The organism is Saccharothrix stipae (genome assembly GCF_054781895.1).
Genome location: NZ_BAAGTN010000002.1, coordinates 461,372 through 683,790, shown reverse-complemented (window position 1 = coordinate 683,790; position 222,419 = coordinate 461,372). Strand labels below are relative to the sequence as shown.

The following is a 222,419-nucleotide window of genomic DNA, read 5'->3' as shown; positions in this document are numbered from 1 at the left end:
GACTGGATGGCCCTCTACTACGAACGGCCGATCGAGCTGGCGAGCGCGAGCGGACGCCGCGTCACCGACCGCGAGGGCCGCACCTACCTGGACTTCTTCGCCGGCATCCTGACCAACGCGGTCGGCTACGACGTCGCCGAGATCTCCGAGGCGATCCGGTCCCAGCTCTCGACCGGCGTGCTGCACAGCTCCACCCTCTACCTGATCCGCTCGCAGGTCGAGCTGGCCGAGAAGATCGCCGAGCTGTCCGGCATCCCGGACGCCAAGGTGTTCTTCACCAACTCCGGCACCGAGGCCAACGAGACGGCGCTCATGCTGGCCACCCAGTACCGCCGCAGCGACCAGGTCCTCGCGCTGCGCAACTCCTACCACGGCCGTGCGTTCGCCACCGTGGCGATCACCGGCAACCGCGGCTGGTCGGCGTCCTCGCTCAGCCCGGTGAAGGTCAGCTGGGTGCACGGCGGCTACCGGTACCGCAGCCCGTTCAAGGACCTGTCCGACGCCGATTACGTCAAGGCGTGCGTGACGGACCTGCGCGAGGTGATCGAGACGACGACCGCGGGCGACGTGGCGTGCATGATCGCCGAGCCGATCCAGGGCGTCGGCGGGTTCTCCTCGCCGCCGGACGGGCTGTTCGGCGCGTTCAAGGAGGTGTTGGACGAGTACGGCATCCTGTTCGTGTCGGACGAGGTGCAGACCGGCTGGGGTCGCACCGGCGAGCACTTCTGGGGTATCCAGGCGCACGGCGTGACGCCGGACGCGATGACGTTCGCGAAGGGCCTGGGCAACGGCCTGGCGATCGGCGGCGTGGTCGCGCGCGGCGACCTGATGGACTGCCTCACGGCCAACTCGCTGTCCACGTTCGGCGGCAACCCGATCGCCACGGCGGGCGCCCTGGCCACGGTCGACTACCTGCTCGACCACGACCTGCAGGCCAACGCCGCCAAGCTGGGCGAACGGCTGATCGACGGGTTGCGCGACATCGCGGCGGACCGGCCCGCGGTGGGCGACGTGCGGGGCAAGGGCCTCATGGTCGGCATCGAGCTGGTGGGCCCGGACGGCGCGCCGGACCCGGCACGGGCGGTCGCGGTGCTGGAGGGCACGCGGGAACGCGGGCTGCTGGTGGGCAAGGGCGGCCTGTACGGCAACGTGATCCGCCTCGCCCCGCCGATGACGCTGACCGAGGACGAGGTCGAGGAAGCGCTCGGCATCCTGGAGGACGTGCTGTGAACACCACTGGGCCCAAGAAGGTCGGCCACTGGATCGGCGGCAAGCCGTGGAGTGGCGACAGCGCGCGCTACGGCGACGTGTACGACCCGGCGACGGGGCAGGTTGCCGGCCGGGTCGACTTCGCCGACGAGTCCACCGTGGACGCCGCGGTGACGGCGGCGCGCGAGGCGTTCGCCTCGTGGCGCAACGCGTCGCTGGCGCAGCGGTCGAACGTGATGTTCGCGTTCCGCGAGCTGCTCAACGCCCGCAAGGGCGACCTGGCCGCGATCGTCACCGCCGAGCACGGCAAGGTGCTGTCCGACGCGGCGGGGGAGGTGCAGCGCGCGCTGGAGTCCGTGGAGTTCGCGTGCGGCATCCCGCACCTGCTCAAAGGGGGGTTCAGCGAGAACGCCTCCACCCGGGTCGACGTCTACTCGATCCAGCAGCCGCTGGGCGTGGTCGGGGTGATCTCGCCGTTCAACTTCCCCGCCATGGTGCCGCTGTGGTTCGTGCCCAACGCGATCGCCTGCGGCAACGCGGTGGTGCTCAAGCCGTCGGAGAAGGACCCCTCGGCGGCGAACTTCATCGCGGAGCTGTTCGCCGAGGCCGGGTTGCCCGACGGCGTGCTGAACGTGGTGCACGGCGACAAGGTGGCGGTCGACCGGATCCTGGAGCACCCGGACGTGAAGGCGGTGTCGTTCGTCGGGTCGACGCCCATCGCGCGGTACGTCTACGAGACCGGCACGCGGCACGGCAAGCGCGTGCAGGCGTTGGGCGGCGCGAAGAACCACATGGTCGTGCTGCCGGACGCGGACCTCGACCTGGCGGCGGACGCGGCGGTGTCGGCCGGGTTCGGCTCGGCGGGGGAGCGGTGCATGGCGATCTCGGTGGTCGTCGCGGTCGACCCGGTCGGCGACGAGCTGGTCTCGAAGATCGCGGATCGCATACAGGACCTGCACGTCGGTGACGGGCGTCGGGCCGGCTGCGAGATGGGCCCCTTGGTGACGGGCGCGCACCGCGATCGTGTGCGGTCTTATGTGGACAATGGACGGACCGAGGGTGCGTCGCTGGTCGTAGACGGTCGACTGCATGCAATCGACGGTGCGTCCGAGGGGTTCTGGCTCGGACCGACGCTGTTCGACCACGTCGGCACGGACATGTCGATCTACCGCGACGAGATCTTCGGGCCGGTGCTGTCGGTGTTGCGGGTGCCGGCGTACGACGACGCGCTGGACGTGGTCAACGCCAACCCGTACGGCAACGGCACCGCGATCTTCACCAACGACGGCGGCGCGGCGCGGCGGTTCCAGAACGAGGTCGAGGTCGGCATGGTGGGCGTGAACGTGCCCATCCCGGTGCCGGTGGCCTACTACTCGTTCGGCGGGTGGAAGGACTCGCTGTTCGGCGACTCGCACGCGTACGGCCCCGAGGGCGTGCACTTCTTCACCCGCACCAAGGTGGTCACCGGCCGGTGGCTGGACCCGTCGCACGGCGGGGTCAACCTGGGTTTCCCGCAGAACACCTGAGGCGCCCGGCGGTCCCGTCACCAGCGGATCACCCTGAGCCCATGTGAGGACGAATAGTTCACGCCGGCGGGTGTTCGGTGCTCTTACTCGTGACACTCAATCACGAGGGAGGGCGCCGGGATGGATCCGATGCTGGTGGCGTTGGCGACCGTGGTCGTCGTGCGGGGCATGTCCTTGGTCGGCCTGTGGCTGCGACTGCGGGCGGTGGTGGCGTTGGCGCGTCGGGAGAAGCATGGACGAGCGTGAACGGCTGCTCGACGCGTCGACGAGCGAGGTGGTCGCCGAGTTCAGCGCATACTACCGGGCGGACCTGGCCCGGTTGGTCGCCTTCCTGCTGTGGCAGGGTGCGCGGCTGGCCGACGCGGCGGACATCGCCCAGGACACGATGGCCAAGGCGTACGCGGCGTGGCCGACGATCGGGAGACCGGCGGCGTGGACGCGGACCGTGGCGTCCCGGGAACGGGCCCGGCGGATGGCGGAACTCGACGTGCCGATGGCCCGGGTGCCCGAGCCGAGCGCCGTGCTGCGGTCGGCCACGGACGTGGAGGCGTGGGAGCAGCGCCAGGACGTGCTGCGGCTGCTCGACCTGTTGCCGGGACGCCAGCGCCAGGTCATGGCGTGGACGCTCGACGGCTTCACGCCGGCGGAGATCGCCGGTCAGCTGAGGATCGAGCCGGCCGCCGTGCGGGCCAGCCTGAAGAAGGCCAGGCGCAGGCTGGCCGAGCTCTTGAAGGGGCGGCCATGAGGTTCAAGCCGCACGAGCAGCTGGTGCGCGACCTCGCCGACGTGCTGGACGCCGAGGCGGGATTGCGCGAGGTGTTGATCCCGACCAGGCACGGCGAGGTGACGTCGCGCCTGGCGGACGTGCTGGACGTGGACGCCGGTCTGACCGCCATCACGTCGCGGGCCGCGCCCGGCGGACCTCCCGAAGCGGGAAGGTCGCTGGCGGCCTTAGTCGCGCGGGCGCCGGTGGCCCTTCGGCTGGAGGTGCGCCTCCACCCCGCGTTCACCGTGCTCCGGAGAGGACCGTCCGAGGTGGCACTGATCCGGGAAGCGCTGGCGGCGATCGTGGCGGCACAGGGCACGGGCGTCATGAGCACCGCCGGCGACATGCTGCGTGCCATCGGTTCGCTCGACCCGCGGATCAGCGCCCTGAGCCGCACGGTCGGGGACGGCTACCGGGAGCAGCTGCGACGACGGTGGCAGGTGGCTTGGAGAGCAGGCGACACGCGCCCGCTCGACATCCTGAAGCTGATCAGCGCCCTGCGCGCGGTGGCGGAACTGCTGGCGGAGATCGAGGGGGAGCAGGAGGGCGAGAGGGTCGTGCTGGTGGTGGACCTGCTGACCTCGCTCGGCCTGCCGGAGCTGGACGACCCGGTCCAGGCCGTCATCCGGGAGTTCGAGGCGATCCAGGAGGCGCTTGACGACCTGACCGGCGTCGACCTGCGTGAGGTCGACCTGTCCGGGGTGGTGTTGGACGGTATCCGGTGGTCGACCGCGACCACCTGGCCGCCGCACCTGCGCGAGCAGGTGGAGCAGGACTCGGTCGAAGTCGAGCCGGGCCTGTTCGAGATCCGGCCCGGCCCGTCCGCTGATCGTGACCGCTACTTCGCCTGAGCCGCCAGTGCCTGGGGGAGGGGGTCGTAGCGGCTGAACCGGCGCGTGTAGGTGCCGGTGCCCGAGGTGAGCGAGCGCAGCTCCACCGCGTACCGGAGCAGTTCGGTGGCGGGCACCTCGGCGCGGATCACCGTGTAGCCGGGGCTCTCCGCCTCGGTGCCGAGCACCCGGCCACGCCGGCCGGACAGGTCGCCCAGCACGGTGCCGAGGTGGTCGTCCGGCAGCCGCACGCTCACCTCGTCCAGGGGTTCGAGCAGCACGGTCTTGCCGTTGGCGGCGGCCTCCTTGAGCGCCAGCGCGCCCGCGGTCTGGAACGCGGCGTCCGACGAGTCGACCGAGTGCGCCTTGCCGTCCACCAGCGTCACGCGGATGTCCACCACCGGGTGGCCGCCCTGCAAACCCCGTTCGAGCTGCGCCCGCACGCCCTTCTCGACGCTCGGGATGAATTGGTGCGGCACGGCGCCGCCGACGATCTTGTCCACGAACTCGAAGCCCGACCCGCGCGGCAGAGGCTCGACCACGATGTCGCACACCGCGTACTGGCCGTGGCCGCCGGACTGCTTCACGTGCCGCCCGTGGCCCCTGGCCTGGCCACCGAACGTCTCGCGCAACGCCACCCGCACCGGCTCGGTGTCGACCTCCGCGCCGCCCGCGCGCAGCCGGGCCAGCACGACGTCCGCGTGCGCCTCCCCCATGCACCACAACACCAACTGGTGGGTTTCGGCGTTGCGCTCCAGCCGCAGCGTCGGATCGCCCGCCACCAGCTTGCCGAGGTTGCGCGCCAGGTTGTCCTCGTCGCTGCGGCTGCGCGGGACGACGGCGACCGGCAGCAGCGGTTCCGGCATCTCCCACGGCGCCACCAGCAGCGGCTTGTCCGGCGCGGACACCGTGTCGCCGGTCTCGGCGGAACCGAGCTTGGTCAACGCGCACAGGTCGCCCGCCACGCAGTACGGCACCTCGCGCAGGTGCGCGCCCAACGGCGAGTAGACGTGCGCCACCCGTTCGTCCACGTCGTGGTCCTCGTGACCGCGGTCGGCCATGCCGTGCCCGGACACGTGCACCGGCCGTTCGGGGCGCAGCGTCCCGGAGAACACGCGCACCAGCGACACGCGGCCCACGTACGAGTCGACCGCCGTGCGGACGACCTCGGCCACCAGCGGGCCGTTCGGATCGGCCGCCATGCGGGGCTGCGGGATGCCGTCCACGCCGGTCACCTCGGGCAGCGGGTGCTCCAGGGGGGAGGGGAACGCGCGGGCGATGCCGTCGAGCAGCTCGGCCAGGCCGAGGCCGGTCAGCGCGCACACCGGCATCACCGGGTGGAACGAGCCGCGCGCGACCGCCGTCTCCAGGTCCGCGATGAGCGTCGCCTGGTCGATCTCCTCGCCGCCGAGGTAGCGGTCCATCAGGGTCTCGTCCTCGCTCTCCGCGATGATCCCCTCGATGAGCGCGTTGCGCTGCTCCTCGAAGCGGGGGTCGTCGGTGACGAGCAGGTTGACCAGGCCGTCGGGCTGCCCCGGCAGGGGCAGGTACAGCGGAACCACGCCCGCGCCGAACGCCGCCTGGCACGAGGCGATCTCGTTCGGCACGTCGGCGCGCTGGTGGTCGGTGCGGGCGACCACGACCGCGCGCGGCATGCCCACCATCGCGCACTCCTCCCACAGCGCCACGGTGGCCGGGTCGACGCCTTCCGCCGCGCTGACCACGAACAACGCCGCGTCGGCCGCGCGCAGACCGGCCCGCAACTCGCCGACGAAGTCCGCGTAGCCGGGCGTGTCGATGAGGTTGATCTTGATGTCGCCGTGCTGGATCGGGGCGACCGCGAGACCGACCGACCGCTGCTGGCGGACCGCGGCGGGGTCGTGGTCGCACACGGTGTTGCCCTCGGTGACCGATCCCGGTCGGGTCAGCACGCCGGTGCTGGCGAGCAGGGCCTCGGCGAGCGTCGTCTTGCCCGAGCCGGACGGACCGACCAGCACGACGTTGCGGACCTTGGCCGGGTCGTCCACAGCGACCGCGCCTGCCGAGTGGCCGTTGTCGGAGTGTTTGATGCCCATTGGGACCACCCTCCACAAGTATTTAGTGTTCGATCTCACACCCGTGGGGCGCGGGGGACAACCCCAAACGGCCACACCCAACCCGGCAGGAGGAATCCCGTCGGCGGCCGTCACCACGGTGGACGCCGGTCGCCTCGCCGTCGGTGGTCGTGCCGCCGTGGTGGCGGGTGGCGTACGCCACTACCTGCGAAGGAAGTGGAAGTGGCCTGCCGAGAACGTGCCTGATTGGCATGCTTCGGCGGTCCACGTCGGCCGTACCATGGGTGGTGTTCGCCCCTACTTCGAGAAAGGCTGGTCGTGACCACTTCACCCGACGCCGGCACCCAGGTCACCGGCACTTCCCGCGTCAAGCGGGGCATGGCGGAGATGCTCAAGGGCGGCGTGATCATGGACGTGGTCAACGCCGAGCAGGCCAAGATCGCCGAGGACGCGGGCGCCGTGGCCGTCATGGCGCTGGAGCGGGTGCCCGCCGACATCCGCGCGCAGGGCGGCGTGTCCCGGATGAGCGACCCGGACATGATCGACGGCATCATCGAGGCCGTCTCCATCCCCGTCATGGCCAAGGCGCGCATCGGCCACTTCGTCGAGGCGCAGGTGTTGCAGTCCCTCGGTGTGGACTACGTCGACGAGTCCGAGGTGCTGACGCCCGCCGACTACGCCAACCACATCGACAAGTGGCAGTTCACCGTGCCGTTCGTGTGCGGTGCGACCAACCTGGGCGAGGCGCTGCGCCGCATCACCGAGGGCGCGGCGATGATCCGCTCCAAGGGCGAGGCCGGCACCGGCGACGTCTCCAACGCCACCACGCACATGCGCAAGATCCGCGCCGAGATCCTCCGGCTGCAGAACCTGCCGACCGACGAGCTGTACGTCGCGGCGAAGGAGCTCCAGGCACCGTACGAGCTGGTCCGCGAGGTGGCGGAGGCGGGCAAGCTGCCGGTCGTGCTGTTCACCGCGGGTGGCATCGCCACCCCCGCCGACGCGGCGATGATGATGCAGCTGGGCGCCGAGGGCGTGTTCGTCGGGTCGGGCATCTTCAAGTCCGGCAACCCGGCGCAGCGCGCGGAGGCGATCGTGAAGGCGACGACCTTCTACGACGACCCGGACGTGCTCGCGAAGGTGTCGCGCGGCCTCGGTGAGGCGATGGTCGGCATCAACGTGGACGAGATCCCCGAGCCCCACCGCCTGGCCGAGCGCGGCTGGTAGTCCCTGACGTGACCGCGGCCCGCCGGAACTCCGGCGGGCCGCGGTCGTGTCAGGAGACGGGGTAGACGTCGATGTCGACTTGATGCCCGTTCGAACCGGCCAACTTCCCGTCGGTGGTCACCAAGGGCACGCCCAACCGTTCGGCGAGGGCGACGTAGAACGAGTCATTCGTGCTGATCGACTCACGCAGGCTCCAAGCGCGCTCGACCAGCCCTCGAAGGGCGAACCGCTCGACCGGTGCCGTGCAGATGAACGAGAACGCTGTCCCGGCCTGCTCGCTGGAGAGCTCCTCCCTGCGCTCCATGCGTCGCAACACCCGCATCGCTTCCGCATCGAGCAGGACCGGTGCCGCTGCGGTCGAATTCGACAGTCGCCGCAGGAGCATCCGGTCGGGCGCCTTGCCGGCCACGACCTCGATGAGCGCCGAACAGTCGACGACGATGTCGAAGGCCGTCACCTTTCCTCCTCGCGAATTTCGGTGATGGTCCGCTGGATCGTTTCGCTGGTGACTCCCCAGTCGCGATCGGTGGCGGCCTGGATCCACTCCTCCATCGTGGGCCTGGCGGCCATGTCCACCAGGTGGTTGCGGAGGTAGGCGGTGAGCGACATCCCGCGAGCGCCGGCGCGGGTCTGGAGGACGTCGACCACGTCGGCGGGCACGTTGCGGATGTGGACCGGCTTGGTGTCGCGCTCGCTCATGTCGTCGACTATAGGTGGGGCGGTTGCTGTCTGCATGCAAGATCTATCGGCCGTTCGGCGGGCCGACTGGATCGCTCGAACGTGCGTTCTACACGTGCTCCGAGACCAGCAGGGCGGTCGTCCCCCGTTCGAGTGCCTGGGCCGTGTGCGGGATGTCGCCGGGGTAGAGCAGGTAGTCGCCCGGGCCCAGTTCGACCGGCTCGGTCTGCGGGCCGGCGAGCATGCGGCCGCTGCTGACGATCACGTGTTCCACGGTTCCCGGCATGTGCGGTTCGGACTCGCGGGCCGGGCCCGGTTCCAGTTGGAGCAGGTAGATGTCGCGCCGGGCGCCCGGCGGGCAGGACGCCAGCAGGATCGCGGTGTAGTTGGCCCGTTCCGAGTAGATCGCCGGGCCCTCGCCCGAACGGACCACCCGCACGCGGGGGGTCGGCGGGTCGACCAGCCGTGAGAACGGCACGCCCAACGCCACGCCGAGCGCCCACAGGGTCTCCACGCTGGGGTTGCCGCTCGCCGACTCCAGCTGCGACAGCGTGGACTTCGCGATGCCCGCCCGCTTGGCCAGCTCGCTCAACGACAGCCCGACGCGCTCGCGCTCCCGTCGCAGCGAGGCGGCGATGACCTCCAGCGGAGCACCTGTGTTCGACATGACAGTCCAATCGTTCGGCTTGACGAACGCCTGCTTACTGTTCATCGTAGAAGACGATGCGTTCGACATGGCGAACCCTGGATCCCGAGCTGCTGCGTGACGTCGCCGCGGTGGCCGCCGGCGCGGCAGTCAGCGGCGCCTCGTTCGGGGCGATCTCCACCGGTGCCGGTCTGCCGTGGTGGTTGCCCGTGGTGATGTCGCTGCTGGTCTTCGCGGGCGGCTCGCAGTTCATGGCGGTCGGGGTGGTGGCCGCCGGTGGCAGCCCGGCCGCCGCGGTGCTCGCCGGCCTCCTGCTCAACGTCCGCCACCTGCCGTTCGGCCTGGCGGTCGGCGACGTGCTGGGCAAGGGCCTGCTCCACCGGCTCGTCGGCAGCCACCTGCTGATCGACGAGACGACCGCGTTCGCGCTGGCCCAGAGCGACCCGCGCAAGGCCAAGGCCGCCTACTGGTCGTGCGGCGTCGCCCTGTTCATCGCCTGGAACGTCGCCGTGCTCGCGGGCGCGCTGATCGGTCGCAACATCGGCGACCCCAACGCGTTCGGGCTCGACGCGGCGTTCCCGGCGGCGCTGCTCGCGCTCCTGCTGCCCGCGCTCAAGGACCGGGCCACCCGGCACGCCGCGCTGCTCGGCGCCGCGATCGCGCTGGCCACCACGCCGTTGCTGCCCGCGGGCGTCCCGGTGTTGTCCGCCCTGGGCGGCCTGCTGATCACCGCACGACAGGGGGCGAAGACGTGACGCTGACCGCCGTCCTGGTGCTCGCCGCGGGCACCTACGCGTTCCGCCTGGCCGGACCGCTGCTGCGCGACCGCGTCCGGTTGTCCGACCGGGTGAAGCTGCTGATGTCCACCTCGGCGACCGTGCTGCTGTTCGCCCTGGTCGTGACGGCCTCGCTGACCAGGGGCCAGGGGTTCGCGGGCCTGGCCCTGCCGGTCGGCGTGCTGGTGGGCGGGGTGGCGGCTTGGCGCAAGGCGCCGTTCGTGGTGGTGGTCGTGCTGGCCGCCGTGACGACCGCCTGCCTGCGGCTCGCCGGCGTGCCCTAAGCGGCCTCGGGCAGGTACGACACGTTCAGCAGCACGATCCGCCGGGCGCTGATCGCCGTCGCGCCCACGTCGGGCAGCACGGAGGTCCTGGTCCGGTCCGGCGCGCGGTAGGTGATCGGACCGGTTAGCGTCAGCTCGCGATCGGCCACGTCCTCGGCCGCCCGGCTGAACGACAGCAGCCGACCGGCCACGTACGACCCGTCGTCCAGCACGCAGCCGACGAAGACCGCGGCGCCGGGATGCGCGGTGAACAGCAGCGTCCACGCCGAGACCGCCGACTCGTGCTCCTTGACCCGCCGGCCACCCGCCAGGAACGCCACCAGCGTCGCCACGACCAGCAGCCCGATGCCCCAACCCAGCAGCTGCGCGTAGTGCTCGACCGCGTACCGCTGCGGTGTGCGCACGATCGCGCCGACGTCCGGTGTCCACGACGGGAACGCGATGCGCAGCACGGCGAACAGCGCGAGCACGGCGCCGTTGGCCACCACGCTCACCAGCGCCACGGTGGTGGTCTCCCGGAACGCCGACAGGGTGCGACCGGACCGCACCCGCTCCTGGCGCAGCACGAACGCGAAGCCCGGCGCGAGCAGGATCAGGAACAGCGCCAGCCCCACCACACTGGTCGGCACCAGTTCTCCCTCCCCCGGCGCTAGCGGCTCGCGTAGCGTAATCGTGTCGGCACACTCGTAGGGGAGGTACGTGGTGTCCACGCATGACGACCCCGACCGCACGCCACCGCAGGGATTCCGGGCGCCGGACTACCGGGCCGTGCAACCGGCTCCCGAACCCGGGCCGGACCCATCCGACTTCCGGGTGCCCGCCGGGAGCCAGACCGGCCAGTTCGTCCACCCGCAGGCCGCGACCCCACCGCAGGCCGGTGAACAGGTCCCACCCGGTAGAGGAAGTGGGGGTAGCTTCACCGCCACCCCGCCCGCCGGTCAGTTCTTGCATCCGCAAGCGGTGGAACCGAGCGTGGCCGGCACCGGGTTCGCCCGGTTGTCCGGGCCGCGCGCGGATGCCGATGACGTCGAGCCGCGGCACGTGGTCGATACGGGTGCCGGTCAGTTCACGCACTCGCGGGCGGTGGAACCGGGAACGGCGGATGCCGGTTATGTCCCGTCGTCCCGGCCGCGTGCCGACGCCGGTGACGGCGAGCGGCGGTACCTGCTCGACGCGGACGAGGAGGCCGGCCTGTGGAGCGCCGCGCCGCCGGTGATCGGCGAGGCCGACTCGCTGCCGTCGCCGATCACCCGACCTCCCGCGCCGAGCCCGCCGCCCGCACCGCAGCCGCAGCCCGCACCGCAGCACGAGCCGCGCAAGCGCTCGTTCTGGTCGAAGGTCACCGGCCGCGAGTCGTGATCGGCTACAGGTAGGCGCTCAGCCGGTCCGCGAGCCGGTGGCGGTCCGACTCCGTGCCGAACTCAGGCTCGGCGCCGATGTCCTTGCCCGCCAGCACGTCGTCCACGAACCGCGCCACCGCGTTCGGCGGCGGCACGAGCGGCTGACCGAGGTGGGCGATGGTGAGCGGCTTCTCGGTCGGGTCGGTCTCCACCGCGATCGACCAGCCGCGCTGCTCGTTCCACAGCAGCATCAGGTCGCGCCCCGGCCCCTCCAGGCCCAGGTACGCGGTGGCCGTGTCGCTGACCTCGAACTCGGTACCTTCGGGCGGCACGCCGATCTCCTCGGCCACCGCCTGCACGTACCGGGCAAGTCCGAGGCTGATTTGAGCGCTGTCGTCCATGAGCACCATTCAACTCCTCTCAGCGGGCGATCGGTGCGGTGAGCCACGTCTCCGGGATCCCGAAGGCGTCCACCAGGGCTCGCGCGTGCGGGCGGAGCCGGCCGCACAGCTCGTTCACCGCCTGCGACACCGCCTTCGCCCGCTGCGGCGTGAGCCTGCCGTGCTCCAGGAACCACGCCCGGTCCGCCTCGATCGTGCTCAACGCGTACAGGTCGCACACCTGGTCCAGCAGGACCGTCGTCTCCGGGTCGTCGCACCGGTCCACCGCCGCCACGAACGCCTCCAGCACCACCCGGTCAACGTGCACCCGTGCGGCGTGCAGCACGTGGTCCTGCGCGGCGTTGAACACGTCGAACGCGTCGTCCCGGGACGCGCGCCGCAACCGCCGCGCCAACCCCTCCAGCACGTGCTTCTCGCGGTCCTCGAACTGGCGCACCTGCCAGCCCCGGTCCAGCAGGGCGTCCGAACTGCCCGACACCAGCCGGTCGATGATCGCGCGCGCCGCGGTCCGCTCGATCACCACGCCCACCGCCTGGTCGGCCACGAACCTCGCCATTCCCCACGGGTCCAGGTCGCCGACGTGGTCGCGGTAGCTGGTCAGCAGGCCTTTCGCGACCAGTTGCAGCAGCACCGTGTTGTCGCCCTCGAACGTGGTGAACACGTCGGTGTCCGCCTTGAGCCCGGCGATCAGGTTCTCCGACAGGTACCCGGCGCCGCCGCAGGCCTCCCGGCACGTCTGGATGGTCCGCGTCGCGTGCCAGGTCGCCACCGCCTTCACCCCGGCCGCCCGCGACTCCAGCTCCCGCTGCTCCCGGTCGTCGGCCACGTCGTGCAGGGCCGACACCAGCTCCTCCTGCGCGAAGTGCAGCGCGTACGACGTGGCCAGCGCGGGTAGCAGCCGCCGCTGGTGCGCCAGGTAGTCGAGCACCACGACCTCGGCGCCGGTGTCGGGCCGGGTGAACTGGCGCCGCGCGTCGCCGTACCGGACGGCCACCGCCAACGCCTTCTTGGTCGCGCTACCCGCCCCGCCCGCGACGCTGATCCGCCCTCGCACCAACGTGCCGAGCATGGTGAAGAACCGGCGGCCATCGCCCTCGACCGGGCTGGTGTACGTGCCGTCCGGCGCGACGTCGCCGTACCGGTTGAGCAGGTTCGACCGGGGCACGCGCACGCGGTCGAACCACAGCCGCCCGTTGTCCACGCCGTTGAGGCCCGCCTTCGGCCCGCAGTCCTCGATCCGCACGCCCGGCATCGGCGCGCCGGAGGCGTCCCGGATCGGCACGAGGACCGCGTGCACGCCGTGCGTCACGCCGCCGGTGACCAGCTGCGCGAACACCACCGCCATCCGCCCGTCGCGGGCCGCGTTGCCGATGTAGTCCTTGCGCGCCGAAGGGTCCGGCGTGTGCACGACGAACTCCTCGGTGTCCGGGTCGTAGGTCGCCGTGGTGCGCAGGTGCTGCACGTCCGACCCGTGCCCGGTCTCGGTCATCGCGAAGCAGCCGGGCAGGTCCATGGTCATGATCGCGGGCAGGTACCGGTCGTGGTGCTCGGCCGTGCCCAGCGCCTGCACCGCGCCGCCGAACAGGCCCCACTGCACGCCCGCCTTGACCATCAGCGACAGGTCGCCGAACCCGAGCACCTCGAACGCCACCACCGAGCCGCCCACGTCGTCCCGGCCGCCGTACGCGGCGGGGAACCCGATCAACGGGTGGCCGCCGTCGGCCAACGCGTGCAGCTGCTCCAGCACCCAGGCCCGGTACTCCTCGCGCGCCAGGTCGGGCGCGGGCTTGAGCTCGCCGAGCAGGTCCAGCGAACGGCGGCGCACCGACGCCCACCGGCCGTCGAGCAGGTCACGCAACGCTTCGGTCCCCATGGTCATTGTTAACACATGTTCACCGTGCGGGCTCGACGGCGCACTTGTGGGCGGCCGTCACAGGTGCTCGACTGCCGGGGTGATCATCGAGTACACCCGCTACCGCGTGCCGGCCGACCGCGCCGAGGCGTTCGAGGCCGCCTACCGCCGTGCCGCCGCGCACCTCGCCGCCGCGCCCGAGTGCCACGACTTCGAGCTGACACGCGACGGCGGGGAGCACGTCGCCCGGCTGACCTGGGCGGCGGACCCGGAGGGGTTCCGCGCCGGGCCGCACTTCGCCCCGTTCACCGCCGAACTGGCGGACTTCGCCGCGCACGCGGGACCGCCGCGACGGCACGAGCCGGTCGACATCGGGAGGCCGACCCCGACGCTGTACGAGTGGGCGGGCGGCGCGGAGGCGTTCGAGAAGCTGTTCCACGCCTTCTACCTGCGCGTGCCCGAGGACGAGTTGCTGGCGCCGTTGTTCGCGGGCATGGACCCCGAGCACGCGCACCACGTCGCGGACTGGCTCGGCGAGGTCTTCGGCGGCCCGCGGGCCTACTCGTCGTCACGCGGCGGGCACCGGGGGATGGTGGGCAGGCACGTCGGCAAGGGCATCACCGAGGCGCAGCGCAGGCGTTGGGTCTCGCTCCTGCTCGACACCGCCGACGACGTCGGCCTGCCGGGCGACCCGGAGTTCCGCTCGGCGTTCGTCGGCTACCTGGAGTGGGGCACCCGGATGGCGGTGATCTTCTCCGCGCCGGGCGCGCAGGCGAACCCGGCGGAGCCGATGCCCACGTGGGACTGGGGGAACGTGCGGCCCTGGCAGGGGTAGCCGGACGCGGGTCGGGGGTCCCGCGTCACGACCATCGGTCGCCGTCGGTCGGTGGCACGGTGTGCTTGCGGACGTGTTGGAACAGCAGGTTCGTCTGCACCTCGCTGACCTCGCGGCGGGTGGTGAACCGGTCCAGGACCAGGCGTTGCAGGTGCGCCGTGTCGGCGACGGCGACGTGCACCAGGAAGTCCTCCGGTCCCGCCACGTGCGACAGCGCCAGCACCTCGGGCAGCGTCAGCACGTAGTCCATGAACGGTTCCACGATCGCCCTCGTGTGCGGCCGCACCCGGACCGCGATGATCGCCTGCACCGGCCGGCCCATCGCGGTCAGGTCGACCTCGGCGTGGTAGCCGGTGATCACGCCGCGCTCGCGCAGCGACCGGTGCCGGACCACGCACGTGGACGCGGCCACGTTGACCCGGTCGGCCAGGTCCTTGTTGGGCAACCGAGCGTCCTTCTGCAACTCCTGCACGATCGCCGCGTCCACCGAATCCAGCACGTCGAACCCCTCCAAGCGCCGAACAGCCTGCGGAAGTCTCCCCCGACGACCGACGATGTGTCCAAGATTCGGGCATGACCCGGTTGCGAACGACGGCGGTGCACGGTGGGCGCGACGACCTCGCCGACCTCGGCGTGCACGCCCTGCCGATCGACCTGTCCACCACCTACCCCATCCCCGACCAGGTCGAGGGCGGCCACGCGCTGCAACACCTCGCCGAGGGCGCGGCGCACGCCACCTCGCCGGTCTACGCACGGCTGCACAACCCGACCGTGGCCCGGTTCGAGCAGGCCCTCGCCGCGCTGGAGGGCACGTCGACCGCCGTGGCGTTCGGCAGCGGCATGGCCGCGGTGACCGCCGTGGTGCAGGCCGCGTGCGTGCTCACCGGCAAGCCGCACGTGGTCGCGGTGCGCCCCATCTACGGCGGCACCGACCACCTGCTCTCGTCCGGCCTGCTCGGCGTGCGCACCACGTACGCCGAGGCCGACCGGGTCGCCGACGCGATCACCGCCGAGACCGGGCTCGTCGTGGTGGAGACGCCCGCCAACCCCAACCTGGACCTGCTCGACATCGCCGCCGTCGTCGCGCGGGCCGATGACGTGCCGGTGGTCGTCGACAACACGTTCGCCACGCCGGTGCTGCAGAAACCGGCGGCGCACGGCGCGACCTACGTGCTGCACTCGGGCACCAAGTACCTCGGCGGGCACGGCGACGCGGTCGGCGGCGTGGTGGCGTGCGCCGAGGAGCACGCCGGGCCGTTGCGCCAGGTCCGGATCGTCACCGGGGCCGTGCTGCACCCGCTGGGCGGCTACCTCATGCACCGCGGCCTGGCCACGCTGCCGCTGCGCGTCGAGGCCGCGCAGCGGAGCGCGGTCGAGCTCGCCGCGCGGCTCCACGCGCACCCCGGCACGGGCCTGGTGCGGTACCCGGGCCTGCCCGGCGCCGACCCGGCGGGCCTGGTCGGCACGCAGATGCGGGGTCCGGGCGCGATGCTCGCGTTCACCACCCGCGAGGACCCGGCCGGCGTGGTGCGCAGGCTGCGGCTCGTCACGCCGGCGGTGAGCCTCGGCTCGGTCGACTCGCTGATCGAGCACCCCGCCGCGTTGACCCACCGGCTGGTGCCCGACACCGCGCGCGAGGCGTCCGGCGTGCCCGCCAACCTGCTGCGGCTGAGCGTGGGCCTGGAGGACGTCGAGGACATCTGGGACGACCTCGACCAAGCCCTGCACGGACATTGTGAACAGGATTACATCAAGTCTTCCTCAAGCGATTTCCGCGAGCCCGCCGCGAGCCACTAGCGTTTCGCCGTCACGGTTTGAGCGCAGCGCGCGGAGTCGGCCGCCGTCGAATGTCCCAATCGGGCTGTTCGGCTGCCGGACCTGCTACAACGGGTCATCGCGCGGCTGGGCCCAAACCGTGTCCGGAAACCGGTGAACGCGATGAATGCCGTACTGCCGCCGAAGTGGCGTGGCGCGATTCGGCATTCCGCTCGGCCGACCGGCCATTGTCGCCCGCCGCCGAGCCGCGGTCGGGCGGACCGTCGGCCGGATCGTGTTCCCGGCTCCTCCAGGTGCTCGCCGTGCCGTCCGCCGCGGTGCGGGCGAGCCGCCCGAGCCCGTCGTTCGGCGGCCCACCAGGCCGACGAGCGGGTCGCGGTGCGCGACTGGCGCGTCGCGGGAAGGCCGAACGGCCGGGCGGGTGCCACGAGCACCCGTCCGGCCCGGTCACCTAGGCTGGTGGCAGTTGACCCAGGAGGAAGTCCAGCCGTGTCCGTCGTCGGTGTCCTCGCCCTGCAGGGCGACGTCCGTGAGCACCTCGTCGCGTTGGCCGAGGCCGACGTGCTCGCCCGGCCGATCCGCCGGCCCGAGGAGCTGGCCGAGGTCGACGGCGTGGTGCTGCCGGGCGGCGAGTCGACGACCATCAGCCGGCTGCTCGCCACGTTCGACCTGCTGGAGCCGCTGCGCGCGCGCATCAAGGAGGGCATGCCCGTCTACGGGTCGTGCGCGGGGATGATCCTGCTCGCCGACCGGGTCCTGGACGGGCGGCCCGACCAGCACCAGCTCGGCGGTCTCGACATCGTGGTGCGGCGCAACGCCTTCGGCAGGCAGGTCGATTCCTTCGAGGCCGAGCTCGACTTCGTCGACGTGGGCGAGGTGCACGCCGTGTTCATCCGCGCCCCGTGGGTGGAATCGGCGGGATCGGACGTGGAAGTACTCGCCCGGGTGCCCGAATCGGAGGACGCGGGAGAGGCCGCCGGTAGGATCGTCGCGGTTCGGCAGGGGCACGTGCTCGCCACCTCGTTCCACCCGGAACTGACCGGTGACGGGCGAGTGCACCGCCTATTCGTGGACATGGTCCGTGCCGCGGGCTGAGTATTGACGGAGGACGAATGAGCGGCCACTCAAAGTGGGCGACCACCAAGCACAAGAAGGCCGCAATCGACGCCAAGCGCGGCAAGCTCTTCGCGCGGTTGATCAAGAACATCGAGGTGGCGGCCCGCACCGGCGGTAGCGACCCCGACGGCAACCCGACCCTGTACGACGCCATCCAGAAGGCGCGGAAGAACTCCGTGCCGCTGGACAACATCGAGCGCGCCCGCAAGCGCGGCGGTGGCGAGGAGGCGGGCGGCGCGGACTGGCAGACCATCATGTACGAGGGCTACGGCCCCAACGGCGTGGCGGTGCTGGTCGAGTGCCTGACCGACAACCGCAACCGGGCCGCGTCCGAGGTCCGCACCGCGATGACCCGCAACGGCGGCTCGATGGCCGACCCCGGCTCGGTGGCCTACATGTTCACCCGCAAGGGCGTGGTGATCGTGCCGAAGGGCGACCTGGCCGAGGACGACGTGCTGATGGCGGTGCTCGACGCGGGCGCCGAGGAGGTCAACGACCTGGGCGAGAGCTACGAGGTCGTGTCCGAGGCGGGTGACCTGGTCGCGGTGCGCAAGGCGTTGCAGGACGCCGGGTACGACTACGAGTCGGCGGAGGCGAACTTCCTGCCCTCGGTGACCGTGCAGCTGGAGGTCGACGGCGCGCGGAAGATCTTCAAGCTGATCGACGCGCTCGAAGACTGCGACGACGTGCAGAACGTCTACGCGAACTTCGATGTGACCGACGAGGTGATGGCCGAGGTCGGCTGACCTCCGCCGGCGGTTCCGCCCTCGACACCTCGGCCCCGCGCCGGCACCGCCGACGCGGGGCCGACGCGCCGCGCGCCGCGACCGCTTGTGCGGGGTCGGCGGGAGCAACGGGCACAATGGCCGGGTGTCGAACCCCACCGCCCCCTCTGCCCAGGACCTGAACCTGCGCAACTGGCTGTTGGCGCAGGCCGAGCAGCACGGCCACGCCGTGGTCACCGTGCCCGAGGACGAGGAGGGCGCCGGGTACGCGTTCTCCGTCGGCGCGTGGCGCCGGTTCGGCGTCGCCGAGGCGGTCGTGCTCGGCCTGCCGCCCGAGCACGCCCAGGTGCTCATCCGGGCCTACGTCGACCGGGCCCGCCGGGGTGAGCGGTTCGTGCCGGGTAGGCTGTACTACGACTTCCTCGACGGCGTGCCGGTCACGTTCGAGCGCGTCTTCAAGGGCTTCTACCCGGAGTTCTTCGGCAGCGCGTTCCTGCTCTACGGCAAGGGCGACTTCGCCGCGCTGCAGATCATCCTGCCGACCGCCGAAGGCCGGTTCCCGTGGCACCACGACGCGCCGATGGGCTTCGGCGACTGGCAGCTGCTGCTGACCGAGAGCGGTCGGCCGGAGAGCTGGGAGCCCGGCGTCAACGGTCCGTGACCGCACCCGGCGTTGTCCGGGATGTGTTGTCAGGTGTGGCCGACCGACCGCTGACAACACCCGGTGGGCTATCAATGCCCTGTGCGTCGAGACGTCGGGGACTCCGCACGCTGCGAGGGGGAGGTGCACCCCGTCCCGCGTAGTCGGGGAGCTGCGCGGGACGGGGTGTGCGCCGTGGTGCTTGGTCACCGGGGGCCCCGCCCGGGCCAAGGAATGGGCCGGGGGGAGAGCTCCGATGGGCTCTCCCCACGGTGGGACCCACCCGCGACGCCGGTTACGGTGTGCGGCCGAGCAGCGCGATCAGCCTGGTCTGCGGGTCCGCGTCGTCGGGCACCGGCACCGGCGGGTCGAACACCCCGCTCGCCGCCCACGACTCGGCGTCGCGCCCGACGTGGTCCAGCACCGCCTCGGCCAGGTCCGGGTCGATCCGCTCGTCCACCCCGATGGCGCGGGCCAGGTCCCAGGCGTGCACGGCCAGGTCGGACGTCATCTGCCAGCCGTACTCGACCGCCGTCGCCCTGCCGTAGCTCAGGTGCACCGGTTTGAGCAGCGCCTTCGGCGCGATCCACGCCTCGCGCGCCGCGGCCGCCGCCAGCACCCACGAGTGCAGCGGGTCGTCGCCGAGCTGGTCGCCGTCGAACCGGTCGCCCACCTGCTCGATCGTGCAGCCGGCCAGCAGCTCGGGTGCCCACAGCTGCTCGTGGACCAGGTGGTTGACCAGGTCGTGGACCGACCACTCCTTGCAGGGTGTGCCCCAGTCCCACTGCTCGGGGCGCACCTGGCGCACCCGAGAGTCGAACTCCGTCATCGCGCGTCCGTGAGCCTCGATCAGATCCACCCCCCGAGTGCACCAAAGGTTGAACCGGAGCGCACCCCGAGGCTGTGCGCTGGGCCACTCGGCCGTACGCGGATTTCGACCAGTACACCCGTACGGCGTAGCGTGACCCGGTACGCCAGCGTTGACAACGTTGACACCAGGAGGAATCAGTGAGCGCCACGAGCGCCGTCTCCAGCCCGCAGCGGGGCTTCTTCGGGCACCCCCGAGGACTGTCGACGCTGTTCTTCACCGAACTCTGGGAGCGCTTCTCCTACTACGGGATGAAGGCGATCCTCGCCTACTACCTGTACAAGACGGCCGACGAAGGCGGCCTCGGGCTCGACAAGAGCTTCGCGTTGTCGCTGGTCGCCATCTACGGCGCCTCGGTCTACATGTCCGGTGTCGCGGGCGGCTGGCTGGCCGACCGGGTGCTCGGCGGGCAACGGGCCGTGTTCTACGGCGGCGTGCTCATCATGTTCGGGCACATCGCGCTGGCGCTCCCGATCGGCGTGGCGGGCGTCTACACGGGCCTGATCCTGATCGTGCTCGGCACCGGTCTGCTCAAGCCGAACATCTCCACGGTGGTCGGCGGGCTGTACGACCGGGACGACCCGCGCCGCGACTCGGGCTTCACGATCTTCTACATGGGGATCAACCTCGGCGGTTTCCTCGCGCCGCTGGTGTGCGGGTTCCTCGGCGAGACCTACGACTGGCACCTCGGCTTCGGCGCGGCGGCGGTCGGCATGGCGCTGGGCCTGGTCGTGTACCGGCTCGGTCGCCGCGGCCTGGGCGACTCGGCCGCCGTGCCGCCGTTCCCGCTGCCCGCCGCCGAGCGCGGCCGGGTGATCGGTCGGATCGCGGCCGTCGGGCTGGGCTCGGTGGCCGTGGTGGCGCTGCTGGTGGTGCTCGGGGTGCTGGGCGCCGAAGGCGTCATCAACCTGATCAGCCTGCTGTCCGTGCTGCTGCCGGTCGGCTACTTCGCGGTGATGATCCGCAGCCCGCGCACCACGCCGGTGGAGCGGTCCCGGGTGATCGCCTACATCCCGCTGTTCATCGCCGCGGCGATGTTCTGGCTGCTGTTCGAGCAGAGCGCCACGGTGATCGCCGCGTTCGCCGACACGAGGGTCGACACCACGTTCCTCGGCGTGGCGTTCCCGCCGTCGTTCGTCCAGTCGATCAACCCGGTGATGATCATCGCGATCGCGCCGCTGTTCGCGCTGCTGTGGGTGAAGCTGGCCAAGCGCCAGCCCTCGACGCCGCGCAAGTTCGGCTACGCGCTGCTGCTGGTCGGCCTGTCGTTCCTGCTGATGATGATCGCCGGCCAGGGTGACCCGTCGGTGCGGGTGAGCTTCCTGTGGCTGGTGCTGATGTACCTGGTCATGACGTGCGGCGAGCTGCTCCTGTCGCCGGTGGGCCTGTCCGTGACGACGAAGCTCGCGCCGCGCGCGTTCGCCTCGCAGACCATGGGCCTGTGGTTCCTGGCCACGGCGGCGGGCTCGGGTGTCGGCGCGATCGTGGTGCGCTGGTACAGCGACGAGAACGCGGTGGCGTACTTCGGCGTGCTGGGCGCGGTGGCGATCGGCCTCGGCGTCGCGCTGATCATCGCGACCAAGGCCATCCACCGGTTGATGCAGGGCGTGGACTGACCTGACCCGTCGGTGAGGGGCGCGCGGGGTACGCCCCTCACCGCGCGGTCACTTGAAGGCCGCGGCGTTGCGTGCCGCCCAGTCGGCGAAGGAGCCGGCCGGGCGGCCGAGGACCCGTTCGACGTCCGGGCTCACCCGCCGCTCGTCGTCCGTCGGCTCGCCCAGGATGGCGAGGGTGGCGTCGGCGATCACCTCGGGCATGAACGCCCGCATCAGCCCCTTGGCCTCGTCCCGGGTCTGCTCGACGAACCGGACGGGCTCGCCCAGCGCGTCCGCGATCGCCGCCACCTGCCGCCGCGGCGAGATCGGCTCCGGCCCGGTCAGCACGTAGGTGCGGCCACCGTGCCCGGGCTCCCGCAACGCCGCGGCCGCGACCCCGGCGATGTCGTCCGGGTCGATGACGGGCAGCGCGACGTCGGCGAACGGCGCGGCGGCCACCCGCTGCTCGCGGATCGTCCCGGCCCACGCGAAGGCGTTCGAGGCGAAACCGCCGGGCCGCAGCACCGTCCACGCCAGGCCCGAGCCCGTGACGGCGTCCTCCAGGTCCGGCCAGTGGCGCCCCGTCCCGACGCCCTGCGAGGACAGCAGCACGACCCGCCGAACCCCGCCGGCCTCGGCGAGGTCGAGGACGTCGCCCAGCACGCCGCCGTTGCCGCCGGCGGCGGTGAAGTCGCCCGACGTCAGCAGGAACAGCGCGTCGGCGCCCTCGAACGCGGGCTTGAAGCTCGCCGGCTCCGTCAGGTCCGCCCGCAAGTGGTGCACACCCGACGGCATGTCCCGCGCCGAGACCCCGCGCGACACCGCGGTCACCTGCTCGTCCGCCTCCACCAGCGCCCGCACCAGTGTCCGCCCGACGTTGCCCGTCGCCCCGGTCACCACGATCATGATCACTCCCCGTTGTCAGGTTTCGCGTGCACCGGGGACGTTAGTTTCGTCGATGTAGTAGGTACCTAGAGGAAAGTAACGGTGGAAGGGGCTGGGTGTGACCGGTGGCACAAGGGGGTCGGGCGATCCGGAGGTGGCCTGCCCCATCTCGCCCGTGGTGGACATCGTGTTCAGCCGCTGGACGACGCCGATCCTGTGGGCGCTCAACGAGTACGGGCGGCAGCGGTTCGTGGGGTTGGCGCGCCTCATCACCACGATCACGCCCAAGGTGCTGACCCAGCGGCTGCGCCAACTGGAACGCGACGGCCTCGTCGTGCGCACCTATTACGCCGAAGTCCCGCCCCGGGTGGAGTACGAGATCAGCGAACTCGGGCGCAGCCTCGCGCCGTTGTTCGCGACGCTGGCCGAGTGGTCCGCGGTGAACCTGGAGAAAGTCGAGCGGTCCCGGCTTGACCACGACGCCAGAGAACGCGTCGGTGGTCGCCGGAACTCCGGTGAACGGCGGTAATCCGCATTAGTGCGGAAAGGGTGCAACGACCCGCCGCGGCGGCGGTGCGGCGGGTCGTTGCGAGGTACCAGCATGCACCACATTCCTGTGGCTCAGCTGATGGTTTGCACGATCGGGTGTTGTTTTGTCACATTCGTAGCAACGGGTAGCGTCGCCGCACCCCGGATGACGCGCGAAGGCCGGCGGCGCACCCGCCCGGCCGCCCGCAGGTCCGGAAAGCGCCGGAACAGACCGCGCAGGGCCGCCGCGCCCTCCATCCGGGCCAGTCCGGCGCCGAGGCAGAAGTGGATGCCGGACGAGAACGCCAGGTGCTCCCGCACGTCCGGGCGGTCGGGGTCGAACCGGTGCGGATCGGCGAACACCGCCGGGTCGCGGTTGGCCGCCGCGAGCATGAGCATGATCGGCGTGCCCTTCGGCAGCCGGGTGCCCGCTACCTCGGTCGACCGGAACGGCACCCGCACCGTGTACTGCACCGGCGGGTCGTGGCGCAGCGTCTCCTCCACCACGGCGTCGGCGTGCGCGGGGTCGGCGAGCAGCCGGGCGCGCACGGCCGGATCGCCCAGCACCGCGAGCACCGAGTTGCCGATCAGGTTGACCGTGGTCTCGAACCCGGCCACCAGCAGCAGTTCCGTGGTGGCGATCAGGTCCTCGCGGGTCAGGTCGTCGTGCGCGGCCAACGCGGACACGATGTCGTCGCCGCCGGGGTGCCGCCGCCGGTGCTCGATCAGGTCGTCCAGGAACTCCTCGAACTCCCGCAGCGCCGCCTGCAACGCCCGCATCCCGCGCAGGTCGCGCACGCCGTCGAGCGCGTTGACCAACGCGCTGCCCCACCGGGCGAACGGCGCGTGGTCCGCGCCGGGCACGCCGAGCAGGTGGGCGATGACCTGGATCGGCACCCTGGCCGCGAAGTCGCCGACGAGGTCGAACGTCCGCCGGTCCGCCACCTCGTCCAGGTACTGCTCGACGACCCGCTCCACGGTCGCCGCCTGCGCGCGCAACCCGCGCGGGGTGAACCAGGGCGCGACCAGCCGTCGCAGCCGGGTGTGGTCGGGCGGGTGGCGGACCAGGAACGAGTCCTCGACCGGGTTGACCAGCCGCCGCCCGTCGGCCTGGACCGCGGAGTCGACCGGGGACAGCGCGCCCGCGGCCAGCGGTCCGAAACCGGGATCGCGCAGCAGTTGCGAGCACAACTCGTGCGAGGCGGTGAGGTACAGCCCCATCCTGGTCTTCACCAGCACGCCCTGCCGACGCACCGACTCGTACGCCGGGTAGGGGTCGCGGGTCGGGTCGAGCCCGAGCAACCGGGCGGCGGGGTCGCCGAGGAGGGCCTGCGCCCGGACGACGGTGCGCCCCAGTAACAGCATCGTCGCGTTCTTCACCGTGGACGGCATTCCACCACGGTGGCCTGAACGCGAGAAAGGTTCAAGCCCGGTCGGTCGCGGGGCGGAAAACCGATCGCCGCGCGGGATCCGGCCGCATACGCTCCCGCGCGATGACCACCGTGCTCTGGCTCCTCGGCCCGTCCGGCGTCGGCAAGTCGACGGTGGGCTGGGCCGTCTACCGCCTCCTGGAGCGCGCCTCCTACGTCGACGCCGACCAGCTCGGCCTCTGCTACCCGTCGACCGACGACGACCCGGAGAACCACCGGATCAAGTCGGCCGCGCTGGGCGCGATGTGGCCGGAGCTCAGGGGTTCCCCGCTCGTCGTCTCCGGGTTCCTCAACACACCCGAAGAGGCCCGCGGGTACACCGATCGCCTGCCCGGCGCCGACATCACGCTGTGCCGGTTGCGGGTGCGACGCGCCGAGCTGCGGACCCGGTTCCTCGGCCGGGGGTGGCTCACCGAGGAGGTCGACCAGGTGCTCGACGATGCCGAGGCGCTGGAGCGCGCCACCGACTTCGCCGACTTCACCGTGGACACCGACGGGCGCACCCCCGCCTCGATCGCGGCGGAGGTCCGGCGGAGGTGGGCCGCGTGACCGTCCTGTGGATCGCCGGACCGCGCGCGGTGGGCAAGTCGACGGTGGGCTGGGCGGTCTACCGCCGGCTCTTCGCGACCACCAGGGCGGGATACCTGGACCTGGCCCAGCTCACCTTCGCCACGCCGCCGCTCGACGTGGCGGGCAAGGCCCGGCGACTCGACGCGGTGCGGCGCGTCCACCTCGACGCGGGCGCCCGGCACCTGGTCGTCACGGGAGAGCACCACGCGGACCTCCTGCCCGGCGCGAGGTTGTGCTGGCTGCACGCGAGCCACGCCGAGCTCGTGGCGCGCCTGCTGCTGCGTGGCGCGGGCAAGGGGCCCGCGATCCCCGGCGACGAACTCCGTGGCCTGCCCGAGGAAGACCTGCGCCGCCTGGCCGTCGCCGTGCCCGCACCCGCGGCGGCGGAACTCGTGCTCGACACCGACGGCCGGCCGGTCGAGGCGATCGCGGACGAGATCCTCGGCTGGGCCTTCAGCCCCTGACCACCAGCGAGGCCAACCGCCACGTGCCGCCGTCCGGCGTCCGGCGCGGTGCCTCCGCCAGTGCTGGGTCCGGGAACCGTCGCAGCACGGCCGAGATCGCCACCTGCGTCTGCACCCGCGCGAACGCGGCGCCGAGGCAGAAGTGCGCGCCGTGCGAGTAGCCGAGGTGGCCCACCGACGGCACGCGCGTGACGTCCAGCTCGTCCGGCGCGGTGTACACCCGCGGGTCGCGGTTGGCCGACACGATCGCCGTCATCACCCGCTCGCCCTCGCCGATCACCACGTCGCCGAAGGCCACCTCCTCCTTGGTGAACCGGGGCACGGTCAGCAACTGCGGGCCGACCCACCGGGTCAGCTCCTCCACCGCGCGCGGCACCAGACCCGGGTCCGCACGCAGCGCCGCGAGCTGGTCGGGATGGGTGAGCAGGGCTTCCAGGCCGTTGACGATGAGGTTGGTCGGCGTCTGCCCCGCGATCACCAGCTGCCACACCAGCGTCACCAGCTCCGCGTCGGTGAACCGGTCGCCGTCGGCGTCCCGCACCCGCAGCAGCTGGGAGATCAGGTCGTCCCCCGGTGAGGTCCGGCGCAGCTCGACGGCCTCGATCGCGCCCTCGATGATCCCCGGGATCGCCGCGAGGAACCCCGGTCCGTAACCGCTCACCACGGCCACGCCGTACTCGCGCCACCGCGCCCGGTGCTCGGCGGGGATGCCGACCAGCTCGCAGATCACGTCCATCGGCAACGGGCGGGCGAAGTGCTCCAGGAGGTCCACCTCGTCGCCGTCCGGCAGCGCGTCGAGCAGCGCGGCCACGATCGCCTCGATCCGCGGCCGGAAGTCCTCCGCCCGCCGCGCGGTGAACGCGGGCGCGGCCAGCCTGCGCAGCCGGAGGTGCTCGGGGCCGTTCAGCTCCGACATCGTGCGCAGGTACGGCTTGCAGTGCTCCGGGATGCCCGGCAGGCCCATGAAGCTGTTCGCGTTCAGCTCGAAGCGCGGGTCGGCCAGCATCGCCTTGGCGTCCTCGTGCCGGGTGAGGACCCACATGTCACCCATGCCGGGCAGGTGCATCTTCGCCACCGGGCAGCGCTCGCGCGCCTCGCCGTAGGCGGTGAACGGGTCGAGCAGCACCTCGGGCGTCGTGGGGTCGATCTCGGGAACGGTCAACTCAGGCCTCCGGATGTTGACATCAGATGTTCTCATCATCTGAATGGTCACGGTATCTTGGCCACGCGACGCCTGGCAAACGGGGAGCGTGACGTGCGGCTGAGCAGGGCGGAGACCCAGGAGCGCAACCGGGCACGGGTGCTGGCCGCGGCCCGCGCCGAGTTCGCCGACCGCGGCTTCCGGGACGCCAAGATCGACACGATCGCGCAGCGCGCCGAGCTGACCCGGGGCGCGGTGTACTCGAACTTCCCCGGCAAGCGCGCCCTCTACTTCGCGGTGCTGGCCGACCTGGCCGAACGCGCGGTGGCGCCGTCGAACCCGCAACGCGGGGTGGACCGGCGGGAGGCCCTCGGCGCGCTGGCCCGCGCGTGGGTCACCTCGCTCACCCACGACCCGCTGGCGCGGGACTTCCTGCCCGAGGTGGCCGCCGAGGAGGTGACGCGCCGGCCGTTCACGCAGTTGATGAAGCTGGACGCGGTGCTGCTCAGCCTCGCGCTGGAAGCCGTCGACCCGGTCGCCGCGCCGACGCCGGGCGCGCCGCCGATGAGGATGGTCCGCCTCGCCGAGGTCGTGCTCGCCACCCTGCACGGCGCGAGCGGGATGGCCACCGCCGCGCCCGGGTTCCTGGAGCCGTTCGACGTGATCAGCGCGTGCGAACGGCTCGCCGGCCTCGAGCTGAACGACTGGTGGGTGGCGCCTTCCGGCGCGGTGGTGGTCGAGCAGGACCGGCCGTGGGCGCCGCCGACCGTCGTGGACCTCGTGCGCGGCTCGGAGGTGACGCCGGACGAGGACGGCGTGGTGGTCGTGCTGGGGCTCAACCGCCTGGCCGCGGTGGAGGAGGCGGTGCGCAACGGCGCACGGGTGACGCTCGCGGTGGTGACCGGCGCACCGGGGGAGCTTGCCCCGTTGGCACGGCTGGTGGTGGCGCAGCTGTGCGTGAGCCTGCGGCAGGCCTTCCCGGTCGCGGCGTGGCCCCGCCCGCGGGTGGTGTGCGACGAGACCGGCGCGTTGGCGGCCGCGGCCGGCGTGCCGTCGGTGAGCGACGAGACCGAGACCGCGATCCGCGTCGAACGCGGGCGGGTCGTGGCGCGCGCCGAGGGGTCAGGCGCCGGTCACGCGGTCAGCGCCGCGGCGCGGGTGCGGACCTAGCCGCCGGGCGCGCGGTGGCCGGACGGCGTTCCAGCACCTTGCGGAAGTCGGCCGGGATGGGCGTGGTGCGCAGCTCCGGCGTGCCGAAGGAGACGTACCGGTTCCAGCCGGTGGCGACCGGCGTGCCGTCCACGTCCGCGTCGAAGCCCATGGTCAACGTGGTGGTGCCGAGCGTGCGCACCCGCACCGCGATCCGCAGCAGGTCGTCGAACCGGGCCGGGTGGAGGTACCGGATCGAGGTCTCCGCCATCACGAAGTCGATGCCGTGCTTCTCCAACTCCTTGTAGGAGCCGAGCAGCGACCGCAGGGTCTCCACCATCGCGGACTCGAAGAAGACCGCGTAGCGCGAGGCGTGCACGATCCCCTGTCGGTCGCAGTCGACCGGGCGCACCCGCACCCGGTGCACGTGGGCAGGTCGCGCGTCAGCCATGCCGGCGATCCTATGGGGTCACCGCGGCGGCCCGCGTCGGCCTAGCGGTGACTGCTCCGAGTGACGACCCCACCAGCTGGCCGACCGCCACCAGGAAGATCACCGCCACCGGCGGCCACGCGGTGAGCAGCGCGCCGCCGGCCGCCGCACCCACCGCGAACGCGCCGAGCTTCAGGCTCGCGCCCGTGGTGGAGACCTGCCCGAGCAGCGGGCCGGGCGTGTACCGCTGCCGCGCGGTGATCGTCGCGGTCAGGGTCGGCCCCTGCGCCACGCCGCTGACCAGCGCCAGGCCGAGCAGCACGGGGAAGTGCGAGGTGAGCGGCCACAGCGCGAGCGTCACCCCGTACAGCGCGACCGCGGTGAACACGACCCGCTCCGGACGCCACCGGGGCAGCCGCCGCCGCACCGCCAGGACGCTCGCCACGCAGCCGACCTCGAACGCCGCCCAGACGATCCCGGCCTGGTTCCCGTTCACCCCCAGGGTGCCCAGGTGCAGCGGCAGCGCCGTGGTGAGCATGCCGACGGATCCGTACCCGACCGCGGACGCGACGGTCACGCCGCGCAACGGGGCAGTGGTGGCCAGGTGCCGCAGGCCCTGCTTCATCGCCGCACGCAGCGACGGGCGTTCGGCCGGCGGGTGCGGCGGCACGCGCAGCGCCGTCGTGCACAACCCGCCCGCCGCCGACAGCACCGCCACCACGGCCACCGCGACGGCGGGCGACGCGGCCGTGCTCAGCACGCCCGCCAGTCCCGGCCCGGCGATCGCCGCCGCGTTGAACAGCAGCGCGTCGTGCGAGGTGGCCCGGGGCAGGTCGGTGGCCAGGCGCGGGACCAGGCTGGTGAACCCGCCGCTGGTCATCGGCAGCGTGATGCCCGCGACGAACGCGGCGGGCACGAGCCAGGGCGCCGGCGCGAACACCATGGCCACCGCCATCGCGCAGAGCGCGAACTGGTTGGCGGCCAACGCCGCCACCGGCCGCCCGGTCCGGTCGAGCCACGCGCCGAGCAGCGGTCCGGACAGGATCGATGGCACCGTGTACGCGGCGATCACCGCACCGGACAGCACCGTTGACTCGCTGCGCGACAAGGCCAGCAGCACCACCGCCACGGCCACCATCTCGTCGGCCAGCCGGGCCAGGCCCGCGGCCCAGTAGTACCGCCCCATCAGCCTTTCCGGCGGTGTCGGCGCACGCTCTCCTCGACCAGGTCGAGCACCGGTTCGAGGTCGTCCGCGGGCAGGCCCATGGCCAGGTGGGACACCAGGCCCTCCAGCACCAGCTCCAGGAACGACGTCAGCACGTCCACGTCCACGTCGTCACGCAGGTTCCCGGCCTCGCGCTGGCGCTCCAGCCGCTGGCGGGTCGCGTCGGTCAGCTGCCGCGACCGCTCCGCCCACCGGGCCCGGAACTCCGGGTCGGTGCGCAGCCGCCGCGACACCTCCAGCCGGGTGCCGAGCCAGTCCGCCGGGTGCTCGACGTCGTTCGGGTCGGGCGGGTACAGCAGGTCGCGCATCACCTGCACGAGGCCCTGTTGGGAGACGACCTCCGCCATCCGCAGCGCGTCGTCCTCGGCCAAGGCGAGGAACAGCGACTCCTTGTCCCGGAAGTGGTGGAAGATCGCGCCCCTGGACAGGCCGGTAGCCTCTTCCAGTCGGCGCACGGTCGCGCCTTCGTAGCCGAAACGCGCGAAACACGCACGTGCGCCGTCGAGGATCTGGCGGCGACGGGCATCGAGGTGGTCCTGGCTCACCCTGGGCACCTGTCGATGTTGTCAGGGCCGCCGGACGAAATCCAATCAGTACGTACGGCTTGCCCGGTCCACTTTGGGGTGGACTTGCCGGTCTCCGCTCGAACTCGCTGGTCGACGTCACTACGGTGGCGCACCGTGACCGCAGGTGAGGACATCCGGCCGCCGCTGAGGTTGGTGCCGGGATCGGGCTGGTCGGGTGGACCGTCCACGGTGGACCGCAGTCGGCACGGGCCGGACTTGATCGATCTGATCAGGCTCGTCGGCCGTCGACCCGGGGAGATCGCGGACAGCCCGGCCGAGTGCGACGTCGTGGTGTTCGAGACGTTGTGCGTCCCGGAGCCGCTGCGCACGCCCGCCTACGCCGTGGCCCTCGGTGACGACGGCGGCGGCACCGGGTTCGACCGGTTCCCGCACACCGCCGCGCGGTTCTTCGTGCACGAGGCCGTGCTGCACGTGCGCGTCGGCGACGACGCGGTCATGGCCGACCAGTGGGACGCGCTCGCCGACCGGGGTGACGTGCCGGTCCGCCTGGTGCCGTTCTCGGCCGGCCACGCGGGTGCGCTGCGCTCGTCGTTCACCCTGCCCGACGGCCGCCGCCTGGCGGAGGTGCTGGACCGGATCGCGCTGGACGTGCCGTCCTCGCGGGCCGAGTTCCGCCGTCGCGCCGAGCACCACCGCAACCGGTAGCCGGAGGAAGACCCATGGGATCAGGCGCGGCCGGTTCGAACACCTCGCGACGGCGGCTGGTGGTGGCGGCGGCGACGGCGGCGCTGTCCCTGTTCACGGCGTCCGGCGCCGCGCAGGGCGGCCCGGACGCCGACCGCCTCGCCGCCGCACCCGCCGACACCGAGCCGCCCACCCCGCCGCGAAGCCTGCGCGTCACGGGCAAGTCGGCGACCAGCGTGTCGTTGGCGTGGAGGTCGGCCACGGACAACGTCGGCGTGGTCGGCTACGACGTCTACCAGCACGGTCAGCTCATGACGAGCGTGCCGGGCACGACCCTGGCCGCGACCGTCACCGGCCTGCGGCCCGACACCGAGTACGACTGGACGGTCTTCGCGCGCGACGCCGCGCCCAACGTCTCGCAGCCCGGGAACAACGTCGTCGTCCGCACCGACCCCGCGCCACCGGACAACGAGGCGCCCACCGCGCCCGGTCGGCTGCGCGTCACCGGCAAGTCGGCGTCCAGCGTGTCCTTGGCCTGGGAGCCGGCCGCGGACAACGTCGGCGTCACCGCGTACGTGGTGCACCGCGACGGCGCGCAGTCGGTCACGACCGACGGCCCGTCCGCCACCGTCACCGGCCTGACCACCGGCACCGGGTACCGGTTCACCGTGCGGGCGCGTGACGCGGCGGGCAACCTCTCGCCGTTCAGCGAGGAGGTCATCGCCGCACCGGGCGGGACGGCGCCGGCGGGCGAACCGGTCCCCGGCGCGGTGACCGCGTTGCGCGAGGGCACGGACGTGCCGTGGGGCGTGGCGTTCCTGCCCGACGGTTCGGCCCTGGTGTCCGAGCGGGAGCAGTTCACCCTCTACCGCCTCACGCCCGGCGGCGAGCGGATCGACATCGGGCGGGTGCCGGCCGCGCAGGGCACCAACGGCGAGGGCGGCGTGCTGGGCATCGAGGTCTCGCCCACGTTCGCCACCGACGGGCACGTGTTCGTCTACCACACCGCCGCGGGCGGCAACCAGGTCGTGCGGGCCAGGCTGGTGGGGGACACGCTCTTCGGCTGGACCACGATCCTGGGCGGGATGCCGAAGAACCGCTACCACAACGGCGGTCGGCTGCGGTTCAGCCCGGACGGCCGGTACCTGTTCGTCTCCACCGGCGACGCGCAGAACGGCAGCCACGGGCTGAACCTGGACACCAACGCGGGCAAGATCCTGCGCATCCGCCCGGACGGGTCGATCCCGCCGGACAACCCGTTCCCGGGCAAGGCGATCTGGAGCTACGGGCACCGCAACGTGCAGGGCCTGGACTTCGACTCGCAGGGCAGGCTGTGGGCGACCGAGTTCGGCAACAACTCCTGGGACGAGGTCAACCTCATCGAGCGCGGCGGCAACTACGGCTGGCCGGGCTGCGAGGGCGTGGTCGGGTACTGCGAGGGCACCCTGCCGCCGAAGACGACGTGGCCGACCACGGCCGCGGGGCCGAGCGGGTTGGCCATCATCAACGACCACGTGTTCGTGGCCACCACGGTCGGGCAGCGGCTCTACCGGATGCGCATCGACGGCACGGAGCTGGTCGAGCAGCAGGTCTACTACCAGGGCGCGTACGGGCGGTTGCGCACGGTCGAGGTCGACCGCGAGGGCGACATCTGGCTGACCACCACGTGGGACCTGGACGAGGTGGGCGGCAACGACCGGGTGCTGCACGTGGACGTGGAGTACCGGCGGCCCTAAGCCCCGGGTTCGCCCGAACGGCCCGCCCGCCGAGGTCCGGTCGCCGGGGCGGGCGGGCGCCGCTCGTGCGCCGGGGCGGGCGGGCGCCGCTCGTGCGCCGGCCGCGGGTCACCGATCCGCCACGAGGTGTTCACCCGCGAACCCGGCCCGTCGGCCCGGACGCCGTGCGGCGTCCCTTCGGAGCAACCGGCAGGCGGCCGGAACGCCGTCGGGCTCCGTCCGACCGGCCGTCGTGGCGCTGTCGGTGGTCGACATGTCGTTGATCTGCAAGGCTTTCGGTTGGCTGCGAGTGTCGGTGCCTGCGTGTAGCGTCGAACGGACGAGAATGATCACGGGGAGTGCCAACAGTGACTGCTGTGCGTAATGCCCCGCCCCCGGGGCCCACCCCGGCGGTGTTCCGGGACAGAGCCGAGGCCGAGGCCTACGTGGCCTCCGTCTGCTTCAAGCACGGACCTCCGAGGCTGTTCGGAGTCGAACTGGAATGGACCGTCCACCACGTCGAAGATCCCACCCGACCGCTCGACGCGAAGACCCTCGCGGCCGCGCTCGGTCGCCACGCACCACCGACACTCGTCCCCGACAGCCCCCAGCGGCCACTGCCCTCCGGCACCCCGCTGACGGTGGAACCGGGTGGCCAGGTCGAGATCTCCACCCCGCCACGCGAGTCGTTGACCGACCTGCTCAAGACCGTCGCGGCGGACATCGACCACCTCCAGCACCTGCTCGAACCTGCCGGGCTGCGGCTCGGTCAGCACGGCGCGGACCCGTTCCGCCCGCCGCGCCGGATGCTCCGGGTCCCGCGCTACGCGGCCATGGAACACGCCTTCTCCCCACTCGGGCCCGAGGGCATCACGATGATGTGCAGCACCGCGGGCCTCCAGGTCTGCTTGGACTTCGGCTGGGCGAGTGACCTGCCGAAGCGCTGGGCCGCGGTGCACGCGCTCGGCCCGGTGCTGACGGCCCTGTTCGCCAACTCCCCGGGCGTCAACGGTCGTCGAACCGACTGGGCCAGCGCGCGGATGCGGTCCCTCTACGGCACCGACCCGGTGCGCACCCGGCAGGCGGCGGTGTGCGCGAGGCCGGCCGACGCCTGGGCCAAGCGCGTGCTCGACACGCCGGTCATCGCGGTGCGCAGGCCGGGGTCGAACTGGCTGCCACCGCACCGGTTGACGTTCGCCGACTGGGTCGCGGGCGCGCTCGACCGGCCGCCCACCGCCGACGACCTGGACTACCACCTCACCCTGCAGTTCCCGCCGGTCCGGCCGCGCGGGTACCTGGAGGTCCGCTACCTCGACTCGCCGCCGCACGGCCAGTGGCTGCCACCGGTCGTGCTGATGGCGGCGTTGTTCAGCACGCCGCAGGTGGTGGACGACGCGCTCGCCGCGAGCGAGGCCACCGCGAACCGCTGGCTCGCCGCCGCGCGCTACGGCCTGGCCGACCCGGTGCTCGCCCGCGCGGCGCGCGACGTGGTCGAGCTGGGCTGCGTCGCGCTGTCCAACACCGACCTGTCGGTCGGCCAGACCGAGGCCATCGCCGAGGAACTGCACCGCACGCTCGCTGAGAAGACCGGAGGGGGCCGTTCATGACCAGCACCGACTCATCGCACACCGAGGGCATCCGCGACCGGGTCGCCGCCCAGCTCACCAGGGCACGCGACCGCAGCAGGCTGCTCACCGACGCGGTGGACGACCACGACCTCGTCCGCCAGCACTCCAAGCTGATGTCACCGCTGGTGTGGGACCTCGCGCACATCGGCAACCAGGAAGAGCTGTGGCTGGTCCGCGACGTCGGCGGCCGCGAGCCCGTCCGCGCGGACATCGACGAGTTGTACGACGCGTTCAAGCACGCCCGGTCGGCCCGGCCGGAACTGCCGCTGCTCGGGCCCGCCGAGGCGCGCAGGTACGTCGGCGAGGTCCGCGACAAGGTGTTCGACGTGCTGGAACGCACCCCGTTCGAAGGCCACCGGCTCCTCGACGGCGGGTTCGCGTTCGGCATGATCGTGCAGCACGAGCAGCAGCACGACGAGACCATGCTGGCCACCCACCAGCTGCGCGTCGGCGAGCCGGTGCTGGACGCGCCAGCGCCGCCGCGCGGCGGCCCGGTCGGACCGGCCGAGGTGCTGGTGCCCGGCGGCCCGTTCACCATGGGCACGTCCACCGAGGCGTGGGCGCTGGACAACGAACGGCCGGCGCACCAGGTGGTCACCGAGCCGTTCTTCATCGACACCGTGCCGGTGACCAACGGCGCGTACGCGGCGTTCATCGCCGACGGCGGCTACCGGGACCCGCGGTGGTGGAGCGAGGCCGGCTGGGCGCACGTGCGGAAGGCTTCGCTGGTCGCGCCGCGGTTCTGGGAACGCATCGGCGACCAGTGGTACCGCACCGCGTTCGGCCGCACGACGCCGATCGCCGAGGACCAGCCGGTGGTGCACGTCTGCTACTACGAGGCCGAGGCGTACGCGAAGTGGGCGGGCAAGCGGCTGCCCACCGAGGCGGAGTGGGAGAAGGCGGCCCGGTTCGACCCGGTGACCGGCCGGTCCCGCCGGTTCCCGTGGGGCGACGAGGACCCGACCGAGGCGCACGCGAACCTGAACCAGCGGCACCTGGCGCCCGCGCCGGTCGGGGCGTACCCGGCGGGCGCGTCGGCGTTGGGCGTGCACCAGCTCATCGGTGACGTGTGGGAGTGGACCAGCACCGACTTCCACGGCTACGCCGGGTTCGAGGTGTTCCCGTACGCGGAGTACTCGCAGGTGTTCTTCGGGCCGGACTACAAGGTGCTGCGGGGCGGGTCGTTCGGCAGCGACCAGGCCGCGGTGCGCTCGACGTTCCGCAACTGGGACTACCCGATCCGGCGGCAGATCTTCGCCGGCTTCCGCTGCGCGCGGGACGCCTCGCGGGACGAGCTGGCCTGACGGTGTGCCGCCACCTGGGTTACCTGGGCCCCGCCGTGCCCGTCGCCGCGCTCGTGCACGACCCGCCGAACTCGTTGGTCCGGCAGTCGTACGCGCCGCGGGACATGCGCGGCGGCGGCACGGTGAACGTGGACGGCTACGGCGTCGGGTGGTACCCGGCGCCGGGCGGTCCGGCGTTGCGCTACCGCCGTGCCGGCACGATCTGGTCGGACGAGAACCTGCTCGCGCTGAGCCGGGTCACGGTGTCCGGCGGGGTGCTGGCCGCGGTCCGGTCGGCGACGGTCGGCATGCCGGTGGTCGACACCGCGTGCGCGCCGTTCACCGACGGGCGGTGGCTGTTCAGCCACAACGGCCGGGTCGCCGACTGGCCGGAGTCGGTGGTGGACGTGGCCGCGACGTTGCCGGTGGCGACGTTGCTGACGTTGGACGCGCCGACCGACGCGGCGCTGCTGTGGGCGTTGGTGCGGTCCCGGCTCGCGTCGGGCGCCGCGCCGGGTGCCGCGCTGGCTTCCGTCGTGTCCGAAGTGGCCGCCGCCGCACCCGGATCACGGCTGAACCTGTTGCTCACCAACGGAACCGTGCTGGTCGGCACGACGTGGACCCACTCGTTGTGGGTGCGCGCGGGCGACGGCGCGGCGACGTTGGCCTCCGAGCCGTTGGACGACGACCCGCGCTGGCGGGAGGTGCCCGACGGGCACGTCGTCACGGCAGATGTGTCCACTGTGGACGTTCAACCGATTGGACGAGGATGACCGAGCCCGTGCTGGACGTGCACCTCACCCCGGAGGACGCGGCGGTCGCGCTGCGCGCCGAGGCGAAGGCGGGGCTGACCGCCCGGCCGAAGTGGGTGTCGCCGAAGTGGTTCTACGACGCGGTCGGCAGCGAGCTGTTCGAGGAGATCACCCGGCTGCCCGAGTACTACCCGACCCGCGCGGAGCGGGAGATCCTGGTGGCGCGGGCGGCGGAGATCGCGTCGCTCACGGGCGCGCACTCGTTGGTCGAGCTGGGTTCCGGCTCGTCGGAGAAGACGCGGCTGCTGCTCAGCGCGTTGCGCGAGCACGGCACGTTGACCGAGTTCGTGCCGCTGGACGTGTCGCCGTCGGCGTTGACCGAGGCGGCGAAGGCGATCATGGCCTCGTACCCGGGCCTGCGGGTGCACGGGGTGGTCGGCGACTTCACCGAGCACCTGGGCCTGCTGCCCGGCACGCCGCCGCGGGTGGTGGCGTTCCTGGGCGGGACGATCGGCAACCTGATCCCGGAGGAGCGGGACAAGTTCTTCACCTCGGTGCGTGACGTGCTGGAGCCGGGGGAGTGGTTGCTGCTCGGCACGGACCTGGTGAAGGACCCGGACGTGCTGGTGCGTGCGTACGACGACGCGCAGGGCGTGACGGCGGAGTTCAACCGCAACGTGCTGCGCGTGATGAACCGTGAGCTCGACGCCGACTTCGACCCTGCCGACTTCGAGCACGTGGCCCTCTGGAACGCCGAGCAGGAGTGGATCGAGATGCGCCTGCGCGCGCTCCGCCCGGTCAAGACCCACGTCGCCGCCCTGGGCCTGGACGTCGAGTTCACCGAGGGCGAGGAACTGCGCACCGAGGTCTCCGCCAAGTTCCGCCGCGAGGGCGTGGAGCGGGAACTGTCCGCCGCCGGCTTCGCCCTCCACCACTGGTGGACCGACCCCGAATCCCGCTTCGCCCTCTCCCTCTCCCGCGCCCTCCCCTAACCCCACCCCCCGAGAGTCCTACCTCCAGCCCGCGCGTGTCCTACGTTCAGAACGCGCGTGTCCTACGTTCGCGTACCCCGAGTTCAACGCTCAGAACAGTCGATCTTGTTCTGAGTGTTGAACTCGGGTGTTCTGAACGTAGGACACGCGTGACGTGAACGTAGGACTCGCGCGGGTTGGGGGTTGGACTCACGGGAGGTCGTGGGTTTGGTCGACGGTGCCGGTCAGGGGGAGGTCGGCGACCTCGGGGTCGGTGACGGCGGCACGGAGGGCCGTCGCGAAGCGGTCGGCGCGCAGCACCCGGAACGGGCGGCCGTGGTACGGGCGGGTGGTCGGGTCGACCGGTTCGGCCAGGCCCAGCCCGTTGCACTCGGCGGCCACGACCTCGTACGCCTTCGCCAGGTGCCCCTCCCGCGAACGCCAGTCGGTCGCCGCCAGCACGCCCCGCAGCACGGGCACCAGGTCGGCGTACCGGGCGAACGCACTGCCCAACCACTTGCCGTACGGCGGGTAACGGCGGTCGAGCAACAGCCGCAGCCGCATCAGGTCACGGGTCAGCCGGGCCGCCACCACGGCCGACCCCAGCTCGTCCCCGACCTCGCCGCACCGCCCGACGAACGCCTCCTCCCGCGAGATCCGCGCCCACTGGCACGCCAGCACGTACCGCCACACGTCGTCCGGGTACCACCGCAACGCCGCACGCGCCGCCGTCAGCACCCCCAACCCGTCGTAGAACACCGCCCCGGCCGTCGTCTCCGCCAACCGCTGCGTCGACACGCCCAGCCAGTCCCGCACGGTGACGCCCGCCCGCGGGTCGAACCCCAGCTGCCGGTCGAACCACGTGCCCGCGTCGGTGACGTCCACCCGGTGGTGCACCGGCCCGGTCGTCGGGGCCATCCGCCGGACACCCTCGTCCTCCGTGGCCACGAAGTGCGTGGGATACCCCAGGAACACCTTCGGCAGGTGGTCGGCCAGCGCGGACCGGATGTCCTCGGCGCGGGTGTCGTCCGGGTCCAGGAACAGCTGCACCCGCGGCCCCCACTCGTGGTCGGCGGAACGCTCCGTGTCGAAGCCCAGCACCTCCGAACCCGCACCGATGCGGCCCGCGCTGTGCGGCACCTCGCCGAAGTGCGCCCTGACCAGCGGCTCGACCGCCTCTCGGTAGAACCGTTCGGCCAAGTGAAGGCCCGGCAAGAACCATCCGTCGGCCACGAATCCTCCGTTCTGCGGGTGTTGCCAGACACGATCGAGTGAAAGCCTCGCGCGATGGCGTCGCGAAGCCACTGAGGGGCGACGTCGAGTGAACCGAGGGAGCGCTACCACATGCAACTCCGTAACAGAGCGCTGGTTCTCGCGCTGGCCGTGGGCACCGCGGTGTCCGGCCTGGTGGGAACCGGCTCCGCCGCCGCCCAGGAAGCGCAGGAAGCGCCAGACGCCCAACACGTGCAGGGCACGCCGATCCAGTGGTCGACCTGCGCCGCCGACGTGCTCGCCGAGATCCCGGCCGCGCAGCGCGACAAGGTCAGCTGCGCCAACCACCCCGTGCCGCTGGACCACCGCAAGCCGAACGGCGCCAAGATCACCGTCGCGCTGATGAAGCGCCCGGCCGAGGACCAGACCAAGAAGATCGGCTCGCTGTTCATCAACCCCGGCGGCCCCGGTGGCGCCGGCCTGATCTACTCCGCCTACGGCAGCTCGTTCTTCCAGCCGGAGATCATGAACCGGTTCGACCTGATCGGGTTCGACCCGCGCGGCGTCGGCCGCAGCTCGCCGCTGCGCTGCTTCAAGACCCTGGAAGAGGCCAACGAGATCTTCGGCCGCATGTCCGCCATCCCGGTCACCCGCACCGAGATCCGCAACACGATGGACGCGACCGAGGACTACACCGACGCGTGCGCGCGCAACGCGGGCCCGCTGCTGAACCACATGTCCACCGAAGCCGTGGCACGTGACCTCGACCTGCTGCGACAGGGCGTCGGCGACCGCCAACTCACGTTCGTCGGCTTCTCCTACGGCACGCTGCTCGGCGCGACCTACGCCAACATCTTCCCGTCGAAGTCCCGCGCCCTGGTGCTGGACGGCAACGTCGACCCGGCGCTGCGCACCTCCAACGGCGCCGAGTACGACCGGCAGCGCGCGCAGGGCTTCGAGATCGCGCTCGACGCGTTCCTGAAGCGCTGCGACGCCGAGGGCGCCAAGTGCGCGTACAGCGACGGGAACCCGCGGGCGAAGTTCGACGAGGTGCGCGACCACCTGCGCACCCAGTCGATCACGTTGCCGAACAACCAGGTCGTGACCTACGACGGCTACATCGGCCGGGTCACCGGCGACCTGTACGCGCCGACGAGGTTCAAGGCGCTGGCCGCGTGGTTGCAGAGCATCTACGCGGTGCTGCACCCGTCCGCCGCCACGTTCTCCGCGCAGGAGCAGGTCGAACTGCTGCCGCCGCTGGCGAACAAGCACGGCCTGGCCGACATCCGGGCCGGGCTCACCGGCGACACCGAGTACCTGTTCGACGACTCCTACTACGGCGTGAACTGCACGGACAAGCCGTTCGTGCGCGTGCCGCAGCTGTTCCCGCTGCTGGCCGCGAAGTGGGAGCGGGAGTCGCCCACGTTCGGCCGCCAGCAGGCCGCGTCCGACCTGCTCACGTGCGCGACCTGGCCGGTGCCCCGCCCGGACCGCTGGGACGGGCCGTGGCACCGCCGCACCCCGAACCCGGTGGTCGTGGTGGGCAACTACTACGACCCGGCCACCCAGTACGAGTTCTCCAAGCGCATGGCCCGCCAGCTGGGCAACGCGCGGCTGCTCAGCGTGGACTCGTTCGGGCACTGCATCCTCGGTGACAGCGCCGGCGCGGACACCGCGGTGACCGACTACCTGGTCAACCTCAAGGCCCCGGCGGACGGTCAGGTGTTCCAGCCGAACGCCCAGCCGTTCTAGTGGCACCGGGTGCGGTCGTCGTCGCGAAGGCGACGGCCGCACCCGCCAGGACCAGCAGCTCGGTCCGCGCCGGCATCGCCCGCAACCAGGCGACACCCAGGTAGACGACGGCGGTGAGCAGCATGGTCGGGCTCTTGCGCCGCCACGACCACACGGCCAGCCCCACCGCGACCACGACGGCCAGGAACAGCTCGTCGTAGTCCACGTGCGCGACCGCGGACGCCGAGACGTACCCGCTGATCACGATGAGCGTCGCGTGGCGTTCGGCCCCCGGGTCCTGGACGACCGGTTCGGTCCACCGCGGCGCGGTCAGCGCCTCCACCACCGGCCACACCACGAGGCCGACGCCGACCAGCAGCAACGGGTACCAGCTGCCCGGACGGCGGGCGTTCAGGTCGTACCCGCCGACCACCACGGCCGCCACCACCAGTGCGAGCGCGCCGTAGTGCCACAACGAGCCGAGCAACCCGACGATCGCCAACACGTGCCACGCCCGCACCCGGTCCACCCTGGTGTGCGCGAACACCGCACCGGCGACCACCACCAGCTCCGGGTGCGGCGGGAAGTCGAACGGGGGTACGGCGGAGGCGAACGCCGGCACGTCGCCGAGCGGCGCGTAGGCGAACCAGCCGAACTCGGCGACCGGCACGGAGATCTGCTGGAAGTGCCACACCGCCGCCAGGTACCCCACGGCCGTGGCCGCGACGGTGTAGCTGCGTGCCCGCCACGCCCAGGCGCCCAGCCCGATCGCCACCGCCAGCCCGATCAGGAACCGCCACAGGTCGAAGTAGGTGGACCCGATCGAGATGTCCCACCCGCTCGTCAACCCGCCGGACAGCGCCAGGGCAAACGTGGTCGACCCCGTCACCAGCAACGGGAACCAGACGCCTGGCCGGTTCGCGTGCACCTGCCGTGCGCCGAGCAACAAGCCGGCGATCACCAGCGACAGCGACGCCTCGACCGGCGGGCCGCCCTCCCACAGCGGGAGGACGAGCCCGACCACCACCGGTAACGACCACGCGACGGCCCCCATGAGGCCGCAACCCTAGCGGCCCTCCGGGAGGTCCAAGCAGCCGTGCGCAGCCGCGTGTGGTTACCCCCGGGCCGATCCGTGAAGTCGACGCGGGCGTGAGGGGCGCCCCGGTGCGGACGCCCCTCACCCCGGAAACCGCTGACTACTTCGGCGGCGGCGGGACCCGGCAGCTCACCGGATCCGACCGGTTGCCCGACTCGTCCACGCCGTAGACGAGGGCGTCGCCCTTGAGCGTGATGCGCCAGTCGATGTCACCGGCACCGGGCTTCTGGTTCGGCGTCGCGCCCGGCGCCTGGACCAGCTTGATCTTCGTGCCGTCGGCGAAGCCGCCGAACACGGCCGGACTGGCCGAGTCCGAGACGTACACCAGCGGGTTCGGGTCGACCGCGTCGGTCGCGGTCAGGACGAAGAACCCGTCCTCGTTGTCGGCGGGCGGCACGTTGCCACCGCCCGGGTTGTTGGTCGGCCGGCACGTCACGACCGGGGCGGTGGTGTCGACCCAGTCCTTGAGCACGTCGTCGCACACCGAGCGGCCTGCCGCGTGCGTGAAGCAGCCGCGGATCGAGTCCGTGCCGAGGCCCGCGAGGCCCTGGGCGGCCGGGTAGGTGAAGTCGGCCGTGCCGCCGGCGGAGGTGTTCGCGTTGCCCGCCGCGCCCGCGTTCGGGCCGCCGAGGACGGCGAAGTCGACCAGGACGTTCGACACCGGGTCGCCGAAGTCGTCGGTGACGGTGGCGGTCACGGTGTGCGTCTGGCCGGGCGTGCCCAGCTCGTTCACCTCGTGCTCGGGCTCCACGTCGATGGCCGCGGCACAACCGCGCACGTTCACCGCCGGGTTGCCGAACGTCACGACGTGACCCTCGGCGTCGGTGTAGGCGACGGTCGGGTTGACCGCCAGCGCGCCGCCACCGGCGGTCGGGAGGTGCGTCGCGGTGAACGTCAGCGTCACCGACTCGGTGCCGAGCTCGGCGACGGTCCAGGTGAGCTGGTTGCCGTTCTGCGCGACCGAGCCCTTGGACACCGCCGCGCCGCTGACCGTGAACTGGGGCGCCACCGTGTCGACCACGGTCACGCCGGTCGCCGCGGGCACCACGATGGCCGCGCCGATCGCCTCGAACACCTGCTGCAACTCGGCGGGGCTCGGTGCCTGGTAGTAGTGCGTGGCGTCGGGGTCGGTGGTCCAGTCGCGGATCTCGTTCGCGTCGACGGCGCCGAGGCCGATGCCGAAGATCTCGGTGCCCGCGTTGCGAGCCGCCAGCGCGTCGTCGCTGGCGTCGCCGCCCACGGTCGTCACGCCGTCGGTCATCACGACCATCTTCTTGGCGTTGCCGGGCAGCGAGCCGGCCAGTTGCGACTGGCCGGTGGAGATGGCGGCGGAGTGGTTGGTGAGACCGTTGGCGACCAGCGCGTCGATCGCCGCCTTGACCGCGTTCGCGTCGGACGTGAGCCCGGTGTCGACGGAGGCGCCGTCGGCGAAGCTGACCACGCCGATGCGGCTGCCGTTGGCGACCACGCCGTCCAGCGAGCCGTCGGTGGCCTCGTCGATGATGTCCACGAACGACTTCGCGGCCGCTTTCAGGTCGCCGATGGCGCCCTGCATGCTGCCGGACCGGTCCAGGACCAGTTCGACGTCCACCGGGTTGCCCGCGATGCCGGTCTCGGCGTCGAGCGTCACGGTGACCGGGACGGAGCCGCCGCAGGCGATGTCCGCGGCGCCCAGCGCCTTGGTGCCGGTGACCGTGCCTCCCGCGGCCGCCGCGGCGGTGGTGGTGGCGAGTGGGGCCGTGAGTGCGGCCAACAGGATCGCGGTAACGCCGCAAGCCCGTCTTCGAGTGTTGTTGTCGTGCATTCGGTTCGCACCTCCTCGTGCGCGCCGACGAGACGTGAAATCCCCTCTGGAATCACGTTCACGCATTCCGGCGAAGCCGGGTGAGTCAATCCCCGAACAGGTGCGGACCAGCAGGGATCCGACCGAATGACACTGCCTTGCGACTCGGATGGCGTCGGCATGACGAGGTTAAGCAGGCATTCGGCAAACGCCAAATACCTTCACCCGTTCGGTCTAACGTGAATTCGTCGTCGTTTTCGATCTGCGGATCGTTACGGACGAAACTCCAATTGTGACGATAATGGACGGTAAAAGTGCCGGGCTGGTCCGCTGAACGGCGAAGGGGCCGCCCACCCGCAGGTGGACGGCCCCTTCAACGCGACGCGGATTAGCCGCGCACCATCTTGCGCAGCACGTACTGCATGATGCCGCCGTTGCGGTAGTAGTCGGCCTCACCGGGGGTGTCGATGCGGACCACCGCGTCGAACTCCGCCTTCGAGCCGTCCGCCTTCGTCGCCACCACGTGCACCGTGCGCGGCGTCTCGCCGTCGTTCAGCGCGGTGATGCCGGTGAAGTCGTAGGTCTCCGTGCCGTCCAGCCCGAGCGACGACGCCGACGAACCCTCGGGGAACTGCAGCGGCAGCACGCCCATGCCGATCAGGTTCGACCGGTGGATGCGCTCGAACGACTCCGCGATCACCACGCGCACGCCCAGCAGCGAGGTGCCCTTCGCGGCCCAGTCGCGCGACGAACCCGAGCCGTACTCCTTGCCCGCCAGCACGACCAGCGGGACGCCCGCCGCGGCGTAGGCCTCCGACGCGTCGTAGATCGTGGTCTGCGGGGCGCCCTCGGTCAGGAAGTCGCGGGTGAACCCGCCCTGCACGCCCTGCCCGTTGTTCTCGTCGGCGAGCAGCAGGTTGCGCAGCCGGATGTTGGCGAACGTGCCCCGGATCATCACCTCGTGGTTGCCGCGCCGGGAACCGTAGGAGTTGAAGTCCTTGCGCTCGACGCCGTGCTCGGTCAGGTACTTGCCCGCGGGCGAGTCGACCTTGATCGCGCCGGCCGGCGAGATGTGGTCGGTGGTGACCGAGTCGCCGAGCAGCGCCAGCACGCGCGCGCCGGCGATCTCCGTCACCGGCGCCGGCTCCATCCCCATGCCCTCGAAGTACGGGGGCTTGCGCACGTAGGTCGACTGCGGGTCCCACTCGAACGTCTTGCCGGTCGGCGTGGGCAGCGACTGCCACCGCTCGTCACCGGCGAACACGTCGGCGTAACCCTTGGTGAAGCCCTCCGGCGAGATCGCCGACGCGACGACCTCGGAGATCTCCTGCGGCGACGGCCAGATGTCGGCCAGGTACACCGGCTCGCCGCTCTGGTCGACGCCCAGCGGCTCGGTGGTGATGTCCTTGTCCATCGAACCGGCCAGCGCGTACGCCACCACCAGCGGCGGGGACGCGAGGTAGTTCATCTTGATGTCCGGGTTGATCCGGCCCTCGAAGTTCCGGTTGCCCGACAGCACGGACACCGCGGCCAGGTCACCCTGGTTGATGCCCGCGGAGATCTCCTCCTGCAACGGGCCGGAGTTGCCGATGCACGTGGTGCAGCCGTAGCCGACCAGGTGGAAGCCCAGCTTCTCCAGGTACGGCAGCAGGCCGGCGCGCTCGTAGTAGTCCATGACGACCTTGGACCCGGGCGCGAGGGTCGTCTTGACCCACGGCTTGCGCTCCAGGCCCTTCTCCACGGCCTTCTTCGCCAGCAGCGCCGCGCCCAGCATCACCGAGGGGTTGGACGTGTTGGTGCACGACGTGATCGCCGCGATGGCCACCGCGCCGTGGTCGAGCTCGAACTCCGCGCCGTCCAGGCTCACCTTCACCGGGTTGGACGCCCGGCCGGCCGCGCCCTCGGCGGCGGAGTGGAACACGTGCGGCTTGCCCCCGCCGTTCTCGTGCTCGCCCACCGCGATCGGGTCGCTGGCCGGGAACGTGTCCTCGACGGCCTCGTCCACGCTGGACTTGGCGTCGTCCTCGGTGTGCGCGACGTACGCGCCGAGCGCCTGCCGGAACGCCTCCTTGGCGTTGGTCAGCTCGATGCGGTCCTGCGGGCGCTTCGGGCCGGCGATCGACGGCACGATCGTCGACAGGTCCAGCTCCAGCGTCTCGGAGTACACCGGCTCGGCGGCCGGGTCGTGCCACAGGCCCTGCTCCTTGGCGTAGGCCTCGACCAGCGCCAGCTGCTCGGCCGAACGGCCGGTCAGCTTCAGGTAGTCGATGGTCTCACCGTCGATCGGGAAGATCGCGCAGGTGGAGCCGAACTCCGGGCTCATGTTGCCGATGGTGGCGCGGTTGGCCAGCGGCACCGCGCCCACGCCCGAGCCGTAGAACTCGACGAACTTGCCGACCACGCCGTGCTTGCGCAGCATCTCGGTGATCGTGAGCACCAGGTCGGTCGCGGTGGCGCCGGCGGGCAGCTCGCCGTGCAGCTTGAAGCCGACCACGCGCGGGATCAGCATGGACACCGGCTGGCCGAGCATGGCTGCCTCGGCCTCGATGCCGCCGACGCCCCAGCCGAGCACGCCGATGCCGTTGACCATGGTGGTGTGGCTGTCGGTGCCGACCAGCGTGTCCGGGTACGCCTGGCCGCCGCGGACCATCACCACGCGGGCCAGGTGCTCGATGTTCACCTGGTGCACGATGCCGGTGCCCGGCGGGACGACCTTGAACTCGTCGAACGCGGTCTGGCCCCAGCGCAGGAACTGGTAGCGCTCCTTGTTGCGCTGGTACTCCAGGTCCACGTTCAGCTCGAACGCGTCCGGCCGGCCGAAGATGTCGGCGATCACCGAGTGGTCGATGACCAGCTCGGCCGGCGCCAGCGGGTTGACCTTCGTCGGGTCGCCGCCGAGCTGGGTCACCGCCTCGCGCATCGTGGCCAGGTCCACCACGCACGGCACGCCGGTGAAGTCCTGCATCACCACGCGGGCCGGCGTGAACTGGATCTCGGTGTCCGGCTCGGCCGACGGATCCCAGCTGCCCAGCGCGCGCACGTGGTCGGCGGTGATGTTCGCGCCGTCCTCGGTCCGCAGCAGGTTCTCCAGCAGGATCTTCAAGCTGTACGGCAGGCGCTCGGCACCCTCGACCGCGCTCAGCCGGAACACCTCGAAGGAGGCGTCGCCGACGGTGAGCGTGCCGCGGGCGCCGAAGCTGTCCTTGCTAGCTGGTGCAGTCACGTGAAACTCCATCTGGTGACGCGCAAAGTCGGTTGGGGAACTTCTGCTGAGTGTTCCGCACCCTCGGGTGCGGCGCCCTCTCACCCCAAACAGTACGCGTGTCCTGTATTCCGCTTCAACCCGGCCCTACCTTGATCGGAGCATCATCACACCCGTGGTGCGTCTTGATCGAATCGGCAAGCGGTACGGCCGGGGTCCGTGGGTGCTGCGGGACGTCTCGCTCGCCGTGCGGCCCGGTGAGGTGGTCGTGCTGCGGGGCGGCAACGGCACGGGCAAGTCGACCCTGCTGCGCATCGCGGCGGGCGTGACGACGCCGACGACCGGCCGGGTCGACCGCGGCACGTCGGTCGGGTACACCCCGGAGCGGTTCCCGACCGGGGTGCGGCTGTCCGCGCGCGACTACCTGCGCCACCTCGCCGCCGTGCGCGGCGTGCCGGTGCGGTGGGACCTGGTGGAGGCGCTGGGTTTCGTCGGCGACCCGGCCGCGCCGGTGGCCACCCTGTCGAAGGGCAACGCGCAGAAGATCGCGCTGGCGCAGGCGTTGCACGCGACCGACCTGCTGGTGCTCGACGAACCGTGGTCCGGGCTGGACGCCGCCGCGGGCGCGGTGCTGGGCGAGCTGGTGACGTCGTCGCGGGCCGCCGTCGTGCTGACCGACCACCACGGGCACGACCTGCCCGGTGCGCGCGAGGTCGCGTTGGGCGCCGCCCGGCCCGGTGGCGTGGTGATCGAGCTGGACCGGGTGGGGGAGGCGTTCACGCTGATCAGCTCGCTGGAGGGGGTGTTCGCGGCGCACGAGGTCGGCGACGGCGCCCGGGTGGAGGTGCGGGCCGGGTTCAGCGACGGCGTGCTGGCCGAGGCGTTGCGGCTCGGCTGCTCCGTGCGGAGCGTGCGGTCGTGACGGCGCTGGTGCGGTACCTGCTGGTGGACGCGCTGCGGACGCAGCGGTGGCTGCCGCCGTTGCTGCTGCACGTGGCCGTGCTCGGGATGCTCTACGCCTCCGACGCCGGGCCGCCGCTGCCCGCGTACGCCGGGACGTGCGTGCTGGTCTACCCAGTGTCGGCGTGGCTGACGGTGGTCATCGCGACCGCCGAGGACCCCGTGCGCCGGACCGTCACCGTGGTGACCGCGGGTGGCTGGGCACGTGCCCAGGCGGCGGTGACGGTGCTGTCGGCCCTCGCGGCGTTGGGCGTGGCCCTGATCGCCGCCCTGGTGCCGGTCGTGACCCAGCCCCGCCCGTACCCGCTCGGCACGGTGGCGCAGGGCTTCGCGGCGCTGGCGGTGTGCGCGCTGGTCGGCGTCGGCATCGGCGTGCTGAGCAGCCGCCCGGTGATCACCCAGACCGGCTGGTCCGTGCTCGCCGCGACCGCGCTGGTCGTGCTCCTCCTCCTGTTCGGCCGCACCCCGCCGGTCGGCAACGTGCTCTGGGCGTTGTCGCACGACGACGGCATCACGCCCGCGTTGGCCGTCTCGGCCGTGCTGGCGGTGCTGTTCGTGGCCGCCGCCACCTGGCTCGGCACCGCAATCGGCCCTCGCCGCGGCTAGTGACCCTCCCAGGGTTGTTCCCTGCCCCCGGCTGATACCCCGCCGCAGCTATTCCCCGCCGCGGCCATTTCCCGTTGCGGCTGGTGCTCGGTGCTTGCTGGTGCTTACCGGTGCCTCGTGACGAGCCGCGAAGGCCGGAATTGTCGGTCCCCGCCGGCAAAATAAAAGCAGGGGTCCCCTGGGCGAGGACCCCTGCGGAGCTTGCGGTGGTGTCGGACCTACTTGATCGCCTTGATCAGTTCGTCGATGTCCTTCGGCTCCAGGCCGCGCATCAGCGTCAGGAACAGCTCGCTGTAGGTGCGGAAGGGGCTGACGTACCACTTGCCGTCGACCTCCGTGGCGACCACGCCGATGCCGTCCTTCAGCACCTGCGCACCGACCCGGGCGATCACGTCGACCGCGGCCGGCGGGATGTCGCTGCCGCCCTGCTGCTCGACCAGCTGCGTGATCTCGTCCGCGCACAGCCGCTGCGACTGGCCCTTGACCGAGGCGCTGTAGCAGTCGCCGTCCCGGCTGATCTCCACCTGCTCGCCCTCGGCCTCGACGACCAGCTTGCGGACGGTGACCAGCGAGCCGCCCTTGACGTCCTTGGCGTCGGTCTCCAGCTCGATCAGCTTCGCGCCCGTGGCGGGCGTGCGGCCGATCTGGTCGAGCAGCACCGGGCCGACGTCCTGCAGCACGCCCATCTCGTCCGGCGGCAGCAGCGCGATGACGCCCTCGATGTCACCCGCGAGCGCCTTCTCCACGAGCTGCTTGGCGGCATCGTTCGCCGAGCCCGCGCCGGCGGGCGCGATGCCCTGGGCGGGCCACTTGAGGTCCTCGTCCTCCAGCGCGGCGTGCGCGATGGTGTAGAAGAGGCTCGGGTACCACTCGTCGCCGACCTTGATGGTGGCGATGCCGATCGGCTTGCCGTCGCGGTCGGCCTTCTCCTTGGCGAAGTCCAGCGTCTCGGTCTCGGGACCCTGCTGCTTCAGCTCCGCACCGAGCGCGTCGACCAGCTTGTCGGTCAACGGGATCTGCTTGACGTCCGAGGTGATCGTGATCTTGCCCTCGACCACCTTGTTGATCGTCAGGTGGTCGTTGACCTTCTCGGCGGCGGCGTCGTCGAACTTGATGCCCTCGCTCTTGATCTGGACACCGGTGACCTTGTTGGGGTCCGCGTCGGGCTTGAGGATCTCCAGCCGCTTGGCCTCGCTGACCGTGGCCTCGGTGTAGTCCTTGCTGAGCTTGGCCTCGGCGGGCGCCAGGCCGTTCATGATGCCGAGGACGTCACCGCTGCCCAGCGCGCTGAGCAGGTTGTTCGCCGCGGTGGACGGGCTCTCCGAACCGGCGGCCACCTCGTCGGAGCTGCGCAGCGCCCACACCGTGGCGACCGTGCCCGCGGCGAGCGCGAGGACGGCGACGACCGCGGTGACGACCAGGCCGGTGCGCTTCTTCTTGCGCGGCGGCTCACCACCCGCGAAGCCGTACGGCGCCTGGCCGTAGGGCTGCTGGCCGAACTCCTGCTGGTAACCCGGTTGCTGCGGAAAGCCCTGCGGGCCGGTCTGCGGGTAGCCCTGCTGCGGCTGGGGACCGGTCTGCGGGTAGCCGCCCTGCTGACCCTGCTGCGGGTAACCGCCCGGGTGCTGCTGCCCGTGCTGCGGGTAACCGCCCTGCTGCTGCTGGCCCTGCTGCGGGTAACCGCCCTGCTGACCCTGCTGCGGGTAGCCCCCCTGCTGCGGCTGGCCGTACGGGTTGTTCTGCGGTGGCCATTCGCCTCCGCCGCCACCTGGGTACGTCACGGTGCTCCTCCTGGAGTGCTGATCGCTGTGCGGGATTTCGCGGTGAGCACGGTGATCGCCCCGGCGACCCCCAGCACGGCACCACCGAGGGTCACCACCGGTCCGGTCAGGCTGATCCCGACCAGTGCCGCCTCGTTGCCCCCTTGGACGACGGCAAGTGCCGCCACCGTTCCCGCAATCGTGCCAAACATCAGTGCGAGCCATCCCGCGATTCGGGGAAAACGGGCCAACCAAAGCACCAGGCAGCACACGGCCAATGGGGTGAGTGCGACCCACACACCGCGCACGATCTCACCCGGCACACCGTGCAACCCGGCGAAACCACGCAGAGCGAGCACCTCGTAACTGGTCCTCGTGACCGTCCCGGAACGCAGCCAGGGCAGGAAGGTGCCCACCACCGCTGTGACCAAACCGACAACTCCGAGCACCACGCCCGTCCACCGCCTGATCGTCGGCTCAGCCGTCGGTCGTCTCATCGTCGGCTCCGCCGAGGTGTTGTGCGCACCCCGACATGCTCGCAGGCGTGTGGCACGGTGGTGGCATGAGTGCACGGGACGTGATGGCCCTCGCACGGCGCATCACCGTGCTCACCGGCGCGGGGGTGTCCCTGGAGTCGGGTGTGGTGCGGTTCCGGTTCGACGCGTCGTCGTTCCTGACCTCGGCGCGCGTGCGGCGGGAGGCGTGGGAATCCTGGCTCGACGATCCCATGTGGACGGCCGAGCCGAACGCCGCGCACCGCGCGCTGGCGGGGCTGCAGCGGGCCGGACGGGTGCGGTCGTTGCTCACGCAGAACGTCGACGGTCTGCACCAGCGAGCCGGGTCGACGGTGGTGGAGCTGCACGGGTCGATGTCGCGCGTGGTGTGCGCCTCGTGCGACGCCTCCGGTCCGATGAGCGAGGCCTTGGCGCGCGTGCGGGACGGCGAGTCGCCGCCGGACTGCGCCGTGTGCGGCGGGATCCTCCGGCCGGCCGCGGTCGCGTTCGGCGAGCCCCTGCACCCCGACGTGCTGCGGGTGGCGCGGACGGCCGTGCTGGACTGCGACGCGATGCTGGTGGCCGGGACGTCGCTCCTGGTCGAGCCCGCCGCCCAGCTCGTGCCGCTGGCCGCGCGGGCGGGCGCGTCGGTGGTGATCTGCAACCTGGACCCGACGCCGTACGACTCGCTGGCGGCGGCGGTGGTGCGCGAGCCGGCCGCGTCGGCGCTGCCGGAGCTGGTCGCGGTGCCCGTGGTGGCGACCGGCCCGATCCGCACGTGGGGCGACCCCAGCACCTGGTGACCACCCGTTCGTGCCGCTCGATCACTCTCCCGTGACCCCAGGGCGGTGGGACAGTGATCACATGGGAGATCAACAGTCGCCGATCAACCTCCGTGACGCGGTGGTGGTGCCCCGGCTGGCGGACGAGTTGGCCGTGCGCTGGCGGGCCGACCAGTTCCGGGCCGAGGACGAGGGCCACGGCTGGCGCCTGCGCCCGAAGGGCGAGCACGTGGTGTCCCTGGGCGGCCTGGAGTTCCGGCTGGAGAACGTCCACTTCCACCGGCCGAGCGAGCACTGGGTCCGCGGCCGGCCCCGCGGCGCGGAGATGCACGCCGTCCACCTCCGGGCCGACGACGTGCTGCGGGCGTGCGTGGTCGCGGTGTTCGTCGACCTCGGCGAGCCGGGACCGTCGGAGGCCAAGCCGCCCAGCGGCATCGACCTGCCCGCCCTCTTCCCGGGCGGCGGGTTCCACCGCTACGAGGGCTCGCTGACCACCGGTGAGTTCGACGAGATCGTGAGCTGGGTGGTGATGAACGAGCCGGTCCAGGTGGAGGACCCGGCCCTGCGCGCCTTCATCCGCACCCACGCCGACCACCCCCGGCCCGTGCAGCCGGTGAACCGCCGGTTCGTGCTGACGACCGGGTGAGGTGGGAGCTGGCCGGGGCGCGGGTCGGTAAATAAGGTCACCTCGTATGCGCGTACCCCTGACCGTCGCCGATTTCCTCCACCGGGCGGAGCAGGTCTTCGCCGACACCACGGCCGCCGTCGACGAGCCCGACCAGCCCGCCGCACCGGTCCCGACCAGCACCTACGGCCAGTTCGCCACCCGCGTCCGCGCCTGGCAGGCCGGGTTCGACGCGCTCGGCCTCGGCGAGGGCGAACGGGTCGCCGTGGTCAGCCACAACTCGACCCGGCTGCTCGAACTGCTGCACGCGGTGCCCGGCACCGGCCGCATCGCGGTCCCGGTCAACTTCCGGCTGCGACCCGACGAGGTCTCCTACATCGTCGAGCACAGCGGCGTGTCCGTGCTGCTGGTGGACCCCGAGCTGGAACTGGACGGCGTCACGGCCCGGCACCGCTTCGTGCTCGGCGAGCAGACCGAGTCCGAGCTCATGCGCTTCGACACCGAGCCACGCCCCTGGAGCGAGCCGGACGAGGACGCCACCGCCACGATCAACTACACCTCCGGCACCACCGCCCGGCCCAAGGGCGTCCGGATGACCCACCGCAACGTCTGGATCAACGCGGTCACGTTCGCCATGCACGCCCGTGCCTGGGAACGGGACGTCTACATGCACGTGCTGCCGATGTTCCACTGCAACGGCTGGGGCATGCCGTACGGCCTGGCCGGGCTCGGCGTGCCGCAGGTGGTGCTGCGCAAGGTCGACGGCGCCGAGATCCTCGACCGGGTCCGCGACCACGGCGTCACGCTGATGTGCGGCGCGCCCGCCGTGTGGAACGCCGTGCTCGACGCCGCCCAGGCCTGGGACGGCGAGATCCCCGGCCGCGACCGGGTCCGCATCATCTGCGCCGGCGCGCCGCCGCCCAGCCGCACCATCGCCCGGGTCGGCGAGGAGCTGGGCTGGGAGTTCCTCCAGCTCTACGGCCTGACCGAGACCTCACCCCTGCTCACCTTCAACCGCACCCGGCCGGCCGACGACGCGCTGCCGCCGGACGAGCGGGCGAAGAAGCTGTCGCGGGCGGGCGCGCCGGGGCTGGGCGTGCGGCTGCGCGTGTCCGAGACCGGCGAGGTGCTGGCCCGGGGGAACGTCGTCATGGCCGGCTACTGGGACAACCCGGAGGCCAGCGCCGAGGCGTTGGAGGGCGGCTGGTTCCACACCGGCGACGGCGGCGTGCTGGACGACGAGGGTCACCTGACGATCTCCGACCGCAAGAAGGACGTGATCATCACCGGCGGCGAGAACGTGTCGTCCATCGAGGTGGAGGACGCCCTGTTCGGCCATCCCGCGGTGGCCGAGGCGGCCGTCATCGGCGTGCCGCACGACAAGTGGGGCGAGACGATCAAGGCGCTGGTGGTGCTGGCCGAGGGCGCTCAGGTGACGGAAGCGGAGCTGATCGCGCACTGCAAGGCCCGGCTCGCGGGCTACAAGGCGCCGACGTCGGTCGAGTTCCGCGACGCCATCCCGCGCACCGCCACCGGCAAGGTGCAGAAGTTCAAGCTGCGCGAGCCGTACTGGGCCGACCTGGATCGCAAGGTCAACTGACCGTCATTCACTCACCCGAGTGAGTGGTGGTTTCCCGTGCCTCCTGTGACCCGTGTGGCTGATGTTCACGCCGCGACCATTGGAAACGGTGTGGCTGGAGTGGCAGAGTCGGTCCCCGTGTAGGGCCGTTCGGCGTAACGCCGATCGGCCGAGTGCGCGGGGAGGCGGGAGTCGTGACTCGATGGGTGATCTCGGTCGTGATCGCGTTGACCAGCGCGGTGGGCCTGGCGGGCACGGCGCTCGCCGTGCCGCCACCGCCGCCCAACCCCGGCGACGGCGAGATCAGCGCCGGTCGGCAGCTGGCCGACGCCAAGGCCGCCCACGTCGGTGAGCTGACCGGCCGGCTCACCGACGCCGAGGCCCGCCTCCAGGCGCTGACCGACGACGTCGCGTTCAAGATGGAGCTGGCCAACAAGGCGCGGGTCGACCTGGAGACCGCCCAGGGCGAGGCCGACGACGCCCGCCGGGACGCGGACGCGGCACGGGTCGAGGCCGACGCCGCCGGCCGCGCCGTCGAGGACGCCCGCGTGCAGCTGGACGAGTTCGCCGCCGCGAGCTACCAGCAGGGCAGCGTCATCGGGTCCGTCTCGGCGTACTTCGGCGCGTCCAGCCCCGAGGACCTGCTGGCCCGCGCCCAGCTGCTGGAGGCCGTCGGCGAGTCGAGCCTCGACGCGCTGGACGACGTCGAGCGCCGCCGGGCCGAGAAGGCGAACTCCGACTCCGCCGCGCGCGCCGCGCTCGACCTGGCCGACCGCAAGCAGGCCGCGGCCGACCAGGCGAGGAAGGACGCCGACGCGGCGCAGGCCGCCGCCGCGGCCGCGCAGCGGGGCCAGGCCGCCGCCGCGCAGGGCATCAAGGACGACAAGGCCCGCGTCGAAGGCGAGCTCGACCAGGCGTTGCACGCGGTCGAGGGCCTGGAGGACCAACGCGCCCAGTACCACCGCTGGCTGGACGACAAGCGCCGCGAGGAGGAGGAAGCCGCACGCCAGGCCGCCCTCGCCGCGCCGAAGCCCCAGGCGCCGCGGCCGCAGCCCGTGACGGCGCCGAGCGGCGCGGGCGTGGAGACCGTCGTGGCCCGCGCCATGCAGCAACTCGGCGTGCGATACTCGTGGGGCGGCGGCAACTACCACGGTCCGACCGTCGGCATCCGGGACGGCGGCGCCGGCGACGCGCACGGCGACTACTACAGCGTCGGCTTCGACTGCTCCGGGCTGATGATGTACGCGTTCGCGGGCGCCGGCATCTACCTGCCGCACTACAGCGGCTACCAGTACAACGCCGGCCCCAAGGTGCCGCTGTCCCAGGCGCGCCGCGGCGACATGCTGTTCTGGGGACCGGGCGGCGGCACCCACGTCGCGCTCTACCTCGGCGGCGGCATGATGGTCGAGGCGCCGTACTCCGGCTCGCACGTGCGCGTCGCCCCGGTCCGGTACGGCGGGATCATGCCGTACGTCACGCGCCTGCTCTGAACCCCGCTAACGCCGATCGCCCACCGGTTCCAGGCGCAGCGCCCGGACCTCCTCCCGCAACGCCCTGACCTCGTCCAGCACCCGGTCGTCCGCGGCGCTCGCGGCGGTGGTCGACTCGGACTCCATCGCGCTGCACACGACCGCGATGAAGAGGTTCAGCATGGTGAACGTGCCGACCAGCAGGTAGACCAGGAAGAAGATCCAGGCCAGCGGCTGGGTGGCCATCAGGTCGCGCATCACGTCCGACCAGCCGTCGCCGGTGGTGATCTGGAACAGCGTGAGGATGGTCGACCCGAGGTCCTCGAACCGGGGATCACCGCCGGCGCGGAACAGGTTGATGGCGACCACGCTGCCCACGTACAGCATCAGCAGCATCAGACCGGACAGCGACAGCAGGCCCGGGATCGACCGGACCAACGCCGAGACCACCCGGCGCATGCTCGGCACCATCGCGACCAGGCGCAGCGCGCGCAGGATGCGCAGCGCCCGGACCACCGACAGCGGCCCGGCGGCGGGCAGCAGGGCGACGCCGATGACGACGAAGTCGAAGCAGTTCCACGGGTCGCGGAAGAACCGGAGGCGGTGCGCGTACAGCCGCGCGGCCAGCTCCACCACGAAGATCGTCAAGGCGGCGACGTCCAGCGCGGCGAACAGGTCTCCATAGGCCGACACCAGCGCCGTGGACGTCTCGCAGCCGAGGGTGATCGCGTTGACCACGATCACCGCGATGATCACGCGCTGGACGCGCCTGCCGTCCACGACGTCGCGGACGCGGTCGCGCAAAGCCATGCCGAACTCCTCCTGCACACGCCGGGAATCACGCTCGATCGAGCACCGCCCCATCGGCATGCCGTCCGTACGGCTTGAGCGGATTCACCTGGTCGAGCGGAAGAAGTCCGATTTGGCGCGGGTGTAGTCGTCGTAGTCGTCATCGTCGGCATGTGCTTGCGCCGCACGGAGTTTCGCGGCCTCGTACGCCTCGCGCACGGCCGGGTCGGCGCGCAGCCGGTCGCGGAAGTGGACGGTCGCCCCGTGCCACGGGCTGCCGAGCCGCCGCACGTGCAGGATCGCGGGCTCCACCGGGTCCGGCCGCACGTAGAGCCGCTTGCGGTACACCGCCGCCGGCACCGCCGGGTCGGTGCGCCAGTCGTGGTCGACGCCGGGCGAGTCGGGCCGGGCGCCCGTCGCGACGACGAAGCCCAGCGCGGCCACCGCCCGGTCGAACGCGGAGTCGCGGTCAGGCAACGCGGTCACGCCCAGTTGGAGGTCGATGAAGCGCTTGGCGCGCAAGCCCGGCACGGCGGTCGATCCGATGTGGTCGTACGACCAGGACGGCTCGGCGAGGTGCGCGCGCAGCCGGTCGAGCAGCCGTCGTGCGGCGAGGGGCAGCCCCGGGTCGTGGTCCTCCAGCGCGGGCGGTGTGCGCGGCGGCGGGTCGATGCCCGCGAACCGACGCGCGAACGGCGCGATCCGGTCGGACCACACCGCGTCGAGTCGCCCCGGACCGTCCAGCACGACGTCCGCACGCCCGTCCTCGACCCCGCTCACCACCAGCGCGGCCGGTCCCGGTCGGTCGAGCACGGTCACCAACCCGCTCACGTCCAGCTCGCGCAACCGGTCGGCGACACCCGGGCCGGACACCACTTCGACCCGCAGTCGATGATCACCCATGACCCCATGATGGCGCGGACCCCGGCGACCCCGGGGCCCGCGCACCGCGTCAGCGGCTCACCGCGGTCAGCGGTCCATCAAGGCGAACACGCCCCAACCGAGGTACTCGCGCTGGTAACGCGCGTACCGGGCCGGTCCGGTGGCGAGCTCGTCCCGCATCGCGGGCGCCAACTCGTCCTCCGGGTTCTCGTCCAGCCAGCGGCGGGTGTTGAGCCACTGCGCCGCGACGTAGCGGTCCCAGCTGTCCTGGTCCGCCAGCACCATCTCCACCACGTCGCACCCCAGCGCGCCGAACTGCGCGAGGAGGTCGGGCAGCGGGAGGTACTCGTCCCGGTCGGCCGCGTGGCTGCCCTCGACGGCGGCCTGGTCCGGTGGGTCGAGCCGCCAGAACGGGTGCCCGATCAGCAGCAGGCCGCCGGGGCGCAGGCTGCGCCGCAACAACTCCACCGTGCCGGGCACGCCGCCGCCGATCCACGCGGCGCCGACGCAGGCGGCGATGTCCACCGGCTCGTCCGCGACGTGACCCGACGCGTCGCCGTGCACGAACTCCACCCGGTCGGCCACGCCGAGCTCGACCGCCCGGGCCCGCGCGGAGGCCAGGAACGTCGCGCTGAGGTCGACACCCGTGCCGGACAGCCCGTGGTCACGGGCCCAGGTGCACAGCATCTCGCCCGAGCCGCAGGCCAGGTCGAGCACGCGGGCGCCCGGCGCGGGCCGCAGCGCCGCCCCGAGGACGGCCAACTTGGCGTCGTCGAGCGGGTTGTGGATGCGGTGGTTGCTTTCGCGGATGGTGAAACTACGGGGTATGTCCACTTCCGGTTGTCCTCACGTCCAGGGGAATGGCAGGCGTGATCGGCCGCTGGGCGGCCGGGACCCGGACGGGCATGCAATGCACCTCTTCGTGGACGCGTGGGTCGGACGGCCGGAGGGTAGGCCCGAGCCGGTCAGGGGGTCCACCGGTTTTCCTCGGCGTGTCTCAATTGGCCTTTCCGAAGTTGGTCGGCCGTTGGTCGGGGTGGATATGAACCCTAATTCGGAGCGATCTCGGAATGGTCGCCCCGGAAATGCGGAGAAATGGTCCTGATCACCCGAATGCGCGGCGAACTTTCGGTAGCGTCGGTGGTCTGAGGGAGGAAGTCAAAGTCCAGGGGGGACCATGACGGCCGGCCGCTTGATTCTCGACGACGGCGAATTGACCTACCACAGACGTGGCGAAGGACCACCGGTCGTGCTGCTGCACGCCGGTGGGCTCGGCAGCGTCACCTGGGACCGCCAGTTCGCCCTGTTGGCGCGAGACCACACCGTGATCAGGTACGACGCGAGGGGCCACGGCGAGTCGTCGCCGCCGACCGGTCCGTTCGCGCACCACGAGGACCTGCGGGACCTGCTGGACGGGCTGGGCGTCGAACGGGCGACGCTGGTCGGCCTGTCGCTGGGCGCCCGCACCGCGATCGACTTCGCGCTGGCCCACCCCGCCCGGGTGGCGGGTCTGGTGCTGGCCGGGCCGGGCATCAGCGGGATGGAGATCGAGGACCCGTTCATCCTCGACCAGATCGCGCGGATGCGGGCCGCCACGGGGGTGGACGAGGTCGCCGAGTGCCTGCTGCGGATGTGGGTGGACGGTCCGCACCGGGCACCGGACGAGGTCGACCCGCAGGTGCGGGAACTGTGCCGCGGGCTGACCGTCCACGCCGTGTGCAACCGCGCGTTCACCGTGCTCTCCGAGGAGTTGCACGCGGTCGACCGCGTCGCCGAGTTGGCCGCGCGGACGTTGGTGGTCGTGGGCGAGCTCGACTCCTCGGACATCCACGAGGTGGCCGACCTGGTGCTGGAGTCCGCGCCGCACGCGGAGAAGGTCGTCGTCGCGGGCGCGGGTCACCTGGTGAACCTCGACCGGCCCGACGAGTTCGACCGGGCCCTGCTGCGGTTCCTCAGCGCGTCGCGATGAGCGGCGGCTTCCACCAGGCGGTGCTCGAACGGGCCGACGCCGCCGTGCTGGTGGTCGATCCGAGCGACCTGGGCGTCCGGTGGGCGTCCCCGGCGGCCCGGCGGTTGTTCGGCGGCGCGTCCGGCCTGCTGCCCGACCTGGTGGCGACGGGCGACGCGGCGGCGGTCGGCACGTTCCTCCAGGCGGCGGGCCGCACGGGCGCGTCGCGGTGCACGTGCGCGGTGCCGGTGGAGGGATCCGTGCACCGGCGCGTGGACCTGGTCGCCCGCGACCTGAGCGCGGACCCGGACGTGCGTGGCCTGGTCGTGGTGGCCCTGGACGTCACCGGGTGGGCGGAGACGGCCGACGAGTTGGGCAGCCGCGTCAACGCCGACGCGTTGACCGGCCTGGCGAACCGCACCGGGTTCCTGCCCCGGCTGGAGCAGGCCGTGCGCGGCGCGCCGGGCCCGGTGCTGGTGTTCCTCGACCTCGACCAGTTCAAGGACGTCAACGACTGCCACGGGCACGCCGCGGGCGACCACGTGCTGCGCCTGGTGGCGTCCCGGCTGGCCGCGGTCGTGGCCGGTCGCGGCACGGCGGCCCGGCTCGGCGGTGACGAGTTCGTCGTGCTGCTCGACGAGTTGGACGAGGAGCAGGCGGTCGCCGCGGCGCGCGAGATCCTGGCCGTGATCGCCACGCCGGTGACGTTGGACGAGGGCGTGGTCCGGGTGTCGGTGTCGGCGGGCATCACGTTCGTCCGACCCGGTCACGGCGCGGAGGACCTGTTGCACCAGGCGGACCTGGCGATGTACCGGGCGAAGACGCTCGGCCCGGTCGGCGTCGCCGTCTACGACCAGGACCTGGAGGACTGGGCGCTGGCCCGCAAGCACCAGGTCGACCGGCTCGCCGAGCGGCTGGAGGAGTTGCACGCGGAGAACCGGGCGCTGGCCGAGGCGGCGACCATCGACCAGCGGACGGGCCTGCCGAACCCGGCGACGTTCGACGCCGACCACGCGCGCCTCAACCGCGTCGGCGAGCCGTACGGCCTGCTGCTGGTCGACATCGACCGCTTCCACAGCTACAACACGCTCTACCGCTACCTGGCCGGGCACGAGACGTTGCGCACGGTCGGCCAGGCCATCGACCGCGCCACCCGCGCGGGTGATCGCGCCTACCGGTACGGGGGCGAGGAGTTCACCGTGCTGCTGCCGGGCGCGCGGCTGGAGGGCGCGCTGGCGTTGGGCGAGCGGATCAGGCGGATCGTGGAACGACTCGGCCTGGAGCACCGCGGCAACACCGGCGGTGTGGTGACGGTGTCGATCGGCGCGGTGGAGGTGGCGCCCGGCGCGTCGGTCACCGACGCGGTGGAGGAGGCCAGCGTGGCGGTGCTGGAGGCCAAGGACGCGGGCCGCAACCGCGTGGTCGGCCGCCGCACGGGCGGTTGACGTCGGCCGGCCGCCGCATGGGCGGTTGACGTCGGCCGGCCGCCGCATGGGCGGTTGACGTCGGCCGAACTCGTGCCGCCACCCGAATCACCCGCACGGCGCGTTGTGTGGGCTGTTCAGTCCAGTCGATGATTACTCACGGTAGATAAATAGTCTAGTTCCATTGCGAATCAATGAATTCACCTGGGCCAACCTGGTGAATGTGATCACACCGCGTTAGTAAGGGGCGTGAACCACGACTCGATGCAGCACTTCTCCGACGGCCTCTCCACCCTCGTGCTCGCCTACGTCGTCTCCGTCATCGGCTCGCTCATCGGCCTCGCCTGCATGGCCCGCGCCCAGGCCGAGCCGTCCCGTGCGGCCAAGGCGCGCTGGACGGTGTTCGGCGCGTTCGCCATCGGCGGTGTCGCCATCTGGCTCATGCACTTCATCGCCATGCTCGGGTTCGACGTCCCCGGCACCGCGGTCAAGTACTCCGTGCCGCTGACCGTGCTGTCCGCCGTGGTGGCGATCGGGGTGGTCGGGCTCGGGCTGTCGCTGGTCACGCTCGTCCGGTTCACCAGGATGCGGCTGCTCGTCGCGGGCGCGCTGGCCGGGCTCGGCGTGGCGGGCATGCACTACCTGGGCATGTCCGCGCTGCGGTTCCGGGGCGAGATCTCCTACGACGGGGCGCTGGTCGCGCTGTCGTGCCTGATCGCGGTGGTCGCCGCGACCGCCGCGTTCTGGTTCACCCTGGTGGTGCGGACGAAGCCGGCCATGGTCGCGGCCGGGCTGATCATGGGCGTGGCCGTCACCGGGATGCACTACACCGGCATGGCGGCGGTGCGGGTCGGCACCGATCCGACGCTGCCCGCGCCGCAGGGCACGACCGCGTTCGACCTGGTGTTCCCGGTGTTCGTGACCAGCGCCCTGGTGGTGGCGGCGCTGCTCTGGATGCTCTTCACCGCCGACGACGACGCACTGGGCGAGACCGCTTGACCCGCGGCTACCGTGGGCCGGTGGTCTCCTGGGCGGCGGTGGTGCTCGCGGGTGGTCGGGGCAGCAGGCTGGGCGGCGTCGACAAGGCGTCGGTGGTGGTGGGCGGTCGCACGCTGCTCGACCACGTGCTGGACGCGGTCGCGTCCGCACGGCGGACCGTCGTCGTCGGACCTGCCAAGGACGACGTGCACGGCGTGACCTGGGCGCGGGAGGACCCTCCCGGTGGCGGTCCGGTCGCGGGCCTGGCGGCCGGGCTCGCGCACGTCGAGGCCGACCTGGTGGTGGTGCTCGCGGTCGACCAGCCGGGGATCACCCGGTCCACGGTCGACCGGCTGCTCGCGGCCGTCGGCGACACCGGCGCGGTGCTCGTGGACGACGAGGGGCGGTCGCAGTGGCTCATCGGGGCGTGGCGCACCGCGGCCCTGCGCCGCGCCCTGCCCGCCGACCCGCGCGACGCCTCGATGCGGTCGGTCCTCGGCCCGTTGGACCCGGCGACGGTCGTCGCTCTCCCGGGTGAGGCGCGGGACGTCGACACACCGCGCGACCTGACGCCGTGACGGTGGTCCAAGATCGGGCCGGATGGGCGTGAGCTGCATCGCTGCCCGATTCCGGCGTCGACCCCCTTCACAAGAGCCACACCGTCGGCAAGGGAGACTGGGCGGTAGTCGTACAACCATGTCGAGGAGGACCTTTGTCCGAGCCCGCCGCCCAGGCGCCCAACACGCCGGCTCGTGACGCCCAGTTGCTCGAACGGACCGTGTTCGAGGTCAAGCGGGTGATCGTCGGCCAGGACCGGCTGGTCGAGCGGATGCTCGTCGGCCTGCTGGCCAAGGGCCACCTGCTGCTGGAGGGCGTGCCCGGCGTGGCCAAGACGCTGGCCGTGGAGACGTTCGCGGGCGTCGTCGGCGGCTCGTTCTCCCGCGTCCAGTTCACCCCCGACCTGGTGCCCGCCGACATCCTCGGCACCCGCATCTACCGCCAGGGCAGCGAGACCTTCGACGTCGAGCTCGGCCCCGTGGTGGCCAACTTCGTCCTCGCCGACGAGATCAACCGCGCGCCCGCCAAGGTGCAGTCGGCGATGCTGGAGGTGATGGCCGAGCGGCACGTGTCCATCGGCGGCAAGACGTTCCCGATGCCCAACCCGTTCCTGGTCCTGGCCACCCAGAACCCGATCGAGAACGAGGGCGTCTACCCCCTGCCCGAGGCCCAGCGCGACCGGTTCCTGTTCAAGATCCAGGTCGAGTACCCGACGGCCGAGGAGGAGCGGGAGATCGTCTACCGGATGGGCGTCGAGCCGCCGGTGCCCAGCCAGGTGCTCGGCCCGGACGAGCTGGTCCGCCTGCAGGGCGTGGCCTCCCGGGTCTTCGTGCACCACGCGCTGGTGGACTACGTGGTGCGGCTGGTCATCGCGACCCGCGCACCCAAGGAGCACCAGCTCACCGACGTCGCCGGGTGGGTCGCCTACGGCGCGTCGCCGCGCGCCAGCCTCGGCATCATCGCCGCCGCACGCGCGTTGGCGCTGGTGCGCGGGCGGGACTACGTGCTGCCGCAGGACATCGTGGACGTGGTGCCGGACGTGCTGCGCCACCGCCTGGTGCTGTCCTACGACGCGCTGGCCGACGGCGTCCCGCTGGACCACATCATCACCCGGGTGCTCCAGACCGTGCCGTTGCCGCAGGTCTCGGCGCGTCCGCAGACGCCGCAGCCCGCGGGCAGGCCGTGACCGAGTCGACCCCGGCGACCCCCGAGCGGCCGAGCTGGGCGCCGCCGGCGCTGCACGGCGGCCGGATGGAAGCCGCGCTGCGCACGCTCGAACTGGAGGTCCGCCGCCGCCTCGACGGCCTGCTCCAGGGCAACCACCTGGGCCTGGTACCCGGACCCGGCTCCGAACCCGGCGAGGCGCGGCCCTACCAGCCCGGTGACGACGTGCGGCGGATGGACTGGGCGGTCACCGCCCGCACCACCGTGCCGCACATCCGCGAGACCGTCGCCGACCGCGAGTTGGAGACGTGGCTCGCGATCGACCTCTCGCCCAGCCTCGACTTCGGCACGGCCGTGTGCGAGAAGCGCGACCTGGTCGTCGCCGCGACCGCCGCGGTGGCGCACCTGACCCGCGGCGGCGGCAACCGGATCGGCGCGCTGGTCTCGACCGGCGAGGACCTCGTCCGGGTGCCCGCGCGCGGTGGTCTGGCGCACTCGCGCGGTCTGATCCGCAAGGTCGCCGAGACGCCGCGCGCGCCCGAGGGCACCCGCGGCTCGCTCGCGGAGGTGGTCGAGCAGCTGCGCCGCCCGCCACGCCGGCGCGGCCTGGTCGTGGTGATCTCGGACTTCCTCGGCGGCACGGAGTGGCAGCGCCCGCTGCGCGCGTTGTCCGCCCGGCACGACCTGGTGGCCATCGAGGTGATCGACCCCCGTGACATCGACCTGCCCGAGGTGGGCACGGTCGTGCTGGCCGACCCCGAGTCGGGCAGGCAGCGCGAGGTGGTCGCCTCACCGCTGCTGCGCCGCGAGTTCGCCGCCGCGGCGGCCGAGCACCGCGCCGACGTGGCCGCGGGCCTGCGCCGGGCGGGCGCCGGCCACCTGGTGCTGCGCACCGACTCGGACTGGATCGCCGACACCGTGCGGTTCGTCGTCGCACGCAAGCGCCGCTGGTCGGGAGGGGTCGCCTGATGAGCCTGTCCGGGTTCACCGCGCCGTGGTGGTTCCTGCTGCTGGTCGCCGTGGCGGGGCTGACCGCGTTCTACGTGGTGCTGCAACGCGTGCTGCGCAAGCGGACGCTGCGGTTCGCCAACCTGCCGATGCTGGAGAAGGTCGCGCCCAAGCGGCAGGGTTGGTACAAGCACGTGCCGGCGGCGTTGCTGATGGTCGCGTTCATCGTGCTGACCGTGGCGCTGGCCGGGCCGACCGCCGAGCAGAAGGTGCCGCGCAACCGCGCCACCGTGATGCTGGTGATCGACACGTCGCTGTCGATGAAGGCCACCGACGTGCAGCCGTCCCGGCTGGAGGCCGCGCAAGTGGCCGCCAAGTCGTTCGCGGACGGGCTCACGCCGGGCATCAACCTGGGGCTGATCTCGTTCGCCGGTTCGGCCACCGTGCTGGTCGCGCCGACCACCGACCGCGGTGCGGTCACCCAGAGCATCGACGGGCTCAAGCTGGCCCAGTCGACCGCGACCGGTGACGCGATCGTGGCGGCGCTGGCGGCGATCGACTCGTTCGGCAAGGTCGTCGGCGGCGCGGACGGTCCGCCGCCCGCGCGCGTCGTGCTGATGACCGACGGCAAGGAGACCGTCGGCACCCGTGACGCGTTCGACGCGGCCGAGGACGCGAAGAAGGCCGGCGTGCCGATCTCCACGATCTCGTTCGGCACCGAGGAGGGCGTGGTCGAGATCGAGGGGCACCGGCAGGACGTGCCGGTGGACGACGACTCGATGAAGGAGATCGCGAAGCTGTCGGGCGGCGAGTTCTTCAAGGCGGCGAGCGCCGAGGAGTTGCGCCGGGTGTACGACACGCTGGGCGAGCAGATCGGTTACGAGAAGAAGCAGGCCGACGCGTCGCGGCCGTGGGTCGTGCTGGGCACCGTGCTGGGGATGATCGCCGTGGCGGGTGCGCTGCTCTTCGGGCAACGTCTGCCCTGAACCGGCAGTATGTCGCCCGTGGTGGTGGCGGAGCACTGGCGGGAGATGGTCGACTGGTCCGTGGCGCTGCTGCGCCGCGGCACCGGCGAGGGCGTGCCGGAGTGGAATCGGCGGGTGCTCTCGTCCGGCCTCGACAACGAGCGTGACCTGCGGGTTTGGCTGAGCGGGCAGGGCGTCACCGGCTACCCGCAGATGCTGTTGGTGATGGAGCGGTTCGGCTACCCGGAGTTCATGAGCGGGTCGGCGGGCGAGCTGGTGGACGCCCAGTACGCCGACCGGCCTGAGCTGCGGCCCATCCTCGACCGGCTGCTGGCCGAGGCGGCGTTGCTGGGTCCGATGCACGTCCGGGCGCGCAAGGCGTACGTGGCGCTGGTGTCGCCGCGCCGGACGTTCGCCATCGTCAAGGCGACCACCCGTGAGCGGGTCGACCTGGGCCTGCGCCTGACCGGCCACGAGCCGTCGGGTCGCCTGGAACCGGCCGGCTCCCTGGGCAACGACACCATCACCCTGCGGATCGGCATCAGCAGTGCCGACGACGTCGACGACGACACCGTGCACTGGCTCCGCGAGTCCTACACCGCCAACTCCTGACCTCGAGAGTCCAACCCCCAACCCGCGCGAGTCCTACGTTCACGTCACGCGTGTCCTACGTTCGGAACACCCGAGTTCAACGCTCAGAACAAGATCGACTGTTCTGAGCGTTGAACTCGGGGTACGCGAACGTAGGACTCTCGCGTTCTGAACGTAGGACACGCGCGTTCTGAACGTAGGACTCTCGAGGGGAGGGGAGGGGAGGGGGGTTAGCCGTGGAGGGTGCGGTAGGTGGTGGCGGCGCCGGGGTGCAGGGGGAGGCCGGCGGTGCCGATCAGGCTGCGGACGTCCAGGAACTGGGTGCCCAGTGCCTGTTCGGGGACCAGGGCGGCGGCGCGGGAGATCAGGGTGCGGGTGATCGCGGCGGCCACCTCGTCGGCCAACGACGCCCGGCACACCAGCAGGTTCGCCACCCCGATCGTGGGCACCTCGCCGGTCGCGCCGTAGACCCCCACGGGCACCGGCACCTGCTCGTACACCGAACCGTGCGCCGCACGCAGGTCCGTCAGCAGGCCGGCCAACGGCAGCAGGCGGATGCCGGGCAGCCGGGCCAACATCGGCGTCGGCACGCCGCCCGACCACAGCAGCGCGTCGATCCGCCGGTCCGCCAACGCCTGCGTGGCGTCACCGAGCTTGAGGTGCGCCACCCGCACGGAGTCGCGCAGGTCGAGCGCGACGAGCATCCGCTCACCCGACAGCGACGCCCCGGAGCCCTCCGCGCCCAGCGACACCGTCCGCCCGGCCAGGTCGGCCGGCTCCCGCGCCGGGTCGTCCTCACGCACCACCAGCTGCAAGTAGTTCTCGTACACCCGGCCCAGCGCGCGCAGCTCCAACCCGGGATCGGCGACGCGCGCGGAGTCGGCCAGGGTGAGCGCGACCTGGGCCCCACCGGACGCCAGCAGCGCCAGGTTCGCCAGGCTGCCCTCGGTCTCCAGCGCCCTGGCACGCACGTCCACGAGCTGCCCGGCGAGCAGCGTGGCGAAGTCGAAGTACATGCCCCCGCGCTCACCGGCGGCGATCGCGAGCTCACCCGACGGCGCACCGGTCGTGCACCCGGCGGCCAGCAGCCCGAGCAGGAACACCCGCCGGTTCACAGCGCCGGCTCCAGCGGCAGGGTGACGCGGGCGGTGAACCCGTCCTCCGACGACAGGCCCAGCACGCCCTGCCGCGCCTTGACCAGCTGGTCCGCGATCGCGAGGCCGAGGCCGGTGCCGGGCCGCCCGGACCTCCCGCGCCAGAACCTCGACGTGGCCAACGCCAACTCCTCCCCGGTCAACCCCGGACCGTCGTCGTGCACCTCCACCCACCCCACGCCCGCCGCGCGGTCCGCGCCCAGCGACACCCGCACCGCGCCCCCGTACTTCACCGCGTTGTCCAGCAGCACGTCCAACACCTGCGCGAGATCCGACTCGGGGCAGCGCACCAGCACCGCCAACGCGGGCGTCACGGGCAGCGGCACCTGCCAGAACCCGGCCCGGTCCACCGCCACCGCGCCCACGTCGGCCAACTCCGGCTCACGCCCGCCCGCCGCGACCTCGGTGGCCACGCTCTCCGCCGCCGCCAACGCGAGCAGACCGTCCAGCAGCGACTCCAGCCGCTCGATCTCGGCCACGCCCGCCGTGTACGCGCGCACGCCCTCCGGTTTGACCTGGCCGCTCAACGTGTCCATGCGCAGCCGCAGCGCCGCCATCGGGTTGCGCAGCTGGTGAGAGGCATCCGCGATCAGCCGCCGCTGCTGGTCGGCGGCCTCGGTCACGGCGTCGGACATCCGGTTGAACGACTCCGACAGCTCCCGCACCTCCGGCGGCCCGCTGCTGCCCGGCACGTGCGCCCGCCGTTCCCCCGCGGCCACCGCGCGGACGCCGATCGCCAGCTCCGCCAGCGGCTTGAGCAGCCACCGCGTGACGGCCAGCACCAGCAGGATCGAGATGACCGCCGCCGCCAGCGCGCCGCCGAGCACCAGCAGCCACCGCGCGGTCACGTCCGCCGCCGCGCGGTCCACCGACGCCCGCAGCACCACCGCGCCCGCCACCCGGGTGCCCGTGCCGACCGGCCGGGCGAACACCACGTGCCCCGACGACCACGGCTTCACCGTCGGCACGGCCGGCGTCGGCTGGTTGCGCAGCGCGGCGTCCAGCACCTGCGCCAACGCGGGGTCGTCCGCGGTCAGGCCGGCCTGGGCCACCGGCTGCCGGCGCGCGTCGACCACCACCACGGGGTCGCCGTACAGCTCGACGTACGCGGTGACCTCGTCGACCAGGGCGGCGCTGTCACCGGTGGTCTCGGCCTGCTGGGCGAGCGCCGCGAACCGGTCCAGGTCGCCGGTGCGGGTCAGCACGAACCGCTGCGTGCGTTCGGCGGCCGTGGACGACAGCAGCGGCACGGCGAACGCGGCCACCGCGGCGGCCGAGAACAGCAGCAGCACCAGCAGCAGACGGCGGCGCATTCACGCACCGTCCGGCTTCTCGGCGTGGTCGAGGGCCAGCCGGTAGCCGAAACCCCGGATCGTGGTGAGCAGGCCGGGACGGGCCAGCTTGGCCCGCAGCCCGGCCAGGTGCACGTCCAACGACCGCGACACGGCCAGGTACGCGTCGCCCCACACCTCGTCCATGAGCTGCTGGCGGCTCACCGCCGTGCCCGCGCGGCCGGCCAACGCGGCGAGCACGTCGAACTCCTTGGTGGTCAACAGGACCTCCTCGGCGCCGACCACCACGCGCCGACCCTCCAGGTCGATCTCCACGTCGCCGACCCGCACCGTGCGGTCCTTCGGCCCGGTGAGCGCCGCGCTGCGCCGCACGACCGCGTCCATCCGGGCCAGCAACTCACCGAGGCGGACCGGTTTCACCAGGTAGTCGTCGGCGCCGAGGCGCAGGCCGCGCACGATCGACCGCTCGTCACCCCGCGCGGTGAGCACCAGCACGGGCACCGGCGACACCTTGCGGATCTTGCGCAGCACCTCCAGGCCGTCGGTGTCGGGCAGGCCCAGGTCGAGCAGCAGCAGGTCGAACCGGCGGTGGACCAGGAGCGCGTCCGCGCCGCGGGCCACCCGGCTCGGCCGGTGGTCGTTGGCCTCCAGTGCCTCGACCAAGGCGTCCGCGACCCCGTCGTCGTCCTCCACGAGCAGCACGCGCACCCGTCCACCCCCTTTGGTTGGGGCGATTATGGCGTTCGAGGTGTAGAACAAGTGCCTGTGAGCATTGACGAGCACGTGCCCGCAGTCCTCCTGGACGAGGCCAGCGAGGCGTTGGAAGAGCTTGCGGGCGTGCTGGCCGACGGCCAGACCCTCAAAGAGGCCCTTCAGCAGCTGGCCGAGTCGGCGTCGCGGGTCATCCCGGACGCCGAGAACGTCAGCGTCACGGTAGTGGGCGAGGAGGGTGCGGCCACCGTGGCCTGGACCGACGACAAGGTCGTCTCGATCGACGCCGACCAGTACGCGGCCGGCGACGGACCGTGCCTGGAGGCGTCCCGGGTCGGTCGGCCGGTGCGGGCCACCGTGGCGGACGGCCGGGAGCGGTGGCCCGGGTTCGCCGCCGCCGCCGAGAAGGCGGGTGTGCTGGCGTACCTGTCCGCGCCGATCATGCTCGAGGACGACGTGCTGGGCTCGCTGAACCTCTACGGCTCGCACGAGCGGGCGTTCGACCCGTTCGACGAGGCGTTGCTCCGGTTGTTCGTCACCGCCGCGTCCACCGCGATCACCGGTTTCCGCCGGTACGACCGGTCCCGTCGGCTGGTCGACCACCTCCAGCGCGCGCTGGACTCGCGCGCCGAGATCGACCAGGCCAAGGGTGTGCTGATGGCCGCCCACGGCGTCGACGCGGACGAGGCGTTCGGGATGCTGGTGGTCGAGTCGCAGCAGCACAACACCAAGCTGCGCGACGTGGCCCGCAACCTGCTCTCGTCGGTGCGAAGAACGCCGTGATTGTCACGTCGCTGACAAAAGCGGTATTCGAATTCTTGTTTTTCGCAACAGGCGTGAAGTGAACGGCCGCGGTGCTTCGACTTCCGGCTAGAGTGTGCGGGAAGAAAGGCGATTCCCCCATTCCGGTCCGAGGAGGAGCATGCGCAAGAACCGTGTCGCCGCGGCGGGTTTCGCTGTCGTGGTTTCCGCCGCGCTTTCCGCGTGCACCGACGGCCCGTCGTCCACGATGAGGACGTTCGACACGCCGCAGGCGCTGGCCGAGGCCAACCGGGTGGCCGCCGAGGGCAGGGGTTCGGTCACCGTCGACCTCGACCTCGCGACCAACGGCAAGGGCAGCTGCGGGTTGCGCACCGACGACTTCGCCGCGTCGTGCCGCATCTCCATCGCCGACGCCGAGGAGGTGGCGTACGTGATGGTGCCCGATGGCATCTTCGTGCGGATACCGCAGGGCCAGGCGCCGCAACCGGACAAGCCGTGGCTCAAGATCGACCCGGACGACCCGGACAACGCGCTGGGGCGGGCCATGGCGGACGTCGCCGTGCACGTCCGCGACACCGCCGACATCCGCAAGGCGCTGCCCGAGGGCGCGCGGATCGTGGAGAAGGCCGAGGAGTCGGTGTCCGGCAGGCAGACCGTCCGGTACACCGCGCACGTGACGGTGAACGGGCAGGCGTCGGTGCTGAAGCTGTGGGTGGACGAGCAGGACCTGCCGGTGAAGACCGAGGTGCGCACGCCGGTGGAGGGCGGTGAGCCGGTGCAGGTCGTGGCGAACTACCGCGACTGGGGCAAGCCGGTCGACATCACCCCGCCCACGCCGGAGCAGATCAGCGAGTTGCCGACGCTGCCCGGCTGACGCCTTGCCGGTGGATCGGCCCCCTCCCGCAGTTCTTCCTGTGGAGGGGGCCGATCCCGTTGTCCGGCGCGGAAGTCCGTCAGGCGCGACGGCGGGTGCGGCGCAGGTGGAGCAGGATGCCCGCGCCGACGGCGAGAAGGGCGCCGCCCAGCACGAGCGGACCCTGGATCGAGGGGCCGGTGTCGGCCAGCTTGCCGCTGTCGTTCGGGTAGGTCACGGGGACCGCGGCCGGTGTCGTGGTGGTGGTGGTCGTCGTGGTTGTCGTGGTCGTCGTGCTGCTGCTGGTGGTTGATGTGGTGCTACTGGCGCTCGTGGTGGTGGTGCGTGTGGGAGCGCTCGTGGTTGTGGACGTCGGTGTCGTCGTGGTGGACGTCGGCGTGGTTGTCGTGGTGGTCGGCTGAGTGGTGGTGGTCGTCGTTCTCGTTGTGGTGGTGGGACTTGTGGTCGTGGTGGACGTGGTCGTCGTCGGCTGAGTGGTTGTCGTGGTGGGACTGGTGGTGGTGGTCGTCGGGGACGTCGTCGTCGTCGTGGTGGTCGAGTCCGTTGTGGTGGTTGTGGGATCGGTCGTGGTCGTCGGGCTGGTAGTGGTGGTGGTCGTCGTCGTGGGGACGGTCGTCGTCGTCGTGGTAGTAGTAGTGGTGGCGTCCGGCTTCACGGTGAACTGGTACAGCTGCGTCGACTGGCCCGGCTTGAGGGTGCACGCCGAGGTGAACGTGCCCAGCCCGGTCTCCGAGCCGTCGGACTTGCGCGGCGTCAGGGTGGTCTCGAAGTTGCCGATGCTGATCGTCGTGGTCCCCGCGTTGGGGAAGCTCACGGGCGGGGTGCTGCCCGTGGCGACGGTGTCGAACGCACCGGCCGGCGGTACCGGCGTCTTCGCCACGGTCAGGTTCGGCACGATGTCCAGCGCGAAACCCGCGTTGTCGATCCGGGTCTGGGCCTTCGCCGTGCCCTCCACGGTCGCCGCGCCGACGAGCACGAGGCCCTGCGTCGCCAGGTCCGGCACGGTCGCGGTGGCCGTCACGCGGGCCTCCGGGATCGGGCTGCCCACCACCGCCTCGTCCGGCAGGTCGGCAACCACGATCTCGACGCTCATGTCCTGCGCCCCGATCAGCGGGAACGGGCAGTTGTAGACCAGGGTGAGCGTCGCGGTCGCGGCACTGCCGACGCCCGCGCCCCACAGGGCCGCGCCGACGACCACCGCCGCGGCGGCGGCCAGTGCGGCCACCCGGTGTCGCAGTCTCATGTCAGGTTCTCTCCTGGGAACGCCCCGAGCGGGCCGGCGACGTCGCCGGCCCGCCGCGGGGGAGGTGGGGTCACTGCTTGGCGATGTCGAGGTCCAGCGTGTTGCCCGGACCGGGGATGGTGCCGTTGACCACGGCGGTCACCAGACCGCACCGGTCGAACCGGCCGATCTCGTAAGTACCGGTGAGGCCGCCGCCGTTGAGCGGGTCGAAGCCCGGCTCGGAGGTCAGGTCGATGGTGCTCGGCGCGGCGGTCCGGCAGTGGTCGGTCGGCCGCACGACCTGGATGCCCAGCACCCGCACGTCGGTCAGCTTGATCCCGACGGTGGTGCGCGCGGTGACCGCGCCCGCGGTGATCGTGCCCGTCGTGCGGCCCTGCGGGATCATCCGCACGGTGGCCGTGGTCGGCAGGAAGCCGAACAGCTTGAACTTGCCGGACGCGTCGGGCAGCGCCAGGTCGCCCGCGAACTTGCCGCCCACCAGGTCGACCTCGGTGGCCAGCGTGCCCGGTCCGAGCGGCAGGTGGGAGTTCAGCTTCTTGATGGTCGACGAGCCGTTGACGCCGTAGGTGATCCGCAGCGGGTCGTTCGGCGCGGTAGTGGTGGTCGTTGTCGTAGTAGTCGGCTGAGTCGTGGTGGTGGTGGTGGTCGTCGTGGTCGGCTGAGTCGTCGTGGTGGTCGTGGTCGTGGTGGTCGGAACGGTCGCCGGTGTCACGGTGAACTGGTAGAGCCGCGTGTTCTGGTCCGGCTTGAGGGTGCAGTCGGAGGTGAACGTGCCCAGGCCCGTCTCGCTGCCGTCGGCCTTGCGCGGCGTCAACGTGGTGCTGAAGTTGCCGACCGTGATGGTGGTGAGGCCCGCGTTGGCGAAGGTGATCGGGGGAGTGCCGCCGGTGGCGACGGTGTCGAACGGGCCGGACGCGGGCACGTTCGTCTTGGCCACCACCAGGTCCGCCACGATGTCGTGCGGCGCGCCCACGTTGTCCACCACCGTCCGCGCCTTGGCGGTGCCCTCCACGGTCGTGGCGCCGACCAGCGTCAGACCTTGCGTCGCGGTCGCCGGCACGGTCGCGGTGGCGGTCACCTTCGACGCCGGGATCGGTTGACCGACCACCGCCGAGTCGGGCAGGTCGGCCACCTCGATCCGGACGCTCATGTCCTGCGGGCCGATCAACGGGAACGGGCAGTTGTAGACCAGGGTCAGGCTCGCGGTGGCGGCCGTGCCGGTGCCCGCGCCGGCGAACGCCACCGAGCCCACGACCGCCGTGGCGACCGCGAGCGCGCCGACGACCGAACGACCAGTTCGTTCCAGCATGTGCATCTCCTCGTCGAGAGCAGTGCGGAAAACAGGGCTTGCGCTGTGCCGAAAGGGCTACTGGTCGGTAAGGTAGCTTTGTCGAACAGGCGGGGCAAGTATTTCTTTCACGTTTTCCCGGGTCCTGTCAGGCGAGCGACAAAAGCGGCTGAAACCTTTATCACGCGCATGACAAATCATTCGTCGGCGCTTGTGCGCGCAGGCTCGGGGAAAGTACTTTCGAAGAATGAGCGGAGCGGTGCGGTGAGGGTCGCGGTGGTGCTGGCCGCGGTCGTCGCGCTGTGGGTCGCGGTGTGGACCCCGACGTGGGTCGTGCGGCACGCCGAGGCCCGCCCACCGCGGTTGGCGGCCGGCATCAAGCTCACCTACCGGGTCGACGGGGTGACCCGGATCCACCGGCTCCAGTCCGACCTCGTGATCGGACCCGGCACCCTCGAAGCCGAGATCGACCTGGCCAACGGCACGATCACCGGCGACCTGTCGTTGCCGCCCAGCTACGGCTACTTCATCGTGTTCGGCTTCGTGCCCAACACCGCGCGCACCGACCTGATCCCGGTCGGCAAGGTCACCGGCACGATCAAGGACGGCCAGGTCGAGGCGAACTCCAGGCTCGACATCAAGCTCAGCGAGGTCGCCGTCGACGCCCAGCCGCTCGACGTCGGCCAGGCGTGCCGGACCGTCGAACCCGCCTCGATCGACCTGGCGGGCCCGTTCGAGTTGGCGAAGATGCGGATGAAGGGCGTCTACCCGATCCCGCCGTTCGCCGGCTGCCAGGGCCGGGAGCGGTTGGACCCGCTGATGACCGGCCTGATCTCCGGTCCGGGGAACGCGATCGACCTCACGCTGACCTTGCTCCCGGCGGTCCCGTGAACCCCGGCGGACCCGCGGCGCCCGTCGGACCCGCGGACCGGGGCAGCCCGGTCGAGCCCGCGGACCGGGACGGCCCGGTCGAGCCGCCGAGCAGCCGCAGCGCCCGCAGCGCGATGCCCATGTCGAACAACGCGTCCGGGTCGTGCAGCTTGGCCCCGAACAGCTCCTCCAACTGCCGCAACCGGTAGCGCACCGTCTGCGGGTGCACGGCCAGGCTCGACGCGACCTCCGGCGCGCTGCCCCGCGTCTCCACCCAGGCGGTCATCGTCTCCCTCATCCGCTGCTGCTGCTTGGGCGTCAACCCGTCCAGCGGCGCCAGCGTCCGCTTCACCAGTTCACGCACCAGTTCCTCGTCGCCGAGCAGCAGCAGCGTCGACAGGTGCTCGGTGGTGTCCACCATCGGCCGGTCCGGGATCACACCGGACTGGATCAGGGTGATGGTGCGGCGCGCCCAGCGCAGCGACTGCCGCGCCGAGGTCAGCGGCACGACCGGTCCGACGGCCGCGCGCCACCCGCCGAGCTTCTGCTCCAACGCGACCAGTTGCCGTTGCGGGTCGGTGAGCAGCAGGCACGGTTCGCCGCCCTCCAGATCCATCAGGATGTCCTCGTGCAGCGCCGGTATCGGCAGCTGGTGCTGGTCGGTGCGCCGTTCCAGCGCCACCACCAGCACCTTGTCCGGCAACGGCCAGTGCGCCGCCTCGGCCAGCTCGGCCAGGGCGTTCGGGTGGTAGCCGGGTTCGCCCAGGAGCAGCTCCAGCAACCGCTTGCGCCGCCGCTGCAACGCGCCCGCGTGCCGGGCCTGCGCCTCGGCGTACCCCTCCATCGACCGCAGCGACAGCTCGTCGATGTAGGCGAAGATCGCCTCGGCGATCAGGCACATGGTGGCCAGCGGCACGCGTTCGACCTGCCCGAACTCGGAGATCCGCCGCCACGCCACCCGCGCGCCGATCCGGTAGGCGGTCTGGAGCAGGTCGAGGCTGCGGCCCGCGCTCACCTCCAGCTTGCCCAGCAGCCGGAACAGCTTGGCCCGGTCCTCGCGCTGCGCGGTCGGGTCCACCATCCGGTCGATGAACTGGTGGATCGCCTGTTCCACCCCCTCGACCACCACCTGGCCGAACATCCCCTCCAACTTCTGCGAGTATTCGGCGATCTGGTCCTGGATTTCCCGGACCATGTCCACCGCCACGTCACCGGCCCGGGCGCGGAACTTCGGCGCCAGGTCGGCGGGCAGTTGCTCCCACAGGTCCGCGTTCCCGATGAGCGGTAACTCGGAGGTTCGGAGTTCTCCGGTTCTGTTCATGCTGTTCGCCCACCACCAAACGATTGGGTGTGATTCCGAACACTGTATTTTTGATCATGAAAAGTTGTCAACCAGGGCGCACTCGGATGACAAAGTCGCCACTGTTGTCGTGCGTCGGATGACAAAAACGGCGCTAGCGGAGCTCCCGGCGCAACACCTTCCCGGTCGCGTTGCGCGGCAGCGAGGTCGTCAGCACGACCTCGCGGGGCACCTTGTGCCTGGCCAGCCGGTCGCGCACGAAGATCTTGAGCTCCTCCGGGTCGACCCGCGCGCCGGGCACCGGCACCACGAACGCCCGCAGCCGCTGCCCGAACTCCGCGTCGGGCACGCCCAGCACCGCCGACTCCCGCACCTGGTAGTGCGTGGCCAGCAGCTGCTCGACCTCGCTCGGGTACACGCTCTCGCCGCCGGAGACGATCATGTCGTCCTCCCGGCCGTCGACGAACAACCGGCCGTGCCGGTCGAAGTGGCCGAGGTCGCCGGTGCTCACCAGGCCGTCGACGACGTCCTTGCCCCCACCGCCGGAGTAGCCGCTGAACCGCAGCCGGCTGCCCACGAACACCCGGCCGACCACGCCCGGCTCGGTGATCCGGCGGCCCTGCTCGTCGTGGACGCGCACCCGGCACGTGCGCGGCGGCCGGCCGACCGTGCCCGGCGCCGCGCGCAGGTCGTCCGGCGTGGCCACGGTCGCCACCGCCACCTCGGTCGACCCGTACAGGTCGTACACGACCTCGCCGAACCGCCGGGTCGCCTCGGCGGCCAGCGGCGCGGGCAGGTCGGCGCCGGAGCTGAGCACCACCCGCAGCGCGGACAGGTCGTGCGACTCCAGCTCCAGCGGACCGAGGTCGAGGATGCGCCGGAGCATCGTCGGCACCAGCATCACCGCGGTCGCCCGGTGCCGTGCGGCGAGTGCCACCGCCTCGCGCGCGTCGAACCGGCGCGCCAGCACCACGGCCGAGCCCAGCCCCATCGCCAGCACCAGGTGGGCGAAACCGATGCCGTGGAACACCGGCGCGGCGATCAGCGTCACCTCGCGCGACCGCAGCGGGACGCGGTCCAGGAAGTCGACCGCGGCGAACGGCGAGCGCAGCTCCCGGTGGGCGCCCTTGGGCGTCCCGGTGGTGCCGCTGGTGAGCAGCACGACCGTGCCCGGCCGCGGTGGCCGTGGCGGCTCCCGGTCGGGCGCCGAGCCGATCAGCTCGTCGAAACCGCCGGTGTCGATCCTGGTCACGACCCGCGGCACGGCCACCAGCACGGGCGCGAAGTCGCTGTCGTGCACCAGGGCGGCCACCCGCTCCCGCCGCACGACGTCGGCCAGCTGCGGCCCGGCGAACCCGGTGTTGAGCAGCAGCACCCGCGCGCCGAGCCGGGCGCAGGCCAGCATCGCCTCCACCGGCGCACGGTGGTTGCGGCACAGCACGGCCACCACGTGCTCCGCGCCGATGCCCGCCGCGTGCAGCGCACGCGCCAGCCCCATCGACCGCTCGTGCAGGTCGGCGTAGCTGCACGAACCCGTCTCGTCGATCACCGCGGTGGCCCCGGGCTGTTCGCGCACGGCCCGCCGGACCGACCCGAGCACGGGGCCCCACGCCCGCACCTCGACCAGCGACCGGACCGCCCGGGCGGGCCTGAGCGGTTGGACCATTCCGGCGCGGTGGAGCACCCGAACGCAGTGCGTCAGATAGGACACGCGTGCACCCCCGATTGTCGACAACGCCAAACATTGGTAGCCGCAAGGTGGGGTGCGGCGCCAGGGCGCGGTCGGCTTTTTGTATCCGGGTGAGTGTTCGGCCGGACAACTTTGTCACGTGCCTGACAAGCTTTTTCGGCTGCTTGTGCGGTGCGCCGTCCGTTAGTAACGTACTCGTCGGTAACGTTTTTTCGGCAGTATTCACGACACCTTTCGGAGAATACCCGTGGCATTGCGTCGACGCCTGCTGGGGCTGCTGTTCGCGGCCCTCCTGGTCGCGCTGTGCGGGTTGTCCGTCGCGGCGTACCAGAAGGTGTTCACCCCGCGGGTCACCGTGCTGCTGCGCACCGACCACGTCGGCAACCAGCTCCAGGCGGAGTCGGACGTGAAGCTGCTCGGCGTGCTGGTCGGCGAGGTGCGGGCGATCCGCTCGCGCGGCGACGGCGCCGAGGTGGAACTGGGCCTGCACCCGGACCAGGTCGGCCGCATCCCGGCGAACGTGTCCGCCCGGCTGCTGCCCAAGACGTTGTTCGGCGAGCGGTTCGTCAGCCTCGAACTCCCGCACGACCCGACCGGCGCGCTGGACGAGGGCGCCGTGATCGAGCAGGACCGCACGTCCGGCGCGATCGAGCTGGAACGGGTGCTCGGCGACCTGTTGCCCACCTTGCAGGCGGTGCGGCCGGACAAGCTGTCCACCGCGCTGACCTCGGTGGCGCAGGCGTTGGACGGGCGCGGCGCGACGCTGGGGCAGGCGATCGTGCAGCTGGACGCGTACCTGCGCGAGCTCAACCCGCAGTTGCCGGTGCTCAAGGAGGACATCTCCAGGTTCGCCGACGTCACCGGGGTGTACGCCGACGCAGGCCCGGACCTGGTGCGGGCGTTGACGGACGCCACCGCGGTCAGCCGCACGCTCGCCGAGCAACGCGCGGACCTCGACGCGCTGTACTCCAGCCTCACCACCGCGTCCGCCGACCTGACCGGCTTCGTCCGCGACAACGGCGAGACGCTCGTCGCGCTGTCCGACCGGGCCCGGCCCACGGTGGAGCTGTTCGCCACCTACTCACCCGAGTTCGGGTGCGTGCTGAGCGCGGTCAACGCCCTCCGGCCGCGGATGGACCAGGCGCTCGGCAAGGGCACCGACCAGCCGGGCATGCACGCGGAGGTCACCATCGTGCCGCCGGGCCGGGCGTACGTCGCGGGCCGGGACGAGCCGGTGCACCGCCGGGGTGGGGCGCCGCACTGCCCGGCCGGTCCGGCCAACGCCGTCGCGCCGGACCAGGTGCCCGACTGGGCCGGTCTGCTGGTCGCCAAGTGAGGGGCGTGAATGAGGTGGCGCGAATGAGGGGGCCGCGAATGAGGGAGCACCGATGAGGAACGTCGCCGCGCCCTTGACCAAGTTCCTGGTGTTCGTCGTCGTCACCGTCGCCGCCACCGGGTTCCTGGCGGCCACCATCGCGGGCAGCCAGGTCGGGTCGACGGCGCTGTACCAGGCCCGGTTCACCGACGTCACGGCGTTGGCCGAGGGCGACGACGTGCGCATGTCCGGGGTGAAGGTCGGTCAGGTGGAGTCGCTGGAGCTGGTGGACGACGAGCTGGTCGACGTCGGCTTCTCGGTCGCCGACGGCCGGTCGCTGTCCGCCGACGTCACCGCGACCATCAAGTACCGCAACCTGGTCGGCCAGCGGTACGTCGCGCTGGAGCAGCCCGCCGGGCGGATCGGCGCGAGGTTGCCGCACGGCGGCCTCATCCCGGTCGAGCGGACCACCCCGGCGCTCGACCTGACCACCCTGTTCAACGGGTTCAAGCCGCTGTTCCAGGCGCTCGACCCGGAGGACGTCAACAAGCTCTCCCACGAGATCATCCAGGTGCTGCAAGGCGAGGGCGGGACCGTGGAGAGCCTGCTCGCGCACACCGCGTCGCTCACCACCACCCTGGCCGCCAAGGACGACGTCATCGGCAAGGTCGTGGAGAACCTGAACGCGGTGCTGGAGACGGTCAACTCCCGCGACGACCGGTTCGGCTCGCTGCTGACGTCGATGCGGCAGCTGGTGTCGGGGTTCGCCGCGGACCGGCAGCCGATCGGCAACGCCATCACCGGCCTCGCGGCGTTGAGCGACAGCACGGCGTCGTTGCTGGAACAGGGCCGCCAACCGCTCAAGGAGGACATCGCGGCGCTCGGGCTGCTCGCGGGCAACCTCGCCGACGCGCCCGAGCTGGAGCCGTTCATCCGGAACCTGCCGGTGAAGTTCGAGGCCATCGGCCGCACCGCGTCCTACGGCTCCTGGCTCAACTTCTACCTCTGCTTCGCGTCCTCGCCCGCGCCGCCCGCGCCCGGCGGACCGCCGGTCGGCATCCCCGTCACCGAACCGAGGTGTCACCGATGACGCCCAAGAGGGTCGAACGCGGACCGGTGCTGCTGGGAGCCGTCGGCCTCCTGGTCATCGCGGTCACCGCCCTGCTCACCTTCTTCCTGGAGGACCTGCCGTTCTTCGGCGGCGGCACCAGGCACACCGCCGAGTTCACCGAGGCGGCCGGCCTGCGCGTGGACGACGAGGTCCGCGTCGCGGGCATGAAGGTGGGCGCGGTGACCGACGTCGAGCTGCACGGGGGCAGGGTCCGGGTGACGTTCCGGGTCGACGGCGTCGAGCTGGGCGACCGCAGCCGCGCCGAGATCAGGATCAAGACCCTGCTCGGGCAGAAGTACCTGGCGCTGGACTCCGAGGGCCGCGAACCGCTCACCGACACCATCCCGGTGGAGCGCACCACCTCGCCGTACGACGTGGTCGAGGCGTTCAGCGGGTTGTCGACCACCGTCGGCGGGATCGACACCGACCAGCTGGCGCAGAGCTTCCAGGTGCTGTCGGACACCTTCCGCGACTCGCCCGAGCACGTGCGGCAGGCGTTGGAAGGGCTGTCGTCGCTGTCGAGGACCATCTCGTCGCGCGACGAGCAGCTGGCGTCGTTGATCAAGGGCGCGAACCAGGTCAGCGGGGCGTTGGCGGAGCGCAACGACGACTTCGCCGCCCTCATCACCGACGGCAACCTGCTGCTGGAGGAGATCGGGCACCGCCGCGACGCGATCGGCCGGCTGCTCGACGGGACGCGGGAGCTGTCCCGCCAGCTGTCCGGCCTCGTGGCGGACAACGACGAGCAGCTGCGGCCCGCGTTGGAGCAGTTGGAACGCGTCACCGACGTGCTGCGGGACAACCAGGACGCGCTGAACCGCGGCCTCGCGCTGGCCGGGCCGTACTACCGGGTGCTGAACAACTCGCTGGGCAACGGCCAGTGGGTGGACACCTACCTGTGCGGGCTCGTGGTCGATCCCGGCGCGCGGCGCGACTGCCCGACGGGAGGCCGCTGATGTTCGTGCGGACGCGGGGCAACCGTCGCCTGGTGGTCGGGCTCGCCCAGGGGTTCGTGCTGGTGCTCGTCGCGACGGCCGCGGTGTGGTGGATCTTCCTGCGACCCGCGACGACCCGTGTCGCGGCCTACTTCACCGCCGCCGTGGGCGTGTACGAGGGCTCCGACGTGCGGGTGCTCGGGGTGAAGGTCGGCCGGGTGGTCGGCGTGCTGCCCGAAGGCGGGTCGGTGCGGGTGGAGCTGGAGCTCGACCACGGCGTGGACGTGCCCGCGGACGCGCGCGCCGCGGTCGTGTCGCCGAACATCGTGGCCGACCGGTACGTGCAGCTCACGCCCGTCTACACCGGTGGTGACAAGATCGGGTCCGGGGCGGTGATCACCAGCGCGCGCACGGCGGGCACGGTCGAGCTGGACGAGCTGTACGCCAGTCTCGACACGTTGTTGACCGCCCTCGGCCCGAACGGGGCCAACCGCGAGGGCGCGTTGTCCGACCTGCTGCGCACGGGCGCGGAGAACCTCGACGGCACCGGCGGCGCGGTGGGCGAGTCGATCCGGCAGCTCGCGGACGCGGCGAGGACGTTGGCCGGGTCGCGCGACGACCTGTTCGGGACGGTGGACCACCTCCAGTCGTTCACCTCGATGCTCGCCGCGAACGACGAGCAGGTGGGGCGGCTGGCCGACCAGCTGGCCGACGTGTCCGGGTTCTTCGCCGCCGAACGGGACGACCTGGCCGCGGCGTTGGGCGAGTTGGCCACGGCCTTGGAGCAGGTGCGGGGTTTCGTGCACGACAACCGCGACCGGATCCGGTCCAGTGTGGAGGATCTGGCCGTGCTGACCGGGATCCTGGTGGCGCAGCAGGAGTCGATGGCCGAGATGCTGGAGGTCGCGCCGGTCGCGCTGCACAACGTGGTGAACGCCTACGACCCGGCGACCGGGACGTTGACCGCGCGGGCCAACCTGAACGAGTTCGTGACCGACCTGCTGAGCGTGCCCGGCGGTGCGGGTGTGCCAGGAGGTTCGCGGTGAGGCGGTCGGCGGCGGTGGGGCTGGTGCTGGTGCTGACCGGGTGCTCGGCGATGCCCAGCGCGTACGACCTGCCGCTGCCCGGCGGCGCGGACCTCGGCGACCGGCCGTACCGGGTCACCGTCGAGTTCGACGACGTGCTCGACCTCGTGCCGCACGCCGGGGTGAAGGTGGACGACGTGCCGGTGGGCAAGGTCGAGGACATCGCGTTGTCCGAGGACGGCGCCACGGCGTTGGTGCAGGTCGCGGTGCGCGGTGACGTGCTGCTGCCGGCCAACGCCCTCGGGCGGTTGCGGCAGTCGAGCCTGCTGGGGGAGAAGTACGTGGAGCTGGCCGCGCCGGCCGAGCGGTCGGCGTCCCCGCTGGTGGACGGCGCGGTGATCCCGGTGACGCGGACCAACCGCAACCCCGAGGTGGAGGAGGTGTTCGGCGCGTTGTCGATGCTGCTCAACGGCGGTGGGATCGCGCAGATCCAGGACATCTCGCGGGAGCTGAGCGCGGCGTTGTCCGGCAACGAGGCGGCGGTGCGCTCGCTGCTGTCCACGGTGAACTCCTTCGTGGGCGCGATGGACTCGCACAAGGGTGAGATCACGCGTGCCCTGGACGGGATGGACAAGCTCGCGTCGTCGTTGGCGTCGCGCAAGGAGGACATCGGCGAGGTGCTCGACGGGCTGGAACCCGGTCTGCGGGTGCTGAACGACCAGCGCGGGCAGTTGGTCGGGCTGCTGAACGCGTTGCGGGAGCTGTCCGACGTCGCGGTTGACACGGTGGACCGCAGCCGGGACGACCTGGTGGCCGACCTGCGGGCGTTGGAGCCGACGTTGCGGCGGCTGGCCGAGTCGGGGCAGAACCTGCCGCAGTCGTTGGAGGTGCTGCTGACGTTCCCGTTCACCGACGCGGTGCTGGACGGCATCAAGGGCGACTACCTCAACACGTACCTGACACTGAAACCTGGAGCGCGTTGATGATCACCCGGCGGATCAGGTTGCAGGTCGCGCTGTTCGCGGTCATCGCGCTGCTCGGCGTCAGCTACGTGGGCGCGAAGTACGTGGGGCTCGTGGTCGTCGACGACGGGTACGTGGTCCGGCTGGAGCTGGCCCGGACGGGAGGTCTGTTCACCGGCGGTGAGGTGACCTACCGCGGTGTGCCGGTGGGGCGGGTCGGTCCCATCCGGTGGGGTGACGGGCAGGTCGAGGTCGAGCTGCGCATCGGGGCGGGCGCGCCGCGGCTCCCGGCGGACCTGGACGCGGTGGTCGCCAACCGTTCGGCGGTGGGGGAGCAGTACGTCGACCTGCGGCCGCGCGGGAGCGGGGGACCGTACCTGGGTGACGGATCGGTGATCCCGCGGTCGCGGACGCGGCTGCCGTTGCCGGTGGAGCAGGTGCTGACCAGCCTGGACGACCTGGCGCGTTCGGTGCCGGTGGAGTCGTTGCGCACCGTCGTGGACGAGCTGGACCAGGCGTTGCGGGGTACCGGGCCGGACCTGCAGGTGTTGCTGGACGCGACGACGGAGTTCATCGCGACCGCGGGCGCGCACCTGCCGCAGACCACGCGGCTGCTGAACGACTCCGCGACGGTGCTGGAGACGCAGGTGGACCACTCGGCGGCGATCAACTCGTTCGCCGACAGCGCCTTGCTGGTGGCGTCGCGGCTGCGTGCGGCGGACGGCGACCTGCGGCGGTTGATCGGGGCGGTGCCGGGGGCGTCGGCCGAGGTGAGCGCCCTGCTGCGGGAGTCGGGGCCCAACCTCGGGATCGTCCTGGCCAACCTCCTGACCACGGCCGACGTGCTGGTCACCCGGCAGGGCGCGCTGGAGGAGGTCCTGGTGACGGTCCCCGACGCGGTGTCGGTGGGCGCTTCGGTGGTCGGGTCCGGCCAGGCGCGGTTCGGCCTGGCCCTGACGTTCTTCGAACCCCCGCCGTGCGTGACGGGCTACGAGGGCACACCCCGCAGGGGCGGCCTGGACACCTCCGCCGGCCCGTTCGACACCGGTGCCGCGTGCACCCTCCCCCGCGGCTCCGCCACCGGCGTCCGAGGCTCCCAGAACGCCCCACGCTGAACCTGAGCGTTGAATTCGGGTGTTCCGAACGTAGGACACGGTCGTTCTGAACGTAGGACACGCGCGGCGTGAAGGTACGACTCTCGCGCGTGTCCTACGTTCGGAACGCGCGTGTCCTACGTTCAGGTACCCCGAGTTGAACGCTCAGGAGCGCGAGGTGGGGGAGAGGTAGAGCCAGGAGCCGTGCTCGCGGACGAAGCGGCTGTTCTCGTGCAGCACGTCGCGGTGGCCGTGCACGCGGTAGTGGGCGCGGAACTCGACCGTGCCCGTCGTCTGGAACAGGGTGCCGTCGGTGCGGGACAGGATCTCCAGGTGGGTCCAGCGCTGGTCCGGGTCGAGGTCGAGCGAGGCCGGGCGGGTGGACGGGTGCCAGGTGGCCAGCAGGTAGTCCTCGTCACCCACCGCGAACGCGCTGTAGCGCGAGCGCATGAGGGCCTCGGCGGTGGACGCCTGGCGACGGCCCCGGTGCAACGGCCCGCAGCACGCCTCGTACGGCTCGCCCTGGCCGCACGGGCAGCGGCCGACCCCGTCGGACGCGCTCATTCCGGCCGGTCGCACGCCGTGCGGCCGGAACGGTCGTAACGCACCCACGCCAGCGCGTTCTCCGCCTCGCGGTCGCCGGCGGCGGCCTGCGCCGACAGCGACGCGTGCACCTGGTACCGCAGGTCGGCGGGCACGGAGGGGTTGGCCAGCAGGTTCGCCCGGATCGCCGGGCGCGGGTCGTCGGCCAGCAGCGCCAACGCCTCGGCGGGCGCGCCGGGATCGGTCGACAGCGCCTCGCGCACCGCGTCGTCCGGGTCGCCCGCCAGGGCCACGCCCCGCGCGACGGACATCTGTTCGGTCACGTGGACCAGGATATAAGGGAAGCGACCCCCCTCCCGTTGACTGCCAGTCGGGGAGGGGAGCCGCTTCGAGGGCTGGCTACGGCGTCAGCCGCACGCCGCACCGTTCAGAGTGGGAGAAGTGAACGGTGGGGTACCGCCGCTGAAGCTCGCGTTGTAACCGATGGTCGCGGTACCACCGGTCGCGAGTCCGCCGTTCCAGGCCGCGTTGCCGACGCGGACGATGTCGCCGCCGTCGGTCCACGTCCCGTTCCAGCCCTGGGAAACGGTCACACCGGGCGCGGAGAACGTCAGGGTCCAGCCGTTGATCGCCGCGCCCCGGTTCTCGATGACGATCTCGCCGGTGTAACCGCCCGACCACTGGCTCACCACGCGGTGCGTCACCCGACATGCGCCCCCTGGAGGCGATGTGGTGGTCGTGGTGGAAGTGGTCGTGGAAGTAGTTGTGGTGGTCGTGGTCGACGTGGTGGTCGACCGCGAAGTGCTCAAGGACGTCGTGGTGCTGGTCGGGCCGGCCGCCATCGCCATGTCGTACGCCCGCTGCGGCACGAACTGGCCCGCACCCGCGATGCAGCCGTCGGCCTCACCCGGCAGCTTGATCCACAGGAACGCGTCGATCTGCGAGTCCCCGGTGTTGGTGGTGCTCGCCGTGCCGATCGCCCGGCCCGCCGGGTCGCACCACTCGTCGCCCAACGGCCCGTTGCCGTTGCGGCTGGTGTCGACGACCGCCTTGAACCGCGAGTCGCCCAGCCCGTTGAGCACGGCCTTGGCGAACGCGACCTCGTCACGCGTGTGCCGGTAGTTCGACACGTTGGTGGAGATGCCGTCGGCGCTGTTGGCGATGTCCGCGCCGCGCAGTCGCTGCACGGCCTCGGACGGGGTCAGCCACGCGGAGTGGCCGATGTCGAAGTACACCTTCGTCTGCGCGGAACCGTTCTTGAGCTTCTTGCCCGCGTAGGCCATCGACGCCATCGTCTCGGTCTGCTGGGCAGGGGACTGGCAGTTGGTCATGATCGGCAGCACGTCGGGTTCCAGGACGATCGCCGCCGGGCGGCCCGCGATACCCGCGGACACCTGGTCGATCCACGTCCGGTAAGCCGAGTGCGAGGGCGCGCCGCCGCCGCTCGCGCCCCCGCAGTCCCGGTTGGGCACGTTGTAGACGACCAGGATCGGAATCTTCCCGGCCGCCGCCGCGGCGCCCACGAACGCGTCGACCTGCCCCCTGACCTCGGAGGTGTTGGTGGTGGTGTACCACCGCGCCTGCGGGGTGTTGACGATCCGGTCACGGATCACCGCCGCTCGCGAGTCGTTCGGGTTCTGCGCGACCCACCTCGCCGCTGAGGTGTTCGGGTCGACGTAGAACGCCGAGTCGGCTGCTTGCGCGGTGGTCGCACCACCGCCGAGGACCAGTGCCACGGCACTTGCGACCAACGCGCTGGAAAGCGCGCCCGCCGCGGCCAACCTGGCCTTGTGCCGTGGCCTACGCACGCCGTTGCCGGCGTCGTTGGCGTCGTGTGCTCGCATCTGAGTCCTCGCAGCTTCGGTGCTGAACGGGGGCCGGCTTCTTCGACTGGGAGCGCTCCCAGGTGGCAGGACTGTAGCCACTGGTAAACGGTGATGAAAAGGGGTGGTGGTAGCCGGTGGGCTCCCGCCGTTTCTCACGTTCCGTGAAGTAAACGCCGGATGAACCATGCCTGAGACGGGTAACGCGCAGTTGAACGTGGTGCTCGCTACTTTGTGTGTGTATTTGCGCTCCGGACTACTCCGATCGAGTGAGTGAGATCCAGGTCACGGACCAGTCGAAGTCGTCGGTGAAATTTCCAGGAATTGCGCCGTGCGGCCGCAGCGGCAATGGGCCGAAAAGCCTACCTCTGGTGCGGAAAACCGGACAATCTTAGTCTGGGAACGCTCCCAGCACCCTGTGCACCCGTTCCCGACCCGGAGGCAACGCAATGACGCGCACTCCCTCCCGACCCGTCGCGGTGGCGGTGACGACGGCCCTCCTGGCGGCCGTCGCCCTCGCCGCCACCGTGCTCGTGCCGCACCTGCGACCGGTGGCCACCGCCCAGGTCGCGGCCCAGGCCGACCCGCGGGTCGAGCAGCTGCTCGCCCGCATGTCGCTGGACGACAAGATCGGCCAGATGACCCAGGTCGACCGCGGCGCGCTCGACTCCGTCACCGACCTGGCCACCTACCGGATCGGCTCGCTGCTGTCCGGCGGCGGTTCCGCGCCCAGCACGAACACGCCCCAGGCCTGGGCCGACATGTACGACAACTTCCAGCGCACCGCGATGTCCACCCCGCTGGGCATCCCGCTGATCTACGGCGTGGACGCCGTGCACGGGCACAACAACGTGCGCGGCGCGACGATCTTCCCGCACAACATCGGCCTGGGCGCCACCCGCGACCCGGAGCTGGTCAAGCGCATCGGCGCGGTCACCGCGACCGAGGTGGCGGGCACCGGTATCGACTGGAACTTCGCACCCTGCCTGTGCGTGGCGCGCGACGACCGGTGGGGCCGGACCTACGAGTCGTTCGGCGAGGTGCCGGAGATCCCCACCGCGATGACGACCTACGTCGACGGCCTCCAGGGTGCGACGCTCGGCGGCACGCCCAGCTCCGTGCTCGCCACCGCCAAGCACTTCATCGGCGACGGCGGCACCGCGGGCGGCGACGACCAGGGCGACGCGCGGATCACCGAGCAGGAGCTGCGCACGGTGCACCTGCCGCCGTTCAAGGCCGCCGTCGACCGCGGCGTCGGCTCGGTGATGATCTCCTACAGCAGCTGGAACGGCGTCAAGGCGCACGGCCACCGCTACCTGATCACCGACCTGCTCAAGGGCGAGCTCGGCTTCACCGGGTTCGTGGTGTCGGACTGGGCGGGCATCGACCAGATCGACGGCGCCACCGGGTTCACCGGCGCCGAGGTCGCCGCGGCGGTCAACGCGGGCATCGACATGGTCATGGTCCCGACCGACTACCGGCGGTTCACCAGCCTGCTCAAGGCCGAGGTGCAGGCGGGGCGGGTGACCACCGCGCGGATCGACGACGCCAACCGCCGCATCCTGACCAAGAAGTTCGCACTGGGCCTGTTCGAGCGCCCGCTGACCGACCGCTCGCTCACCTCGACGGTCGGTTCGGCGGCGCACCGGGACCTGGCCCGCCAGGCGGTGCGGCAGTCGCAGGTGCTGCTGCGCAACGACGGCGTGCTGCCGCTGGCCAAGTCCGGCAAGTACTTCGTGGCGGGCAAGTCGGCCGACAACATCGGCTACCAGAGCGGCGGCTGGACGATCTCCTGGCAGGGCGGCAGCGGCAACACCACCCCCGGCACCACGATCCTGCAGGGCATCCGCGACCTCGCCGGCTCCCGCGCGACGATCACCCACGACCGGTACGGCGCGGGGGTGGACGGCTCGTACACCGCGGCCATCGCGGTGGTGGGGGAGACCCCGTACGCCGAGGGGCAGGGCGACCGGCCCAACGGCCTGGCCCTGGACCGCGAGGACCTGGAGACGATCAACCGGCTGCGGTCGACCGGCATCCCGGTGGTCGTCGTGCTGGTGTCGGGGCGTCCGATGGACGTCGCGAACCAGGTCGCCGACTGGGACGCGCTGCTCGCCTCGTGGTTGCCGGGCACCGAGGGCCGGGGCGTGGCCGACGTGTTGTTCGGCGACTTCAACCCGACCGGCAAGTTGCCCGTGACCTGGATGAGCAGCGGCTCGCAGCAGCCGATCAACGCCGGTGACGGCAAGGCCGCCCTCTACCCGCTCGGGCACGGCCTGAGCTACGGCCCCATCACCACCAGCAGCACGACAACGACCACAACCACGACAACCACCACCACGACCACGACCACGACGACCACCGCGCCGCCGCCCGGCGGGTGCGTGGCCACCGCACGCGTCACCGGCTCCTGGCAGGGCGGATTCCAGGTCGACGTCACCGTGACCAACACCGGCACCGCCCGGCTGAACGGCTGGACGGTCACCTGGACGAGGGCGGGCGACCAAACGATCAACTCGCTGTGGAACGGCAAGCTCACCCAGACCGGCACCTCGGTGTCCGTGGACGACGTGGGCTGGAACGGCACGCTCGCCCCCGCGGCTTCGGGGTCCTTCGGGTACACCGCGAGCGGGCCGGCCGGCACGCCCGAGCTGACCTGCCGGGCGAGGTAGCGCCGCGCCGTGGTCACTTTCTGGGAGCGCTCCCCCACGCTGCGTCATTCGGCTCAGCGCGGGACGACATTCGGCCCATGGTCCGGAGGCCTTCGGGTCGAACTTGTCAAGGCTTTGTGGCTGAACCCTCTTTTCACGGTGTTTCTATGCGGTTACAGTCCCGGACTGGGAGCGCTCCCAGAAACCTCCACCGCCCTGCCCCTTGGAGGCACCGCATGCGACGACGCATGTCCGGAGCCCTGGCCGGCACGCTAGCCGTGCTGGTCAGCGCCTCGACGCTGACCCCGTTCCAGCCGTCCGCGACGGCCGCGCCCGCGTTCAACTACGGCGAGGCCCTGCAGAAGTCGATCTGGTTCTACGACGCCCAGCGCTCCGGCGACCTGCCCGCCGACAACCGGGTGAACTGGCGCGGCGACTCGGCGTTGCGCGACGGCAGCGACGTGGGCGTCGACCTCTCGGGCGGCTTCTACGACGCGGGCGACCACGTGAAGTTCGGCCTCCCGTTCGCGGCCACGATGTCGATGCTCGCCTGGGGCGCGGTGGAGAACCGCGACGCCTACGAGAGCTCGGGTCAGCTGCGGCACCTGATGGCCAACCTCAAGTGGGGCACGGACTGGATCATCAAGGCGCACCCGTCGCCGAACGTGGTGTACGGGCAGGTCGGCGCGGGCGACGACGACCACAAGTGGTGGGGCGCCGCGGAGGTCATGCAGATGCCGCGCCCGTCGTACAAGGTGGACGCGTCCTGTCCCGGCTCGGACCTCGCGGGCGAGTACGCGGCGGCGATGGCGTCGGCCTCGATGGTGTTCAAGCAGACCGATCCCACCTACGCGGCCACGCTGCTGACCCACGCCGAGCAGCTCTACAGCTTCGCCGACACCTACCGCGGCAAGTACAGCTCCTGCATCACCGACGCCTCGAAGTTCTACAACTCCTGGAGCGGCTACCAGGACGAGCTCGTGTGGGGCGCGATCTGGCTGTACCGGGCGACCGGTGACGCGAGCTACCTGGCCAAGGCCAAGGCGGAGTACCCGAAGCTGTCCACCGAGCCGCAGACCACCACGCGGTCCTACCGGTGGACCATCGCCTGGGACGACAAGTCCTACGGCGCGTACGCCCTGATGGCCAAGCTCACCGGCGAGGCCGAGTACGTCGCCGACGCCAACCGCTGGCTGGACTACTGGACCACCGGCTACAACGGCAACCGCGTGCGCTACTCGCCGGGCGGCCAAGCGCACCTCGACACCTGGGGCTCCCTGCGGTACGCGGCCAACACCGCGTTCGTCGCGCTGGTCTACAGCGACTGGCTGCGCGATCGCGACGCCGCGAGGGCGACCACCTACCACGACTTCGGCGCGCGGCAGATCAACTACGCCCTCGGCGACAACCCGCGCAACGCCAGCTACGTCGTCGGCTTCGGCGCCACACCGCCGCGCAACCCGCACCACCGCACCGCGCACGGCGCGTGGGCCGACACCATGCAGGAACCGGTGACCAGCAGGCACGTCCTGTACGGCGCGCTGGTCGGCGGTCCCGGCACGAACAACGACGCATACAAGGACGACCGCACCGACTTCGTCGCCAACGAGGTCGCGCTGGACTACAACGCCGCCTTCACCGGCGCGCTCGCCCGGCTGTACAAGGAGTACGGCGGCACGCCGTCGGCGAACTTCCCGGTCGCCGAGGCCACCGACGGCCCCGAGCTGACCGTGCAGGCCTCGGTCAACCAGAGCGCGCCCGGCTTCACCGAGATCAAGGCGTTCGTGCTCAACAAGTCCGCCTGGCCCGCCCGGATGTTCAACGGCTCGCTGCGCTACTACTTCACCCTCGACGGCGCGACCACGCCGAACCAGGTCACCGTCGCCACGAACTACAACCAGTGCGGCACGCCGAGCGCTCCCAGGCAGCACAGCGGCTCGGTGTACTACGTGGACGTGCCGTGCCCGGGCGTCTACCCCGGCGGCCAGTCCGCGCACCGGCACGAGGTGCAGTTCCGCATCACCAGCACGGGCACCTGGGACCCGACCAACGACTGGTCCTACGCCGGCCTGGGCACGGGCAACACTGTCGCGCAGACCGACCGCGTGGTGCTGGCCCAGGACGGCCAGGTCGTCTGGGGCCGGGAGCCCGGCCCGGCGGTCGAGGACCGCGAGGCGCCGACCGTCCCGCTCTCGTTGCGGGTCTCGGGCGTCGGCTCGACCAGTGCCACCCTCAGCTGGGTGGCCTCCACCGACAACGTCGGGGTGACCGGCTACGACGTGCTCCGGGCGGATGGCACGGTCGTAGGTGCCACGGCCACCCCGACGTTCCTGCTCACCGGCCTGGCTCCGGGCACGCACACGTTCTCCGTGCGTGCCAAGGACGCGGCGGGCAACCTGTCCGCGCGGAGCACGCCCATCACCTTCACCACCATCGTCGACGACGACCCCGAGCCGCCGACCGTCCCGGGTGGACCGGTCGCCTCCGCGATCACCGCCACGAGCGCCACGTTGACGTGGACGCCCTCCACGGACAACCGGGGCGTGGCAGGTTACTACGTCGAGCGCTCGGACGGGACGGTCGTGGCCACCACCACCGGTGCCAGTCACCAGCTCACCGGCCTCACCCCGGACACCGACTACACGTTCACCGTCCGTGCCAGGGACACCTCCGGCAACGTCTCCGCGTCCAGCACCCCGGTGGCGTTCCGGACCAAGCCGGTCGGCACCGGCGGCCCGCTCGTCGTGCAGCAGCGCGGCAACGGCGCGGCGAGCGCCAACCAGATCGGCGCGACGCTCGCCCTGGTCAACCGCGGCACGACGGCGGTCGACCGGTCCACCGTCACCGCCCGGTACTGGTTCACCGGTGACTCGGCCAACGCCAACTACCAGGTGTTCTGCGACTGGGCCGTGGTCGGCTGCGCGAACGTGCGCGCCACCGTGGTGAAGCTGCCCAACGCCCGACCCGGCGCGGACTCCTACCTCCAGGTGTCGTTCACCGCGGGCAGCCTCGCGCCCGGCGCGAGCACCGGCGACATCCAGTTGCGGGTGGCCAAGTCCGACTGGTCGACCTTCAACCAGGCCGACGACCACAGCTACCGGGTCAGCGCGACCCTCACCGACTTCGACCGGGTGACCGCCTACACCGGCGGTTCCCTCGCCTGGGGCGTGGAGCCCTAGCACCCAGACTCGGCACGGGGCGTTCTGCGCGCCCAGGCGTCCCGTGCCGACCCCACTCCCCGCCACGCCCCTTTCAAGCTTCGCGGGTCAATGGCTGATCCGTGCAGGAGGAGGACGCATGAGGTACCGCACCAGAGCGGGACGGTTGCGCACCGGTCCGCTCGCGCTGATGGCCGCGGCGGCAACCGCCGCGGGTGTTATGCCGTTCGTCGCGCCGGTGGCGAACGCGGCCGTGGCTTGCACGGTCAACTACCAGGTCACGAACCAGTGGCAGGGTGGCTTCGGCGCCAACGTTTCGATTCGCAACGAAGGTGACGCGGTCAACAACTGGCGCCTCACGTGGACCTTCCCGGACGGCCAGCGCGTGCAGCAGGGCTGGAACGGCACGTTCACGCAGAGCGGCAGCGTCGTGACCGTGGCGGCGCCGGGCTGGGCACCGAACCTCGGCACGGGCGCCACCGTCACGCCGGGCTTCAACGGCTCGTGGACCGGCCAGAACCGGCCGCCCACGGACTTCGCCCTCAACGGCACCCGCTGCACCGGTCCGAACGTCAACGTCAACCCGACGGCGACGCTGACGTCGCCGACGCCGGCGCAGACGTTCCAGTCCGGCCAGGCGATCCCGCTGGCGGCCACCGCGTCGGACACCGACGGCACCGTCTCCAAGGTCGAGTTCCTGGCCGACGGCGTGGTCGTCGCGACCGACACGAGCTCCCCGTACACGGGTTCGTGGACCGGCGCGACCGTGGGCGAGCACGCGATCGTGGCCCGCGCCACCGATGACAAGGGCGGCATCGGCAACTCCAGCATCGCGAGCATCCGCGTCATCGCGGGCCAGGCGATCCAGGCGAGCCCGGCGTCGCTGACCGTGCGGCAGGGCGGCACCGGCACCTTCGGTGTCTCACTGGCCACCGCGCCGACCGCGAACGTGACGGTCACCGTGGGGCGTTCGGGCGGCAGCACCGACCTCACGGCCGGCCCGGTCTCGCTGACGTTCACGCCGACCAACTGGTCGACCAAGCAGAACGTCACGGTCACCTCGGCGGCCAACGGCGGCGAACTGGCCACGGCCACCTTCACCGCGAGCGCCACCGGTGCGGCCGCGGCGACGGTCGAGGTCCGCGAGACCAGCGCCGACACCTCGCGGTTCGAGCAGGAGTTCCTGGACCTCTACGCCAAGATCAACGACCCGGCGAGCGGCTACTTCCGCACCTTCTCCGATGGCCTGAAGGTGCCGTACCACTCGATCGAGACGCTGATGGTCGAGGCGCCGGACCACGGTCACCAGACCACGTCCGAGGCGTTCAGCTACTACCTGTGGCTGGAGGCCAGCTACGGCAAGATCGTGGGTGACTGGGCGCCGTTCAAGAAGGCCTGGGCCTCGATGGAGAAGTACATCATCCCGGCCAAGGCGGACCAGCCGACCAACGACAAGTACGACGCCTCCAAGCCGGCGACGTACGCCCCCGAGCACCCGCGGATGGACCAGTACCCGTCGGTGCTGGACTCCGGCGTGCCGGTGGGTCGCGACCCGATCGCGGCCGAGCTGAAGGCGGCCTACGGCAACAGCGACATCTACGGCATGCACTGGCTGCTCGACGTCGACAACACCTACGGCTTCGGCCGGTGCGGCGACGAGTCGGACGCGTTGCCCGCGTACATCAACACCTACCAGCGCGGTTCGTCGGAGTCGGTGTGGGAGACCATCCCGCAGCCGTCCTGCGACACCTTCGCGCACGGTGGCCCCAACGGCTTCCTCGACCTGTTCACCAAGGACGCCAGCTACGCCAAGCAGTGGAAGTACACCAACGCCCCGGACGCCGACGCGCGTGCGGTGCAGGTGGCCATGCTGGCGCAGGAGTGGGCGACCGAGCAGGGCAAGGCCGCCGAGGTCGCGCCCGAGCTGGAGAAGGCCGCCAAGATGGGCGACTACCTCCGCTACGCCATGTTCGACAAGTACTTCAAGAAGATCGGCAACTGCGCCAGCACCAGCTGCCCGGCGGGTACCGGCAAGGACAGCGCGCACTACCTGATGTCCTGGTACTACGCGTGGGGCGGCGCGACCGACACGTCCGCGGGTTGGGCGTGGCGCATCGGTGACGGCGCGTCGCACCAGGGTTACCAGAACCCGTTGGCGGCCTACGCGTTGGCGAACGTGCCCGCGCTGAAGCCGAAGTCGGCGACCGGCCAGCAGGACTGGGCCACGTCGATGACCCGCCAGCTGGAGATGCTCCAGTGGCTGCAGTCGGCCGACGGCGCCATCGCCGGCGGTGTCACGAACAGCTGGGAGGGCCAGTACGCCGCCCCGCCGGCGGGCACGCCGACGTTCTACGGCATGTACTACGACGCCCACCCGGTGTGGCGCGACCCGCCGTCGAACCGCTGGTTCGGCTTCCAGGCGTGGCAGATGGAGCGCACCGCCGCCCTGTACGAGAAGACGGGCAACGCGACGGCCAAGAAGATCCTCGACAAGTGGGTCCCCTGGGCCATCGCGAACACCACCGTCGGCACCGGCGGCCAGTTCCAGATCCCGAACGACCTGACCTGGACGGGCGCTCCGGACAACTGGAACGCCACCAACCCCGGCGCCAACGCGGGCCTGCGCGTGACCGTCGACAACCACAGCCAGGACGTCGGCATCGCCGCGTCCTACGCCAAGACGCTCCTCAACTACGCGGCCAAGTCGGGCAACGCCCAGGCGAAGACCGTCGGTGAGGGCCTCTTGACGGCGATGCTGGCGCACAAGGACGACAAGGGCATCGCGGTTCCGGAGCAGCGCAAGGACTACAACCGCTTCGACGACGTCTACAACACGTCGACGCGTGAGGGTCCGTACGTTCCGACGGGCTGGTCGGGCGACATGCCCAACGGCGACCAGATCAAGCCCGGTGTGTCCTTCGTGGACATCCGCTCGATGTTCAAGCAGGACAAGGACTGGCCCAAGGTCCAGGCGTACCTGGACGGCGGCCCCGCGCCGACCTTCACCTACCACCGGTTCTGGGCGCAGGCTGAGATCGCCACGGCGTTCCAGCTGCACGTGGAGCTGTTCGGGTAGACCTGAGAAGGTCGCGCCGGCACCCCCCTCACGACGTGGTGAGGGGGGTGTTCGGCGTGTCGCCGCACGTCTCAATAGTCGAACGCGTTCGACTATTGAGACCGCCATGAAACAACCTTGAAACTTCGGTGTTGACGCGGGTGAGAGAGCTGTGCCACATTTCTGGCACTCCGCATCGCTGACTCCGGTCGGCATTGATTTCGCAACGATCGAAACGATTCGATTCAGTGAGCTGCACATTCGAATAAATCGACGACCGCGAGAGGGGCGCCGTGGACCCGCAGCCGTTCCGCGATCCGGGTCTGCCGGTCGAGGACAGGGTGACCGACCTGCTCGGCCGGCTGACCGACGAGGAGAAGGTGGCACTGCTGCACCAGCACCAGCCGGCCGTGCCCAGACTCGGGCTGGCGGCGTTCCGCACCGGCACGGAGGCGTTGCACGGCGTCGCCTGGTCGGGGGTGGCCACGGTGTTCCCGCAACCCGTCGGGCTCGCGTCCTCGTGGGACACCGGGCTCGTGCGGCGGGTCGGCGAGGCGGTCGGCGTCGAGGCGCGCGGCTTCCACCACCTCGACCCGGTCAAGCACGGCCTGAACGTGTGGGCGCCGGTGGTGAACCCGCTGCGCGACCCGCGTTGGGGCCGCAACGAGGAGGGCTACTCCGAGGACCCGACGCTGACCGCGGCCATGGGCACGGCGTACGCGAGCGGGTTGCGCGGCGACCACCCGCGCTACCTGCGGACCGCGCCCACGCTGAAGCACTTCCTGGGCTACAACAACGAGGACGACCGCTGCGTCACGTCCTCCGACCTCCGACCGCGGGTGCTGCACGAGTACGAGCTGCCGTGCTTCCGCGGCCCGATCGAGGCGGGCGCGGCGGTCGCCGTGATGCCGTCCTACAACCTCGTCAACGGCCGCCCCGCGCACCTGAGCCCGTTGCTGGAGCAGGAGTTGCAGACGTGGTCGCCGCACGGCGTCGCGGTGGTCAGCGACGCGTACGCGCCGCAGAACGTGGCCGGGCTCCAGGCGTACCTGCCGACCCAGGCCGAGGGGCACGCGGCGCTGCTCAACGCGGGCCTGGACAACTTCACCACCGACGACGCCGACGCCACGTTCATGATCGAGAGCGTCACCGCGGCGATCAAGGACGGCCTGGTGCACCGGGACGTGGTCGACCGGGCCGTCGGCCGGGTGCTCGCGCTGCGGTTCCGGCTCGGCGAGTTCGACCCGCCCGAGGGGAACCCCTACGCGGCGATCACCTCCGACGTGATCGGCACGCACGGCGAGCTGGCCTTGGAGGCCGCGCGGCAGGCGGTCGTGCTGCTGCGCAACGAGTCCCTGCTGCCGTTGGCGCGCGGCACGGAGCTCGCCGTCATCGGCACGCACGCGGACGCGCTGTTCGAGGACTGGTACAGCGGCACCCCGCCGTACCAGGTGACCGTCCGAAGAGGACTGGAGGAGTTCGCCGCCGTCTCCTGCACCGAGGGGGTCGACCGGATCGCGCTGCGCGCGGCGGACGGCCGCTACCTCGGTGTGCGCGGCGGTGTCGTGGGACTGGGCGAGCGCGCGCTGTTCGACCGCTTCGACTGGGGCGACGGCGTGTGGACGCTGCGGGACGTGGCGTCACGCCGCTACCTGGGCGTGGCCGACGACGGGTCGTTGGTGGCCACCGCGATCACGCCGGGCGGCTGGGACGTGCGCGAGCTGTTCGAGCCCAGGTCGACCGACGGCGGTGTGGTGCTGCACAACGTGGTCGGCGGGCTCGACAACCCGGCGACGGTGCGGGGGAGCACCCGCCTGGACGCCACGCCGTTCGCGATCGAACGGGTGGTGGACGGGCTCGCCGCGGCGGCCGAGGCGGCGGCGCGGGCCGACACCGCCGTGCTGGTGCTGGGCAACGACCCGCACATCAACGGCCGGGAGACCCAGGACCGCACCACGCTGCGGCTGCCGTCGCTGGACCTGGTGCGCGCGGTGCGCGCGGCGAACCCGAACACGGTGTTGGTGCTCGTGAGCAGCTACCCCTACGCGCTGGACGGCGAGGAGGAGCACCTCCCGGCCATCGTGTGGACCGCGCACGGCGGGCAGGAGCAGGGCCGGGCGGTCGCCGAGGCGTTGTTCGGCGCGTTCTCGCCGTCGGGGAAGCTGACCCAGACCTGGTACCGGGGCGACGACGACCTGCCGGACATCTTCGACTACGACATCATCCGCGCGGGCGGCACGTACCTGTACTTCACCGGGGAACCGCTGTTCCCGTTCGGCCACGGGCTGGGCTACACCACCTTCGAGTACTCGGAGCTGGAGTGGGCCGACGGCGTCGCCAAGGTGTCCGTCACCAACACCGGTGACGTGGCGGGGGCGGAGGTCGTGCAGCTGTACTCCTCCGCGCTCGACTCGCGGGTGCGCCGGCCGGTGCGCGAGCTCCAGTCGTTCCACCGGGTGCACCTGGAGCCGGGGCGGACCGCGGTGGTCGAGCTGACCGCGGACCGGCTGTGGCACTGGGACGTCATCACCGGCCGGCGCGTGGTGGAGGCGGGGCGGTACGAGATGTGCGCGGGCTCCTCGTCGCGGGACATCCGGGCGCGGCTGGTCGTGGACGTGCCGGGGGAGAGGATCGCGCCGCGCGCCGGCGCGTTGCCCGCCGCGGACTTCGACGACTGCGACGGCGTGCGGCTGGTGGACGACGAGGTCGTGTTCACCCGGGCCGGTGCGTGGATCGCGTTCCACGACGTGACCGACGAGTCCTGGTCCGCGCCACCGGACACCCGGATCTCGGTCGACGGCGGTTCGGTCGTGCTCACCGCGCAGGCGGCGGGCGTGCGGGTGCGGGAGGTGCGTTGACGTGGTGACCATCGCCGATGTCGCGCGGCACGCCGGGGTCGCGCCCAGCACGGTGTCGTACGTGCTCACCGGCCGCCGCTCGATCTCCTCGGCCACCAAGGCCAGGGTCGAGGCGAGCGTGCGGGAACTGGGCTACCACCCGCACGCGGGCGCCCGGTCGCTGGCCAGCAACCGCGCCAACGTGCTGGCGCTGGTGCTGCCGATGCGCGAGGGCATGCACATGCCGGTGCTGATGCAGTTCGTCGTCGCGGTCGCGAACGCGGCCCGCCGGCACGACCACGACGTGCTGCTGGTGACCGCGGACCAGGGCGCGGCGGGACTGCGCCGGGTCGCGGGCAGCGCGCAGGTCGACGGGTTGCTCGTGATGGACGTGGAGATGCACGACGAGCGCGTGCCCGTGCTGCGGGAGCTGGACCGGCCCTCGGTGCTCATCGGCTTCCCCGCCGACGCGGCCGGGTTGACGTGCGTGGACCTCGACTTCGCCGAGGCGGGCTCGCGGTGCGTGGACCACCTGGCCGACCTCGGGCACACCTACGTGGCGCTGGTCGGCGCGCCGCGCGCGGTCTACCAGCGCGACACCGGGTTCGCGCACCGCACCATGGCCGGGTTCAGCGCGGCGGCGATGCGCCGCGGCGTCTCCTCGACCACCCTGCCCACCGACACCGACCACGAGTCGGTCCGGGTGGCGATCACCGGCCTGCTGGAACGCCACCCGACCGTGACGGGTCTGGTGGTGCACAACGAGGCCGCGCTGCCGTCGGTGGTCGAGGTGTTGCGGTCGCTGGGCCGCAAGGTGCCCGACGACGTCGCGGTGATCGCGATCTGCCCGGACGACCAGGCCGAGCGGCTGATGCCGCCGCTGACCTCGGTGGCCGTGCCCGCGGAGCAGCTGGGGCACCACGCGGTGGCGTTGCTGATGGCCAAGCTCGACCGGACCCCGACGCCCCCGTTGACCCTGTTGCAGCCGCGGCTCACCGAGCGGGCCAGCACGACGCGCTGACCACGGCGTTCGCGGACGCGTTGTCCGCCGCGTCCGTCGCCCGGTCGACCGCTGCGGTCGCCGACGCGCCGCCGGGGTGCCGCGCGCTACCCTCCGGTGGATGAGCGACAACCACGTCGTGGTCATCACCACCACCGACAGCGAGGAGGCGGCGGGCGCGTTGGCGCGGGCGATCGTCGAGGCGCGTCTGGCCGCCTGCGTGCAGATCGGCGGCCCGGTCCGGAGCGTCTACCGGTGGGACGGCGAGGTGCACGACGACCGCGAGTGGCAGCTGTGGATCAAGACCGCCTACGACCGGGTGGACGAGCTGACCGAGTTCGTCAAGGCGCGCCACACCTACGACGTGCCCGAGGTGCTGGCCCTGCCGGTGCTCGGCGGCAACACCGACTACCTCGCTTGGCTCACCGACGAGACCAGGCCCGGGTAACCCGGTTGACGCAACGCGTCGCCCGCCGTGCGCACCACCGGTGACCGCGCTGAGCGGACGGCTCTACTCGTTCCATCGAGTGTCACCCGATCGTGGCGGGCGACCGGGTGACTAGTCCCCGTGACGTCGACTGCGTTGCGTCATCGTCGAATTGTTTTTCACCGGATCGTGCCTTCGATTACGACAGCCCGGTATTCACGATCGGAGCACCCCTTCAGGGGACTTACCGTCGCCGGAGCCGGTGCTAGCGTGGGGCGCTGTTGCCGATCGGAACACATGTCCGCGACCGTTGCCCGCACTCGAAACCCTTATGTGCTCGAAGAAATCGGCCGCACCGGGCCCGGGCGGGGGATTGGGTGGGTGTCCGTCGTGACGGTCGGAGGACGCGGGTTTCCGGCCCTGGTCCCGAATGTGTCGGGCATTCCCGACGGCGTCGGGAATGCCCGCTGACAACGCCATCCCGTCAAGGAGAACGAACCAGATGACGATCGAGGCATCGCCCGTCCTGCGCACCGACTACCAGAAGTCCGTGGCGGCGTACTGGAACGCCGAGCGCGACCCGGTGAACATCAAGCTCGGCGAGGTCGACGGGATCTACCACCACCACTACGGGGTGGGCGCGTACGACGAGTCGGTGCTGGCCGGCCCGGAGGAGACCCGCGACGCACGGGTGATCGCCGAACTGCACCGGTTGGAGAGCGCGCAGGCCACCATGCTGCTCGACCACCTCGGCCCGATCCGGCCGCAGGACCGCCTGCTCGACGGCGGGTCCGGCCGCGGCGGCACCAGCCTCATGGCCAACCGCAGGTTCGGCTGCCGCGTGGACGGCGTGACGATCTCGGAGAAGCAGGTCGAGTTCGCCAACGCCCAGGCCGCCAAGTGGGACGTGGCGGACCAGGTGCGGTTCCACTTCCGCAACATGCTCGACACCGGGTTCGAGACCGGCGGTTTCGCGGGCATCTGGACCAACGAGACCACGATGTACGTCGACCTGTTCGAGCTGTTCGGCGAGTTCTCCCGGCTGCTGGCGCACGGTGGCCGGTACGTGTGCATCACGGGCTGCTACAACGACGTCACCGGCGGCCGGTCCAAGGCCGTGAGCCAGATCGACGAGCGCTACACGTGCAGCGTCCACTCGCGCGGCGAGTACTTCAAGGCCCTGGCGGCGAACGGGTTGGTGCCGATGGAGGTGGTCGACCTGACGCCGCTCACCATCCCGTACTGGGAGCTGCGGGAGCGCTCGTCGGTCGCGACGGGGGTGGAGAAGTCGTTCCTCCAGGCCTACCGGGAGGGCAGCTTCCACTACCTGCTGATCGCCGCGGATCGGGTGCGATGACCACGCTGGACGGGCTCGCCGCGGCGCTGGCCGGGCCGACCGGGCTGGGCACGTCCGCGGCCCGGCTGGCCGCCGCGCTGACCGACCAGGCGCCGGGCACCGCATCGACCGACCCGGTGCCCGGCGTCGCACTGCCGAGCCCGCCGTCCGGCGTCGCACCGACCGACCCGCTGCCCGATCCCGCGTACGCGTGGCGGGAGTGGGGCGACGGGTCGGCGTCCCCCCTGTACGTCCCGGTGGCCGAGCGGACCGACGACCGGCTCGCCGACGAGGTCGACGACCTGCTGGTCCGGTGGGCCCGCGACTGCGGCTTCACCGACGACGAGCAGGAGCTGATGCGCAAGGCCGGGTTCGGGCGGCTGGCGGTGCTCGCGCACGTCGACACCGACGACCCGGAGCACCTGCTGATCGCGGCGAAGCTCAACGCCGCGTGGTGGGCCGCCGACGACCTGTACGCCGACGACAGCGGGATGGGCGCCACGCCGACGGAACTGCCGGCGAAGCTGTCGCTGGCGATGGCCGCGATGGACCAGGTCGCGCCCGTGGGCGAGTTCTCCGAGCCGTTGGCGGAGGCGCTGGAGTCCGACCGGGTGCTGGTGGCGCTGCGCACGGGCGTCGAGCACCTGGGGCGGCACGGCACACCGGCCCAGGTGCAGCGGGCGTGCTACGCCACGTTCGCGATGTTCGTCAGCTGGGACACCTACGCCGCGTGGCGGCACACCGGCGCGTACCCGCCGGCCTGGGAGTACCTCGCCACCCGGCAGCACGACAGCTTCTACACGTCGATGACGCTGGTGGACGCCGTCGGCGGCTACGAGCTGCCCGCCAACCTGTACTACGAGCCGCGGGTGCGCCGTGCGCTCATGCAGGCGGGCACCGCGTCGGTGCTGGTGAACGACCTGCACTCGGTGGCCAAGGACGCCGCCGACCCGAACCCGGTGTGCAACATGGTGCTCCAGATCGCCGCGGACCGTGGCTGTTCGACCGAGGAGGCGACCGAGGTCACCGTCGACCTGCACAACCAGCTCGTCCACGACTTCCAGGCGCTGCACGAGAGCCTGCTGCCGGTGCCGTCACCCGAACTCCAGCGCTTCCTGCGCGGCGTGCGGTCCTGGATGGGCGGCGGCTTCGAGTGGCACGCCACCAACCCCCGCTACCGCACCGCGTGACCCTTTGCTCCAGGTGCCCGGCCGGCGCGGCGCCGCACGCGTCGCGCCGGCCGGCCACCTGACACCGGCCTCCGTCGCCGTGCGCTCCTCGGCGAGCGACGCGCGGAACACCCCGATTTCCCGCTCGAACCACCACGAGGTGGTCGGTGGAACTCCGGTCCTAGAGCCCCAACCGCCGCCGGACCAGGGTGGCGGTGTGCACCGGTTCGGCGGCGCAACCGTGCCGGACCTGCGTGCGGCAGCTGAAGCCGTCCGCCACGACCGCCGTGTCACCGCCGGCGGACCGCACGGCCGGGAACAGGGTCTGCTCGCCCACCGCCATCGACACGTCGTAGTGGCCGCGTTCGAAGCCGAAGTTGCCCGCCAGCCCGCAGCACCCCTCCAGCACCGACGCGCTCACCCCGGTCTTGGCCAGCAGCTCCCGGTCGGCGTCGAACCCCAGCTCCGCGTACTGGTGGCAGTGCGGCTGCACCACCGCCCGACCGGTGCCCGCCACCGGCTCCAGCAGCGGCGACACGTGCTCGGCGAACGTGCGCACCGACTCGGCCAGCCGCACCACGTCCGGGTCGTCGCCGGCGACCTCCAACGCGTCGGAGCGCAGGAACGCCGTGCAGCTCGGCTCCAACCCCACCACCGGCACGCCGTCCCGCGTCCACGGCCGCAGCACGCGGGCCGTCCGCCTGACCACCCGCCGGGCGATGCCCAACTGGCCGGTGGAGAACCACGTCAGCCCGCAGCACACCGCCGACCTCGGCACCTCGACGCCCTGCCCGGCGTGACCGAGCACCGCCGCCGCGTCGAAACCGACACCCGGCTCGAAGTGGTTGGTGAACGTGTCGGGGAACAACAGCACCCGGTCACCGGCCGTCGTCCGACGCACGGCCGCACCGCGGGCGGAGGCCGCGAACCGCGACTGGAACGACCGCACCGGCGTCGGCAGCGGACGTTGCGGTGCCAGGCCGCCGAACCGCCCGAACCGGGCGGTGAGCCCGTTCACCAACCGCAGCCGCAACCACAGCGGCAGCCAGCCCATCGAGTAGTGCGCCGCCGGGCGCACCCGTCCCCGGTAGTGGTGGTGCAGGAACTCAGCCTTGTACGCGGCCATGTCCACGTCCACCGGGCAGTCGCGCTTGCACCCCTTGCAGCCCAGGCACAGGTCGAGCGCGTCCCGGACCTCCGCCGAACGCCACCCGCCGCGCACCACCTGCCCGCCGAGCATCTCGAACAGCAGCCGCGCCCGACCCCGGGTGGAGTGCTTCTCCTCCTTCGTCACCCGGTAGCTCGGGCACATCACCCCGCCGGCGGTGTTCAGGCACTTGCCCACGCCCACGCACCGCCGCGTCGCCGCCGCCAGGTCACCGCCGTCGGCGTGCAGCGCGAGCTTCGCCCTGGTCGGGATCACCGGGGGCGCGACCAGCACGCGCAGGTCCGCGTCCAGCTTCACCGGCGCCACGATCCGGCCCGGGTTCATCCGGTTGTCCGGGTCGAACGCCGCCTTGAACCTCCCGAACGCCTCGATCGCGGCCGGCGGGTACATCCGGGGCAGCAGCTCCGACCGCGCCTGCCCGTCGCCGTGCTCGCCGGACAGCGACCCGCCGTGCGCCACCACCAGGTCGGCCGCGTCGTGCAGGAACGACCGGTGCCCGCGCCGGAAGTCGAAGTCGATCCGCACGTGCACGCAGCCCTCGCCGTAGTGCCCGTAGGTGATGCCGCGCCGGCCGTGCCCGGCCAGCAGCGCGTCGAACTCGCGCAGGTAGGCGCCCAGCCGCTCGGGCGGCACGGCCGCGTCCTCCCACCCCGACCACGCCTCGCCACCGTCGGGCATCCGGGTCGCCAGACCCGCGCCGTCCTCACGCACCCGCCACAGCGCACGCTGCCGTCCCGGATCGGTCACCACCACCGAGTGAGGCGCGAGGGCGGCGGCCCGGTGCGCGACCGCGTCCTCGACCGCCTCCACGAACAGCCAGCTCCGACCGGGCGGCAGCAACCGCCGGGACTCGCCCGCCGCCCGGGCCAGCTCGGCGTTGAGGCCCTCGATCGTGAGCACGTCCAGTTCACGCAGACCGGGCGCCAGGTCGGCGGCGTCGTACGGGCCGTCGAAGCCGAGCACCGCCAGCACCCGGCGCGGTGGCGCCCGCACCAGCTCCACCGTCGCGCCGAGCACGGTCGCGCACGTGCCCTCCGAACCGACCAACGCCCTGGTCAGGTCCGGTAGCGCGTCCAACCGGTAGCCGGACACCCGCCGGTCGAGCGCGGGGAACCAGGACGGGTCGACCTCGGGCAGGTCCAGCGCCGGGGGAGTGCGGGTGTCGAACCGGCGGCCGTCGGCCAGCAGCACGTCGAGCGCGCGCACGTTGTCGCTGGTCTTGCCCCAGGCCACGGAGTGCGCGCCGCAGGCGTCGTTGCCGATCATGCCGCCGAGCGTGCAGCGGGAGTGGGTGGACGGGTCCGGCCCGAACACCAGCCCGTGCGGCCGGGCCGCGTCGTTGAGCCGGTCCAGCACCACGCCCGGCTGCACCACCGCGAGGCGCTCGACCGGGTCCACCGAGATCACCCGGTCGAGGTAGCGGGAGAAGTCGACCACCAGGCCGGCACCGGCCGAGTTGCCCGCGATCGACGTGCCCGCGCCCCGGTTGGTGATCGGCACGCCGTGCTCGACCGCCACCCCGACCGCCGCCACCACCGCGTCCACCGATCGCGGCCGCACCACGACCTCCGGCACGTGCCGGTAGTTCGAGGCGTCGACGGAGTAGAGGGCGCGGTGGGCGGGGTCGGCGAGCACGTCGCCGTCCACCTCGGCCCGGAGTCGTCCGATGAAACCGGTCATCGCCAGATTCTGGTCCACCCCCCGGCCAATGGTGGCGCACTTAGGGGTAGGAGATAGCCTCGCCCCGCATCAACCAGCAGCGATGGGAGCAAGCGTGTCGAGGTCCGTTCTGGTCACCGGCGGCAACCGGGGCATCGGTCTGGCGATCGCGCGGGCGTTCGCGGCGCAGGGCGACAAGGTGGCGGTGACGCACCGCGGGTCCGGCGCTCCCGAGGGCCTGCTCGGCGTCAAGTGCGACGTGACCAGCTCCGCCGAGGTCGACGCGGCGTTCACCGAGGTCGAGGCCGCGCACGGGCCGGTCGAGGTGGTCGTGGCCAACGCGGGCATCACCGACGACACGCTGCTGCTGCGGATGACCGACGAGCAGTTCACCCGCGTCCTGGACGCCAACCTGACCGGCGCGTTCCGGGTGGCGCAGCGCGCGTCCAAGGGCATGCTGCGCAAGCGCTACGGCCGGATCGTGTTCATCTCCTCCGTGGTCGGCCTCACCGGCGGCGCGGGCCAGGTCAACTACGCGGCCAGCAAGGCTGGCCTGGTGGGCGTGGCCCGGTCGATCGCCCGCGAACTCGGCACCCGCAACATCACCGCGAACGTCGTCGCGCCCGGCTTCGTCACCACCGACATGACCGACGCGCTGCCCGAGGACCGCAAGAAGCAGATCCTCGCGCAGGTGCCCTCGGGTCGTTACGGCACGACCGACGAGATCGCCGCCGCCGTCACGTTCCTGGCCTCCGACGCCGCCGCGTACATCACCGGCGCGGTGCTGCCGGTGGACGGCGGCCTCGGCATGGGCCACTGAGCCGCCAGACCAGCATCAAAGCCAACACTCTCGGAGGACGGGTTTCAGTGACGGGACTGCTCGAAGGCAAGCGGCTGCTGATCACCGGGGTGATCACGGACGCGTCGATCGCCTTCCACGTGGCCAAGGTCGCCCAGGAGCAGGGTGCCCAGGTCGTGCTCACCGGCTTCGGCCGGATGAGCCTCGTGGAGCGCATCGCCAAGCGCCTGCCGCAGGCCGCGCCGGTGGTCGAGCTCGACGTGCAGAACCAGGAGCACCTGGACACGCTGGCCGACCGGGTGCGCGAGCACGTGGACGGCTTGGACGGCGTCGTGCACGCGATCGGTTACGCGCCGCCGTCGTGCCTGGGCGCGCCGTTCATGGACGCGCCCTGGGAGGACGTGGCCACGGCCATGCACGTCTCGGCGTACTCCTACAAGGCGCTCGTCCAGGCGACCCTGCCGCTGATGGACCGCGGCGCGTCCGTGGTCGGCCTCGACTTCGACGCCCGCCAGGCGTGGCCGGCCTACAACTGGATGGGCGCGGCCAAGGCGGCGTTCGAGTCGATCAACCGCTACCTCGCCCGCGACCTCGGCCCCCGGGGCATCCGGGTCAACCTGGTGTCGGCCGGACCGGTGCGCACGATGGCCGCCAAGTCGATCCCCGGCTTCGCGGACCTGGAGGCCATGTGGGGCGAGAAGGCGCCGCTGGGCTGGGACGTCGACGACCCGACGCCGGTCGCCCGGTCGGTGTGCGGGCTGCTGTCCGACTGGTTCCCCGCCACCACCGGCTCGATGGTGTTCGTGGACGGCGGCGTGCACTTCCTGGGCCTGTAGCCCGGTAGCGCGCGGGACCGGGTCGGCGTGCGGTCGATCACGCCGACCCGGTTGTGCGCCGTCGGGGCACCGGCGCGAGGATGTCCGGGTGAGTTACGACGCGCTGCTCTGGCTGTCCTTCGGCGGACCGGAAGGACCCGAGGACGTCCGCCCCTTCCTGGAGAACGTGACCCGAGGTCGCGGCGTACCGCCCGAGCGGTTGGACGAGGTCGAGCGGCACTACCAGCACTTCGGCGGCGTGTCGCCGATCAACGCGCTCAACCGCGCCGCGATCGAGGCCGTGCGCGGCCTGGTCGACCTGCCGATCTACTTCGGCAACCGCAACTGGCACCCGATGGTCGAGGACGTGCTGGCCGAGATGAAGGCCGACGGCGTCGAGCGCGCCCTCGTCTTCCCGACCAGCGCCTACGGCGGCTACTCGGCGTGCCGGCAGTACGACGAGGACGTCCTGCGCGCCCGCGCGGCCGTCGAGGACGCGCCCGAGCTGGTCAAGCTGCGCCAGTTCTTCGACCACCCGCTGTTCGTGGAGTCGTTCGCCGACGCCGTGCGCGCGGCCGCGGACCGGTTGCCCGACGAGGACTTCCGGGTGGTGTTCACCGCGCACTCGGTGCCCGTGTCGGCGGACCGGGCGGCCGGACCGCCCGAGGACGGCGGCCACCTCTACTCCCGGCAGGTCGCCGAGGCGTCCCGGCTGGTCGCCGCGGCCGCGGGCGTGCCCGAGTTCGACGTGGTGTGGCAGTCGCGGTCCGGTCCGCCGCAGATCCCGTGGCTGGAGCCGGACATCGTGGACCACCTCGACGCCCTCTACGACAAGGGTGTGCGCAACGTGGTGGTGTGCCCGATCGGGTTCGTCAGCGATCACCTGGAAGTGGTGTGGGACCTCGACACCGAGGCCCGTGAGCGCGCCCAGGAGCTGGGCATGGGCTTCGCCCGCGCGGCCACGCCCAACGACGACCCCCGGTTCGCCCGGCTCGTGGCGGAGCTCGTCGCCGAGCACGTGGCCGACGCGCCCGCCCGCAAGCTGTCGGACTTCCCGATCGCCGGGTGCACCACCAACGGGGCGTTCTGCGCCACGCGGTGCTGCGAGCCCGCGAAACGGCCGGGTGCGGGCCGATGAGCGTGGACTTCAGCTGGTCGCCGCGGCCCGCGGACTGGCGTGACGCGTTGCGCATCGCCGTGCCGCTGTACCGGTGGGCGCCGTGGTTCGCCGCGGTGCTCGGCGTGCTGGGCGTCGTCGTGCTGGTGATGGGCATGACGTGGGCGGGCGTGTTCGGCGTCGTCCTCGCTGTGATCATCCTCGCACTGGTGCCGGTGGGCACCGCGGTGAACTTCCACAACCACCCGCTGGCGGCCAAGACGGTGACCGGAACGGCGGACGCGCACTCGCTGCGGATGTCCGTGGGCGAGGCCGCGCGCAGCGAGCTGAGCTGGGCCGAACTGCCGGGGTGGGTGGAGACGGCGCGCGGCTTCGTGCTCAAGACCGGCACCACCGCCTTGTACGCCGTGCCGCACCGGGCGTTCGCGGACGACGAGTCGGTCGAGAGGTTCCGCTCCCTGCTGGTGGAACACGTCGGCCCGGCCGCCTGAGTTGTCGCCGGGCCCGCGTACCCTCGGTAGGCGTGTCTTGTGCGAGTGCGACGCTGGTCGTGTGGACGTCAGCCTGGCTGCACGGTGCGGCCGCGGCCGACGACGTCCTCGACGCCCTGGGGTTCTGGGCCGAGCTGCACGAAGTGGTGGCCGATGACGACGGCACCGCGACCGCGCTCGACCTGCCCGGCCCCGACGAGGCCCCGGTGGGCCCCGCGCTGCTGCTGGCGTCGCTGCGCCGCGCGTCCGCGACCACGGCCCGGTTGGTGATCCCGGTGCCCGGCGACGTGCGCGGGCTGGGCGCCAACGGCCCGCTCGGGAAGTCCGCGTTGCGCGCCGGCGAGGCCGCCGTGCTGCCCGATGTGGGTGTGGGCCTGGTGCCGAAGCTGGTCGCCGACGGGGTGCTGCGGTGGACGGTGTTCGACCTGCCGAACGCGCCCGCGGGCGAGCACGTGCCGATCGGCGAGGCCGAGCACGGCCTGGCGTCGGCGATGCGCGAGGCGGCCACCGCGTTGGTGACCTTGGACGTGGCGCGGCACCGGCCGAACGTGCGGGCGGAGATCGCCGCGCTGGCCGCGGAGCACTCGGCGGTGGAGTGGCCCGCCGGGATGCCCGCCCGTTCCCTGCGCGTGCTCCAGCGTGCCGCCGAGGTCGCCGCGATCCTGACCGCGGCGGCGTCCGACGCGCCCGGTGCGGCGGTGTCGGCGACCGCGACGAGGGCGCGGGACGAGGCGTTGCGGCCGTTGTCCGAGGCCGTCCGGCGGGCGCGGCTCGCGGCCGTGGACGAAGCGGTCCGGGTGCTTTCGGATCAGGGGGCGGGCCGCCACTAGGCGGCAGCCGTCGTCGAATATTCGACAGGGATTCGACGTTCGCCGAACTGGTCATCAGGTCGATTGCGGCGGGTCGTGTCGAATATTCGACGACGACGTTACTCCCGAACCGTGCCGGTAATCGGCCGAACAGGTGAGCCTGGTCGGCCCCGTTTGCTACCCGAATCGATTCCGGCTCGACGCGAACAAGCAATCCCGTCGGTGATCGAAGTACGGAAACCGCAGGTCAGCGGGCCTCGCGCAGGGTACGTGCACGGGTATAGCGGCGGATTATGTCCAGGTCAACCCCTCGTCAACACGAGGTGTCGTGCGTTACCGTACGTCTGGGAGCGCTCCCAGGCAGCTGTTTCGGTCTCGCGTCGAATCCCGATTCGGCGAAATCGCTGGGAGCGCTCCCAGATGGCGGGTTGCTCGCAAGGAGGCGATGCATGAGTCTGCGCACGTTCGTACGTTCCCGGAAATTCACCGGGGCATTGGCGGTGACCTCGGTGGCGGCCCTGTCCGTGGCCGGGGTGGTGGCGTCGGGCGCCACCGCCAATGCGGCCCCCGGTTGCCGGGTGGCGTACCAGATCACGAACCAGTGGCAAGGCGGATTCGGCGCCAACGTCACGATCACCAATCTCGGTGACGCCATTTCCGGCGGTTGGACGCTGGAGTGGGACTTCGCCGCCGGCCAGAGGGTCCAGCAGGGGTGGAGCGGCACGTTCTCCCAGTCCGGGAGCCGCGTGACGGTCCGCAACCCCTCTTGGAGCGCCAACCTGGGCACCGGCGCGTCGGTGACGCCCGGGTTCAACGGCTCGTGGACCGGGTCCAACCCGGTGCCCACGCAGTTCCGGTTGAACGGCACGGTGTGCACGGGGTCGGTCGACACGACCACCACGACCACCACCACTACCACGTCGACCACCACGTCGACGACCACCACGACGACCACGACCGGCACCAACCCGGGTGGCCCCAAGGCCGACAACCCGTACGTGGGCGCCGGCGTGTACGTCAACCCGCAGTGGTCGGCCCGCGCCGCCGCCGAGCCCGGTGGCTCGCGGATCGCGAACCAGCCCACCGGTGTGTGGTTGGACCGGATCAGCGCGATCGCCGGCAACGGCTCGCCGACCACCGGTTTCATGGGTCTGGCGGACCACCTGAACGAGGCCGAGAAGCAGCGCGCGGCCCGTGCGGACGGTCAGCTGGTCTTCCAGTTCGTCGTCTACAACCTGCCCGGCCGCGACTGCGCCGCGCTGGCGTCCAACGGTGAGCTGAAGGCGGGCGAGATCGGTCGCTACAAGACCGAGTACATCGACGCGATCACGAACATCGTGTCCAAGCCGGAGTACTCGCGGCTGCGCATCGTCGCGGTCATCGAGATCGACTCGCTGCCGAACCTGGTGACGAACGTGTCGCCGCGGGCGACCGCCACGCCGAACTGCGACGTGATGAAGCAGAACGGCAACTACATCGAGGGCGTCTCGTACGCCGTCGGCAAGCTCGGCGCCATCTCCAACGTCTACAACTACATCGACTCCGGCCACCACGGCTGGATCGGTTGGGGTGACACCGTTCCGGAGTACGACAACTTCTACGCCTCGGCGAAGATGTTCGCGTCCATCCTGGGCAAGAACGGCGCCACCAAGGACAAGGTCCACGGCTTCATCACCAACACCGCGAACTACTCCGCGCTGGAGGAGCCGTACTGGACGGTCGACGACCTGGTCGGCGGCCGCCCGGTGAAGGAGAACGCCAAGTGGGTCGACTGGAACGACTTCAACGGTGAGCTGGGCTTCGCCACGGCGATGCGCAGCGAACTCGTCAAGCAGGGCTTCGACAGCGGCATCGGCATGCTGATCGACACCTCGCGCAACGGCTGGGGCGGCCCGAACCGGCCCACCGCGAAGTCGACCGCGACCACCGCGGACGCGTACGTGAACGAGTCGCGCATCGACCGCCGCCACCAGAAGGGCAACTGGTGCAACCAGGCCGGTGCCGGTCTGGGCGAGCGGCCGAAGGCCGCGCCGAAGCCGAGCATCGACGCCTACGTCTGGATCAAGCCGCCGGGTGAGTCCGACGGTGCGAGCAAGGCGATCCCGAACGACGAGGGCAAGGGCTTCGACGAGATGTGCGACCCGGCCTACGGCGGCAACGTCCGCAACGGCAACAACCTGTCGGGTGCCCTGGCCGACGCGCCGCTCTCGGGTCACTGGTTCTCGGCCCAGTTCCAGGAGCTCATGCGCAACGCCTACCCGGCGCTGTGATCACCGGTTGACCGGAAACCACAACTGAATGCTCCGCACACCGCAGGCGGCGTCCACTTCGGACGCCGCCTGCGGGCGGTTATTCGGTTGCGGGCGTCTCTAGCGTGGCACGGGTGGACGTCGACGAGATCACCGCGCGGTTGGCCCTGAGGTTCGGTCCGTCGGTCCGCGAGTGGTGCGCGGCCGTGCCCGACCGGGCGGCGCGGGCCGCGGCGCGCTGGGGACTGACCCTGGGCGACGTCATGCCGCCGGGCGCGTCCTCGGTGGTGGTGTCGTGCCGGCGTTCGGGGGACGGGGCGGCGGTGGCGCTGAAGCTGAGCCCGGACCCCGCTTTCCTGGCCGAGCAGACGGCGGCGCTGCGGCTGTTCGCCCCGTCCGGCCGGGTGCCCGCGGTGCTGGCCGAGGCGGATGGCGAGGTGCTGATGGAGGCCGTCCGGCCGGGCACGATGGCGGACGAGCTGCCGACCCCGCCGTCACCGGGGGAGTGGGCCGGGCTGGCGGCGGCGCTGCACACCGTGCCCGATCCGGGCGCGGGCTGGCGGGGCCTGCGCGACCGGTGCGAGGAGTTCTACACCAGGATCGGCCGCCGCCTGGCCGACCCGGCCGTGGCCGCGCACGTGTCCGAGGAGATGTGGACCAGGGCGCGGGAACGCTGCGGCGCCCTGCTCGACACCCAGCCCGCCGTGCTGCTGCACGGCGACCTCCACCTGGGCAACGTGCTCGACGGCGGTCCGGAGCGGGGACTGGTCGCGATCGACCCGCGGCCGTGCGTCGGCGACCCGTGCTTCGACCTCGTGGACTACGTCCTGGACGCGGCCGGCAACCAAGGCGTGGCCGACCGCGCCGAGCAGGTGGCCGAAGCCGCCGGCCTGGACCCCGACCGACTGCACGACTGGTGCCGAGCACTGGCCCCGGTGATCGCCGTCTCCCGCCTGGACGACCCCACCACCCTGACCGAACTACTCACCCTGTCCCGCTGACGCGTCCTTGCCGACACCAGCTCGCCGATGCCTGCCAGCTGACACTTGCTCGCCGACGCCGGTCTGCTGACGCCGTGCTCACTGGGCCGGTATCGGGCGGACTGCCCGGCCGCTCGATTCGTGCTCTACCCGCGGACGCCTCGCAGGGGTCCCCGCCCCAGGGGAACCCCTGCTTTCAGCTTGCCAGAGGGGTACGACAGTTTCGGGCGATGTGCTGGTCCGCCGGTCCGTCACCACGGTGGAGTCGCTCTACGTCGACCGGAGGCCGATCGGTGCGTAACTTCGGTGGGGTGACCTCTGAGCTCCCCACCACCGCAGGCGCCCTCCGCACGGCCGGTTACCTGCCGCGCGGGGTGAAGGCCGAGATCCGGGAGAACCTCCTGGCGGCCCTCCGCGACGGGCGCGACCCGTGGCCCGGCATCGTCGGCTTCGACCGCACCGTGCTCCCCCAGCTGGAGCGAGCCCTGCTCGCGGGCCACGACGTGGTGCTCCTCGGCGAACGCGGCCAGGGCAAGACGCGACTGCTGCGCACCATCGTGGGCCTGCTGGACGAGTGGACCCCGGTGATCGAGGGCGCCGAGCTGAACGAGCACCCGCTCGACCCCATCACCCCCGAGTCCAAGCGCCGCGCCCGCGAACTCGGCGACGAGCTGCCCGTGACCTGGAAGCACCGCGACGAGCGGTTCGCCGAGAAGCTGGCCACGCCCGACACCAGCGTCGGCGACCTGGTCGGCGACGTCGACCCGGTCAAGGTCGCGCAAGGCCGGAGCCTGGGTGACCCGGAGACCATCCACTACGGCCTGCTGCCGCGCTCGCACCGCGGCGTCATCGCCGTCAACGAGCTGCCCGACCTGGCCGAACGCATCCAGGTCGCGCTGCTCAACGTGATGGAGGAGCGCGACATCCAGATCCGCGGCTACACCCTGCGGCTCCCGCTGGACGTGCTGCTCGTCGCCACCGCCAACCCCGAGGACTACACCAACCGCGGCCGGATCATCACCCCGCTCAAGGACCGGTTCGGTGCGGAGATCCGCACGCACTACCCGCTGGAGATCGGCGCCGAGATCGAGCTGGTCCGCCAGGAGGCCCACCTGGTCGCCGAGGTCGGCGACCACCTGCTGGAGGTCATCGCCCGGTTCGTGCGGCACCTGCGCGAGTCCTCCTCCATCGACCAGCGCTCCGGCGTCTCGGCCAGGTTCGCGGTCGCGGCGGCCGAGACGGTGGCCGCGAGCGCCCTGCGGCGCAGCGCCCTGATCGGCGAGAACCCGCCCATCGCCCGGCCGGTCGACCTCGACTCGGTGCCCGAGGTGCTGCGCGGCAAGCTGGAGTTCGAGGCCGGTGAGGAGGGCCGCGAGCAGGAGGTGCTGGTCCACCTGCTGCGCCGGGCGGTCGCGGACACGGCCCGGTCGACGTTCGCCGGTGTCGACCTGCGCCCGCTGGCCGCGCTGGTGTCCGACGGCCACCCGGTGGCCACCGGCGAACGGGTGCACCCCGGCGACCTGCTGGCCGCGCTGCCGGAGCTGCCCGTGCTGCACGACGTGGCGCAGCGGGTCGGCGCGGGCCCCAAGGACCCGGCGGGGCGCATCGCGTCGGCCGTCGAACTGGCGTTGGAATCGCTCTACCTCACCCGTCAGCTGTCCAAGGACACCGACGACGACCGAACGGTGTACGGATGAGCAACTACCGGTACGGCCGGTACGTCGACGGTCCCGACCCGCTCGCACCGCCCACCGACCTGCGCGCGGCCATGGACGAGCTCGGCCGCGAGGTCATGGAGGGCGCGTCGCCCGCCTCCGCGCTGCGCGAACTGCTGCGCCGCGGCCTGCCCGGCACCCGCGGCCTGGACGACCTGACCGCACGCCTGTGGCAGAAGCGCTCCGCCCTGACCAGGCGCAACCGGCTGGACGGCACGTTGCAGGAGGTCCAACGGCTGCTGGAGGAGGCGTTGCGGGCCGAACGGGCCGCGCTGTTCCCCGACCCGGACGACGAGGCGCGGTTCCGCGAGGCCAGGCTGGACGCGTTGCCGCAGTCGACCGCGGCCGCGGTGAGCGAGCTGGCGGAGTACGACTGGCGGTCGCCGCAGGCCCGCGAGTCCTACGAGCAGATCCGCAACCTGCTCGGCCGCGAGCTGATGGACCAGCGGTTCCAGGGCATGAAGCAGGCCATGGAGAACGTCCGGCCCGAGGACGTGCGGCGGATCCAGTCGATGCTGGACGACCTGAACGGCCTGCTGGCCGCGCACGCCGCCGGCGAGGACACGACCGAGCGCTTCGAGCGGTTCATGCGCGAGCACGGCGAGTTCTTCCCAGAGAACCCGCGGTCGGTGGACGAGCTGGTCGACGCCCTGGCCGCCCGGTCCGCCGCCGCCCAGCGCATGATGAACTCGATGTCCGAGCAGCAGCGCCAGGAGCTGTCGGCGTTGTCGCAGCAGGCGTTCGGCAACTCCGGGGTCGGCTCGCAACTGTCCCAGTTGGACTCGCTGCTCCAGGGCCTGCGGCCGGGCGAGGACTGGAACGGCTCGGCGCGGTTCCGCGGCGACAACCCGCTGGGGCTCGGCGAGGGCGCGCAGGCGATGGCGGACCTGGCCGAGCTTGACGCGTTGGCCGAGCAGCTGTCGCAGTCCTACCCGGGCGCCCGGCTGGAGGACATCGACCTGGAGGCGCTGGTCCGGCAACTCGGCGCCGAGGCGGGCGTGGACGCGCGGCGGTTGGCCGAGCTGGAACGCGAGCTGCGGTCGCAGAACCTGCTGGAACGGGCGCCGGACGGCTCGCTGCGGTTGACGCCGAAGGCGCTGCGGCGGTTGGGCGAGACGGCGTTGCGCGGCGTGCTCGACAGCGCCCGGGAGCAAGGGCAGCGGGACAACTCGTCCGCGGGCGCGGCCGGTGAGCTGATCGGGTCGACGCGGCCGTGGCGGTTCGGCGACACCGAGCCGTGGAACGTGCCGCGGACCGTCACCAACGCCGTGCTGCGGTCGGCGGGCGGCCCGGTGCGGCTCGACGTGGTGGACGTCGAGGTCAGCGAGACCGAGCAGCGGTCGCGCGCGGCGGTCGCGTTGTGCGTGGACACGTCCTGGTCGATGGTGCAGGACGGCCGGTGGGTGCCGATGAAGCGCACCGCGCTGGCGCTGCACCACCTGGTGCGGACCAGGTTCCGCACCGACGCGCTGGAGCTGATCACGTTCGGCCGGCACGCCGAGACCGTCGACATCGGGCAGCTGACCGCGTTGGAAGGGGTGTGGGAGCAGGGCACGAACCTGCACCACGCGCTGCTGCTGGCCGGTCGGCACGTGCGCAGGCACCCCGACGCGCAGCCGGTGGTGCTGGTGGTGACCGACGGCGAGCCGACCGCGCACCTGGAGCCGACCGGCGACGCCGAGTTCCACTACCCGCCGCTTCCCCGGACCATCGGCAAGACCCTGGTCGAGGTGGACGGCCTGGCTCGGCTCGGCGCGTCGATCACGGTGTTCCGGCTGGGCGACGACCCCAGGTTGACCAGGTTCGTGGACACCGTGGCCCGGCGCTCCGGCGGCCGGGTCGTCGCACCTGGTGAGGACGGTCTGGGCGCGGCCGTGGTCAGCGACTACCTGAGGTCCCGCAAGCGCCGCTGAGCGGGGAGGTGGCGCGTCCCGGTCGGGTCCGCGCCACCTCGGTGGTCACAGCACGTGCGGGAACGAGCCCCAGCCCCGGCCGATCTGCTCCGGTGGGGAGAGCGCCAGGCCGTTGTTGGGGTAGTAGAGCAAGTTGCCTTCGGCGTTGACGCCGAGGACGTCGGCGTGCCCGTCGCCGCTGAAGTCGGACGCGAAGACCTGGGTGAACGAGCCCCAGCCCCGGCCGATCTGCACTGGCGGGGAGAGCGCCAGGCCGTTGTTGGGGTAGTAGAGCAGGTCGCCTTCGGCGTTGACGCCGAGGACGTCGGCGTGTCCGTCGCCGCTGAAGTCGGACGCGAAGACGTGCTTGAAGGTGTTCCAGCCGTTGCCGATCTGTACGGGTGGGGAGAGCGCCAGGCCGTTGTTGGGGTAGTAGAGCAGGTCGCCTTCGGCGTTGACGCCGAGGACGTCGGCGTGTCCGTCGCCGCTGAAGTCGGCTGCCATGACGTGCTTGAAGGTGTTCCAGCCGTTGCCGATCTGTACGGGTGGGGAGAGCGCCAGGCCGTTGTTGGGGTAGTAGAGCAAGTTGCCTTCGGCGCTCACGCCCAACACGTCCGAGTGCCCGTCACCGCTGAAGTCCGACACCCGTTCGAGGTCCGCCTCGGCCCCGCAGTTGCGGCTGGTCACGTTGCGCCAGGTGCGGGACGCCCCGGTGTAGGTGACACCGGCGAACACCGCCGCGACGCGTTCCGCCCCCGCGAACCCCCAGGTGGCGCTGCCGTCGCCGTTCGCGTCGAAACCCTGCTCGTAGTGCAGGTGCGGGTGGCCGTTCGAGGTCGGGCCGCTCTTGCCGACCCGCCCGATCAGCTGACCCCGCGCGACCCGTGCGCCCACCGCGACCGCACGTGAGTCGAGGTGCAGGTAGGTGGTGAAGTGGCCGCCGCCGTGGTTGATCTGGATCATGTGGCCGGCGTTGTCGTGGTACGTGGACTTGTTCACCGTGCCGGCCGCCGGCGCCAGCAGCGCCGCGCCCAGGGTGCCGACCTGGTTCGGTTCGCGCACCATGTCGAGGGCGGGGCTGTGCGCCCACGTGTCCAGCCGCCACTGCTGCCCGCACTCGAACGGCAGCTGGAACGACGGCGCGGCCTGCGCCGGTAACTCGAAGAGCACCAGCCCGGCCGCGGCGGTCAGGCAAGCGCTCACGACGGCGCGCAGCCGCGCCGTTCTGCCTCGTGACATCCGAGGTCCTCCTCAACGGTCGTGCGGGAACACGTCCCGGACGGGACACACCACCGTAAAGAAGCAACCGGGTATTCGACTATCCGGCGAACGCCCGACAACACCGCCGGCTCAGTCGCGCCGGTCCTCCTTGACCTCGTCCTTGGTCTCGCGCTCCCGCTCGGTCGAGGCCAACGCCTTCTCCGTGGCCAGGTCCGGGGCAACCCGGTGCTTACCCGGATGGGTGAGGGAGAAGTGCGCCTCGTCGCGCATCCGCTCGACCATGTGCGGGTAGTGCAGCTCGAACGCGGGCCGTTCGGACCGGATCCGCGGCAGCTCGGTGAAGTTGTGCCGCGGCGGCGGGCACGATGTCGCCCATTCGAGGGAATTTCCGAAGCCCCACGGGTCGTCGCGCTCGGCCGGGTCGCCGAACCGGTAGCTGCGCAGCACGTTCCACACGAAGGGCAGCACCGAGGCGCCCAGCAGGAACGCCCCGATCGTGGAGATCGTGTTCATCAGGGTGAAGCCGTCGCTGTGCAGGTAGTCGGCGTACCGACGCGGCATGCCGATGTTGCCGAGCCAGTGCTGGATCAGGAACGTGCCGTGGAAGCCGAGGAACGTGGTCCAGAAGTGCAGCTTGCCCAGCGGCTCGTTCAGCATCCGCCCGGTCATCTTGGGGAACCAGAAGTAGATGCCCGCGTAGGTGGCGAACACGATCGTGCCGAACAGCACGTAGTGGAAGTGCGCCACCACGAAGTACGTGTCGGTGACGTGGAAGTCCAGCGGCGGCGACGCCAGGATGATGCCGGTCAGCCCGCCGAGCAGGAACGTCGCCATGAACCCGACGCTGAACAGCATCGGCGTCTCGAACGTCAGCTGCCCCTTCCACATCGTGCCGATCCAGTTGAAGAACTTGATGCCCGTGGGCACCGCGATCAGGAACGTCATCAACGAGAAGAACGGCAGCAGCACCGCTCCGGTGGCGAACATGTGGTGCGCCCACACCGCCACCGACAGCGCGGCGATCGCGAACGTGGCGAAGACCAGTCCTTTGTAGCCGAACAGCGGTTTTCGGCTGAACACCGGGAAGATCTCGCTCACGATGCCGAAGAACGGCAGTGCCACGATGTAGACCTCGGGGTGGCCGAAGAACCAGAACAGGTGCTGCCACAGGATCACGCCGCCGTTGGCGGGGTCGAACACGTGCGCGCCCAGGTGCCGGTCCGCGGCCAGGCCCATCAGCGCGGCGGTCAGGATCGGGAACGCCAGCAGGATGAGGATGCTGGTGACGAAGATGTTCCAGGTGAAGATCGGCATCCGGAACATGGTCATGCCGGGCGCGCGCAGGCAGCACACCGTGGTCACCATGTTGACGCCGCCGAGGATCGTGCCGAGGCCGCTGACCGCCAGGCCCATGATCCACAGGTCGGGGCCGACGCCCGGCGCGTGCACGGCGCTGCTCAACGGCGTGTACGCGGTCCAGCCGAAGTCGGCCGCGCCGCCGGGGGTGAGGAACCCGGCCATCACGGTCAGCCCGCCGAACAGGAACAGCCAGTACGAGAACGCGTTGAGCCGGGGGAACGCCACGTCCGGCGCGCCGATCTGCAGCGGCAGGACGTAGTTGGCGAAGCCGAACAGGATGGGCGTGGCGTAGAGCAGCAGCATGATCGTGCCGTGCATGGTGAACAGCTGGTTGTACTGCTCGTTGGACAGGAACTGCAGCCCCGGCCGGGCCAGCTCGCCCCGGATGAGCAGCGCCATCACGCCGCCGACCATGAAGAACATGAACGACGTGACCAGGTAGAGCAGCCCGATCTGCTTCGGGTCGGTCGTGCGGAACAGCCCCAGCAGCACGGCGCCCTTCGACCGCCGTCGGGCCGCACCCGGGTGGGTGATCACGGGTTCCGGCTTGAGCGCGGTCATGCCGCCTCCCTCGTCCCGACGACGTGAGCCAGCCCACATCGTCCCCCCGTCCGCTGCCGGGGGCAAACGCTCAGCCCGGTTCGGGTGCCTTGACCTGCTGTTCTATCGCGCCCGACGCCCGTTCGAGGAAGCGGAGCAACTCGACCGGGAACGGCAGCACCAGCGTCGAGTTCTTCTCCGCCGCCACCTCCACGATGGTCTGCAACAGCCGCAGCTGGAGCGCGGCGGGCGTCGCGGCCATGGCCGCGGCCGCCTCGGACAGCTTCTTCGACGCCTGGAGCTCGCCGTCGGCGGTGATGATCCGGGCCCGCCGTTCCCGCTCCGCCTCGGCCTGCCGCGACATGGACCGCTTCATGCTCTCCGGCAGCGCCACGTCCTTGATCTCGACCCGGTCGATCTCGATGCCCCAGGCCAGCGCCGGGTTGTCGATCATCAGCTCCAGGCCCTGGTTGAGGCGTTCCCGGTTGGACAGCAGGTCGTCCAGCTCGCTCTTGCCGATGATCGAGCGCAACGACGTCTGCGCGACCTGCAACATGGCGAACCGGTAGTCCTCGACCGTGACCACGGCCCGGACCGCGTCGACCACCTTGAAGTAGACGACCGCGTCCACCCGCACGGTGACGTTGTCGCGGGTGATGCCGTCCTGCGCGGGGATCGGCTGGGTGACGATCTGGAGGTTCACCTTCCGCATCCGGTCGATGCCGGGCACCACCATGGTCAGCCCCGGTCCGCGCAGCACCGGGCGCACCTTGCCGAACCGGAACACCAGGCCCTGCTCGTACTGCTTGACGATGCGGGCGCTGCTCGCGAGCCCGAGCGCGAGGACACTGAGCGCGCCGATGAGGATGTCGAGGATCATCGCGACCATCTCCCAGGTCCCCTGGTGCCGAGGGTACGCCCCCGCGCTTCCCGCAGGGCGGACGTTTCGGCCCTGCTCCGGTGGGCGAGTTAGGGTCGTTGACATGCAGACCTGGTCATATACTCCTGTCCCGCGGGTAGCGGGGGAGCCGCGCCCGTTGCGGCTGTACGACACCTCCGCCGGCGAGGTCAGCCCGACCGCTCCCGGCGTGACCGCCAGGCTGTACGTGTGCGGCATCACCCCGTACGACGCCACCCACCTGGGGCACGCGGCCACCTACCTGGCGTTCGACCTGGTCCACCGGGTGTGGCTGGACAACGGCCACGACGTGCACTACGTGCAGAACGTCACCGACATCGACGACCCGCTGCTGGAACGGGCCGAGCGCGACCAGGACGACTGGGTGGTCCTGGGCATGCGGGAGACGGCGCTGTTCCGCGAGGACATGGTGGCGCTGCGGGTGCTGCCGCCGCGTGACTACGTCGGCGCCGTCGACGCGATCCCCGAGGTGGTCGAGGTCATCGCGAAGCTGCTGGCCGGTGGCGCGGCGTACCGGGTCGACGACGCGGAGTACCCGGACGTGTACTTCGACCACTCGGCGACCGAGCGGTTCGGCTACGAGTCGAACTACGACCTGGAGACGATGAACCGGTTCTTCGCCGAACGCGGGGGCGACCCGGACCGCGCGGGCAAGCGCCACCCGTTGGACGCCCTGCTGTGGCGCGCCGCCCGACCCGGTGAGCCGTCGTGGCCCTCGGAGCTGGGCGACGGCAGGCCCGGCTGGCACATCGAGTGCAGCGCCATCGCGCTCAACCGGCTCGGCATGCCGTTCGACGTGCAGGGCGGCGGCTCGGACCTCATCTTCCCGCACCACGAGTTCTCCGCCGCGCACGCCGAGGCGCTGACCGGCCAGCACCCGTTCGCCCGGCACTACGTGCACGCGGGCATGATCGGGCTGGACGGCGAGAAGATGTCCAAGTCCCGCGGCAACCTGGTGTTCGTGTCCAAGCTGCGGGCCGAGAAGGTCGACCCCAACGCGGTCCGGCTGGCGTTGTTCGCGGGCCACTACCGCACCGACCGGCCGTGGAGCGCGGGCCTGCTGGCCGAGGCCGAGGCCAGGCTGGCGAGGTGGCGCCAGGCCGCCGCCCTGCCGTCGGGACCGAGCGCGGTGGCCGCGGTCGCCCGGCTGCGCGACCACCTCAGCGACGACCTCGACACGCCCCGCGCGTTGGCGGCGCTGGACGCGTGGGCGGCCGAGGCCCTGTCGACCGGCGGCTCGGACCACACGGGCCCGACCCTGTTCCGCGCGGCGGCCGACTCGCTGCTGGGCGTGGAGGTCTGACCGGGGCCTAACCCTCCCTGATGCGCCGAGCGCGCTCATACGCGCGCTTGGCCTCAGCGGGTTGGCCGAGCAGGAGCAGCACGCGTGCCACGCCGAAATGGTGGTTCGCCAGGCGTGGGTGCTTGGGGCCGAAGGCCGACCTGGTGAGCGGGATCGCCCGGCGCAGCAGGGCCATGGCCTCCGCCGGGCGGTTCTGCTCGATCAGCGCGAACGCCAGGTTGTTGAGCAGTTCGGCGATGTCCGGGTGCTCGGATCCCCAGGCCGCCTCGGCGATCGCCAGGGCGCGCCGGTAGTGCGATTCGGCGGTCGTGAACTCGCCGAGCGACACCAGCGCCAGGGCCAGGTTGTTCAGCCGGAGGACGAACCCCTCGCGCCGCTCGTCGTCGCCGTCCATCGCGAGCGCGCGTTCGAGGATCGGCCTGGCTTCGGCGGGCTTGCCGGCGACCCGGATGATCTCGCCGAGGTTGCCGAGGCTCATCGCCAGCTCGACGTCGTCGGGGCTCAAGTTGGCTTCGAGGAGCGAGTGGGCTTGCTCGGCCAGGCGGCGGGCGTCGTCGTGGTAGCCGAGATCGCTGAGCACGGAGGCGTGGTTGCCGATGAAGGTCGCCACCACGGGGTCGTCCGGGGCGAGGTGCTCCATTGCCAGGTACGTGAGGCGCCCCGTGATCAACGCGCCGTCCTGCACCCGGCCGTGGACGCGCAGGTAGGTCGCGGCCTCGTTGAGCAGTTCGGCGACGTGCCCGGCGAGGCCGCGCTGCCCGGCGGGCACGGCGTCCTCGGTCACGGCGAGCACGTGGGGCAGGAACTCCCGCCAGATCGGCCAGAGGTCCGGTGCGGAGCGGATCGAACCCGGAAGGTGGCGGTTCACCAGCTCGACCGCCGTGACGCGCGCCGGTCGGTCGGCCGGCTCCTGCGCGCGGAGGGCCTGTCGGAACAACCGGTGCACGATCGTCAGGTGCCCGGCGGTGCGGTGGACCAGGTAGTGGTCCAAGAGCGCGCTGATCGTGTTGTTCCAGGTGATGGGGTCGGTGACGGCGGCGCGGAGCGGGTCCGGCAACACGTCGGCGTGCCCGGTGAACAGGTCGAGCGGCACGGGTTCCGGGGCCAGGTTCGCCAGCAGGTCCAGCAGCTGCCTGGCGGCCGGGTGCCGGTCGGCCAAGGCGGTCAGCGAGACGTCCCACTGGGACGCCAGCGCGCCGTCCCGCCCCGCCACCCGGCCCTGCTTGATCATCTCGGCGGTGCGCCCGCGGAGCAGCTCGGTGTAGGCGGCGACGGTCAGGCCGGTGGCGTTGACGTAGGCCGCCGCCTGCTCGATCGCCAGCGGCAGGTCCGCCACGACCTCGGCGAGGGCGGCCAGCTCGTGGTCCTCGCCGTCGGGGAGGCGGCGTCGGAGCAGGGCGACGCTGTCGGCGCGGGCCAGGACGTCGAGGTCCAGCACGCCGCCCAGCGCGTCGAAGCCGGCTCGCCTCGTGGTGACGACGACCCTGCCGGGCCCCGAGGGCAGGATGTCACGCAGCACGTCCGCGTCGTCGGCGTTGTCGAAGACGAGCAGCCAGCGGCGCTGTTGCCGCAACGCCGCGTGCACGGCCGCGACGGGATTGCCGCGCACGGTCAGACCGAGGGCGTCGGCGAGCGCGGCGAAGTGGTCGGGGATGACGGCGGGCTGCTCCGCCGGGATCCACCACACCACGTCGAAGTCACCGGCGTGCCGGTGGGCGTACTCGATGGCCAACTGCGACTTGCCGACCCCGCCCATGCCGCGCACGGAGTGCACCGACACCGTGCCGGACGCCTGGTGCAGCGCGGCCAACTGGTCGGTGCGGCCGGTGAAGTGGGGGTTGCGCGGCGGGACGTTCCAGACGTCGGGCAGCGAGCCCGGGAAGCGTGGTGACGCGCCCGGGAACGTCGGGGGAGCGGCGGGTTTGGCGCGTCCGGTGAGAGCACCGCGCACGGCTTGGCGTAATCGCTGCTCGGCGGCGGTCTCCGACAGGCCGAACAGGTCCTCGGAGGTGACCGAACCCAGCAGACCCGGTCGTTCGCAGTCCTCGACGCGCAGGACCAGGAGCTTGCGCCCCTCGCCGAGTGGGTCGTCGCGCCACGCCGCCTGCCACTCCGCCCGACCGTACGCGGAAGACAGGTACGCGGTGGACAGCACGGCGATCGTCCGCTCCGCGCCCTGCACGGCCGTGTGCATGCGGTCGACCCAGCTGCCGCCCGGCACGAAGTCCCATGCCTGCACCAGCACGCGGTAGCCGTCGCGCTCCAGCTCCCAGGCGATCCACTCCGCCCACGCCCGGTCGGCGCTCGTGTACGAGACGAAGAAGTCCCACTCCACCCGTCACCACCCCTTGGCCGCTCATCGTGGCCCAAGGGCGTCGGGTTACCGCAGCGGGGCCGCCTCCCCAGGGGAGACGGCCCCGCCGGGGCAGGTCAAGCTCAGACGTCGAGCGTCCAGCTGTTGATGTAGCCCGTGTCCAGGTAGGCCTGGTCGCGGACGCGCAGCTTCCAGGTGCCCGCGGCGGCCTCGGAGGAGGCGTTCACGGTGAAGGTGCGGTTGATGTTGTCGGCGCTGCCACCGCTGCGGTTGTGCAGGTTGTAGACCGAGCCGTCGGGCGCGACCAGGTCCACGATCAGGTCACCGATGTAGGTGTGCACGATGTTGACCTGCACGGAGGTGGTCGCCGAGGCGTTGGCCGCGCAGTTCAGCGTGATCGGGCTGTTGACGTCGGAGTTGTCCCCGATCGTCACGTCGGTGCCGTTGGTGACCGGGTCGCAGCCGCCACCGGACGACGTGATCGTCCACGAGAAGTTGGCGGTGCCGGTGCGCCCCGCCGAGTCGGTCGCGGTCACCGTCACCGAGTAGTTGCCCACGGTCGTCGGCGTGCCGCTGATCAGGCCCGACGAGCTGATGGACAGGCCGGGGGGCAGGCCGGTCGCGGAGAACGCGTACGGCGCGGTGCCGCCACTGGCCGACAGCTGGAGGCTGACCGGGGTGCCGACGACGGTCGACTGGTTGCCCGGGTTGGTCACCGCCGGGCCGCCGGGGGTGGCGGTGCCGGTGAACAGCAGCTTGTTCGCCGAGCCCGTGCCCGGGCTGGTGATCTTGTCGGAGGTGGCGGCGGCGACGATGGCCGCGTTCACCGTCGGCGGGGTGGCGGTCGGGTTGTCCGCCAGGTACAGCGCCGCGGCGCCCGCGACGTGCGGCGACGCCATCGACGTTCCGCTGATGGTGTTGGTGGAGGTGTCGTTGGTCATCCACGCCGAGGTGATGTTCTGGCCGGGCGCGAAGAGGTCGGTGCAGGTGCCGAAGTTCGAGAACGAGGCGCGCGCGTCGGTGTTGGTCGAGGCGTTCACGCTCAGCGCCTCGGCGACCCGCGCCGGGGAGTAGTTGCACGCGTTGGCGTTGGAGTTGCCCGACGCGACCGCGTAGGTGATGCCCGCGGCGATCGAGTTGCGCACCGCGGTGTCCAGCGCGTTGTCGACGCCGCCGCCCAGCGACATGTTCGCGACCGCGGGCTTGACGGCGTTCTGGGTGACCCAGTTGACGCCGTTCACGACGCCCGCCGTGGTGCCGGAGCCGGCGCAGTTGAGCACCTTGACGGCGATGAGCTGCACGCCCTTGGCCACGCCGTGCGCGGTGCCGCCGACGGTGCCGGCGACGTGGGTGCCGTGGCCGTTGCAGTCGGTGTTGTTGGCGTCGACGGTGTTGGTGCCCCAGGTGGCCCGGCCGCCGAAGTCCGAGTGGGTCGTCCGGATGCCGGTGTCGATGATGTACGCCCGCACGTTGCTCGCGGTCGTGGCGTAGTTGTAGGCGTTGTCCAGCGGCAGGTTGCGCTGGTCGATGCGGTCCAGGCCCCACGACGGCGGGTTCGGCTGGACGGCGTCGATCGAGATCGGCAGGTCGGCCTGGACGAACGCCACCCGCGGGTCGGCGGCCAGGCGCCGGGCCTGGGCCGCGGACATGGTGGCGTGGAAGCCGTTGAGCGCGTGCTGCCAGGCCACCCGGACCTGGCCGCCGTACTTGTCGACCAGCGCGGACGCGGTCGACGCGGACGCGGACCTCGGCGACGCGGAGTCGTGGAGGGCCACCACGTAGGAGCCGGGGACGGCGTCGGCGCGCTCCGCGCCGAGCACGTTGCCCTCGGCTGCCGCGACTCCGACGTTGGAGAGGGCCAGCGCGGCGGCCGACACGGCGGCCAGGCCGAGCGCGGCCAGTCTTCTGGTTGTTCGGGCGTGTCCCATGACGGGGGTTCTCCCTTTGGGCAGGGCTGCGCGACCGTGCCGGGCGGGTGCTCCGGTCGGCCGTGCGATGCAGGGGATGGGACGTCCGCGCGAACGGGGTGGTGCGACCTGGTCACATGCATGGTCGGGACAAAACCCGGTCGCCAGTAGCGCCGATAGTCGTAACTACGTCGAATCGCGCACGATCAGGACAGGTCAGCGGACCGATCAGCGGATCGGTCCTGGCCCAAACGCTCGTCCCGGTAGGCCCGCCACTGCTTGAGCATGTTCGGCAGCTCGGCGTGGAAGAACTCGAAGAACATCAGCGTCTCGGTGATGCGCTTGCCCGCGGGCGTCTCGGGGCCGAGCGCGCTGACGCCCTCCTTGAGCGGCCCGGTCATCCGGCGGAGCATCTCGTCGCGGCGGAACAGCGCCTCGTACCAGAGGTCGTCGAGCACCCGGTAGAGGTCGCGGCGGGTGCCCGTCTCCCGCTCCCGGCTGACCAGGTTCACCTGGGTGAGGTACCGGACCGCGCCGGAGATCGCGGCGGGCGAGACGCGTAGCAGGTCGGCCAGCTCCGCGGCGGTCAGCTCCCCGGAGTCCGCGGCCAGCAGGGCGACGAACACGCGCGCGGGCATCCTCGGCATGCCCGACTCGGTGAACACCGCGGCGAAGCGCTCGATGAAGCGCAGCACCGCCTGATCGTCCCGTTCGCCCACGTGCGTCACCGCCGGATCATCCCTTCGTGGCCTCCTGAACCGGGGGCAGTTTATACGCTTCCTTAACTTCACGACTTTGTGAAATCACTGTAGCTTACGGCTCATGACTGCTGCGATATCCGTGTCGGGCCTGGTCAAGACGTTCGGCCCGACGCGTGCACTGGACGGTCTGGAGCTGACCGTCCGCGAGGGGGAGGTGCACGGCTTCCTCGGCCCGAACGGGTCGGGCAAGTCGACCACCATCCGGGTCCTGCTGGGCCTGCTGCGCGCCGACGCGGGCTCCGCGTCGCTGCTGGGTGGCGATCCGTGGCGGGACACCGCCGAGCTGCACCGCAGGCTGGCCTACGTGCCGGGGGACGTGAGCCTGTGGCCGAACCTCACCGGCGGCGAGGTGATCGACCTGCTGGGCAGGCTGCGCGGCGGGGTGAACGAGAAGCGGCGGGCCGAGCTGCTGGAGCGCTTCGAGCTGGACCCGCGCAAGAAGGGGCGCACCTACTCCAAGGGCAACCGGCAGAAGGTCGCGCTGGTCGCGGCGCTGGCCTCGGACGTGGAGCTGCTGATCCTGGACGAGCCGACCTCCGGGCTGGACCCGCTGATGGAGGCCGTGTTCCAGCAGGCGGTGCACGAGCTGCGCGGCGAGCGGACCGTGCTGCTGTCCAGCCACATCCTGGCCGAGGTCGAGGCGCTGTGCGACCGGGTCAGCATCATCCGCAACGGCCGCACGGTCGAGACCGGCACGCTGGCCGACCTGCGCCACCTCACCCGCACCAGCGTCTCCGCCGAGCTGGCCGGCGCACCCGACGGGCTGGCCGGCCTGCCCGGTGTGCACGACCTGGTGGTCGAGGGCCCGCGGGTGCGGTTCGAGGTCGACACCGACCACCTGGACGCCGCGCTGCGCGCGCTGGTCGGCAGCGGTGTCCGCACGCTGACCAGCCAGCCGCCCACGTTGGAGGAGCTCTTCCTGCGCCACTACGAGGACGAGGTGCCGTCCGGTGGCGCGGTGAAGGGGGCGATGTCGTCGTGACCGGCCTCGGCGCACTGGTGCGCCTCGCGCTGCGCCGCGACCGGCTGCTGCTGGCCGTCTGGGTCGTCGGGCTGGTCGGCATCACGCTGTCCACCGCGTCCACGGTGGGCGAGCTGTACGGCTCGGCCGAGTCGCGGCAGTTGTTGGGCGCGACCGCGGGCAGCAACCCGGCGTTCCTGGCGATGCTCGGCCCGCTGCACGACGCCTCGACCACCGGCGGCGTGGTGGCCTGGCGGTGGGGCGTGTTCGGCGCGCTGCTGGTCGCGCTGATGAGCATGTTCCTGGTCACCCGGCACACGAGGGCGGAGGAGGAGTCGGGCCGGCTGGAGCTGATCGGCTCCGCCGTCGTCGCCCGGCACGCGCCGCTGGCCGCCGCCGTGGTGGTGGCGCTGCTGGCGAGCACGGTGATCGGCGTGCTCGTCGCGCTCGGCCTGACCGGTCTGGGCGAGCGGGCGTCCGGGTCGTGGGCGCTCGGCCTCGCGTTCGCGTCCGTCGGCTGGGTGTTCACCGGTGTGGGCGCGGTCGGCGCGCAGCTGTCGGAGAGCACCCGCACGGCCAACTCGATCTCCGGCGCCGTGCTGGGCGTCGCCTACCTGCTGCGCGCCGTCGGCGACGCGGCGGGCGACGAGGGCCCGACCTGGCTGACCTGGTTGTCGCCGTTGGGCTGGCTGGAGCAGACCAGGGCGTTCGCGGACGACCGGTACTGGGTGCTGCTGCTCCCGGTGGCGTTGTTCGCGGTGCTGGTCGCGGCGGCCTCGACGCTGGTGACCAGGCGCGACCACGGCGGCGGCCTGGTGCCGACCCGGCTCGGCCCGGCCCGTGCGCCCCGCACGTTGGGCAGCGCGCTCGGCCTGGCCTGGCGGCTGCAACGGGGCATGCTCATCGGCTGGACGCTGAGCCTGTTCGTGCTCGGCGCGGTCTACGGGTCGGTCGCGCGCGGCGTCGAGCAGATGCTGGAGGCCAACCCGGCGTTGCGGAAGATCATCGCGCAGATGGGCGGCGCCGGCGCGATCGTGGACGTCTACCTGGCCTCGATCGTCGGCATCATCGCCTTGTTCAGCGCGATCTACGTGGTGCAGTCGACGTTGCGGCTGCGCACCGAGGAGACCGAGTTCCGCGCCGAGCCGGTGCTGGCCACCCCGGTCGGCCGGTTCGCGTGGGTCGGCAGCCACGTGCTGTTCGCCACCGTCGGCACGGCCGTCGTGCTGGCCGCCGCCGGCCTGGGCGCGGGCCTGGTGCACGGCGCACGCGTCGGTGACGTCGGCGGGCAGGTCGCGCGGCTGGTCGGCGCGGCGCTGACGCACGTCCCGGCGGTGTGGGTGGTCGCGGGCCTCGCGCTGGCGCTGTTCGCGCTGGTGCCGAAGCTGTCGTCGGCGAGCTGGGCGGTGATCGTGGTGTTCCTCGTGCTCGGCCAGCTGGGGCCGCTGCTCCAGCTCGACCAGTGGGCGATGGACCTCTCGCCGTTCACGCACATCCCGAAGGTGCCCGGGGCGGAGGTGACCGCCACGCCGTTGCTCTGGCTGACGGCGGTCGCGGCGGCGCTGGTCGTCCTCGGGTTCGTCGGTTTCCGGCGGCGGGACGTCGGCCAGATCTGAAAGAACACTTTCGAAAGAGCTCTTTCAGGTCTACCGTCGGGGTCATGGACCTCCCAGGGCCCCGACGGGTCACCGATGTCGACGCGCTCAAGGCGCTGGCGCACCCGCTGCGCGTGTCGTTGTTGCACCACCTGCTGGCGGTCGGCCCGCGCACGGCGAGCGAGTGCGCCGAGGCGGTCGGGTCGACCGCCTCCAACTGCAGCTGGCACCTGCGGCAGCTGGCCAAGTCCGGGTTCGTCGAGCGGGTCGAGGCGGGCGACGCGCGGGAACGGCCGTGGCGGGCCACCTCGGTGGGCTACGACGTCGGCGCGTTCGCCGACGACCCGGAGGTCCGCACCCAGCAGGACGCCCTGCTCGCGTTGAGCCTCAACGAGGACAACCGGCTGGTGCAGCGGTTCCTGGACCGGCAGCACGAACTGCCGCGCGAGTGGCTGGCGGCCTCCGCGATGCACGGCTACACGGTCAACGTGACCGCCGAGGAGCTTGGCGGCCTGCTCGGCATGATCGACGACATCCTGCGCCCGTACCTCGTGCCGGTGCGCCAGGACGTGCCCGAGGGCGCGCTGCCCGCGCACGTCGGCATCCGGGCGTTCCCGCGATGACCGGCCGGTTGTCGTCGGGCCCGCTGGGGCGGCCCGCGTTCCGCCGGCTGTGGATCGCGGGGTTCGTCTCCGAGATCGGCGACTGGGTGCTGCTGGTCGCGCTGCCGGTGTACGTGTACCAGCGCACCGGCTCCGCGGCGGCGACCGCGACGACGTTCGTGGTGGCGCTGCTGCCGAGCCTCGCGCTGTCGCCGCTGGCCGGGGTGCTGGCCGACCGCTTCGACCGGCGCAGGCTGATGCTGCTGGTCAGCCTCGCGCAGGCGGTCACCCTGCTGCCGCTGCTCACCGGCGACCTGGTGCTGGTGAACGTGGTGACGGCGGTGCAGGCTGGCCTGGCGGCGTTGTTCGAACCGGCCAAGAACGCGCTGCTGCCGACGCTCGTGCCGCGCGAGCAGGTGGCGGCGGCCAACGGGCTGGTCGCGGTGAACGGCAACCTGGCCCGGCTGGTCGGCGCGTCGCTGGGCGGTCTGCTGCTCGGCTACACCGGGCTGCCGGGCGTGGTGCTGGCCGACGTGGCGTCGTTCCTGCTCGCGGCGACCCTGCTGGCGGCGCTCGGCACCCGCGACCCGGTGCGTGCGGCGGGCAACCCCGCGTGGCGGGCCTGGCTGGACGGCCTGCGCGAGATCCGGGGCCCGTTGCGGCCGATGGTCGCCGTGGTCGCGCTCATGTCGACCGCCCAGGGCTTGTTCGTGGTGCTGTTCGTGGTGTTCGTGACCGAGCGGCTCGGTGGGGGAGCGGCGGAGGTGGGGCTGCTGCGCGGCGTGCAGGCGGTCGGCGGGCTGCTCGGTGGCCTGCTGGTCGGCGTGCTGGTGCGCGGGCTCGCACCCGGCAGGCTCCTGGGCGTGTCGCTGGTCGGCTTCGCCGCGATCGCCGCGCTCGGCTGGAACGGGCCGCACGTCACCACCGCGCTGGTCTACTACCTGGCAGCGTTCGTCGCGGTGGGCGTGCCGGGCGTGATCGCGGGCGCCGGGATGATGTCGGTGCTCCAGCTGCACTCCGCCGACGAGGTCCGCGGCCGGGTGCTGGCCACGTTCGTCAGCCTCTACGACGGCGGTCAGGCGCTCGGCATGGTGCTGGCCGGTGCCCTGACGCCCGTGCTCGGCCTGTCCACCCTGCTCAACGCCCAGGCCGGGCTCTACCTGGCGGCCGGGGTGCTGGCGCTGGCGACCCTGGACCCCCGCGTGCCGACCGACCGCGGTGCAGCAGCAGCACGGGAGGCACGGCCGACACCAGCGCGGCGGGCACGAGGAACGCGCTGACCGGGTCGGCGTGGTAGAGCGGCACGAACGCCACCGGCGACACCGCCGCGCCCAGGAACCGCAACGACTGCACCACCGACACCGACCCACCCCGGTTGCCGCCGTCCGCCGACAGCACCAGGGCGTTCAACCCCACCGTCACCGCCTGGCTGGTCGCACCGGCCGCCGCCCACAGCACCCCCACCGCCACCACCGACGGCAGCACGCCGACCCCCGCCAGCAGCGCACCGCCGACCGCCGCACCGGCCACCGCGCACCGCCGCGCGCCGAACCGGTCGATCGACCACCCGGTGAGCCGCGCGGTGCAGATCGCGACCAGGCCGAAGCCGGTCAGCACCGACCCGCGCTGCCCCGCGCCCAGCCCGAACGAGTCACCCAGCCGCAGCGCCACCAGGAACGACAACCCGCCCAGGCAACCCCAGGCCACGAACCCGGCGGCGGCCAACCACGGCGTCCGGCCACGCCACGCGCCGCGCAGACGTGGTCGCTCGCCCCCGCGCGGCGGATCGGCGGGCAAGCCGACCACCGCCAACGCACCGGCCACCACCGCCGCGCCCACGAACGCCCACCGCCACGACGCCTCCGCCGCCAACCCGCTCAGCAACGGCGCCATCGTCTGGCCCGCGGCCTGCATGGACGCGAACACGCCCAACGCCCGCCCCAACCGGGCCTTCGGCGTCACCGCCGCGATCGCCGCCAGCAGCAGGGGAGTGGTGAACGCGTTCGCCGCCCCTTGCACGGCCCGTCCACCCAGCAGCACGGGAAACGACCACGACACCGCGCACAACACCGACGCCACCACGTACACGGCGTAGGCGACCCGCACGGTCCGCCGGGCGCCCCACCGTTCACCCAACGTGCCGGAGACCAGCATGAGCAGCGCGAACGGCACCAGGTACCAGGTCAACGAGGCCGCCGCCGACCCCGCCGGCACGCCGAAGTCGGCACCCACCTCGGGCAGCACCGACGACGTCATCGCGCCACCGAACGGCCCCAGGAACCCACCCGCGTACAACGCCGCCAACCGCACCCGGACCACCGGCCCGGCGGTCGGGCGCGGCCTGCTCACATCCCGGTCGGCCCGCGGCCCGGACCGCGCCCGCGCCGCCGCAGGTACCGCTCGAACTCCGCCGCGATGGCGTCACCGCTGGCCTCGGTGATCTGGATCTCCGCGTCCCCGCGCTCCTCCAGCGCCCGCACGTAGTTGCGCACGTCCTCGTCCTCGTCGGCCATCTCGCTGACCGTGCGCTCCCACTCCTCGGCCTGCTCCGGCAGCGCGCCCAGCGGCACCTCGACGTCCAGCACCTCCTCCACCCGGTGCAGCAGCGCCAACGTCGCCTTCGGCGAGGGCGGCTGGGAGACGTAGTGCGGCACCGCGGCCCAGAACGAGATCGCCGGCACCCCCGCCTGCACGCACAGGTCCTGGAACACGCCGACGATGCCGGTCGGCCCCTCGTACCGGGACCGCTCCAACCCGTACTTCGCCGCCGCCGCCTCGTCGTACGCCGTGCCCGTCACCGGCACCGGCCGGGTGTGCGGGGTGTCCATCAGCAACGCGCCCAGCGTGACCACGGTGGTCACGCCCAGGTTCTCGATGTGGCCCAGCAGCTCGGCGGCGAACTTCCGCCACCGCATGTTCGGCTCGATCCCGTGCACCAGCACCACGTCCGTGGAGGACCCCGGCGGGCGGCAGACCGACAACCGGGTCGTCGGGAATTCAACCCGTCGGGTGACGCCGTCCACCATGCGGACTGTGGGTCGCGTCACCTGGAAGTCGTAGTAGTCGTCCGGATCGATCTCCGCCAACGGCGTCGCGTCCCACGTGAGTTGCAGGTGTTCGATCGCCGTGCTGGCGGCGTCGCCTGCATCGTTCCAACCCTCGAACGCGGCAACCATGATCGGGTTGGTGAGCGGTTCGCTGGGGTCGAAGGGGGTCTGGGCGGCCTGGTCCGGATCGGTCACGCGGCCAGACTACGACCACCGCCGCACACCCGACGCCGTAGGCTTGGCGCATGTCGGTTCGTGTCACGCCGCCTCACCTCGGCGCGCCCGCCGACCGCGCGCCCGTCGCGGACGGCGCGATGGGCACGACGCTGCTGGCCGCCGACCCGACCCCGCACGACTGCGCAGGTCATGGGCGTCGTCACGAGGTCTTGCCGACCACCACGCGGGTGATCACGGAAAAGGTGCACATGACGGTCGAGGCTGTGCTGTGGGACATGGACGGCACGCTGCTGGACTCCGAGAAGCTGTGGGACATCCCGCTCAACGAGTTCGTGGAGAAGCTGGGCGGCACGCTCTCGCTCGCGACCCGGCACGCCCTGGTGGGCTCCAGCACGGCCCGGACCATGCGCCTGCTGTTCGCCGAGGCGGGTGTCGAACCGACCGACGAGGACCTCGCCGACGGTGCGGCGTGGATCAGCCGGCGCACCGAGGAGCTGTTCCGGGCCGGCCTGCCCTGGCGTCCCGGCGCGGCCGGGGCGTTGCGCGCGGTCCGCGACTCGGGTGTGCCGATGGCGCTGGTCACCTCCACCGAACGGCGGCTGACCGAGGTCGCGCTGGACACCATCGGCCGCGACCTGTTCGACGTCACGGTGTGCGGTGACGAGGTGGACCGCCGCAACAAGCCGCTGCCCGACCCGTACCTCAAGGCCGCACGACTGCTGGGCGTGGACCCCACCAGGTGCGTCGCGGTCGAGGACTCGCCGACCGGGGCGAGCTCCGCCGCGGCCGCCGGCTGCACGGTGCTGGTGGTGCCGTGCGACGTGCCGGTCGAGCAGGGCGAGCGCCGCGTGTTCCGCGACTCCCTGGTGGGCGTCACGCTGGAGACGCTCGCCCCGCTGCTAGACCGCTGACCCCTGCTCGGCCCGACGCGTGGCGGGGTCGACCAGCAGGCCGAACACCACACCGAGACCCAGCCACAGCGTCGCCGTCTCGGCGAGCGAGGCCACCCGGAAGTCCCACAGCACGCCGGCCGGCACGTCGGCGGGCACGACGTCCGGTGTCGCCGGGAACGCCACCAGCAGCACGACCACCGCCGCCACCACGGCCCCCGCCACCGCGGTCCAGCGCACCGGACCGCTCAGGTGGCCCAGCCGGGACGCCAGGTAGCCCGCCCCGAACGCGACCAGCAACCCGGCCGCGATCAACCCCAGGTAGAGCACCGTGCGGTACTCCACCGTGTGCGGATCACCGACCCCGGGCGGGTTGGCCGGGTACTTCACCGCGGGCAGCAACGCCGCCGCGCCGAACGCCGCCGCCGACAGCGCCACCGCCCGGACGAACGGCGCCTTGGTCGCGAACCAACGCCGCGACACCGCGTACGCGGTGGCGAACAGCGCGCCGACGGCGACGCCCACCACCACGGCGGCGAGCACACCGCCGACCACCTGCGTGCCTCGGCTGAACAACTCGCCGTGCTCGTGATCCGAGCCCGGCGCCGCGGGACGTGCCCGTTCCACGGCCAGTGCCGCCCGGATCGGCGCCTCGACCACGAGCACGCCGACCAGGCCCGCGAGCAGCCCGGACACCGCGCCCGCGCCGACACCGCGCAGCAGCAACCCCTGGTAGGTGGGTGTTTTCACGTCGCCGCGCCTAGTGGCACGGAACGCCGAGCGCGTGCCGCCCGTCGTGGAAGAACTCGTGCACGGTCTCGGCGGCGTGGCCGAGCGCGATGCCGTTCTCCTGCAGGACCAGCCACGTCACGGTCAACGCGACCAGTGCGACGGCGTAGGCCCACCTGGGAACGGGGGTGACCCGGGGATCGGTGAGAGCAGGGGTGTGCGCGGGGCTCGTCATGACGGCCTCCTCCATACCTCGTGGAAGGTCAACAACAACTCGTGCCGCAGCCGGTCTCCTGACTCCCGGATCGACGCCGTCCCCGCGTCTTCCCAGCCGCTCCACGCGGCCAGTGACGTTCTCGGCGGGTTGGCTCCCCGGTCACAGTGGCGAGGACCGCGCCGGATTCACACCGGCTTCCCGTCCACTGCGGCGCTGCGAACCGTAGATGTCGATCGTGGGCTGGCACAACCGACCAGACGAGTTGTCGTGTTCCTCACGTGCGCCGGTCAGCGCCGCGGCAACGGGCAGTCACCGCAGGTGCCGCCGCCGTCGAGCCGGTAGTACAGGCAGCAGCTGCGCCGCCGGAACACCACCTCGCCGGGGAACGGGATGAACTCGCCCGTGCCCTTGAGCGGCGGGTCGGCGAACAGCTCGTCGGCCAACCCGGAGCAGTCGATCCCGCCGCGGTGGACCGCGCGCAACGCGCCCGCCATGGACGACCCCGCGTTGCCCCACAGCAGGCCGCGCGCCACCGGCGTGACCGCGTGCACCGCCTCCACCACCGGCGCCAGCGACTCGGCCACGCCGATGCCCGCGAGCGGGTCCTTGAGCCGGACCTGGAGACCGTCGGGGCGGTAGCGCCACCACAGGTTGGCGGGCCGGATGTCCGGCGCGACCCCGTCGACCGCGCGTGCGGCGACCACCGGGCTCAGCAGCCGAGCGGTGTAGCCGAGGAAGAACAGCGACGCGGCGACCCGCCGTTCACCGGTGCGGTACCGGTCGCCGATCCGGTCGAGGGCGTCGGGCAGCTCCGGGCCGTCGAGCAGCCGCGCGCCGTCGTGCCAGGTGTCGTCGGGCCGGCCGACGTCCAGGGCGAAGAACGGGCTGAGGCCGCGGATCTGCCGCAGGGTGGTCAGGACTCGGGCGAACTCGGACACGTGACCTAGTCTGCCGCCGTGGACGCACTGGGGTTGGGACTGGCCCTCGGCCTGGCCGCGAGCATCAGCCCCGGGCCGCTGTTGGTGCTGGTGGTGACGTCGGCGCTGCGCTCGGGTTGGCGGGCGGGCGCGCTGACCGCTTGCGCGCCGCTGCTGTCGGACGCCGTGGTGGTCGCCGTGACGCTGCTCCTGCTGGACCGCCTGCCCGCGCGGGCGCTGGGCGTGCTCGGGGTCGTGGGCGCGGTGTTCGTGTTGTGGAGCGGCGTGCAGACGGTCCGGGAGGCGCGGTCGGCAACCCTGACCGCCGGCTCCGCGACCGGCGGCTCCGCCGGCACCGCCGGACCGGTGGACGCCGTCCGCCCCGCCAACGCCGCCGGACCTGCCGATCCCGCCCGACCTGCCGCCGCCGACCGCCCTGTCGATACCGGCGGACCTGCCGATTCGCCCGCTGCCGGCGAGCCCGCTGCCGATGAGACCGTTGTGCCGCAGGAAGGCCGTGCTTCGCAGCCGTCCCCGCCCAGGGGACCCCTGTTTTCGATTCTACCGACGGGGTCCGACAAAACCGGTTCGCGTGCGCTCCGCCGAGCGGTCCTGGTGAACGTGCTCAGCCCGCACCCGTGGCTCGCCTGGGCGACCGCGCTCGGTCCGTTGACCATCACCACCTGGCGCGCGTCGCCCGCCGCCGGTGCGGCGCTGCTGATCGGGTTCTACCTGACCCTCGTCGGCGGCAAGCTGGTGATCGCCCTCCTGGTCGCCCGCGGCCGCCGACGCCTCGGTGACACCGGTTACCGGCGCGCCCTCACCGGCGCCGGCGCGGTGCTCGTGCTCGCCGGCGTGGTGATGGGGGTCGAGTTCGCGTCCCCCTGAACGCCCGGAGATCGTGGTGCCCATGACCGACGAAGCGTTCCTCGACCACGTCGCCGACCGGTTGGCGGCCCTGCCCGCCGTGCACGCGGTCGCCCTCGGCGGCTCACGTGCCCAAGGCGCCCACACCCCGGATAGCGACTGGGACCTCGCCGTCTACTACCGGGGCGACTTCGACCCGGCCGACCTGCGCGCGGTCGGCTGGCCCGGCGAGGTCTCCGAGGTCGGCGGTTGGGGCGGCGGCGTCTTCAACGGCGGCGCCTGGCTCACCGTCGACGGCCGGCGGGTGGACGTCCACTACCGCGACCTCGACGTGGTCGAGCACGAACTGGCCGAGGCCGAGCAGGGCCGCTTCCACTGGGAGCCGCTGATGTTCCACCTCGCCGGCATCCCCAGTTACCTGGTCGTGGGCGAGCTCGCACTGAACCGGGTGCTGCGCGGCGACCTGCCCCGCCCGGCCTACCCGGAGGCGCTGCGGGCGGCGGCACCGCCGGTGTGGCACGAGAGGGCGGCCCTCACCCTGGGCTACGCCCGCACCGCCCACGCCCCGAACGGCCGGCTGGTCGAAGTCGCGGGAGCCCTGGCAACCGCCGCGTTGCAGACCGCACACGCCGTGCTCGCCGCACGTGGTCACTGGACGACGAACGAGAAGCGGCTGTTGCAGGAGGCCGGGCTGCGCGGTGTCGACGCCGTCGTGGCAGGGCTGCGGCCGGAGCCCGAGGCGTTGGCACGGGCGATCGCCGAGGCGGAGCGGCTGTTCCGGGCGGCCTGACCTACGGCAGGTAGAACGTCATCAGGTCGCCGCGCACCGGCGGGAACAGGGTGTGCATCAGGTCGGCGTTCGGACCCGGGTACACGTCCGGGTGACGCGTGGTCAGGCCCCGCAAACCGTGCGGCCCGAACAGCAGCGACGCCAGCAGGTCGGGCGCCACGCCCGCGCCGCCCGCCGCGCCCGGCGCCTGCATCGTCCCGCCCGGCACGACCGACCCGACCTCGCCCGCCTTGAACGGCAGCCGCACGTGCGACTCGTAGAACGAGACGACCGCCTCGCCCTCCCGGTCGGCGAAACCGCCGTCCACCAACCGCCGGCCGAACACCGGCCGCAGGTGCTCCAGCAACGCGACGGGATCGCCGATCCGCACGTAGTACGAGTTCGCCTCCTCCGCCGCGGGCCCCAGGAACGGCTCCAGCGCCTCGCCCGCGACGGTGCCCGGCCGCTCGGTCAGCTCGGTGGCCCCGGTCAACGCGAGCAGCGCGTGCGCCGCCGCCTCGTCCACGGCCGCCACCTCGCACAGCCGAACGCCCTCCTCCGGCGGGGTGGTGCGACCGGTGGCGACCGGCACGCCGTCCCGTTCCACCAGCCACTCCGTGCTGCCGTCACGGGCCACCAACCACCGCCACAGACCGGGGGAGTGCGGCATCCGCAAGTCGGCCCGCGCCTGCTCGGCGTCCTGCAGGCGGGCCATCGTCGGGATGTCGTCGGTGGTGGCCTCGCGCAGCGCGTGCCCGCCGGCGTCGGGACGCCCCGTGACCGGTCGGGTGGCCGAGATCGGGATCGCGTAGGTGTAGCCGAACCGGCGGTAGAAGTAGGGGATGCCGAGCATCACGTTCACCAGCTGGCCGCGTGCGACGGACCGTTCGTGGGCCCAACCCATGAGCGCCCGCACCAGCCCCCGGCCCTCGTAGGCGCGGTCGGTGGCGACCAGTTCCACCTGGCCCGCCGGGATCTCCACCCCGTCGAGCACCAGCGTCTCGTCCAGCAGGGTCGCGGTGGACACGACCTTGTCGCCGTCCACGACGACCGCGCACGCCTCCCAGCCCGCGTCTGGGTCCTCGACCACCAGTCGGTGGTCGACCGCGTCCGCCGGTTCGCCCCGCTCGACCAGCAGCGCGCCGATCTGGTCGAGGTCTTCCGGGCGCGCGGCCCGCAGCACCAACCCCTCGGTCATCGGTGCAGTGTGTCGGCGCGCCCGCGGTGGCGCCATCGGATTTTCGGTGGCGGTCGCGGGCCCGCCCACGCAGAATCCGCGCATGCCGTGGCTTCCCGCTGACTTCGCCCACCCGACCCGCGTGCCGCTCGACGGCGAACACCACCTCCGGCCGATTCGCGAGTCCGATGTGGACATCGACTACCCGGCCGTGATGGGTTCGCGGGAACGGCTGTGGTCGCGGTACGGGGAGAAGTGGGGTTGGCCGCCCGCGGACATGACCCACGAGCACGACCGCGTCGACCTGGCCCGGCACGAACGCGAGCAGGACGCGCACGAGTCGTTCAACTACGCGCTCTTCAACGCCGACGAGACCGAGCTGCTCGGGTGCGTCTACATCGACCCCGTCGACGATCCCAAGCGTGCCGACGACGCGCAGATCTCGTGGTGGGTCGTGGACGAGCACGCGGGCACCGACCTGGAGCGCGCGCTGGACGCGTTCGTGCCGAGGTGGATCACCGAGGCGTGGCCGTTCCGCAGCCCGCACTACGGGATCTGACGGTCGCGCGGTGACCTCGCCGGGCGGTCCGACCGCCACCGCGGCGAACCTTCGCAGGCGCGGTCGTCGTGATGCCTGACCTGGGTTCCTGCGGCCGTTCGGGGGATGGGAGGATCAGACCCCGTGAAGACCTTCGACGAGCTGTTCGCCGAGCTGAGCGAACGCGCACGCACCCGCCCTGAGGGCTCCGCCACCGCCGCGGCTCTGGAGGCCGGGGTGCACGCGCAGGGCAAGAAGGTGCTGGAGGAGGCCGGCGAGGTGTGGATCGCCGCGGAGCACGAGTCGGACGAGCGCCTGGCCGAAGAGGTCTCCCAGCTGCTGTACCGCGTGCAGGTGCTGATGCTCGGCCGCGGGCTGACCCTCGAGGACGTGTACAAGCACCTGTGATCCTGGAGGTCGCCGCGCTCGACGTCCGCCCCGGTCTGGAGGCGGACTTCGAGCGGGCGTTCGAGCAGGCGCGCGCGGTCATCGCGCGGTCGCCCGGGTTCGTCTCGCTGGACCTGCGGCGGTCGGTCGAGCAGCCGTCCCGGTACCTGCTGCTGGTGGGGTGGGAGACGCTGGAGGACCACACCGTCGGCTTCCGGCAGGGACCGCTGTACCCGCGGTGGAAGGCGTTGCTGCACCACTTCTACGACCCGTTCCCGACCGTCGAGCACTACCGCCCGGTCTGACCGCGCAGCAGGTCGACCACCTGGTCGTCGGTGGTCTGGTCGAAGTGCCCGTAGAACCGGCCGACCGCCCGGAAGTCGGTGCGCGGGTGCGGGCAGACCACCAGGTCGGCGTCCGCGCCCAGGGCGCGCACCGAGTCCGCCGCGCCCACCGGCACCGCGAGCACCAGGCGGCGCGGGTGCTGTCCGCGGGCCTCGCGCAGCGCGGCGCGGGCGGTGACGCCGGTGGCCAGGCCGTCGTCCACGACCAGCACGTCGCGGCCCGCCAGCCGCACCGGCCCGTCGCGGTACAGCTCCAGCCGCCGTCGTGCCTCGCGCCGTTCGGCCGCGCACGTCTCGGCCAGGTCGTCCGGGGTGAGGCCGAGCACGCGCAGCGCGTCGTGGTCGAAGATGGGCTCGCCCTCGGCGGTGACCGCGCCGATGCCGTACTCCGGGTGACCGGGCGCGCCGATCTTGCGCGCCACGGCGACGTCCAGCTCGCCGCCCAACGCCGCGGCGACCTCGAACGCCACCGGCACGCCACCGCGGGCCAGGCCGAGCACCAGCGGATCGGTCCACGGCTCGCCGACCAGCGCCCGGGCGAGCACCCGGCCTGCCTCGGAGCGGTCGGCGAACCTCACACCCCCATGGTGCGCCCGTCGTGCGCGTACTGCGAGCACGGCACCTAGCGCTCCCGCACGAACAGCGACTGTGCGCCGCGCCCCACCGGACCGTGCTGGTCGTGCAGCACGCTGCTCGCCACGCCGACACCGGACGGGCCGATCACCGTCCGCGCGTCCAGGGCGAACCACTCGCCGACCGGCTCGCGGTGCAGGTGCACGGTCAGGTCGGTGTTGATCGCGTACCAGGTGCGGATGTCGAGCCGGCTGGACACCCCGCTCGCCGAGTCCGCCACGGTGAACAGGCGTTGCGCCGCGCTCGGCTCCTCGCCCGCCACCACCGGCACGCGCGCCCGCGCCCACACCACCGCGTCACCGGGCGCGAAGATCCCGCCGCTCACCGAGCGCCACTCCATCGCGGCCAGGTAGCCGCCCCGCCAGTGCTCCGGGATGGCCATCGGCTCGCACGCCGACGGCGGCGCCGGTGGTCCGCCGGGTTCGGACGCCACCGCCGCCGTGTCGCCGACGACGATCCGCCAGGCGCTCGCCCGCAGCACCGGCCTGCCCCGGTGCGCCAGCGCCGCGGTCAGCAGCTCCACCGAGCGCCCGGGCCGGGCCATCGACGCCGTCACGGTCAGCTCCGCCACCGGCACCGGGCCCAGCACCTCGAACACCACCCGTGACAGCAGCACGCCCGGACGTGGTGCGCACCGCTCCAACGCCCGCACCAGCAGGGCCGACGGCGGCCCCAGGTGCTGGCTGTCGTCGCCCCACGGCCCGGTGGTGTGCCCGGTGGCGGCGAACCGGTCGTCGTCGAGCCGCTCGTAGAACGCGTCCATCAGCGCGACCTCATCAGCGCGACCCCATCAGCGCAACCCATCGGTCGAACCCCGGCCGGGTCCCGGGTCAGTCGGCCCGGTCCAGCGCGGTCTCCACGCCGGCGTCCGGCTCCGGCCAGCCCGGGTACGGCGGCGGCGTGCCGTCGAACGCCGGGCACAGCGCCTTGTGGTCGCAGTAGTCGCACAGCCTGCTCGGGCTCGGCCGGAAGTCGCCGGACTTCGCCGCGCGCAGGATGGCGTTCCAGATCGCCTCCAACGTGCGCTCGAACCGGGCCAGCTCCGCCTCGTCGGGCTGGTAGGCCAACGCCTGCCGGTCGGCCAGGTACATCAGCCGCAGCTGGCGCGGCACCACGCCGCGCAGCCGCCACAGCACCAGCGCGTAGAACTTCATCTGGAACAGCGCCTTGGCCTCGCCGACCTCGCGCGGCGCCGCGCCCGTCTTGTAGTCGACCACCCGGATCTCGCCGGTCGGCGCCACGTCCACCCGGTCGATGTACCCGCGCAGCAGCACACCGGAGGGCAGTTCCCACTCCACCAGCAGCTCACGGGCGTCCGGGTCGAACCGACGCGGGTCCTCCAGCCCGAAGTAGCCGTCCAGCAGCTCCTCCGCCGAGGCCAGCCACCGCTCCTGCTCGGGGTCGTCCTCGGCGAACAGCTCGGCGAACTCCGGCCGCTCGGCCCGCACCCGTTCCCACGCCGGACCCACCAGTGCCCGTGCCGTCTCCGGCAGCCGTTCGGCGGCGGGCAGGCCGAACAGGTCCTCCAGCACCGCGTGCACCACCGTGCCGCGCACCTGCGCCCTGGTCGGCTTCTCGGGCAGCCGGTCGACGGCGCGGAAGCGGTAGAGCAGCGGGCACTGCTTGAAGTCGCCCGCTCTCGAAGGCGACAGCGCTGGCCTGCGAACAGGGCGCTCGGTGATCGTCGGCACTGCCATGGCCCAGAACCATAGGCCACGACCCCGACAAGATCGGGTTCGAACGGCGTCGGGCGGGTGGCCGCGTCACGCGGTGGCGGTCGCGTAGTCCGGGAGGTCGATGCGGTTGGTCACGTCCCTGCCCGCTTTGAGCATCAGGTCGAGCAGGAACCGGTTGCCCAGCAGACCGTTGCGCATGCGCAACGCGAAACCGCTCGCCGGCGCCAGGAACCGCCCGGTCCGGTCACCTCCCTTCTGGCACCGTTGCGCGTAGTCGCGCATGAGGTCCTCGTAACGCCGGAACGCCGTCACGTGATCGCCGTTCGCGGCGGCCAACTCGCCCGCGAGCACGTACGCGCCGACGACGGCGGTGCCCGCGCCCATCCCGCCGATGGTGGCGCCGCACGCCGCGTCGCCGACCAGCGCGACGCGGCCCCGTGACCAGGGTCGGACGTCCACCCGGCTGATCGAGTCGAAGTACAGCTCGGTGGTGTGCTCCAAGGCCGCCAGCAGCTGGGGCGTCTTCCACCCGAGCCCGCCGAACGCGTCGACCAGCAGCGCGCGCTGCCCTGCCACGTCACGCCGGTCGTACTCCAGCCGGGGCGACTTGAAAGCCACGAACGCGCCCGGCCGATCCGGACCGCCACCGGCGGAGACCATCCGCCCCGGCACGTTGTAGCTCAACGACTCCGGCCCGATGCCGAGGTCGTCGGGCAGGTCCCAGCTCGCGACGTAGTAGCCCAGGTGGCTGACGTAGCGCTCCTCCGGGCCGAAGACCAGGCCGCGGACGCCCGAGTGGATGCCGTCGGCGCCGATGACCAGGTCGAACGTGCGCCGGTTCCCCGAGGCGAACGTCACGTCGACCCCGTCGGGGGTCTCGGCCAACCCGGTGATCGAGTCGCCGAAGACGTAGTCCACGAGCCCTCGGCCGTGCTCGTAGAGCACCCGTGACAGGTCCGAGCGCAGCACCTCGACGTCGCCTCCCGCGAAGTCACCGGGCAGGTGGAGCACCGTGCGCCCGTGCTCGTCGACGAACGTCATCGGGCTGCCGCCGGTCTGCACCTCGCGCAGCCGGTCCAGCACGCCCATCCGCTCCAGCACGGTCAGGTGCGTCTCACCGCGGAAGTCCACCGGCGCGCCACCGCCGCGCAGCGCGGGCGCGATCTCCACGACGGTCGGCTCGAAGCCGCGCCGCGCCAGCCAGTAGGCCAGTGCCGGCCCGGCGATGCTCGCGCCGGAGACCAGGACCTGCTTGTCCGCCATGGCAACCCCAAACTGTGTCCGTTGGAAGCAATTCAATTTGTGTACCTTAGACACAGTTCTTTGGCGACGGCAACACCGGAGGTGGCGATGGACCTGACGGGCAGCCTCGAACTGCTGTGGGGCGACCGTCCCGGCCCGCGCCGCGGCCCCAAGCCCGCGCTCACCCACGAGCTGATCGCCGGCACCGGCATCGCGATCGCCGACGCCGAAGGCCTCGCCGCCCTCTCGATGCAGCGGGTCGCCGCGGACCTCGGCTTCACCAAGATGTCCCTGTACCGCTACGTGCCCGGCAAGGCGGAACTCGTCGCGCTCATGGCCGACCTGGCGATGGGCACGCCGCCCGCCGACCCGGGAGACGGTGACCGGTGCGATCGGCTGCGCGCGTGGGCGCTGGCGCTGCTGCCCGGGTTCGTGCGGCACCCGTGGGTGCTGGAGGCCACCACGGGCCCGCGCGTCGTCGGACCCAACGAACTGGCCTGGATGGAGTCCGGGCTCGCCCTGCTCGACGGCACGCGGCTGCGCGGCGCGGAGCGGATGGACGTGCTGGCCGTGCTCGCCGGGCACGTGCGCGGCATCGCGCAGCAGGCGGTGACGACACCGGGTGGCGACGCGGGGACGCAGTTCGGCGCGATCCTGGTCGAGATCGTCCGCGAGCGAGGCGACCGGTACCCGGCGGTCAAGGCCGCGTTGGCCGAGTCGGCGGCGGAGGGCGGTCAGGACGAGGCCCTGGGCTTCGGCCTGGACCTCATCCTCGACGGCCTGCGGGCGCGGATCGCGTCCCGCGACGACCCGACCGGGCGCTGATCGGTCGCGTTGCCGATCGGGTGCGGCCGCGGTCCGATACCGCACTGATCCAACACAGTCCTGATACACGCCGCGGCCTAGGCTCGGCACGTGGCGACGACGGGTGGTTGGCGGCGGCAGGTCGGCCGGGACGGTGGGCTGCCGCTGTTCCGCGCGGCCGGGATACCGGTGCTGCTCGCGCCCTCGTGGTGGCTCGGCTCGGCGGCCATCGTGGTGCTCTACGCGCCGCTGGTCGGCCGCATCGCACCCGGCACGGGCGGCCTCACCGGCGTGCTCCTCGCCGCCACGTTCGCGGTCTTCCTCGGCCTCTCGGTCCTGGCGCACGAACTGGGCCACAGCCTGGTCGCCCTGCGCTTGGGCCTGCCGGTGCGGCGACTGCGCCTGTTCCTGCTCGGCGGCGTGTCCGAGGTCATGCGCACCCCGACCCGCCCCGGCCACGAGGGCGCCATCGCCGCGGCCGGCCCGATCGTCTCCATCGTGCTGGCCGGCCTGTTCGCCCTGGCCGCCTCCGCCATCCCGCGGCCGGACGCCGTCTGGCTGCTGATCGCCCAGACCGCGTTCGCCAACGCCGCCGTCGCGGTGTTCAACCTGCTGCCCGGCCTGCCGCTGGACGGCGGCCGGATCCTGCGCGCGGGCGTGTGGGCGGTCACGGGTCGTCGCGCGTCGGGCACGAAGGCCGCCGTGATCGGTGGCGGGGTCGTGGCCGCCCTGCTCGTCGTCTGGGCGGTCTGGGGCGTGCTCGACGGCGCCGAGGACCGCTGGATCCGCTTCGGCGTGTGCCTGCTGACCGCGTGGTTCGTGCTGGCGGGCGCGCGGGGCGAGCTCACCGCCGAGCGCCGCAGCACCTGGCCGGACGGCCTGACGCTGGGCGAACTCGTCCGCCCGGTGCTGCAACTGCCCGCCGAGAGCCCGGTGTCGGGGGCCCTCACCGCGTCCGCCGGCCGGGGCGTGGTGCTGGTCCGCGCGGACGGTGTCGCCGCCGGCCTGCTCGACCGCGAGATGGCGCGCCGGCTGGCCAGCACCTCGCCGCACGCGCCCGCCGAGCAGGCCGCCGTGCCGATCCGGCCGGAGACCGTGCTGCTGGAGAACGAGACCGGCGCCGAGGTGGTGGAGCGCGTGCACGGCACCGCCGCCTGGGAGTACCTGGTCGTCGACCTCGAAGGACGGCCCGCGGGCGTGCTGCGCCGCGAAGACCTCAAGGCCGCGCTGGACCGGCGCTGACCCCGCCCCGGCGCTGACCCTGCCGGGTGCCGACCTCGCCCGTACCGAGCCCGCGCGGCGCTGACCTACCCGCCGTTGAGCAGCCCGGCCTCCTGCGCCAGGATCGCCGCCTGCACCCGCGACCGCAGGTCCAGCTTCGTCAGCACCCGCGACACGTGCGTCTTCACCGTCGTCTCACCGATGTGCAGTTTTCGCCCGATCTGGTGATTCGACAGTCCTTCGCCGAGGCACCGCAGCACCTCCACCTCACGCTCGGTCAACGAGTCCAACCCGGCCGGGCGCGACTTCGGCGCGGTCGAGGCGAACTCCCGCATCACCCGCCGCGTCACGCTCGGCGCGAGCACCCCGTCACCGGCCGCGACCTGCCGCACCGCCTCGACCAGCGCGGGCGCCTCCACCGACTTCAGCAGGAACCCCGCCGCACCGGCCCGCAGCGCGCCGCGCACGTACTCGTCCAAGTCGAACGTGGTCAGCACCAGCACCTCGCACACGCCGCTGAGCTGCCTGGTCGCCTCGATGCCGTCCACACCGGGCATCCGGATGTCCATCAGCACCACGTCCGGCCGCAACCGCGTGGCCAGCCGCACCGCCGCCTCGCCGTCCGCCGCCTCGCCGACCACCTCGACGCCGTCCGCGCCGTCGAGGATCATCACCAGGCCCGCCCGGATCGCCGCGTGGTCGTCGGCCACCACCACCCGGATCACAGCGGGAACTCCGCCCGCACGACCCAGTCGCCGTCGTCCTCCCGGCCCGCGGAGAACGCACCGCCGACCACGTGGGCGCGTTCCGCCATGCTCACCAACCCCGTCCCGGTGCCCGTCGGACCGTCGACCCCGTCATTGCGCACCACCACCGCCAACCGCCTGACCTGCCGTTCCAGCACCACCGACGTGCGGGCGCCCGGCGCGTGCTTCAGCGCGTTGGTCAACGCCTCCTGCACGATCCGGTACGCCGCGACGTCCACGCCCACCGGCAGCTCGTCCACGTCCGCGCCGCGCAGCTCCACCACCAGCCCACCCGCCCCGGCCGACTCGACCAGCCTGTCCACGTCCGCCAGCCGCACGGTCACCGGCTCGTCCGCCGGTTCGTCCGCCCGCAGCACGTCGATCATCATCCGCATCTCGGCCAACGACCGCACGCTGTTCTCCCGCACCGACTTGAGCACCGTGCGCACCGTCTCCGGGTCGCCCTCGCGCATCGACAGCACCGCCTCGGACTGGATCGCGATCGCGGACAGGTGCCCGGCCACCACGTCGTGCAGGTCGCGGGCCATCCGGTTGCGCTCGGCGTTCACCGCCGCCCGCCGGTCCAGCTCCGCGATCCGGGTGACGTGCTCGGCCCCCTCCCGGTGCTGCCGCACGTTCGTCGCCCACCACACCGGCACCACGAACAGCGAGAACGCCTGCAAGCCCGCGTAGAACGACTGCCGCCAGTCGCCCAGCACCGCGACCGCCACCGTGATGCCGACCGTCAACACCGCCACCGCGCCGACGATCACCCGGTGCAACCTGCGGGAACCGTGCATCGTGGCCATGAACAGCACGTCGATGCACACCATCATCACCGGCATGCTCAGGCCGAAGTACACGTCGACCGCCGTGACCGGGGTGACCACGGCCAGCGCCACGGCGGGTGACCTGCGGCGGAACGCCTGGCCGGCGCACGCGACGGCGAGGACCGCCGCCCGGATCGCGATCGGCGTGCGCGCGTCCGGGCCGCCGAGCACCAGGTCCATGCCGAGCCGGTAGAGCAGCACGCCCGCGGCGAAGAAGGCCACCGCGATCAGCACGTCCCGGTGTCCGCGGTGGAGCTGCACCCCGTCATCACAGCACAGCGCCCGGCGCCGGGCGTCCTACGAACTGATGACGCGCGGTGGGTCGGCCCGACGACGCGCCGCGGCCGCCGCGGACCGCAGGCTTGCCGACGTGGTCGATCCGCTGGTTGTCGTCATCGTCGCGTGTGAGGTCGGGTTCTGGGTCGTGCTGGGCGCGGGGCTGCTGGCCCGGTACGCGTTCAGGATGCGGAGGCTCGGCGCCGCGCTGCTGGTCTGCACGCCCGTCGTGGACGTGGTGCTGCTCGTCGCGACCGTCTTCGACCTGCGCTCTGGGGGTGAGGCCAAGACGGCGCACGGGCTCGCCGCGATCTACCTGGGGGTGAGCGTGGCGTTCGGGCACAGCATGCTGCGGTGGGCCGACCAGCGGGTCGCCCACCGGTTCGCCGGCGGTCCGCCGCCGGTCAAGCCGCCGAAGGAGGGCCCGGCGAGGGTCCGCTACGAGTGGCGCGAATGGGTGAAGTTCGCGATCGCGTGGGCCATCGCCTGCTCGGTGATGCTGCTGCTGATGTACGTGGTCGGCACGCCGGAGCGGACGCAGGCGCTGTGGGGGCAGATGCGGGGCATGACGGTCGTCGGCGTCATCTGGCTGCTGGGCTGGCCCGTCTACCACACGGTCACCGAGCTGGCCAAGGTACGTGCGGAGAAGATCACTGACAAGGGGGAGTGATGCGTGAGATCGTCGGGATCATCCTGCTGGTGCCGCAGGGGCTGGTGCCTTTGGTGCTGATGGCGCTGGGCGTGGACAGCAAGAGCTGGTTCGTGGTGATGCACCTGCCGGCGTGGGCCCGGCTGCCCGCCGCGCTCGGGTTCGTCGTCGTCGGCGCGGCGCTGACCTACTCGGGGAGGCGCGCGGCGAAGTCCCGCCGGTAGCCGGGTGGGGCCTCCGTGCGACCATCGTGCGCTGTTGACGCGCGTTTTAGCAGGAGGTTTGCCGCGGTGAGCACCGCCAGTGGTCCGTTCCGGCCCGGAGACCGGGTGCAGTTGACCGACCCGAAGGGACGGCACTACACGATCGTGCTCGAACCGGGCAAGGAGTACCACACCCACCGCGGCGCGTTGTCGCACGACAAGCTGATCGGGCAGCCCGAGGGGTCCGTGGTCGTCTCGGTCGGCGGCACGTCGTTCCTGGCGCTGCGGCCCCTGCTGTCGGACTACGTGCTGTCCATGCCGCGCGGGGCGCAGGTGATCTACCCCAAGGACGCCGCCCAGATCGTCATGTACGGCGACGTGTTCCCCGGCGCGCGGGTGCTGGAGGCCGGTGCCGGGTCCGGCGCGCTGACCTGCTCGTTGCTGCGGGCGGTCGGGGAGAAGGGCAGCGTGACGTCCTACGAGGTCCGCCAGGACCACGCCGACCACGCCATCCGCAACGTCGAGCAGTTCTTCGGCGAGCGGCCGGGCAACTGGTCGCTGACCGTCGCCGACGTGAACGAGCACGAGGGCGAGGTCGACCGGGTCGTGCTGGACATGCTCGCCCCGTGGGACGTGCTGCCCGCCGTGTCCCGCAGCCTGATCCCGGGCGGCGTGCTGGTGGTGTACGTGGCGACCACGACCCAGCTGTCGAAGGTCACCGAGGCGATCCGGGAGCAGCAGCACTGGACCGAGCCGCACGCGTGGGAGACCCTCGTGCGGCCGTGGCACGTGGTGGGCCTGGCGGTGCGCCCGGAGCACCGGATGATCGGGCACACGGCGTTCCTGCTGACCACCCGCAGGCTCGCCGACGGCGTCACCCCGCCCCGGCCGCAGCGCCGGCCGTCCAAGGGCTGATAGGGCCTCTGAACTGCGACAACGGCCCCGCACGCGAGGTGCGGGGCCGTTGTCGCGGGCACTTGTGGATCAACTGGTCGGGCAGGCGACCCAGCCGTCGTCGGTCTTCTTCAACGGCAGCGTGTCGGTGTCGTCCTTGACGTACTCCTTCATGCTGTCGGGCACGCCCTGGAACTTGACCGAGACGGTGGCCGTGGCCTCCGTGTCGCTCTTCTCCTCGACCTTGTCGACGGTCAGGTTGACCTTGATGTCCTTCGCGGCCTCCTGGGCCGCCTCGACCTGCTCCTTGAACTCCGGCGGCAGGTTCTCCAGCTCCTTCTCGAGCTCCGCCGCGAAGGCGCCCGGGTCGGTGGCCTTCTTGATGTCGTCGATCGTGCCGTGCTTCTCGGTGCAGGTCAGCGTCTTGAGCTTGTCGAAGTCCCGGGAGTTGACCGCGGCGACGTAGCTGTCGGCGGCGTCCTTGGCGGTGCCGTTGCCGCCACCACCCATCACCACGACGAGCACGACCACGACACCGATCACGGCCAGCGCGCCGACACCGCCGAGGATCCACGGCAGGGGGCTCTTCTTCTTCGGCGGAGCGCCGTAGGGATCGCCGAAACCACCCGGTTGGCCGTAACCGGGCTGGTTGAACTGGCCGGGCTGGCCGTACGGCTGCTGGCCGGGACCGGGCTGGCCCGGCTGCCCGTAGCCACCGGGCGGCGTGCCGTAACCGGGCTGCTGCCCACCCTGTGGGAAGCCCTGACCAGGCGGCGGGTACCCGCCGGGCTGCTGGCCGTATCCCGGCTGCTGGCCGAATTGGCCTGGTTGCTGGCCAAATTGACCCGGCTGCTGACCGTAGGGACCCGGCTGCTGCGGCGGGACGGACATCACGTTCTCCTAGAACTTTCCGCTGGTGGCAGTGGGACACTGCCCGGACCACTCACGTGGGACTCGTACTGGACGCACGGTAGCGGGTGGGAGGTCCCGGCAGACACCGGTATGGAGCAGTTCGTCCGGCCGAGCGGGCGGTAAGCGTGATCACACGACGCCCGGAACTCGCTGGGTGTCGGCTTTTGTCGGTGATCGCCGGTACCGTTGTGGGACGAACACGGGAGGAGGGTGCCGACATGCAGCACGGTCATCCCGGCAGCCAGCCCGATGAGGGCGGCGAGCTGAACAAAAGCAACAACCCTGGTGAGCTGACTGCGCAGATCCGGTTCCTCGAGGACGAGATCGCGTTGCTGCGCCGCAAGTTGACGGAATCCCCACGACACGTCCGGTTGCTGGAGCAGCGGTTGGCCGAGGCGACGGAGCGCGTCAGCCAACTCACCGAGCGCAACACGAAGCTCATCGACACCCTTCGAGAAGCGCGCAGCCAGCTGCTCGCGCTGCGCGAGGAAGTGGACCGCCTCGCGCAACCGCCCAGCGGTTACGGCGTCTTCCTGGCCAGGTTCGAGGACGGCACGGTGGACGTGTTCACCTCCGGCCGTCGCATGAGGGTCTCCGTATCACCGGCGGTCGAGACGTCGTCGCTGGTCCTGGGCCAGTCGGTGCGCCTGAACGAGGCGTTGACCGTGGTCGAGGGCGGCGACTTCGAGCGCATCGGCGAGGTCTGCACGCTGCGCGAGGTGCTGCTGTCCGAGACCGCCGACAGCTCCATCGGCCGGGCCCTGGTCGTGGGCCACGCCGACGAGGAGCGGGTGGTCTGGCTGGCCCAGCCGCTGATGGACTCGCCGCTCAAGGCGGGCGACTCGCTGCTGGTCGACTCGAAGGCGGGCTTCGCCTACGAGCGGGTGCCGAAGGCCGAGGTCGAGGACCTGGTGCTGGAGGAGGTGCCCGACGTCAAGTACGAGGACATCGGCGGCCTGTTCCGGCAGATCGAGCAGATCCGCGACGCCGTGGAGCTGCCGTTCCTGCACGCCGACCTGTTCCGCGAGTACAAGCTGCGCCCGCCCAAGGGCGTGCTGCTGTACGGCCCTCCCGGCTGCGGCAAGACGCTCATCGCGAAAGCGGTGGCGAACTCCCTGGCCAAGCAGGTCCACGCCGCCCGCGGCGAGGACCACCGCGAGGCCAAGAGCTACTTCCTCAACATCAAGGGCCCCGAGCTGCTCAACAAGTTCGTGGGCGAGACCGAGCGGCACATCCGGCTGATCTTCCAGCGGGCCAGGGAGAAGGCCTCCGAGGGCACCCCGGTGATCGTGTTCTTCGACGAGATGGACTCGATCTTCCGCACCCGCGGCAGCGGCGTGTCCTCCGACGTCGAGACCACGATCGTGCCCCAGCTCCTCAGCGAGATCGACGGCGTCGAGGGCCTGGAGAACGTGATCGTGATCGGCGCCTCCAACCGCGAGGACATGATCGACCCGGCGATCCTGCGGCCGGGCCGGCTCGACGTGAAGATCAAGATCGAGCGTCCGGACGCCGAAGGCGCGAAGGACATCTTCAACAAGTACCTCACGCCCGACCTGCCGATCCACGCCGACGACCTGGCCGAGTTCGGCGGCGACCCGGTGGCCTGCATCGACGGCATGGTGCAGCACACGGTCGAGCGGATGTACGAGGAGTCCGAGGAGAACCGGTTCCTGGAGGTCACCTACGCCAACGGTGACAAGGAGGTCCTGTACTTCCGGGACTTCAACTCGGGCGCCATGATCCAGAACATCGTGGACCGCGCGAAGAAGGCGGCCATCAAGAGCCTGCTGGACACCAAGCAGCCGGGCTTGTCGGTGCGCCACCTGCTGGACGCGATCGTGGACGAGTTCGCCGAGAACGAGGACCTGCCCAACACGACCAACCCGGACGACTGGGCCAGGATCTCGGGCAAGAAGGGCGAGCGGATCGTCTACATCCGCACGCTCGTGACCGGCAAGAACCAGGAGTCGGGTCGGGCCATCGACACGGCGACGAACACCGGTCAGTACCTGTAGCACCCGCAGCTCCACCGTCGGAACCCGCCTGGAGGACCCGTCCGGCCACCGCGCCGGACGGGTCCTCCGCGTTCGGGGGTCTCAGCGCGGTCGTGGGTCAGGCGCAGACGCCCTCGTCCCGGCCGTTGCCCAGGGCCCGGACCTCGGCTCACCGCCGGCGATCCGGCATAGCCGGTCGTGCCGCTGCCGATGGCGGACATCTCGTGGCGCACAGCACCGCCACCAGCCCGGTCGCCCCTGAGCTCCCGCGCCAGCTCCCGCGCCGCTGTCCGGCGCCTCGACCGCGGCGAGGATCCGCCGGCCCTCGACGTCCCCCCACCTGCATCGGGCCCGGAGTCGGGTGAGTCGAGCTGGACGACCAGCGTGTCGTCCGGACCGGATCCGACCACGGGCCCCACCTCGCGCGGGACGGGCAGAGCCGGTGCGGCGGCGGAGGACCGCGATCGGTGCCGGTCGTCAGGAGCGGGCGGTGACCAGGCCGGACTCGTAGGCGGCGATCACCAGCTGTGCCCGGTCGCGGGCCTGGAGCTTGTGCAGCAGTCGACCGATGTGGGTCTTCACCGTGCCGACCGACAGGTGCAGCTCCTGCATGATCTCGGCGTTGGAGTACCCGCGCGCGATCAGCAGCAGCACCTCCTGCTCACGTTCCGTGATCACGTCGAGGCGGACGGCACGCGGCGGAGGTGTTCGGGAGAACTCGGCCACCAACCGGCGTGTCACGGAGGGTGACAGCAGGGCGTCGCCGGCGGCCACCACGCGGATCGCGGCCAGCAGGTCGGCCGGGGGAGTGTCCTTCAGCAGGAACCCGCTCGCGCCGGCCCGCAGCGCCGAGTACACGTACTCGTCCAGGTCGAACGTGGTCAGGATCAACACGCGGGCGGCGGAGAACGAGCTGATCCGACGGGTGGCGGCGATACCGTCGACGCCTGGCATCCGCACGTCCATCAGCACCACGTCCGGCGACGTCGACCGCACGACGGAGACCGCCTCGGCGCCGTCACCGGCCTCGCCGACCACCCGCAGGTCGGGCGCCGAGTCCACGAGGACCTGGAAGCTGCCGCGCAGCAGCGCCTGGTCGTCCACGATCACCACGTCGATCACGACAGCGGCACCTCGGCGCGCACCGCGAAGCCCCCACCGGCCAGCGGGCCGGCGGAGAACGTCCCGCCGTAGACCGCCACCCGTTCCCGCATCCCGATCAACCCGTGCCCCCCGCCGCCACCGGCCAACACCCGTTCACCGGGTCCGTCGTCGACCACCCGGACCTCCACCGCATCGTCCCCGACGGCGATCGACACCTCGCAGGCGGCCGGCGCCGCGTGCTTGACCACGTTCGTCACCGACTCCTGCACGATGCGGTACACGGTGAGCCCCAGCCCGTCGGGCAGCGAGCCGGACACCGACAGCGACACGTCCACGCCGGCCATCGACGCCCGCGACACCAGTTCGGGCAAGTCCCCCATACCGGGCATGGGTGCCAGGTCGGCCTCCGCGTTCTCGGACCGCAGCACGCCCAGCAGCCGCCGCATCTCGACCAGGGTGCCGCGGGACGTCGTCTCGATGACCCGCAACGCCTCCTGGGCCAGCTCGGGCCGCGTCGGCGCGACGTGGGCGGCGACGCCTGCCTTGACCGTGATCAGGCTCAGGCTGTGCGCGACCACGTCGTGCAGCTCGCGGGCGATCCGCATGCGCTCCTCGGCGACGGCCTTGGACGACGCCTCCGCGGCCTCGCGGGCCTCGTAGGACCGGCGGATCCGCGTGGTGCGCCCCAACGCCCACGCTGCGCACACGACCAGCGTGAGGAACACGCACAGCCCGAGGGACTCCGGCCACGGCTCGCTGGCGAGCACCGCGACCCACGCCGTGCCGAGCGCGGTGGCCAGCGCGCCCACGGCCACCCGCTGCGAGCAGGCCGAAGCCACCATGTAGATGGCGAACGCCGTCGCGCTGTAGGGCTCCAGCGTGATGTGGGTGATCGTGGCGACGTTCTGCGCGGCCAGGACGAGCCCCAGCGTGAGCAGGGGGCGTTTGCGGCGCAGCGCCAACGGCGCCCCGACCAGCACGGCCACCGGGTACCCCAGCCACGCCGGCACGTCGTTCATCCGGGCGAAGTCCAGGTACACCATGACCAGCACGACGGCGGTGGCCACGTCCAGCGCGTACAGGTAGGCGGTCGGCAGCATCCGCAGGACTCGCGACATCACGATCGGCACGGTAATCGGCCGGGCCGCGCGTGGCGTCGGACCACGGTCCGACCTGAAATCGCAGACCCCGGTCCGATTCGCCCCAAGCCCCACCCCGGCAAGCTCCAACCCATGATCGAAGTAAGGCAACTGACCAAGCGCTACCGGGCCACCCGGGCCGTGGACGGCCTCTCGTTCGAGGTGAAGCCCGGCTACGTCGCGGGCTTCCTCGGGCCCAACGGCGCGGGCAAGTCCACCACCATGAGGGCGATCCTCGGCCTGGACCGGCCGACCAGCGGCGAGGCGCTCGTCGAGGGCCGCCGGTACGCCGACCTCCGCCGTCCCATGCACCACGTCGGCGCGCTGATCGACGCGGGCGCGGTGCACGGCGGTCGGTCGGCCTACGACCACCTCCGCGTGCTGGCGCGCAGCAACGGCATCAAGGACACGCGGGTCGTGGCGACCTTGGAGCAGGTGGGTCTGGCGGGTGTGGCGAAGAGACGGGTGGGATCGCTGTCGCTGGGCATGAAGCAACGCCTCGGCGTGGCGGCGGCCCTGCTCGGCGATCCCGCCGTGCTGCTGTTCGACGAGCCGGTGAACGGCCTCGACCCGGAGGGCATCCGGTGGATCCGCCACCTCATGCGCGGCCTGGCCCGTGAGGGCCGCACGGTGCTGGTGTCGAGCCACCTGATGAGCGAGATGGCCCTGACCGCCGACCGGGTGATCGTGATCGGCCGGGGCAAGCTGATCCTGGAGGCGTCCATGCAGGACCTGCAGGAGAAGTTCCGGACGGACGTCCTCGTCCGCTCGCCCACGCCGGACACCCTGGTGTCCGTCCTGACCGCCGCGGGCGCTACCACCCGGTCCGAGGACGGCGCGCTGCTCGTGCAGGGCCTCGACGCCCCCGACATCGCCGACCTGGCCGCCCTGAACGACATCCGCGTCCACGAACTGACCCCGCGCAGTGCGTCGCTGGAGGAGGCCTACCTGGAGTTGACCGAGGACAGCGTGGAGTACCGCACCAAGGAGACCTCCCGATGACCGACCTGGCCGCCGTCACCGATGTTCGCCTGCACGAGCTGACGCCGCACGGTGCGTCGCTGAGGGACGCCTACCTGGGGTTGACCGAGCAGCATGGAGTACCGCACCAGGGAGACCGTCCGATGACTGATCCGGCCGCCCTGAACGGCGCTGGCGTCCACGAGTTGACGCCGCGCGGTGCGTCCGCTGGGGGCCTTTCTGGGGTTGACCGAGGACAGCATGGAGTACCGCACCAAGGAGACCGCCCGATGACTGATCTGGCCGCCTTGAACGGCGCTGGCGTGCGTGGGTTGATGTCGTGCGGTGCGTGGCTGGGGGAGGCCTTCCTGGGGTTGAGCGAGGGCAGCGTAGTGCCGCACCAGGGAGATCGTCCGATGACCGATCTGGCCGCCCTGAACGGCGCTGGCGTCCACAAGATGACGCCGCGCAGTGCGTCGCTGGGGGACGCCTATTTGGAGTTGACCGAGGACAGCGTGGAGTACCGCACCAAGGAGACCGCCCGATGACCGACCTGCTGAACTCGGAGTGGCTGAAGCTCCGCTCCGTCCGCTCGACCACCTACATCCTGCTGGCCATCACGGCGGCCCTGCTCGGCGGCGTGCTGGTGTCGTTCCTGATGACGGCCGACTGGGACACCTCGCCACCGGACCTGCAGCAGAAGTTCGGCTCGGCGGACCCGGGCATGCTGGTCGTGCCGTTCACCCAGTTCTGCCTCGGCGTGCTGGGCGCCATGGCGATCACCTCGGAGTACGGCACCGGCATGATCCGCACCGCGCTGGTCTCCGTGCCCCAGCGCAAGGCCTACCTCCTGGCCAAGACACTGGTGGTGGCCGGCGCGTCCCTGGCCATCGCCCTGGTGGCCTCCCTGCTGGCCTACCAGGCGGGCGAGTGGATCACCGGCGACCGCCCGCACCCGATCTCGGCCTACGACTCGTTCGCCGACGCCCTGCCGGGGCTGCTGGCGAACACCGCATCGATGGTCCTGCTGGGCCTGGTGGGGATGGGCCTGGGCTTCCTGCTCCGCTCCACGGCCGGCGCCCTGGTCTCGCTCTGCGCCCTGCTGTTCGTCCTACCGACCCTGACCCTCGTACTACCGCAACCGTGGAACGAACGCGCGTACTCCGTCATGCTGCCCGTGCTCGCCCCCCAACTGTCGGGCGACATCACCGACCCCCTGCTGTCCCCGCTGGGCGCCGGCCTGACGATGGTCGCCTACCTGATCGCAGCGGTGGGCGCCGGCACCATCGCCCTGCTCCGCCGTGACGCCTAGTACTGCAACGGCACTTGCTTGTTCGGTAGTGGATCATGTTCGTCGTGGTGGTCGATGTCGCTGTGGCGGAGTTGGTTCGGGTGCACGCGCGGATCGGTGGCCGGTTCGCCAGGTCGGAGCCCGGTCGCGGGCTCGGGAGTATCTGCTCGGGTTGACCGCCGGGTTGGAGCGCGAGAACGGCTGGACGCTGGCCGAGCGGGCCGGGGAGGTGTCGCCGGACGGGATGCGGCGGTTGTTGCGTCGGGCGGACCGGGACGTCGACGGCGTGCGGGACGACCTGTGTGACTACGTCGTGGAGCACCTCGGCGCGAAGGACGGGTGCTGATCGTGGACGACACCGGGTCCCTGAAGAAGGGCACCCGATCGGCCGGGGTGCAGCGGCAGTACTCGGGCACCGCCGGACGCACGGAGAACTGCCAGGTCGGGGTGTCCCTGGCCTACGCCTCCGACCGCGGCCACGCGTTGATCGACCGGGAGCTGTACCTGCCGGAGTCCTGGACCGCGGACCGGGAGCGGTGTCGGACGGCCGACGTGTCCGACGAGGTCGGGTTCGCGACCAAGCCCCGTCAGGCGATGGCGATGATCGAACGGGCGTTGGCCGTCGGGGTGCCGTTCGGGTGGTGACCGCCGACGAGGCCTACGGGCAGGCCAAGTACCTGCGGTTCTGGCTGGAGCAGCACGACGTGGCGTACGTGGTGGCGACCTGGGTCGACGACACGCTGGTCACCACCGACTTCCGCCGGGTCCGTGCCGACGACCTCGTCGCCGGGCTGCCGACGCGGGCCTGGCGCCGGTTGTCGGTGGGCGCCGGGCGCATGGCCCGCGCGACTACGGCTGGGCGAGGGTGCCGCTGCGCATCCTGTGGGAACCGGGCCGCGGACACTGGCTGCTCGCCCGCCGCTCGATCACCGACCCGACCGACATCGCCTATTACGTCTGCTACGGACCGCGCCGCTCGACCCTGCTGGACCTGGCCCGGATCGCCGGAGCCCGCCGGCGCATCGAGGAATGCTTCCAACAGGCCAAGAACGAGGCCGGACTCGACCACTGCCAGGCCCGTTCCTGGCGGGCCTGGTATGCCCACATCACCCTGTCCATGCTCGCCCACGCCTGGCTCGCCGTCACGCGATCCCTAGTGGCAAAAGGGGGAACCAGCGCCGGTCGCACGAACATGATCGGCTTCACGTTACCCGGGATCCGACGCCTGCTGATCGGCCTGGTCCTACGCCCTGCAACCAGCGCCGAGCACGTCTGGTCCTGGTCGTGTTGGCGCCGACGACGCCAACACGACCAGGACCGCCTCAGCCACTACAAACGACGCGGCCACCCACTCACATAAGTGCCGTTGCAGTACTAGTAGCAGATGTACCTATTGCACTCCCTCGTCCAACCCTGCGCGATCGCCACCCCGCCGCTGTACACGGTTCCCTTCGCGATGAACGTGACACGGGAACTGGGCGCGAGGATCTGCGGAGTCACGCACCATGTCTGGCCCGGAGCCACGTGGCCGTTCCCGCCGGGGCTGTCGCAGTTCCACTGGCCGGCAGGTGCCCCGTCGAGGTAGCGGTACAGCCAGGCGTTCGCGGTCCGCCCGGCCGGAAGGGGACCGTAGTTGATGTACATGGCGAAGTAGGAATCGTCGTTGCGGCACAGCTGCACCGCGCCCAGCTCGGACCCCGAGGTGGTCGTGACGTAGTCCGCGCTGACAACCGTGTGGCCGTTGCAGTTCGCGACCTGCGCGGTTGCCCTGGCCATCGCCGGTGCCGCCGCAAGCGGGCCGAGCACCGAAGCGACTGCCACGGCGAGTGTGAGCGCACGTACTCCGCGAATGCCGATCATGAGTTTTTCCTCTCGGTGTGGCTCTTGTCGGTCCGAATCGTGGAGGTTCGGTCGTGTGAATCGCTTGCAGGTTTTCTGCACGGCCGTGCACGAGCTGCTGTTTCAGGGTCGCTGAACCGATCCCGCACTGTTGGCGAGCAGCCTGGTGACCTGAAGCCGACGCCCTCGAACGCAAATTGCGAACCCGGTGATCTTCGGCGGCAGGTCACGCGACGTGGTGCGAGCCGCCGTGGGGCTGACGTTTCGGTCCGTTCGTGGTAGTCACTCATGGGGTTCTGGGTGGCGGGTGCGTGAACCGCTATGCCTGTCGTGCCGGGGGAGGCCGCGATCGGGGGGTGGCTGTGCGGGCTGTGGTGCTGCGTCTGCTGGGAGAGGTGGGCGCCGAGGTCGGTGGGCGTCCGGTGGACTTGGGGACGCCGAGGCAGCGGTGCGTGCTGGCGGCATTGGCGGTCGACGCGGGCCGCGTGGTGCTGGTGGACCGGCTGGTGGAGCGCGTCTGGGGGTCTGATGTGGCGCCGCGGGCGCGGGCGACGCTGCACGGCTACATCTCGCGGTTGCGGCGCGCGTTGGCTTGCGCGGACGGCGTGTCCATCGTGCGCCGGTCGGGCGGCTACGCCTTGATCACCGACGCTCCCGAGCCGGTTGTGGACCTGCACCGATTCCGCGACCTGCGCACCCGTGCACGCGACGATGGCGCCCCTGTGGCACCGATGTTGACCGAAGCGTTGGCGCTGTGGCGGGGGGAGGCGCTGACCGGTGTGGACGGCGAGTGGGCGCGGGCCGAACGCGAGCGGCTCGGGCAGGACCGGCTGGCCGCGCAACACGACCTGACCGACGCCTTGCTGCGCACCGGAGCAGACGGGGAACTGGTGGCATTGCTGGCCGCGCGGACCGCGCAGCACCCGTTGGACGAGCGGGTCGCGGCCCAGTACGTGCTGGCCCTGCACCGGGCCGGACGCACCTACGACGCTTTGGAACACTACCTACAGGTCCGCACGCGGTTGATCGGAGAATTGGGCATTGAACCCGGCGCCGCCCTCCAGGGCGCCCACCGACAGGTACTGACAGCCGACGTCGCCCCCGCCGCAACGCCCTCGGGTACGACACCTGGACCGGTAGCGTCCCGCCAGTTGCACGCCGCTCCCACGTCGTTCGTCGGCCGCCATGACCAGCTACGCCGCCTGGACGAACTCCTGGACGCCGTGAGGCCGAGCGGCACGATGGTGATCTCGGCCATCACGGGGGCGGGCGGCTTCGGCAAGACCTGGCTGGCCCTGCGGTGGGCGCACCGCCACCTCGACCGGTTCACCGATGGTCAACTCTTCGTGGACCTGCACGGCTTCGGCCCGCGCGGCGCGCCGACCGCGCCGGATGAGGCGCTGCGGGGTTTCCTCGCCGCCCTGGGCGTCGAGCCATCGTCGGTCCCTCCCGACATGCAAGCCCGATCCGCCCTGTTCCGCAGCCTGACCGCGAACAAGCGCATGCTCGTGGTGCTGGACAACGCCGCCGACACCGACCACGTGGTCCCGCTTCTGCCCGGAGGCGAGGGGTGCGCGGTCGTCGTGACCAGCCGCAACCGGCTGGCCGGCCTGGTCACCGGCCATGGTGCCCATCGACTGTCCCTGGACGCGCTGTCCGACGGCGAGGCGCGCGACCTGCTGGCCGCCCGGCTCGGCGCGGCCAGCCTCGACGCCCAAGGCGGGGCGGTCGACGAGCTGATCGGCCTGTGCGGCGGGGTTCCGCTGGCCTTGAGCGTGGTCGCCGCCCGCTCGGAGGTGCAGCTGTCCGTCGCGGTCGCCGAGCTGCGGGAGTCGGGGCCGGCCGCGCTGGACGACGACCCGTCGGCCAGCATCCCGGCCGTGCTGTCCTGGTCGCTCCGCGCCCTCACCTCGGAGCAGGCCACCGCGTTCGCGCTGCTGGCCATCGCACCTGGTCCGGACATCGACCTGCCCGCCGCCGCTAACCTGACCGGCCTGCCACCCGCCGCCGCCCGATCGGTGCTGCGGGCACTGACACAGGCGTCGCTGCTCGACCGCGACACGCGCGGCCGGTACCGGATGCACGACCTGGTCCGCGCCTGGGCCACCGACACCGCACGGGAACTGCGCGAGGACGTGCGGGACGCGGCGATGCGCCGCGTGATCGACTTCTACACCCACACCGCCCACACCGCGGACGTGCTGCTGGACGTGCACCGCAGGCCCGTCGGGCCGGCTCCTTCCGCCCCGGGCGCGCACACCCATCCGCTGCCCGACGCCGCGTCGGCAACGGCCTGGTTCGACTCCGAACGCGCCTGCCTTCTCGCCGCCCAGCGCGCCGCGATCCTCCTGCATCACCACCACGCCGTGTGGTGGTTGGCCCTGTCCTCGGAGACTTTCCACCACCGACGCGGCCACCGCCACGATCGCCTCACCATGTGGCGGGCCGCCGCACATGCCGCCGCACACCTGCCCAACCCCGTCGCCCGCATCCTCGCCCACCGACAGCTGGGCCGCGTCTGCGCTGATGTCGGACTGCACGAGGAGGCGACCGAGTACCTGCTTCACGCCATCAACCGCGCCGAAGAACATCACAATCCCTACGAGCAGGCCCATGCCCACCAGACGTTCGCCAGGATCCTGGGGCGATGCCACCCCCGCCAGGCCCTGCACCACGCCACCCGGGCACTGCACCTCTTCCTCGGCCTCGACGTCCCGCTGTGCCAAGCCCACGCATACAACGCGGTGGGCTGGTACACCGCGCAACTGGGCGACCACGACACCGCCCGCAGCCACTTCCGCACCGCCCTCGCCCTGCACCGACAGCACCACAACCCCACCGGGGAAGCGAACACCCTCGACAGCCTGGGCTACGTCGAGCACAACACCGGCAACCACCACCTGGCCATCCGCCACTACCGACAAGCCCTCACCCTGCGCCGCAGCCTCGACAACACCTACGACTCCGCCAGCACCCTCGAACACCTCGGCCCACCCCACACAGCCCTTGGCCAACACGACCAAGCCCGCAGCGCGTGGCGGGAAGCGCTCGAGCTGTACCGCCACCAGGGACGCGACCAGGACGTCGAACGACTACAACGGCAGCTCTCGGAAATACACTCGACATCACCCCAGCTTCGAGCCCGGCGCTGAGTGGCGATCGCCACGAGACGCAGTGGCTCGGTCGCGTGGAGAACGAGGACCGACTGCTCACCCAACTCGCCGGCCTCGCCACACAGGCACGCCGCCACTGAGCACAGACACCGCGCGACGGAGCCGACCACGTCGGCTTCTACGCCGCCGTCGGAGGTCGAACAGGGCCGGCCACGTCCGTCGCGCACTCCGGCGGCACGGCCGGACCGATCACACCCCCTGGACCCGGCAGGCCCCGCGCGCCCGTCGCATCACCTGCACCCGTCCCGAACGCGGTGATCAGATCGCCTACCGCGCGAGCCTCGGTTCACGCGGTAGGCGGCCACCGGCCTTCGACGCCGAACGCCACCCTCTACCTCGCCGCCATCGTCCTCCGGGCTGCGGGGATGAATTACCGACAGCTGGGCCGCATGGGTGATCCTCTCGACACCGAGTGTGAGATCCGAACGGTGGCCAATACACTGAGCGGTCGTTTGATGCCGGCCCATCCATGGAGAGTGACATGGCGAAATCGGCTTTAGGCTTTATTTTAGCTTTGGCGCTGAGCCTCATATGGACCGTGCCCGCTTCAGGAGCGACTTATGAGGTCGACTACGTGGTCGCCGGAACCCCCGGCGCCGGCGCCACCTGCTTCGGAGGCTCGAACGGAGCTCAGGTCTGCTACAACCCCACCGGGGATCGCATATGGGTGCACGACACCGCGTCGGATGGCGCGTCCGCGGTCGCCCAGTGGCAGAACTACCTCGATGGCGACAACACGATTCACCGCCACGGGGAGTGTCGGAATTCGCTGGGCGCCGGCTCACAGGGGGCTTGCAACAAGAACTTCCAGGAGGGCACCCGGCTCTACATCAGGGCTTGCCGGATCAACTTCAGCACCGGGAGCGGGAGTTGCGACGGGTTCGTCCTGTTCAGGGCGTAATTTCGCTTACTCCATCCCAGAGCGGACAGGGCCCCATTCAAGCGCGGCATGTACGCGTTGGTCGACTGGAACCAGCCCTCACCCGGCGACCGACCCCGACGGTCTGACTCTGGTCGGCCCGGGAAACCGGGCCACGGTCGGCCTGTCTGAACGACCGCGACCCGCGGGAGGTGGTGGTCACCCGGTCAACGCGTCGAACCCGGCACTTCCCCGACGGACCACCGGTCGGGCGCGGTGTTCGAGCCGGGACGTGCGCGGGCAACGCGTTCGCCGGGACGGATGTGCTGGAGCCGGCCGGTACATGGGTGTGCGACTGCACCCGCACTGCGGACGACGTCCCGACCGGTCGACCGTGATCACGACGACCGGCGGCACGGGAGACCGCCGGTTACCGTGTCGGGCGTGTCCGACTTCGCCCTTGGCCTGGCCGCCCTCGGCCGGCCCGCGTACATCAACCTCGGCCGTGAGCACGCTCTGCCCGAACACCGCGATGTGGACGCCATGCGCGCGCAGTGCCACGCGGTGCTGGACGCGGCGTACGCGGCAGGTGTGCGTCGGGTGGACGCGGCCCGTTCCTACGGTCGGGCGGAGGAGTTCCTGGCACAGTGGCTCACCGAGCGGGGCCACCAGGACGTGCAGGTGTCCAGCAAGTGGGGTTACGCCTACGTCGCCGACTGGCGGCGCGACGCGGCCACGCACGAGGTGAAGGAGCACTCGCTCGACCGGTTCACCCGGCAGTGGCGGGAAACCGAGGCGCTGCTCGGGCCGCACGTCGGCCTCTACGACGTGCACTCGCTGACGTCGGACAGCCCGCTGTTCGGCGACCCGGACCTGCTCCTCGCCCTGGGCGAGCTGCGGGATTCGGGCGTCCGCCTCGGTTTCTCCACCTCCGGCCCACGCCAGGGTGAGACGGTGCGGCGCGCGTTGGAGCTCACGGTCGAGGGACGGCGCCTGTTCGAGAGCGTCCAGTCCACCTGGAACGTCCTGGAAACCTCGGTGGGGCCCGCGCTGGCGTTCGCCAAGGAGTCCGGCGCGGAGGTGTTCGTCAAGGAGGGCTTGGCCAACGGCAGGCTCGCGGTCGACCCCCCGTCACGGGTGCGCGACCTGGCCGACCGGCACGGTGTCGGCCCGGACGCCATCGCGCTGGCCGCCGTGCGTGCCCAACCGTGGGCCGACGTGGTGCTCTCCGGCGCGGCGAGCCCGCAACAACTGCACGCCAACCTCAAGGCACGCGACGTCGACCTGGCCCCCGACGAGCTCGCGGACTGCGCCGAGCCCGCCGAGCGGTACTGGGCTACTCGGGCGTCCCTGGCTTGGGGATGAGCTTGACCCGGCCCGAGTCGAGGTCGACCGGCCCGCGCGGCGGCGCACCCGACTCCTCGTCCTCGCCCAGCATCCGCGTCACCTGGCGCTGTCGCAGCTCGATGTGCTTGCCGCCCTGGAACACGGTGGTGAACTCCTCGAACGCGGTCGCGGACACGACCGGCCGACCCTTGCGCCGACGCGCCCACCCCAGCAGACGCTCCGCGGTCGCGAGGCCGACCAGCAGCACGGCCAGGCCGGGGATCGACATCGCGAACACCATGCCCATGTGATCCCCCTCCTCCGGATGGCCGGCCACCCTGCTGAACGTGGGCGACCGCACGAATGGTTCCGGACCGGCCGCGCCAAGATCCTCCCCAGGTCGTACCGGCCCGTGCTACCCCGGACCGACGCCTGTCGACGTCGTCGCTTCCTACCGTCGTGGCGTTCGCGTCACGAGGAGGAGTTGTGCCCACATCCCTGCGGCTCGCGGTCGCCGAGTTCCGCAACCGGCCCGGCCGTGCCGTGCTGCCCGGTGTCGCCCTGGTGGTCGGCGTCGCGTGCCTGCTGGCCGCCCTGATGCTCAGCGACGCGATGGTCCGCGCCACCGACGAGGGCGCGCCCACCGTGCCCGCCGGGGTCGACCTCGTCGTCCGCCCACCGGTCCACGCCGACATCCCGGTCCTCGACCAGGCGACCGCCGACCGGGTGGCGCAGGTCGCCGGGGTGACGCTGGCGCAGCCGATCCGCGAGGTCCGCGCCGACCTGCTGCTCGACGGCGGCCGGGCGAACGACCGCCGCGCCACCGCCGACATCGAGCCGGACCGCGCCGACCTGCACCGCGTGCCGATCCTGGAGGGCCGCTCGCCCGGCTCGGACGGCGAGATCGCGGTCGACCGGGTCACCGCCCACGAGCACGGCCTGCTGCCGGGCACGTCGGTCAAGCTCGCCGACGCGGCGGGCAAGCCGGTGGACGTGGTGGTCCGGGGCATCACCAAGCGCGGCTCGCTCGGCGAGGAGCCGATGATCGTCGTCGGCGAGCGCCTGGCCGCCAAGCTCGGCGGCACGCCCCGGGTCGAGGCGATCTACGTGCTCGGCGGCGACCGCGCCGCCGTCGCGCAGGCCGCGGGCGGGAACTCCCGGGTGGACACCAGGGCGGCGATCGCCGCGGAACCGGCCGACAACGACCTGGCGGTCGTGCTGCTGCCGTTCAGCATCCTGGCGCTGGCCACGTCCGTCTTCGTCGCCTCGGCCACCTACCGCGCCGTCTACGCGCAACGCCAGCGGCACACCGCCCTGCTGCGCTGCCTCGGCGCGCACCGAGGCCCGCTGGTCTGGGCGAACCTCCTCGAAGCGCTGGTCACCGGCGTCGCCGCGGGTGCGGCCGGCGCGGTGCTCGGCGGGTCGGTGGCGTGGCTGCTGGCCAGGCTGTTCGACGGCACCGGCCTGTCCGCGCTGCTCGGCGCGGTGGAGCTGAGCCCCGCGCTGCTGCCCACGGTCGGCCAGCTGGTGATCGGCGTCGTCACCGCCGCCACGCTCAGCGCGTTCGCCGCGGTCCGGCCCGCGCTGTCCGCCGCACGCATCTCGCCGCTCGCCGCGCTGCGGACGTCCGAAGGCCAGACACCGGACCAGGCCGTGGTGCGCCGTCGGCGGGTCCTCGGCATCGCGCTGGTCGCCACCGCGGCGGGCATGGCCGCCCTGGCGGTGCTCGCCGGGCCGTCGCTGGTGTCGATCTTCCTGGTCCTGTTCTCCGGCATCACCGCCGTGTTCGGCCTGTTCGGCGTGCTCGGGCCGGTCGTGGTGCCCGCGCTGGGCCGGATCTTCGGCTCGGTGGCGAGCCGCTTCGGCGGCGCGCAGTGGAAGCTGGCCGCGGCCGAGGTGCGGCGGGTGCCGCAGCGGTCCGCGTCGGTGGCGATGCCGCTGCTCCTGGCCGCCGCCATGGTCACGTTCTTCGCCGTCACGGTGGGTTCGGCACAACGCATGGAGGACGAGATCAGCAACGAGCCGCGGCCCGACGCCGTGGTGTCGGACGCGGGCGGGCGGGCGCTCGCCGGCGGCGTCGGCGCGGCGGCCAACCGACCGGAGGCGGCCGGCGCGGTCGTCGTGCACGGCCTCGACGTGCCGCAGGAGGACGAGGACGGAGACACGTTCCCGACGCAGGTCGTCGGCGCCGACCCCGACCGCATGCGCGAGTGGCTGACCAGGCAGAACGTGGACGCCGCCGGCTTCACCCACGGCACCGTGCTGCTCAACGAGTGGTACGCCGAGCGGTTCGGCGCGCAACGGGGCCGGCCCTTCACCGTCGAGGGGCTGCCCGGCGGGCCGCGCACGGCCACGTTCGTCGGCACGTTCACCGGCTCGCTGCTCGACGACGCCGACGTGGTGCTGCCCGACCCCGACCTGGCGCCCCCGTCGAAGGTGCTGGTCACGCTCAAGCCCGGCGCGGACCCGGCCGCCTACCAGGCGGGGGTGCGGGCGGCGCTGGCCGACTCACCCACCGTTCTGGTGAACACGAAGGCCGAGACCAGCGCGCAGAACCAGCGCTACCTCGACCTGGGGATGGTGATGCTGATGGTGCTGATGGGGCTGTCCGTCGCGGTCGCGGTGACCGGCATCGGGACCGCGTTGACGATCTCCGTGCAGGAACGGCGCAAGGAGCTGGCACTGCGGCGCGCGCTCGGCGTGACCAAGGGCGGGCTGCAAGGCGGCGTGGTGGCCGAAGCGGTGCTGTTGGCGCTGGTGGGAGTGCTGGGCGGCGGTCTGTTCGGCCTCCTCGACGCCGAGCTCACGTTGGCCGCGCTCGGGGTGTTCATGTGGCCGACCGCGGCCGTGGCGCCGTTGCTGTTCGGCGGCGTCGGCGTGGTGGTCCTCGCGGTGCTCGCGGCGTTCGGTCCGGCCCGCGGCGCGTCGCGGATCAGGCCCGCCGCCGGACTCGCCGCCGGCTGAAACGTGACCCGGGTTCCGGCGGTGTGCCGGTGGAAGGTCGTAGTCTGCGTACATGCGGCGGATCATGGGAACCGAAGTCGAGTACGGCATCTCGGTGCCGGGTGACGCCACGGCGAACCCGGTGCTCACCTCGACGCAGGTCGTGCTGGCGTACGCGGCGGCCGCCGACATACCGCGGGCGCGCCGGGCGCGCTGGGACTACGAGGTCGAATCGCCGCTGCGCGACGCGCGCGGCTTCGACCTCGGCACGCCCGGCGGCCACCCCGGCGACAGCGACGTGGAGGACCTGGGCGCGGCCAACGTCATCCTCACCAACGGCGCGCGCCTGTACGTCGACCACGCGCACCCCGAGTACTCCGCGCCCGAGGTCACCAACGCGCGCGACGCGGTGATCTGGGACAAGGCGGGGGAGCGGGTGATGGAGGAGGCCGCGATGCGCGCGGCCACCGTCCCCGGCCAGCCCCGGCTCCAGCTGTACAAGAACAACGTCGACGGCAAGGGCGCCAGCTACGGCACCCACGAGAACTACCTGATGCAGCGCAGCACGCCGTTCACCGCGGTGATCTCCGGGCTCACGCCGTTCTTCGCGTCCCGCCAGGTCGTGGTCGGCTCCGGCCGCGTCGGCATCGGCTCGGCGGGCGAGGAGGCCGGCTACCAGCTGTCCCAGCGCTCCGACTACATCGAGGTCGAGGTCGGGCTGGAGACCACGCTCAAGCGCGGCATCATCAACACCCGCGACGAGCCGCACGCCGACGCGGACAAGTACCGCCGGCTGCACGTGATCATCGGCGACGCCAACCTCGCCGAGTACTCCACCTACATCAAGTGCGGCTCCACGTCGCTGGTGCTCGACATGATCGAGGCCGGCCGCCGGTTCGACGACCTGCGGTTGCAGGAGCCCGTCCGGGCGGTGCACCAGATCAGCCACGACCCCACGCTCAAGACCAAGGTCGAGCTGTCCAACGGTCGCAAGTTCACCGGGTTGGACCTGCAGTTCGCCTACTACGAGCGCGCCTCCGCGTTCGTCGAGCAGGAGGGCTACGGCGACCGGGACGTGCTGCGCGTGTGGGGCGAGGTGCTCGACGCGCTGGCCCGCGACCCGCAGGAGTGCGCCGACCGGCTCGACTGGGTGGCGAAGCTGCGGTTGCTCGAAGGTTATCGCGCCCGCGACGGCCTGGCCTGGGGCTCGCCCCGGCTGTCGCTGGTCGACCTGCAGTACTCCGACGTGCGGCTCGACAAGGGCCTGTACAACCGGCTGGTGGCGCGCGGCTCGATGAAACGCCTGGTCAGCGAGGAGGAGGTGCGCGCGGCCATCCTCGCGCCGCCGGAGGACACCCGCGCCTACTTCCGCGGCCGCTGCCTGGAGCGCTACCCCACTTCGGTGGCCGCCGCGTCGTGGGATTCGGTGATCTTCGACCTGGGTCGGGAATCACTCGTCCGGATCCCCACCCTGGAGCCCCTGCGCGGCACGAAAGCGCACGTCGGGGCCCTGCTGGAGGCCTCGGACACGGCCGAGCAACTGGTGGAGGCGCTGACCAGGGGCTGATCAACAGACCCGAGTGGCAGGCGCAGGATGTCGTACCTGGTGGGTAGTGTTTAACTCGCAGGACCCGAAGACCGGGAGGTCGACATGGCCCAGGAACAGGTTCAGCGCCAAGGCGGCGGTGACGGCGACGAGAACGGCGACGGCGCGGCGGGCGCCGGCCAGGAACGCCGGGAGAAGCTCGGCGAGGACGTCGACGCCATCCTCGACGAGATCGACGACGTGCTTGAAGAGAACGCCGAGGACTTCGTCCGCGCGTACGTGCAAAAGGGCGGCGAGTAAGAAGCCGCCGGCGGGACAGGAGAAGAACGCACACATGGACCACAGCTCGACCGGGCACTACCCGGCCGCGTCGCTGCCCCCGGCCTACCTCAGGCCGGGGTCGTCGTCGTTCACCGATTTCCTCCGCGCCCAGGCCCCCGAACTGCTGCCGTCGAGCCGCACCCTGCCCGAGGGCAGCGCGGTGCAGGCACCGCACGGCACGACCATCGTCGCCCTCACGTTCAAGGGCGGCGTGGTGATCGCGGGCGACCGGCGCGCCACGATGGGCAACGTGATCGCCCAGCGCGACATGAAGAAGGTGTTCATCACCGACGACTACTCGGCGGTGGGCATCGCGGGCACGGCGGGCATCGCGGTCGAGATCGTCCGGCTCTACGCGGTCGAGCTCCGCCACTACGAGAAGATCGAGGGCGTCTCGCTGTCGCTGGACGGCAAGGCGAACCGGCTCTCGGCGATGATCAAGGGCAACCTGGACGCCGCGCTGGCGGGCCTCGCGGTCGTGCCGCTGTTCGCGGGGTTCGACACCGACGCGCCCGAGTCCGACCGCGCGGGCCGCATCGTGTCCTACGACGTGACCGGCGGGCGCTACGAGGAGTCGCAGGGCTACCAGGCCGTGGGCTCGGGCTCGCTGTTCGCGAAGTCGGCGCTGAAGAAGCTCTACGACCCGGACGCGGACGCGGAGCGGGCCACCAGGACCGCGATCGAGGCGCTGTACGACGCGGCCGACGACGATTCCGGCACCGGCGGCCCGGACGTGATCCGCAAGATCTACCCGGTCGTCGTGACGATCACCGCCGACGGCGCGGCGCACATGACCGACGAGCAGACCGCCACGCTGGCCGAGTCGGTCGTCGAAGGCCGTCGGATCAGGCCGGCGGGCTGAGCGCCGTGCCGACCCCCATCCCCACCCGCATCCGCCGAGCCCGGGAGCCGCAGCAGTGACGATGCCGTTGTACGCCTCACCCGAGCAGATCCTCCGCGACCGCGCGGAGTACGCCCGGAAGGGCATCGCCCGAGGCCGGAGCGTCGTCGTGCTCCGGTACGCCGACGGCGTGCTGTTCGTGGCGGAGAACCCCTCCGCCACCCTGCACAAGGTGTCCGAGATCTACGACCGCATCGCGTTCGCCGCGGTCGGCCGCTACAGCGAGTTCGAGAACCTGCGCCAGGCGGGCATCCGGTTCGCCGACATCCGCGGGTACCAGAACGACCCGCGCGACGTGACGGGCCGGTCGCTGGCGAACGTGTACGCCCAGACCCTGGGCTCGATCTTCGCCGAGCAGATCAAGCCGCTGGAGGTGGAACTCTGCGTGGCCGAGGTGGGCACCGAACCCGAGCAGGACACGCTGTACCGCCTCACCTACGACGGCTCGATCTTCGAAGAGCCGCAGTACGCCGTGATGGGCGGCCAGGCCGAGGCGACGGGCACGGCGTTGAAGGACGCCTACACCGAGTCCCAGCCGCTGGCCGACGCCGTGCGCACGGCGGTGCAGGCCCTCAGCGCCGGCAGCACCACCACCGGCAACGGCAAGCCGGACCTCCTCGACCGCGGCAAGCTGGAGGTCGCGGTCCTGGAGCGCTCCCGGCCGCGGCGCGCGTTCCGGCGCATCACCGGCGCCGCTCTGGCGGCCCTGCTCCCCGGTGACGACCCGGCGCCCGCCGAGGCCGAGGCCGAGGAGCCGCCCGCCAAGGGCGGCAAGAAGAAGCCGGTGACGGACGTGAACCTGCCGCCGAACGACGACAAGGCGTAGATTCCGCACCCGACCGCGAAGGCCCCCGGCACACCGCCGGGGGCCTTCGTCGCGCTACAGGAAGATCTTGACCAGCTGGTCGTGCCCCTCGGGGTCGCGCAGCACCACCTGGTTGCCCGCGCGCAGCTCCGAGTCGATGAACTCGTAGACCAGCAACGCCCGGTTGACCAGGTCGACCTTCTTGAGGCCGGTCCGCTCCTGCAACTTGCCCAACGCCTCCACCGCCTCCGCGATGAGCGCGACGTTGACCCGGTCCGCCACGGCAGGTTTGTCCGACGCGACCCGCTCGATCGACGACATGGCGCACCCCGCTCCCCGTTGTTCCACCCCAGCATTGCACCATCTGTGCGAATCCGCCACAGATTCGGTGGTGAAAGTGTGGACACGGGGAGTGTTCGAGTGGCACGATCAACTTGCGAGTTCACGCGGCGCCTCGAACCGAGGGCGTGGTGGTCGGCCGGCGATCGTGGGGGTGACAGCCGGCCCATCACGACAACCCTGGTTCCTCCGACGTGCTGCACCTACCGGGGTGCAGGGGGGAGGGGCAAGAAAGGCGCCTCGCATGAGTATCGCAACGCCGGAACCGGGCACGCCCGGAACCGACAACCCGGCGGGCTGGGGCGACCCGACCCGCGAAGCGCGAGTGCGCGTGGAGAAGTCGGGTCTCAAGGTTGAAGTGGCCGTGCCCTCCAACCAAGCGCCCCGCCTCCTGCACGCGGCTGTGCTGGCACTGGTGATGAGCGGGGTGATCCTCGGCCCCGTGCTCACGCTCAGGGCGGTCCCGGTGGACTTCCCGGTGTGGGCGACGGTCGGCTTGATCGCCGGTCAGATCGGTCTGTTCGGGCTGGTCGCGATGATCGCGCGACGTGCGTCCTGGTCGGGAGAGAGGACCCGGGGGCGGGGCTGACGCGGCGAAGGGGCACTCGGGAGAGTGCCCCTTTCGCGTGTCTCAGGCGTGTCTCAGGCGTGGGCCAGCGGTGACGGCAGGTCGGTGAAGTCCTTCGTGCGCTCCAACGAGGTCAGCACGGCGAGCAGGTCGGCCGGCGGCGCGGTGAGCTTGCGGGCGTCCAGGTCAAGCCACCCCGCGGTGGTCACGACGGTGGCGGCGGTGCGGCCGTCCGCCCTGATGATCCTGTTGTGCAGGCGGAACCGCGCGCCGTCCGACGCGAGACCGGCCAGGCGCAGCTCCACCACGATCGGGTCGAGCAGGCGCATCTCGGCGCGGTACCGGATGTCGTCGCCGTGGGAGACCGGGCCGATGCGGCGGGCGGCGAACTCGGTGACCGGGAAGCTCGCCGAGGCGAAGTACTGCATCCGGTTGTCCTCGGCCGCGTCCAGGTACGCGGTGGTGCGCATGTGGCCGTTCTGGTCGACGTCCGGCCAGCGCACGTGGGTGGTGCTGGTGAAGGGCATGCGTCGAGTATGCGTACCCCCACCGGCACCACCCGCCGGTCACCCGGTCAAGCGACCGCCTCGGCCAGCAACCGGCTCGTGCGCTCACGCACCGAAGGCGTGTCCAGCCCGCGCACCACCACCGTGGTCCGCCGCCGGAGCACGTCGTCCACCTCGGTCGCCCACTCGTAGCGCTGAGCGTGCGCCACCTGCGCCCAGATGTCCGGCCCGTCCGGGTGCACCCGGTCCAGCAACGACGGGTCGTCCAACGCCAGCGCCAGCACCTCGTGGCTCACCGTGCCGTAGTGCGTGGCCAGGTGCCGGAGCACGTCGTGCGGCACCGACGGCAGCTCACGGCCCAACTGCGCGCTCACCCGCTCGGGCAGCGCCGCGCCCGGCAACGCCGCCGGCACGCCGTCGAACGCGTGCGACAGGTCGCGTCCCAGCGCCTCGCCGACCCGGGCCAGCACCGACGCGCCGATGCGCCGGAACGTGGTCCACTTGCCGCCCGCCACGCTGATCATCCCGCCGCGCCCGCGGGTGATCACCGTCTCGCGCTTGGCGTGGCTGGTGTCGCCGGACCCGCCGTCACCCGGACCTCGGGGCAGCACCCGCAGCCCGGCGAACGTGTACGCCAACCGCGACCGGTCCAACGCCGACGAGACGATCCCGACCGACGCCTCGCCGAGGATCTGGTCGATGTCGGCCTGCGAGCACCGCACGTCGGCCGGGTCGCCCTCGTAGGCCTCGTCGGTGGTGCCCAGCAGGAGCTGCCCCTCCCACGGGATGGCGAACGACACCCGCACGTCGTCCACCGGGATGGTCATCGCCGCACGCCACGGCGTGTCCGTCTTGAGCACCAGGTGCGAGCCCTTGGACAGCCGGATGCTCGGCGCGGCCGACGCGTCCTCCATCCGCCGCAACACGTCCAGCCACGGTCCGGTCGCGTTGACCACCGCGGAGGCGTCCAACCCGAACGCCGAACCGTCCACGCGGTCGCGCAGCTCGACACCGGTCACCAGCCCGCCGCGCTTGCGCATCCCCACCACCTCGACGTGGTTGAGCAGCACCGCACCGGCCTCGGCCGCCGCACGCGCCGCCGTGATGGCCACGCGTGCGTCGTTCATCTGGTGGTCGTAGTAGAGCGCCGCGCCGCGCAGCCCTTCCGTGCGCAGGTGCGGCACGTGCTCGACGGCCCGCCGCGCCGACAGCACCTTGCCCACGCCGTCGCCGAACCCGGACAGCGCCGAGTACAGCACCACGCCCGCGCCCAGCACGGACCGCGAGTGCGGCCCGCCCCGGTACACCGGCACCAGGAACGGCAGCGGCCGGACCAGGTGCGGCGCCAGGCGGTCGCCCAACGCGCGCCGCTCGGCGTGGTTCTCCCGCACCATCGGCACCGCGCCCGGACCCATCGCCAGGTACCGCAGGCCGCCGTGCACGAGCTTGGACGACGCGCTGGACGTGGCACTCGCGAAGTCCCCCGCCTCCACCAGCGCCACCCGCAGGCCCGACCGAGCCGCCGCCCACGTGGTGGCGATGCCCAGCGCGCCGCCACCGATCACCACCAGGTCGAAGGCGCCGTGTCCCAACGCCTCGCGCGCCCTGGCCCGTTGCTCACTCATCGTTGTCGTCCTCGTCGATCCAGCCGACGGTCCGCTCGACCGCCTTCTTCCACTTGCGGTAGCCCTTGTCGCGCGTCTTCGCGTCCATGGTCGGCAGCCACTCGGCGGCCTTGTGCCAGTTCTCGCGCAGGGACTCGGTGTCCGACCAGTAGCCGACCGCGAGGCCCGCCGCGTAGGCCGCGCCCAGGCACGTGGTCTCGGCGACGATCGGCCGCACCACCGGCACGTCCAGCACGTCGGACAGGAAGCCCATGAGCAGGTTGTTGGCCGTCATGCCGCCGTCGACCTTCAACGCCACCAGCTCGACGCCGGAGTCGGCGTTCATCGCGTCCACGACCTCGCGGGTCTGCCACGCGGTCGCCTCCAGCACCGCGCGGGCGATGTGGCCCTTGTCGATGTAGCCGGTCAGGCCGGCGATGACGCCGCGCGCGTCCGACCGCCAGTGCGGCGCGAACAGGCCGGAGAACGCGGGCACGAAGTACGCGCCGCCGTTGTCCTCGACCGACCTGGCCAGCGTCTCGATCTCGGGTGCGCTGGAGATCAGCCCCATCTTGTCCCGGAACCACTGCACCAGCGCGCCGGTCACCGCGATGGCGCCTTCCAGCGCGTACGCGGCCGGCTGGTCGCCGATCTTGTAGCCGACCGTGGTGAGCAGGCCGTTCTCCGAGACGACCGGCTTGTCGCCGGTGTTGACCAGCAGGAAGCTGCCGGTGCCGTAGGTGCACTTGCCCTCGCCGGGCGAGTAGCAGGTCTGGCCGAACAGCGCCGCCTGCTGGTCGCCGAGCGCGGAGGCCACCGGGACGCCCTCCAGCGTGCCGGTGGCGTGGCCGTAGACCTCGGCGGAGGAGCGGATCTCGGGCAGCATCGCCTTGGGCACGCCGATCGCGTCGACCAGCTCGTCGTCCCAGTCCAGCGTCTCCAGGTTCATCAGCATGGTGCGGCTGGCGTTGGTGACGTCGGTGACGTGGCGGCCGGTGAGCTTCCAGATCAGCCAGGTGTCCATGGTGCCGAACAGCACCTCGCCGCGTTCGCCCCGCTCGCGCAGGCCGTCGACGTGGTCGAGCAGCCAGCGGACCTTGGGTCCGGAGAAGTAGGTGGCCAGCGGCAGGCCGCACTTGTCCCGGAACCGGTTCTGCTCGCCGAGTTCCTTGACCAGCTGGTCGGTGCGGGTGTCCTGCCAGACGATGGCGTTGTGCACCGGCTTGCCGGTGGCCTTGTCCCACACCAGCGTGGTCTCGCGCTGGTTGGTGATGCCGACGGCGGCCAGGTCGTGCACGGTCAGCGAGGCCTTCTGCAACGCGCCGTGCACGACGTCGAGCACGTTGGCCCAGATCTCCTCGGCGTCGTGCTCGACCCAGCCGGGCCGGGGGAAGATCTGCCGGTGCTCCTTCTGCGACACGGACACGATCCCGCCCCCGTGGTCGAAGACGATGCAGCGGGAGGACGTGGTGCCCTGGTCGATGGCTGCCACGAAAGAACGGGCGGAGTAGGTGCTCACGGGGTGCTCCTCAGCTGGCCACAGGACGGCGGTTCAAGACGGCGATTTCAGAAGACGGCGATGTCGACCAGACCGGCACATGCTCCACCGATCAGCGGACCGACCACGGGGATCCAGGCGTAACCCCAGTCCGATCCACCCTTTCCGGGGATCGGCAGGACGGCGTGCGCGAGGCGGGGACCGAGGTCGCGCGCGGGGTTGATGGCGTAGCCGGTGGGCCCGCCCAGGGACATGCCGATGCCGACGACCAGCAGTGCGACGATCAGCACGCCGGTGCCGGAGGTCTCCAGGCCCTTGGTCTGGCCGGTCGCCAGGATGACGAACACCAGCACGAACGTGGCGATGACCTCGGTGGTCAGGTTCTGCGCGCGGTGCCGGACCTCGGGGCCGGTGGCGAAGATGCCGAGCACCTCGCCGGTGTTGGCGCGGAACTGGCCGAGGTAGGCGAGGTAGCACAGCACCGCGCCGGTGAACGCGCCGAGGAACTGGGCGAGCAGGTAGAGCGGGACGGTGCTCCAGTCGCCGTTGTGGATGGCCAGGCCGAGGGTGACGGCCGGGTTGAGGTGGGCGCCGGACAGCGGTGCGACCGCGTAGGCGCCCGCGAGCACCGCGAAGCCCCAGCCGAACGTGATCACCGCCCAGCCCGCGCCGTGGGACTTCGACTTCGCCAACACCACGCCCGCGACGACGCCGTTGCCCAGCAGCAACAGCAGTGCGGTGCCCAGGAACTCACCGATGAAGATCGACTGGTTGGTCATCCACGCGCCCTCTCTGGCCTGAATGCCGTTCGACAATGTCGTACGGTGCGCGTGAATCCTGTGCCGACGCTCACAAGATGTCAACCCTCCCGGAACGTCCGCTTTACCAGGGGATGGCGCCGAGCTCGCGCGAGATGGAGCGCGCGGCCTCGCGGACGTAGGACACGAGCTCGGTGCGCGGCTGCTTGCGCCCGTCGCACAACCGCTCGACGGGGCCGGATATCCCGACCGCGCCGACGGTCACCGCCCGGCGGTCCCGGATGGGCGCGGCCAGCGACACCTCGCCCTCGACCAGCTCCTCCACCTCGGAGGCCCAGCCGCGCTGCCTGACCTGCTCCAACGCGTCACCGAGCCGGTCGGGGTCGGTGATCGTGGCGGCCGTGTAGGCCTTGAGGGGCTCGTCGTCGGTGAGGCCGACGGGGTCGTCGGCGAGCAGCACCTTGCCCAACGCGCTGGCGTGCGAGGGCAGCAGGGCGCCGACCTCCAGGACCTGGCGCGAGTTGTCCGGGCGGAACACGTGGTGCACGACCAGTACCTGGTTCTCGTGCAGGGTGCCGATGCGGACGCTCTCCATGCTGCGCGAGGCCAGCGAGTCCGACCAGTTCAGCGCACGGGTGCGCAGCTCGTTGCCGTCGAGGTAGCTGCTGCCGATGTGGAACAGCGCCGCGCCGAGCTGGTACTTGCCGGTGTCCGGCGACTGCTCGACGAACCCGACCAGCTGCAACGTCCTGAGGATGCCGTGGACGGTCGGTTTGGGCAGCTCAAGGGCGCGGGCGAGTTCCGCGACCCCCATCCGCCGCGCACCACTGGCCAGCAGGCGCAACACCGCGGCTGCCCGTTCGATGGACTGGATGGGTCCCGGCACGAGAGCACTCTAGCGCGTGATCGTTCGACCATGTCGAACTGCGCGCGGGTCGGCCTCGTGCCGAACCGCGCGCGGCCGAACCCGTCGGCGCGTCACCCGACCGGCTGGACCGATGGGCCGCGTTGGGCCGTTCGGAGCAAACTCCCCGAGGGGGTGGCCTACGAGAGGAGTCGAGAATGAGGACCCGAGTGCTCGCCGCGGTGGGTGCGGTCGTGGTGGCCGTGCTGACGCCCGCGACCGCGACCGCGAACGCCGGTGGGATGACGGTGGTGGCCCAGGGCCTGGACAACCCCCGCGGCCTGGCGTTCGGCCCGGACGGCGGGTTGTACGTCGCGGAGTCCGGCCGGGGCGGTGCCGGGCCGTGCTTCCCCGGTCCGGAGGGCGGCGACGTGTGCTTCGGCGACTCCGGCGCCATCACCAGGATCGCCGGGGGCGCCCAGAACCGGGTGCTCACCGGTCTGCCCTCGATCGCCGCGCCGGACGGTTCCGGCGCGATCGGCCCGAGCGACGTCGACCCGCAAGGCGGCGGCCGGTTCTACTTCACCGTCGGCCTCGGGGCGGACCCCGCCGTGCGCGCCGGGCTGCCGGCACTCGGCCAGGAGGCGTCCGCCTGGCTGCTCGCCGGCGGTCACCACGGCGGGTGGAAGCAGGTGGCCGACATCGGCGCGTACGAGGCGCGGGTGAACCCGGACGGCGGCCTGCCGGACACCAACCCCAACTCGGTGCTCGCCACGCCGCGCGGCCAGGTCGTCGCCGACGCGGGCGGCAACGCCCTGCTCGGCGTCACCCAGCACGGCATCTCGACGCTGGCGGTCTTCGGCGACCGCACGATCGACGGTCAGCCGGTGCAGTCGGTGCCGACCTCGGTCGTGCTCGGTCGGGACCACGCCCTCTACGTCGGCGAGCTGACCGGCTTTCCGTTCCCGCCCGGTCAGGCCCGCGTGCACCGCGTCGGGCCGGGCGGCGCCGCCACGGTGTTCGCCACCGGCTTCACCAACATCATCGACGTCGGCTTCGACCACCGGGGCCGGCTCTACGTGCTGGAGATCGCGCACAACGGCCTGCTCTCCGGTGACCCGACCGGCGCGCTGATCCGGGTCGAGCGCGACGGCTCGCACACGGTCGTCGCGTCGGAGGGGCTGGTCATGCCCGGCGGCCTGGCGATCCGCGACGGCGCGGCCTACGTCTCCAACTGCGGCGTGTGCCCCGGAGGTGGCACCGTCGTGCGCATCCCCCTCGGCTGACCGGTCCGGGTCCGGCCGCGCGTCGGGCGCGGCCGGACCGCCGGGCCGTCGGCTAGAGGTCCAGCGACCAGGTCTGGGCCTCGACGTCACGGCCGAACAGGCGCTCGGGCGTGCTCTTCTCGACGGTGAAGCCGACCTTCTCGTAGATGTGCCGCGACGCGGCCAACCCGGCCACGGTCCACAGCACCATCCGCTCGTACCCGGCCCGGCGGGCGAAGCGGAGGCACTCGTCGACCAGTCGCGCGCCGATGCCCAGGCCCCGGGCGGCCGGCTCGACCAGCAGCAGGCGCAGCTTGGCGGTGCGGTCGTCGACCCGAGTGCAGAAGATCGACCCCACCGGCTCACCGTCGACCTCGGCGATCCACGCCGCCTCGCGGTCGGGGTAGAGGTGCTGCGCGTACTCGCCCGCGACCCGCGCCACCAGGGCTTCGAAGGTCTGGTCGAAACCGCACTCCTCCGCGTACCGCACGCCGTGCCGCTGCACCACCCACCCCAGGTCGCCGGGCCGCAACGGGCGCAGCAGGTACGCCCTGGGCGTGCCGGTGAGCAGGCGTTCGATCTTGCGCATCGAGGCGACCAACCCGACCCGGTCGGCTGGCGGCACCCGTTCCAGCAGCGCGCCGATCTCGGCGTCGGACCGGGCGTTCAGCTCGGCGAACACCGACTCGCCGCGCGGGGTGAGGGCCACGACGTGACGGCGCGCATCGCGCTCGGACAGCGTGCGGGTGACCAGGCCGTCGCGGTCGAAGCCGGTGAGGATGCGGCTGAGGTAGCCCGCGTCCAGGTTCAGCGAGGTGCGCAGGTCGGGCACCTCGCACGGGCCCGCCGCCACCTCGAACAGCACCCGCACCTCGGTCAACGAGTACGGCGAGGACAGGTAGCCGCGGTCGAGCAGGCCGATCACGCCGGTGTAGAAGCGGTTGAACGCGCGGACGTCCGCGACCGTCATCGTTGACTCCTCCAACGAAACCGTTGACTGAGTCAACCTTAGCCCTGTGGTCGGTAGATGGCCAAGGCCGCCGGCCGGGAGCGGAACTCGAACGTGGACCCAATGGGGCCGACCTCGCCGTCCGTCGCGATCGCCACCGCACCGCCCAGCAGTCGCACGTCCAGCCACCGCGTCTCCAGGTGCCGGTAGGTCCGGCTGCGGTGCAGGGAGCCGAGCAGGGCGCCGAGGAAGAACCGCGCCCGCGAGAACCGGGTGTCGGCACGGATGTACCGGACGTCCATCAGGCCCGCGTCGAGGGCGGGGCGCATGGTCGGCGCGAAGCCCTTCGGCCGGTAGGGGCCGTTGCCGACGAACAGCATCCACACCAGCTGCGGCTCGCCGTTCAGCTCGACCCGCATCGGCCGCGACGTGCGCAGCACCCGGGCCAGTGCGATGGCCGCCGCCGGCCACTTGCCCCACCTGTCCTGCAACTGGTCCCGCAGCCGCACCATGTCGGGGTAGCCGCCGAGGCTCGCGGTGTTGACGAACCAGCGCGGCCCGGCGCCGTCCACGGACACGGCCGCCAGGTCCACCAGCACGCCGTCACCGTCCGCGACCGCCCGCGCGGCGTCGTCCAACCCCTGCACGCCCACGTCCCGCGCGAAGTGGTTCAACGTCCCGGCGGGCACGAGCACCAGCGGCAGCCGGTGCGCCGCCGCCAGGGCCGCGACGGACGCCACCGACCCGTCACCGCCCGCCACCCCCAGCGCGTGCGGAGCGTGATCGGCGATCACGGTGTCGAGATCCTCGATTCCCACGATCGTGGCCTTCGGCCATTCCGCCAGGATCCGCTCGGTCGGGTCGTCGCCGCCCAGCCCGGCACTCGGGTTCACCACCACGACCATGCCCTCGCCGTCGACCAGGGCGTCCAACGCCCGGTGCTCTCGCGCCGACGCGGGCTCGGTCCGCCCCAGCGGCCACCAACGCCTGGTCAGCAGGGCCGCGCCGACCCCGATCGCGGCGCCCGCGGCCACGTCGGACGGCCAGTGCACGCCCGTGTGCACCCGCGAGTACGCCACCGCGGCCGCGACCGGCGCGACCGCCGCGGCCAGCGCGGGCGACTCCATCGCCAGCGCCGTGGTGAACGCCGCCGCCGACGCCGCGTGCCCGGACGGGAACGACGACGACGTGGGACGCCTGGTCAGCCGCCGGGGCGTGAGCAGCAGTTCGGCCGCCGGCCTGCGGCGCGGGAACAGGCGCTTCGCGACCAGGCTCGCGCTGAAGCTCGCGCCCCCGATCGCCGCCACCCCGCGCAACGCCGCACGCCGCGTCACCCCTTTGCGCGCGGCCAGGACACCCGCCACCACGAGCCACAACACGCTGTGGTTGGCCACGCGTGACAATCTCTTCATACCGGCGTCCACCGGGGAGGCGCGCAACGCCCCGGAACGCCTCATCATGGCCAGGTCCAGGCGGTTCACTCGTCGGAGCACACTCGAACGTTATCCGCGAAATCGGTGCGACGCCCGATTGGATCACTGAGGAAAGCTCCGAATGCGCCTACTGTTGAGGGATGCAGCGGCGGATCTTCGGCATTGAGACTGAGTTCGGGGTGACCTGCACCTTCCACGGGCAGCGCAGGCTGTCCCCGGATGAGGTCGCGCGTTATCTGTTCCGCCGGGTCGTCTCGTGGGGACGCTCGTCGAACGTCTTCCTGCGCAACGGCTCTCGGCTCTACCTGGACGTGGGCTCGCACCCGGAGTACGCGACCGCGGAGTGCGACGACCTCGTGCAGCTCGTGACGCACGACAAGGCTGGTGAGCGGATCCTCGAAGACCTGCTCGTCGACGCCGAGCGCAGGCTCGCCGACGAGGGCATCGGGGGAGACATCTTCCTGTTCAAGAACAACACCGACTCCGCGGGCAACTCCTACGGTTGCCACGAGAACTACCTGGTCGCGCGGGCGGGGGAGTTCTCCCGCATCGCCGACGTCCTGCTGCCGTTCCTGGTGACCCGGCAGCTCATCTGCGGCGCGGGCAAGGTGCTCCAGACGCCGCGCGGGGCGGTCTACTGCCTGTCGCAGCGGGCCGAGCACATCTGGGAGGGCGTGTCCAGCGCCACCACCCGGTCGCGCCCGATCATCAACACCCGCGACGAGCCGCACGCCGACGCCGAGCGCTACCGCAGGCTCCACGTCATCGTCGGCGACTCGAACATGTCCGAGGTGACCACGCTGCTCAAGGTGGGCAGCGCCAACCTCGTGCTGGAGATGATCGAGCAGGGCGTCCAGTTCCGCGACTTCAGCCTGGACAACCCGATCCGCGCCATCCGCGAGATCAGCCACGACCTGACCGGCAGGCGCACCGTGCGGCTGGCGGGCGGCAAGGAGGCCTCGGCGCTGGACATCCAGCGCGAGTACTACGAGCGCGCGGTCGAGCACGTGGCCAAGCGCGCGCCCGACCCGATGGCGGAGCGGGTGCTGGAGCTGTGGGGCCGCACGTTGGACGCGATCGAGGCCGAGGACCTGTCCAAGATCGACCGCGAGATCGACTGGGCCATCAAGTACCGGCTGATGGAGCGCTACCAGGCCAAGCACGACATGGACCTGTCCAACCCGCGCATCGCCCAGCTCGACCTCGCCTACCACGACATCCGGCGCGGCCGCGGCATCTTCGACCTGCTCCAGCGCAAGGACCAGGTGGAACGGGTCACCGACGACGGCGAGATCGAGGCCGCCAAGGACACCCCGCCGCAGACCACGCGGGCCAAGCTGCGCGGTGACTTCATCGCCGCCGCGCAGGCCGCGGGCCGCGACTTCACCGTCGACTGGGTGCACCTCAAGCTCAACGACCAGGCGCAGCGCACCGTGCTGTGCAAGGACCCGTTCCGCGCGGTGGACGAGCGCGTGGAGCGGCTGATCTCCTCCCTCTAGCGGTCGAAGGCACGGACAGGCCCCGGGTCGGGTGGCCCGGGGCCTTCTCCGGCCCGATTGACAAAACAGATTTTTACGTACAAGATGATTTTTGCCATGAGAGACGTCCTGTACCTGGAGCAGATCGAGCAGGCCGAGGCCCTGCTCAAGCCGCAGCGCATCGAGGTGCTGCGGCAACTGGCCGAGCCGCGGTCGTGCACCGAGGTGGCCGCCGCGCTCGACCAGACCCCGCAGCGGGTCTACTACCACGTGAAACGCCTGGTCGAAGCCGGTCTGGTGACCCAGGTGAACGAACGGCGGGTGCGCGGCATCAACGAGGGCCTGTACCAGGCCAGCGCGCGCTCGTACTGGCTGTCACCGGGGCTGGTCGGCCGGCTCGGGCTGCGCCGCGCGCAGGACGAGCTGAGCCTGGGATACCTGCTGGACCTCGTGGAACGGGTCCAGGCGGACATCGCGGGCCTGGACCGGACCCGGCCCGAGCTGCCGTCGCTGGGCGTGTCCGGCGAGATCCGCGTCCGGCCCGAGCAGCGGCAGCAGTTCTTCGACGACCTGAAGACGACCTTGCAGGACCTGTTCGCCCGCTACGGCGGCGCGGAGGGCGACGCCTTCCGCCTGGCCGTGGCGTGCTACCCGAAGGAGGAGACCGATGAGTGAGACGCTGGTCCTTCGCGCCCGCACCACCGCGCCCGTCGAGCGGGTGCGCCGGGCGCTGACCGACGCGACCGAGCTGAGCACCTGGCTGGCCGAGCACGCGGCGGTCGAGCTGCCCGGCCGGTTCGAGTTCTGGGGCCGGTTCACGCCCGAGGGCGACGTGCCGCGCCAGACGGTGCGGCACGTCGACGACCGCTCCCTGCGGCTCGGCTGGAAGGTCGGCGGCGAGGACACCACCGTCGAGATCACCTGGGCCGCCGAGGACGGCGACACCGTCGTCACGCTCTCGCAGAGCCACTTCCCGGGCTGGGGGGACGTGGCCGTCGTGTCGACCAGCGTGCTCGGCTACCTGGCCACCTACTGGGGCCTGTCGCTGGCCAACCTGGTCGACCACGTCGAAGGCCGACCGCTGACGCCGAAGGTGGACTTCGGCACCACCGAGATGCGCGGCGAGGTGCACATCGACGCACCCGTGGACGCGGTGGCCCACTCGCTGGTCGACGCCGAGCAGTACTCGCGGTGGTTCGGCGCGAAGATCGACATCGAGGCGTGGGAGGGCGGCCGGGTCGCCATGGGCGGCTTCGACCTGAACCCGCGGCCCGCGAAGGTGGTCGACTTCGAGCCCGGCAGGCGGATGGGCGTCGACTGGGGCGGCATGGTGTCGACCTGGGAGCTGGCCGAGTCCGACGGCGGCACCCGGCTGACGTTCGTGCAGAGCGGGTTCGACACCGGACAGCCGCCGTACGGCGCGTGGGCGGGCTGGCTGTCGGGCGTGGCGGAGCTGCGCCGGTTCCACGAGCTGCCCGACTGGCGGCCGATCTGGCTGCAGCCCGACGAGCCCGGCCTGCCCGAGGGCATGCTCACCGACGGCTGAGGCGGACCACCGGCGGCGGGTGGCGCGGGACGCACCCGCCCGACGGGGCCGATCGGCTCGGCAATCGGCTGAATGGACCATTCATCCGCGCCCGCCAACCAGCACGGGTCCAGGTGAGACAGTCCTGACCTGCAAGTTCGGTGACACACACGCGGTGTCCTCTGGAGGAAGGTTTCGCACAGCGCACCCACTAAGGAAAAGTCGATGCCGTCTTCCCCGCTGCTTGACTGGCTGGACGAGTGGGATCTCGTCCTCCGGTCCGGCACCCTGGCCCGCAACTCGCGCTACCTCTACGTGCTCGGCGCCCGGCAGTTCATCGAGTGGGCAACGACCGTCCACCCCGACTTGGCCGAACCCGGCGACATCACCCCGCGGCACGCGCACACGTGGGCCGAGTACCTCAAGGACACACGGCGGCTCGCGAACAGCACGCGCGCCCTGCGCCTGCTGGCGGCCCGACTGTGGCTGGACTACGTCGCCAAACAGGCCGGCAGCGGCCTCGTCGCCAACCCGTTCGCCGGGGTGGAGTTGCCGACACCGGACCAGGTGCCGCCCGACACCGTGCCGGACGCGGAGCTCGCCGCGCTGATCGCCACGTGCAAAGGCGGCGAGTTCGTCGACCTGCGCGACGAGGCGATCATCCGCTTGTTGTTCAACTGCGGCGTCCGCAGCGGCGAGTTGCGGAACCTCGGCCTGGACGACGTCGACCTGGCCAAGCAGGAGGTGAAGGTCACCGGCAAGACCGGCACCCGGCTGGCGCCGTACGACACCAAGACGGCGCTCGCGCTGCGCCGCTACCTGCGGGCCCGCGCCAGGCGCCTCGCAACGGCCCAAGTCGTCACGCCCGCGCTGTTCGTGGCCTACCGCATGACTCGCAGAAGCGGTGCGTCGAGGTTGAGCGCCGACGGCCTGTGCTACATCGTCTACCAGCGCTGCGACCGGGCCGGGATCCCGCGGCGCCGGCCGCACCATCTGCGCCACACGTGGGCGGACGACATGCTCGCCAGCGGCCTACAGGAGGGCGACCTCGCCCGACTGGGGGGCTGGTCCCCGAACTCGCGGATGCCGAGGTGGTACGGCTCGGCGAACGCCGATCGGCGGGCGCGTGACGCGGCACGCACGCTGTCCCGGGGTGACCGGGTATGAGCGGCCGGGACACGAGCATCGAGGACGCGGAGTGCCAGTGCTCGCTGATCGAGCGGTGCGCTCTGTGCAAGCGGTCGGGAGCGGCGACGAGCGCGTACGACGACGGGCTCGACCACATCTGCGGGCACGTCCGGAACCGGTGTGCCGGTTGCGGGGTGTGCCGCAGTTGTGACGGCTGCTACTGCGACGAGGACTACGACGACGGACCGCCGCGGCGGACCATGGCGGACAACCTGCGGTACTTCGGGCTCGGCTACTACCGAGACGACGACTGATCGGGTGACAGTGGTGCGCTGTGCTCTGGTCATGGACCAGGCGCAGCGCACCACCCGAGCCAAGATCGCAGCCGACATCTCGTGGGCGAAGTGTTCCGACCGGTCGCGCCGCACCGCGCCTGCCCGTGAAGCGTCCATGGCGCGGTTCGAGCGCGAAGTGGACCCGAACGGCGTGATGAGCCCGCAGGCGCGTGCGCTGGCCGCAGACTCGGCCCGCCGGGCGTACTTCCGCAGGCTCGCGCTGGCCAGCCACGCCGCCCGCCGCGCCAAGCGGGCCGGCTAGCCAGGGCCGACGCGCATCCGGCACAGCAGGCAGTGCGGCGCACCCTCGTCCCGCTCCAGCCGGTGGCGGAACAGCATCCGGCCGCACATGGTGGTGACGACGCCACGAGGCTGCCCCGGCTGGAAGAACGGAACGGCGTGGGCTACGCCGTCTTCCAGCCAGGTCCACCAGACGACCGTGCCGGTCATCGTCGAGGCCACCCGATGGTGGTCACGCGTATGGCTGGCGGGATGACGACGTCGGCACCCATATGAGACCTAACGGCCGATCGGATCATCGGATGTTGCGCCATTCGGGTGTTTCCGCGGCGATGCGCCACGATACCTCCCCGAAGCGGCGCGCGATGGTGTCGAGGATCAGGTCGTGCACGCCGCGGCCGGCGTTGTCGACCACGGTGTTCATGACCTCGTTGGCACCCTCGACGTCGCCCGCCCGCAGATGCGCGCCGACAAGCCTCACCGTGCGCTGCATGTACGCCCTGACCTGCGCCGCGGCCTCCTGCGCCGACTGCGGCATCTGCTGCCCCATCACAGTGCCCCGCCCTGGTGCGCGGCGAGGATGCCGCGCACGGGGCGCAGCACCCCCGCCACGGTCGGGCGCCGACCAGCCCCGAGGGGAGGCGGGCCGGTCGGCTGCTGGGGGGCAGACGCCGCGGCGGGGGCGTGGCATCTGCGGTGGTAGCCGTTCGAGATGCGCACCGCCACGGCGATCGCGAGGCACGGCACGGCGAGGACAGCGATGAGTACGAGCGCTGCGGTCACAGCAAACCTCCAGGGGGACCACCGGTGCGGCGGGCCGGATCCACACCCGCCCGCCGCCCGGTCGCCGACCGCAAGCGCATCCTGGGCAACCCAGGCAAGCGATCGGCGCCCGGTCACCGTACAACTGAAGATGTTCAGTTAGCCATTCTCCGTTTGGGGGATTCGTCGCAGCGTCTCATGAACGGCAGGATGGTGCGAGACACACCCGAGGAGGAGCACGTGGCCGTCCCGAACCCGCTGCGCATCGAACTCGGCCAGCGGCTGCGCACCTACCGCGAACGCGCCAAGGTCACGCTCGCGCGGATCGACGGCGACCCCGGACTCCGCTGGTATCCGGGCAAGGCCTCCAAGGTCGAGTTGGGCCAGCGCGTGCCGGTCGCCGCCGAGATCGACCGGCTGTGCGACCTCCTCGCCGTCACCGCCGAAGAACGCGAACAGGTCGTGGTCCTCGCGGCGGCCGCCCGGCGCCGCACCCGCATGCCCGCGCACGTACCCGACTGGGCGCAGAGCTTCGTGATGTTCGAGCAGTCGGCCAGCCGGATCGACTACCACGACGAGGTGCTCATCCCCGGCATGCTCCAAGCGCCCGGCTACGCCCGCGACCTCCTGACACAGGGCGGCGTCGAGGACGTCGATCAGCGGGTCGCCGAGCGCATCGTCCGCGGACAACTCCTCCGGCGCGATGGCGGACCTCAGGCCAGGATCGTGCTCGGCGAGGCTGCACTCCACCGGCTGCCGGTCGACCTCGCCGCGGCACGCGAGCAGCTGCGGCACCTGCTCGACGCCACCGAGTGGCCGCGCGTCGATCTCCGGATCCTGCCGTTCCGGGCCGGCCTGCACCCGCTGCTCGGAATCGGCTGCACCGTGGTCCGCCTCGACGATCCCGCGGTCGTCCGCGTCTACCTCGAAGGGGCCACCACCAGCACATACCTGCACGAACCCGACGAAGTCAAACGATATGAACACCTGCTCGACCAGCTGTGGCCGCTCGCGGCCCACCCCGCGGAAAGTGCGACCATCCTCCGTGAGCGCATCCAGCAACTCGGGTAACGGAGGAGGCATGCACAACCAGGTCAACTGGGGTTCTAGGAGGAAGAGCAGTCGATCACAGGGCGCGAACAACTGCGTCGAGGTAGCCCATGGAGACCGGCCGGTGGTCGGCGTGTGGGACACCAAGCACCGTGACGCGGGGCCCATCGTGGTGCCGGCCGCACGGTGGCAGGCGTTCGTCGCAACGATGAAGGACTGACGCGGGGGCGCGCGGCCCGTAACGCTCGACACGGGCCGCGCGACCTTTGTCGGAGACGACCACCGGAGGAAGCTATGTCCCTGCGCACATACGTGTTCATCGTCGGCGGGCTGATCGCCACCATCGGGTTCTTCGCGTTGCTCGCCCCCGTTTCTACGCGTCAGGGCTCAGCGCTCGGCCTGGAAGTGGAGTGCGGCACCGGGTTTGCGATGCTGGACAAGCAGGCTTACGGGAACACGCCGGGCTGGCGCGCGACCTGCGAGGACGCCACTGGAACACGTCGCGCGTGGGCGTGGCCGCTGCTGATCGGCGGGCTGCTGGTAGGCGCGGGCGGGTTCGTGGTGCGGGTGAAGCCGGAAGAGCCGGCGGCCGGTCCTGCCGCGGCGGCTTAGCGGCGTTCCAGGCGTCCGAGCCGCTCGGCGAGCGCGCGGAGTTCACGGTCAGTCTTCAGTCGGCCAGTCGTCGGCAGCGTGCTGGCGCGCGGCTGGACGTGCACGAGCGGCCTGCGGATGGCGCGGTCGACGGTGATCTCCACCTCGCGAATCACCGCTGGCACCTTCAGCCCGGTGCCGTAGCCGACCTCTCCGAGTACCTTGTCGCCGAGCCGGTAGTCGACGCCGTAGGTCAGCCGGTCGGTGTCGAGCGGTACCAGGTCGACGGTCTCGACCGGGCCGACCTCGCTGAGCCGCTTCGTGGCGGCCGCGGTGAGCTCGGTGCCTCCGTCGGTGTCGGAGGCTGATCGAGCGTCGTGGAAGGTCTCGCGCCACCGCCAGTCGGCCACGCCCGCCGAGTTGGTCGCGGGCCGGAACATGCGGGTCGTCTCTTCGCCGCGGCCGCCGGCGACCACGAAGGTTGCGGGCGGTGCCTGCAACTCGTAGGTGAGGCTCTGGAGGTTGCGCAGCGCGATCGAGAACCGGGCCGACGCGGTGCGGTCGACCACGGCGGCGATGCCGAGGGTCCGCACGCCCGCCGTGGTCGAGGTGACCGTGATGGCCAGCCCCGCCTGTTCGGCGAGTGGGGCGACGACGTCGAGCAGCGGGTCGAACCGCGCCCGGCCCGAGGCGGTGCCGCCGATGGCGGGGTCGGTGATGTTGCTGACGAAGTTTGCGGTCTGTCGCGGGGTGAGGGCGAGGTCGCCCGCGTTGTAGCGGATGTACTGGAGGATCACGGTCGAGGCGACGCCGGTGCGGATGTCGTAGGCCGGGGTGCCCTGGGCTGCCGAGTTGACCAACGGGTTGGGGTAGGCGAGCCGCTCGGCCAGCACCGTCATGTCGTCGGGGCCGGAGAGGGTCGCCATCGGCGTGCCGGTATCGCGGTCGACGGTGAGTTTGGCGCGGTCGATGTAGCCGCCGAGTCCGTCGACCGGCTGGCCGTCCCATGCGACGCGCCAGCCGCCGTCGAACACGTCGAGGTCCACCGCGCTCAGCGGGGCGACCAACGACCAGCGGCCGACGCCGTTGTGTCGTACCACGACGGTGGCGGTGCGGTAGCGGATCGGGGCTCGGCGGGCACCGGCCGGGCTGATCGGGTAGGCGATCGGCGGGCGGCGGGTCACCACGGCGCACCGTACCGGGGGTAGAACTCCAGCACGATCTCGGAGTCGGCGGTGGCGCCGGTGAGGGTCAGGTCGATCGAGGTGGTGCCCGGTGGGATCTCCCACAGCGCGGACCCGTCGACCAGGTTGTCCCACCAGTCGGTGCCGGCGGGCTGGAGTGAGATGTCGGCGATGGTGGGGTCGGTGACGATGGTGAGCACCTGTCCGCCGGGGATGGACTCGGTGACTCGCAGCACCTCTCCTGAAGCCTCGTTGGTGGCGATGAAGTCCGAGCCGGGCCCGGTGACCCGCCACACGCCCAATGCCGCCTCAGAGCCGGGGTTGACGATCTCGGTCGGGCCGAGCACCGACGACCGTGAGATGCGCAGCGGCAGGAAGTCGGCACCCAGGAACGCCACCGGTGACGCAGACTCCCACGACAGTGTGACCGGGTCGGCCGCGTACCAGAACGGGTCCGGCGCGTAGAGCTGCAACCCGAACCGTGCCCAGGTGGTGTCGCCTCCGACGTCGATTTCCTCGTGGTCGGGCAGGCCGGTGCGGTAGTGGCATCGCAGCCGGAACCGGCGCCCGTCGTGCTGAGCCAACTCCAACTCGCCGGGGGCGGGGCGGCCGCCGGGGGCGCGGGTCCGCATGGCGGCGGCCAGCGCCCGGATACGCGTCAGGTACTCGTCGCGGTCGGCGCCGGTGACGAGCATGGGCAGCATGGGGGCGCGGGGAAGCGCGTAATCGGCGTCCACGGTGTCGCCGTCGGACCACACGGACGCGTCGGTGACGAGCTGGTGCTCCACCTCGCCGAGGCCGCGCGATCCCTTGAGGACGCGGTAGCCGGCGGCGCGGTCGGTGAGGACGATGGGGTCGAGGCCGGTGTGTGCGGGCGGGTACCAGGTGATCTGCCTACTCGTCATAGATCACCTCTGCGTCGTGCAGCACGTCCCGCAGCTCCTTGGCGGTCGGCAGGGTCTTGATCGCGTGCATGTTCACGTAGACGTTCGTGGTGCGGCCGGGCGCGGCCGAACCGAACAGCGCGGCGCCGTCGCCGCCCGCGATGCCCGGCGGCGTACTGGTGGCGGTGGACGGCATGCGTGCCATGGGCACCCTGGCCAGGTCGGTCTCCGGGATGCGCACGTCGCCGCCGTTGGCCTGGTTGATGGCTTCCAAGAATCGACCCCACTTCGCGGCGGCGCGCCGGTTGACGACGAACTCCTTGCTCGTGAGGGGCACGAGGCGGTCGTCGCGGTCCGGGCCGTCGCCGGGCACCCAGCCGCCGTCGTTCATGCCGGGGTCGGCGGAGTTCGCGGCGGCCACCTTGCTGTCGGCGCGGGTCACCACGTTGATGAACAGCGTTTTCGCCAACAGCTGCTTGTCGTTGACCTCTTGGATCTTGCGCACGGCGTCGGTGTTGTCGCCGGTGAGGACGACCTCTTTGCCGCCTGGCAGCGAGTAGACCGCTTGGCCGGTTTCGTTGACGCGGGCCGTGACGCCCATGGACGCGAGGGTGGCCGCGTCCATGCTGGCAATCATGTTCCGGAGGGCGGCCGGCGCGTCGTTGCCCGCAGCGCCAGCCAGGCGCAGGATCTCCTTGTACTGGGCTTCGGTGACCAGCCTGGCCACCTCGCTCGCGGACTTGCCCGCGTTCTCGGCGGCGACCTTCTTGCCCAGTGCGTCGACCGTGACCAGCAGTTGCGTGGCGTAGGCGTTGTTGGCGGTGCGGGCCTCCAACGATCCCGCGCCGTGCTCCCTGGTGGCGTCCGCCGCGGCCTTCTGCGCACGCTCGGTGTTGAGCAACGACGACTCGTAGTTCAGGCCCGCGGCGGATGCGGCCATGGTCATGCCGAGCTGTTCGGCGATCTTGTCCGTGTGGGACTGAGTGGCGGCCGCGGCGTCACGCTGCGCCTGCTCCTGCTTCTCCACCTCGGACCGGTACGCCGCGCCCGCCGCCTCCGCCTCGCTGGAGGACTTGCCATATTGGGCGACAGCTAGGTTGAGCTCGGCTTGTGTACGTTGGACCGGGCCTAGTTCGGCGAGATGCTCGTTCCATGCCGTTGTGGCTGCGTCGACGGCCTGCTGCTGCTCGAAGATCGCATCGTTCATCTTGCCGAGCTGCACGTCGTCAGCACCGGCGGCGATTGCGTCAGGCGAATTGGCCCACGCGTCGCGGGCGGCCTTCAGCCGCGCAAGTTGGTCCGTTGCTGCGCGGAACTCCTGCATTTGCGCGCGCGCAGCGTCGCCACCCTTGAGCAGGTTTTGGACGAACGAGTCCGCACCCTTCTCGATCGCCTGCTGCTGCGTCAGGTAGGTACCGGCGAGGACACCGACCGTGGCGAGCGCGATCCCGAGCGGCGAGGCCGCCTTGGTGAGCATGCCCATCGCCCCGGCGGCGGCGCCGGTCGCCTTGCCCGCCTTGTCCATCTTGTCCGGCAACGGGGTCGCAGCGACCACAGTGGACGTCAACGCCGAAGCGACCGACGCCTTAGCGACCAGGTCCAGCGCACCGCTGTAGATCCTCCACGCCGCAGCGGCCGACAGGACGACACCGATCGACGTGCCCACCGCACCCGAGATCGGCTCAATCAGGTCCAGCACGCCGGACAGCACGTCCATCACCAGGCCGGCCGACGACATCAGCGCCGGAAGCGCCCCGTCCGCCAGCTGGGTCAACAGGCTGATGGCCTGCTGGACGAGCGCCGAGAACTGCGCCGAGTACGGCGCGAACGCCGTGGTGGCCGACTGGAACAGCGTGCCCGTGCCGCCCAACACCGACCGCAGGACGCCACCGAAGTCCGACACGACCCGGCCGGTCGACTCCGCGTCGTTCGTCGCGTTCTCGAAGAACTCGCCGACACCCTCGCCGACCTCGGTGAACAGGTCACCCCAGCCCTCGACGATCGGCCCCGACCGGGACACCGCCTCCGCCATACCCGGCACGGCGCCGCGCGCGAAGCCCGTCACGCCGCGGGTCAGCTCGGCGATCGCGGGCGAGGCGTCGGCGAACAGCTGCCGCACCTCGGGCCGCAGCTCCGACCAGGCCAGCGCGAACTCGCCCGCCGCGTCGACCAGGTCGCCCTCCAACGGCGCGGCCATCGCCTGCGCGTCACGGACGATCTGCCCGGCCAAGTCGCTGTAGCTGTCCGACACCGCCTCGTTGCTCTTGAGGATCATCGCCGCCGCGACCGCGACCCCGACCGCGGGCAGCAACGCCGCCGCACCGGTCGCCGCGCCCACCGCCGCGAGGATCGCGGGCAACGCCCCGATCGCCTTGACCAGACCCAGCTTCGCCGCGGTGTGCGCGACCGTCGCCGCGGCCGCCTCGTCCTCCGCCTCCGCCTCCTGCTCGACCACCGGGATGGCCTGCGTGCGGGCCGCGGTGAGCTGTGCGGTGATGTCGGCGGCGTTGCGCTCGGCGGCCGCGACACCCCGCAGGGCGGCGGCCAGCTTCTCCTCGGCGGCGGTGAGACGCTCGGCCGGGACGTTCTCCGCGCTGCGCAGCGCGTCCAGCGCGGCCTGCGCGGTGCGGACCCGACCCAGCGCGGTCTCCTGCGCGTCCGCCGCGGCTGCCATCTTCAGCTCAAGGCCGGTGATGGTCTTCTCGACCTTGGCGTTCAGCGACGCCTGCGCCGCTTCCGCCTTGGCGACGGCTTCAACGAACGGCGCGGCGTCGGCGTCCAGCTTCGGCTTCTGCGCCTCGACGTCGGCCTTGAGCGTCTTCGCGTCGGCGCGGGTCTCGGCGCTCTTGGCCTTGTACCCGGAGGTGTCCAGGGTGACGATGCCCCGGATGTGGCCGACGGTCGTGCTCACGACGCCAACCCTCCCGCCGGGGTGTCACTCACGGATCACACCGAGCGCCGCGTCCGCCTCCTCGATGCCCACCTCGTCGGCCGGTGCCTGCCTGGCGGTGAGGTGCCGCCACGTCCGCGACTCCGGCGACAGCCCGAACAGGCGGCCCTGGAACCACCGCCACGTGCGCCGGTCGATCTCGCCCGGCACCGCCAAATCCACCCGGTACTCGCGGTGGAAGTCGGCCTCGATCAACTCCCACGCCGCGAGGAAGTCTCCCCACCCGAGCGACGCACCCGACGGCGCCGACCGGTACCGCTGGAGCTCCTCCGCGTCGATGAACTCCGGGATGTCCTCCGGTCCGTCGACGCGGAACGGGCTGGGGGGCCGACATCACCCTCGGGCAGCCCCTCGGTCCACACCAGCTCGGCCGCCGCCTCGCCGGCCATATGCCAGGTGAACAGGGTCAGGTAGACGTGCCGGACCTCGGCCGCGGTGCAGCCGGCGTCCAGCAGCGGCTGCCACTGGTCACCGATCAGGTCACGCATCGCCTGGTCCTCGGTGACGGACTGGTACGCCGCCTCGCCGAGGTCGTCCGGCTCGCGGCCCTCGGCCAGCGCGGCCGCCACCTGCTTGGCGACCACCTGCGCCTCGGCCAGCGCGAGGCCGGTGCGCATGGGGATCGACCGGGAGAAGCGGAACTCCCGCCCCCGGATGGGGAGCACGATCGGTTTGGCGTCCACTTCGGAGCGCAGCGCGTGCAGTTCGGGGAAGGTGGGCACGGGGTCTGCTCCGATCAGGGCGTGTGGGTGTAGGGGGTCAGCACGCCGGAGCCCTTCAACGTGCACTTGAACGGCTCGGCCGCCTTCAGGTCGGCGCCGATCCCGCTCCAGTTCACCGAGACGCGGCCCTCGTAGCCCTTGTTGTTGTCCGACCGGAACACCCGGACGTTCGCGTACGCCTCCGGCCCGGTCTCCAACCCGAGGGCCTTCAGGTACGCCTGGCCCGGGTCGTCGACCTGCGCGCTCGTCGGGCCGGTGAAGCCGTCGAAGCCCTCCAGGTTGATCGACCAGCCGCGGTGCGTGGTCAGCGAGTCGTCCCAGCCCTCGCTGTCGAAGTCGGACACGTCGACCTCGGTCTGCGTGATCGGCATCTCGATCTTCGACAGGCCCTTGACGGTCACCCAGTTCTCCGGGCCCGCCTCACCGCCGGTGTCCACCTGGCACCGGTTGAACCGGGCGATCCTCTTCTTGATGGGCGCGGTCATGCGGATGCCTCCAGGCAGTCAACGGTCACGGAGCACGACCAGACCGGCCGGCCCTTCGGGTCCGACCCCTTGCGGGTCGGGCGTGCCTCGTTGGCGTCGCACCGCGCCACGTCGACCTCGTGCTCCGTCCCCGCAGCCCACGTCACCTCACCGGTGCCGTCGACCGCCCGCCGCAGAGCCTCGGCGCCGTCGTACCCGGCCTGCACACCGGCAGACGCGGACGTGCGACGCATGATCTCCAGCTCAGGGGATTCGTAGCCGGACACGTCCAGCGACGGGAACCCCTGCTGGGAACGGATCAGCACGAGGTCGTCGGGCGCGGTGTCGAGGGGGAAGTCCTCGACATAGCACGGCACGGCAGTACCGGCCGCGTTCGGCGGGTACCGGACGAGGCCGAGCGCGTGCAAGTGCAGCGCGAGCGCCTTCGACAACACGGGCGCAGCGTCACGCGCGCGTGTCACCCGAGGTCGTCCCACACCCCCGAGAGGTGATCCATGTAGCGCTGCGCGTTCGACTTCAACGTCCCGCCGAGGTAGTGCGCCTGCCCCTGGTCCTGGTGCGTCAGGTCTTCACGCAACTCCTGGTAGCGGGCATAGACGATGTCGAAGTTGACCTCTGACTGCGCACCCACGCCCAGCTCTTTCACCGTCACGTGCCCGGACCGCGACAGGTCACCCTCCTGGTACGGCACCACGGCCTGCGCGCCGGCCAGCAGATCCTCGGCCACTTCGCGCACCCGCTTCACCGTCGCGGCCTGCATGTCCGTCTCGAACTGGGCCAGCATGTCCCCGAAGTCGTCGCTCACGACACGTACACCTCCCGGTGCATCACCTCGCCGGACAGCGACACCGGGCACTCCACCTTCTCCACCGGGCGCTCCTGGCCGTCCAGCACCAGCCGGTCGCCCGGCCGCACCTCCGGCAGCGCGGGCATGATGACGAGGTCGGTCAACGTCACCACCCGGCCGTCCATGAGCTGCACCGTCTTCGACGTCGGCTCCCGCCGGCACCCCGTCACGTCCACCGCGACCGCCCAGCGCGCGCCGTCACCGACGTCCTCCAGCTGCGACCGGTGGCCGACGGTGTGCGGCCCGCCGATCAGGCCGAGGAGGTTCAGCACGACGCCACGCTCCCGCCGATCATGCCCGCGGCCAGCAGCGCCTCGACCGCCTCCGGCGGCACCGTGCCCGCGCCGGCGCCGATCCGCGCCGCGCCGGTCCCGCGCGTACCGCCGCTGACGGACAGCTTGGACGCGGTGACCGAGCCGCCGCCCGCCAGCAGCTCCACGAGCCCGGCGCCGCCGACCGCGGTCTCCAGCGCGCGCGCCGCGTACCGGGCCTTCACCGTCTCCGCCACCGCAGCCACCACGTGCGCGCGCTGCTCGGCGTCCTCGACGTGCTCGTCCGCGTCGTCCAGCACCGGCCACCACACCACCCGCGTCGTGAGCGACCGCACCGCCTTGTCGATGGCGCGCTGCACCGCCGCGTCCTCCGTGCCGGTCGGGATGTCCCCGTCGTCGAGGTAGTCGCGCACCTCGCCCACCGTCGCCCAGATCATCATGCTCACCACCTACTCGAAGAACAGCAGCATCGCGCCGCCGCTCGCGGGGATCTCGATGCCGTACGCCTGCGCCACGTCGTCCCGCGCCGGACCCGGCGCACCCGTCGCCGGGTCGGTCACCGCCGCGTCCAGCCCCGGCCGCATCGCGGTCAGCGTGGTCGGCTCGGCGCCCAGGTCGTACAACGCGGCCAGCAGCGCGTTCTGCCAGTCCAGGTCCACGCTGCGGCCGATGTCGGCAACGTCGCCGCCGTACCATCTGTTGACGCCCCACCAGCCGCGCCACGAGCCCGTGTTGAACACCAGCGCGCCGGAGCTCCGGCGGTAGAGGGTGAACCCGGCCGGGAGCAGGTCGGTGTTGCCGGTGTAGACGGTGCCCGCGGCGTTGACGCCCTTGCCGTCGAAGTCGACCTGGTGCGGGTTCAACTCCACCAGCCCGTCCGGCTGTCCCTCCGACCCGTCCGGGATGTCGACCTCGTAGCCCATGGTCGTTTTCACGGTGGCGAACGTCTGCCCGGAGGTGAGCGCCTGGATGCTCGCGCTGTTGCGCCAGATCGGCAGCGACTTCGACGTGAACGGCACCCTCAACTGGTCGACGACCGCGCCGTTGACGAGGAACAGCTGGCCGGTCAGCGCGTTCTCGCGCCGCACGTCCGTGTTCGCCTTGCCGTTGGCCGCGAGCACGTCCCGCCACGTGCCGGTCCACTCCGGGTTCGGGTCGTACCCGGTGCCCGCGTGGCCGGCCGACACGTCGCGCGTGCCCGACTCCTTGTAGCAGATCATCGTGCGGCGCGCGGTGTCCGCGCTCGCGAAACGGGTGTGCCACAGGGCGGTGTTGCTGCTGTTGCACAGCAGGTTCACGCCCGCGTCCAGCGTGTTGGTGTAGGCGTCGTAGACCCCCGCGGTCCAGTACTCGGAGTGCCCGAGCAGCACCACGAGCGCCGCGTCCTCCAGCACCGTCGGGTCGACGTCGAGGTCCACGTCGGACAGGTACGTGAGGTCGTAGCCCTGCGCCTCGGCGAACACGATCCAGCTGTGGTCGGCGTCCCACAGGTACGTGTTGGGGTTGCCGGCCATGGTGTGGAACGGGCGGTCCCAGCTCACCGCGTAGGCGCGGTGGCCGAAGTTGTCGGTCGCGCCGTCCGCGCCGTGCCGGTACAGCGACCGGCCCGACACCGTGCCGGTGCTGAACGACCCGTTGTCGCCGACCGCGCCCCACGCGTTGTACGCCTGGTACGTCATGTCCGGGATCGTCGCAACCACGCGGCCAGCCGTGCTGCCCTTGACGACGAAGTGGTGCGAGCAGAACTTCGACGTGTCGTCGGTGCGCCGGATCAGCGCGTAGTACACGCCGGGGCAGGCGTCGGCCGGCACGGTCCACGTCGCGTTGGTCGTCCACGCGCACGACGTGCTGCCGAGCGTGCCGTCCACACTGGGCGCGGGCTGGCTCTCGATCGTGCCGGTGACGTTCGCCGCCACCCGGCGCGCGCCGAAGCTCTCCCAGCCGTAGTAGCCCAGCCTGAACAGCTCGACCCTGAACGGGTTGCCGGTGCTGTCCACCTTGAAGTTCACCACTTCGCCGGGGTCGTACGACACCTTGTCGGTGTAGCCCGCGATCGTCGCCGACACCCCGCCCGCGCCCGTGAACCAGAACGCCGAGTCGGTGCCGGGCAACGTGTTCTCCGCCGCCACCTCGTTGCGCTCCGGCACCGACGCCACGCCACTGGTGTCGGTGTACAGCACCTGCACCGCGTACGCCGTCGTGCTGCCGCTGGGATTCACGAACTGCGACGTGACCCGGTAGTTGCCCGCCGACTCCGTCACCGGGAACGAGTGCGTGGCATCCACGTCGGCCAGACCCGACGCCCAGACGAACTCGGCTCCGGAGCCGGGCTGGTTGCCGCCCTCGCCGTACAGGTGCCCCAGCGGGCCGAAACCGCGGAGCTTGTTCAGGTCGTTGTGCGGGCGGCTGCCCGACGGTGCAGCGACCGCCCACCCCGCCACGAGCAGGCCGTCCGCCGCCGCGGTCACGGCGGACGTGGGCGCGGTCTCGTAGTTCCCGGTCGGCGGCGCGTCCGGCACCGCGCCCGCGCCGTTCCCGGACCACGCCGAGTAGGCGGTGCCCGGCCCGAGCTCATAGACGAGGCCGGAGACGTTCTCGGCGCCGTTGAGCGTGATCGCGACGCTGGTCTCGCCACCGGCGGCGACGAGGTCGGACACCGAGATGTCCATGCCGCCGCCGCCGTAGGTCGTGCGCTTCGTCCCGCCGGTCATGGTGACGATCGCGCCACCCGCCGCGAACAACACCAACCGCGAGCCCGCCGTGGCGGCCGGGATCGTGATGGACTTCGCAGCACCGGCGGCGGCCACGTGCGACCACTCGGTGACGTTCCGGACCAGCGCCACCTCAGAACCCCTTCGCCAGGGCGAGCACGCGCCACTTGCCGGACGCCGCGTGGTACTGGGCGCCGAGCACGTCGGTCGCCGCCGGGGCGGTGGACAGCGTCACCGCCGGCAGGTCCGCGCCGAACACGAACGCGTTGCCCAAGGTGATGGTCCGGCCGCCGGTCGCGTCCTGCGTGAACTCCCACGTGAGCCGCTGCCCGTCGACCGGGTTGGTCGGGTTGGCCAGCGTGCGGTTGCCCGCCAGCGTCACCCGGAACACGTTGGCCACGCTGGCGTCCGTGGTGATCGTGGCGGCGTCGGTGAGCGTGACGGGGGCCTTCTGCCGCACCGCGTCGAGGTCGACCGCGCCGGTGATGTCCGGCGTCACCCCGTCCACGCTCGTCACCACCGGCACCCCGCCGCCCGTCACCGGCGTCACCGGCGCCAGGTCGGCCAGGTCCACCGTGGCGGTCAGCGCCGGCAGGCTCACCGAGTACTCCTGCTCCGGCTGCCCCGACACCGCAACCGTCACGTCGTACACGAACCCCGTCGGCGCGAGATCCGGGTCGTCGGTCGCGGGCAGCTTGACGCCGAGCCCGCCCGCACCGACTGCCCCCGTGGGACCGACGAGCTTCCCGTCCGCGTCGAGGGTGCACACGATGTCGCCGGGCACCAACGTCGCGTCGGCGCTGGCGTCCTTGAGCCACGGATCACCGCTGGCCCGGAACTTCACCGTGCCGGTGCACGCGGCACCGGTGTAGGTGAGGAACTGGCCGGTCACGGTGACCAGCGAGATATTGCCCGGCAACGGCACCGCTCAGCCCTCCGTCGGGTGGTGCTGGCCGGTCGCTACCTTGTCCATCGTCGCCCGCGACCACACCGAGCTGCGCACCCAGCGGGTCAGACCGAACGACGCCAGCGCGGACACCAGCGACACGGCGGCCGCGATCCGGGTGTCCGGGATCGCCCACCAGCCCAGCGCGTTGCCCGCGATCAGCGCCTGCCGCACCCGCTCGGCCAACTTCGCCGGCTCCATGTCCCGCACGGTGGCCAGCACGTCCGACACGTACGCGCGCACCCGCGCCCACAGGTTCTTCACGACGTTCCCCCTCAGCCCAGCTCGACGCTGTACGCGATCGGCCGCTCGGACGTGTACTGGATGGACACCTGGTCGCAGCCGGCCGGCAGCTTCCACCAGCGGCGGTCGTCCGATCGCAGCGTGAACGCCGGCGGCCCGCCCAGGTACTTGCGGCCCGCGCCGATGAACAGCAGGCCCTCGATCTTCGCGTCCTTCCAGCCGGTCGCGATGCCGAAGAACCCGGCGTCGCCCACGGTCGGGAAGGTCACCAGGTGCTGCGCGTGCTCGCCCGGCGACCATTCGCCGGTCGTCACTCGGGGCATGTCGTCGTCCTCGTCCTTCTGGTTGGTCCCGCCTCGGGCGAGGTCCAAGACCACGTCCCACGGGTAGTTCGGCTGGGGGTCCGTGTGGTCCGTCTCGCCCCACGCGAGGGAGATGTCGCCGTGGCCACACACGCCGGACTTCCCGGCGCGCACCTCGGAGGGCGACAGCTTCACCAGCGGGATGCCCCACCGGGCCGACTTGGCGCGGAGCCACGCGGCGGTGTGCCGCAGCATCGACATCGGTGACGGGATCAGCCGGGTGGCCTTGAGGTGCGGCACGTAGACGGTGACGTCCTGCTCGGACAGCCACTGCGTGCGGGACAGCGCGACGAATGCGCACTGCTCGATGTGCAGGCCGCGCGCGTTGCCGGTCGGGCCCGCAGTCCACGCCGCCCGCTCGTCCGGCACCAAGTCGGACAGCAGGCCGCCCGCGTCCGACACGGCGTGCGCGGAAGCGTTGGGGTTGTTGTTCAGGTACGCCGCCATGTCGTGGCGGCGGATGATGCCCTCACCGGTGTGCGGAACCAGCAGGCTCGGGCGGACACCGGGCGGGCGGGGGCTGGAGTAGGGCACGGACGTACGGTCCGGCCGGGGTGTCACCCAGCCCGGCTACGCAGGCTCGCCCCACGCCGACCAGTTGAACGCCGAGCCGCTCGCGAACTCCAGCGGCACCACACCCGGGTTGACCAGCTTCCCGGTCGTCGGATGCGTCGCGTACAGGACCAGTTCGCTGCCCGCGAGGTCCAGGTCCAGCGGCGCCCACGCCGCACCGCCGACCGGCCGGTGCTGACCGCGGCCATGCCACGTCCCCAGGTTCCCGGGCGCGCGCATCGACAGGCCGACCGGCAGACTGACCTTGATCGCACCCGAGCCCATCGACACGCCGGTGCCGCCCACGATGCTGCCCTGGAGGTACAGCAGCCCGTCGAGCGCGAGCTTGTACAGCCCCTTGGGCACCGAGTCGCCGAACGTGTCGAACCCGGTCACCGTCGGGTTGTACTCCACGAACCCGCCCTGATCGGACCAGATCGGCTCGCGCACCAGGTTGCTGTAGTTCTGGGTGCTGGCCACGCCGGGACAGGTGGCGTAGGCGATGCCGATCTCCCACGTCACCCCAGCCTCTTGCGTCAGCGCGGGCAGCGTCGGGGACGCGCCGGGTGTGCCGCGCTTGATCTGCGCCGTCACGCTGTTCGCCGCGGCCGACCAGCGCAGCACCAGCCGATCCAACCGCGGGTTGCTGTTCGAGTTGGTGACGGCCTCGGTCTTCGTGAGCGCCGAGCTCTCCACCGAGTAGCGGGTGCCGCGCACGATCGCCTCGAACCCCACAGGCACCACGAACGACAAGCCGCTGCTGAGGGTGACGTTCGGCGTGCCCGGCCTGAGCCCGTCGGCGGCGAACATGGACGCCATACGGAACCACGCCAGCTCATCAACCGCAGACCCGTCGAACGGGTAGGAGACCTCAGCCACGCCGTGCAGCGTCGCCGCAGGGTGTCACCCCACGGCAGGCCACAACGGCGGCGGATCCGACACCACACCACCCAGATCGCGCACCTGCTCGGCCACCGTCCGGTCCCACCGCGAGTGCCGCCGCAACAGCATCTCGTGCTGCTCCTCCGCGGCGTCCCGCTCCCGGTCCTTCCGCTTCAACTCCTTGACGTCCTCGGTCAGGCCGGCCAGCATCTCCTGATACTGCCGGATCACGTCACCCGACGCGCCCACCAGCACACCCGTGGTGTCCGCGCCCGTCTTCTTCGCGTCCGCGCGCGCCTTCACCAGCAGCGCCGCAGTCCCGAGCGGGCCGCCCGCGCCGGCCACCAGGGTCGTCCACTGCAACCACTCCGGCATGCTCATGCCACGTCACCCGCCCGCAGATCGTGTCTGATCCGCAGCACCCGCCACAAGGCTCCTCCGGCCAGGAAGAACAAGATCATGGCGAACGTGAACCCGCTCGCGCCGTGCTGACCCAACGCCCACGACCCGTACACCGCCCCGCACAACACCAACCCCACCAGCCCCGCCCGTTCCACCTTCACACCGGTGAGGGTGCGCGTAGCGGCACCGGCCAGCGACACCAGCGCCCCGGCCACGATGGACACCAACAGCAGATGCCCCCACGGCACGGGGAACCCCCGGATCGTCGAGTTCTGCGACAGCCGGTCGAACATCGCCAAGGCGCCGCCGCTGGCCACCGCCAGCCCGGACAGCATCATCACCTCGAACGGCTCCCAGCCTGACCTGATCAACTTCATCTGTCCTCGTCTCCCCGACGATGGAACAGCCCGCCACAGTGGGCGGGCCGTCTAGTCCTGCTCGTCGCGGGGGTCACCCGGCGGATCACCAGGGTCGTCGTCGAGGACCGTGGAGTCCTGCCCACCGCTGCCGGGCGCGGCCTGCACCACGCGGAACCCGGACGCCCGGATCGCGGCCGCGAGCGTTGAGCCCTCGTTGGCCCACAGCTTGTGGGTGTCCGGCGCGTCCGGCCACGGTCCGAGCCACGGCATCAGCAGTCCTCCACGATCTCAGCATAGGGTGGTGTCCCCGGTGGGTGGCCCACCTTCCCCGCAGACGGCGCGACCCGCACGCACCGGGGACACCGGTCTACTCGGCGAGCTTCGCGTCGATCCGGGCCGTCAGCTCGGCGACCGTGCCCGACGTGTCCAGCCCCAACTCCGCGGCCTGCTCCTGAAGAGCCTCCTTCGGGGTGAGCGGCTTCGACGGCGGGTCCGAGGCCTCGACCTCGACCAGCGCACCGGCCTCGACCTGCTTCGCGATCTCGGCGGGCAGCGGCAGGTCCATCGTCCAGACCCTGCCGCCCTCGCCGCGGTAGCGCTTCTGCTCGGCCACGGTCACACCGCCTTCGGCAGCTTGAACGCGGTGATCGTGCCGGTGTGGCCGCTGGCGTAGTCGATGTGCATCGACCCGTCGGCCTGCATGAACCGGCCCGACTCCTGCGGCGGCACGATGAACACACCGGTCGTCGCCGGGACGGTGAACGTCAGGTCACCCAGCCCGGACGCCAACGCGGGCGGGTAGGCACCGGCCTTGATCGTGACGACCTTGTCCGCGCCCGCGGTGTTCGTGACCCGCAGCAGGGTGCGTTCGAACTCGCAGTGCGCGATGACGTGGCCGTTCGTCACGTCGACCGCCGTGCCCGCGGGCTGAGCGATCGGCGTGCCGGTCAGGTTCGTGGTGGACAGCGCGGTACGCGCCATGGTTCCGGTCTCCTATCAGCTCGGGCGGGTGACCTCGACGCCCGCGACCAGGTCGGGACGCATCAGCTTGGCGCCGTAGACGTCCAAGCCCTTGACGGCGTCGGCGAAGCCCTTCTCGGGCCGGAACGCCTCGGACTCGGTGATCTGGTGCGCCATGGACAGCGCGTCCGCGATACCGGCCTGGACGAAGTTGGTGCTGCCGGTCGGGGCCGGGCAATTGTTCGTCTCCAGCAGCGTGAACCCCGCGGCGCGGCCGACCTCGCCGTTCAGCAGGACGCTGGACGAGCCGTACTCGCTGACCCGCGTGAAGTTCGGGTTCTTCTGGAGCAGGCCGGTGTACCAGGCCGGGATGGTCGCGTAGCGACCTTCCTTCGGGATGTCGTTCTCGGTCATCAGGACACCGAGGTCGACCAGGTTCCAGTACGCCTGCTTGCCCCACGCCTCCTCGTCGGTGCCCGAGGTCGACCAGTCGGGCAGCACCTGGCCGGACGGGATGCCGGTGTAGAAGGAGGCGAGGTAGGCGTCGATGGTGGACGCCATGCGGAACCCGGCGCGCTTCATCGACTTGGTCATGAGGTCGCCGCGGGCCTGCCGCTTGTCGACGTCGTCGATCTCGAAGCTGTAGTACTTGGCCTGGTCGATCTTCAGCTTCCGGGCTGCGGTGTTGATGCGCTCGGGCTCGACCTCGGTGACGTACGGGACGTAGTCGTTGATCGAGACCTCGCCGACGGTGTTCACCGTCACGGTGTCGCCGAACTCCGAGATGACGCCCTCGTAGTCCCGGTTGCAGACCAGGGGCTGGCCGTAGACCAGGTTGGTCTCCAGCGGGTCGATCAACGCCGCGACCCACAGTTCGGGGATGTACGTTGCCACGGACACGGGGTGGTTCTCCTCTCCGCGTGGCTGCTTCCTGTCGTGCCCGCGGAGTTCGGGCGGTTACCTCCGTGTCCCGGTGGAGTAGTCCGGGTTGCCTCCGAGTCGTGTCGATCGTGGCCGGGGTGTGTCACCGGCCCGATCGTCAGCCGACGATGCGGCCCTCGCGCTGCGCCTCCAGCAGCTCGGCGCTGCGTGCCCGCAGTTCGCTCTGCGGCATCGCGGCGAGCTGGGCGCGCGTGAACGTCGGCTTCCCGTTGGGCGCCTGCCGGTCGCCGCCGGACGCGGCCGGCAGGGCGCTGCCCTTCCACTCCGGGTACTTGGCGGCTTCGGTCTCCAGCGCGGTGCGCAGCGCGGCCTTGGCGTTGGGGTCGGTGAGGTCGACGTCCTTGAGCACGCCGGACGCGTTCGCGAGGGCGACGAACGTCTCGACCCGCTCCGGTTTGATGCCGGCAGCGAGCGCGATGGACTCGGCGGTCGCGGACAGCGCGAGGCTGTAGGCGGCCTTGGTCTTGCCCTGCTCGGCTTCGAGCGCCTTGGCGGGGTCGACGGGGGCGGACGGGTCGACGATGCCGAGCGCCTCGGCGAACTTCTTGTTCTGGGCGATCCGGTCGGCGGCCAAGCGCTCCTGCACGATGCGGTTGACGTCCTCGACGCCGAACGTCTTGGGCGCGTCGGCGGCGGTCGCGGCGGGCTCACCGGCGGGCGCAACGGCCATGTCCCGGTTGCCCTGCGGCTGCGCGTTGGGCGGCGGGCCGGGCACGGGCGGCGTGGTGGCGGGCGCGGCCGGCTGGCCGTCGGCGGGGCCGGTGGTGGGCGGGGTGGCGCTCTGCGGCGCTGCGGGGGTCGTCACGCCCCGCAGCCTCCGCAGCGCGTGTCACCTACCGGCCGTCCGGACCGGTGACGTCCACGCACATCGGCACCATGCCACCGTAGAACGACACCCACACGTGCCCGCCGGCGGCGAGCTTCTCCAGGTCGCCCGGCTCCAGCGCGCACCGCACGTTGAACCGCGGGGCGGTCTCGCCGTTGACCGTCACCTCGTCGATGACGACTTCGAGCGGAGCGATGTCCGGGTTGAGCAGGTCACCGTCAGGGGCGGCGAGCACGATGCGTCGCGCGCCCTTCCAGACCGCCTCGGCGGGGATCGAGGTCGGCCGCATCAGTCGATGACGCCGACGGTCGCGCCGGTCGCCGAGCTGAAGTTCACGTGGACCCGACCGTCGGCCTGCCGGTACTCGGGTCCGAACGGACCGATGATCTCCCCGACCGCCGTGGTCGCGGCGACGGCCACCACCCGGTCCGTGACGGCCTGCCCGTCGACGAGCGTGGGGATGTCGATGGTGACGTTGGTGGCGGTGCCAGTGGTCTTGACGATCAGCCGTGCGGTCTCGGTCCACACGAAGTACATGCCGTCGGGGCTGGCCGTGGCGTCCACGGCGGTCATGGTGGGTTCGACGCCGGCGCGAGTCGTGTCGGTCGCGGCGATGAGGGTGCGTGCCATGACCGGGAGCGTCCGCGCCCGCTGTCACCTCAGACCCTCGGCGGCCACACGAAGTGGCGCTCACCCTCACCGAGGGACACCGAGGTCGCCCAGAACAGGTCGTTGCCGTCGAGGAACACCTGGCCGTTGACTGCGCTGGTCGGCTGGTCGCCCCACACGCGGACGATGATCATCGGGTACACGTCGCCCGCGCTCACCTGGTTGCCGGTGTGGATCTGCGCGCCCAGTTCCTGACTAGCCAGGGTGACGCCGGCGGCGTTCAGGTTCCCGGCGTCCTTGCGGCGCTTGTTGATCGCAGCGGCGTCCTGCTCGGACAGGGTGTAGTGGACGATGCGGCCCACGCTGGGCTTCTGCTCGGTCATTCCGTGACCGTGCCCGCGCGCTGTCACGCGAGCTCCACACCCCGGATCGTCGCGAACCGCTCCGGCTCCGGCGGCCCCTCCGGCTTCCGCGCGCGCGCCTGCTTCGGGCGCGACGCCAACGCGCGCGCCTCCTCCACCGACATGCCGCCGCCCACCGGCCGTTCCCGCTCGCGGCGCCGGTTCTGCCCCGTCGCGTCCGCATGCGCCGCGATCTGCGCGCGCTTCGCCCGGATCTTCTGCCGCACCGACCGCAACGCCTGCGTCTCGCCCAGCTCCTTCAGCGCCGACTCGGCCCGCTTCAGCTGGCGCACCTCGCGCTCCAGACGCCGCAGCTTCTGTGCCGCGGCGTAGCCCTCTGGGTTCTCCTTCGGCTCGGGCACCTGCGTGAAGCCCGGCGTGAACGGGTCGGCGCGGTGCGTGCAGTTCGGGTGCCACAGGCCCGCCACACGCGCCTCCGTCACCGTCCCGTGCACGCGGTGCCCGTCCACCTCCGCGCCCTCCGGTGTCGCGCCGGACACGCTGAGCAACTTGCCTTCGAACGGGGCGCACAGCTGACACTCGCGCGGGCTGTCGCTGATCACCACCAGGTCGCGGCCGCGCGCCACCATCCCGTCCAGCTGACCCTCCACCGCGGCCTGCTGCGCCGCCGTCCGGCCCGCCATGCGCACGTAGGCGTCGAGGTGCCAGCGGCGCCCGGCCGCGTCGGTGAACCGCTCGCGGCCCTCGACGAGCAGGTGGTCGACGGCCATCGCGACCGCCTCGCGCCGGACCATCGTGCCCGTGGCCATCAGCGTCTCGGAGTCCTGGATAGCCCGCTGGTACACGTCCTGGTGCGCCCGGATCACCGGCAGCCACGAACCGCGGATCTGGGCGACGAACCTGCTCACGAGCGACACGACGCGGCCGACGTTCGTCTCGATCGCCACCTCGCCCAGCTGTGCCGCGACCGTGCCGCCGATCCCGTACGCCTCCTCCAGCGCCGCCGACGCTTGGCCTTGGAGGTCGGCGCCCGCGGCCTGCACGATTCTGGCGAGGTCGGAGCGCACCAGCAGCACCTCGGCCGACTTCCGCTCAGCCCAACCTGGCTCCTCGATCCCGCGCGCCAGCCGTCGGGCGACCGTGGCCAGCATCCGCTCGGACGCCACCTCCCACACGTCGGTCAGCGCCTTGATCGACCGGTAAGCCTGCTCCGGGTTGACGCCGAGGACCACCGGCTACACCTCGTCGTCGGGCGGCTCGGTGCCGGGTAGCGGCTCGGTGCCGTCCAGCGCGGGCGCGGTCATCGCCTTGCGTTCGGCCTCGCGGGCGTCGGCCAGCCGGTTGACCTCGTCGACCACCTGCTCCGGGGACCACTCCGGGTGCGCCATCGCGACCGCCACCTCGTCGGACATCGCCAGCGCACGCCGGTACAGCTCGACGATCTCGGCGACTTCCTTCGGGTCGGCCTGGTCACCCTCCCGCCACTCCAGCACCGGCCGCTGCGGCGGCTCGGGATAGGTGGCCTCGTCGAGCATGTGGTTGATGATCGCCAGCGTCTCGCAGAACCGCTCCAACGGTGATCGCGCGTAGCGGCGCTTGCGGTCGCGGGTCCGGTACGAGCGCTGCTCCCTGCGTCGCATCGCCGTGCCGGACAGTTGCCCGTCGACGTTGATGCCGAACGTCTGCGGGCTGTAGCCGGCGCGGCTGATCACGTCCTCCAGCGCCGCGGCCACCGACCCCGCGTGCTCCGCGAGCCGGATCGCGAACTGGACCTGCGTGAACGGCATGGGCTTGCCGTTGGTGTCCTCGCCGGGGATGTCCATCCACTGGAACACGTCGGCATCCACGTCGAACGCGCGCGCCGGCGTGGCATTCCGTCCCCTGAGGAACCCGCGGATGCCGCCGCCGCTACCGCTGGTGCCCTGAGACACGGGGTCCATGGCCTCTTTGGACGCGAGGATCCTCGCCTTGCCGAGGTCGATGTCCCGCCACCACGACGCCCACGCCCGGTCCAGCGCGTCCAGCCGTGTCTCGTGGCCCTGGAAGTCCGAGCGGGCCAGCGGCATGCCCTTGGCGATCGGATTCGGCTCGCCGTTGGGCCAGTGCTCGACGAGGATGCCTTCCGGTCGGATCGGCGTGGTGTCGATGACGCTCGGGAACCGCTTCGTGGTCGGGTGGTCTTCGAGGCTGAGCAGGCGGCCGACGCTGGTCTCATTGCCCAACCAGAGTTCGTGCCGGATCTGGCCGGGCTCGTGGTGCTCGATCCACCGCCACACCTCGCCGCGTTCCTGCTGCGCCCAGCCGTCCGGCGCGGGCAGTTCCTGCACGAACGCGCACCGCCACAGCACGCCGAAGATGAACTCGGGCAGGCACTCGTCGATCGGCACCACCGTCGGCAGCGCGTGCGGAGCGAGCGTGATGTCCCATGCGGGCCGCAGCACCACGCCGCCCAGCGCGGCCGCGGCACCGGCGCCTTCGAGGAACGTGTTCGCCAACCCGACGGTCTGGGCGTAGGTGTCCCAGGCGTCCTGCATAGGGGTCTCGTTGGGCGCCTCCGGGTCACCGCGGTCCTCACCCCAGTCGAGGGCGGGCGTGTCGCCGGCGACGAGATCGGCCGACGTGCGGGCGATGTCGAGGGCGAGCCCGGAGTGCATCGCCGCGGCCTCGGGGTGGTTCTTCCGCTTGTCCCAGTAGCCGCCGGGTACGAGCACGGGCAGGTGGGTGGCGATCTCGTTGGTGTCGGCGGACCACAGGGCCCGGTGCGCCTGCCAGTGTCTACGCAGCCGGTCGTGACCGGGCGGGGGCCAGGCGGAGTCCTTCGTGATCAGCACACGCGCGAGCCTGTGCCCACGGTGTCACGCGGCCCGTGCGGTCGCGGCGGCGAGGTGCGGTAGCCACAGCCGCCACACGGTGCGCGCGGACATCACGGCGTAGCGCAGGGCGTCTGGCCCGTGGTCGTTGACCTTCAACGGCTGCTCCGGCTCGCCGCGCTCCAACACCTTGTCGTCCCACGCGTAGGAGCACAGCTCGTCCCACAGCTGCGGGCAGCGTGTCTTGTCGACGTACAGCCGCTCGCCGCCGAACAGCGACGAGCAGGCCTGGATGCCGAACTCGACCCTGTTGTCGGCACCTCGCACGCCCTGCCATCCGTCGGAGCGCAGCTGCACCCGCAGGGGCGCGGCGGACGGGTCGAGCACGGTGATCGGCGCGAGGCCGGTGTCGGCCAACAGCGCTTCCGCCCACGTGGCCATGCGCGCGGACTGCTCCGGCGCGGTCAGCTGACCCTGCTCGCGGCCGTTGTGCTGCCACTCGTCCACGACGTACAGGGCGTCGCGGCCGGTGTCGTCGGTGGCGAGCACCATCAGCACGGCGTGGCTGGGGTTGCTGGTGCCGTAGTCGATGCCGATCCACGCGAACTGCCACCGGTCCGGCGGGGGTGCCGGTCGGCAGTGCACGGGCTCGTCGAGCATGCCGTAGATCGCGCCCTCGGCGGCAACCCAGCGGCCTTCGATGTTGCGCTCGTACCACAGGCCGTGGTTCTCGGCCTCCAGTGATCGCAGGTACTCGGCGTCGAGGCTCGGGTTGTCCGGTAGCCGGAAGTGGAACCGCACCATGTTCGGCCGGTCCTCGTGCCCCTCGGGCAACTCCAGCTTCTTGATGAAGTCCTTCATCAGGAAGTGGGTAGGCGCGTCGGGGTTGGTGGTAGCGAACAGCTTCGCGCCCGGCACGCTGAGCCGGTTGAGCAGCTGCCGCCACACAACCTCCGGGATCACGGTGGCCTCGTCCACGTACGCCCCGTACAACGTCCACCCGCGGATCGTCGCCTCGGCCTTGACGTCGTGGGCACCGACGATGTGGACGGTTCGCCCGTAGATTTTGCAGGTGGGCGCGCCCTGGGTGAACGTGATGGCGCCGGGGTCGAGGTCGGCGATGGGGCCGAGGATGTTGCGGGCGATGGAGTCCTTGGTGCGGCCCATGATGACAAGGTCGCCGCGGGCGGGCGCGTCGCGGACGAACTTGAGCCACCGGATCAGCGAGCCGACGGTCTTGCCGGAGCGGACCGCGCCGTCCCAGAGGTTGATGCGGCAGGTGGCGCGGATGATGCTGCGCTTCTGCTTGGGGCTGAGGCGGGCGCGGATGCTCACGCGGGCTCGCTGGCGGGCGGCGGCTCCTCGTCACCGGTGACGTCGGGGTCGTTCTCCAGCGCGCGGTAGAAGTCGTCGATCAGGCCGACGCTGGCCTCGGTGCGCGAGGTGTCGTTGTCGAGCTTCGCGAGGTCGACTGCGCCGCGGGTCAGCGCGGTTATGGCGGCCGCCATGGCCCGGTAGTCGCCAGGGCCCGGCGGCAGGACGGTGTGTTCAACGGTCTCTTGGTACTCGCCGACCTTGACGACGTTGAGGTGGGTGACCAGGTCGTCCATGCGGTCGACCAGGTCGGACGCCTTGTCGACCAGGTCTTCCTGCAACAGCGCACGTTGGCCGCGGACGTAGGTGAGGCGGGACTCGGTGGCCTGGGCGGTCTGTGCCGATCCGGCGGCCCATGCGTCGCCGAGTCCGGCGTCGTCGGCGAGCCTGCCGACGGAGGATTTGCTGATGCCGTGGCGTCGGGCGATGGCGCGGACGCTGCCCTCGCGCGTGCCTGCGAGCGTGCGAACGTCGTCGAGTACGGCGTCGCGGACGTCGTCGGGGATGCGGGGCTGCTCGGGCACGTGCGGGAGCGTGCGCCCCCGCTGTCACCCGGTGTTGGTCACCAGACCTCGGGCGGCTGCCACTCGTCGCGGTAGCCGTCGGCGTGCCGGTAGGCGGAGCCGAGGAGGCGGAACAGGGCGTCCAAGGTGGCCCGCTGGCCGCGGGGAAGGTCGGGTGCGCTGAGCTCGGCGACGAGTTCGTTGAACATGCCGTCGTGCGCGTCCCAGAGCGCCCAGAACCCGTCGGGGTCGATCTCCCTCTCGCCGGTGGGGTCGTCGCCTTCGGCTTCCACCAGCTTGCGGTGCACGTCGGCGTGGTGGTCGAGCTGGGCACGCAGCCACGTCGCCAGGTCATCCATGCCGGTCACCAGCGGACCTCGACGACGACGCGCTCAAGGCCAGCGTGGGCCGTCTGGAAGTAGCCGTCCTCGGGCGGCATGTCCACGAACCTGTGTGCCACGTCGAGGGCGACGCTGGACGGGGCGTGCTTGCGCACGATAGCGGCCAACTTCTCCAGCGCGTGGGCGACCTTCTCGACCTCGTCAGGGGTAGTCGGGCGGAAGTTCTTGCCGATCTCGTCCATGCTGCTCATCCTCTCAGGCTGCGGCGGCGAGCGCCGAGGGTTCGGGTTCGGCGTGCTTGGGTGCGGGCAGGTCGAGCGGCAGCAGGTACTGGCCGGGGCACAGCCGCACCCTGCCGACCCTCACCGGTGCGACCAGCACGAGCAGCGGCGACAGCCACAGGCCGCGGGACTTGAGCGCGCGGCGGGCGTTGGCGCGGCGCTCGGCCTCGTACAGGGCGTGCGCGTCCTTGCACGGCCGGCAGTCGCAGTTCCACTTCACCCGGCGGGCGTTGGTGCCGTGCGGCGGCGGATCGCCGGGCAGCGGGAACCCGAACTCCTGGGCGATGGCCTTCCTGTCGGCGCGGTCCAGCCCACCCCAGATCCCCCACGGTTCGCCCCGCTCCAGCGCGCCGGTCGCACAGTCGAGCCGGACCGGGCACGCCGCACAGATCACCTTGGCGGCGAGCGCGGCGGGCGTGCCGGGCTTGGCCTCGAACCAGGCGTTGAACGCCCGCTGTACGACCTTGCCGTCCGCGATGATCTCGGGCCGGTCGAGCTCGGGGAACAGGCGGCAGGCCGCGCCGTCGTTGTGCCAGTCCGGCACCGCCCACGGCACGCGCGGCAGCTCGACGGCGGCGGTCACAAGCCCTCCTCTGCGGGGGTGTCGGGGCAGCGGGTGGCGTCGGGGTTGGCGGCGGCCCACGTGAGCAGGTCGTCACCGTCCTCCGGCACGTCCATCTCGGGGGCGGTGTCGACGGCGAGGGCGACCATCCACGCCAGGCCCGCCACTCCGAGACCGAACAACGCGGCCAGCGCACCACCGAGCATGCGGATCACCTCTCCACTTCCACGGTGAGCCACAGCCGCCGCGGTCCGGGGCCGGGGTGGATGAGCGGAGCGAGCTTGGTCATGTGCTCCGGCGTGTCGTCCGGCACGAGTTCGAGGCCGACCCAGTCCCGGCGGGGGCCGCGGGCGAGCGCGTCGCAGGCGGCCTTGAACGTCGGGTACAGGTTGTCGGCGTCGCGCCGGCGGTTGTCGCCCGGCGCGTAGTGGAGTTGGACGGTGAGGTGCTTGGCCACGGGGATGCGGGCGGCACGCGCCTTGGCGCACACGAAGCCGCGCACGAGGCGCACCCGGCGGGCCTCGACCATGCGGTGCAGCCGGTCGTTCGCGGTCAGCGGCGGCACGAAGCCGGTCTTGCCGGGCACCATCGGCACCTCAAGTTCGAACACGTCAGCCACGGCGCACCTCGGGCAGGCTGGAGCGGTGACGGCCCGAGCCGAGGCAGTGCGCGCCCTTCCTGCCGGACTTGGTGCGGTGGTCGACGCGGCGCCCGGTCTGCTGCTCCACCCGGATCGCGCGCCGGCCGCAGAACGGGCACCGGCCGGTCTCGAACGCGCCGGCCATCACGCGGCCCGCCCAGCGATGAGCCCGTGCCGGATGGCGAGGGCGATGGCGTGCGGGGCGTCGTTGGCGCCGAGCAGCCGGTAGGCCTCACCTCTGCGGGCGTAGACGGTGCCGCGGGAGATCTGGAGCTTGCGGGCGATCTGGGCCGCCGTCATGCCCTCGGCCATGAGCGCGAGCACGACGGCTTGCGCGTCGGTGATGTCGGGCCGGTCGGGCACGTCGCGCGGCTGCTGGAGTGCGTCGGCCACGGTCAGGAGCGGTTCGACGTCGGCCGGGACGCCGTGCTCGTCGAGCTTGGGCTGGAGCAGTCCGGCGAGCGCGTTCCCTGCCGGGCCGGGCAGGAGGTTGCGGACGTTGAGGCGGGCGACGGTGAGCCGGTCGATGACCCGCTGCGGCTGGGTGGATGTCACGGCCGGTCTCCCTTCGGGACGGTCGGGGGTTGGGTTTGGCACGGCGGCACGCGCGGGTCGACGTGTTCGGTGCGGCCGGTGCGCGGGTCGTGGCGGTGGCCGGGGTGGCCGCAGCGTCCGCAGGCGACGCCACCGAGCGGGATGGGCTGGGTCGGGCGCATGTCACGCCTCCCGGGTGCGGCTGGCCCAGCCGCCGAGGTCGTCGCCGTAGTCGTCGTCCGGGCCGTCGACCCACCGGATCTGGGCGTCGAAGTCGGCGAGCGCGTCCGGGGGTGCGGTGTCCACGCGTGCGGCCGCCTCGCCCGCGAGCCGGCGCTCTTCCGCCTCGTAGTCGGCGACGTCGCTCTCGTGGATGTAGTCCCGGTTGGTGACGCCGAAGCCGGGCGCGGGCACAAGCGGGTCGTCGGTCGGCTCCGCCGGGGCCTGCGGCGCGGCGGGCTCACGCCACCAGCGCTCCGCCTTGCCCTCCTGCGGCTCGCCGAACGCGTCCACCGCGTCGGCCCACAGTTCCTTCTGCTCGGTCGTCATCTGCTTGGTGAGGTAGCGCCAGTCCACGTACAGCCAGATCGCGCCGAGCAGGTGGCGGTAGGGCGCGGTCGGGTCCGCTGCTGCGGGTGCCGGGCCCGTGGTGGGAGTGGCCCCGAGGTCGGCCAGCAGCGCGCGAGCAGCGGCACGCCACGTCGCGCGCTGGTTGTCGGTCAAGCCGTTCTCGAACGCGTCCTGCCACGCTGCGGCGTCGCCGGGGCCGTCCACGATGTTGCCGCCCATCGCGCGCAACAGCCACACGGCGAGCCTGTCCACCGCCGCCGCGTCGTCGGGGATGGGGCGGGCACCGGAGACACGGGCCAGCTCGGCGGTCAGGTCGTGGGCCGTCTGGATCGCCGCTCTGGCTGTCGACTCGACCATGGCGAGGTCGGCGGTGTCCGGCAGGTCGAGGTGCTCGCGGATCTCGTCGAGCACGCGCTGACGGGCGTCCCGCTCGTCGCGGGCTCGGTGGAGGTCGGCGCGCAACCCCGCCACCTGCTCGCGTGCCCGGATCGCCTCGCCGTGCGGGCTGGACTCGACCTGCTCACGGGTGATGCCCAACGGCTCCACCACGATGGCCAACGCGCCGAGCAGCAACTCCCGCACCCGACGTTCCTGTCCGATGTCGCTGGCCACCTGGTCGAGCAGGTTCTCCGTCGATGCGGGCGGCACGCGGCGGGACATGTACGGCACCAGCGCGAGCAGTCGCTCGTGCAAGTCCAGCGGCGGTGCTTCGGTGTCGGGGGCGGGACTGGCACCGGCGGCGGTCAAGCGGTCGACCTCGCGGCAGAGCTTGTCCCGCTCGCGGTGGGCGGTGTCGAGTTCGGCGAGCAACTCCGCCAGCAGCGGCAGCGCGGTGTCGGGGGCGGGCGACACGGGCTCGGGGGTGGCCATCAGCAGTCCTCCCAGATCGCGACCGGGAAGTAGCCCGGCTTGGTGCGGTTGACGTCGGACGGGAAGCCCTGGGGGACCGACCAGTCGAGACCCCAGACGCCGGGCTCCATCCACGAGCACCACTGGCAGCCGCCGGTGCGGACACCGCCGTGGTCCGGGCAGGTCCACAGGACGCGGGCCCAGGTGAAGTCGAGGTCGTCGTAGTCGGCGGCGAAGGTGGCGTCCTGCCACAGCTTCTCGGCCAGCACGGGCGCGAAGGTCCCGACCTGCTCGCGGGTGGGGTGACCGAGGATGACGATGTACTGGCCGTCGTCGCCGATGGTCACGTACCGCAGGCCGTGCAACTCGGAGGAGGACTCGACGACAGCGGTCGGATACTGCTCGCCGCTGCCCGTGGGGTCCGGGGTGAAGGTGGTCACCGGGACACCTCGGGGGCGTCGTGGATGATCTCCAGCTCGGCACACGTGCAGCCGTCGGCCGGGCTCCAAGACGGGCACAGCGTGATCGTGCTCGCGCGGTGACCGCACGGCTGGTTCGTCAGCGGCGGGCTGGTGACGTGGGTGACCTGCCCGTTGCAGTTGGTGCAGGCGATCCACGGGTTGGCGAACACGTCGTCACCGGCGGGAATGCGCTCGATCTTGGCCGGAGTGCCGGAGGCCACCGGCGAAGCCGGCCCGGAAGTCTTGTCGGTCATGGGTGTCTCCTCAGGCCACGGCGGCGGCAGACAGGTGGTGGTGGACGATCAGGCGCCCGATGTGCTCTCCGACGGCGGGGACGACGGAGTTTCCGCCCATGCCAACCAGCCGGGCGGCAGACCCATCAAGCTCTCGACCATCCCGATCGGCGGTCTCCACCGACCGGTCGACGCGATCACGCCAAGCACGCGCCGTTTCGTCGACTCCCGGTACCGGTCCTGCTCCTTCGCCCCCAAGCCCCAGCCGTGGCGCCCCATCGAGAACGTTGGCGTAGGCCACCAGGAACAGGCGCTCACGTGTGTGTGGGGCACCAAAGGAGCACGCGGAGAGCACACTCCACTCCGCATCGAACCCGAGCTGGGCCAGGTCGCCGAGGATCCATCCGAAGGCATCGGCGTCTCGAACAAGCCCGACGACGTTCTCCACGACGACGTAGCGGGGTCGTAGCGCGCGGACCACTCGTTCCATCGCGGGCCACATCCAGCGTGGATCGCTGACACCCCGTTGCCGTCCGGCGCGGCTGAACGGCTGGCAGGGCGGTCCTCCGGCGACGAGGTCCACGCGAGGTCGAGACTTGCTTGTCCACCACTCGACGGCGGTGTGGACGTCGTCATGCTTGGGTGCCTCCGGCCAGTGGTGGGCGAGTACTCGGCGGGCGTGCGGGTCGATCTCGACCTGACCGACGGTGCGCATGCCAGCGCGCTCCAGACCCAGTTCGAGGCCGCCCACGCCGGAGAACAGGGACAGGACGTTCAGCGGCGGGTTGGGGTGTGGTGTGCCGCCTCCGGGCAGCGGCGGGTAGGCGGGTGCCGTCATCGCGCGCTGACCTGTCGTTCGTGGACGGTCCAGCCGACTTCGCCGCGGGGACTGGTGATTTCGACCCAGCCGTCGTCGTGGTGCTGGACGACGACGGCGTCGATGTCGCCCGACTTGGTGCCGACCACGACCTCGTCGCCGTGCTGGTACCGGTCGGGTTCGGGTTCGTCGGGGGTGATGCCGAGCGCCAGCCCTCTCACGAGCGCGGTCACGCCTGGACCTCGGTCCACTGCTTCTCGACCTCGACGAGCCGGTAGTGGCGGGTGGTGGTGTCGCCGTAGTCCTCGCGGAGTTCGACGTGCAGCACCTGCTCGTCGGCGTCCCAGATGACTTGCCGGCGGTCGCCGTCGGGGGCGATGTCGCTCTGGTCGAACCCGTTAAGGGCGTTGATGCGGTCAGCCACGGTCGTTCTCCTCGCGGGTGGCGAGGGCGCGCAGGTCGTCGATGGTGAGGTCGCGTTCCTGGCCGTGGACGAGGCCGAGTGCGTCGGACGCGTCGAACGAGCCCCACACCTCGATGTCGCGGCCGTCGAGGGTGCCGTACACGCCGATCTTCACGTCGTTGGCGACGCCCTCGGCGACCTCGGAGCTGTACCGCAGGGCGCTGATGTGGGCGTCGGGGATGGTGTCGGCCCACTCGGTGAGGCGTTGGGCGTCGGCGCGGAGGCCGCCGTGGCCGCCGGCGATCTGCCACACGCTGCCCTCGTAAGCGTTCGCGTTGACGGTGGCGAGGTGCGGGTGGGCGCGGAGGTGGGCGACGAGGACGGCCAGGTTGGCGGCCAGGCGCAGGGCGGGGGGCTGGTTCACGGCTGCACGACCTTCACGGCGCTGGTGTTCACGGCGGTCTGGATGGGGCCGGGCCGGGTGTCGCGCGGCTGCCATGCGGTGAGGGCGACGATCAGCCCGATGGCGACGATCACGGCGATGACGAGCCGGGCGGCCTGGTGGACGCGCTCGTCGGGGCGCATGTCGGCGAGCCAGCTGGACAGGTCGTCGAGCTTCTCGAAGATCGGCAGGAGGATCCAGGCGAGGAGGTCGAGCGCGGCCGCCCAGTGCGGGTGGTGGGCGGGCTTGGTGTGGCGGTGCGGCATCACGCGTTCACCTGCGCGGTGGTCAGGTGGCGGTGGATGTCGCGGCCGGCGGCGGTGAGGAGGAACTGGTCGCCGCTGCGGTACGCGACGCCGAGGTTGGTCAGGCGGGTCAGGTCGCGGTAGCTGGTGAGGCCGCTGATCTCCGGGAGGCGCATCCAGCGGCCGTCGCCGGGGATGTCGGGCGTGGCCTGCTGGATGAGGGCCTGCTGGTGGCCGGTCAGGGTGTCGCCCAGCGCAGGGCGCGCGGGGTCGGTGTCGGCGGTCCGGCAGGCGGGGCAGATGAGGCCGCCGGTGGCCGCGTCGAAGGCGAGGGTGGTGGCGGGCCAGAAGGTGCGGCAGGTGTCGCAGAACTCGACGATGCCGGTGGGGTGGTCGGCCACGTAGCCCTCGACGCCGGCGGTCTTGGTGGTGAGGGGCACGCAGGGGCCTGCGCACGGGGCGCTGATCTCGGTGCCGCTGGTCAGGCGGCTGGTGGTGGTGTGCATGTCGTCTCCCTGGTGTCACCGGTGATGCGGTGTGCACACACGCTATCAACAGGCGTGCGCACACGCAACAATCTAGGGTGACGAAAGGGTCTCTGCGGCGACCACGACGTTCTCCAGCTCGGCCAACGCGTGCCCGCGCGTGCCCGCTGCGGCCACCTGGGCGGCGTTGATCCGGGCGTCGTGCGCCGGCGACTTGGTCAGCCGCTCGCCCGTCGACGGCACCACGCACGGCGAGCCCTCACCGGCGCCGCAGTGCGGGCACGGCCGCGACAGGAACTCGCGCCGGACTGCGGTTTCGCCCTGGGCGATCTCCATCGCGTAATCGGGGTCGTCACCGCGCCGGATCGCCCGCGCGCCCTGCCACGCGGCGAGCACCCTGTCCACGCCGTCGCGGTGCCGCTGCGGGTCCAGCTCGGCGCGCGGCGTCTTCCGCTCGGTCGCCCGGTTCAGGCCGGTGCGCTCCCGCTCCGTCGGCGGCCGGCGCGCGTTCCACCACTGCACCACGTCCGCCGGCGCGATCGTCTCCCGCTTCTGCGCGAACCGGTCCGAGCGGTAGTAGTCCTTCACCGCCTGCTCGATCACCTCCGCCGGCACGTCGCGCAGCATGTCCACCCACGTCGCCCGGATGAACCCGTCCGGGTCCGACCGCGGCATCCTCGGGTCGATCCCTGCAGCCACCGCCAGGCCCCGGCCGACCGCCACGGCGTGCAGCTCCTCGACGCTCAACTCGTGCTCGATCACGCGGAACGACCTCCTTCGATCACCCGGAACTCGCCGGGCGGCAACTGCGGCTGCTGGCTGGGCTGCTGACGCCCGATGTGGGCGAGGTACGGGTCACGCGGGTCGAGGAACCCGAGCGCCTTCGACGCCCGATCCGAGCCGCTCGCGGGCGGCTGCACGCGCGACCCCGGGACGTCCTGACTGGTCAGGGCTGCTCTGGCTGCTCGTGCGGCGTCGTCGTAGCAGTTGGCGATGAAGCCTGGGGTGCGTCCGCGGCGTCCCCAGTCGTCGAGGGCGGCCCGGAGGGTGTCTAGGTTGGCGCGGTCGCCGAGGTCGTCGAGGAGCCGGTCGAGTTGGACGTTGAGGGCGGCTCGGACTGCGGGGCGGAGGGGGTCTGGGAGTTGCTGTTCCCAGCGGGTGACGAGCGCGTAGGCCTCGGGGTGTCGGACGGCGGTGGCGTTGAGCTCGGCGAGGCGGTCTCGTGTGCGTGCGCCTGCGCTCGTGCGTGAAGCGCCGCAAGGCGCTTGGGTTTGTAGTTCTTTAGTAGTTGGTTTAACTACGTGTGCAGCTGTCGCACTAGCCTGTGCAGCTCCTGCACTAGCCCCTACGCGTGTCCCGGGTGCAGCTCCTGCACTAGGTGGTGCAGCTGTCGCACTAGCCCTGGGTGCAGGAGCTGCACTAGCTTTCGGGGCCGCCGGGTGCGCCTGCTGCACTAGCTTGGCGGCGTTCTTGGGGAGTGCGAGCCGGTACTGGTTGCGGGTGTGGTCGGCGCGCTGCTGGGCGACCGGTGCGCGCTTGACGCGGAGCCAGCCAGCGGTTTCGACCGCGGCCAGGTGGTCGATGACGGTGCGCCGCGATAGGCCGGTGTCCTGGGCGAGTTGGGTGTGGCTGGGCGAGAACTCCGCAGGGATGACGCCGGTGTCGGCGTCGGCGCGGATGGCGAGGACGTGGAGCAGGTGCCGGGACGGGGCGGGCAGGGTGGACGCGGTGACGGCGCGTTCGAAGTCCCAGCGGTTGGTGTTCACGGTGGTGCGGCCTCCGGTCGGTGGGGCGGTTGGTCAGGCCGCGGTGGTGTCGTGGTGCTGGGTGGTGCGGCGCCGTGCGGCGAGGAGGTTGCGGCGTTGGCGGGCGGTCATGCCGCCCCACACGCCGTACTCCCCTTCGCGGTCGAGGGCGTCTTCGAGGCAGGTGGGTTGGACGGGGCAGGTGGCGCAGACGCGTCGGGCGGCGGGTGCGCTGTCGCCTGCCTGGTCGGGGTAGAACGCGTCGGGGTCGGTCTGGTTGCAGAGGCCGTCGGCGTGCCAGTCGGGCGGCGGGGTGATGTTCATGCGGCCTGCTTGGCGCGCTTGGTGCGGGCGCGGGAGGCGCGGACCCATGCGTCGGCGTCGCGGGGCTCGGCCTGGAGGTGGTCGCGGATGTCGTCCTGGGTCCAGCCGCGGCGGAGGAGTTCGTCGACGGCTTCGTCGATCTCGGCGCGGTTGAGGGCGTGGGCGGGCAGGTGGCCGGCGAGGGTCATTTCGACGGCGAGGGGGTTGGCGGCCGCTGTGTCGCCGGTGGTGCGGCCGACGAGCTGGCCGGTCCAGGCGAGGAGTTCGCTGGGTCGTTTGTCGGGGTCGACCATGGCGGCGAGCATGATCGGGATGGCGGCTTGGGGGTCGATTTGGTGGGGTGCGGGGAGGGCGCGGCAGGCGATGAGGGCGCCGGTGATGTCGTCGGGGCCTTCGTCGTGGACGGCGCCGACGAGGCGTGCGACGAGTGGTGCGAGGGCGTCCAGGTAGTCCTCGACGGTGGCGGGCATGGTGGGCTCCTGTGTGGACGGGTGCGGGCCGCGCCGGGGGGAAGCTGGCGCGGCCCGCGGGGAGGGGGACGTGGTCAGTGCTGGGGGAAGGGTGCCGTTCTGGTGCCACCTCTCCACCAGCTGTTGCGGCTGCCCTTGCGGCTGCGGTTGCAGGAGGGGACGAGTCCGGCGGTGGTGTCGCGGGTGATGCGGCCGTCGGCGGCCCAACGCCCCATGACGCTGGAGACGAGGTTGCGGTCGTAGCCGTCGGCGAGGGTGTGGGCGACGAGCTTGTGGACGTCGTCGGCGGTGAACGATCTGGCGCGGTTCTTGGCGAGGAGGGCGACGGCGAGCTCGACGATGTCGCGGTGGTCGCGGTGGCCGGCTGATCCGGCGGCGAGGTTGGCTTCCTGCCCGGCGTGCCGGTCGGCGTACGCCAGGTCGAGCGTCGGCTGGTCAGGCACGGGCGGGCTCCTTCTTGGTGTAGCGCTTGACGTTGGTGCCGTCGTCGAGGAGCCAGGTGCCGGACTGCTCCGGGTCGGGCCAGACCTCGGCGGTGCCGATCCGGATGCCGCGCTCCGTGCGCACGCCGTCGACGGGAGCACACGAGGGCCAGTCGTCGCCGAGGCCGATGAAGATGGCGATGTAGTTCAAGGCGCGGTCGCGGTCAAGCACGGGCGGACTCCTTCGTGTTGGCCCAGAAGCCTTCGAGGCGGTTGCCGCTGTCGTCGTAGTAGATGCGGCCCCCGGCCAGTGGGCCGACGTGCACGCCCACGTGGTCTGCGGCCAGTCGGCAACGACTGCCCGAGCTGTGCCGGTCGCCGCAAACGGTGCCCTCGAAGGTCATGTCGGCGCGCCACGAGAATCGGGCGCCGTCCGGGCGTTCGATGATGAACGTCGGGGTCTCGCAGTAGGCGATGACGCGACCGGAGCCGTGCGGATCACCCTGTGCGGTCCGGGCGGTGACCACGACGTCGGCTGTCACGGCGCGGTCCGGGTCGATCGGCTGGTCAGCCACGGTGGTTGTCCTTCCTGGCGCGCCACCAGCACACGGCGGCGGCGGTGACGAGTCGGCGGGCGACGCCGAGGGTTTCGCGGACGGTGAGCGGGGCGCTGGCCTGCGTGCCGACCGCTTCGTAGGGGACGACGTCGACCCACACGGCCCAGCGGCCCCAACCGTCCACCGTGACGCGGACCTCGCCGCCCACCTCGGGCTCCACGGTGGACTCGTACGGGCGGTCAGCCACGGGACACCTCGGCATCGATGCCGAGCCAGTCGGGGCAGGTGTAGTAGGTGGGGTGGCCGCACATGCACTGCTCGGGCTGGCCGTTGTCCGGGTAGGGCCACGGTTCGCCGTGGTCGTTGGGCTCGTACGGCTCGCCCGCGTTGAAGCCCACCGGGGCGACGTGGCCGCGGCCGTCGCAAAGCGAGCGGTGCGCGACGCTGAGCACGTCGAGGAGGCGCGGGTCGTCGCACTCCCACAGCCCCAACCGGCCCTTCGCCGGGAACGGCTCGCGCAGCAGGCGGGCGTTGTCGAGCCGCCAGTGGGTCTCGTAGGTGTGCGCCCACGGGCCGCAGTTGCAGCGCTCGCCGGTGCGTGCGGCGGTGCACACGTCGACCACGTCCACGACGGCGATGACCATGCCGACGTCGGAGTACGGCAGGTCGCCACGCAGGTGCTTCGGAACCTCGTGACCGTCCGCTCGGGCGCGGCGCACGACGGTGCGCAGGTTGTGCTCCTCCGGGCGGTCCCACATCTTGCTGGCGTGGATGGCCAGCGGGCCGCGGTGGGTGGTGGCGCGCGAGCGGTTCTCGACCGGCTTGTAGCCCTTGGCCACCGCCCACGCCCACGGCTGGCGGATGCTCAACGTCTTCACGCGCCGGCCTCCAGCGGCAGCGACGCGGGCGGGTCGAACCCGATCGGCTTGCCCTGCTCGCGGTCCTTCTGCCACTGCCACAGCAGCTCGCACGCCGTCTCGCCGTCCTCGTAGGCGTCGCCCAACCGCTCGGCCACCACCTTCGCCCGGTCCGGCGCGACCTGCTCCAGCTCGGCCATCAGCGCGGCCACCGTGAAGCTGTCGACGACCATCATGCTGCGGGCGTAGGTCATCATCGGCGGCTCGCTGTCGTCCCACACGTGCTCGGACGCGGCCACGCCGGTCGCCAGGTTGCTGGCGATCACCTCGCCCGGCGTGCGCGACACGTCCCGCCATTTCCGTTCCGGCGGGTCCAGGAAGTCCGCGCGCCGCACCAGCGCCCGCGACAACTCGCGCGCCTGCTTCGGGGTGAGGTCCACGCCCGGCCCGTCGTACGGCGCGCCGATCCACGCCATCACGGACTTGTCGCCCGTGCCGATCTCCTCCAGCACGAAGCTGTTCTTCGCGCACTTCCACGTGCGGGCCTCGAACTTGGTCTTCGGCTCGTCGCTCATGCCGACACCCCCAGCGCGCTGCGCAGGTTCGACAGCTTCCGCTCGGCGGCGAGCGCTCGCCGCTTCCACCCGTCCCGCTCGGCGATCGCCCGGTCCGCGTCGGCCAGCTTCTCCAGCATCGTGTTCAGCGACAGGTCACCGGACACGAGGAGCGGCTTCGGCGGCTTCGGGTTCTTGCCCGCGTTGTGCTTCTGGAGGTGCGGCCGGATCGAGTTGCGGTTCGGGCTGGTGTAGTCGCAGTGGGCGCAGCCGTACACGATGGTGCCGTCGGCCAGGGTCAGTGTGCGCGTCTGCGTCCACACGACCTCCCGGCCGCTCCTGTCGCTGATCGGGGATCGGGTGGGCTCGTCCATGACGACGTTCACGCCGTTGACGCTGGTTGCGGTCATGTGGTCCGTCCTTCGGGGTCTTGTTTGGTGAGGTGCCACACCTGGGTGGTGCCGTGGCGGGGGCAGAGGTAGGCGTGCGACTCGACCAGCCCGCCGCCCCGGAACGCGGGTTTCGCCCAGATCTGCGACAGGGCCGCCTCCGCCGCCTCGCGGGTCGGGTAGCGCAGCTTCCGGCAGTGCCACTGCGGGACGGGCCGGTGCTCCAGCGGAGGCCGGACCGGGTGCACCGGCCTCCGCTGCGGCATCTGCGAGGGCGTGCTCACGACACGACCGGCTTCGGCTTGGCCACCAGCCGCAACTCGATCGACTGCTTGCCCGGCTTCATCGGCGGCTGCGCACCGGCCCGCGCGTACTCGGCGCGCACCGCGTCCAAGTCCACGCCGTTCGGCTGCTTGACCGTGAACTGGAGCGCCTTGTCGTCGAGGCCGACGTCCACGATCGCCTTGCCCTCGTCGTTCGGCCGGATCGCGTCCAACGCACCGCGGGCTTCCTTCTCCCGCTTCTCGGCGTCGGCCCGGTCCTGCTTGGCCTGCACGAGCTTCTTCGCCCAGGCGAGCTGGTCGGGGTTCTCGACGTACAGCACCGACAGCGGGTCGCGGCCGGTGACCGCGCCGTCCCAGCACACGCGCTGGAACGGGCAGTGCCCGCAGAACGGGGAGTCCGGCGCGTAGTCGCGGTTGAGCATCTCGGGCTCGACACCGCGCACCGACTCCAGCCACTCCAGCGCCTCGCGCGTCCACTGCGGCCGGAACGGGGACTCCCACCGGTACACCTCGCCGGTGTCCCTCGCGATGTAGTCGATTACCACGCGGCGGACCTTGCGGCCCTCGGTGATCAGCGCGGCGCCGTACCCGCCGAGCTGGAACAGGTGGCTGCGGTCCGGGCCGTGGAGTTTGATGTGCTCCAGCCACCGGGCCGACGTGGTCTTGACGTCGACCAGCGAGCACGTGTCGGCCTCGTACCGGTCGAGGTGGCCGGGGATGCCCGCGAAGCTGACCGGGTGCTCCACCAAGTCCTCTGGCGCGGCGATCTCGTTGAGCACCTGCTGGACGGCGTCGTGGATCGCCGTGCCCAGCACAGCCTGCACCGACCCGCCGGGGTTGGACGGCTCGGTGCCCGCGAGTCGGTAGCCGGCACGCCGCTTGCACCCGCCGATCTCCGACCAGCCCAACTGCCTCTGCCGCGAGCGCGGGCGGCGGCGGTCCCACTCCAACAGCAGGTCCGCCGTCGTGCGCTCGTTCTCGGTGGTGGTCATCAGAACGGCACCACGCTGCACGGGAAGTCGTGCCCCACCGGCCAGACGCACAGGCCGCCCTCGGTGGGCTTGTTGCAGTAGTTGGGGTTGAGGTACGTAACCTGCTCGTCGTCGGCCGGCCGCCCACGCTCGGGCGCGTCGTCCCAGCCGATGGCCTCGCCCCACTCGGTGATGCGGTTGCTGTCGCCGCACATCTCCATGAGCGGGCCCGCCGCCTGTGCGGCGGCCAGGGCGAGCGTGGCGTGCACCTGGGCGAGCGCGATCGTGTGGACGTAGGCACCGGGCGCGTCCTTCGCACCGTTGATCAGCCGCTCGGCTTCGCGGTAGTGCTCCGCCCCGTTCACAGCCGCTCACCCGCCGTCGGCGCCGACTCGGGCGCGGCGAACATGCCGCCGTCGTCCACCAACTCGGCGTCCATCGGCCCGTTGGGGTCGTGCTGCTGCTCCAGCGCGCGGATCTCGGCCAGCATCGCCGCCTCGTCGGCGGCCTCGTCCACCACCGGCGCGACCGGCTCCGTCACGACCTGGTCAGTGCGCTCCGCCGCGACCTGTGCCAGCGTTGGACGGACCGGCTCCACCACCTCGTCCTCAGCGCCCCAACCCTGCGCCACCTCCGGGCAGATCACCGTCGCGCAGTTCGACACCGCCCGCCACAACAACATCCGCTTCGGCCACGACTTCCACACGTCCTTGCGCGTCAGCCCCGCCCGCTCACCCTCGGCCCACGTGAACGTCTCCGAGTGCTGCTCGCCCGTGTCCTTCCGGACGATCGTCACCGTGCACCGCTGCTCGGTGTGGTCCGACTCGTACCGGTGCCCCGTGTCCGGGGTGTGCTGGTCCGGCGCGAACCCGCACGTCACGCACGGGATGAACATCTTGTGCCCGGCCTCGCGCACCTTCGACAGCCACAGCTGCCCGGACATCGACGGCCGGCCGTTCACCACGTAGATCGACTGGACCGCCTGCATGGGCGTCAGCCCGAGCTGCTGGCCGTACAGCATGATCGTCAGCACGTTCGCGGGCTTGCCGATCAAGTCCTTCGGCAGCAGGCTCGACTGCGCCAACGCCTGCGCGTACCGGTACGCCTGGTCCAAGTCGTTCAGTTGGCCGACCAACGGAACCGGCGGCTTCGGCTGCTGCGGGACCGCCACCTCGGCGGCCGGGCTCGGGCTGCTCATCGGTCCAACTCCTCGTTGTAGATCCGGCGCAACCGCTCGTCGGCGTGCTGAAGCGCCCGCCACCCGAGCCACAACAGGCCCGCCAGCAGACCCAGCACGGCCACCGCGATCAGCCAATCCACGGGGCCACCTCGATCCGCACACCCACACGGGAGCCGTCCCGCAGCTCGCGCCGCGCCCGGTCCGCCACCGACGGCAGGCACCGCGGGCAGCAGTCCACGACCGCGGGCTGCGACGCCTCCGGGACCGGGTCGCCGTACACCGTCGCCGCCGTGAAGCGACCGAACTCGTTGCACACCCCGCAGTCGGCGCGCGTGATCTGGTCCGACACCGTCACCGGCGCCTCGACGAGCGCGGACAGGAACTGGATCGCGATCACCGTGTACGGGTCCGGGATGGTGGTGCGGTAGGATGTCGTCATTGGTGCCTTCCCTGGTGCCTGGGACGCCCCGCCGGCCGGTCAGCCATCAGCGGGGCGTTCGTCATGTCTGGGGTCACTGCTCGTCGGCCGCGACGACCTCGAAGAGGTCTTCGAACTTGGCCGGGGCGAGCGCGATGAGCGCGCCGGCGATGAACGCCGCGCCGGGCTGGGCCTTGCCCGTGCGGACGCGGTGGAGCACCGTGCGGTCGATGTCCATGTCCTTGTAGAGCGGGGCACCGCTGGTGCGGCGTTGGGCCGCGTAGTCGAAGCCGGGTGCCAGTCGAAGGCGTCTCACTCGCGTCTTGCTGTGCATGTACACACACTACGGTTTGGCGTGCGCGCACGCAACAAGTGAGGTATAAAAGCAACGCGTGGTCAGACGGCCACGCGTCGTTACCTGGTTAGGCAGGCCGTACTAACTTCGGGGGAGACATGACCACTGTTGCGTGCACGCACGTACCATCCACACCTATGACCGGCACCGACACCGGATGGTGGGCGTTTCTGCAAGCCGAGCTCGACGAGCGCGGCTGGAACATCGCCGAACTCGCCCGCAAGAGCGACGTCGACCGCAGCGTCGTCACACGCTGGCGCGACGGCGGCGACGCCACCGTCACCAACGCCCGCAAGGTCGCCACGGCCCTCGGTGTGCCGCTGCTCCAGGTGCTCGTCCATGCGGGAGTCCTCACCGGCAGCGAGATCGCCGGCGTGGAACTTCAGGGGGCGTCGCTCGATCCAGCCGTCCTCAGTGACGAGGAGCTGCTCGACGAGATCCGGCGCCGGTTCCAGCGCGGCCTTCAGGTGACTCACTCCGGCGCCGACGTGGCAGCCCGGCCGGCGGCGTTCCCGGAGGTTCCTTTGCCAGGCTCTGGACCACGACGCCTCCAACAGGACAGCTGAATCGAACATCTGTTCGCGCCCTTTGAGCAGCAACTATGCCTCTCTGTCACCAAAAAGTCGAGCAAGTTGCTCTGTTCGGGTGAGAGACCGCAGATTTAGGTAACAGCGTGGAGCCCGATTCCGCTGGACGAGGCATGGATGCCGCACACGCCGCCTCGCTCGTGGCCGGGGGATACGCCGCC

238 protein-coding genes, 3 pseudogenes and 1 riboswitch (2 of these 242 running past the window's edge) are annotated in these 222,419 nt (G+C 71.7%); of the genes and pseudogenes, 109 read left to right on the top strand and 132 right to left on the bottom strand.

Translation table 11 applies throughout. The features are described from left to right. From ACYVLT_RS06085 to ACYVLT_RS06065, 5 genes are all read left to right on the top strand, one after another. A protein-coding gene (locus ACYVLT_RS06085) for an aspartate aminotransferase family protein (protein ID WP_461119099.1) crosses the window boundary here: on the top strand, positions 1 to 1,230 show its 3' portion. It extends 45 nt beyond the left edge of the window; only the last 1,230 of its 1,275 coding nucleotides appear in the window; the start codon falls outside the window, past its left edge; the stop codon is at positions 1,228 to 1,230. After that, the gene (locus tag ACYVLT_RS06080; protein WP_461119098.1) at positions 1,227 to 2,735 is read left to right on the top strand and encodes a CoA-acylating methylmalonate-semialdehyde dehydrogenase; all 1,509 of its coding nucleotides are present in this window, start codon (positions 1,227 to 1,229) and stop codon (positions 2,733 to 2,735) included. The genes ACYVLT_RS06085 and ACYVLT_RS06080 overlap by 4 nt, the downstream gene beginning before the upstream one ends. Positions 2,736 to 2,855: 120 nt before the next feature. Then, the gene (locus tag ACYVLT_RS06075; RefSeq protein ID WP_461119097.1) at positions 2,856 to 2,981 is read left to right on the top strand and encodes a hypothetical protein; all 126 of its coding nucleotides are present in this window, start codon (positions 2,856 to 2,858) and stop codon (positions 2,979 to 2,981) included. After that, complete coding sequence (locus ACYVLT_RS06070) at positions 2,968 to 3,480, top strand: RNA polymerase sigma factor (protein WP_461119096.1); 513 nt, start codon at positions 2,968 to 2,970, stop codon at positions 3,478 to 3,480. The genes ACYVLT_RS06075 and ACYVLT_RS06070 overlap by 14 nt, the downstream gene beginning before the upstream one ends. After that, the gene (locus ACYVLT_RS06065; RefSeq protein WP_461119095.1) at positions 3,477 to 4,352 is read left to right on the top strand and encodes a hypothetical protein; all 876 of its coding nucleotides are present in this window, start codon (positions 3,477 to 3,479) and stop codon (positions 4,350 to 4,352) included. Before ACYVLT_RS06070 ends, ACYVLT_RS06065 begins: the two co-directional genes overlap by 4 nt. Here ACYVLT_RS06065 and ACYVLT_RS06060 read toward each other — a convergent pair. After that, positions 4,340 to 6,406 (bottom strand): elongation factor G-like protein EF-G2, encoded by a 2,067-nt coding sequence (locus ACYVLT_RS06060; protein ID WP_461119094.1) that lies wholly within the window; start codon positions 6,404 to 6,406, stop codon positions 4,340 to 4,342. The genes ACYVLT_RS06065 and ACYVLT_RS06060 overlap by 13 nt on opposite strands. Before the next feature lie 297 nt (positions 6,407 to 6,703). On the opposite strand from ACYVLT_RS06060, the gene pdxS reads away from it, so the two are divergent. Then, a complete protein-coding gene (gene pdxS, locus ACYVLT_RS06055; RefSeq protein ID WP_461119093.1) occupies positions 6,704 to 7,612 on the top strand; it encodes a pyridoxal 5'-phosphate synthase lyase subunit PdxS in 909 nt (302 codons plus the stop codon). 49 nt (positions 7,613 to 7,661) lie between these two features. On the opposite strand, the gene ACYVLT_RS06050 is transcribed toward pdxS, so the two are convergent. The 3 genes from ACYVLT_RS06050 to ACYVLT_RS06040 form a co-directional block, all read right to left on the bottom strand. Continuing rightward, positions 7,662 to 8,069 (bottom strand): type II toxin-antitoxin system VapC family toxin, encoded by a 408-nt coding sequence (locus ACYVLT_RS06050; RefSeq protein WP_461119092.1) that lies wholly within the window; start codon positions 8,067 to 8,069, stop codon positions 7,662 to 7,664. Next, a complete protein-coding gene (locus ACYVLT_RS06045; protein ID WP_461119091.1) occupies positions 8,066 to 8,311 on the bottom strand; it encodes a FitA-like ribbon-helix-helix domain-containing protein in 246 nt (81 codons plus the stop codon). Before ACYVLT_RS06045 ends, ACYVLT_RS06050 begins: the two co-directional genes overlap by 4 nt. Positions 8,312 to 8,399: 88 nt before the next feature. Further along, a complete protein-coding gene (locus tag ACYVLT_RS06040; RefSeq protein ID WP_461119090.1) occupies positions 8,400 to 8,957 on the bottom strand; it encodes a helix-turn-helix domain-containing protein in 558 nt (185 codons plus the stop codon). A gap of 56 nt (positions 8,958 to 9,013) precedes the next feature. Here ACYVLT_RS06040 and ACYVLT_RS06035 point away from each other — a divergent pair, with 56 nt between their 5' ends. Both ACYVLT_RS06035 and ACYVLT_RS06030 read left to right on the top strand, forming a co-directional pair. Beyond that, positions 9,014 to 9,691, top strand: coding sequence for an AzlC family ABC transporter permease (locus ACYVLT_RS06035; protein WP_461119089.1), 678 nt, complete (start codon positions 9,014 to 9,016; stop codon positions 9,689 to 9,691). Continuing rightward, a complete protein-coding gene (locus ACYVLT_RS06030; RefSeq protein ID WP_461119088.1) occupies positions 9,688 to 9,996 on the top strand; it encodes an AzlD domain-containing protein in 309 nt (102 codons plus the stop codon). Before ACYVLT_RS06035 ends, ACYVLT_RS06030 begins: the two co-directional genes overlap by 4 nt. Here the strand turns inward: ACYVLT_RS06030 and ACYVLT_RS06025 are convergent. Continuing rightward, the gene (locus tag ACYVLT_RS06025) at positions 9,993 to 10,625 is read right to left on the bottom strand and encodes a DUF6338 family protein (RefSeq protein WP_461119087.1); all 633 of its coding nucleotides are present in this window, start codon (positions 10,623 to 10,625) and stop codon (positions 9,993 to 9,995) included. The two genes, ACYVLT_RS06030 and ACYVLT_RS06025, sit on opposite strands and share 4 nt — an antisense overlap. A gap of 73 nt (positions 10,626 to 10,698) precedes the next feature. On the opposite strand from ACYVLT_RS06025, the gene ACYVLT_RS06020 reads away from it, so the two are divergent. Further along, positions 10,699 to 11,355: a hypothetical protein gene (locus tag ACYVLT_RS06020; protein ID WP_461119086.1), complete on the top strand. Its 657-nt coding sequence runs from the start codon at positions 10,699 to 10,701 to the stop codon at positions 11,353 to 11,355. 4 nt (positions 11,356 to 11,359) lie between these two features. Here the strand turns inward: ACYVLT_RS06020 and ACYVLT_RS06015 are convergent, their stop codons facing one another. Next, positions 11,360 to 11,746 (bottom strand): DUF6292 family protein, encoded by a 387-nt coding sequence (locus tag ACYVLT_RS06015; protein WP_461119085.1) that lies wholly within the window; start codon positions 11,744 to 11,746, stop codon positions 11,360 to 11,362. Positions 11,747 to 11,756: 10 nt separating this feature from the next. Next, positions 11,757 to 13,616 carry an acyl-CoA dehydrogenase family protein gene (locus ACYVLT_RS06010; protein ID WP_461119084.1) on the bottom strand — a complete coding sequence of 620 codons (1,860 nt, stop codon included), beginning with the start codon at positions 13,614 to 13,616 and terminating at the stop codon, positions 11,757 to 11,759. A gap of 73 nt (positions 13,617 to 13,689) precedes the next feature. Between ACYVLT_RS06010 and ACYVLT_RS06005 the strand changes: the two genes are divergently transcribed. Beyond that, positions 13,690 to 14,424, top strand: coding sequence for a group II truncated hemoglobin (locus tag ACYVLT_RS06005; protein ID WP_461119083.1), 735 nt, complete (start codon positions 13,690 to 13,692; stop codon positions 14,422 to 14,424). Positions 14,425 to 14,449: 25 nt separating this feature from the next. Here ACYVLT_RS06005 and ACYVLT_RS06000 read toward each other — a convergent pair whose 3' ends face one another. Beyond that, positions 14,450 to 14,923, bottom strand: a complete 474-nt coding sequence (locus ACYVLT_RS06000; protein ID WP_461119082.1) for an Lrp/AsnC family transcriptional regulator — start codon at positions 14,921 to 14,923, stop codon at positions 14,450 to 14,452. A gap of 74 nt (positions 14,924 to 14,997) precedes the next feature. On the opposite strand from ACYVLT_RS06000, the gene ACYVLT_RS05995 reads away from it, so the two are divergent. The 4 genes from ACYVLT_RS05995 (at position 14,998) to ACYVLT_RS05980 (ending at position 18,702) form a co-directional block, all read left to right on the top strand. Continuing rightward, a complete protein-coding gene (locus ACYVLT_RS05995; RefSeq protein ID WP_461119081.1) occupies positions 14,998 to 16,221 on the top strand; it encodes a trans-sulfuration enzyme family protein in 1,224 nt (407 codons plus the stop codon). Between the two features lie 468 nt (positions 16,222 to 16,689). Next, positions 16,690 to 17,295 (top strand): pyridoxal 5'-phosphate synthase glutaminase subunit PdxT, encoded by a 606-nt coding sequence (gene pdxT / locus ACYVLT_RS05990; RefSeq protein ID WP_461119080.1) that lies wholly within the window; start codon positions 16,690 to 16,692, stop codon positions 17,293 to 17,295. 17 nt (positions 17,296 to 17,312) lie between these two features. Beyond that, on the top strand, positions 17,313 to 18,062 hold the full coding sequence (locus ACYVLT_RS05985; RefSeq protein WP_461119079.1) for a YebC/PmpR family DNA-binding transcriptional regulator: 750 nt from the start codon (positions 17,313 to 17,315) through the stop codon (positions 18,060 to 18,062). A gap of 124 nt (positions 18,063 to 18,186) precedes the next feature. Further along, on the top strand, positions 18,187 to 18,702 hold the full coding sequence (locus tag ACYVLT_RS05980; RefSeq protein WP_461119078.1) for a DUF4262 domain-containing protein: 516 nt from the start codon (positions 18,187 to 18,189) through the stop codon (positions 18,700 to 18,702). 274 nt (positions 18,703 to 18,976) lie between these two features. On the opposite strand, the gene ACYVLT_RS05975 is transcribed toward ACYVLT_RS05980, so the two are convergent. After that, a complete protein-coding gene (locus ACYVLT_RS05975) occupies positions 18,977 to 19,510 on the bottom strand; it encodes a TIGR03086 family metal-binding protein (RefSeq protein ID WP_461119077.1) in 534 nt (177 codons plus the stop codon). 179 nt (positions 19,511 to 19,689) lie between these two features. Here ACYVLT_RS05975 and ACYVLT_RS05970 point away from each other — a divergent pair, with 179 nt between their 5' ends. Further along, positions 19,690 to 21,165 (top strand): peptide MFS transporter, encoded by a 1,476-nt coding sequence (locus ACYVLT_RS05970; protein WP_461119076.1) that lies wholly within the window; start codon positions 19,690 to 19,692, stop codon positions 21,163 to 21,165. A 48-nt stretch (positions 21,166 to 21,213) separates the two neighbouring features. Here ACYVLT_RS05970 and ACYVLT_RS05965 read toward each other — a convergent pair whose 3' ends face one another. Next, the gene (locus tag ACYVLT_RS05965) at positions 21,214 to 22,050 is read right to left on the bottom strand and encodes an NAD(P)H-binding protein (protein ID WP_461119075.1); all 837 of its coding nucleotides are present in this window, start codon (positions 22,048 to 22,050) and stop codon (positions 21,214 to 21,216) included. Between the two features lie 97 nt (positions 22,051 to 22,147). Between ACYVLT_RS05965 and ACYVLT_RS05960 the strand changes: the two genes are divergently transcribed. Then, entirely contained in the window at positions 22,148 to 22,558 is a 411-nt protein-coding gene (locus ACYVLT_RS05960; RefSeq protein WP_461119074.1) for a winged helix-turn-helix transcriptional regulator, read from the top strand. Positions 22,559 to 22,650: 92 nt separating this feature from the next. Here the strand turns inward: ACYVLT_RS05960 and ACYVLT_RS05955 are convergent, their stop codons facing one another. Beyond that, positions 22,651 to 23,949 carry a cytochrome P450 gene (locus tag ACYVLT_RS05955; RefSeq protein ID WP_461119073.1) on the bottom strand — a complete coding sequence of 433 codons (1,299 nt, stop codon included), beginning with the start codon at positions 23,947 to 23,949 and terminating at the stop codon, positions 22,651 to 22,653. Positions 23,950 to 24,050: 101 nt separating this feature from the next. On the opposite strand from ACYVLT_RS05955, the gene ACYVLT_RS05950 reads away from it, so the two are divergent. Both ACYVLT_RS05950 and ACYVLT_RS05945 read left to right on the top strand, forming a co-directional pair. Further along, positions 24,051 to 24,536 (top strand): hypothetical protein, encoded by a 486-nt coding sequence (locus tag ACYVLT_RS05950; protein ID WP_461119072.1) that lies wholly within the window; start codon positions 24,051 to 24,053, stop codon positions 24,534 to 24,536. After that, a complete protein-coding gene (locus ACYVLT_RS05945) occupies positions 24,533 to 25,021 on the top strand; it encodes a DEAD/DEAH box helicase family protein (protein ID WP_461119071.1) in 489 nt (162 codons plus the stop codon). The genes ACYVLT_RS05950 and ACYVLT_RS05945 overlap by 4 nt, the downstream gene beginning before the upstream one ends. Here the strand turns inward: ACYVLT_RS05945 and ACYVLT_RS05940 are convergent. Continuing rightward, positions 25,011 to 26,219: a cytochrome P450 family protein gene (locus ACYVLT_RS05940; RefSeq protein WP_461119070.1), complete on the bottom strand. Its 1,209-nt coding sequence runs from the start codon at positions 26,217 to 26,219 to the stop codon at positions 25,011 to 25,013. The genes ACYVLT_RS05945 and ACYVLT_RS05940 overlap by 11 nt on opposite strands. Positions 26,220 to 26,276: 57 nt before the next feature. Between ACYVLT_RS05940 and ACYVLT_RS05935 the strand changes: the two genes are divergently transcribed. Next, positions 26,277 to 27,332: a TetR/AcrR family transcriptional regulator gene (locus tag ACYVLT_RS05935; RefSeq protein ID WP_461119069.1), complete on the top strand. Its 1,056-nt coding sequence runs from the start codon at positions 26,277 to 26,279 to the stop codon at positions 27,330 to 27,332. On the opposite strand, the gene ACYVLT_RS05930 is transcribed toward ACYVLT_RS05935, so the two are convergent. The 3 genes from ACYVLT_RS05930 to ACYVLT_RS05920 are packed head-to-tail and all read right to left on the bottom strand — an operon-like array spanning position 27,304 to position 29,520. Then, positions 27,304 to 27,762 carry an acyl-CoA thioesterase gene (locus tag ACYVLT_RS05930; protein WP_360466035.1) on the bottom strand — a complete coding sequence of 153 codons (459 nt, stop codon included), beginning with the start codon at positions 27,760 to 27,762 and terminating at the stop codon, positions 27,304 to 27,306. The genes ACYVLT_RS05935 and ACYVLT_RS05930 overlap by 29 nt on opposite strands. Before the next feature lie 10 nt (positions 27,763 to 27,772). Continuing rightward, entirely contained in the window at positions 27,773 to 28,927 is a 1,155-nt protein-coding gene (locus tag ACYVLT_RS05925) for an MFS transporter (RefSeq protein ID WP_461119068.1), read from the bottom strand. Then, positions 28,927 to 29,520: a TetR/AcrR family transcriptional regulator gene (locus ACYVLT_RS05920; protein WP_360466040.1), complete on the bottom strand. Its 594-nt coding sequence runs from the start codon at positions 29,518 to 29,520 to the stop codon at positions 28,927 to 28,929. The genes ACYVLT_RS05925 and ACYVLT_RS05920 overlap by 1 nt, the downstream gene beginning before the upstream one ends. A 126-nt stretch (positions 29,521 to 29,646) precedes the next feature. Here ACYVLT_RS05920 and ACYVLT_RS05915 point away from each other — a divergent pair, with 126 nt between their 5' ends. The 6 genes from ACYVLT_RS05915 (at position 29,647) to egtD (ending at position 36,547) form a co-directional block, all read left to right on the top strand. After that, a complete protein-coding gene (locus tag ACYVLT_RS05915; RefSeq protein ID WP_461119067.1) occupies positions 29,647 to 30,198 on the top strand; it encodes a Scr1 family TA system antitoxin-like transcriptional regulator in 552 nt (183 codons plus the stop codon). A gap of 14 nt (positions 30,199 to 30,212) precedes the next feature. Continuing rightward, positions 30,213 to 31,913 (top strand): PQQ-dependent sugar dehydrogenase, encoded by a 1,701-nt coding sequence (locus ACYVLT_RS05910; RefSeq protein WP_461119066.1) that lies wholly within the window; start codon positions 30,213 to 30,215, stop codon positions 31,911 to 31,913. A gap of 392 nt (positions 31,914 to 32,305) precedes the next feature. Next, positions 32,306 to 33,499 (top strand): glutamate-cysteine ligase family protein, encoded by a 1,194-nt coding sequence (locus tag ACYVLT_RS05905; RefSeq protein WP_461119065.1) that lies wholly within the window; start codon positions 32,306 to 32,308, stop codon positions 33,497 to 33,499. Further along, complete coding sequence (egtB, locus tag ACYVLT_RS05900; RefSeq protein ID WP_461119064.1) at positions 33,496 to 34,824, top strand: ergothioneine biosynthesis protein EgtB; 1,329 nt, start codon at positions 33,496 to 33,498, stop codon at positions 34,822 to 34,824. The genes ACYVLT_RS05905 and egtB overlap by 4 nt, the downstream gene beginning before the upstream one ends. Before the next feature lie 2 nt (positions 34,825 to 34,826). Continuing rightward, the gene (gene egtC, locus ACYVLT_RS05895; protein ID WP_461119063.1) at positions 34,827 to 35,576 is read left to right on the top strand and encodes an ergothioneine biosynthesis protein EgtC; all 750 of its coding nucleotides are present in this window, start codon (positions 34,827 to 34,829) and stop codon (positions 35,574 to 35,576) included. Continuing rightward, positions 35,573 to 36,547, top strand: coding sequence for an L-histidine N(alpha)-methyltransferase (gene egtD / locus ACYVLT_RS05890; RefSeq protein ID WP_461119062.1), 975 nt, complete (start codon positions 35,573 to 35,575; stop codon positions 36,545 to 36,547). The genes egtC and egtD overlap by 4 nt, the downstream gene beginning before the upstream one ends. A gap of 189 nt (positions 36,548 to 36,736) precedes the next feature. Here the strand turns inward: egtD and ACYVLT_RS05885 are convergent, their stop codons facing one another. Next, entirely contained in the window at positions 36,737 to 37,741 is a 1,005-nt protein-coding gene (locus tag ACYVLT_RS05885) for a DUF4037 domain-containing protein (protein ID WP_461119061.1), read from the bottom strand. A gap of 129 nt (positions 37,742 to 37,870) precedes the next feature. Here ACYVLT_RS05885 and ACYVLT_RS05880 point away from each other — a divergent pair, with 129 nt between their 5' ends. Continuing rightward, positions 37,871 to 39,490, top strand: a complete 1,620-nt coding sequence (locus tag ACYVLT_RS05880) for an alpha/beta hydrolase (RefSeq protein WP_461119060.1) — start codon at positions 37,871 to 37,873, stop codon at positions 39,488 to 39,490. Here ACYVLT_RS05880 and ACYVLT_RS05875 read toward each other — a convergent pair. The 3 genes from ACYVLT_RS05875 to ACYVLT_RS05865 form a co-directional block, all read right to left on the bottom strand. Then, positions 39,438 to 40,523: a hypothetical protein gene (locus ACYVLT_RS05875; protein WP_461119059.1), complete on the bottom strand. Its 1,086-nt coding sequence runs from the start codon at positions 40,521 to 40,523 to the stop codon at positions 39,438 to 39,440. The two genes, ACYVLT_RS05880 and ACYVLT_RS05875, sit on opposite strands and share 53 nt — an antisense overlap. Positions 40,524 to 40,665: 142 nt before the next feature. Next, on the bottom strand, positions 40,666 to 42,318 hold the full coding sequence (locus ACYVLT_RS05870; RefSeq protein WP_461119058.1) for a vWA domain-containing protein: 1,653 nt from the start codon (positions 42,316 to 42,318) through the stop codon (positions 40,666 to 40,668). 418 nt (positions 42,319 to 42,736) lie between these two features. Further along, entirely contained in the window at positions 42,737 to 45,571 is a 2,835-nt protein-coding gene (locus ACYVLT_RS05865) for an aconitate hydratase (RefSeq protein ID WP_461119057.1), read from the bottom strand. Positions 45,572 to 45,728: 157 nt separating this feature from the next. Here ACYVLT_RS05865 and ACYVLT_RS05860 point away from each other — a divergent pair, with 157 nt between their 5' ends. Both ACYVLT_RS05860 and ACYVLT_RS05855 read left to right on the top strand, forming a co-directional pair. After that, entirely contained in the window at positions 45,729 to 46,472 is a 744-nt protein-coding gene (locus tag ACYVLT_RS05860; protein WP_461119056.1) for an ABC transporter ATP-binding protein, read from the top strand. Next, entirely contained in the window at positions 46,469 to 47,116 is a 648-nt protein-coding gene (locus ACYVLT_RS05855) for a hypothetical protein (RefSeq protein WP_461119055.1), read from the top strand. The genes ACYVLT_RS05860 and ACYVLT_RS05855 overlap by 4 nt, the downstream gene beginning before the upstream one ends. Before the next feature lie 218 nt (positions 47,117 to 47,334). Here the strand turns inward: ACYVLT_RS05855 and ACYVLT_RS05850 are convergent, their stop codons facing one another. Further along, positions 47,335 to 48,897, bottom strand: a complete 1,563-nt coding sequence (locus ACYVLT_RS05850) for a flagellar basal body protein FliL (RefSeq protein ID WP_461119054.1) — start codon at positions 48,895 to 48,897, stop codon at positions 47,335 to 47,337. Further along, complete coding sequence (locus tag ACYVLT_RS05845) at positions 48,894 to 49,328, bottom strand: hypothetical protein (protein ID WP_461119053.1); 435 nt, start codon at positions 49,326 to 49,328, stop codon at positions 48,894 to 48,896. Before ACYVLT_RS05845 ends, ACYVLT_RS05850 begins: the two co-directional genes overlap by 4 nt. Before the next feature lie 110 nt (positions 49,329 to 49,438). On the opposite strand from ACYVLT_RS05845, the gene ACYVLT_RS05840 reads away from it, so the two are divergent. The 4 genes from ACYVLT_RS05840 to ACYVLT_RS05825 all read left to right on the top strand — a co-directional run bounded on the left by ACYVLT_RS05840 (position 49,439) and on the right by ACYVLT_RS05825 (position 53,846). Further along, positions 49,439 to 50,173, top strand: coding sequence for an SIR2 family NAD-dependent protein deacylase (locus ACYVLT_RS05840; protein ID WP_461119052.1), 735 nt, complete (start codon positions 49,439 to 49,441; stop codon positions 50,171 to 50,173). 10 nt (positions 50,174 to 50,183) lie between these two features. Then, the gene (locus tag ACYVLT_RS05835) at positions 50,184 to 50,798 is read left to right on the top strand and encodes a carbonic anhydrase family protein (RefSeq protein WP_461119051.1); all 615 of its coding nucleotides are present in this window, start codon (positions 50,184 to 50,186) and stop codon (positions 50,796 to 50,798) included. 46 nt (positions 50,799 to 50,844) lie between these two features. Continuing rightward, positions 50,845 to 52,377 carry an AMP-binding protein gene (locus ACYVLT_RS05830; protein ID WP_461119050.1) on the top strand — a complete coding sequence of 511 codons (1,533 nt, stop codon included), beginning with the start codon at positions 50,845 to 50,847 and terminating at the stop codon, positions 52,375 to 52,377. Positions 52,378 to 52,550: 173 nt separating this feature from the next. Then, complete coding sequence (locus tag ACYVLT_RS05825; protein ID WP_461119049.1) at positions 52,551 to 53,846, top strand: NlpC/P60 family protein; 1,296 nt, start codon at positions 52,551 to 52,553, stop codon at positions 53,844 to 53,846. Positions 53,847 to 53,852: 6 nt separating this feature from the next. Here ACYVLT_RS05825 and ACYVLT_RS05820 read toward each other — a convergent pair whose 3' ends face one another. From ACYVLT_RS05820 to ACYVLT_RS05810, 3 genes are all read right to left on the bottom strand, one after another. After that, the gene (locus ACYVLT_RS05820) at positions 53,853 to 54,635 is read right to left on the bottom strand and encodes an ion transporter (RefSeq protein ID WP_461119048.1); all 783 of its coding nucleotides are present in this window, start codon (positions 54,633 to 54,635) and stop codon (positions 53,853 to 53,855) included. A gap of 84 nt (positions 54,636 to 54,719) precedes the next feature. Next, positions 54,720 to 55,517, bottom strand: coding sequence for a GrpB family protein (locus ACYVLT_RS05815; RefSeq protein WP_461119047.1), 798 nt, complete (start codon positions 55,515 to 55,517; stop codon positions 54,720 to 54,722). Between the two features lie 66 nt (positions 55,518 to 55,583). After that, the gene (locus ACYVLT_RS05810) at positions 55,584 to 56,330 is read right to left on the bottom strand and encodes an SAM-dependent methyltransferase (RefSeq protein ID WP_461119046.1); all 747 of its coding nucleotides are present in this window, start codon (positions 56,328 to 56,330) and stop codon (positions 55,584 to 55,586) included. A gap of 415 nt (positions 56,331 to 56,745) precedes the next feature. Between ACYVLT_RS05810 and ACYVLT_RS05805 the strand changes: the two genes are divergently transcribed. The 8 genes from ACYVLT_RS05805 to ACYVLT_RS05770 all read left to right on the top strand — a co-directional run bounded on the left by ACYVLT_RS05805 (position 56,746) and on the right by ACYVLT_RS05770 (position 64,093). Continuing rightward, a complete protein-coding gene (locus tag ACYVLT_RS05805; RefSeq protein ID WP_461119045.1) occupies positions 56,746 to 57,465 on the top strand; it encodes an alpha/beta fold hydrolase in 720 nt (239 codons plus the stop codon). After that, a complete protein-coding gene (locus ACYVLT_RS05800) occupies positions 57,462 to 58,889 on the top strand; it encodes a sensor domain-containing diguanylate cyclase (protein ID WP_461119044.1) in 1,428 nt (475 codons plus the stop codon). Before ACYVLT_RS05805 ends, ACYVLT_RS05800 begins: the two co-directional genes overlap by 4 nt. A gap of 228 nt (positions 58,890 to 59,117) precedes the next feature. Beyond that, positions 59,118 to 59,867 (top strand): MHYT domain-containing protein, encoded by a 750-nt coding sequence (locus ACYVLT_RS05795; RefSeq protein WP_461119043.1) that lies wholly within the window; start codon positions 59,118 to 59,120, stop codon positions 59,865 to 59,867. Positions 59,868 to 59,887: 20 nt separating this feature from the next. Next, a complete protein-coding gene (gene mobA / locus ACYVLT_RS05790; RefSeq protein WP_461119042.1) occupies positions 59,888 to 60,424 on the top strand; it encodes a molybdenum cofactor guanylyltransferase in 537 nt (178 codons plus the stop codon). Positions 60,425 to 60,558: 134 nt separating this feature from the next. Next, the gene (locus tag ACYVLT_RS05785; protein WP_360465231.1) at positions 60,559 to 61,590 is read left to right on the top strand and encodes an AAA family ATPase; all 1,032 of its coding nucleotides are present in this window, start codon (positions 60,559 to 60,561) and stop codon (positions 61,588 to 61,590) included. 65 nt (positions 61,591 to 61,655) lie between these two features. After that, entirely contained in the window at positions 61,656 to 62,537 is an 882-nt protein-coding gene (locus tag ACYVLT_RS05780; protein WP_461119249.1) for a DUF58 domain-containing protein, read from the top strand. Continuing rightward, positions 62,537 to 63,502 carry a VWA domain-containing protein gene (locus ACYVLT_RS05775; protein WP_461119041.1) on the top strand — a complete coding sequence of 322 codons (966 nt, stop codon included), beginning with the start codon at positions 62,537 to 62,539 and terminating at the stop codon, positions 63,500 to 63,502. Before ACYVLT_RS05780 ends, ACYVLT_RS05775 begins: the two co-directional genes overlap by 1 nt. 18 nt (positions 63,503 to 63,520) lie before the next feature. Continuing rightward, the gene (locus ACYVLT_RS05770; RefSeq protein ID WP_461119040.1) at positions 63,521 to 64,093 is read left to right on the top strand and encodes a DUF5655 domain-containing protein; all 573 of its coding nucleotides are present in this window, start codon (positions 63,521 to 63,523) and stop codon (positions 64,091 to 64,093) included. A gap of 209 nt (positions 64,094 to 64,302) precedes the next feature. Here the strand turns inward: ACYVLT_RS05770 and ACYVLT_RS05765 are convergent, their stop codons facing one another. The 3 genes from ACYVLT_RS05765 to ACYVLT_RS05755 are packed head-to-tail and all read right to left on the bottom strand — an operon-like array spanning position 64,303 to position 67,226. Further along, on the bottom strand, positions 64,303 to 65,187 hold the full coding sequence (locus tag ACYVLT_RS05765) for a TAXI family TRAP transporter solute-binding subunit (RefSeq protein WP_461119039.1): 885 nt from the start codon (positions 65,185 to 65,187) through the stop codon (positions 64,303 to 64,305). Continuing rightward, positions 65,184 to 66,539: a sensor histidine kinase gene (locus ACYVLT_RS05760; RefSeq protein WP_461119038.1), complete on the bottom strand. Its 1,356-nt coding sequence runs from the start codon at positions 66,537 to 66,539 to the stop codon at positions 65,184 to 65,186. Before ACYVLT_RS05760 ends, ACYVLT_RS05765 begins: the two co-directional genes overlap by 4 nt. Continuing rightward, positions 66,540 to 67,226 (bottom strand): response regulator transcription factor, encoded by a 687-nt coding sequence (locus tag ACYVLT_RS05755; RefSeq protein WP_461119037.1) that lies wholly within the window; start codon positions 67,224 to 67,226, stop codon positions 66,540 to 66,542. A gap of 51 nt (positions 67,227 to 67,277) precedes the next feature. Between ACYVLT_RS05755 and ACYVLT_RS05750 the strand changes: the two genes are divergently transcribed. Then, positions 67,278 to 68,012: an ANTAR domain-containing response regulator gene (locus tag ACYVLT_RS05750; protein ID WP_461119036.1), complete on the top strand. Its 735-nt coding sequence runs from the start codon at positions 67,278 to 67,280 to the stop codon at positions 68,010 to 68,012. A 139-nt stretch (positions 68,013 to 68,151) separates the two neighbouring features. After that, the gene (locus ACYVLT_RS05745; protein ID WP_461119035.1) at positions 68,152 to 68,865 is read left to right on the top strand and encodes a hypothetical protein; all 714 of its coding nucleotides are present in this window, start codon (positions 68,152 to 68,154) and stop codon (positions 68,863 to 68,865) included. Positions 68,866 to 68,944: 79 nt separating this feature from the next. Here ACYVLT_RS05745 and ACYVLT_RS05740 read toward each other — a convergent pair whose 3' ends face one another. Then, positions 68,945 to 70,108 (bottom strand): DUF6801 domain-containing protein, encoded by a 1,164-nt coding sequence (locus ACYVLT_RS05740; protein WP_461119034.1) that lies wholly within the window; start codon positions 70,106 to 70,108, stop codon positions 68,945 to 68,947. Between the two features lie 70 nt (positions 70,109 to 70,178). Continuing rightward, entirely contained in the window at positions 70,179 to 71,417 is a 1,239-nt protein-coding gene (locus ACYVLT_RS05735; protein ID WP_461119033.1) for a DUF6801 domain-containing protein, read from the bottom strand. A 243-nt stretch (positions 71,418 to 71,660) separates the two neighbouring features. On the opposite strand from ACYVLT_RS05735, the gene ACYVLT_RS05730 reads away from it, so the two are divergent. Beyond that, a complete protein-coding gene (locus ACYVLT_RS05730) occupies positions 71,661 to 72,287 on the top strand; it encodes a hypothetical protein (RefSeq protein WP_461119032.1) in 627 nt (208 codons plus the stop codon). Here ACYVLT_RS05730 and ACYVLT_RS05725 read toward each other — a convergent pair. Next, positions 72,256 to 73,587: a helix-turn-helix domain-containing protein gene (locus ACYVLT_RS05725; RefSeq protein ID WP_461119031.1), complete on the bottom strand. Its 1,332-nt coding sequence runs from the start codon at positions 73,585 to 73,587 to the stop codon at positions 72,256 to 72,258. The two genes, ACYVLT_RS05730 and ACYVLT_RS05725, sit on opposite strands and share 32 nt — an antisense overlap. Before the next feature lie 133 nt (positions 73,588 to 73,720). Continuing rightward, complete coding sequence (locus tag ACYVLT_RS05720) at positions 73,721 to 75,277, bottom strand: AMP-binding protein (protein WP_461119030.1); 1,557 nt, start codon at positions 75,275 to 75,277, stop codon at positions 73,721 to 73,723. Between the two features lie 226 nt (positions 75,278 to 75,503). On the opposite strand from ACYVLT_RS05720, the gene ACYVLT_RS05715 reads away from it, so the two are divergent. Genes ACYVLT_RS05715 through ACYVLT_RS05690 form a run of 6 tightly spaced genes read left to right on the top strand, consistent with a single transcriptional unit; the run spans position 75,504 to position 81,719 of the window. Then, positions 75,504 to 76,592 (top strand): MCE family protein, encoded by a 1,089-nt coding sequence (locus ACYVLT_RS05715; RefSeq protein ID WP_461119029.1) that lies wholly within the window; start codon positions 75,504 to 75,506, stop codon positions 76,590 to 76,592. Positions 76,593 to 76,644: 52 nt separating this feature from the next. After that, a complete protein-coding gene (locus ACYVLT_RS05710; RefSeq protein WP_461119028.1) occupies positions 76,645 to 77,661 on the top strand; it encodes an MCE family protein in 1,017 nt (338 codons plus the stop codon). After that, positions 77,658 to 78,638 (top strand): MCE family protein, encoded by a 981-nt coding sequence (locus ACYVLT_RS05705; RefSeq protein WP_461119027.1) that lies wholly within the window; start codon positions 77,658 to 77,660, stop codon positions 78,636 to 78,638. Before ACYVLT_RS05710 ends, ACYVLT_RS05705 begins: the two co-directional genes overlap by 4 nt. After that, complete coding sequence (locus tag ACYVLT_RS05700; RefSeq protein WP_461119026.1) at positions 78,638 to 79,663, top strand: MCE family protein; 1,026 nt, start codon at positions 78,638 to 78,640, stop codon at positions 79,661 to 79,663. Before ACYVLT_RS05705 ends, ACYVLT_RS05700 begins: the two co-directional genes overlap by 1 nt. Next, the gene (locus tag ACYVLT_RS05695) at positions 79,660 to 80,625 is read left to right on the top strand and encodes an MCE family protein (RefSeq protein WP_461119025.1); all 966 of its coding nucleotides are present in this window, start codon (positions 79,660 to 79,662) and stop codon (positions 80,623 to 80,625) included. The genes ACYVLT_RS05700 and ACYVLT_RS05695 overlap by 4 nt, the downstream gene beginning before the upstream one ends. Next, on the top strand, positions 80,625 to 81,719 hold the full coding sequence (locus ACYVLT_RS05690) for an MCE family protein (RefSeq protein ID WP_461119024.1): 1,095 nt from the start codon (positions 80,625 to 80,627) through the stop codon (positions 81,717 to 81,719). Before ACYVLT_RS05695 ends, ACYVLT_RS05690 begins: the two co-directional genes overlap by 1 nt. A gap of 144 nt (positions 81,720 to 81,863) precedes the next feature. On the opposite strand, the gene ACYVLT_RS05685 is transcribed toward ACYVLT_RS05690, so the two are convergent. From ACYVLT_RS05685 to ACYVLT_RS05675, 3 genes are all read right to left on the bottom strand, one after another. Next, on the bottom strand, positions 81,864 to 82,262 hold the full coding sequence (locus ACYVLT_RS05685) for a YchJ family protein (RefSeq protein ID WP_461119023.1): 399 nt from the start codon (positions 82,260 to 82,262) through the stop codon (positions 81,864 to 81,866). Beyond that, positions 82,259 to 82,564 carry a hypothetical protein gene (locus ACYVLT_RS05680; protein ID WP_360462704.1) on the bottom strand — a complete coding sequence of 102 codons (306 nt, stop codon included), beginning with the start codon at positions 82,562 to 82,564 and terminating at the stop codon, positions 82,259 to 82,261. The genes ACYVLT_RS05685 and ACYVLT_RS05680 overlap by 4 nt, the downstream gene beginning before the upstream one ends. 84 nt (positions 82,565 to 82,648) lie before the next feature. Next, positions 82,649 to 84,085: a glycoside hydrolase family 6 protein gene (locus tag ACYVLT_RS05675; RefSeq protein ID WP_461119022.1), complete on the bottom strand. Its 1,437-nt coding sequence runs from the start codon at positions 84,083 to 84,085 to the stop codon at positions 82,649 to 82,651. A 428-nt stretch (positions 84,086 to 84,513) separates the two neighbouring features. Here ACYVLT_RS05675 and ACYVLT_RS05670 point away from each other — a divergent pair. The 9 genes and pseudogenes from ACYVLT_RS05670 to ACYVLT_RS05630 form a co-directional block, all read left to right on the top strand. Beyond that, positions 84,514 to 86,349 (top strand): annotated as a pseudogene (locus ACYVLT_RS05670) (glycoside hydrolase family 3 protein); the annotation flags it as partial. A gap of 99 nt (positions 86,350 to 86,448) precedes the next feature. Continuing rightward, positions 86,449 to 86,736 (top strand): cellulose binding domain-containing protein, encoded by a 288-nt coding sequence (locus ACYVLT_RS05665; protein WP_461119248.1) that lies wholly within the window; start codon positions 86,449 to 86,451, stop codon positions 86,734 to 86,736. A 215-nt stretch (positions 86,737 to 86,951) separates the two neighbouring features. Continuing rightward, complete coding sequence (locus ACYVLT_RS05660) at positions 86,952 to 89,894, top strand: glycoside hydrolase family 9 protein (RefSeq protein ID WP_461119021.1); 2,943 nt, start codon at positions 86,952 to 86,954, stop codon at positions 89,892 to 89,894. A gap of 118 nt (positions 89,895 to 90,012) precedes the next feature. Further along, positions 90,013 to 92,949: a glycoside hydrolase family 48 protein gene (locus ACYVLT_RS05655; RefSeq protein ID WP_461119020.1), complete on the top strand. Its 2,937-nt coding sequence runs from the start codon at positions 90,013 to 90,015 to the stop codon at positions 92,947 to 92,949. A gap of 272 nt (positions 92,950 to 93,221) precedes the next feature. Next, positions 93,222 to 95,786, top strand: coding sequence for a beta-glucosidase family protein (locus ACYVLT_RS05650; RefSeq protein WP_461119019.1), 2,565 nt, complete (start codon positions 93,222 to 93,224; stop codon positions 95,784 to 95,786). Between the two features lies 1 nt (position 95,787). After that, positions 95,788 to 96,786 (top strand): LacI family DNA-binding transcriptional regulator, encoded by a 999-nt coding sequence (locus ACYVLT_RS05645; protein WP_360462690.1) that lies wholly within the window; start codon positions 95,788 to 95,790, stop codon positions 96,784 to 96,786. A 100-nt stretch (positions 96,787 to 96,886) separates the two neighbouring features. Then, positions 96,887 to 97,213 carry a divalent-cation tolerance protein CutA gene (gene cutA, locus ACYVLT_RS05640; protein WP_461119018.1) on the top strand — a complete coding sequence of 109 codons (327 nt, stop codon included), beginning with the start codon at positions 96,887 to 96,889 and terminating at the stop codon, positions 97,211 to 97,213. Positions 97,214 to 97,694: 481 nt separating this feature from the next. Next, positions 97,695 to 98,549: a geranyl diphosphate 2-C-methyltransferase gene (locus ACYVLT_RS05635; RefSeq protein WP_461119017.1), complete on the top strand. Its 855-nt coding sequence runs from the start codon at positions 97,695 to 97,697 to the stop codon at positions 98,547 to 98,549. Next, on the top strand, positions 98,546 to 99,718 hold the full coding sequence (locus ACYVLT_RS05630) for a family 2 encapsulin nanocompartment cargo protein terpene cyclase (RefSeq protein ID WP_461119016.1): 1,173 nt from the start codon (positions 98,546 to 98,548) through the stop codon (positions 99,716 to 99,718). Before ACYVLT_RS05635 ends, ACYVLT_RS05630 begins: the two co-directional genes overlap by 4 nt. 160 nt (positions 99,719 to 99,878) lie before the next feature. Here the strand turns inward: ACYVLT_RS05630 and ACYVLT_RS05625 are convergent, their stop codons facing one another. Then, complete coding sequence (locus ACYVLT_RS05625; RefSeq protein WP_461119015.1) at positions 99,879 to 102,545, bottom strand: FAD-binding and (Fe-S)-binding domain-containing protein; 2,667 nt, start codon at positions 102,543 to 102,545, stop codon at positions 99,879 to 99,881. A 94-nt stretch (positions 102,546 to 102,639) separates the two neighbouring features. Between ACYVLT_RS05625 and fabG the strand changes: the two genes are divergently transcribed. From fabG to ACYVLT_RS05580, 9 genes are all read left to right on the top strand, one after another. Then, positions 102,640 to 103,344 (top strand): 3-oxoacyl-ACP reductase FabG, encoded by a 705-nt coding sequence (gene fabG, locus ACYVLT_RS05620; RefSeq protein ID WP_461119014.1) that lies wholly within the window; start codon positions 102,640 to 102,642, stop codon positions 103,342 to 103,344. 47 nt (positions 103,345 to 103,391) lie between these two features. Beyond that, positions 103,392 to 104,159: an enoyl-ACP reductase FabI gene (fabI, locus tag ACYVLT_RS05615; RefSeq protein ID WP_461119013.1), complete on the top strand. Its 768-nt coding sequence runs from the start codon at positions 103,392 to 103,394 to the stop codon at positions 104,157 to 104,159. 88 nt (positions 104,160 to 104,247) lie between these two features. Then, a complete protein-coding gene (locus tag ACYVLT_RS05610; RefSeq protein WP_461119012.1) occupies positions 104,248 to 105,276 on the top strand; it encodes a ferrochelatase in 1,029 nt (342 codons plus the stop codon). Then, positions 105,273 to 105,746: a YcxB family protein gene (locus ACYVLT_RS05605; protein ID WP_461119011.1), complete on the top strand. Its 474-nt coding sequence runs from the start codon at positions 105,273 to 105,275 to the stop codon at positions 105,744 to 105,746. Before ACYVLT_RS05610 ends, ACYVLT_RS05605 begins: the two co-directional genes overlap by 4 nt. A 32-nt stretch (positions 105,747 to 105,778) precedes the next feature. Beyond that, positions 105,779 to 106,576, top strand: coding sequence for a hypothetical protein (locus ACYVLT_RS05600; protein WP_461119010.1), 798 nt, complete (start codon positions 105,779 to 105,781; stop codon positions 106,574 to 106,576). A 428-nt stretch (positions 106,577 to 107,004) separates the two neighbouring features. Beyond that, the gene (locus tag ACYVLT_RS05595; protein WP_461119009.1) at positions 107,005 to 108,825 is read left to right on the top strand and encodes a glycoside hydrolase family 6 protein; all 1,821 of its coding nucleotides are present in this window, start codon (positions 107,005 to 107,007) and stop codon (positions 108,823 to 108,825) included. A gap of 113 nt (positions 108,826 to 108,938) precedes the next feature. After that, complete coding sequence (locus ACYVLT_RS05590) at positions 108,939 to 109,805, top strand: aminoglycoside phosphotransferase family protein (protein ID WP_461119008.1); 867 nt, start codon at positions 108,939 to 108,941, stop codon at positions 109,803 to 109,805. A 290-nt stretch (positions 109,806 to 110,095) separates the two neighbouring features. Continuing rightward, entirely contained in the window at positions 110,096 to 111,481 is a 1,386-nt protein-coding gene (locus tag ACYVLT_RS05585; protein WP_461119007.1) for a sigma 54-interacting transcriptional regulator, read from the top strand. After that, positions 111,478 to 113,412, top strand: coding sequence for a vWA domain-containing protein (locus ACYVLT_RS05580; RefSeq protein WP_461119006.1), 1,935 nt, complete (start codon positions 111,478 to 111,480; stop codon positions 113,410 to 113,412). The genes ACYVLT_RS05585 and ACYVLT_RS05580 overlap by 4 nt, the downstream gene beginning before the upstream one ends. Positions 113,413 to 113,457: 45 nt before the next feature. On the opposite strand, the gene ACYVLT_RS05575 is transcribed toward ACYVLT_RS05580, so the two are convergent. The 3 genes from ACYVLT_RS05575 to ACYVLT_RS05565 all read right to left on the bottom strand — a co-directional run bounded on the left by ACYVLT_RS05575 (position 113,458) and on the right by ACYVLT_RS05565 (position 117,391). Continuing rightward, positions 113,458 to 114,630, bottom strand: a complete 1,173-nt coding sequence (locus tag ACYVLT_RS05575; RefSeq protein WP_461119005.1) for an FG-GAP-like repeat-containing protein — start codon at positions 114,628 to 114,630, stop codon at positions 113,458 to 113,460. Between the two features lie 111 nt (positions 114,631 to 114,741). Continuing rightward, positions 114,742 to 116,532: an aa3-type cytochrome oxidase subunit I gene (gene ctaD, locus ACYVLT_RS05570; protein ID WP_461119004.1), complete on the bottom strand. Its 1,791-nt coding sequence runs from the start codon at positions 116,530 to 116,532 to the stop codon at positions 114,742 to 114,744. Between the two features lie 70 nt (positions 116,533 to 116,602). Next, positions 116,603 to 117,391, bottom strand: a complete 789-nt coding sequence (locus tag ACYVLT_RS05565) for an SPFH domain-containing protein (protein ID WP_461119003.1) — start codon at positions 117,389 to 117,391, stop codon at positions 116,603 to 116,605. A 103-nt stretch (positions 117,392 to 117,494) separates the two neighbouring features. Here ACYVLT_RS05565 and mshC point away from each other — a divergent pair, with 103 nt between their 5' ends. Further along, positions 117,495 to 118,733, top strand: a complete 1,239-nt coding sequence (mshC, locus tag ACYVLT_RS05560; RefSeq protein ID WP_461119002.1) for a cysteine--1-D-myo-inosityl 2-amino-2-deoxy-alpha-D-glucopyranoside ligase — start codon at positions 117,495 to 117,497, stop codon at positions 118,731 to 118,733. A gap of 7 nt (positions 118,734 to 118,740) precedes the next feature. Here mshC and fxsT read toward each other — a convergent pair whose 3' ends face one another. From fxsT to ACYVLT_RS05545, 3 genes are all read right to left on the bottom strand, one after another. Then, positions 118,741 to 121,068 carry an FxSxx-COOH system tetratricopeptide repeat protein gene (gene fxsT, locus ACYVLT_RS05555; RefSeq protein WP_461119001.1) on the bottom strand — a complete coding sequence of 776 codons (2,328 nt, stop codon included), beginning with the start codon at positions 121,066 to 121,068 and terminating at the stop codon, positions 118,741 to 118,743. 101 nt (positions 121,069 to 121,169) lie between these two features. Beyond that, positions 121,170 to 122,975, bottom strand: coding sequence for a S8 family peptidase (locus ACYVLT_RS05550; RefSeq protein ID WP_461119000.1), 1,806 nt, complete (start codon positions 122,973 to 122,975; stop codon positions 121,170 to 121,172). Between the two features lie 185 nt (positions 122,976 to 123,160). Continuing rightward, positions 123,161 to 123,682 carry a GbsR/MarR family transcriptional regulator gene (locus ACYVLT_RS05545; protein ID WP_461118999.1) on the bottom strand — a complete coding sequence of 174 codons (522 nt, stop codon included), beginning with the start codon at positions 123,680 to 123,682 and terminating at the stop codon, positions 123,161 to 123,163. 94 nt (positions 123,683 to 123,776) lie between these two features. Between ACYVLT_RS05545 and ACYVLT_RS05540 the strand changes: the two genes are divergently transcribed. The 4 genes and pseudogenes from ACYVLT_RS05540 to ACYVLT_RS05525 all read left to right on the top strand — a co-directional run. Further along, a complete protein-coding gene (locus ACYVLT_RS05540; protein WP_461118998.1) occupies positions 123,777 to 124,697 on the top strand; it encodes an ABC transporter ATP-binding protein in 921 nt (306 codons plus the stop codon). Further along, positions 124,694 to 126,292: an ABC transporter permease gene (locus ACYVLT_RS05535; protein ID WP_461118997.1), complete on the top strand. Its 1,599-nt coding sequence runs from the start codon at positions 124,694 to 124,696 to the stop codon at positions 126,290 to 126,292. The genes ACYVLT_RS05540 and ACYVLT_RS05535 overlap by 4 nt, the downstream gene beginning before the upstream one ends. A gap of 44 nt (positions 126,293 to 126,336) precedes the next feature. Then, a complete protein-coding gene (locus ACYVLT_RS05530; protein WP_461118996.1) occupies positions 126,337 to 126,894 on the top strand; it encodes an ArsR/SmtB family transcription factor in 558 nt (185 codons plus the stop codon). Then, a pseudogene (locus ACYVLT_RS05525) lies at positions 126,891 to 128,066 on the top strand (MFS transporter); the annotation flags it as partial. The gene ACYVLT_RS05530 and the pseudogene ACYVLT_RS05525, both read left to right, overlap by 4 nt. On the opposite strand, the gene ACYVLT_RS05520 reads toward ACYVLT_RS05525, so the two are convergent. Both ACYVLT_RS05520 and ACYVLT_RS05515 read right to left on the bottom strand, forming a co-directional pair. Further along, positions 128,011 to 129,222 (bottom strand): MFS transporter, encoded by a 1,212-nt coding sequence (locus ACYVLT_RS05520; protein ID WP_461118995.1) that lies wholly within the window; start codon positions 129,220 to 129,222, stop codon positions 128,011 to 128,013. The pseudogene ACYVLT_RS05525 and the gene ACYVLT_RS05520 overlap by 56 nt on opposite strands. Continuing rightward, a complete protein-coding gene (locus tag ACYVLT_RS05515) occupies positions 129,219 to 130,115 on the bottom strand; it encodes a PAC2 family protein (RefSeq protein ID WP_360447631.1) in 897 nt (298 codons plus the stop codon). The genes ACYVLT_RS05520 and ACYVLT_RS05515 overlap by 4 nt, the downstream gene beginning before the upstream one ends. Positions 130,116 to 130,345: 230 nt before the next feature. Here ACYVLT_RS05515 and ACYVLT_RS05510 point away from each other — a divergent pair, with 230 nt between their 5' ends. Beyond that, positions 130,346 to 131,008, top strand: coding sequence for an HAD family hydrolase (locus ACYVLT_RS05510; protein ID WP_461119247.1), 663 nt, complete (start codon positions 130,346 to 130,348; stop codon positions 131,006 to 131,008). On the opposite strand, the gene ACYVLT_RS05505 is transcribed toward ACYVLT_RS05510, so the two are convergent. From ACYVLT_RS05505 to ACYVLT_RS05495, 3 genes are all read right to left on the bottom strand, one after another. Beyond that, the gene (locus ACYVLT_RS05505; protein ID WP_461118994.1) at positions 130,997 to 131,737 is read right to left on the bottom strand and encodes a CbtA family protein; all 741 of its coding nucleotides are present in this window, start codon (positions 131,735 to 131,737) and stop codon (positions 130,997 to 130,999) included. The two genes, ACYVLT_RS05510 and ACYVLT_RS05505, sit on opposite strands and share 12 nt — an antisense overlap. A gap of 10 nt (positions 131,738 to 131,747) precedes the next feature. Beyond that, entirely contained in the window at positions 131,748 to 131,951 is a 204-nt protein-coding gene (locus ACYVLT_RS05500; RefSeq protein WP_461118993.1) for a CbtB domain-containing protein, read from the bottom strand. Positions 131,952 to 131,982: 31 nt separating this feature from the next. After that, positions 131,983 to 132,166, bottom strand: a riboswitch (cobalamin riboswitch). 54 nt (positions 132,167 to 132,220) lie between these two features. After that, a complete protein-coding gene (locus tag ACYVLT_RS05495; RefSeq protein ID WP_461118992.1) occupies positions 132,221 to 132,871 on the bottom strand; it encodes a (2Fe-2S)-binding protein in 651 nt (216 codons plus the stop codon). Positions 132,872 to 132,889: 18 nt separating this feature from the next. On the opposite strand from ACYVLT_RS05495, the gene ACYVLT_RS05490 reads away from it, so the two are divergent. Beyond that, positions 132,890 to 133,738, top strand: a complete 849-nt coding sequence (locus ACYVLT_RS05490) for a LysE family transporter (protein WP_461118991.1) — start codon at positions 132,890 to 132,892, stop codon at positions 133,736 to 133,738. A gap of 22 nt (positions 133,739 to 133,760) precedes the next feature. Continuing rightward, complete coding sequence (locus ACYVLT_RS05485) at positions 133,761 to 134,507, top strand: nucleotidyltransferase domain-containing protein (protein ID WP_461118990.1); 747 nt, start codon at positions 133,761 to 133,763, stop codon at positions 134,505 to 134,507. A gap of 1 nt (position 134,508) precedes the next feature. Here the strand turns inward: ACYVLT_RS05485 and ACYVLT_RS05480 are convergent, their stop codons facing one another. Next, positions 134,509 to 135,684, bottom strand: coding sequence for a GNAT family N-acetyltransferase (locus tag ACYVLT_RS05480; RefSeq protein ID WP_461118989.1), 1,176 nt, complete (start codon positions 135,682 to 135,684; stop codon positions 134,509 to 134,511). Positions 135,685 to 135,766: 82 nt separating this feature from the next. Here ACYVLT_RS05480 and ACYVLT_RS05475 point away from each other — a divergent pair, with 82 nt between their 5' ends. The 3 genes from ACYVLT_RS05475 (at position 135,767) to ACYVLT_RS05465 (ending at position 136,893) form a co-directional block, all read left to right on the top strand. Then, entirely contained in the window at positions 135,767 to 136,222 is a 456-nt protein-coding gene (locus ACYVLT_RS05475; RefSeq protein ID WP_461118988.1) for a GNAT family N-acetyltransferase, read from the top strand. A 123-nt stretch (positions 136,223 to 136,345) separates the two neighbouring features. Next, positions 136,346 to 136,609, top strand: a complete 264-nt coding sequence (locus tag ACYVLT_RS05470; RefSeq protein ID WP_033434999.1) for a phosphoribosyl-ATP diphosphatase — start codon at positions 136,346 to 136,348, stop codon at positions 136,607 to 136,609. After that, entirely contained in the window at positions 136,606 to 136,893 is a 288-nt protein-coding gene (locus tag ACYVLT_RS05465; RefSeq protein ID WP_461118987.1) for an antibiotic biosynthesis monooxygenase family protein, read from the top strand. The genes ACYVLT_RS05470 and ACYVLT_RS05465 overlap by 4 nt, the downstream gene beginning before the upstream one ends. Here the strand turns inward: ACYVLT_RS05465 and ACYVLT_RS05460 are convergent. From ACYVLT_RS05460 to ACYVLT_RS05445, 4 genes are all read right to left on the bottom strand, one after another. After that, positions 136,878 to 137,510 carry a phosphoribosyltransferase gene (locus ACYVLT_RS05460; protein ID WP_461118986.1) on the bottom strand — a complete coding sequence of 211 codons (633 nt, stop codon included), beginning with the start codon at positions 137,508 to 137,510 and terminating at the stop codon, positions 136,878 to 136,880. The genes ACYVLT_RS05465 and ACYVLT_RS05460 overlap by 16 nt on opposite strands. A 44-nt stretch (positions 137,511 to 137,554) precedes the next feature. Continuing rightward, positions 137,555 to 138,331 (bottom strand): thioesterase family protein, encoded by a 777-nt coding sequence (locus tag ACYVLT_RS05455; RefSeq protein WP_461119246.1) that lies wholly within the window; start codon positions 138,329 to 138,331, stop codon positions 137,555 to 137,557. 64 nt (positions 138,332 to 138,395) lie between these two features. Further along, the gene (locus tag ACYVLT_RS05450) at positions 138,396 to 139,262 is read right to left on the bottom strand and encodes a RecB family exonuclease (protein ID WP_461118985.1); all 867 of its coding nucleotides are present in this window, start codon (positions 139,260 to 139,262) and stop codon (positions 138,396 to 138,398) included. Between the two features lie 66 nt (positions 139,263 to 139,328). Then, positions 139,329 to 140,504, bottom strand: coding sequence for an FAD-dependent monooxygenase (locus ACYVLT_RS05445; protein ID WP_461118984.1), 1,176 nt, complete (start codon positions 140,502 to 140,504; stop codon positions 139,329 to 139,331). An 87-nt stretch (positions 140,505 to 140,591) separates the two neighbouring features. Here ACYVLT_RS05445 and ACYVLT_RS05440 point away from each other — a divergent pair, with 87 nt between their 5' ends. Together ACYVLT_RS05440 and ACYVLT_RS05435 are read left to right on the top strand one after the other, a co-directional pair. Continuing rightward, positions 140,592 to 141,308, top strand: a complete 717-nt coding sequence (locus tag ACYVLT_RS05440) for a TetR/AcrR family transcriptional regulator (RefSeq protein ID WP_461118983.1) — start codon at positions 140,592 to 140,594, stop codon at positions 141,306 to 141,308. A gap of 90 nt (positions 141,309 to 141,398) precedes the next feature. Beyond that, positions 141,399 to 142,529, top strand: a complete 1,131-nt coding sequence (locus ACYVLT_RS05435) for a site-2 protease family protein (protein WP_461118982.1) — start codon at positions 141,399 to 141,401, stop codon at positions 142,527 to 142,529. Between the two features lie 65 nt (positions 142,530 to 142,594). Here the strand turns inward: ACYVLT_RS05435 and ACYVLT_RS05430 are convergent, their stop codons facing one another. Next, positions 142,595 to 143,233: a response regulator gene (locus ACYVLT_RS05430; RefSeq protein ID WP_461118981.1), complete on the bottom strand. Its 639-nt coding sequence runs from the start codon at positions 143,231 to 143,233 to the stop codon at positions 142,595 to 142,597. Next, a complete protein-coding gene (locus ACYVLT_RS05425; protein WP_461118980.1) occupies positions 143,230 to 144,345 on the bottom strand; it encodes a sensor histidine kinase in 1,116 nt (371 codons plus the stop codon). Before ACYVLT_RS05425 ends, ACYVLT_RS05430 begins: the two co-directional genes overlap by 4 nt. A 109-nt stretch (positions 144,346 to 144,454) precedes the next feature. Here ACYVLT_RS05425 and ACYVLT_RS05420 point away from each other — a divergent pair, with 109 nt between their 5' ends. The 3 genes from ACYVLT_RS05420 (at position 144,455) to ACYVLT_RS05410 (ending at position 146,127) form a co-directional block, all read left to right on the top strand. Beyond that, a complete protein-coding gene (locus ACYVLT_RS05420; protein WP_461118979.1) occupies positions 144,455 to 145,030 on the top strand; it encodes a hypothetical protein in 576 nt (191 codons plus the stop codon). Then, entirely contained in the window at positions 145,030 to 145,233 is a 204-nt protein-coding gene (locus ACYVLT_RS05415) for a hypothetical protein (RefSeq protein ID WP_461118978.1), read from the top strand. Before ACYVLT_RS05420 ends, ACYVLT_RS05415 begins: the two co-directional genes overlap by 1 nt. A gap of 66 nt (positions 145,234 to 145,299) precedes the next feature. After that, a complete protein-coding gene (locus tag ACYVLT_RS05410; RefSeq protein ID WP_461118977.1) occupies positions 145,300 to 146,127 on the top strand; it encodes a tRNA (adenine-N1)-methyltransferase in 828 nt (275 codons plus the stop codon). A gap of 69 nt (positions 146,128 to 146,196) precedes the next feature. On the opposite strand, the gene ACYVLT_RS05405 is transcribed toward ACYVLT_RS05410, so the two are convergent. Continuing rightward, on the bottom strand, positions 146,197 to 146,997 hold the full coding sequence (locus tag ACYVLT_RS05405; protein WP_461118976.1) for an Rv0361 family membrane protein: 801 nt from the start codon (positions 146,995 to 146,997) through the stop codon (positions 146,197 to 146,199). A 239-nt stretch (positions 146,998 to 147,236) separates the two neighbouring features. Between ACYVLT_RS05405 and arc the strand changes: the two genes are divergently transcribed. After that, the gene (gene arc / locus ACYVLT_RS05400) at positions 147,237 to 149,036 is read left to right on the top strand and encodes a proteasome ATPase (RefSeq protein WP_360447676.1); all 1,800 of its coding nucleotides are present in this window, start codon (positions 147,237 to 147,239) and stop codon (positions 149,034 to 149,036) included. A gap of 456 nt (positions 149,037 to 149,492) precedes the next feature. On the opposite strand, the gene ACYVLT_RS05395 is transcribed toward arc, so the two are convergent. Both ACYVLT_RS05395 and ACYVLT_RS05390 read right to left on the bottom strand, forming a co-directional pair. Then, positions 149,493 to 150,137 carry a response regulator gene (locus ACYVLT_RS05395; RefSeq protein WP_461118975.1) on the bottom strand — a complete coding sequence of 215 codons (645 nt, stop codon included), beginning with the start codon at positions 150,135 to 150,137 and terminating at the stop codon, positions 149,493 to 149,495. Further along, complete coding sequence (locus ACYVLT_RS05390) at positions 150,134 to 151,237, bottom strand: sensor histidine kinase (RefSeq protein ID WP_461119245.1); 1,104 nt, start codon at positions 151,235 to 151,237, stop codon at positions 150,134 to 150,136. Before ACYVLT_RS05390 ends, ACYVLT_RS05395 begins: the two co-directional genes overlap by 4 nt. 114 nt (positions 151,238 to 151,351) lie before the next feature. Here ACYVLT_RS05390 and ACYVLT_RS05385 point away from each other — a divergent pair, with 114 nt between their 5' ends. The 4 genes and pseudogenes from ACYVLT_RS05385 to ACYVLT_RS05370 all read left to right on the top strand — a co-directional run. Then, complete coding sequence (locus ACYVLT_RS05385; RefSeq protein WP_461118974.1) at positions 151,352 to 152,260, top strand: ABC transporter ATP-binding protein; 909 nt, start codon at positions 151,352 to 151,354, stop codon at positions 152,258 to 152,260. Then, positions 152,257 to 152,766, top strand: coding sequence for a hypothetical protein (locus ACYVLT_RS05380; RefSeq protein ID WP_461118973.1), 510 nt, complete (start codon positions 152,257 to 152,259; stop codon positions 152,764 to 152,766). The genes ACYVLT_RS05385 and ACYVLT_RS05380 overlap by 4 nt, the downstream gene beginning before the upstream one ends. Then, a complete protein-coding gene (locus ACYVLT_RS05375) occupies positions 152,763 to 153,530 on the top strand; it encodes an ABC transporter permease (RefSeq protein WP_461118972.1) in 768 nt (255 codons plus the stop codon). The genes ACYVLT_RS05380 and ACYVLT_RS05375 overlap by 4 nt, the downstream gene beginning before the upstream one ends. A 44-nt stretch (positions 153,531 to 153,574) precedes the next feature. After that, positions 153,575 to 154,677: pseudogene (locus tag ACYVLT_RS05370) on the top strand (IS701 family transposase); the annotation flags it as partial. Between the two features lie 206 nt (positions 154,678 to 154,883). Here the strand turns inward: ACYVLT_RS05370 and ACYVLT_RS05365 are convergent. Beyond that, positions 154,884 to 155,369 (bottom strand): hypothetical protein, encoded by a 486-nt coding sequence (locus ACYVLT_RS05365; protein ID WP_461118971.1) that lies wholly within the window; start codon positions 155,367 to 155,369, stop codon positions 154,884 to 154,886. A gap of 335 nt (positions 155,370 to 155,704) precedes the next feature. Between ACYVLT_RS05365 and ACYVLT_RS05360 the strand changes: the two genes are divergently transcribed. From ACYVLT_RS05360 to ACYVLT_RS05350, 3 genes are all read left to right on the top strand, one after another. Next, a complete protein-coding gene (locus tag ACYVLT_RS05360; protein WP_461118970.1) occupies positions 155,705 to 158,500 on the top strand; it encodes an AfsR/SARP family transcriptional regulator in 2,796 nt (931 codons plus the stop codon). 502 nt (positions 158,501 to 159,002) lie between these two features. Next, a complete protein-coding gene (locus ACYVLT_RS05355) occupies positions 159,003 to 159,422 on the top strand; it encodes a hypothetical protein (RefSeq protein WP_461118969.1) in 420 nt (139 codons plus the stop codon). 402 nt (positions 159,423 to 159,824) lie between these two features. Further along, a complete protein-coding gene (locus ACYVLT_RS05350; RefSeq protein WP_461118968.1) occupies positions 159,825 to 160,745 on the top strand; it encodes an aldo/keto reductase in 921 nt (306 codons plus the stop codon). On the opposite strand, the gene ACYVLT_RS05345 is transcribed toward ACYVLT_RS05350, so the two are convergent. After that, positions 160,717 to 161,013 carry a DUF6191 domain-containing protein gene (locus tag ACYVLT_RS05345; RefSeq protein ID WP_461118967.1) on the bottom strand — a complete coding sequence of 99 codons (297 nt, stop codon included), beginning with the start codon at positions 161,011 to 161,013 and terminating at the stop codon, positions 160,717 to 160,719. The two genes, ACYVLT_RS05350 and ACYVLT_RS05345, sit on opposite strands and share 29 nt — an antisense overlap. Before the next feature lie 179 nt (positions 161,014 to 161,192). Here ACYVLT_RS05345 and ACYVLT_RS05340 point away from each other — a divergent pair, with 179 nt between their 5' ends. The 5 genes from ACYVLT_RS05340 (at position 161,193) to prcA (ending at position 167,243) form a co-directional block, all read left to right on the top strand. After that, positions 161,193 to 163,670, top strand: coding sequence for an FtsX-like permease family protein (locus ACYVLT_RS05340; RefSeq protein WP_461118966.1), 2,478 nt, complete (start codon positions 161,193 to 161,195; stop codon positions 163,668 to 163,670). Positions 163,671 to 163,722: 52 nt separating this feature from the next. Next, entirely contained in the window at positions 163,723 to 165,216 is a 1,494-nt protein-coding gene (dop, locus tag ACYVLT_RS05335) for a depupylase/deamidase Dop (RefSeq protein ID WP_461118965.1), read from the top strand. An 84-nt stretch (positions 165,217 to 165,300) separates the two neighbouring features. Continuing rightward, a complete protein-coding gene (locus tag ACYVLT_RS05330; protein WP_053716644.1) occupies positions 165,301 to 165,495 on the top strand; it encodes a ubiquitin-like protein Pup in 195 nt (64 codons plus the stop codon). A gap of 34 nt (positions 165,496 to 165,529) precedes the next feature. Then, a complete protein-coding gene (prcB, locus tag ACYVLT_RS05325) occupies positions 165,530 to 166,378 on the top strand; it encodes a proteasome subunit beta (RefSeq protein ID WP_461118964.1) in 849 nt (282 codons plus the stop codon). Between the two features lie 55 nt (positions 166,379 to 166,433). Beyond that, a complete protein-coding gene (gene prcA, locus ACYVLT_RS05320; RefSeq protein WP_461118963.1) occupies positions 166,434 to 167,243 on the top strand; it encodes a proteasome subunit alpha in 810 nt (269 codons plus the stop codon). A gap of 54 nt (positions 167,244 to 167,297) precedes the next feature. On the opposite strand, the gene ACYVLT_RS05315 is transcribed toward prcA, so the two are convergent. Continuing rightward, the gene (locus tag ACYVLT_RS05315; protein WP_461118962.1) at positions 167,298 to 167,543 is read right to left on the bottom strand and encodes a hypothetical protein; all 246 of its coding nucleotides are present in this window, start codon (positions 167,541 to 167,543) and stop codon (positions 167,298 to 167,300) included. Between the two features lie 262 nt (positions 167,544 to 167,805). Between ACYVLT_RS05315 and ACYVLT_RS05310 the strand changes: the two genes are divergently transcribed. Next, positions 167,806 to 168,150: a hypothetical protein gene (locus tag ACYVLT_RS05310; RefSeq protein WP_461118961.1), complete on the top strand. Its 345-nt coding sequence runs from the start codon at positions 167,806 to 167,808 to the stop codon at positions 168,148 to 168,150. Positions 168,151 to 168,203: 53 nt separating this feature from the next. On the opposite strand, the gene ACYVLT_RS05305 is transcribed toward ACYVLT_RS05310, so the two are convergent. From ACYVLT_RS05305 to ACYVLT_RS05285, 5 genes are all read right to left on the bottom strand, one after another. Continuing rightward, complete coding sequence (locus ACYVLT_RS05305) at positions 168,204 to 168,656, bottom strand: acyl-CoA thioesterase (RefSeq protein ID WP_461118960.1); 453 nt, start codon at positions 168,654 to 168,656, stop codon at positions 168,204 to 168,206. Positions 168,657 to 168,703: 47 nt separating this feature from the next. After that, a complete protein-coding gene (locus ACYVLT_RS05300; RefSeq protein WP_461118959.1) occupies positions 168,704 to 170,260 on the bottom strand; it encodes a glycerol-3-phosphate dehydrogenase/oxidase in 1,557 nt (518 codons plus the stop codon). Further along, a complete protein-coding gene (gene glpK / locus ACYVLT_RS05295; protein ID WP_461118958.1) occupies positions 170,253 to 171,758 on the bottom strand; it encodes a glycerol kinase GlpK in 1,506 nt (501 codons plus the stop codon). Before glpK ends, ACYVLT_RS05300 begins: the two co-directional genes overlap by 8 nt. Positions 171,759 to 171,805: 47 nt before the next feature. Beyond that, a complete protein-coding gene (locus ACYVLT_RS05290; protein ID WP_461118957.1) occupies positions 171,806 to 172,516 on the bottom strand; it encodes an MIP/aquaporin family protein in 711 nt (236 codons plus the stop codon). Positions 172,517 to 172,619: 103 nt separating this feature from the next. Further along, positions 172,620 to 173,381, bottom strand: coding sequence for an IclR family transcriptional regulator (locus ACYVLT_RS05285; RefSeq protein WP_461118956.1), 762 nt, complete (start codon positions 173,379 to 173,381; stop codon positions 172,620 to 172,622). A gap of 176 nt (positions 173,382 to 173,557) precedes the next feature. On the opposite strand from ACYVLT_RS05285, the gene ACYVLT_RS05280 reads away from it, so the two are divergent. Further along, a complete protein-coding gene (locus ACYVLT_RS05280; RefSeq protein WP_461118955.1) occupies positions 173,558 to 174,625 on the top strand; it encodes a ScyD/ScyE family protein in 1,068 nt (355 codons plus the stop codon). A 52-nt stretch (positions 174,626 to 174,677) separates the two neighbouring features. On the opposite strand, the gene ACYVLT_RS05275 is transcribed toward ACYVLT_RS05280, so the two are convergent. Both ACYVLT_RS05275 and ACYVLT_RS05270 read right to left on the bottom strand, forming a co-directional pair. After that, the gene (locus ACYVLT_RS05275) at positions 174,678 to 175,574 is read right to left on the bottom strand and encodes a GNAT family N-acetyltransferase (protein WP_461118954.1); all 897 of its coding nucleotides are present in this window, start codon (positions 175,572 to 175,574) and stop codon (positions 174,678 to 174,680) included. A 38-nt stretch (positions 175,575 to 175,612) separates the two neighbouring features. Further along, a complete protein-coding gene (locus ACYVLT_RS05270; protein WP_461118953.1) occupies positions 175,613 to 177,046 on the bottom strand; it encodes a phosphatase PAP2 family protein in 1,434 nt (477 codons plus the stop codon). Positions 177,047 to 177,126: 80 nt separating this feature from the next. On the opposite strand from ACYVLT_RS05270, the gene pafA reads away from it, so the two are divergent. The 6 genes from pafA (at position 177,127) to ACYVLT_RS05240 (ending at position 181,714) form a co-directional block, all read left to right on the top strand. Then, positions 177,127 to 178,485, top strand: a complete 1,359-nt coding sequence (pafA, locus tag ACYVLT_RS05265; RefSeq protein WP_360447721.1) for a Pup--protein ligase — start codon at positions 177,127 to 177,129, stop codon at positions 178,483 to 178,485. Positions 178,486 to 178,581: 96 nt separating this feature from the next. After that, positions 178,582 to 179,139 carry an ArsR/SmtB family transcription factor gene (locus ACYVLT_RS05260; RefSeq protein WP_461118952.1) on the top strand — a complete coding sequence of 186 codons (558 nt, stop codon included), beginning with the start codon at positions 178,582 to 178,584 and terminating at the stop codon, positions 179,137 to 179,139. Continuing rightward, positions 179,132 to 180,010 (top strand): SRPBCC domain-containing protein, encoded by an 879-nt coding sequence (locus ACYVLT_RS05255; protein ID WP_461118951.1) that lies wholly within the window; start codon positions 179,132 to 179,134, stop codon positions 180,008 to 180,010. Before ACYVLT_RS05260 ends, ACYVLT_RS05255 begins: the two co-directional genes overlap by 8 nt. A 204-nt stretch (positions 180,011 to 180,214) precedes the next feature. Continuing rightward, on the top strand, positions 180,215 to 181,156 hold the full coding sequence (locus ACYVLT_RS05250; protein ID WP_461118950.1) for a tyrosine-type recombinase/integrase: 942 nt from the start codon (positions 180,215 to 180,217) through the stop codon (positions 181,154 to 181,156). Then, on the top strand, positions 181,153 to 181,431 hold the full coding sequence (locus ACYVLT_RS05245) for a hypothetical protein (RefSeq protein WP_461118949.1): 279 nt from the start codon (positions 181,153 to 181,155) through the stop codon (positions 181,429 to 181,431). Before ACYVLT_RS05250 ends, ACYVLT_RS05245 begins: the two co-directional genes overlap by 4 nt. Positions 181,432 to 181,462: 31 nt before the next feature. Further along, the gene (locus tag ACYVLT_RS05240) at positions 181,463 to 181,714 is read left to right on the top strand and encodes a hypothetical protein (protein WP_461118948.1); all 252 of its coding nucleotides are present in this window, start codon (positions 181,463 to 181,465) and stop codon (positions 181,712 to 181,714) included. Here the strand turns inward: ACYVLT_RS05240 and ACYVLT_RS05235 are convergent. From ACYVLT_RS05235 to ACYVLT_RS05225, 3 genes are all read right to left on the bottom strand, one after another. Further along, positions 181,711 to 181,914, bottom strand: coding sequence for a hypothetical protein (locus ACYVLT_RS05235; RefSeq protein WP_461118947.1), 204 nt, complete (start codon positions 181,912 to 181,914; stop codon positions 181,711 to 181,713). The genes ACYVLT_RS05240 and ACYVLT_RS05235 overlap by 4 nt on opposite strands. Before the next feature lie 73 nt (positions 181,915 to 181,987). Further along, positions 181,988 to 182,242, bottom strand: a complete 255-nt coding sequence (locus tag ACYVLT_RS05230; RefSeq protein ID WP_461118946.1) for a hypothetical protein — start codon at positions 182,240 to 182,242, stop codon at positions 181,988 to 181,990. After that, entirely contained in the window at positions 182,242 to 182,475 is a 234-nt protein-coding gene (locus ACYVLT_RS05225; RefSeq protein ID WP_461118945.1) for a hypothetical protein, read from the bottom strand. The genes ACYVLT_RS05230 and ACYVLT_RS05225 overlap by 1 nt, the downstream gene beginning before the upstream one ends. Positions 182,476 to 182,499: 24 nt before the next feature. On the opposite strand from ACYVLT_RS05225, the gene ACYVLT_RS05220 reads away from it, so the two are divergent. The 3 genes from ACYVLT_RS05220 to ACYVLT_RS05210 all read left to right on the top strand — a co-directional run bounded on the left by ACYVLT_RS05220 (position 182,500) and on the right by ACYVLT_RS05210 (position 184,116). Next, positions 182,500 to 183,525 carry a helix-turn-helix domain-containing protein gene (locus ACYVLT_RS05220; protein WP_461118944.1) on the top strand — a complete coding sequence of 342 codons (1,026 nt, stop codon included), beginning with the start codon at positions 182,500 to 182,502 and terminating at the stop codon, positions 183,523 to 183,525. A 10-nt stretch (positions 183,526 to 183,535) separates the two neighbouring features. Further along, complete coding sequence (locus ACYVLT_RS05215; protein ID WP_461118943.1) at positions 183,536 to 183,724, top strand: DUF397 domain-containing protein; 189 nt, start codon at positions 183,536 to 183,538, stop codon at positions 183,722 to 183,724. A gap of 74 nt (positions 183,725 to 183,798) precedes the next feature. Then, a complete protein-coding gene (locus ACYVLT_RS05210) occupies positions 183,799 to 184,116 on the top strand; it encodes a hypothetical protein (RefSeq protein ID WP_461118942.1) in 318 nt (105 codons plus the stop codon). On the opposite strand, the gene ACYVLT_RS05205 is transcribed toward ACYVLT_RS05210, so the two are convergent. From ACYVLT_RS05205 to ACYVLT_RS04895, 63 genes are all read right to left on the bottom strand, one after another. After that, positions 184,113 to 185,279 carry a Gp37-like protein gene (locus ACYVLT_RS05205; protein ID WP_461118941.1) on the bottom strand — a complete coding sequence of 389 codons (1,167 nt, stop codon included), beginning with the start codon at positions 185,277 to 185,279 and terminating at the stop codon, positions 184,113 to 184,115. The genes ACYVLT_RS05210 and ACYVLT_RS05205 overlap by 4 nt on opposite strands. Beyond that, positions 185,276 to 186,184: a phage tail family protein gene (locus tag ACYVLT_RS05200; protein ID WP_461118940.1), complete on the bottom strand. Its 909-nt coding sequence runs from the start codon at positions 186,182 to 186,184 to the stop codon at positions 185,276 to 185,278. The genes ACYVLT_RS05205 and ACYVLT_RS05200 overlap by 4 nt, the downstream gene beginning before the upstream one ends. Next, a complete protein-coding gene (locus tag ACYVLT_RS05195) occupies positions 186,174 to 189,074 on the bottom strand; it encodes a hypothetical protein (RefSeq protein WP_461118939.1) in 2,901 nt (966 codons plus the stop codon). The genes ACYVLT_RS05200 and ACYVLT_RS05195 overlap by 11 nt, the downstream gene beginning before the upstream one ends. A 24-nt stretch (positions 189,075 to 189,098) precedes the next feature. After that, positions 189,099 to 189,308 (bottom strand): hypothetical protein, encoded by a 210-nt coding sequence (locus tag ACYVLT_RS05190; protein ID WP_461118938.1) that lies wholly within the window; start codon positions 189,306 to 189,308, stop codon positions 189,099 to 189,101. Next, positions 189,305 to 189,835 (bottom strand): DUF7426 family protein, encoded by a 531-nt coding sequence (locus ACYVLT_RS05185; RefSeq protein WP_461118937.1) that lies wholly within the window; start codon positions 189,833 to 189,835, stop codon positions 189,305 to 189,307. Before ACYVLT_RS05185 ends, ACYVLT_RS05190 begins: the two co-directional genes overlap by 4 nt. A gap of 14 nt (positions 189,836 to 189,849) precedes the next feature. After that, complete coding sequence (locus ACYVLT_RS05180) at positions 189,850 to 190,320, bottom strand: phage tail tube protein (protein ID WP_461118936.1); 471 nt, start codon at positions 190,318 to 190,320, stop codon at positions 189,850 to 189,852. Next, complete coding sequence (locus ACYVLT_RS05175; protein WP_461118935.1) at positions 190,317 to 190,754, bottom strand: phage tail terminator protein; 438 nt, start codon at positions 190,752 to 190,754, stop codon at positions 190,317 to 190,319. Before ACYVLT_RS05175 ends, ACYVLT_RS05180 begins: the two co-directional genes overlap by 4 nt. A 23-nt stretch (positions 190,755 to 190,777) precedes the next feature. After that, the gene (locus ACYVLT_RS05170; RefSeq protein ID WP_461118934.1) at positions 190,778 to 191,125 is read right to left on the bottom strand and encodes a hypothetical protein; all 348 of its coding nucleotides are present in this window, start codon (positions 191,123 to 191,125) and stop codon (positions 190,778 to 190,780) included. Then, positions 191,122 to 191,439, bottom strand: coding sequence for a hypothetical protein (locus tag ACYVLT_RS05165; RefSeq protein ID WP_461118933.1), 318 nt, complete (start codon positions 191,437 to 191,439; stop codon positions 191,122 to 191,124). Before ACYVLT_RS05165 ends, ACYVLT_RS05170 begins: the two co-directional genes overlap by 4 nt. Continuing rightward, complete coding sequence (locus tag ACYVLT_RS05160) at positions 191,433 to 191,879, bottom strand: hypothetical protein (protein ID WP_461118932.1); 447 nt, start codon at positions 191,877 to 191,879, stop codon at positions 191,433 to 191,435. The genes ACYVLT_RS05165 and ACYVLT_RS05160 overlap by 7 nt, the downstream gene beginning before the upstream one ends. A 9-nt stretch (positions 191,880 to 191,888) precedes the next feature. Then, a complete protein-coding gene (locus tag ACYVLT_RS05155; protein WP_461118931.1) occupies positions 191,889 to 194,282 on the bottom strand; it encodes a N,N-dimethylformamidase beta subunit family domain-containing protein in 2,394 nt (797 codons plus the stop codon). A 1-nt stretch (position 194,283) separates the two neighbouring features. Then, positions 194,284 to 195,075, bottom strand: coding sequence for a hypothetical protein (locus ACYVLT_RS05150; RefSeq protein ID WP_461118930.1), 792 nt, complete (start codon positions 195,073 to 195,075; stop codon positions 194,284 to 194,286). Between the two features lie 3 nt (positions 195,076 to 195,078). Then, positions 195,079 to 195,360 carry a hypothetical protein gene (locus ACYVLT_RS05145; RefSeq protein WP_461118929.1) on the bottom strand — a complete coding sequence of 94 codons (282 nt, stop codon included), beginning with the start codon at positions 195,358 to 195,360 and terminating at the stop codon, positions 195,079 to 195,081. Between the two features lie 11 nt (positions 195,361 to 195,371). After that, on the bottom strand, positions 195,372 to 196,235 hold the full coding sequence (locus ACYVLT_RS05140; RefSeq protein ID WP_461118928.1) for an N-acetylmuramoyl-L-alanine amidase: 864 nt from the start codon (positions 196,233 to 196,235) through the stop codon (positions 195,372 to 195,374). 36 nt (positions 196,236 to 196,271) lie between these two features. Then, a complete protein-coding gene (locus ACYVLT_RS05135; protein WP_461118927.1) occupies positions 196,272 to 197,132 on the bottom strand; it encodes a hypothetical protein in 861 nt (286 codons plus the stop codon). A gap of 24 nt (positions 197,133 to 197,156) precedes the next feature. Next, positions 197,157 to 197,516 (bottom strand): hypothetical protein, encoded by a 360-nt coding sequence (locus ACYVLT_RS05130; RefSeq protein WP_461118926.1) that lies wholly within the window; start codon positions 197,514 to 197,516, stop codon positions 197,157 to 197,159. After that, positions 197,513 to 197,914 (bottom strand): hypothetical protein, encoded by a 402-nt coding sequence (locus tag ACYVLT_RS05125; protein ID WP_461118925.1) that lies wholly within the window; start codon positions 197,912 to 197,914, stop codon positions 197,513 to 197,515. The genes ACYVLT_RS05130 and ACYVLT_RS05125 overlap by 4 nt, the downstream gene beginning before the upstream one ends. Positions 197,915 to 197,965: 51 nt before the next feature. Continuing rightward, positions 197,966 to 198,166: a hypothetical protein gene (locus ACYVLT_RS05120; RefSeq protein WP_461118924.1), complete on the bottom strand. Its 201-nt coding sequence runs from the start codon at positions 198,164 to 198,166 to the stop codon at positions 197,966 to 197,968. Positions 198,167 to 198,263: 97 nt separating this feature from the next. Further along, positions 198,264 to 198,509, bottom strand: a complete 246-nt coding sequence (locus tag ACYVLT_RS05115) for a hypothetical protein (RefSeq protein ID WP_461118923.1) — start codon at positions 198,507 to 198,509, stop codon at positions 198,264 to 198,266. A gap of 2 nt (positions 198,510 to 198,511) precedes the next feature. Beyond that, positions 198,512 to 198,877, bottom strand: a complete 366-nt coding sequence (locus ACYVLT_RS05110) for a hypothetical protein (RefSeq protein WP_461118922.1) — start codon at positions 198,875 to 198,877, stop codon at positions 198,512 to 198,514. A gap of 15 nt (positions 198,878 to 198,892) precedes the next feature. After that, positions 198,893 to 199,756, bottom strand: coding sequence for a phage major capsid protein (locus ACYVLT_RS05105; RefSeq protein WP_461118921.1), 864 nt, complete (start codon positions 199,754 to 199,756; stop codon positions 198,893 to 198,895). A gap of 139 nt (positions 199,757 to 199,895) precedes the next feature. After that, positions 199,896 to 200,603 (bottom strand): hypothetical protein, encoded by a 708-nt coding sequence (locus tag ACYVLT_RS05100; protein WP_461118920.1) that lies wholly within the window; start codon positions 200,601 to 200,603, stop codon positions 199,896 to 199,898. A 28-nt stretch (positions 200,604 to 200,631) separates the two neighbouring features. After that, positions 200,632 to 200,913, bottom strand: a complete 282-nt coding sequence (locus ACYVLT_RS05095; protein WP_461118919.1) for a hypothetical protein — start codon at positions 200,911 to 200,913, stop codon at positions 200,632 to 200,634. Next, positions 200,913 to 201,254 carry a hypothetical protein gene (locus ACYVLT_RS05090; protein WP_461118918.1) on the bottom strand — a complete coding sequence of 114 codons (342 nt, stop codon included), beginning with the start codon at positions 201,252 to 201,254 and terminating at the stop codon, positions 200,913 to 200,915. The genes ACYVLT_RS05095 and ACYVLT_RS05090 overlap by 1 nt, the downstream gene beginning before the upstream one ends. 29 nt (positions 201,255 to 201,283) lie before the next feature. Continuing rightward, positions 201,284 to 201,616 carry a hypothetical protein gene (locus ACYVLT_RS05085; protein WP_461118917.1) on the bottom strand — a complete coding sequence of 111 codons (333 nt, stop codon included), beginning with the start codon at positions 201,614 to 201,616 and terminating at the stop codon, positions 201,284 to 201,286. Positions 201,617 to 201,639: 23 nt separating this feature from the next. Beyond that, the gene (locus ACYVLT_RS05080; protein ID WP_461118916.1) at positions 201,640 to 202,827 is read right to left on the bottom strand and encodes a phage minor capsid protein; all 1,188 of its coding nucleotides are present in this window, start codon (positions 202,825 to 202,827) and stop codon (positions 201,640 to 201,642) included. A 3-nt stretch (positions 202,828 to 202,830) separates the two neighbouring features. Beyond that, on the bottom strand, positions 202,831 to 204,426 hold the full coding sequence (locus ACYVLT_RS05075) for a hypothetical protein (protein ID WP_461118915.1): 1,596 nt from the start codon (positions 204,424 to 204,426) through the stop codon (positions 202,831 to 202,833). Between the two features lie 24 nt (positions 204,427 to 204,450). Beyond that, on the bottom strand, positions 204,451 to 205,740 hold the full coding sequence (locus tag ACYVLT_RS05070) for a PBSX family phage terminase large subunit (protein WP_461118914.1): 1,290 nt from the start codon (positions 205,738 to 205,740) through the stop codon (positions 204,451 to 204,453). Next, the gene (locus ACYVLT_RS05065; RefSeq protein WP_461118913.1) at positions 205,737 to 206,303 is read right to left on the bottom strand and encodes a hypothetical protein; all 567 of its coding nucleotides are present in this window, start codon (positions 206,301 to 206,303) and stop codon (positions 205,737 to 205,739) included. Before ACYVLT_RS05065 ends, ACYVLT_RS05070 begins: the two co-directional genes overlap by 4 nt. A gap of 38 nt (positions 206,304 to 206,341) precedes the next feature. Beyond that, entirely contained in the window at positions 206,342 to 206,650 is a 309-nt protein-coding gene (locus tag ACYVLT_RS05060) for a hypothetical protein (protein WP_461118912.1), read from the bottom strand. After that, the gene (locus ACYVLT_RS05055) at positions 206,647 to 206,874 is read right to left on the bottom strand and encodes a hypothetical protein (protein WP_461118911.1); all 228 of its coding nucleotides are present in this window, start codon (positions 206,872 to 206,874) and stop codon (positions 206,647 to 206,649) included. Before ACYVLT_RS05055 ends, ACYVLT_RS05060 begins: the two co-directional genes overlap by 4 nt. Before the next feature lie 4 nt (positions 206,875 to 206,878). Next, positions 206,879 to 207,487, bottom strand: coding sequence for a WhiB family transcriptional regulator (locus ACYVLT_RS05050; RefSeq protein ID WP_461118910.1), 609 nt, complete (start codon positions 207,485 to 207,487; stop codon positions 206,879 to 206,881). Beyond that, on the bottom strand, positions 207,484 to 207,672 hold the full coding sequence (locus ACYVLT_RS05045) for a hypothetical protein (protein ID WP_461118909.1): 189 nt from the start codon (positions 207,670 to 207,672) through the stop codon (positions 207,484 to 207,486). The genes ACYVLT_RS05050 and ACYVLT_RS05045 overlap by 4 nt, the downstream gene beginning before the upstream one ends. A 5-nt stretch (positions 207,673 to 207,677) precedes the next feature. Next, positions 207,678 to 208,085: a RusA family crossover junction endodeoxyribonuclease gene (locus ACYVLT_RS05040; RefSeq protein WP_461118908.1), complete on the bottom strand. Its 408-nt coding sequence runs from the start codon at positions 208,083 to 208,085 to the stop codon at positions 207,678 to 207,680. Then, entirely contained in the window at positions 208,078 to 208,251 is a 174-nt protein-coding gene (locus ACYVLT_RS05035) for a hypothetical protein (protein WP_461118907.1), read from the bottom strand. Before ACYVLT_RS05035 ends, ACYVLT_RS05040 begins: the two co-directional genes overlap by 8 nt. Continuing rightward, complete coding sequence (locus ACYVLT_RS05030; protein WP_461118906.1) at positions 208,251 to 208,661, bottom strand: helix-turn-helix transcriptional regulator; 411 nt, start codon at positions 208,659 to 208,661, stop codon at positions 208,251 to 208,253. Before ACYVLT_RS05030 ends, ACYVLT_RS05035 begins: the two co-directional genes overlap by 1 nt. A gap of 162 nt (positions 208,662 to 208,823) precedes the next feature. Then, positions 208,824 to 210,080, bottom strand: a complete 1,257-nt coding sequence (locus ACYVLT_RS05025; RefSeq protein WP_461118905.1) for a hypothetical protein — start codon at positions 210,078 to 210,080, stop codon at positions 208,824 to 208,826. Continuing rightward, complete coding sequence (locus ACYVLT_RS05020) at positions 210,080 to 210,499, bottom strand: hypothetical protein (RefSeq protein WP_461118904.1); 420 nt, start codon at positions 210,497 to 210,499, stop codon at positions 210,080 to 210,082. The genes ACYVLT_RS05025 and ACYVLT_RS05020 overlap by 1 nt, the downstream gene beginning before the upstream one ends. After that, on the bottom strand, positions 210,496 to 210,774 hold the full coding sequence (locus ACYVLT_RS05015) for a hypothetical protein (RefSeq protein WP_461118903.1): 279 nt from the start codon (positions 210,772 to 210,774) through the stop codon (positions 210,496 to 210,498). Before ACYVLT_RS05015 ends, ACYVLT_RS05020 begins: the two co-directional genes overlap by 4 nt. Before the next feature lie 10 nt (positions 210,775 to 210,784). Beyond that, complete coding sequence (locus tag ACYVLT_RS05010) at positions 210,785 to 211,591, bottom strand: DNA cytosine methyltransferase (RefSeq protein WP_461118902.1); 807 nt, start codon at positions 211,589 to 211,591, stop codon at positions 210,785 to 210,787. Beyond that, positions 211,588 to 211,803: a hypothetical protein gene (locus ACYVLT_RS05005; protein WP_461118901.1), complete on the bottom strand. Its 216-nt coding sequence runs from the start codon at positions 211,801 to 211,803 to the stop codon at positions 211,588 to 211,590. Before ACYVLT_RS05005 ends, ACYVLT_RS05010 begins: the two co-directional genes overlap by 4 nt. Then, positions 211,800 to 211,994 (bottom strand): hypothetical protein, encoded by a 195-nt coding sequence (locus ACYVLT_RS05000; protein ID WP_461118900.1) that lies wholly within the window; start codon positions 211,992 to 211,994, stop codon positions 211,800 to 211,802. Before ACYVLT_RS05000 ends, ACYVLT_RS05005 begins: the two co-directional genes overlap by 4 nt. Further along, entirely contained in the window at positions 211,987 to 212,397 is a 411-nt protein-coding gene (locus ACYVLT_RS04995; protein WP_461118899.1) for a hypothetical protein, read from the bottom strand. Before ACYVLT_RS04995 ends, ACYVLT_RS05000 begins: the two co-directional genes overlap by 8 nt. Then, positions 212,394 to 212,684: a hypothetical protein gene (locus tag ACYVLT_RS04990; protein ID WP_461118898.1), complete on the bottom strand. Its 291-nt coding sequence runs from the start codon at positions 212,682 to 212,684 to the stop codon at positions 212,394 to 212,396. Before ACYVLT_RS04990 ends, ACYVLT_RS04995 begins: the two co-directional genes overlap by 4 nt. Continuing rightward, positions 212,681 to 213,166 carry a hypothetical protein gene (locus ACYVLT_RS04985; RefSeq protein ID WP_461118897.1) on the bottom strand — a complete coding sequence of 162 codons (486 nt, stop codon included), beginning with the start codon at positions 213,164 to 213,166 and terminating at the stop codon, positions 212,681 to 212,683. The genes ACYVLT_RS04990 and ACYVLT_RS04985 overlap by 4 nt, the downstream gene beginning before the upstream one ends. Before the next feature lie 72 nt (positions 213,167 to 213,238). Beyond that, positions 213,239 to 213,907 (bottom strand): zinc finger domain-containing protein, encoded by a 669-nt coding sequence (locus ACYVLT_RS04980; protein ID WP_461118896.1) that lies wholly within the window; start codon positions 213,905 to 213,907, stop codon positions 213,239 to 213,241. Beyond that, positions 213,904 to 214,065 carry a hypothetical protein gene (locus ACYVLT_RS04975; RefSeq protein ID WP_461118895.1) on the bottom strand — a complete coding sequence of 54 codons (162 nt, stop codon included), beginning with the start codon at positions 214,063 to 214,065 and terminating at the stop codon, positions 213,904 to 213,906. The genes ACYVLT_RS04980 and ACYVLT_RS04975 overlap by 4 nt, the downstream gene beginning before the upstream one ends. A gap of 879 nt (positions 214,066 to 214,944) precedes the next feature. Next, positions 214,945 to 215,214 carry a WhiB family transcriptional regulator gene (locus ACYVLT_RS04970; RefSeq protein ID WP_461118894.1) on the bottom strand — a complete coding sequence of 90 codons (270 nt, stop codon included), beginning with the start codon at positions 215,212 to 215,214 and terminating at the stop codon, positions 214,945 to 214,947. Beyond that, on the bottom strand, positions 215,211 to 215,684 hold the full coding sequence (locus tag ACYVLT_RS04965) for a hypothetical protein (RefSeq protein WP_461118893.1): 474 nt from the start codon (positions 215,682 to 215,684) through the stop codon (positions 215,211 to 215,213). The genes ACYVLT_RS04970 and ACYVLT_RS04965 overlap by 4 nt, the downstream gene beginning before the upstream one ends. A 74-nt stretch (positions 215,685 to 215,758) precedes the next feature. After that, positions 215,759 to 216,127, bottom strand: a complete 369-nt coding sequence (locus ACYVLT_RS04960) for a hypothetical protein (protein ID WP_461118892.1) — start codon at positions 216,125 to 216,127, stop codon at positions 215,759 to 215,761. Beyond that, on the bottom strand, positions 216,120 to 216,338 hold the full coding sequence (locus ACYVLT_RS04955; RefSeq protein ID WP_461118891.1) for a hypothetical protein: 219 nt from the start codon (positions 216,336 to 216,338) through the stop codon (positions 216,120 to 216,122). Before ACYVLT_RS04955 ends, ACYVLT_RS04960 begins: the two co-directional genes overlap by 8 nt. Next, positions 216,331 to 216,681: a hypothetical protein gene (locus tag ACYVLT_RS04950; protein WP_461118890.1), complete on the bottom strand. Its 351-nt coding sequence runs from the start codon at positions 216,679 to 216,681 to the stop codon at positions 216,331 to 216,333. Before ACYVLT_RS04950 ends, ACYVLT_RS04955 begins: the two co-directional genes overlap by 8 nt. Further along, positions 216,674 to 216,910, bottom strand: coding sequence for a hypothetical protein (locus tag ACYVLT_RS04945; protein WP_461118889.1), 237 nt, complete (start codon positions 216,908 to 216,910; stop codon positions 216,674 to 216,676). Before ACYVLT_RS04945 ends, ACYVLT_RS04950 begins: the two co-directional genes overlap by 8 nt. Beyond that, positions 216,903 to 217,541, bottom strand: coding sequence for an ASCH domain-containing protein (locus ACYVLT_RS04940; RefSeq protein ID WP_461118888.1), 639 nt, complete (start codon positions 217,539 to 217,541; stop codon positions 216,903 to 216,905). The genes ACYVLT_RS04945 and ACYVLT_RS04940 overlap by 8 nt, the downstream gene beginning before the upstream one ends. Then, a complete protein-coding gene (locus ACYVLT_RS04935; protein WP_461118887.1) occupies positions 217,538 to 218,095 on the bottom strand; it encodes a hypothetical protein in 558 nt (185 codons plus the stop codon). Before ACYVLT_RS04935 ends, ACYVLT_RS04940 begins: the two co-directional genes overlap by 4 nt. Beyond that, positions 218,092 to 218,484: a hypothetical protein gene (locus ACYVLT_RS04930; RefSeq protein ID WP_461118886.1), complete on the bottom strand. Its 393-nt coding sequence runs from the start codon at positions 218,482 to 218,484 to the stop codon at positions 218,092 to 218,094. The genes ACYVLT_RS04935 and ACYVLT_RS04930 overlap by 4 nt, the downstream gene beginning before the upstream one ends. After that, positions 218,481 to 218,747, bottom strand: a complete 267-nt coding sequence (locus ACYVLT_RS04925; protein WP_461118885.1) for a hypothetical protein — start codon at positions 218,745 to 218,747, stop codon at positions 218,481 to 218,483. Before ACYVLT_RS04925 ends, ACYVLT_RS04930 begins: the two co-directional genes overlap by 4 nt. Next, a complete protein-coding gene (locus tag ACYVLT_RS04920; protein WP_461118884.1) occupies positions 218,744 to 219,739 on the bottom strand; it encodes a CRISPR-associated protein Cas4 in 996 nt (331 codons plus the stop codon). The genes ACYVLT_RS04925 and ACYVLT_RS04920 overlap by 4 nt, the downstream gene beginning before the upstream one ends. Next, entirely contained in the window at positions 219,739 to 220,083 is a 345-nt protein-coding gene (locus ACYVLT_RS04915; protein ID WP_461118883.1) for a hypothetical protein, read from the bottom strand. Before ACYVLT_RS04915 ends, ACYVLT_RS04920 begins: the two co-directional genes overlap by 1 nt. Further along, positions 220,080 to 220,916: a hypothetical protein gene (locus ACYVLT_RS04910; RefSeq protein WP_461118882.1), complete on the bottom strand. Its 837-nt coding sequence runs from the start codon at positions 220,914 to 220,916 to the stop codon at positions 220,080 to 220,082. The genes ACYVLT_RS04915 and ACYVLT_RS04910 overlap by 4 nt, the downstream gene beginning before the upstream one ends. Then, positions 220,913 to 221,038 (bottom strand): hypothetical protein, encoded by a 126-nt coding sequence (locus ACYVLT_RS04905; protein ID WP_461118881.1) that lies wholly within the window; start codon positions 221,036 to 221,038, stop codon positions 220,913 to 220,915. The genes ACYVLT_RS04910 and ACYVLT_RS04905 overlap by 4 nt, the downstream gene beginning before the upstream one ends. Beyond that, positions 221,026 to 221,337: a hypothetical protein gene (locus tag ACYVLT_RS04900; RefSeq protein ID WP_461118880.1), complete on the bottom strand. Its 312-nt coding sequence runs from the start codon at positions 221,335 to 221,337 to the stop codon at positions 221,026 to 221,028. Before ACYVLT_RS04900 ends, ACYVLT_RS04905 begins: the two co-directional genes overlap by 13 nt. Before the next feature lie 73 nt (positions 221,338 to 221,410). Next, positions 221,411 to 221,632: a transcriptional regulator gene (locus ACYVLT_RS04895; protein WP_461118879.1), complete on the bottom strand. Its 222-nt coding sequence runs from the start codon at positions 221,630 to 221,632 to the stop codon at positions 221,411 to 221,413. Positions 221,633 to 221,808: 176 nt separating this feature from the next. Here ACYVLT_RS04895 and ACYVLT_RS04890 point away from each other — a divergent pair, with 176 nt between their 5' ends. Both ACYVLT_RS04890 and ACYVLT_RS04885 read left to right on the top strand, forming a co-directional pair. Continuing rightward, entirely contained in the window at positions 221,809 to 222,237 is a 429-nt protein-coding gene (locus ACYVLT_RS04890) for a helix-turn-helix domain-containing protein (RefSeq protein WP_461118878.1), read from the top strand. Positions 222,238 to 222,371: 134 nt separating this feature from the next. Continuing rightward, positions 222,372 to 222,419, top strand: partial view of a hypothetical protein gene (locus tag ACYVLT_RS04885; RefSeq protein ID WP_461118877.1) — the beginning only. 270 nt of this gene lie beyond the right edge of the window; the window shows 48 of its 318 coding nt (coding positions 1–48); it begins with the start codon at positions 222,372 to 222,374; its stop codon lies off the right edge, out of view.

Coding starts and splice junctions, on each gene's coding strand:
- ACYVLT_RS06075 (WP_461119097.1), top strand. CDS start 2,856: ATGGATCCGATGCTGGTGGCGTTGGCGACCGTGGTCGTCGTGCGGGGC.
- ACYVLT_RS06070 (WP_461119096.1), top strand. CDS start 2,968: ATGGACGAGCGTGAACGGCTGCTCGACGCGTCGACGAGCGAGGTGGTC.
- ACYVLT_RS06065 (WP_461119095.1), top strand. CDS start 3,477: ATGAGGTTCAAGCCGCACGAGCAGCTGGTGCGCGACCTCGCCGACGTG.
- ACYVLT_RS06060 (WP_461119094.1), bottom strand. CDS start 6,406: ATGGGCATCAAACACTCCGACAACGGCCACTCGGCAGGCGCGGTCGCT.
- ACYVLT_RS06045 (WP_461119091.1), bottom strand. CDS start 8,311: ATGAGCGAGCGCGACACCAAGCCGGTCCACATCCGCAACGTGCCCGCC.
- ACYVLT_RS06040 (WP_461119090.1), bottom strand. CDS start 8,957: ATGTCGAACACAGGTGCTCCGCTGGAGGTCATCGCCGCCTCGCTGCGA.
- ACYVLT_RS06035 (WP_461119089.1), top strand. CDS start 9,014: ATGCGTTCGACATGGCGAACCCTGGATCCCGAGCTGCTGCGTGACGTC.
- ACYVLT_RS06015 (WP_461119085.1), bottom strand. CDS start 11,746: ATGGTGCTCATGGACGACAGCGCTCAAATCAGCCTCGGACTTGCCCGG.
- ACYVLT_RS06010 (WP_461119084.1), bottom strand. CDS start 13,616: ATGACCATGGGGACCGAAGCGTTGCGTGACCTGCTCGACGGCCGGTGG.
- ACYVLT_RS05995 (WP_461119081.1), top strand. CDS start 14,998: ATGACCCGGTTGCGAACGACGGCGGTGCACGGTGGGCGCGACGACCTC.
- ACYVLT_RS05985 (WP_461119079.1), top strand. CDS start 17,313: ATGAGCGGCCACTCAAAGTGGGCGACCACCAAGCACAAGAAGGCCGCA.
- ACYVLT_RS05975 (WP_461119077.1), bottom strand. CDS start 19,510: ATGACGGAGTTCGACTCTCGGGTGCGCCAGGTGCGCCCCGAGCAGTGG.
- ACYVLT_RS05965 (WP_461119075.1), bottom strand. CDS start 22,050: ATGATCGTGGTGACCGGGGCGACGGGCAACGTCGGGCGGACACTGGTG.
- ACYVLT_RS05955 (WP_461119073.1), bottom strand. CDS start 23,949: ATGCCGTCCACGGTGAAGAACGCGACGATGCTGTTACTGGGGCGCACC.
- ACYVLT_RS05950 (WP_461119072.1), top strand. CDS start 24,051: ATGACCACCGTGCTCTGGCTCCTCGGCCCGTCCGGCGTCGGCAAGTCG.
- ACYVLT_RS05940 (WP_461119070.1), bottom strand. CDS start 26,219: ATGAGAACATCTGATGTCAACATCCGGAGGCCTGAGTTGACCGTTCCC.
- ACYVLT_RS05930 (WP_360466035.1), bottom strand. CDS start 27,762: ATGGCTGACGCGCGACCTGCCCACGTGCACCGGGTGCGGGTGCGCCCG.
- ACYVLT_RS05925 (WP_461119068.1), bottom strand. CDS start 28,927: ATGGGGCGGTACTACTGGGCCGCGGGCCTGGCCCGGCTGGCCGACGAG.
- ACYVLT_RS05910 (WP_461119066.1), top strand. CDS start 30,213: ATGGGATCAGGCGCGGCCGGTTCGAACACCTCGCGACGGCGGCTGGTG.
- egtB (WP_461119064.1), top strand. CDS start 33,496: ATGACCAGCACCGACTCATCGCACACCGAGGGCATCCGCGACCGGGTC.
- egtD (WP_461119062.1), top strand. CDS start 35,573: ATGACCGAGCCCGTGCTGGACGTGCACCTCACCCCGGAGGACGCGGCG.
- ACYVLT_RS05880 (WP_461119060.1), top strand. CDS start 37,871: ATGCAACTCCGTAACAGAGCGCTGGTTCTCGCGCTGGCCGTGGGCACC.
- ACYVLT_RS05875 (WP_461119059.1), bottom strand. CDS start 40,523: ATGGGGGCCGTCGCGTGGTCGTTACCGGTGGTGGTCGGGCTCGTCCTC.
- ACYVLT_RS05840 (WP_461119052.1), top strand. CDS start 49,439: ATGAGTGCACGGGACGTGATGGCCCTCGCACGGCGCATCACCGTGCTC.
- ACYVLT_RS05830 (WP_461119050.1), top strand. CDS start 50,845: ATGCGCGTACCCCTGACCGTCGCCGATTTCCTCCACCGGGCGGAGCAG.
- ACYVLT_RS05820 (WP_461119048.1), bottom strand. CDS start 54,635: ATGGCTTTGCGCGACCGCGTCCGCGACGTCGTGGACGGCAGGCGCGTC.
- ACYVLT_RS05815 (WP_461119047.1), bottom strand. CDS start 55,517: ATGGGTGATCATCGACTGCGGGTCGAAGTGGTGTCCGGCCCGGGTGTC.
- ACYVLT_RS05800 (WP_461119044.1), top strand. CDS start 57,462: ATGAGCGGCGGCTTCCACCAGGCGGTGCTCGAACGGGCCGACGCCGCC.
- ACYVLT_RS05780 (WP_461119249.1), top strand. CDS start 61,656: ATGGAAGCCGCGCTGCGCACGCTCGAACTGGAGGTCCGCCGCCGCCTC.
- ACYVLT_RS05775 (WP_461119041.1), top strand. CDS start 62,537: ATGAGCCTGTCCGGGTTCACCGCGCCGTGGTGGTTCCTGCTGCTGGTC.
- ACYVLT_RS05760 (WP_461119038.1), bottom strand. CDS start 66,539: ATGCGCCGCCGTCTGCTGCTGGTGCTGCTGCTGTTCTCGGCCGCCGCG.
- ACYVLT_RS05745 (WP_461119035.1), top strand. CDS start 68,152: ATGCGCAAGAACCGTGTCGCCGCGGCGGGTTTCGCTGTCGTGGTTTCC.
- ACYVLT_RS05740 (WP_461119034.1), bottom strand. CDS start 70,108: ATGAGACTGCGACACCGGGTGGCCGCACTGGCCGCCGCCGCGGCGGTG.
- ACYVLT_RS05735 (WP_461119033.1), bottom strand. CDS start 71,417: ATGCTGGAACGAACTGGTCGTTCGGTCGTCGGCGCGCTCGCGGTCGCC.
- ACYVLT_RS05725 (WP_461119031.1), bottom strand. CDS start 73,587: ATGAACAGAACCGGAGAACTCCGAACCTCCGAGTTACCGCTCATCGGG.
- ACYVLT_RS05710 (WP_461119028.1), top strand. CDS start 76,645: ATGAGGAACGTCGCCGCGCCCTTGACCAAGTTCCTGGTGTTCGTCGTC.
- ACYVLT_RS05705 (WP_461119027.1), top strand. CDS start 77,658: ATGACGCCCAAGAGGGTCGAACGCGGACCGGTGCTGCTGGGAGCCGTC.
- ACYVLT_RS05700 (WP_461119026.1), top strand. CDS start 78,638: ATGTTCGTGCGGACGCGGGGCAACCGTCGCCTGGTGGTCGGGCTCGCC.
- ACYVLT_RS05690 (WP_461119024.1), top strand. CDS start 80,625: ATGATCACCCGGCGGATCAGGTTGCAGGTCGCGCTGTTCGCGGTCATC.
- ACYVLT_RS05685 (WP_461119023.1), bottom strand. CDS start 82,262: ATGAGCGCGTCCGACGGGGTCGGCCGCTGCCCGTGCGGCCAGGGCGAG.
- ACYVLT_RS05675 (WP_461119022.1), bottom strand. CDS start 84,085: ATGCGAGCACACGACGCCAACGACGCCGGCAACGGCGTGCGTAGGCCA.
- ACYVLT_RS05660 (WP_461119021.1), top strand. CDS start 86,952: ATGCGACGACGCATGTCCGGAGCCCTGGCCGGCACGCTAGCCGTGCTG.
- ACYVLT_RS05655 (WP_461119020.1), top strand. CDS start 90,013: ATGAGGTACCGCACCAGAGCGGGACGGTTGCGCACCGGTCCGCTCGCG.
- cutA (WP_461119018.1), top strand. CDS start 96,887: ATGAGCGACAACCACGTCGTGGTCATCACCACCACCGACAGCGAGGAG.
- ACYVLT_RS05635 (WP_461119017.1), top strand. CDS start 97,695: ATGACGATCGAGGCATCGCCCGTCCTGCGCACCGACTACCAGAAGTCC.
- ACYVLT_RS05630 (WP_461119016.1), top strand. CDS start 98,546: ATGACCACGCTGGACGGGCTCGCCGCGGCGCTGGCCGGGCCGACCGGG.
- ACYVLT_RS05625 (WP_461119015.1), bottom strand. CDS start 102,545: ATGACCGGTTTCATCGGACGACTCCGGGCCGAGGTGGACGGCGACGTG.
- ACYVLT_RS05605 (WP_461119011.1), top strand. CDS start 105,273: ATGAGCGTGGACTTCAGCTGGTCGCCGCGGCCCGCGGACTGGCGTGAC.
- ACYVLT_RS05595 (WP_461119009.1), top strand. CDS start 107,005: ATGAGTCTGCGCACGTTCGTACGTTCCCGGAAATTCACCGGGGCATTG.
- ACYVLT_RS05580 (WP_461119006.1), top strand. CDS start 111,478: ATGAGCAACTACCGGTACGGCCGGTACGTCGACGGTCCCGACCCGCTC.
- ACYVLT_RS05575 (WP_461119005.1), bottom strand. CDS start 114,630: ATGTCACGAGGCAGAACGGCGCGGCTGCGCGCCGTCGTGAGCGCTTGC.
- ctaD (WP_461119004.1), bottom strand. CDS start 116,532: ATGACCGCGCTCAAGCCGGAACCCGTGATCACCCACCCGGGTGCGGCC.
- ACYVLT_RS05565 (WP_461119003.1), bottom strand. CDS start 117,391: ATGATCCTCGACATCCTCATCGGCGCGCTCAGTGTCCTCGCGCTCGGG.
- mshC (WP_461119002.1), top strand. CDS start 117,495: ATGCAGACCTGGTCATATACTCCTGTCCCGCGGGTAGCGGGGGAGCCG.
- ACYVLT_RS05550 (WP_461119000.1), bottom strand. CDS start 122,975: ATGGGACACGCCCGAACAACCAGAAGACTGGCCGCGCTCGGCCTGGCC.
- ACYVLT_RS05540 (WP_461118998.1), top strand. CDS start 123,777: ATGACTGCTGCGATATCCGTGTCGGGCCTGGTCAAGACGTTCGGCCCG.
- ACYVLT_RS05530 (WP_461118996.1), top strand. CDS start 126,337: ATGGACCTCCCAGGGCCCCGACGGGTCACCGATGTCGACGCGCTCAAG.
- ACYVLT_RS05510 (WP_461119247.1), top strand. CDS start 130,346: ATGACGGTCGAGGCTGTGCTGTGGGACATGGACGGCACGCTGCTGGAC.
- ACYVLT_RS05500 (WP_461118993.1), bottom strand. CDS start 131,951: ATGACGAGCCCCGCGCACACCCCTGCTCTCACCGATCCCCGGGTCACC.
- ACYVLT_RS05485 (WP_461118990.1), top strand. CDS start 133,761: ATGACCGACGAAGCGTTCCTCGACCACGTCGCCGACCGGTTGGCGGCC.
- ACYVLT_RS05480 (WP_461118989.1), bottom strand. CDS start 135,684: ATGACCGAGGGGTTGGTGCTGCGGGCCGCGCGCCCGGAAGACCTCGAC.
- ACYVLT_RS05475 (WP_461118988.1), top strand. CDS start 135,767: ATGCCGTGGCTTCCCGCTGACTTCGCCCACCCGACCCGCGTGCCGCTC.
- ACYVLT_RS05450 (WP_461118985.1), bottom strand. CDS start 139,262: ATGGCAGTGCCGACGATCACCGAGCGCCCTGTTCGCAGGCCAGCGCTG.
- ACYVLT_RS05445 (WP_461118984.1), bottom strand. CDS start 140,504: ATGGCGGACAAGCAGGTCCTGGTCTCCGGCGCGAGCATCGCCGGGCCG.
- ACYVLT_RS05440 (WP_461118983.1), top strand. CDS start 140,592: ATGGACCTGACGGGCAGCCTCGAACTGCTGTGGGGCGACCGTCCCGGC.
- ACYVLT_RS05415 (WP_461118978.1), top strand. CDS start 145,030: ATGCGTGAGATCGTCGGGATCATCCTGCTGGTGCCGCAGGGGCTGGTG.
- ACYVLT_RS05405 (WP_461118976.1), bottom strand. CDS start 146,997: ATGTCCGTCCCGCCGCAGCAGCCGGGTCCCTACGGTCAGCAGCCGGGT.
- arc (WP_360447676.1), top strand. CDS start 147,237: ATGCAGCACGGTCATCCCGGCAGCCAGCCCGATGAGGGCGGCGAGCTG.
- ACYVLT_RS05390 (WP_461119245.1), bottom strand. CDS start 151,237: ATGTCGCGAGTCCTGCGGATGCTGCCGACCGCCTACCTGTACGCGCTG.
- ACYVLT_RS05385 (WP_461118974.1), top strand. CDS start 151,352: ATGATCGAAGTAAGGCAACTGACCAAGCGCTACCGGGCCACCCGGGCC.
- ACYVLT_RS05380 (WP_461118973.1), top strand. CDS start 152,257: ATGACCGACCTGGCCGCCGTCACCGATGTTCGCCTGCACGAGCTGACG.
- ACYVLT_RS05375 (WP_461118972.1), top strand. CDS start 152,763: ATGACCGACCTGCTGAACTCGGAGTGGCTGAAGCTCCGCTCCGTCCGC.
- ACYVLT_RS05365 (WP_461118971.1), bottom strand. CDS start 155,369: ATGATCGGCATTCGCGGAGTACGTGCGCTCACACTCGCCGTGGCAGTC.
- ACYVLT_RS05355 (WP_461118969.1), top strand. CDS start 159,003: ATGGCGAAATCGGCTTTAGGCTTTATTTTAGCTTTGGCGCTGAGCCTC.
- ACYVLT_RS05345 (WP_461118967.1), bottom strand. CDS start 161,013: ATGGGCATGGTGTTCGCGATGTCGATCCCCGGCCTGGCCGTGCTGCTG.
- dop (WP_461118965.1), top strand. CDS start 163,723: ATGCGGCGGATCATGGGAACCGAAGTCGAGTACGGCATCTCGGTGCCG.
- ACYVLT_RS05330 (WP_053716644.1), top strand. CDS start 165,301: ATGGCCCAGGAACAGGTTCAGCGCCAAGGCGGCGGTGACGGCGACGAG.
- prcB (WP_461118964.1), top strand. CDS start 165,530: ATGGACCACAGCTCGACCGGGCACTACCCGGCCGCGTCGCTGCCCCCG.
- ACYVLT_RS05315 (WP_461118962.1), bottom strand. CDS start 167,543: ATGTCGTCGATCGAGCGGGTCGCGTCGGACAAACCTGCCGTGGCGGAC.
- ACYVLT_RS05310 (WP_461118961.1), top strand. CDS start 167,806: ATGAGTATCGCAACGCCGGAACCGGGCACGCCCGGAACCGACAACCCG.
- ACYVLT_RS05305 (WP_461118960.1), bottom strand. CDS start 168,656: ATGCCCTTCACCAGCACCACCCACGTGCGCTGGCCGGACGTCGACCAG.
- ACYVLT_RS05300 (WP_461118959.1), bottom strand. CDS start 170,260: ATGAGTGAGCAACGGGCCAGGGCGCGCGAGGCGTTGGGACACGGCGCC.
- ACYVLT_RS05290 (WP_461118957.1), bottom strand. CDS start 172,516: ATGACCAACCAGTCGATCTTCATCGGTGAGTTCCTGGGCACCGCACTG.
- ACYVLT_RS05280 (WP_461118955.1), top strand. CDS start 173,558: ATGAGGACCCGAGTGCTCGCCGCGGTGGGTGCGGTCGTGGTGGCCGTG.
- ACYVLT_RS05275 (WP_461118954.1), bottom strand. CDS start 175,574: ATGACGGTCGCGGACGTCCGCGCGTTCAACCGCTTCTACACCGGCGTG.
- pafA (WP_360447721.1), top strand. CDS start 177,127: ATGCAGCGGCGGATCTTCGGCATTGAGACTGAGTTCGGGGTGACCTGC.
- ACYVLT_RS05260 (WP_461118952.1), top strand. CDS start 178,582: ATGAGAGACGTCCTGTACCTGGAGCAGATCGAGCAGGCCGAGGCCCTG.
- ACYVLT_RS05255 (WP_461118951.1), top strand. CDS start 179,132: ATGAGTGAGACGCTGGTCCTTCGCGCCCGCACCACCGCGCCCGTCGAG.
- ACYVLT_RS05250 (WP_461118950.1), top strand. CDS start 180,215: ATGCCGTCTTCCCCGCTGCTTGACTGGCTGGACGAGTGGGATCTCGTC.
- ACYVLT_RS05245 (WP_461118949.1), top strand. CDS start 181,153: ATGAGCGGCCGGGACACGAGCATCGAGGACGCGGAGTGCCAGTGCTCG.
- ACYVLT_RS05240 (WP_461118948.1), top strand. CDS start 181,463: ATGGACCAGGCGCAGCGCACCACCCGAGCCAAGATCGCAGCCGACATC.
- ACYVLT_RS05230 (WP_461118946.1), bottom strand. CDS start 182,242: ATGGGGCAGCAGATGCCGCAGTCGGCGCAGGAGGCCGCGGCGCAGGTC.
- ACYVLT_RS05215 (WP_461118943.1), top strand. CDS start 183,536: ATGCACAACCAGGTCAACTGGGGTTCTAGGAGGAAGAGCAGTCGATCA.
- ACYVLT_RS05210 (WP_461118942.1), top strand. CDS start 183,799: ATGTCCCTGCGCACATACGTGTTCATCGTCGGCGGGCTGATCGCCACC.
- ACYVLT_RS05200 (WP_461118940.1), bottom strand. CDS start 186,184: ATGACGAGTAGGCAGATCACCTGGTACCCGCCCGCACACACCGGCCTC.
- ACYVLT_RS05180 (WP_461118936.1), bottom strand. CDS start 190,320: ATGACCGCGCCCATCAAGAAGAGGATCGCCCGGTTCAACCGGTGCCAG.
- ACYVLT_RS05160 (WP_461118932.1), bottom strand. CDS start 191,879: ATGATGATCTGGGCGACGGTGGGCGAGGTGCGCGACTACCTCGACGAC.
- ACYVLT_RS05130 (WP_461118926.1), bottom strand. CDS start 197,516: ATGAGCATGCCGGAGTGGTTGCAGTGGACGACCCTGGTGGCCGGCGCG.
- ACYVLT_RS05125 (WP_461118925.1), bottom strand. CDS start 197,914: ATGAAGTTGATCAGGTCAGGCTGGGAGCCGTTCGAGGTGATGATGCTG.
- ACYVLT_RS05120 (WP_461118924.1), bottom strand. CDS start 198,166: ATGCCGTGGCTCGGACCGTGGCCGGACGCGCCGGACACCCACAAGCTG.
- ACYVLT_RS05110 (WP_461118922.1), bottom strand. CDS start 198,877: ATGGCGCGTACCGCGCTGTCCACCACGAACCTGACCGGCACGCCGATC.
- ACYVLT_RS05095 (WP_461118919.1), bottom strand. CDS start 200,913: ATGCGGCCGACCTCGATCCCCGCCGAGGCGGTCTGGAAGGGCGCGCGA.
- ACYVLT_RS05090 (WP_461118918.1), bottom strand. CDS start 201,254: ATGGCACGCACCCTCATCGCCGCGACCGACACGACTCGCGCCGGCGTC.
- ACYVLT_RS05085 (WP_461118917.1), bottom strand. CDS start 201,616: ATGACCGAGCAGAAGCCCAGCGTGGGCCGCATCGTCCACTACACCCTG.
- ACYVLT_RS05055 (WP_461118911.1), bottom strand. CDS start 206,874: ATGAGCAGCATGGACGAGATCGGCAAGAACTTCCGCCCGACTACCCCT.
- ACYVLT_RS05045 (WP_461118909.1), bottom strand. CDS start 207,672: ATGCTCGGTGGTGCGCTGGCCGCGTTGTTCGGTCTCGGAGTGGCGGGC.
- ACYVLT_RS05035 (WP_461118907.1), bottom strand. CDS start 208,251: ATGGCCGGCGCGTTCGAGACCGGCCGGTGCCCGTTCTGCGGCCGGCGC.
- ACYVLT_RS05025 (WP_461118905.1), bottom strand. CDS start 210,080: ATGGCCACCCCCGAGCCCGTGTCGCCCGCCCCCGACACCGCGCTGCCG.
- ACYVLT_RS05015 (WP_461118903.1), bottom strand. CDS start 210,774: ATGACCGACAAGACTTCCGGGCCGGCTTCGCCGGTGGCCTCCGGCACT.
- ACYVLT_RS05010 (WP_461118902.1), bottom strand. CDS start 211,591: ATGACGGCACCCGCCTACCCGCCGCTGCCCGGAGGCGGCACACCACAC.
- ACYVLT_RS04985 (WP_461118897.1), bottom strand. CDS start 213,166: ATGCACACCACCACCAGCCGCCTGACCAGCGGCACCGAGATCAGCGCC.
- ACYVLT_RS04970 (WP_461118894.1), bottom strand. CDS start 215,214: ATGAACATCACCCCGCCGCCCGACTGGCACGCCGACGGCCTCTGCAAC.
- ACYVLT_RS04965 (WP_461118893.1), bottom strand. CDS start 215,684: ATGCCCGCCACCGTCGAGGACTACCTGGACGCCCTCGCACCACTCGTC.
- ACYVLT_RS04935 (WP_461118887.1), bottom strand. CDS start 218,095: ATGAGCGACGAGCCGAAGACCAAGTTCGAGGCCCGCACGTGGAAGTGC.
- ACYVLT_RS04930 (WP_461118886.1), bottom strand. CDS start 218,484: ATGACCGCAACCAGCGTCAACGGCGTGAACGTCGTCATGGACGAGCCC.
- ACYVLT_RS04920 (WP_461118884.1), bottom strand. CDS start 219,739: ATGACCACCACCGAGAACGAGCGCACGACGGCGGACCTGCTGTTGGAG.
- ACYVLT_RS04910 (WP_461118882.1), bottom strand. CDS start 220,916: ATGAGCAGCCCGAGCCCGGCCGCCGAGGTGGCGGTCCCGCAGCAGCCG.
- ACYVLT_RS04900 (WP_461118880.1), bottom strand. CDS start 221,337: ATGACGACATCCTACCGCACCACCATCCCGGACCCGTACACGGTGATC.
- ACYVLT_RS04890 (WP_461118878.1), top strand. CDS start 221,809: ATGACCGGCACCGACACCGGATGGTGGGCGTTTCTGCAAGCCGAGCTC.